Origin of the sequence: Bradyrhizobium sp. LA6.8 (genome assembly GCF_040547935.1) — a bacterium.
GTDB classification, from domain to species: Bacteria; Pseudomonadota; Alphaproteobacteria; order Rhizobiales; family Xanthobacteraceae; genus Bradyrhizobium; species Bradyrhizobium barranii.
In genome coordinates this window covers 113520-294009 of record NZ_JBEPQQ010000011.1, presented here as the reverse complement: position 1 = coordinate 294009, position 180490 = coordinate 113520, and the positions used below count along the sequence as shown (strand labels likewise).

Genomic DNA, 180490 nt, shown 5'->3' with positions numbered 1-180490 from the left:
CACTTGTCAAACAGCCCGGGACCAGGAGGCCCCAACCTTCCAGAGTGGAAGGGTTCCGACACCCTTACCGACGATGAATGAACTCCAATCGACTTGCGTCGACTGTTGTGTCACTCAACAAGGTGAGGAGCATCAGTGGCGCGTTCGCTCGCCTTGGTCAGTGACCCGGCGGCGCCGCGCTCAGTGGTCGGGTTATAGGCCCCCCCGCCCGGGATTGTCAACGCCCATTGTCAACAAATCGTCGCACGGTGGATCATCAAAAAAAATCCCGCGATTCCAGTCAATTAGAAGGGCCGCCAATGGCCGGATCAAAGCTGCACCGCAAAAAATCTCAAAAAAAGTTTGCCCGCCGGCGGGCTCCGGAGGGGGCTTTGGACGCCTCTCCAGGCACCCTCCCCCTGCGTCCTTCCAGACGCCCCCGGGGCCCGGACAGGCGGAGGCCCATCCAGGCCGGACCGAGCCCTCGTCCATGGCAGACGAGCCCCATCCAAGGCTAGACCGAGCTCCACCCCAGGCCGGACCTGGTCCCCCGGCGCCTGCCAGACGGGCTTTTTGCGCCCGGCCGTTCAGGAAACTTTTTCCATATTAGGCGCCGTACTAGAGCCACAATCCCGCGGCGTTCTGGTACAGACGAGCTTGAATCGCGGGATGCCAGTGGGGGCTGCCGGCGATTTTCATGGGGTCAGAGGAAGGCGATCTTGCAGATGACGCAGCCTTCCTTCGACATTCGAGAGACATCGAGAGACCTTTACCCGTCCAGCTGTTCGTAATATCGGCCGGCCCATCGAGGGCTTTCTGAGCGCGGGCGCCTGTGCGGCTTGCCTTTTCCGGCGATCCCCCTTCAAGAGGGCGGCCAGGAAGGGTTCGAAAGCAGGCATCTTGGGTCGTTGATTGGGGGACTTGGTTTGAACCACAGGACGTCGCGCGGCGCTTACGGGCGTGAGACCGGGATCATCGATCTCGGCCACGAGCCGCCGCTGTCCGTCGATGGTTCCGAGGCCGCCGTCATCGATCGCCGCCGCGTTTCCGTGCAATGGTTCAGCGGGACAATTCTGACCGGACTCTGCGGCGCAGCCCTGATCGGCGGCGCCGTTTTCGCTTCTCTCGACGGTGAGATGACCTTCGCCAAGGTGCCTGAGCGCGTCGAAGGCGCGCTGCGCGGCGCATTCGGCGCGGCCGATCGCGCCGCCACGCTGCACAAGAGCGATCGCCTGCCGCCGCCGAACGAATCCACGGCCTCGCGCAACATCGTGCGCGTCTCCACCGTCGCCCGCGTCGGCAACCGCGACGTGATGCGGGTGCGCCCGTTCGTCCGGATCGCCGGCAATCTGTCGATGACGACGAGCGATCTGTCGGCGAAAATCCCGCCGTTCAACGCCCAGCGCCTGCTCACCGATGTCGGCTCCGATCCGAAGACCGCGGCGGAAGATCCGAACAATCCCGAAGCCGTCGAGCCCGATGCCGAAGTCTCCTTCGTCACCAAGGACCTGTCGCCGGTGCTGCCGAAGGCCAAGATTTCCGCCGTGGTGGCGCTCGACGACATCCTGATGCGGGTGCGCGACGCCGCCAACTGGCGCGGCAATGGCGGGGTGCGCTACGCCTCGCTCGCCAATGCCACCGCCGACGTCTCCGGCGCGACCGGCCCCTCCGACATGAAGATGGCCTACGCCACCGAAGCGTCGGCGTCCGATCCCTATGCCGGCTTCGAGACGCGCGTGGTGCCGGAAAACGTCACGCTGCTGCCGAAGACCAAGGAGCAGATCACCGGCGGCAATCCCAATGGCGAGCGTGTCCACGTGGTCAAGAAGGGCGACAGCGTCGGCTCCGTCCTGCGCGATCTCGGCGCGACGGCCGAGGAGATCAAGGCGATCACCGCGACGCTCGGCCCGCGCGGCCGCGACGGCGGCCTGAAGGAAGGCGAAAAACTCCGCATCCTGATGGCGCCCGCAAGCCCCGGCGCCCGCCTCCAACCCTATCGCGTCGTGGTTGCAAACGACACCATGGTCGAGGCGATCGCGGCGCTGTCCGATCTCGGCAAATACGTCGCGGTCGACGTTTCCAGCATGAACACCGTCGCCGATGCCGCGGCCAGCGCCAACAGCGACGACGATGACGACGATGACGGCACCGGCGTGCGGCTCTACCAGAGCATCTACGAGACTGCGATGCGCAACAAAGTCCCGATGCCGGTCATCGAGGACATGATCAAGATCTACTCCTACGACGTCGATTTCCAGCGCAAGGTCGCGCCGGGCGATTCATTCGACGTGTTCTACGCCGGCGAGGAAGAGGGCACGACGTCGAACGAAAAGAACGACGTGCTGTTCGCCTCCCTCACGGTCGGCGGCGAGACCAAGAAATACTACCGCTACCAGAGCCCCGACGACGGCGTCGTCGACTACTATGACGAGACCGGCAAGAGCGCGAAGAAATTCCTGGTCAGGAAGCCCGTCAACAACGCGATCATGCGCTCCGGCTTCGGCGGCCGCCGCCATCCGATCCTGGGCTATGTGAAGATGCACACCGGCGTCGACTGGGCCACCTCCTACGGCACTCCGATCTTCGCTTCCGGCAACGGCGTGCTCGAGAAGGTCGGCCCCGAAGGCGGCTACGGCAAATATATCCGCATCAAGCACTCCAACGGCTACGAGACCGCCTACGGCCACATGTCGGCTTTCGCCAAGGGCATGGAGATCGGCAAGAAGGTGCGGCAGGGCCAGGTGATCGGCTTCGTCGGCTCGACCGGCCAGTCGACCGGCCCCCACGTCCACTACGAAATCCTGGTCAACGGCCGCTTCGTCGATCCGCTGCGCGTGAAACTGCCGCGCGGCCGTTCGCTGGAAGGCACGGTGCTGGCGGGCTTCGAGAAGGAACGCGACCGGCTCGACGCTATGATGAGCGGCCGCAACGGCGCCATCGCCCGCATTTCGGACGCAACCGGCGGCCCGTTGCAGGTCACCAACCGCTGATCCCTTAACCGGTCGAAATCGACCGGACATCTCTGGAAAACATGATCTGGATGCGACGTCGTCAAGCGACGTCGTTTCACCGCGCCACAACGTCAAGTTTTGTTTGCCAAAGCGGCATCAAGGCGTCGCGCGCGGGAGCGACGGCAGACTGATCGTGGCGGAAGTGGGCGCCAGGCGACTGATCGAGATCGCGCCGGACAGCGGCAAGGTCACCGAGATCGCTGCCAATCTTCCGATCGGGCTGATGGGCGCACCCGGGGGCCTGCCCAGCAACATCCCGACCGGTGTCGCCATCGGCGCCTCCGGCGTCATCTACTTCTCCTCCGATATCGAGAACGCGATCTACAAGGTCACCAGGAAGTAGCGCGGAGGAAACCAGCCCAGTGGAACCGGCACGCGAGTTTGCCGGTTAAATGCTGACGGAAGCCGACCAACAGGAGGATCCCCATGCGGCGCCTCTCACGCGACGATGTCGTCAAGACCGTGGATCGGGCCGACGAAGTCACCATCGCCCAGATCATCGGAACCGGCGCGACGGTCGAGGAACTCGCCGAAGCCCGGGCATGGCTCGCCAATGACGAGCCGATGATCAACGATTTGCGCCCGCTGGCGCACGGACGGGTGCGCGAGCTTGTCGATATTCTGTCGGAGCTCGAAGAGGACAGCGACGAGCAAGGTCCCGCCGAATCCGGCTCAACATCCGCGGTCAGCTAGAGCGAACCTCGTCAAAGCAATTCGCCCCGGAGAGGCGGGCCTCTCCGGGGCGATTTTTCGTTTTGCAGTGAGCGCGACGATCAGTTCAGTTTCCGCTTCGACGCCGGCGGCGCCTCGAACTGGGCGATCTCCGCGGTCTGGGGCGACTTGCCGTTGAAGGTCAGCACGTTGCCTTCGGACGAGATCGCAACGTTGTCCCCGTCCTTGACGTCTCCGGCCAGGATCATCTCGGCGAGCGGATCCTGGAGGTAGCGCTGGACCACGCGCTTCAGCGGCCTTGCGCCGTAGGCGGGATCCCAACCCTTCGCAGCAAGCCAGTCGCGGCCCGCGGCATCGAGCGTCAGCACGATCTTGCGATCGGTCAACAGCTTCTGCAGCCGGGCGAACTGGATCTCGACGATCCGGCCCATCTCGCTCCTCTGCAGGCGGTGGAACAGGATGATCTCGTCGACACGGTTCAGGAACTCGGGCCGGAAATGCCCACGCACCATTCCCATCACCTGTTCACGCACGGCTGAGGTGTCTTCGCCCTCCGGTTGATTCACCAAATACTCCGAACCGAGGTTCGAGGTCATGATGATCAGCGTGTTGCGGAAATCGACGGTACGGCCCTGGCCGTCGGTCAGGCGGCCATCGTCCAGCACCTGCAACAGGACGTTGAAGACGTCAGGATGCGCCTTCTCGATCTCGTCGAACAGCACCACCTGATAAGGCCGGCGCCGCACCGCTTCGGTGAGTGCACCGCCCTCGTCATAGCCGACATAGCCGGGAGGCGCACCGATCAGCCGCGAGACCGAGTGCTTCTCCATGTACTCGGACATGTCGAGGCGGACCATCGCGGTCTCGTCGTTGAACAGGTACTCCGCCAGCGCCTTGGTCAGCTCGGTCTTGCCGACGCCGGTCGGCCCCAGGAACATGAACGAGCCGGTCGGCCGGTTCGGGTCCTGCAGGCCCGCGCGCGAGCGGCGCACGGCCGTTGCGACCGCACGCACGGCCTCGGCCTGGCCGACGACGCGCTTGCCGAGCTGCTCCTCCATCTTCAGGAGCTTCTCCTTCTCGCCTTCGAGCATCTTGTCGACGGGCACGCCGGTCCAGCGCGAGACCACCTGCGCGATGTGGTTGGCGGTGACCGCCTCCTCCATCATATCGCCGGAACCTTCACGCGCCTCGATGTCCGCGAGCTGCTTCTCGAGCTGCGGGATCCGGCCATAGGCCAGCTCGCCCGCCTTCTGGAATTCGCCGCGCCGCTGTGCGTCGGCGAGATCGACGCGCAGCGCGTCCAGCTCCGACTTCAGCTTCTGGGCGTTGGAGAGCTTGTTCTTCTCCGCGCTCCAGCGCGACGTCAGGGCCGCGGATTTCTCTTCGAGTTCGATGAGCTCCTTCTGAAGCCCCTCGAGACGGGTCTTGGAGCCGAGATCGCTCTCCTTCTTGAGAGCTTCCTGCTCGATCTTGAGCCGGATGATCTCGCGGTCGAGCGAATCCAGCTCTTCCGGCTTGGAATCGACCTGCATCTTCAGCCGCGCAGCCGCCTCGTCCATGAGGTCGATCGCCTTGTCCGGCAGGAAGCGGTCGGTGATGTAGCGGTTGGACAGCGTCGTCGCCGCCACGAGCGCGGAATCGGTGATCCGCACGCCGTGGTGCTGCTCGTACTTGTCTTTCAACCCGCGGAGGATCGAGATGGTGTCCTCGACGGAGGGCTCGCTGACGAAGATCGGCTGGAAGCGCCGCGCCAGCGCCGCATCCTTCTCGACGTGCTTGCGGTACTCGTCGAGCGTGGTGGCGCCGATGCAGTGCAGCTCGCCGCGGGCGAGCGCGGGCTTGAGCAGGTTGGATGCGTCCATCGCACCATCGCCCTTGCCGGCGCCGATCAGCGTATGCATCTCGTCGATGAACAGGATGAAATTGCCCTCGCTCGCGGTGACTTCCTGGAGCACGGCCTTCAGCCGCTCCTCGAACTCGCCGCGATACTTCGCACCCGCAATCAGCGCGCCGAGATCGAGCGAGAGCAGCTTCTTGTGCTGGAGGGTCTCGGGCACGTCGCCATTGACGATGCGCAGCGCGAGGCCCTCGGCGATGGCGGTCTTGCCGACGCCGGGCTCACCGATCAGGACGGGATTGTTCTTGGTCCGGCGCGAGAGCACCTGGATGGTGCGGCGGATCTCCTCATCGCGGCCGATGACCGGATCGAGCTTGCCGTCGCGCGCAGCCTGGGTCAGGTCGCGGGCATATTTCTTCAACGCGTCATAGGCATTCTCGGCGGTCGCGGAGTCCGCCGTGCGGCCCTTGCGCAGTGCCTCGATCGCGGCATTGAGGTTTTGCGGGGTGACGCCGCCCTTGGCCAGGATCGCGCCGGCCTCGCTGGTCTTTTCCAGCGCGAGGCCGAGCAGCAGCCGCTCGACGGTGACAAAACTGTCGCCAGCCTTCTCGCCGGCCTTTTCGGCGGCGTCGAAAGTGCGGGCGAGCTCGGGCGCCAGATAGATCTGGCCGGCGCCGCCGCCGGAGACCTTCGGCACCTTGTTGAGGGCATCCTCGGTCGCCTTCAGGATGGCGCGGGAATTGCCGCCGGCGCGGTCGATCAGACCAGCAGCGAGGCCCTCATTGTCGTCCAGCAGAACTTTCAGGACGTGCAGCGTCGAAAACTGCTGATGCCCCTCGCGCACCGCAAGCGATTGCGCGGACTGAACGAAGCCCCTGGAGCGTTCGGTATATTTGTCGATGTTCATGTCTTTTCTTTCCCTCGGCCTGCCCCTGGAGCCCTCTAAGGCACTCCAAACGGCATCTTCATTGGGTTTCCGCTGGACGCGTTGACGTTCCTCAACCGGCAGCGGTCGTTAGCAGCCGGCGCTGGCGCCGGCCTGACCCAGATGTGGGAAGCTTGGCCTCGGATCGGAAGAGGCGCGTTCACAATTTCGTGCACGGGTCCGCCTGCTTGGCGCCAGCAGGTCGAATCCCTTAAGTAGCGACATGACAGCCAGCCAGACTGCCGAAATCACCGGCCTTTACCGTTACCCGATCAAGGGCCTGACGCCGGAATCCCTGCCCCGGGTCCCCTTGCGGATCGGCCAGACCCTGCCCGCCGACCGCCGCTACGCCATCGAGAACGGACCCAGCGGCTTCGATCCGGAGGCGCCGGCCTGGAAGCCGAAGATCCAGTTCCTGATGCTGGCGCGCAATGAGCGGCTGGCGTCTCTCGACAGCCGGTTCGAGGACGCGACCAACCGCCTGACCATCCGCAAGGACGGCCAGATCGTCGCCAGCGGCGATCTTGAGACCACTGCCGGGCGCGCCGCCATCGAGGATTATTTCACGGAGAATTTTCAGCCGGAGCTGAAGGGTCCGCCAAAAGTTCTGTCCGGCCGCGACCACAGCTTTTCGGACGTCGCCCGCAAGGTCGTATCGATCATCAATCTCGGCAGCGTCCGGGCGATCGAGACCATGCTCGGCGGCGCCGCAGTCAATCCACTGCGCTTCCGCGCCAATCTCTACGTCAAGGGCTGGCCGGCCTGGTCCGAGCTCGACCTCGTCGGCGAGACGCTGGCGATCGGCGAGGCCCGGCTCAAGGTGGTCAAGCGCATCGTCCGCTGCCCGGCGGTCAACGTCGATCCCAAGACCGCGCAGCGCGATCTCGAGATACCGCCGACGCTCTCGCGCAATCTCGGCCACATGGATTGCGGCATCTATGCCGAAGTCATCGCCGACGGCGAGATCGGCGTCGGTGACGCGATCGCGGTGGAAGCGCCGAGATTGGTGTGAGCCGTCCGCCGCTGCCGTAGGGTGGGCAAAGCGAAAGCGTGCCCACCACTCCGGTCCATCTAACTCCGTTGCACCGCCGGTGGGCACGGCGCTTGCGCGCCTTTGCCCACCCTACGGCTCCGTCGTCAGTTCGGCATCACATACGCATAGATCCGGCCGCGCGAGACCGGCGCCTCGCGAACGCGATTGCCGTTGTTGCCGGAAATCATGATCGGATTGCCCTGCGCGTCCACGCCGGTGATGATGCCGACATGGCCGCCCCGGCGACCGCGCGACATGACCGCGATGGCGCCGACCTGCGGACCGGAGACACGCGTGCCGTAGCGCGCGAACGAGCTCGCCATGTCGGAGCCGGTGCCCTGATGGCCGGTATGCTGCAACACCATGTTCATGAAGCGCGCGCACCACAGGCTGCCGCGCCCGGTCGGATTGCCGCCGATATAACGGCGCGCCTCGGACACGAGGCCCGATCCGCCGCCGAAGCCGCCACCGCTATTGGCCGTTCCAGGATTGGCCATTCCGTTGTTGGCCATGCCGCCGACATTGGCATTCGGATTGTAGCTCGCCTGGGTGTCGGCGAAGCCGCTCGCCTGCAACTGCGCCGCGCCGCGCTCGAAGCGCGAGCTGCGGGCATGGTGGCGATAATGACGGTAATGATGATGTCTGGCGTGGTGCACGTAAGCGTGCCGCTCTGCGCTATGACGATGATGCGGCCGCGCTGAGGCCGGAGAAACGAACGCGGCAACCGCCACGAAGAAAATCGCCAGCGCGACAACACAACGCGACAGGCGAGACGCAAACAACTCCAACATACTTCATCCTTCTTGACACCCCACTTCCCCAATCGGCCCGTGCGATGGCCGGCATCCGTCTGGCCGTTAAGCCGCCGGATGTGGCGAGAAAAAGACGCCACGCCCGCGAATAGCTGCGATGATTTTGTGCCGGTGCTGGCTTGAGGCTGCCGCATTGCGGACAACAACGTTAACTGCAATTCTCCAAAGGCGGCTTGAAGAGAGGGAAACAGTTAATGCCCCACGCCACGACCAGAGACGACGTCCGCATCTATTTCGAAGAAGCGGGTCAGGGAACGCCGATTATTTTTCTGCATGAGTTCGCGGCCGACTACACCAATTGGGAGCCGCAGATGCGCTACTTCTCGCGCGGCCATCGCTGCATCACCTATTCCGCGCGCGGCTACACGCCGTCGGACGCGCCTGATGGCGAGGTCTACACCTACAAGCATTTCTACACCGACGCGCTCGCGGTGCTCGATCATCTCAAGATCGAGCGCGCGCATCTCGTCGGCCTGTCGATGGGCGCCTATTCGTCGCTCCAGATCGGATTGAACGCGCCACAGCGCGCGCTGTCGATGACGCTGGCCGGCGTGGGCTCAGGATCGGAGATCGAGAATCTCGACAACTGGCGCAAGCAGTGCCGCGCCAATGCCGAGCAGCTCGAGACGCTCGGCTCCGCCGAGGTCGCAAAGGTCACGCGCGAGGCGCCGAGCCGGATTCCGTTCCTTGTGAAGGACCCGCGCGGCCACGCCGATTTCTACGCCGCACTGGCGCGCCACGATGCCAAGGGCTCCGCGAACACGATGCGCGGCTTCCAGGGCGGCAGGCCATCGATTTACACGATGCCGGATGCCATTCGAGGTGTGGTAACGCCCGCGCTGATCATCTGCGGCGACGAGGACGATCCCTGCGTCGGGGCAAGCCTGTTCCTGAAGAAGCACCTGCCCGCAGCGGGCCTTGCGATGTTTCCGAAGTCCGGCCACGTGCTCAATCTCGAAGAGCCCGCGCTGTTCAACGAGAGCGTGGAGCGGTTCGTGACGCTGGTGGAAGCCGGGCGCTGGCCGGTGCGCGATCCGCGGTCGCTGGCGGCGCATTAGACTGCCAGCCGCTGTCATTCCGGGGTGCGCCGACAGGCGCAGGCCCGGAATGACGGCAACTACTTCCCCTGCCCGCGCGTGAGCAGAAACACGCCCTGCTCGCCGAACATGTTCCACACCCACCACGGCAATCGCAGCCGCAATGGACGGCCGTAGAGATCCAGCGCCTCGGCGCGCTCCATCTTGACGTGGATCGCGTCGCAGAGCTCGACGAAATCCTTGATGGTGCAGAAATGGATGTTGGCGGTGTCGTACCAGGTCGCCGGCAGATTCTCGGTGCGCGGCATGTGGCCGCCGACCAGGAGCTGGAGCCGCATCTTCCAGAAGCCGAAATTCGGGAACGACACGATGGCGCGGCGGCCGATGCGCAGCAGATTCTCCAGCACGACCCGCGGCTGCCGCGTCGCCTGTAGCGTCTGCGACAGGATGACGTAATCGAAGGCGTCGTCGGGATAATTGACGAGATCGGTGTCGGCATCGCCCTGCACCACCGCAAGGCCCTTGGCGACGCAGCGGTTGACGCCCTCGCGCGACAGCTCGATGCCGCGCCCGTCGATGCCGCGGGTCTCCAGAAGCTGGAGCAAATCGCCCTCGCCGCAGCCGACGTCGAGCACTTTCGAGCCGGGCTTGACCATCTCGGCGACCAGCAGATGATCGGCCCGAAACTGGCCGGACTGCTCCGTCGCAACGCCGCCCAGCGGCAGCACTTCCTGCACAGACATCGCTAGCCGTCCTTGTCAGTCAATCCTGGCGGTGAGCCCGCGCGCCTTCCCTGCCGATTGCAGGAAGGCACGGGCGATATCGAAGAATTCGGGCACGTCGAGCAGGAAGGCGTCATGGCCGCGATCGGTCTCGATCTCGGCGAACGACACCCGCGCGCTCGACGCGTTCAGCGCATGCACCAGTGCGCGCGATTCCGAGGTCGGGAACAGCCAGTCGCTGGTGAAGGAGACCACGCAGAAGCGCGTCTCGATGCCCGCGAACGCTTTCGCCAGCACGCCGCCGTGATCGCCGGCGATGTCGAAATAGTCCATCGCGCGGGTCAGATAGAGATAGGAGTTGGCGTCGAACCGCTCGACGAAGGACGAGCCCTGGTAGCGCAGATAGCTCTCGACCTGGAAATCGGCGTCGAACGAGAAGGTCGGCAACTCGCGGTCCTGCATGCGGCGGCCGAACTTGCGATGCAGCGCGGCGTCGGAGAGATAGGTGATGTGCGCGGCCATCCGTGCCACCGCAAGCCCGCGATGCGGATGGATGCCCTGATCGGTGTAGCGGCCGTTGTGCCAGTCGGGATCGGCCATCACCGCCTGGCGGCCGAGCTCGTGGAAAGCGATGTTCTGCGCCGAGTGCCGCGTCGCGCAGGCAATCGCCAGCGCGGAGTACACGCGCTTGGGATAGGCCGCGGTCCATTGCAGCACCTGCATGCCGCCCATCGAGCCGCCGACCACCGCGAACAACGTGTCGATGCCGAGCCGGTCGATCAGCATCGCCTGCGCGCGCACCATGTCGGGAATAGTGATGACGGGGAAATCCAAGCCCCACACCTTGCCGGTCGCGGGATTGATCGAGGCCGGCCCGGTCGAGCCCATGCAGCCGCCGATCACGTTAGCGCAAATGATGAAGTAATGCTGAGGATCAAGAGGTCGGCCGGGACCGACCAGCGTCTCCCACCAGCCCGACTTGCCGGTGACGGGATGCACGTTGGCGACATGCTGATCGCCGGTCAGCGCATGGCAGATCAGCACCGCGTTGGAGCGATCGGCGTTGAGCTCGCCATAGGTCTGGTAGGCGATCTGGAACGGGGTGAGATCAATGCCGCAATCGAGCCCCAGCGGCTGCTCGGCGCCAAACTGCGCGACCTGCGAATTCGGATGATCCGCCTCATGCGACCGGTCGTCGGCACTGATCGCGGGACTCGGCACGGGCTTCACGCCAACCATCATCGACCTCGTTTGCGGCACCCGTCAGGCTGCCGCTGGAATCAGGCCATGAAAAACCCGGCCTGAACGATAGGTTCGGCCGGGATCGGAAGCGTCCCCGGCCTGTTTAGCGAGTTTTTTAACGTGGCTGCAAGCCGGCCGGCTCAAATGACCACGGAACGGGCAAAAGCTACTGTCTTGGGCGGTTTTCGTCAAGTCACGGTCCGGATTAGCCAAATTCATCCCTGAAAGGCCGGCCGAAAAGGCCCGGTTTCCCTTTGCATTTCTCTTTGCTTTCGCCGCGCCGACTGCCTAATCAGGACGTCGATCGCAGCGGATCCGGCCTCGCCGATGGGCCTTGGCCGACCCGCATTGGAAAGCCTCTCACCAGCATCTCGCAGATATGTCCCAACGTCCGCCCGCGCCACCATCGCTCCAAGAATTGCGCAAGGAGATCGACGCGATCGACGAGGGCATGCATCGTCTCCTGATGCAGCGCGGCGACATCATCGACCGCCTGATCCAGGTGAAGCAGACCCAGGAGGTCGGCTCGGCGTTCCGCCCGGCGCGCGAGGCCGCCATGATGCGTGACATCGTCCAGCGCCATCGCGGCATCCTGCCGCTCGACACGGTCGAGAGCATCTGGCGCGTCATCATCTCGACGTTCACTTACGTCCAAGCGCCGTTCTCCGTGCATGCCGACATCTCGGTGAGCGAGCCGGCGATGCGCGATTCCGTGCGCTTCCATTTCGGTTTCACGGTGCCTTACGTCGCGCATTTCAGCGCGCAGGCCGCGGTCGAAGCGGTGGCGAAGTCCAAGGGCGATCTGGCGCTGGTCTCGGCGACCTCGAGCCGCACGCCATGGTGGCTGGAGCTGGAAGCGAACGGCGCGCCGAAGATTATCGCGCGGATGCCCTTCGTCGAGCGCGCCGACCATCCGGCCGCACTGCCGGTGTTCGCGATCTCGCGCGTCGCCGACAGCGCCGTGGTGACGGAGGTCGAGACCTTCAGCGTGCGCGTGTCCGGGTGGAACGCCGAGGTCGCCCGCGCCCTGTCGCCGCTCGCCGAGATCGTGGCGGTGCCCGATACCGCCTTCGACGGCGCCGCGCTGCTGGTCTCCGTCACGAGCGCGACCAGCATCGACAAGATCAAGGCTGCCCTGATCGAAGCGGGGGCCTCGGTGCGCTCCACGGCCCTCGTCGGCAGCCACGCAACGCGCTATACGGTGCCCTCGACCGGGTCGAAATCGTAGATCGCGAACCGCCTAAAGCTACTTCCGGAGTTGAAGATGTCCCGCCCCGTGCCGAATCCCGGCATTCTCGATATTGCGCCCTACACGCCCGGCAAGAGCCCGGTCGCTGAGCCGGGCCGCAAGGTGTTCAAGCTCTCGGCCAACGAGACGCCGTTCGGGCCCTCGCCCAAGGCGATCGAGGCGTTCAGGAACGTGGCGGCGCATCTGGAAGACTATCCGGAAGGAACCTCGCGCGTGCTGCGCGAAGCGATCGGGCGCTCTTTCGGGCTCGACCCCAACCGCATCATCTGCGGCGCCGGCTCGGACGAGATCCTCAATCTGCTCGCCCACACCTATCTCAGCCACGGCGACGAGGCGATCTCGACCACGCACGGCTTCCTGGTCTACCCGATCGCGACCATGGCGGTCGGCGCCAAGAACGTGGTCGCACAGGAGACCAACCTCACCTGCAATGTCGACGCCATCCTCAAGGCGGTGACGCCGAAGACAAAGCTGGTCTGGCTCGCCAATCCCAACAATCCGACCGGCACCTATGTGCCGTTCGACGAGGTCAAGCGGCTGCGCGCCGGCCTGCCGTCGCACGTGCTGCTGGTGCTCGATGCCGCCTATTCCGATTACGTCTCGCGCAACGACTACGAGATGGGGATCGAGCTCGTCGCCACCACCGAGAACACCGTGGTGACGCACACCTTCTCCAAGATCCACGGCCTCGCCGCGCTGCGCGTCGGCTGGATGTTCGGTCCCGAGCACATCATCGACGCGGTCAACCGCATCCGCGGTCCCTTCAACGTGTCGACGCCGGCGATGTATGCCGCGGTCGCAGCGATCGAGGACACTGCGCACCAGGCGATGTCGAAGCAGTTCACCGAGACCTGGCGCAACTGGCTCTCCGAGGAGATCGGCAAGCTCGGTCTGAAGGTGACGCCCGGCGTCGCCAATTTCGTGCTGATCCACTTCCCGGAAAATGGCAAGACCGCGGACGAGGCCGACGCATATCTCACCAAGCGCGGGCTGGTGTTGCGCGCGCTGAAGAACTACCGCCTGCCGCATTCGCTGCGCATGACCATCGGCACCGAGGAGGCCAACCGCCTCGTCGTCGAGGGCCTGCGCGACTTCATGGCCGGCAAATGAGCACCACCCCGCACTTCCAGCGCGTTGCGCTGATCGGCTTCGGCCTGATCGGCGGCTCGATCGCGCGCGCTGCGAAGCTCCAGGGCTTGGCCTCCGAGATCGTCACCACCGCGCGCTCGGAGAAGACGCGCGCGCGGGTGCTGGAGCTCGGCATCGTCGACCAGGTCGTGGCGACCAATGCGGAAGCGGTGAAGGATGCCGACCTCGTCATCCTCTGCATTCCCGTCGGTGCCTGCGGGCCGGTGGCGCAGGAGATCGCGGCGCATCTCAAGCCGGGCGCGATCGTCTCCGACGTCGGCTCGGTCAAGGGCGCGATCGTCAGGGACATGGCGCCGCATCTGCCGAAGACCATTCATTTCGTGCCGGCGCATCCCGTCGCGGGCACCGAGCATTCGGGCCCCGACTCCGGTTTCGCCGAGCTCTTCATCAACCGCTGGTGCATCCTGACGCCGCCGGAAGGCGTCGATGCGGCCGCCACCGATCGGCTGCGCGCGTTCTGGGCGGCGATGGGCGCCAAGGTCGAGATCATGACGCCGGATCATCATGATCTCGTGCTCGCGATCACCAGCCATCTGCCGCATCTGATCGCCTACACCATTGTCGGCACCGCCGACGAGCTGGCGCAGGTGACGGAGTCCGAGGTGATCAAGTTCTCGGCCGGCGGCTTCCGCGATTTCACCCGCATCGCCGCGTCCGACCCGACGATGTGGCGCGACGTCTTCCTCGCCAACAAGGAGGCCGTGCTGGAGATGCTCGGCACCTTCACCGAGGATCTCGCCAAGCTTACCCGCGCGATCCGGCGCGGCGACGGCGAGGCGCTGTTCGACCACTTCACGCGCACGCGCGCCATCCGCCGCGGCATCGTCGAGATCGGCCAGGATTCGGCCGCGCCGGATTTCGGCCGGCCGCATGCGCAGCTCGGCAAGAAGCCGTAGCCACCCCTCTCGCCTTCGTCATTGCGAGGAGCGTAGCGACGAAGCAATCCAGACTGTTTCCGAGGAGAAAGTCTGGATTGCTTCGCTTCGCTCGCAATGACGGGGATCAATACAGCGGCGGGATCTGGCCGACCTTGACCGGGCCGAGCAGCACGGCGCCGTCGACGAACTTCAGCGGGAAGCTCCTCGCCTTCTTGCCCTCAAGCGTGCTCTCGGTGCCGATCGAATTGATGCCGGCCGCAACGCCGGCATTGGCGTTCTGCTTGATGACCTTGCCGAGGCCGGGAACGGCGCGGTCGAGTGCGCCGAACAGATTGTTGAGGTCCTGCGACTTCACGCCCGGCGCAACGCGGTCGAGGGTTGCCTGCGGCACCCCCTCCTCCAGCATCTTCTCGATGCCGAGCGCCGGGATTACGCGCTCGAGGCCGGTCACGGTCATCTGCAGCTCACCGTCGAGTCGGCCATTGGCCGAGAGCCCGAGCGTGCCGGCCGCAACCGCGATCATCTCGCCCTGCTGGACGCGCGACTGCACGATCTCGATGTGACCGCCGGCGGCCTGGATCTCGCGGAAGCGTTGCGGCCACGGCTTTGGCGTGAGGTCGGAGAGGCCCGTGATCTTCGCGCGCGTGTCCGCCTCGAACGGCTCGGCGAGCAAGGGATGAACGCCCTGGATGCTGCCCCGCGCGACGTGCAGCACGGTCTCGATCACAGGATGATCCGACCGCGACCCGTCTGCGAGGCGACCGTGCAGCTCGACCTGCTTGGCGCGCGCGAGCGGCACCTGCACGCTGCCGTCGAGACGATTGATGACGGGATCGTCGAACACGATGGAGGCGCGATCCGGCACCGCCGGCAGGCCGAACACGCTGCTGCGGCCCTTGCTCCAATTCACCACGAAGGTGTTTTGCGTGACGCCGTCGGTGAGCGTCGCCGGCGCGGAGAATTCGGCGATGACGCGCTTGGGATCGTAGACCTGGGCGACGACCAGGATGTTGTCGAGCTTCGCCGTGAACGGCGTCTTGCTGGCGTTCTGCGACACCAGGGCGACGCTGGCGCCGGAGCACTGGACCTCGAAGCGGAACGGGAAGCCGGCGATCGAGCGCTTGGCGCAATCATAGATGCGGCCGGACTTGGCCTCCTGCGCCCGCCAGGCGTCTGCGGCGATTTCGGCCTGCGAGGCCGCATAGAACCAGAAGCAGCTCCACGCGACGGCGAGGATCAGGAGGATAATGGGGGCGATGAAAAGGCCCCAACGGGGGCGGCGGCCTGTGGCAACGGTCATATCTGACATGCGGCGACCCTTTGACCCCAGATTTTGTCAAATGTAAGCGGGGTTCGGCCGCGCCGAAAGGCCGAGAATTCACTTCGCTTGGGGCCGTCGTTCTGGTAGCCGTGCCCGAAATGTCGGAAATTACCCTCCCCTCCGTCACCACAGCCAAGGGCGACCTCTGGGTGTTCGGCTATGGCTCGCTGATGTGGCGGCCGGGCTTCGAATTCAGGGAACGCGTCCCGGCGCGGCTGGTCGGCGAGCACCGCGCGCTCTGCGTCTATTCCTTCGTGCATCGCGGCACGCCGGAGCAGCCGGGCCTGGTGCTCGGACTCGACCGCGGCGGCGCCTGCCGCGGCATTGCTTTTCGCGTCGCCGAGAAGGACCGCGCCGACGTCGTCGCCTATCTGCGGGCGCGCGAGCAGGTCACGTCCGTCTATCGCGAGGTGATGCGCTCGGTGTGGCTTGAGAACGACGCGCGACAGCGCGTCTCCGCGCTTGCCTATGTCGTCGACCGCGGCCACGTCCAATATGCCGGCCGGCTGTCGCTCGCCGACCAGCATCGCCATGTCGTCCAGGGTCATGGCCAGTCCGGCGCCAACCGCGACTACGTGACGGCAACGGTGAAGGCGATCGAGGCCGAAGGTTTTCGCGACACGCAATTGCATCAGCTCGCGACCATGCTGCATGGTGATGCGCATTCCCTGCACGCGCCGGCTCCCGCAGAAGATCGAGAGAACCGCTAGCTCTGCGACGGCGCGTAGCTCGGCGACGAGCCGATCAACTGCTCCTGCTCTTTCCGGCCCGCTTCGACGAGGCGGCCGGTCGCGTCTTCGATGGCGGTTTGCACGCGCGCGAGAAACTCATCTTTCGGCAGGCCCGATGGCAGCGGATCGAGGAACTCGACCACCAGCGTGCCGGGATAGCGCATGAAAGTGCGGCGCGGCCAGAACAGGCCGGAATTGAGCGCGATCGGCAGGCACCGCACGCCGCAGGACGAATAGATCTGCGCAAAGCCGGTCTTGTAATCGGGCGCGGCGCCGGGCGCCCGGCGTGTGCCTTCCGGAAAGATCACGAGCTGCCCGCCTGCGCGCACCGCGTCGCGCGCCCGCCGCGTCATGTCCAGCAGCGCCTTCACGCCGGCCTTGCGGTCGATCGCGATCATTCCGGTCTTGACCAGGAACTGGCCGAACACCGGGATCTGCATGAGCTGACGCTTGAGAATGAAGATCGGACGGTTGAAGAAGCCCGGCAGCACGAAGGTCTCCCAGAACGACTGATGCTTCGCCGCGATCACCAGCGGCCCTGCCGGGATCTTCTCCTGCCCGCGGAATTCGACCTTGATGTTGCAGATCACGCGCATCAGGAACAGCGTCGCCTTCGCCCACCATTGCGCGACCGTCAGCATGGCGCGCGGCGGCAATGCGAAGGTCGGCAGCGCCACGATCGCGAGGCATACGAGCACGGCGTAGAACAGCACGTTGAACAGGAGCGAGCGCAGGAAAATCAAAAACATCGATGGTCCGATCAATTGGCCTGTGCCGTGGCGGGCCGCTTCGGCGCCACGCCAGCAGGCTGCTCCGACATCTCGGGGGAAAGGTCAATCCCGAAATCCTCCAGCCGCACCCTCAGCTCGGCGGCGATGTATTTGACGTATTCGGACAGGAGCAGCCGCAAGGTGGAGGCCGAGGTCCACCACGGCTCCTCACGCCATTTTTCGCCGACCACTGCGAACGGGATCAGCGTGGTTTCCGGCATCGCATGCGAGAACTCCACCAGCGCGCGCGGCATGTGATAGTTCGAGGTGACGACGATCAGCGATCTGAAGCCGCGCCCCTCGGCCCAGCGCCGCGCTTCCGCCGCGTTGCCGCGGGTCGAGACCGCGGTGCGGTCGAGATCGACACAGCAATGCATGAAGGACTGGTTCTCCGGCAGCGTCCGGGAGATGTCGCTCGCCGTCGAGGTCGGGTGCACGCCGGAGATCAGGAGCCGCTTGCCGTAGCCGGCCGCCAGGAGCTCCATCGCATCCGACACCCGCGAGGAGCCGCCGGTCAGGACCACGATGCCGTCCGCCTTGCGGTCCGGCGCGATCTCAGCGCCGCGCAATTGCGCCAGGAAGGCGACGAAGCCCGCCGCCGCGCCGACGAAGACGAACGCGATCGTCGATACCAACGCCGCGCGCAGCCAGCCACGCGGCAATTTCGGCGATCGATCGTCGGTCGGCGCGGTCATATGATGTCGGTGATCCCTTCCCCGGATGATTTTAGGACGTTTTGAGGCGAAGTGGAGTCCGGTTTATCGGGCTCAATCGACATCATTCAGCGTCGCGAACAGCGTCTGGCGCGAGGCAACCGCGGTGATGGCGCCGATCAGCACCGCCTGCACGGCGAGCACGATGTAGCCCGACGGCCGCAGCGAGAAGGTGCCGAGCAGGGCTGCGAACTGGTCGCCGACGGGGGTCCCGGAAAACCAGCCGGCGATCGACTCGGAGAAGCCGAACACCAGCATGGCGGCGCCCCCGCCGATCACGCCGCCCTCCAGGCCCAGCCTGAGGAAGTGACGCAGAAAGCGGTTGGCGATGTACCGGTCGCCGGCACCGACGAAATGCAGGACCTCGACGATCGGTTGGTTCGCCGCCATGGCGCCGCGGGTCGCGAACGAGACCGAGATGATGGTCGCGATGATGACGAGTGCGAGGATGCCGATGCCGGCGAGCACGGTGGCGTTGGTCATCGAGCGCATCCGCTCGATCCAGGCGCGGTGATCGTCGACGCTGGCGCTTGGTGCGGCCTGGGTCACGCGCGCGCGCAAGGCGCCGAGATCGAGCGGCGTGCCGGGCTGCACGCGCGCGATGATCATGCGCGGCACCGGCAAATCATCCATCGACAGGCCGGTGCCGAGCCAGGGCTCGAGCAGCTTGCCGCTCTCGTCCTTGGTGAACGGCTTGACCTCGATGATGCCGGCCTGCGCGCGGATGGCCTCCGTCACTGCCGCGGTGTCGCGATCGAGATCGCGGCCGGTCTGCGGGCGGACCTGGATGGTGATTTCGCTTGCAACGTCCGACTGCCATTCCGCGGCGGAGGCACTGACGAGCAGCACCGTGCCCGTGGTCATCGAGGCGAGGAAGGTCATGATGGCGACGACGGCAACCAGCGCGCGGCCGTGAATCGAGGCGCGCGGCACGATCGGCGACATATTGCGCGCCTTGGGCGGAAGCTGCGGACGCTCCTGTCCGAGATCGACCAGAACGCCGCGGTCGTCGGGCCTACTCATAGACGTGCAGCCGCCCCTGGTGCAGCACGAAGCGTCGCGCCTCGTACTGGTCCATGAGGCCGATGTCGTGGGTGGCGATGATGACGGCGGTGCCTGATTTGTTGAGCTCGATGAACAGCCGCAGCAGCCGGCGCCCGAGCGTCGGATCGACGCTGCCGGTCGGCTCGTCGGCGAGCAGGAGCTGCGGCCGCGAGATCACGGCGCGCGCGATCGCGGCGCGCTGCTTCTCGCCGCCGGACAGGATCGGCGGCAGCGCGTCCATGCGGTCACCGAGGCCGACCCAGCGCAACAGGTCGATCACCTCCTTGCGGTAGCTCGACTCGCTGCGGCCCATGACGCGGAACGGCAAGGCGACGTTCTCATAGGTCGTCATGTGGTCGAGCAGGCGGAAGTCCTGGAGCACGATGCCGATGCGCTTGCGCAAATCCGCGATCTCGTCCTTGCCGAGCTGCGAGATGTCGTGGCCGAACAGGTTGACGAGACCGCGCGTCGGCCGGTGCGACAGGAACAACAGACGCAGCAGCGAGGTCTTGCCGGCGCCGGACGGCCCGGTGAGGAACTGGAAGGAATGCGCCGGAATCTCGAAACTGAGGTCGCGCAGAATCTCCGGCCCCAGTCCGTAACGCAATCCGACATTTTCGAACCGAACCAAGCTCAGCTCCGTTCGAGAGGGGGCGCGGGCCGCGCTGCTGCGCTCCGCCACACGCGATCAACGGGTTTTGCGACCGTTATGGTTTCCGGTTCGTTAACGGTCGCTCTGTAGCATCTGGGATGCCCGGTTCTCCGCGACCGGAGCATCGTCAAGACCAGTCCGTGCATCAAGGCTCGTGTCCATGCATATCGTCTGCCCCCATTGTACGACATCCTACGCCATCAAGCCCGCGAGCCTGGGGGCGAACGGACGAACGGTCCGCTGCTCCCGCTGCAAGGAGACCTGGGTCGCCTACGCCGAGGATGCCATCGAGGAGGCGTCCGTCCCGGCCATGGCGGCGGCCAGCCAGGCCGACGACCAGTCCGACCTCGCCGAGCAGTGGAACTCCTACGCCAGGGACGACGGCGCCGCCGACACGCCGGTCGTCGACAGCCCCTCGATCGCCAGCGACTGGCCGGCCGAGGACGCCCAGGCGACCGAAGACGAATGGTCAGCGGCGGCCCGCGCTGCCGAGGATGACGTCGCCGGCGCGCAGCACCAGTCCTGGTTCCGCGGCCTGTTCAGCCGCCGCGGGGCGCGGGTGAGGCGCCAGGCCCCCACCGAGGCTCCGCGAAAATCCCATTTCGGTCTGCCGACCGCCTGCGCCGCCATGGGCGCGCTGGTGCTGGCGCTGGTCATCTGGCGCGGCGACATGGTCCGGCTGCTGCCGCAGACGGCGGCGTTCTACAAGATGGTCGGACTCGAAGTTAATTTGCGCGGGCTGGCGTTCAAGGACGTCAAGCTCTCCAGCGAGACCGTGGACGGTAAGCAGGTGCTGGTGATCGAGGGCGTGATCGTCGGTCAAAGCAAGAAGCCGCTCGATATCCCGCGGCTGCGCTTTGCTGTGCGCGACGCTCAGGGAGCGGAAATCTACGCCTGGAACACCGTGCTGGAGCAGACCGTGCTGCAGCCGGGTGAGCGCGCCTTCTTCCGCTCGCGCCTGGCCTCGCCACCGCCGGAGGGCCGCAATATCGACGTTCGCTTCTTCAACCGGCGCGACATTGCCGGCGGCAGCGTATAATCGATTTTGCATATCCCGCACGGGAGGCTGGTCCCAAGATTGGTCTCAAGGTTGGTCTCATGCCGAAAATCCTGATCGCCGACGACGAGGATTCGATGCGCCAGCTGGTGGCGCGCGCCATCGCCATGGACGGCCACGAGACCGTCACCGCGCAGGACGGCGCCGAGGCGCTGGAAATCCTGACCCGCGAGAACGGCGCGTTCGATCTCCTGCTCACCGACATCCAGATGCCGGTGATGGACGGGATCGCGCTGGCGCTCTCCGCCGCGCGCGATTTTCCCGACCTCACCATTTTGCTGATGACCGGCTTTGCCGATCAGCGCGAGCGCGCCTCGAATTTGAATGCGCTGGTGCATGACGTCGTGACCAAGCCGTTCTCGGTCGCCGACATCCGTACCGCGGTCGCGGACGCGCTGGCAGCGAAGAAGACGTAGGGCGCGGCGTATTCCGCTGTCATGCCCCGGCCTTGACCGGGGCATCCAGTACGCCGCGGCCTCTCGGTTCAATCACAACCGTCTCTGGAATACTGGATCGCCCGCCCCTGTGCGCAATTGCGCACTAGGCGGGCGATGACACCGAGCGAGCCCCTCAAAAATCCTTCAGCAGACGCTCGAGGTAATCGAGTTCGATCTGCGGACGCGCGGGATCGCTCAGGCGGCGGCGGAGCTCTTCGAGGATGCGGCGCGCGCGCTGGGCATCGATCTCGCCGGGAATCTTGACCGTGTAGTCGTCGCTGTATTCCTTGCCGCGCAGTGGCCGGCCCAACGGGTCGGTCCGTTCGCCGCCGCTCTGCTGGCGGCCGACAGCCTGACCGGGGCCGTCACCATCGCCCGGATCCTGGCCTTCGCCGTTCTGCTGCCCGCCGAGCGCGTCGGCGAGATCCTGCATGCCCTTGCGCAGCGCGTCGATGGCCTTGCCCTGCGATGCCGTCGCACCGTCGGCATCGCCCTCGCCGATCTGATTGCCGGCGTCTCCCATGGCGTTCTCGGCGGCGTCGAAGCCGTCATCGCCATCCTGGTCGCCGTCCTGACCCTGACCTTGGCCCTGCTGACCTTGTTGGCCCTGCTGCCCCGGCTGCTTCTGCCCGCGCTGGCCTTTCTGGCCATCCTGCTGGAGCCCCATCTCGGCGAGCTTCTTCTTGAGGGCCTCCAGCCGCTTCTTCAGTTGCTCCTGCCGGCCCTGCGTATCCTGCGACCCTTCGCGCGACGCCGAGGGATCGTTCGGATCGGGATAGAGATATTTCTCCATGTCCCGGATCGCCCGGGACTGCTGGCCGATGCTCTCGTCCGAATTCTTGTCCTTCAGGTTGTCGGCCGATTGCTTCATCGACCGCTCGGCGCTGTCGAGCAGTGCATCCAGACTCTTTTGGTCGGCGCGCGACGACTGGGCGAGGCCAATCGAAGCCGTGGAACAGGACAGCATCAGCACAAGACACGCCGTGGCGAGCCTTCCGCGCGCGACCTTGCCGTTCTGCCAGATTGAGGTGTGTTTCATGAGCTATCTCGCTCCCTGGGATTCACGCCAGGTCCTGAGCTCTTCGCGCAAGGCGTCCTGCTGCCTTGCCAGGTCCTCCAGCTGATCGCTGGTCGCGCCGCGCGTCTTCTGCCGCAGCTCTCTCGATTTGCGCAGGATCTCCGCGACCTTGGGCGGCAGAGGCTTGGTACGTTGGCCGCGCTTGGAGTCCTTGCTCTGCCGGTCGGTTTCGTCGCGAAGCGCATTCTGCTCCCGGAGCAGATCGTTCAGCTCGCGCGCAATCTCGTCCATCTCTTTTTGCTCAGCGCTGGGCGGCCCCGGGGGATTTTCCAGCGCGCGGGCGAGGCGATCCAGCTCGCGCGCTGCCGCTTCGCGATTGCCGCGCTGGATCAGCCGCTCGATGCGCTTCATCTGGTCGTCGAGGCCGATGGCCGGCCGCGCCAGCGGATTGCTCCGCATCTGCTGCGCGTACTGGCGCATGTAATTGTCCAGCGCGGTCCGCAGATTGTCCATGAGCTTCTTGAGCTCTTCGTCGCTGGCGCCACGCTGAAGCGCCTGCTTGAGCGCGTCCTGCGCCGCGCGCAACGCCTTGGCGACGTCGCTGATGTTGCCGTCCTCGATCGTCACCGCGAGCGCCCACAGGCTCGCCACGACCTCACGCAGGGAATCGTCGGTGCGCGCCGCCTCGAGCTGGCGTGCGACACTGTGCAGGCCGAGATATTGCCCGGCCTCCGGCGTGAACATCTCGGGCGCGATCATCAGCGCGTCGAGCGCGGCGTAGACGTCGGAATTCTTGTTGGCGTCGAGCGCGAGGATGCGGCGCTGCTCGATCAGCGCGCGGGCGAGCGGCTTGGTGAACAGCCGGCCCGGCAAGCGCATGTTGAAGGGCTCGCTCTTCGCCTCGTTGCCGGCCTCGTCCTTGGCGGTGAGCGTCAGCGTCACGTCGGCACCGGAATAAGGGTCTTCGCTGAGGTCCTTCACCGTCTGGCCGACGCCGTTGCGGGTCCGCGCATTGGGCAGGGTCAGCGCGAATTGCGGCGGCTGGAACAGCGGCCGCGCGGCCTTGCCGTCCGCGTCCTTGGTTCCGTCCTTGTCTTCGGTTACGCGCGGAACGAATTGCGCCGCGGCGCCCGTGACGCCGTAATCGTCCTCGATCTTGTAGGAGAGCTGCAACGCGCCGTAGGCCTGACGCTCGGGATCCTTGGCGAGCGCGATCGTCGGCGCGCGGTCCGGCGTCGCCGCGAAGGCCCATTGCGGCTGGCCGGAGGGCGCGCGGACATGCGCGGTGCCGTCGCCAGTGATAGTAAAATGCTTCTCGTTGGTGCCCTTTGGCGCGGCCTCGGTGGGCGCAACCTCCTTGAGGCCGCCGGAGGTGACGACATCGAGGCTGCTGCCGGAGGAGCGCACGATCAGGGTCGAGCCGGCCGGAACTGCGAGTGGGCCGCTCGCAGGCAGCGCTGCGGCCTCCTTGTTGGCGGCCGACAGGATGACCGGCGGCTTGCCGGTGTAGAGCGGCGGGGTGATCCAGGCATCGACGCGGACGTTGGTCGGCGCCAGCACGCCGTTCCAGTCGAAAGCGGCACCTAACCGCATCGCGCGTTCGTCGCCGGCGGCGAAGAAGGTCGCGACCAGCATCACCATGACCAGCGCGCGCAGCGCCCAGGGATCGTGCAGGGCGAGGCGCGGATGCGGCAAGCCGGCACGGATGCGCTTGAGCGAAGCCAGCGTGCGCTCGCGCTGCGCCTGCCACAGCGCCAGCGCGACCGGGTCTTTCGAGCTCAGCGTGTCCGTCAGCGTCGTCGCCGGGCGGTGACGGATACCGGAGCCACGGTCGAGCCGGCTCAGAGCCTCGTCGCGGCCCGGCCAGCGGAAACGAAGCAGCGGGACCAGAGCGGCGATTGCGATGCCGGCAAAAGCCACGAGACCGATGGCACGGATGACGGACGGCAGCACCAGCCAGAGGCCGGCCCACGACACCACCAGGAACAGGCCGACGACAGTCAGCACCCGCGCCAGATGTGGCCAGGCACGTTCCCACGCGATGGCATAAATGGCCCGATCGAGGGCCTGCGCCAGCTTCAGCCGCGACAGAGCGTCGCCATCGCGGATCGGGTCTGACGGGTCGGGGGTGACGCCGTTCAATCAATTCTCCAGGTTGCCCGGGAGAGAAGCGTATCACAACGGCAGCACTGAGGCATCCGTTCCCGTACGGGAGAGACCCCTTTTCCCGCATAACACGAGGACGTGACTGGCCGGGCGCAACCCCGTAATTTCCGCGCGCCATTCCCGGGGAAACGCAAGGGAAATAGAGGAAACGCCATGGACAAGAAGATGCACGACAAGGGCCTGGAAGTCCGCAAAGCGGTGCTGGGCGAGGCCTATGTCAACAATGCCCTGAAGAACGTCGACGATTTCAACCGTCCGTTCCAGGAGATGCTCAACGAATATTGCTGGGGCACCGTGTGGGGCCGCGAGGAACTGCCGCGCAAGACCCGCAGCATGCTCAACATCGCCATGATCGCGATCCTCAACCGCCAGCACGAGTTTCGCGCGCATCTCAAGGGCGCGCTGACCAACGGCGTCTCCCGCGACGAGATCCGCGAAATCCTGATGCAGGTCGCGATCTATGGCGGCATGCCCGCCGCCGTCGACAGCTTTCGCATCGCGCGCGAGGTGTTCGCGGAGATCGACGGCAAGGCGTGAGGCCGACCTCTCTCCGCTGCCGTCCCGGCTCATCGCTTCGCAATGCCCCGGGACGACGAGCAGAGAATGATCGCCGCCTCACATCCAACGAACAACGAAGAAGAAAGAAGGAAACACCATGCACATCGGATTCATCGGCCTCGGAAACATGGGTTTCCCGATGGCGCGGCGGCTGATCGAGGCCGGGCACAAGCTCGTCGTGTTCGACACCCGCAAGGAGGCCGTCGACAAGCTCGTGGCGCGCGGGGCCACCGCTGCAACCTCGCCGAAGGACGTCGCCGACCAGGTCGAGACTGTCATGGCGAGCCTGCCCTCGCTGCAGGCGTCGCTCGAAGTCGCCACAGGGGCTAACGGCGTGATCGAAGGGAGCCGCGCCAAGCGCTTCATCGATCTCTCCACCGTCGGCTCGACGATGGCGGCGAAGATCCACGGCCTGCTGGCGAAACGCGACATCGTGCAGATCGACTGCCCCGTCTCCGGCGGCGTCGGCGGCGCCGAGAAGGGCACGCTGGCGGTGATGGTCTCGGGGCCCAAAGCCGAGTTCGAGCTGCTCAAGCCCGCGCTCGACGTGATCGGAAAAGTGTTCTTCATCGGCGAGAAGCCGGGCGCGGCGCAGACCATGAAGCTCGCCAACAATTTCCTGTCGGCGACCGCGATCGTGGCGACCTCGGAAGCGGTGGTGATGGGCGTCAAGGCGGGGCTCGATCCCGCGGTGATGATCGACGTCATCAATGCCGGCTCCGGCATGAACACCGCGAGCCGCGACAAGTTTCCGCGCTCGGTGCTGCCTCGCACCTTCGACTTCGGCTTCGCCACGGGGCTGATGGTGAAGGACGTGCGGCTAGCGCTGGAGGAGATGAAGCAGCTCGGCCTGTCGATGGAGGTCGCGGACGCGGTCGGACGGCTATGGGAGACCGTGATCAGCGCGGAAGGCGCCGAGTCCGACTTCACCGCGGCGATCAAGCCGATCGAGAAGAAGGCGGGAGTTGTGGTCGGCGGAACGAAGGGTGGATTGGCCGGGAAGTAGCGCTCTCCTCGTCGTCCCGGGGCGCGCGAAGCGCGAGCCCGGGACCCATAACCACAGGCGGATGTGGTTACGGGGACTCGGAGTTACAGCTCAGCCAACAACTACACCCTGTGGTTATGGGTCCCCGCGTACGCGGGGACGACAGCGAAATTGTTGAAGCGCTTTACCGCCCCTCAATCCGTCACAACCACGGCGCCGGCGTATCCATCGCGATCAGCTGCTCGACCTCGATGCGCGGGCGCACCACGGCGTATTGATCGCCCTTCACCAGCACTTCCGGCACCAGCGCCCGCGTGTTGTAGGTGCCGGCCTGCACCGCGCCATAGGCGCCCGCGGTCATGATGGCGATGAGATCGCCAGGCTTCGGCGTCGGCAGCGTGCGATCCAATGCGAGATAGTCGCCGGTCTCGCAGACCGGGCCGACGACGTCGGCCATGATCGTGGCGGCGCCCGCGGCCGGCTGCGTCACCGGCAAAATGTCGTGATGCGCCTCGTACAGCGTCGGGCGGATCAAATCGTTCATGGCGGCGTCGATGATGACGAAATTCTTGCCGTCGCCGTGCTTCACATAGATCACCTTGGCGACCAGGATGCCGGCATTGCCGACGATCATGCGGCCGGGCTCGAACATCAGCGTACAGCCGAGATTGTGGCTGACGCGCTTGACCATGGCGGCATAGGCGTCGGGCGCCGGCGGCGCCTCGCGGTCCATGTAATAGGGAATGCCGAGGCCGCCGCCGAAATCGACGTGGCTGATGTTGTGACCGTCGCTGCGCAGGGTCTGCACGAATTCGGAGAGGATGCGGAACGCAGTCTCCATCTTGGAGAGATCGGTGATCTGGCTGCCGATATGCACGTCAGTGCCTGTGACCTCGATGCCCGGAAGTTTTGCAGCGCGTGCATAGACCTCGCGGGCATAGGCGATCGGAATGCCGAACTTGTTCTCGGACTTGCCGGTCGAGATCTTGGCGTGCGTGCCGGCATCGACGTCGGGATTGACGCGCACGGAGATGCGCGCGGTCTTGCCCATCTCGGTCGCAAGCCGCGACAACAGCTCGAGCTCGGGCTCGGATTCGACGTTGAGGCAGAGGATGTCGGCGGCGAGCGCGGCGCGCAATTCGGTTTCGGTCTTGCCGACGCCGGAGAACAGGATCTTGCTGGCGGGAATGCCGGCGGCCAGCGCACGCTTCAATTCGCCGCCGGAGACCACGTCGGCGCCGGCCCCGAGCTTGGCCAGCGTGCGCAGCACCGACTGGTTGGAATTCGCCTTCATGGCATAGCAGACCAGCACCTTCTCGCCGGCGAAGGCGTCGGTGAAGACGCGGTAGTGCCGCTCGAGCGTCGCGGTCGAATAGCAATAGAACGGCGTACCGACGGTTGCGGCCAGCTCGGACAGGTTCACGGCCTCGGCGTGCAGCACGCCGTTGCGATAGTCAAAATGGTTCATGGCGTCAGCTCAGCTATCCCGGCTCATTTTTTGCCGGGAGGTTCGTCCAGGAGCGGGTCGAGGATAAACGATTTCTTCTTGCCCTTGGCGGCGGCAGGCGCCGCGTCCGCACCGTAGCCGGGATTGAACACGCTCGGCGTCCTCTGGGCTTCCGTCTCGGTGTCGGTTGGAGCTGCGACATTGGCCGTGGATGCACTGGAGGCGGTCGGCGGCAGATCCAGCGGGCCCTTGCGGCCGCAGCCGGCAAGCGCGAGCGCCGTCAGGCTCAAGACAATGATGGCCCACCCCGAGCCGGCCGGGCGAAACTTTGACGTCACGACGAAATCCCCACTACGCGGGCCGCACCATACAGAGATTGGCACGCTCTGGCGAGAGCCGGATGACCATGAAACATAAGCGAAATTTTGCCCTCAGCCCAATTTTCGCTCTTTTTCCAGCCGCTTCGCCCAGGCCTTGGCCTGCGACGCCACGTTCTTCGGCGCGGTGCCGCCGAAGCTGGTCCGGCTCTTCACCGACGATTCGACCGAGAGCACGCCGAGCACCTCCTTGGTGATCTTGGGCTCGATTGCCTGCATCTCCTTCAGCGGCAGCTCGTGCAGCGCCACGCTGCCCTCGGCGGCCTTCGCCACGATACGGCCGGTGACGTGGTGGGCGTCGCGGAACGGCATCTTCAGCGTCCGCACCAGCCAGTCGGCAAGGTCGGTCGCGGTGGCATAGCCCTCGCCCGCCGCCGCCCTCATCTTCGCTTCGTCGGGCACGAGATCGCGGACCATGCCGGTCATGGCGCGGATCGCGAGCGACAGGGCAGCAAAGCCCTCCATCGCGCCCTGCTTGTCCTCCTGCATGTCCTTTTGATAGGCGAGCGGCAGGCCCTTCATCACGATCAGGAGGCCATTGAGCGCGCCGATGACGCGGCCGGTCTTGGCGCGCACGAGCTCGGCGGCATCCGGGTTGCGCTTCTGCGGCATGATCGAGGATCCGGTGGTGAACTTGTCGCTGAGGCGGATGAGACCGACCAGCGGCGAGGTCCAGATCACGATCTCTTCGGCAAAGCGCGACATGTGCACCGCGCAGATCGAGGCCGCCGACAGCGTCTCCAGCACGAAGTCGCGATCGGAGACCGCATCGAGCGAGTTCGCCATCGGGCGGTCGAAGCCGAGCGCCTTCGCGGTCGCGTGGCGGTCGATCGGGAACGAGGTGCCGGCGAGCGCGGCGGCGCCGAGCGGCGATTCATTGAGCCGCTTGCGCGCGTCCTGGAAACGGCCGCGATCGCGCGCCGCCATCTCGACATAGGCGAGCAGATGATGGCCGAAGGTCACGGGCTGCGCGGTCTGCAGATGCGTGAAGCCGGGCATCACGGTCGCGGCATGTTCGAGCGCGCGATTGACGAGCGCGGCCTGGAATGCGGCGAGCGCGGCATCGGTCTCGTCGAGAACGTCGCGGACATAGAGACGGAAATCGGTCGCAACCTGGTCGTTGCGCGAACGCGCGGTGTGCAGCCGGCCGGCGGCGGGGCCGATCAGCTCGGACAGGCGGCTCTCGACGTTCATATGGATATCTTCGAGCGCGCGCTTGAACGTGAAGCCGCCCTTGCCGATCTCTGACAAAATCGTGTCTAGACCCTTGCCGATATTTTTCGCATCAGAGCCCGTGATGATGCCCTGCGCGGCAAGCATCGCGGCGTGCGCCTTGGATGCGGCAATGTCCTGGGCAAAGAGGTGACGATCGACGTCGATGGAGACGTTGATCTCTTCCATGATCTCATCGGGGCGCTCCGAGAACCGGCCGCCCCACATCTTGTTGCTCATGATCCCCTGCTCACGCCTTGCTTGCCGCTGCTGCCGCACGTTTGCTGGCCGGAGCCAGCCGTATTAAGAGGCCCCTGATAGCCATATCTGCGACCGGATGACAAACGATATGCTCGACAAGACGCCCTCCGCCACGCGCCGGATCCCCCTCGTCATCGCCACTGTGGCGATCGGGGGGCTGGCCGGCTTCGCCGCGCTGTACGGGCTGGGCCTGAACCGGGCGCCCTCAGGCGATCCGGCCTGCCGGGCCGCGGTGGCAACGGCGCAAAAAATCGCTCCCCTCGCCCATGGCGAACTGGCCGCCCTGACCGTGGCGAGCGCGCCGCTAAAACTGCCCGATCTGGTCTTCGAGGACGCCGACGGCAAGCCGAAGAAGCTGTCCGATTTCCGCGGCAAGACGCTGCTGGTCAATCTCTGGGCCACCTGGTGCGTGCCCTGCCGCAAGGAAATGCCGGCGCTGGACGAGCTCCAGGGCAAGCTTTCGGGCCCGAATTTCGAGGTGGTGGCGATCAACATCGACACCCGCGACGCCGAGAAGCCCAAGACGTTCCTGAAAGAGGCCAATCTGACCCGGCTCGGCTATTTTAGCGATCAGAAAGCCAAGGTTTTCCAGGATCTTAAAGCCATAGGCCGGGCCCTAGGCATGCCGACCTCGGTGCTGGTCGACCCACAGGGCTGCGAGATCGCGACGATCGCGGGGCCGGCGGAATGGGCGAGCGAGGACGCGCTCAAGCTGATCCGGGCTGCGACGGGCAAGGCCGCCGCGTCGCTCTAGGCGGTGTGTCTTAGGCGGTGACGTTGAGGTTGCCGCCGACGCCGGCGCCGACATTGGCGAGCGAGGGCTGACCGGCGCCGAGCAGCGTCAGGACGGTGGACTTCTCCGCGTCCGCATTCTGCTTCATCAGCGTCGCCGTGATATTCGACTGCAGCGCGCCTTGCTGAGCGGCCAGCATGGTGCTGACCATCGCCATCATGTCCATTACGCAAACCCTCTTACCGGGCGCAGCCTAGGGGCGATGGGTTAATGCGACATGAATTGTCACGGTGCGGATGCACGGCCGGAGGGCGATAGCGCCGTAGGGTGAGCAAAGCGGCTTGACCGCCGTAGCTCGAAGAGCGAAGGCGGAAGCGTGCCCACCAATTTCCACCGCATCATTGGAGAGATGGTGGGCACGGCGCTTTGCGCCTTTGCCCACCCTACGGCACCGGAAACTGGATCAGCGCGTCGGAACCGGCTTGGCGCCGCGGTAGTCGTAGAAGCCGCGCTGGGTCTTGCGACCGAGCCAGCCGGCCTCGACGTATTTCACCAGCAGCGGGCACGGGCGATATTTGGAGTCGGCGAGGCCCTCATGCAGCACCTGCATGATCGACAGGCAGGTATCGAGGCCGATGAAATCGGCGAGCTCGAGCGGGCCCATCGGATGATGCGCGCCAAGCTTCATCGCCGCGTCGATGGCCTCGACATTGCCGACGCCTTCATACAGCGTGTAGATCGCCTCGTTGATCATCGGCAGCAGGATACGATTGACGATGAAGGCCGGGAAATCCTCGGAGACCGCGACCTGCTTGCCGAGCTTGGAGACGAATTCCTTGGACGCCTCGAAGGTCTGGTCGTCGGTGGCGATGCCGCGGATCAGCTCGACCAGCTCCATCAGCGGCACCGGATTCATGAAGTGAATGCCGATGAAGCGCTCGGGCCGGTCGGTGGCGGCGGCTAGCCGCGTGATCGAGATCGAGGAGGTATCGGAGGCGACGATCGCCTCCGGCTTCAGCACCGCGCAGAGCTCGTGGAAGATCTTGCGCTTGACCTCTTCCTTCTCGACCGCGGTCTCGATCACGAGGTCGCAATCGGCGAGGTCGTCGAGCTTCTCGGCGAGCTTGATGCGCGCCATCGCCTTGGTCTTGTCGTCCTCGCTGACGGCCTTCTTGGAGACCTGGCGCGCCAGATTGCCATTGATGGTGGCCATGCCCGACTTGAGCCGGTCGGCCGAGACGTCGTTGAGCACCACGTCGAAACCGGCCAGCGCCGCGACATGCGCGATGCCATTGCCCATCTGACCCGCGCCGATCACGCCGACCTTCTTGATCACTGCCGCCATAATGTCATCCACCGGAACGGCGCGCAGATCGCGCCTGCCTCATCCCCCGAGCCGGGAGGTCCGATTTAATCAGAAACTCGATTAGATCAGAATCCTGGCTCGAAACCTAGATTGGATCGCTTCCCCGGCGTGCCCCACGCCAAAGAAAACGCCTTGAAAAAGAAAAACCGGCCGGAGTGTACCACTCCGGCCGGTGTTTTTAGCGCGTTTTTACTTGCCGAGCTTGGCGAGCGCTTCGGTGAGCTCAGGAACCGCCTGGTAGAGGTCGGCGACCAGGCCGTAATCGGCGACCTGGAAGATCGGCGCGTCCTCGTCCTTGTTGATCGCGACGATCACCTTGGAGTCCTTCATGCCGGCCAGATGCTGGATCGCGCCGGAAATGCCCACCGCGACATAGAGCTCAGGGGCCACCACCTTGCCGGTCTGGCCGACCTGCCAGTCGTTCGGCGCATAGCCGGCATCCACCGCCGCGCGCGAGGCACCGACGCCGGCACCGAGCTTGTCGGCGAGCGGCTCGATGTACTTGGCGAAGTTCTCGCGGCTCTGCATGGCACGGCCACCGGAGACGATGATCTTGGCCGAGGTCAGCTCGGGGCGGTCGCTCTTGGCGACTTCCTCGCCGACGAAGGACGACAGGCCCGGATCGGCCGCCGCAGCGACGTTCTCGACCGCGGCGCTGCCGCCTTCACCTGCCGCCGCGAAGGTCGAGGTGCGCACCGTGATGACCTTCTTGGCGTCCTTCGACTTCACCGTCTGGATGGCGTTGCCGGCATAGATCGGGCGCTCATAGGTGTCAGGGGCGACCACCTTGGTGATCTCGGAGACCTGCATGACGTCGAGCAGGGCTGCGACACGCGGCATCACATTCTTGAAGCGCGAGGTCGCGGGCGCGACGATCGCGTCATAGCCGGAAGCCAGCGAGACGATCAGCGCGGCCAGCGGCTCGGCGAGATCGTGGGCGTAAGTCTCGCCCTCGGCAAGCAGCACCTTCTTCACGCCGGCAAGCTTGGCGGCGGCATCCGCCGCAGCCTTGGCGTTCTGGCCGGCCACCAGCACGTCGACATCCGCGCCGAGCGCGGCAGCCGCGGTCAGGGCCTTGTTGGTCGCGTCCTTCAGCGACGCATTGTCGTGTTCGGCAATCAGAAGCGTCGTCATCAGAGCACCCCGGCTTCGTTCTTGAGTTTCGACACCAGCTCGGCGACGTCCTTGACCTTGACGCCCGCCTTGCGGCCCGCCGGCTCCGTCGTCTTGAGAACCTCGAGACGCGCGGCGACGTCGACGCCGTAATCGGCGACGGTCTTCTCCGCGATCGGCTTCTTCTTGGCCTTCATGATGTTGGGCAGCGAGGCATAGCGCGGCTCGTTGAGACGGAGATCGGTGGTGACGATCGCCGGTCCCTTCAGCTTCACGGTCTGCAGACCGCCGTCGACTTCGCGGGTGACCTTGAAGTCAGAACCTTCGACCTCGAGCTTCGAAGCAAACGTCGCCTGCGACCAGCCGAGCAGCGCTGCCAGCATCTGACCGGTCTGGTTGCTGTCGTCGTCGATCGCCTGCTTGCCGAGGATGATCAGGCCGGGCTGCTCTTCGTCGGCGATCTTCTTCAGAATCTTCGCGACCGCGAGCGGCTCGACGGTGCCATCAACCTTCACCAGGATGCCGCGGTCAGCGCCCATGGCGAGACCGGTGCGGATCGTCTCCGAGGCCTGCGCCGGTCCAATGGAAACCACGACGACCTCGGTGGCCTTGCCGCCTTCCTTCAGGCGCAACGCTTCCTCGACCGCGATTTCGTCGAACGGGTTCATCGACATCTTCACGTTGGCGAGTTCAACGCCCGATCCATCGCCCTTGACGCGGACCTTGACGTTGTAATCAACCACCCGCTTTACCGGCACCAAGACCTTCATCGATCCTCTTTCACTCAATTTGGGAGGGGGGTTATCAACTGGCGCGGAACCTAAAGGCCTGATCCGGCCCGGTCAACGCGCGACAGGGCCAAATTTTAGACCTTAGAAATATCGACCTCAATGGGTCAGCGATTCTGGCCCGGAACCCAGAGCACGTCGCCGGCACCATTATGGTTGGCGGCACGGCTGGCAACGAACAGGAAGTCCGACAGGCGGTTCATATACTGGATGCCAGCAGCGCCCACGGGCTCGCCGGGCCGGGCCGCCAGTTCCACCATCACGCGTTCCGCCCTGCGGCAAATCGTACGGGCAACGTGGAGGTAGGCGGCGGCCGGCGTGCCGCCCGGCAGCACGAAGGAGGTGAGCGGCGCCAGCTTGTCGTTGAGCGCGTCGATGTCGCGTTCGAGCCGCTCGACCTGGCTTGCCACCACCCGCAGCCGCTCGGCCTTGCCTTCACGCTCGGGCACCGCGAGGTCCGCGCCGAGGTCGAACAGATCATTCTGGATGCGGCCGAGCATCGCGTCGAACTCGGACATGTCATGGGTGTGGAGCCTGACAACGCCGATCGCGGCATTGGTCTCGTCCACGGTGCCATAGGCTTCGATGCGCAGATCATATTTCGGACGGCGCTCACCCGTTCCGAGCGCCGTCGTGCCGTCGTCACCGGTCTTCGTATAGATGCGATTCAGCGTGACCATTTTTAACGCCCCATCGCCCAGACTGCGAGCATGGCAATCACGATCGCCACGAACTGAAGCAGCACGCGCCAGCGCATCAGCTTCTGCGAGGTGTTTGGCGAGCCGCCGCGCATCATGTTGACGAGACCGAGCAGCAGCACCACCGCCACGGCGCCGGCCGCTACCGGCAGGATGAAAGTACTCAGGAGAGATGCCATTTGGGGTAGATAACACCGTGCTTGCGGATGCGCCATGGTGCCGCGGCAGCCGCCGCCGTCATTCCGGGGCGATGCGAAGCATCGAGCCCGGAATGACGACGGGGGCGCTTCGCGATCTGGCTTTTAGGTCAATAATATCAGATGGTAGTGCGATGATTTCTGGTCTGCGCCAATTGCCCGGCTTTTTCGCCTCTCCCCGCGCACGGGGCGAGCGAGCGGCAGATGTCGTGTAGGTGGGCGCGTGAGGGCAATCCGCACCATCTACGTCGTCGTGGAAGACGCCTTCTACACCTTCCTCGCCGACGACGGCTGGGCGATCGCGAGCCATATCGCGCTGTCGACGCTGATGGCGCTGTTCCCGTTCCTGATCGTGCTGACCTCGCTCGCCGGCTTCTTCGGCTCCAAGGAACTTGCCGATCAGGCCGCAAGCCTGATGCTTCAGGTCTGGCCGAAGCAGGTCGCCGATTCGATCTCGGGGGAAGTCCACGACGTTTTGACCACGACCCGCACCGGCGTGCTGACGATCGGCGCAGCGCTGTCGGTGTATTTCGCCTCCAATGGCGTCGAGGCGCTCCGCGTCGCGCTGAACCGCGCCTATGCGGTGGTGGAGATGCGGCGCTGGTATTGGTTGCGCCTTGAATCGATCGGCTACACGCTGGTCGCGGCCTTCACCGCGCTTGCCATGGCGTTCCTGATCGTACTCGGACCGCTCTTCATCGAGGCGGCGCGGCGCCATATCCCGCTGGTCGTCGAGTCCAACGAGAGCATCCTCACCTGGCTGCGCTACGGCATCACCGTGGGTGCGCTGGTGGTGGCGCTGATCATCCTGCATGCCTGGCTGCCGGCGGGACGGCGCGCCTTCCTCCAGATCCTGCCCGGCATCGTCTTCACCATCGTGGCGTCGCTGATCTCGGGCATCGTGTTCGGCCAATATCTGGCGCGCTTCGCCAACAACTACGTGACGATGTATGCGGGGCTCGCCTCGGTGATCATCGCGCTGGTGTTCCTGTATTTCATCGCCGCGATCTTCGTCTACGGCGGCGAACTCAACGCCGCGATCATCAAGTCGCGGCTTCCTCACGGCGTTTCGCTTCAAGCAGCGCAGTCGCTAAAGCGCGCGGAGACACAGGCTTGACCAGGAAGGCGTCGGCGCCGGCCTCGCGCGAGGCCGCCTCGTCCTCGCCACGGCCGGATACGCCGATGATGGGGATCTGAGCCAGCGGCGCCGGCATGGTCCGGATCCGCCTGATGGCCTCGACGCCGTCGATGCCAGGCAGCACCATGTCCATCAGCACCGCATCGAACGCGCCCTGCGCGAGCCGGTTCACCGCGTCCTCGCCGCGCCCGATGAACTCGGCATGGTGGCCGAGCTCGGTCAGGATGGTGTTGAGCACGACGCGGCCGAACGGGTTGTCCTCGACACTGAGCACGCGCAGCGCGGCCATCGCATCCGCCTCGGCTTCGCCCTTCGACTTGCGGGACCTGCGCGATTCCGTCGCGTCGAGCGACATGGTCAACGTGAAGGTGGCGCCGCCGCCGCGCCGCGGTGCGACCGTGATGTCGCCGCCCATCGCGCGCGCCAGTTGCTTGACCGAGGAAAGGCCCAAGCCGGCGCCGCCGAAGCGCGAGGCGATGGTGACATTGGCCTGGGTGAAGGGGCGGAACAGCCGCTTGATCTCGGCCATGGTCAGGCCGATGCCGCTGTCGGACACCGCGAAGGCGACGCCGACCTTGCCCTTCGCCTTGTCTCTGGCCTTGCCTTTGGCGGGACGCCAAGGCGCGACCGCGAGCGCGACACCGCCCTGCTCGGTAAATTTGACGGCATTGTCGATCAGGTTCTCGAGCGCGGCGCGCAGGCGGACGGAATCGCCGACCACCAGCCCCGGCAGCTTCTCGGAGATATCGACCTGGGCCTGGAGGCCCTTGGCCGCGGCGCGTCCGGCGAGCGAATCGCCCGCGCTGCGGGCGAGCGCGCGCAGATCGAACAAATCCTGCCGCAAGGCACTTCCACCCTTGCCCGCCCCCTTGCCGGTCCTTGCGGCATCGACGAACAGGGTGGCAAGGCTCGCCAGATGCTCAGCACCGGCCTTGATGGTGTCGGCCCAGCGCCGCTCGCGCTCGCCGAGATCGGAGGTGGCGAGCAGGTCGCTGATCGCGAGAATACCGGTCAGGGGGGTACGGACCTCATGGGCGAAGGCGGCGAGCGCGGCCTGGACCACGTCCGGCGCCACGGCCTTGGCGCTGCGCTTGCGCAACCGGCCGGTCGCCCCGGACCGCTTCCGAGGCGGTCGCCTGGACGTTCGCGTGGTGCGCGCTGAGCGCGTTTTCGCCGCCATGAATCCCTTCGAAGGGTCCCCTTCGATCCCCAGGCTCTCAAGCAAGCATCGCACGGGGGAACCCCCGGAGTCACGGCGGCGTTTTGCTAACCCCCAGAGAAACTTAACCTAATCCCACCAACCGGCGGATGCCGGCGGGCGTGGCGCCGGCAGCGCGCAGCTCGCGCAGGCCGGTCGAGCGGTCCGATTTCGACAACTTCCGACCCGCCTCGTCCAGAATCAGGGCGTGGTGGCGATAGGCGGGTTCCGGCAGATCGAGCAGGATCTGGAGCAGGCGGTGAACCGAGGTGGCATGAAACAGGTCCTGCCCCCGCACGACCTCGCTGATGCCCTGAAGCGCGTCGTCGACGACGACGGACAAATGGTAGCTGGTCGGCGTCTCCTTGCGGGCCAGGATGACGTCGCCCCAGGCCTCCGGTCGCGCCGCGACGATGCCGCGCTCGCCATCGGGCCCCTCGCCAAGCTCGTTCCAGGTCAGACCGGCAACGCGCCGGCAGGCGGCCGCCATGTCGAGCCGCAGCGCGTAAGGCACGCCAGATGCAATCAGCCGGTCGCGCTCGCCGGCCGACAGCGATTTGGCGTCACCCTGATAAAGCGGTGCACCGTCGGGATCGCGAGGCCATGGCCCGGCGGCCTCGCGCGCGGCCACGAGCCTGGCGATCTCCGCGCGGCTTTCGAACGCGGGATAGACGAGACCAAGCGCCGAGAGTTTTTCGAGCGCGGCGCGGTAAACGGCGAGATGCTCCGACTGCCGCCGCACCGGCGTTTCCCAGGCGATGCCGAGCCAGGCGAGGTCGTCGTAGATCGCCGTCTCATATTCCGGCCGGCAGCGCGTCGCGTCGATGTCCTCGATCCGCAGCAACAGCCGCCCGCCGGTCTCGCGCGCGCGGTCGAAGTTGAGCAGCGCCGAATAGGCGTGGCCGAGATGCAAGAGGCCATTCGGGCTGGGGGCAAATCGGAAAACGGGTGGCGCCATGCGGTGAAACTCGTCATGGCCGGGCATAGCCGTCCGAAGGGACGGCGTCGCTTCCGCTCGCCTATGTCCCGGCCATCCACGTTCTTCGGTGCGATACAGCGATCGTGTCAAGTCGTGGACAGATACGAACACTGTCACCCATGCTAGATGTCGTGTGGTTAGAGAGACGTGGATGGCCGGGTCCAGCCCGGCCATGACGCCGGAGAGAGTTTGCCGACCCAAATGACCATCCACCTCGAAACCCAGTCCGATCTCGAAGACGCCGTCCACGCGCTGATCAAGCGCGACCCGCGCCTCAAGCCCGTGCTCGAGATCGCCGGCATGCCCGCCTTGCGGCGGCGTGAGCCGGGTTTTACGGGGCTCGCCCACATCGTTTGCGGGCAGCAGCTTTCGACCGCGAGCGCCGCAGCGATCTGGGGGCGGCTGTCGGCCGCGTTCGATCCGTTCGACCATGAGGCCGTGAGCCGCGCCCGCACCGACCGGCTGGGACGGCTCGGCCTGTCTGCCGCCAAGATCAAGACGCTGAAACATCTCGCGCGCGAGATCAATGCGCAGCGGCTGAACCTCGACGTGCTCGCCGAGGAAGACGCCGAGGCCGCGCACCATACGCTGATCGCGCTGCCCGGCATCGGGCCATGGACGGCCGACGTCTACCTGCTGTTCTGCCTCGGGCACGGCGATGCCTGGCCGGCCGGCGACATCGCCGTGCAGGAGGGGATCAAAGTTGGCCTGGGCCTTCAGGCGCGGCCGACGGAGAAGCAGATGGCGCCGCTCGCCGAACCCTGGCGGCCGCTGCGCGGGGCAGCCGCGCATCTGTGGTGGAGCTATTATCGCGTGATCAAGAAGCGCGAAGGTGTCATCAGCAACCAGCCCTAGCCCCGCAGCCGCTCGCGATCGGCGCGGGCGCATTCGGCGACGAAGTCGATGACGGCCCGCACCGCGGACAACTCGACCAGATCGGGATGGGCGAGCAGCCAGAGATCGGCGACGCTGACGAGTTTCTGCGGCGCGACACGCACGAGGTCCGGATAGCTCTCCGCGACGAAGCAGGACAGCGCGGAGATGCCGATTCCGGCGCGCACCGCCGCCAGCATGTCGCCCTGCGACGAGCAGCGCATCACCATGGTGCCTTGCCGGGTGATCGCATCGCTCCAGCGCGCCAGTTGCGCGTTCGAATCCTGATCGGCGAAGCCGATGACGCTGTGCCCCTTCCACTCGCCGCTCCGCTCCGGCATGGACCGGCCCGCGGCATATTCGCGCGAGGCATAGAAGCCGGTGCCGAGGCGGCCGACCCTGCGACCGACCAGATTTTCCTCGCCGCTATCGACCGGTCGCAGCACGACGTCGGCCTCCCGCCGCCGCACGCTGGCCGGAAACGGATGGGTGATGATCTCGAGCCGAATGTGATCATGTGCGCCGAGAAAAGAGCGCAGCCGCGGCATCAGCCAGTGCGAGGCCAGCGTTGCTCCGATCGACAGCTTGACGGTGCCGCGCGCCTTGCGCCCGCCGGCACCTACGGCGGCCTCGGCCCGGAGCGCAGCGGTCGCCATCGCCTCCGCATGCTCGCGCAGCGTACGTCCGTCGGCGGTGAGCACGAAGCCATCGGCGGCCCGCGCCAGCAGCTTGGTGCCGAGCTGTGCCTCCAGCGCCGCGATCTTGCGGCTGACGGTCGGATGGCTGGCATGCAGACGTTTTGCCGCAGCGGTGAAGCTGCCGGTGTCGGCGACCGCAACGAAGGTCTTGCAGAGATCCCAATCCACGTCAGCTCCGTACAAATCTGAATATCCGCTTGTTCAATATTGAACGATCCCCGCCCGCCGTCCAACCCTATAGTGGAGTCAAACACGCCAGCGGCGGACACCCCGCCGGGCGCGACAATCGACATGGAAGCGCTCACCCCCGGCCAGCAGGCCGTTGACGCGCGTCGTCAGGAGGATCGGATGGCACTGCCCGCTCTGCTCAAGAACAATCTGGAGCTGCCCGTGGTCGGCTCGCCCCTGTTCATCGTCTCAGGGCCGGAGCTGGTGATCGCCCAGTGCAAGGCCGGTGTCGTCGGCTCGTTTCCGGCGCTCAACGCCCGTCCGGTGGAAAAGCTCGACGAGTGGCTGAGCCGCATCGAGGACGAGCTCGGCGAATACAAATCGCGCAATCCCGGCAAGAAGGTCGCGCCCTACGCCGTCAACCAGATCTGCCACGCCTCCAACGACCGGCTGATGAAGGACATGGAAACCTGTGTGAAGCACAGGGCGCCCATCATCATCACCTCGCTGCGGCCGCCCGCCGAGATCGTCGAGGCCGCGCACTCCTATGGCGGACTGGTGTTCCACGACGTCATCAACGTCAAGCATGCGCGCAAGGCCGCGGAGCAAGGCGTCGACGGACTGATCCTGGTGTGCGCCGGCGCCGGCGGACATGCCGGCATGCTGTCGCCGTTCGCGCTGGTGCGCGAGGTCAAGCAATGGTTCGACGGCGCGATCCTGCTGTCGGGCGCGATCAGCGACGGTTTTGGCATTGCCTCCGCGCTGACGCTGGGCGCCGACCTCGCCTATATGGGCACGCGCTTCATCGCGACGAAGGAAGCCAATGCCGACGAAGCCTACAAGGCCGCGCTGACGCAGCACGCCGCGCACGACATCGTCTACACCAACCTGTTCACCGGCGTGCACGGCAACTATCTGGGCCCCTCGATCGCCGCCGCCGGGCTCGATCCGGACAATCTCCCGGTCGCCGACAAAACGAAGATGAATTTCGGCTCCGGCGGCAACATGAAATCCAAGGCGTGGCGCGACATCTGGGGCTCGGGCCAGGGCATCGGCCAGATCCTGGATGCGCCTCCGGTCGCCGAGCTGGTCGACCGGATGAAGGGCGAATTCGATCAGGCCCGGCAGGATTTCCTGATGCGCGCCAGCGCCTGACGGCTTGGTCCGACAAGAAAATTGGACTGAAAAGACAAACGGGAGGACATCATGAAGCTGACAGCCGCGCTGACAGGCCTGTCGTTGCTGACGCTTGCCGCCGGCAGCGCCGGTGCGGACGAGATCCGGATCGGACAGACCCTGCCCTATAGCGGTCCGGCATCCGGCTTCGGCGCGATCGGACGGACGCAGGAGGCGTTCTTCGAGAAGGTCAACGCGGAGGGCGGCATCAACGGCCGCAAGGTCAAGTTCATCACGCTGGACGACGCCTACTCGCCGCCGAAGACGGTCGAGCAGACCCGCAAGCTGGTGGAGCAGGACGAGGTGCTGATGATGTTCGGCTCGCTCGGCACCGCCACCAACAGCGCCGTGCAGCGTTACCTCAACGCCAAGAAGGTGCCGCAGCTGTTCGTGCTCTCGGGCGCCACCAAATGGGCCGATCCGCAGAAGAACCCGTGGACGATGCCGGGCATGGCGGCCTACGAATCCGAGGGCGTCGTCTATGCCAAGTACATCTTGCAGTCCAAGCCCGACGCGAAGATCGCGATCCTGTCCCAGAACGACGATTTCGGCCGCGACTATGTTGCGGGCTTCAAGCGCGCGCTCGGAGCCAAAGCCGCCGGCATGATCATCGCGGAGGCAAGCTACGAGACCAGCGCGCCGACGATCAGCTCGCAGCTCTCGACGTTGAAGGCATCTGGCGCCAACGTGCTGTTTGGCGTCGTGCTCGGCAAGTTCACCTCGCAGATGGTCAAGGGCGTAGCCGAGATCGGCTGGAAGCCGGAGCTGTTCTTCGTGCCCACCTCGGCCTCCTCGATCTCGTTCCTGGAACCAGCGGGACTGGACAATGCGGTCGGACTGATCTCGTCGAGCAACCAGAAGGACACGATGGACCCGCAATGGGCCGACGATCCCGGCGTGAAGTCCTATTTCGCATTCATGAAGCAATACATGCCGACCGCGGATCTCTCGAACTCCAACTACGCCGCGGGCTATCATTATGCCACGCTGCTGATGACGGTGCTGAGCGCCTGCAAGGACGATGTCAGCCGCGACAACATCTTGAAGCAGGCCGCGTCGCTGAAAGAGGTGAAGCTGCCGCTGCTGTTGCCTGGAATGAGCGTGTCGACCGGTCCGGACGACTATCTGCCGTTCCAGCAGCTTCAGCTCCGCCGCTTCAACGGCAAGAGCTGGGTGCCGTTCGGCGGCATTCTCGATGACCGGTAGAGGACATCCCATGATCATCAGCGGCGAGCGCCGGATCGATTATCCAGACCTCCATGCGCGGATCAGACGGGCCGCAGGCGGGATCAGCACGCTTGGCGGGCGCGAGGGCACGCCGGTCGCCATGATGCTGCGCAATGACTTCGCCCTGTTCGAGGTCGTCGCGGCTTCCGCCGCGCTCGGCCGACCGGTGGTGCCGATCAACTGGCACCTGAAGGCCGCCGAAGTCCGCTATATCCTGGCCGACAGCGGCGCCGACATCCTGATCTGCCATGCCGACCTGCTGCCGCAGATTCGCGACGGCCTGCCGGACGGCCTGGCGCTGATGGTCCTGCCGACGCCGCCGGAGATCGCCGGCGCGTTCGACATCCCCGCTACACTCACAAAGGTGCCGGACGGATTGACCGATTGGGACAAATGGCGGGACAGCCAGGCGGAACTCACCCAGCCGCCACGTCGCAGCGCGCCGATGTTCTACACATCGGGCACGACGGGCATGCCGAAGGGGGTGCGGCGCCTCCCGATGCGGCCCGAGCAGGTCGCGGCCTCCGAGCGCGTCGGGGCGATCGCCTATGGCGTGAAGCCGAACGAGGATCAGGTCGTGCTGATGAACGGCCCGATGTACCATTCCGCTCCGCACTCCTACGGCATGCTGGCCTATCGCAGTGGCTGCACCATCGTGCTGGAGCCGCGCTTCGATCCCGAAGACCTGCTGCAACTGATTGAGCGCCATCGCGTCACGCACATGCATATGGTTCCGACGATGTTCGTGCGCCTGCTGCGGCTGCCCGACGACGTGAAGCGACGTTACGACTTGTCCTCGCTGCGCTTTGTCGTTCATGGCGCGGCGCCCTGCCCGCCCGACGTGAAGAAGGCGATGATCGATTGGTGGGGAGGCGTCATCAACGAATATTTCGGCTCGACCGAGACCGGGATTCCGGTGTGGCACTCCGCCGAGGAAGCGCTGAAGAAGCCCGGCACCGTCGGCCGCGCCATCGAGGGCGGTGTCGTCAAGATCTTCCGCGCCGACGGCAGCCCGTGCGACGTCAACGAACCCGGTGAAATCTACATGCGGCAGGCCTCGGTGCCGGATTTCGACTATCACGGCAAGGCCGAGGCCCGCGCCGAGGCCGGCCGCGACGGTCTCGTCAGCGTCGGCGACGTCGGCTATCTCGACCAGGACGGCTATCTGTTCCTGTGCGACCGCAAGCGCGACATGGTGATCTCCGGCGGCGTCAACATCTACCCCGCCGAGATCGAGAACGCGCTGATCGGAATGCCCGGCGTGCGCGACTGCGCCGTGTTCGGCATTCCCGACGCCGAATTTGGCGAGCGGCTCTGCGCTTATGTCGAGCCGGAGCCGGGCGCAGCGCTCTCGCCCGCCGCGGTTCAGTTGTTCCTGCGCGAGCGGCTCGCCAATTTCAAGGTGCCGAAGGTCGTCGAATTCCGCGACGCGCTGCCGCGCGAGGCGACGGGAAAGATCTTCAAGCGCAAGCTCCGGGAGCCCTATTGGGCGGGCCACGCGCGCGCCGGCGCGTAACGAACGGCTGCGAACGGCGTTTTAAACTATGTTGCTGTTGCAAAAGGATCATGGGTGAACGATGAAATGCCGGCGCGGACAAAGCCGGGATCAAAGCCATGACATCGATCGACTTCGTCGTTGCGAAAAATGACCTCGACCAGTGCAAGGTGGTCGCAACCGAGCTTCCCGGCGCGGATACGCTGCCGCCTGATGCCCTGCTCGTCAAGGTCGACCGCTTCGCCTTCACCGCCAACAACATCACCTACGCGGTGATGGGCGACGAGTTGAAATACTGGCAGCTCTTTCCCGCGCCGAACGGTTTTGGCAACATTCCGGTATGGGGCTTTGGCGAGGTGGTCGCGTCCAGTCATCCGAACATCGCCGTGGGCGAGCGCCTATTCGGCTATTTCCCGATGGCGACGCATCTCGTCATCGAGGCGACGGACGTCAGCAAGCGCGGCCTTCGCGACGGTGCCGCACACCGGCAGGGCGTGGCGCCGGTCTACAACGCCTATGCCCGCGTCAGCGGCGATCCCGCTTACGCCGGCCGGAAGGGCGATTACCAGGCGCTGCTGCGGCCGCTGTTCATGCTGTCGTTCCTGGTCGACGACTTTCTGGCCGAGAACGACGACTTCGGCGCCCGCACGGTGCTGCTCTCCAGCGCCTCGAGCAAGACCGCGTTCGGCCTCGCCCATCTGCTGCACGCGCGCGGCCGCAAGGTGATCGGGCTGACGTCCGCCGGCAATGCCGGCTTTGTCGCGTCGCTCGGTTGCTATGACGAGGTCGTCACCTATGACCGCATTGCGTCGTTGCCATCGGGCGCGCCGGTCGCCTTCGTTGACATGGCCGGCAACAGTGCGCTGCGCGCCGGATTGCATCAGCACTTCGGCGACCGGATGAAATGCTCCGTACGCGTCGGATTGACGCATCGCGCCACCGAGCCCGACGAAGGCGCGCTGCCCGGTGCAAAGCCGCGCTGGTTCTTCGCGCCCGACCAGATCCGCAAGCGCGCCAAGGAATGGGGCCCGGGCGGCATCGAGCAGCGCTTTGGCGCAGCATGGTCCGGCTTTGCGCCGCTGCTGGAGAGAAGCCTGACCGTGGTCGAGGGCCGCGGCCCCGACGCGGTGCGGCAGGTGTTTCTCGACACGCTGAAAGGGCGTATTCCGCCGGAGCAGGGCCACATGCTCTCGCTGCTCGGGTAAACCGCTTTCGAGGCCCGTCGAACCGGTATAGCGTCAACCTCAGAGGAAACGCCGCGAAGACGGCCACGAGGTCGCGCATGCTGGACAAGACGAAGGATATTTCCGTCTCGGCGCAAGCCTGGCTCGATGAGTTCGAGCGCACGCTCGGCAAGCCCGATCCGGCCGCACTCGACCATCTCTTCCTCGCCGACAGTTTTTGGCGCGATGTGCTGGCGCTGAGCTGGAACCTGCAGACGATCGCGGGCCACGACCGGATTGCTCAAGCGCTGAGGGCGCTCGCGCCACCGGCGGCGCCGACCAGCTTCACGATCGCGCCCAACCGCGCGGCGCCGCGCTGGGTCACGCGCGCCGGCACCAGCAATATCGAGATCATTTTCAATTTCGAGACCGTGATCGGTCGCGGCAGCGGCATCGTTCGGCTCGTGCCCGATACCGCCGATGGCGACCGGCTGAAGGCGTGGACACTGCTCACCGCGCTCGATGAGCTCAAAGGGTTCGAGGAGCAGCTCGGCACGTCGCGACCGCGGGGGCAGGCCTATTCACGCGATTTCCGCGGGCCGAACTGGCTCGATCTGCGTAACGCAGCGCGCGACTACGCCGATCGCGATCCAGCCGTGCTGGTGGTCGGAGGCGGCCAGGCCGGCCTTGCGATTGCAGCACGGCTGAAGCAATTGAAGATCGACACGCTGATCGTCGATCGCGAGACGCGGATCGGCGATAATTGGCGCAAGCGCTATCACGCGCTCACCCTGCACAACCAGGTGCAGGTCAATCACATGCCCTACATGCCGTTCCCGCCCAGCTGGCCGACCTACATCCCGAAGGACAAGCTCGCCAACTGGTTCGAAGCCTATGTCGACGCGATGGAGCTGGATTTCTGGACTGGCACCGAGTTCGAGGGCGGCGCCTACGACGACGCGAAGGGCTGCTGGACCGTCACGCTGCGGCGCGCCGACGGCAGCAAGCGCATCATGCAGCCGCGCCATGTGGTGATGGCGACCGGCGTCAGCGGCATCGCCAACGTGCCAGATATTCCGACCCTCGCCAATTTCAAAGGCACGTTGCTGCATTCCAGCCGCTACGAGGACGGCGAGAACTGGACCGGCAAGCGCGCCATCGTGATCGGCACCGGCAACAGCGGCCACGACATCGCGCAGGATCTCTGCTCGAGCGGCGCCGAGGTGACACTGGTGCAGCGCTCGCCGACGCTGGTCACCAATATCGAGCCGTCGGCCCAGCTCGCCTATGCGACCTACAACGAAGGTACGCTCGAGGACAACGACCTGATCGCGACCTCGATGCCGACGCCGCTCGCGAAGAAAACCCATGTGATGCTGACCGAACAGTCGAAGGAGCTCGACAAGGAGCTGCTCGACGGCCTGCGCAAAGTCGGATTCAAGCTCGACTTCGGCGAGGCCGGCACCGGCTGGCAGTTCAAATACCTCACCCGCGGTGGTGGCTATTATTTCAATGTCGGCTGCTCCAACCTGATCGTCGAGGGCGCGATCGGGCTCAGGCAGTTTGCAGACGTCGAGAGCTTCACGGCCGAAGGCGCACGGATGAAAGACGGCGCGACCATTCCGGCCGACCTCATCGTGCTCTCCACCGGTTACAAGCCGCAGGAATATCTGGTGCGAAAACTGTTCGGCGACGGGGTCGCCGACCGCGTCGGCCCGGTCTGGGGCTTTGGCGACGGCCTGGAGCTGCGCAACATGTATGCGCGCACCGGGCAACCCGGCCTCTGGTTCATCGCCGGCAGCCTCGCGCAGTGCCGGATCAACTCAAAATATCTCGCGCTCCAGATCAAGGCGATCGAGGAAGGGATTTTGGGGTGTGAGGCGGGCGCCGCTTAAGCCTCGTCATTGCGAGCGCAGCGAAGCAATCCAGGATCTTTCCGCGAAGACAGTCTGGATTGCTTCGCTGCGCTCGCAATGACAGTGTGGGGATGATCGCGCCGCTGAAACGAAGAAGAGGAAAAACAAATGCCTGCCATTCTCGGCACCGGCGAGCACCGCTACCGCGTCGTCGACAATTTTGCGAAGCTGCCCGACGGCTGGACACTGACCGACGTCGCCTCGGTCGCCGTCGACAGCAAGGACCGCGTCTACGTCTTCAACCGCGGGGCCCATCCGATGGTGGTGCTGGATCGCGAGGGCAATTTCCTCCGGAGCTGGGGCGAAGGCCTGTTCTCCCGCGCGCACGGCCTGCACATCGATGCCGACGACAATCTCTATTGCACCGATGACGGCGACCACACCGTGCGCAAATGCACCACCGACGGCAAGGTGCTGCTGACGATCGGCATCCCCGAGAAGCCGTCGCCGTTCATGAGCGGCGAGCCGTTCCATCGATGCACCCACACCGCGCTGTCGCCGAAGGGCGAGATCTACGTCTCCGACGGCTATGGCAATGCGCGCGTGCACAAGTTCACGCCGGACGGCAAGCTGCTCAGGAGCTGGGGCGAGCCCGGCACCGACCCCGGCCAGTTCAACATCGTGCACAACATCGCCGCCGACGCCGACGGTTTTGTCTATGTCGCCGACCGCGAGAACCATCGCGTGCAGGTGTTCGATGGCGAGGGCAAGTACGAGACGCAGTGGAACAACCTGCACCGGCCCTGCGCACTCTGCTGCTGTGGTGGCGGCAAGAACCCGACATTCGTAATCGGCGAGCTCGGCCCGGGCCTCGCCGTCAACCGCAAGGTGCCCAATCTCGGCCCGAGGCTTTCGATCGTGGACGCGCAAGGCAAACGCATCGCGCGGCTCGGCGGTGAGGAAGGGCCGGGTGTCGCCAGCGGAAAATTCCTGGCTCCGCACGGCATCGCGCTGGATTCGAAGGGCGACATCTATGTCGGCGAGGTCGGCGTCACCGACTGGAAGACGAGTTTTCCGGACCAGGAGATGCCGGCCGTGGTGCGCGCGACGCGGTGCTTGCAGAAGCTGGAGCGGGTGCGGGAATAGTTGGGCGGGCGAGGCCGCGATGCGCTGTCGGGTCGACCCTGCCTCCCCCCGGCGTCGTCCTCGCCCCCCAAATCACGGCGGTTTTGAGCGCTTTGCCACCCCGCCGCCGCATTGCTTGCATCTGAATAAGTCGCTCAGCGGGCTTCACAATCCCGTCACGCTGCATGTAGTATGTCAGTACATGCTGCTTCGCAGCGTACATTGGAGGCCGGGAGCGTTACTTGAACGCACATGTCTCGCAAGGCAGTTGGCCGGTGTTGGTGCTGAATGCGGACTTCCGGCCGCTGAGTTACTACCCGCTGTCTCTCTGGTCGTGGCAGGACGCGATCAAGGCGGTGTTCCTCGACCGCGTCAACATCGTCGCGCATTACGATCAGGCGGTTCACAGTCCCACGCTGCAAATGCAGCTGCCGAGCGTCGTCTCGCTCAAATCCTTCGTCAAGCCGACCACGCATCCCGCGTTCACCCGGTTCAACGTCTTCCTGCGCGATCGTTTCGCCTGCCAATATTGCGGCTCGCCCGAAGACCTCACCTTCGACCACATCGTCCCGCGCAGCAAAGGCGGCCAGACCACCTGGGAGAACGTGGTCGCGGCATGCTCGCCCTGCAATCTGCGCAAGGGCAATCTGACGCCGGCGCAGGCAAAGATGTTTCCGCGCCAGAGCGCGTTCGCGCCGACCGTGCACCAGCTCCACCGCAACGGCCGCCTGTTCCCGCCGAACTATCTGCACGATAGCTGGCTGGATTATCTCTACTGGGATACGGAGCTGGATCCGTAGGGTCGGCGCTACGCGCCTGGCCTTTCGTGCGACCTGCTCAGATCAAAAGAACGAGGACCCGTCGGGTCCTCGGTTCGTTTCATCGAACGTCACGCATTCTGCGCCAGCGAATGAGCCTCGATTCGTTGGCGGATATCGGGCGAATTGATCAGGTCGAACGGCTCCATGAGTTGCACGACATCCGAGAACGCGCGCTGGACCACCGGATCGGCCACGACGGCCCGGAATAGAGCCGCCTCGAACTGCCGGCTTTCCTCGTACCGCTCCGGGCGCTGGCCCCGTGTGGTTGGATAGGCGAAGTCAGCGTTCACGCCCATGTTCCAGGGTGCCTGAAGCAGCGCGCCCACTTCGGACATGAACCCAGCCTGGAGGGCCTCGATCGGGTCCGCCTCCCCGGCGACGCGATCCAGGATCTCGCGCAGCAACTTTGCCTCTCGCGCGGCGACCGTCATGCCCTGCCCGTAGACCGGATTGAACCGGCACAGCGAGTCCGCCACGGGGAGAATCCCGCGCGGCAGCCGCTTGAGCCGTTCAAAATGCCGCCAGCGGCTCGCGTCAAACACGAAATGCCGGAGGCCTCCGGGTGGCAAGAGCTTGTAGACTGCGTTGTAGATCGCCGGCGTCTTCAATTGGCGCGCAGCCGCAAGATAGTCCTCCCACGTGCCGGGGCGATTCGTCGCGCCGTGATGGGAGATCGATGTAAACCAGCGCCCGCCTTCGAGGGGAATGATCAAGCCGGCTGTCGCCGACGTGGCGGGATCGGGCAACGTGACCAGATTTTGCCAGTCGAACGAGGTTCGCCCCGGCCGCAGAACCGCGGTGGTGTAGCTGATGTCGACGCCCACGACGGTCTCCTGCGGCCGCTCCCAGCCAAGCACATCGAGCAGGCCGAGCGTCGGCGCGCCGCGGCCGGATGCGTCCACCACGAGATCCGCCTCGATCGCCGCACCAACGCCTGCGTCGTTCTCGAACTTCACCATCGGCCGGGTTGCAGCCGGCACAATCTCCGTCACGCGGCTCTGCGACTGCACTTTGACATTGGCGATCGCAGTCACCTTTCGGCGCAGCGTATGCTCGATCAGCGGCCGCGAGCCACACAGCAGCGACGTCCCGCAGTCGCGCCTTGGCAGCGCGCCGACATCTGGCCGCTCGTACTGGACGTCCTTGAAGACATTCACGGGAACTGCACCGGCGGCGGCAAGATCCTGCGCGAAACCCGGGAAAAGGGAGTCGAGGGCCTGCAGCCCACCGGCCAGAAGAAGATGCGGATGCCGATCCTGGGGAACGCCGGCGCGGGACATGATCGAAGCCGGCAGGACATCGCGTTCGAGAATGACGACTTCCTGGAAGGCGGAAGAAAGCGCACCGGCGGCAGACAATCCTCCAATCCCCGCTCCGATGACAACCGCGCGTTGCCCAAAATGACGGCTCATACTTATTCCTTTGGTTCGATTCACCACCTTTCTGTGCGTGGACCGCACTACGGGAATGTTTCCAATCGCGGGATCTTTGTTTCGATTGCAACGGAGCGGCCGCGATGCGCGCTTCAAGGAGAAACGAACGGCGCCGTGGCGCGGGTCTATTGTGGGCCAGAGAGTAGCGGGGGCTAGGCGTCCAGCTCACACCCCGATCGCGTTCCTTGCCACCACGTCGCGATAGAACGCCGCGCTCAGCTTCGGTAACCTCGCCTGCGTCTCGAAGTCGACCCGGTAGAGGCCGAAGCGCTTGCCGTAGCCGTAGATCCACTCGAAATTGTCCATCAGGCTCCACAGGAAATAGCCGCGAATCGGCACGCCCTCGGCGATCGCACGCTGCATCTGGGTCAGGTAGTTGCGCAGGAACATGATGCGGTCGAGATCGTAGACCTGGCCGTCGGCGGAAATCTTGTCCTCGGACGAGGTGCCGTTCTCGCTGATATAGATGGTCTCGATGTTCCAGATTTTTGCGGCGAGACGCGGAGCCCAGTAGATCACCTCAGGACCGACCCGCAGCCATTCCGAGTTCATGTGCGGGAACGAGGTTGGGAACGGCAGCACGCGGAAGCCCGACGCGCGATCGGAGGCCGTGACGTAGTATTGCGGCGCGTAGATGTTAAGCCCGACGAAATCGTTCGGCGTGCCGATGATCTTCAACTCGTCAGGAGTGAATTTCGGCGCATCCGCCCCGGCATAGGCGAGGAAGCCGTCGGTGTACTTGCCCTCCAGCACCACGCCAAGAAAGCCGGCGTTGAGCTCACGCGTCGCGATCTCGGCGGCGCGGATATTTTCCGGCGTTGCGATCGCGGGCACGCAGGCCGCGATGTTTTCGGCGGCACCGACGCGGGTGCCGGCGCGGCCCGACGCGCGGATCGCCTGCACGGCAAGCCCATGCGCCAGCGCGACGTGATGGCGCGCCTGGTTGAGCTGCGCCGCCGGCAGCTTGAGGCCGGGCGCGTCGATGCCCCAGCCATAGCCGAAATTCACGAAGCGCCCGACCTCGTTCACGGTGAAGATGGTTTTGACGCGATCGGTCAGGCGCGCGGCGACATAGGCGGCGTAATCTGCAAAGGCCTTCGACGTGTCGCTCGACTGCCAGCCGCCGACGCGGTCCTGGAGCGCCTGCGGCAGGTCCCAGTGATAGAGCGTGGCGTAGGGCTCGATGCCGTTCGCGAGCAGCTCGTCGACGAGCCGGTTGTAGAAATCGAGCCCCTTCGGATTGGGTTGGCCCGATCCATCCGGAAACACCCGCGGCCACGCAATCGAGAAGCGGTAGGCCTTGACGCCGAGCGCCCTAATCAACGCGACGTCGTTCTTGTAGCGGTGATAGTGCTCGTTGGCGCGGTCGCCGGTCGAGCCGTCCTCGATCTTGCCGGGCGTGTGGCTGAAGACATCCCAGATCGATTGGCCGCGGCCGTCCTCGTCGACGGCGCCCTCGATCTGGTAGGACGAGGTTGCCGTGCCCCACAGAAAATCCTTGGGAAAGGGCGCGTGGCGATCGGCCGGTGCGGGCGTCTCATTATCTGCAGCCTTGTTATCCGCAGCCTTGTTATCCGCAGCCTTGGCGCCCGCCGCTGCACCAAGCGCGGCGAGCCCCGCGAGCTTCGCAAGATCGCGCCGCGAGACATCAGCTGACATCGCTATCTCCGAGCTTGCTCCATATCGATCTGATAGGCGGAAATCCGGTCGATCTCGAATGCGACCGTGGGCGGCGATTCCGCATCGACCGGACCGACGCCGAGAAAGAACTTCGATCCGATCGCGAGATTGACGATCATGTACATGGGATCGTCGAAGCCGATCGGCACCTTGATGTCGGAGACCGGCTTGCGGTCGATGAAATAGACCAGGCGATCCTCCTCCCACAGCACACCGTAATTGTGGAACACGCTGGAGGCATCGCCGACCGCATAGTCAAAGCCGCAGGACTGGATCTTCTGGGTCGACGGAATCCGCCAATGCGTCGTCATCACGAGATCGCCGGGTCGTTCGCCGCGGCCTTCCAGCACGTCGACCTCCGGCGGCCAGCCGCCGTCGTCCGCCAGCATCCAGAACGCCGGCCAGACCGCATGGCCGACCGGCACCTTGGCGCGGATTTCGAAATAGCCGTGCTTCTGCGCGAACGTGCCCTGCGTGGTCAGGATCCCCGAGATGTACTCGTTGTTGAACAGAACGGACTTCAGTTCCGGCGGCGTGCGGCTGGCGACGATCGAGAGCACACCGTCCTTCACCTTGAACGGATCGAGCCCAAGCGGCGTCCCCGCACGCCCCGAATAGCGCGGATCGACATAGATCTGCTGCTCGCCATTGGCGCTGGTCTTGCGCTTGAAGTCGGAGCCGTCACCGCCCCAATAGCGCGCTTCCGGCCACGCCGCGCCGCCGGCGTAATGCGGCACCCAGCGACCTGTCACAAGCGGATGCTCGTCAAAGTCATCGTTGAAAGTCCGGCGCAGCGGCAGGAAGGCGAGCGAGGCGGGATTGACCGTCTCAAGCTTGCGGCACTCGATCATGGAGGGATCGGTGGTCACTTGCAGCGTCATCGTGCCGGGCGCAGCATCGAGATCGTCCTGCGCGACGCCCGGCGCGGGCACGGCAGACAGGCCGATCGCAACCAGAGCGCCCTTCGTCCAACTGTCGATCATCACCGCACATCGAACTTGGCAGAAAATTTGGCAGAATATGCGCAGGTTAGCTCGCCCGTCTTCGAGCGGGCAAGCACGGCCATCGGTGCGGGCGGGCGATTTCGAAAAGGTCATCTCGACATCGCATTCAGGTCGGCCGGGAATCGCATCATCCCGGGCGCAAGATCGGCGGTCAACCGGGCCCAGTTCCGCGCGCCCCAGCTCCGCCGGAGAGGCGCCGGCGCCAAATCCTTCCGTATTCGTTACCGTCCCTTAAGCCTCCGATGGCAGTTTGGCCGGGATCCGCGGCCCTGCCCGTCCAACCGCCGATCCAACAGGTCCAAGGTCGTCGCTCATGTTTGCCGAGACGCTGGAAGCGGTTCAGTCCTCGCCGTCGAAGCGGACTGCCTATGTCCGCTTCGTGCTCGCGGCGCTGGCGTCGATCGCCGTGTTCAAGGCCTTCTGGTTCGCACGCTTCGGCGGCTGGACGGATCGCGAGCTCGCCGATTTCGATGCCTTCCACATCGTCGCGCAGCACGTCTGGCGCGGCGATCTCGACCAGGTCTATCATTTCGATGCCCTGCTGAAGATGCAGATGGAGGCCGCCGGCGGCGCCACCGGCTTCATGCCCTGGACCTATCCGCCGCAATACGACCTCCTGCTCGCGCCGTTCGCATTCCTGCCGGTCGGCGTCGGCTATCTCCTGTTCACCGCCGCGACACTTGCGCTCTATCTCGTGACGCTCCGGGCGATCGCCGGCCGGAATTTCGCGCAGGTGCTGGCGATCCTGTTTCCGGCAATGGCGATCACCATCGGCTGCGGGCAGAACGGCTTTCTGACGGGGGCGCTGATCGGACTGGTCTGCCTCAACGTGGAGCGGCGGCAGCTGTTGGCGGGCCTCGCGCTCGGCGCCATGGTGATCAAGCCGCACCTGGCGATTGCCGCCGGCGTCTATCTGCTGGTGACGCGGCGCTGGATTGCGCTCGGAACGGCCGCGGCCGTCGTATTGGCGAGCTCACTGCTCTGCACGCTGCTCTTCGGGTGGCAGATCTGGTTCGCGTGGCTCGGAGCGATCCGGGAATCGGCGGGCTATCTCGAGCAGGGCTTCTACCCGCTCTTCCGCATGATCTCGAGCTATGCGGCGCTGTACAAGGCCGGCCTTCCCGCAAGCGCCGCCTTCTGGGGACAGACGGCCGTGGCCGGGCTGGCCTTGTTCGCCGTCCTTCTCGGTGCGGCGCGGGGCGCTTCACCGGCCTTCACGCTCGGTGCCGCCGTGATGGTATCCGTGATGATCAGCCCCTATGCGTATGATTACGATCTGCCGATGGTCGGGATCGGTTTGGCCCTGATGCTGCCCGATCTCGCCAGAATGGCGAGCCCGCGCGAGCGGAGCGTCATATACGGGCTGATCCTGTTCGCCGGAGCCTATGGGCTGTTGCAGTCGGGGCGGCTCGCCGTGCAATTCGGGCAGAAGGCCGATCCCGACCAACATTTCGCGCCGGCCCTGGGCGGCTTCGCCCTGATGGCGCTCCTGGTCCTGCTGCTGCGGCTGCTCTGGCGCGGGACGCAGCCGGCGCCCATCCTGTCGCAGGCCGCGGAGTAACGCCTCTAGGCCCGCTGCAACGCCAGTGTCACGCCGCCGAGCGTGAGCGCCATCGCCGCCCATTCGCGCAGGCCGAGCGGCTCGCCCAGGATGATCGCGGCGGAGACGACGCCGATCACGGGGACGATCAGCATGCCGGTCGAGGCCGAGGTCGGCGGCAGGCGGCGCAACGTCTCGAACCAGGTGACGTAGCAGACGCCCATCGGCACCAGCGTCATATAGACGAAGCAGCCGAGTCCCAGCGGGGTGATCGCGGTGATGTCGGGATGCTCGAACAGGATGCCGAGGATCAGCATCGTGGCGCAGCCGAGCCCAACCTGCCAGGCAACGACCACGAGCGGCGGCATCGGCAGCGGCTTGCGGTTGAGCACATTGCCGAGCGCGAACAGGATGGCGCAGAGCAGTGCGAGCGCGATGCCGAGCAGCTTGTCGGCGCCGAACGCAAAGCCATGGCCGCCGAGGAGCAGCGCGACGCCGGCGACACCGAGGACGAGACCCGAAATATCCCGCATGGTCGGCCGCGTACCCAGCGCCGGCCAGGCGAACAGCATGGCCCAGATCGGCATCGTATAGGCGAGCAGAGCCCCCTCGCTCACGGTCACATATTTCATCGCGACCGTGCCGAGCCCCATCCAGGCAAGGACGTTGGTGAGGGTCGCAAACAACAGCCGCGGAATCGCCTCGCGCGGAACGGCGAAGGATTCCTTCCGGCTCAGTGCCAGCGCGCCGAGAATGAGCGAGGCGCAGACGCCGGCCAGCCCGCGCGCGAACAGCGGCGGCCATTGCTGGAGCAGCAGCTTCATCAATGGCCAGTTCAGCGCCCAGCCGAACGCGGTCACACCGAGGCAGAGAGAGCCGATCGTCCTATCGCGCCGCGCCGAATCCATGGACAGCGCTTAGCAGGCGGGTGCGGCGCACTCCACCTCGGCTGGCGCATGCGGGCCATGGCGGACGATGGAACCGGGAACGCCGGTACCCGTTCAAATGGGAGCGGGTGGCGGTGGTGCCGCAACGCAAACGAGGGAGACGTACCATGCCCACAGCCGAGACGGATCACGTCTACAAGATCCTGGAGCTGGTCGGATCATCCGAGACCTCCATCGAGGATGCGATCAAGAACGCGATCAGCCGCGCCGCCAAGACCGTTCGCGAAATGAAATGGTTCGAGGTGGTGCAGACACGCGGTCACATCGAGAATGGCGCCGTCCGCCACTACCAGGTGACGCTGCGCGTCGGCTTCACGCTGATGGACTGACGCGGCAGACGCCGCGCGAAACATCATGCCGCGGCGGCGTGGTTAACATCCGACGATGAGAGTCGATCAAAATATCGACGATCTCCTCTGGCTGACTACGGACGCGCAAAATCATCGCGGAAGTTGCAACAGGCCGTTAAGACCAAAGTGAGAGGTTCGCTCCGATTTGGAGCAAGCCGATGGTCACGGACCGCGAGCTCGGCAAGACGCGCCTTCCGCTCTGGGCGGCGGGATTCGTCGTGCTGATCTGCGTGGCGATCCTCGGCTTGAGCGTCTGGCGCGAATGGGAAACGCACAACGCCGATCTCAGGAATGCCGAGATCGACGTCGCCAACCTCGCGCATTCCCTGGTCCAGCACGCGGACGACACGTTCGAGCTTGCCGATACGATCCTGGTCGGACTGGTCCATCGCCTCGAACTCGACGGGACCGGCCCGGACACGATCGCGAAGCTCCAGACTTACCTGCCGACCCGCAAATCATCGGACCGCATCCGCGGCATCTTCGTCTATGACGAGACCGGCCGATGGCTTGCCACGACCGAGCCTGTCGACTTCTCCAAGCTCAACAACAGCGACCGCGAATATTTCCGGCAGCACCGAGATTCCCTGGCGAAGGACACGCTGATCGGCCGGCCCATCAAGAGCCGCGCCGGCGGCCAGTGGATCATCACCGCGTCACGCCGGATCAACCACCCCGACGGCAGCTTTGCCGGCGTCGCGCTGCTCACGATCGACGTCGCCTATTTCGCGAAATTCTACGAGCGCTTCGACGTCGGGTCGAACGGCTCGGCATCGCTGCTCAACGACGCCGGTATCATGCTGGCGCGCAGCCACGACGAGAGCGGCGCCTTCATCGGGCGCGACCTCTCCAATGCGCCGCTGTTCAGGGAATGGAAAAGCCGTCCGGCGGCGGCGGTCTACTATTTCAAGTCGCCGCTCGATGGCGTGCAGCGGCTGAGCTACTACCAGCGCAGCAGCCGCTATCCGCTGATGGTGCTGGCGAGCAAGTCGCAGGACGACGTGCTGGCGCCCTGGCGGCGCGCGGCAGCCGTACGCACGGCCTTTGTGCTCGGCCTCGTCGCGCTGATCGCGGTGATCGGCTTCTACCTGGTCCGCCAGCTCTGGCAGCGGCAGCGAATGGCGCAGGCCCTGGTCGCGAATGAAGCCCATTTTCGCCTGCTCGCCGAGCAATCCAGCGACATGGTATCCCGGATCGGGCTGGATAACCGGCTGCTCTACGTCTCGCCCTCGTGCGTGCGCATCATCGGCTGGTCTCCCGAGGAGCTGCTCGGCACGTCGGCGGTGGCCGGGATCCACGCGGACGACATGGAGCGGGTCGAGCAGGCCATCGCAGCGCTGAAGAACGGCGAGGCCGAGGAAGCGCGGTTCGTCTATCGCCAGCGCCATCGCGACAAGGGCGATATCTGGGCCGAGGCGGCCTTGCACGTGACCCGAGCCTCCGACAGCGGCGAAGTCGACGGTGTCGTCGCGGTCGTGCGCGACATGACCGAGCAGAAGGACTTGCAGGACAAACTGGCATCGCTCGCGACCACCGATGGCCTGACCGGCCTTGCCAACCGCCGCGCGTTCGACGAACGCCTCGCGGAGGAATGGGCGCGCGCCCGGCGCGACGGCACGCAGATCTCGCTCCTGTTGATCGACGTCGATCAGTTCAAGAAATTCAACGATCATTACGGACATCAGGCGGGCGACGGATGCCTGCGCGCACTCGGCCGGATCCTGTCCGCTCAGGCCAGGCGCCCGGCTGACCTCGCGGCGCGCTACGGCGGCGAGGAATTCGCCGTTCTGTTGCCGAACACCGGCCCGGATGGTTGCGCCGAAGTCGGCGAAGGGATTCGCCAGGCACTGCACGACCTCGCCATGCTGCATGCGCAGAATCCGCCCTCCCGGCTGGTTACGGCAAGCACCGGCGCTGCGACAAGCCTTCCATCTCAGACCGCGCTGGACTGCAACACGTTGGTCGCCGGCGCCGACCGCGCGCTCTACGCCGCCAAGGACAGCGGCCGCGACCGTATGGTGATGTCGGGACAGGTCGTGCCCTGGCCCGCGAAGAGCGCGTGACGAATCCTGCCAGACGTAGCGAACGCCGCCCTTCCTGCGTAGCTGGCAAGCGCGGCTAACGCGGTGTGCACATGCGGCACATCGGCGCGCGCCAAATCCTGCCCACCATCGCTTGCGCACTGATTTCCGAATGGCTACATCCCGAGGCGATGTTGGGGGACCGCCGGACTTCTTCGATCGGGTCCATGCGGGTACGGCCTCATCGTGGGGCAATGCAGACGAGACGGCCGTGAACGAGACCATGCCGGCGGACATCCCGGGGCGCGGGGTGGACGCGCTGAGACAGTTGCGCGCCATGACGGCCGACATCTGCGATGTCGTTCCGCTCACCACGGAGGACGACTTCCATGTCACCACCGTGACGATGATGACCAGCAATGCGTTGCTGGTCGATACGCGCGCGACCGATCAGGAATACGACCGGACGCCCGCGCACGTCGCCCGCGGTGCGATGGACCACTTTCAGATCACCTTGTGTGTCGAAGGCGAGATGCGGTTCAGCTCGGGCCGGCGCGAGGTGACGATGGGGCCCGGCGCCATCTGCCTGATCGACATGGCGCAGCCGAACCGGACGGTGTTGCGCGGCGGCGGCAGTCGTACCCGCCTGATGGCGATCATCCTGCAACGCGCCATGCTGGCACCACGGCTTGCTCATCCGGATTCGGCGACGGCAACCTTGCTGCCGTCAAACCATCCTCATACGCGCCTGCTTGCCAGCCATTACGCGGCGCTTACGCTGCCACCCGAGCCCGAGGCGGGCAGCGCCGAGGCCACGATCGAAGCGATCGCCGACATCGTTGCCGCGGCCGCCGGCGGGACCGCCGACATTGCGGCCGGAGTCGAACGCGCCGAGCGGCATCTTTATCTTGCGATGATCAAGCGCCGCATCGCGGACAATCTCGAGACCGACGCGCTCACCGCAGACGAGTTGTGCCGCCACTTCCAGATCTCGCGCGCGACCCTCTATCGGCTGTTCGAGGCGGATGGCGGGCTCTCGCACTACGTGAGGGAGCAGCGGCTCAATCTCGCTTTCCGCCAGCTGATATCGCCGTCCGCGGAGGACACGCGGCTGATCGACCTCGCCGTCGGCATGCGTTTCAGCAGCGATTCCACCTTCATTCGCGCATTCCGCCGCAAGTTCGGCTTGACGCCGGGCGAACTGAGGGAGCTGGCCGACAATTGGCTCCGCGAGACCGGTGCGGTCCCGACCATCGACACGGTGCTGCATCAACTGGCCCGCCGCCGCACCTCGTAGCCATGAAGCTGCTACGTTCGACACCACTATCGCAACGTTCGGCCTTTGCGCCCGGATTTGTCGCCCGCATTCCAGTGGGATATGACTTTGAGCACGGCCGGATGTTTCGGTCCGGCCGGGAGCGCTCCCGTGCCTGACGAGATCAAGCTTGTCCTCTTCGACATGGACAATGTCCTCTGCGAATACGACAGAGGAAGGCGCGTCGCGTGTCTGGCGGAGCTCGCGGGGGCCACCAGTGAGTTCGTCTACAAGGCGATCTGGGAGACCGGATTCGAACTTCTCGGCGACTCCGGCGCGCTCGATGCCGCCGACTATTTGCGGGGATTTGGCGAGCGCATCGGCTATCCCCTGTCCCTCGACGAATGGGTGGAGGCGCGGCGCTGTTCGATGAAGGCCGATCGCGCGATGCTGGAGATTGTCCGCCGCCTGCATGAGACCATCGATATTGCCGTCCTGACCAACAATACCACGCTGGTCGCCGACCATATCGACACGCTGCTGCCGGAATTGCGTCCGCTGTTCGGCTCCCGCATCTACACGTCGGCCCGATTCAAGGCGGCCAAGCCGGACCCGCGCTGCTATCGCCTCTGCCTGTCGGAGCTACAGGCGACGCCGCAGACCGTTCTGTTCGTCGACGACCTCGCGGCAAATGTCGCCGGCGCGCGGGAAGCTGGCCTCTTCGCGCATCATCACACGTCGGTGGAGGCTTTCCGGCAGGCCCTTTCGGCGCACGGTCTGCTCCGGGACGGATGAACGGGCGCACCGCCTCGCGCGACGTCAGGCGAGATGACACGCCACAAAATGGCCGCCCGCCCCTTCCTTCAACACAGGCGCGCTTTCCGCACAGCGCGGCTGGGCGATCGGACAGCGGGTGTGGAAGTGGCAGCCCGAGGGCGGCTTCATCGGGCTCGGCACGTCGCCCTTGAGGCGAATGCGTTCACGCTTGAGCTTGGGATCGGGCACCGGCACGGCTGACAACAGCGCCCTGGTGTAGGGATGCTGCGGATTGCGGTAGAGATCGCTCGCTTTCGCCAACTCGACGATCCGGCCGAGATACATCACGGCGACGCGGTCGGAGATGTGCTCGACCACCGACAGGTCGTGCGCGACGAACAGATAGGTGAGGTTCAGCTCGGCCTGGAGATCCTCCAGCAGATTGATCACCTGCGCCTGGATCGACACGTCGAGCGCGGATACCGGCTCGTCGCAGACGATCAGCTTCGGCTCGACCGCGAGCGCCCGCGCGATCACGATGCGCTGGCGTTGGCCGCCCGAGAATTCGTGCGGGTAGCGGCGCATGTGCTCGGCCTTGAGGCCGACCTTCACGAGCAGGCTGGCGACGCGCTCCTCGCGCTCCTTGGCCGACGATCCGAGCTTATGGATGATCAGGGCCTCACCGAGGATGGCGCCGACCGTCATGCGCGGATTGAGCGAGGCGAACGGATCCTGGAACACCAGCTGCATGTTCCGCCGCATCGCGCGCAAATCATTGCCGCTGAGCTGGCGCACGTCCTGACCGTCGAACACGACCTCGCCGTCGGTCGGCTCGATCAGGCGCAGCACGCAGCGGCCGGTGGTGGATTTGCCGCAGCCGGATTCGCCGACGAGGCCGAGCGTCTCGCCGCGGTTGACCGAGAACGAGACCCCGTCGACCGCATAGACGCTGCCGACCTGGCGCGACAACAGGCCGCCGTGCACGGGGAAATATTTCTTCAGGCCGCTGACGCGGAGCAAGGGCTCGGTCATGCCGTGCCTCCCAACTGCGTATCTCCGAGGTGACAGGCCATGCGATGGCCGGGCGCGATCTCGCGCAGCAGCGGCTCCTTCTCGGTGCAGACGTTCATGGCAAACTTGCAGCGCGGGGCGAAGCGGCAACCGACCGGCGGATTGATCAGGATCGGGACCGAGCCGCCGATCGCTTCGAGCCTTATCTTGTGCTCGCTGTCGAGATCGATCCGCGGGATCGAGCGGATCAGACCCTGTGTATACGGATGACCGGGATTGCCGAAGAGGTCGTCGACGAGCGCTTCCTCCACCACCTTGCCGGCATACATCACGACGACGCGCTGCGCGGTCTCGGCGACGACGCCCATGGCGTGGGTGATCAGCATCACCGCCATGCCGAAGCGCTCCTTCATGTCCTGCAAGAGGTCGAGGATCTGCGCCTGGATGGTGACGTCGAGCGCGGTGGTGGGCTCGTCGGCGATGATCAGCTTCGGCCTGCAGGCAAGCGCCATCGCGATCATCACGCGCTGGCGCATGCCGCCTGAGAACTGATGCGGATAATTGTGCACGCGGCCTTCGGCGTTGGGGATCTGCACCAGCTTCAGCATCTCGATGGTGCGCTCGAGCGCCTGCTTCTTCGTCACCGCTTCATGGCGGCGCAGGCTCTCGGCGATCTGCTCGCCGATGGTGAGCACCGGATTGAGCGAGGTCATCGGCTCCTGGAAGATGAAGCCGATCTCCTTGGCCCTGATCTCGTCGAGCTGACGGCTCGTCAGCGGCACGAGATCGCGGCCCTCGAAGATGATCTGGCCCGCCGCGATGCGGCCGGGCGGCATGGCGATCAGCTTCAGGATCGACATCGCGGTCACGGTCTTCCCGCAGCCGGATTCGCCGACGACACAGAGCGTCTCGCCCTTGTTGATGGAGATGTCGACACCGTCGACGGCCTGCAGGATGCCGTCGTCGGTCGAGAAGTGGGTTTTCAGCCCTTTGATTTCCAGCAGCGGCGCCATCAGATCACCCGTCGCGCATCGAGCGCGTCACGCAGGCCGTCGCCGATGAAGTTGATGGCGACCACCGCGATGAAGATCGCGCCGCCCGGGAACAGCGCCCAGTGCGGGCCGATGTCGAGGAAATCCTTGGCGTCGTACAGGAGCCGGCCCCAGGTCGGGGTATCCGGCGGGAAGCCGAGGCCGAGGAAGGACAGCGTCGATTCCGCGATGATGGCGGCAGCGACGTCGATGGTGCCGGCGATGATCACGGGACCGAGCGCATTGGGCAGGATGTGCCGCACCACCTGGCGCACCGGACTTGCGCCGAGCGCACGGGCGGCCTCGACGAACTCCTTCTCGCGGATCGACAGGAACTGTGCGCGCACCAGCCGCGCGACCGGCATCCAGCGCAAGCCGCCGATCACGAGCACGATCAGGATGAAGATGCCGCCCTCGGGACCGAACATCTGCTTCAGCCCGTCGCGGAAGAGATAGATCAGCAGCAGCAGCAGCGGCAGCTGCGGCAGGGACAGGAAGAGATCGGTGAGCCACATCAGGCCGTGGCCGAGCGCGCCGCGCGACATGCCGGCGAGCGCGCCGATCAGGACACCGATAAAGACCGAGACCAGCATCGCGGCAAGGCCGACCGCGAGCGAGATGCGCCCGCCATAGATCATGCGCGCCAGGATGTCCTGCCCGAGATCGTCGGTGCCGAACGGATGGGCCAGCGACGGCCCCTGCATGCCCGCCACGATATCAATGTCGTCGATCTTGACCCGCCAGACGAAGGGGCCGGCCACCACCGCCAGGATCAGAATGAGGAGCAGAAACGCACTGACCACGGCGAGCTTGTGGCGGCTGTAGCGCCGCCACATCTCGCGCCAGGGCGAGTAGACGCGCCGCTCAGCGGAGGGAGATGCGAGGGTCAAGCCAGCCATAAAGGACGTCCGCGATGAGATTGAACAGCACGACGAGGCACGCGAAGACGAAGGTAACGGCCATCACCACCGGCGTGTCGTTGGAAAGGATGGAGGAGATCAGCAGCGAGCCGATGCCGGGGATGCGGAAGATCTGCTCGGTGACGATGGCGCCGCCGAACACGGCCGGCATCTGCAACGCAATCAGGGTGACGACCGGGATCATGGCGTTGCGCATGACGTGCTTGACGATGACCGTGGCCTGCCCAAGCCCCTTGGCGCGCGCCGTGGTGACATAGTCGAGCCGGATCACGTCCAGCATCGCCGAGCGCACGAAGCGCGTCATCGACGCAGCCTGGAACAGACCGAGCACCGCGACCGGCATGATCGCCTGCCGAATCATCTCCAGCACCCAATGGATGCCGGTGCCCTTGATGTCGGTCGTATAGACGAAAGGCAGCCAGTCCAGCGTGACCGAGAAGATCAAGATGAACAGAATGCCGGTGAAGAAGGTCGGCAGCGAGAAGCCGACGAAGGCGAGCGTGTTGGCGATCTGGTCGAACAGCGAATAGGGCTTTGTCGCCGCATAGACACCGACGGGGATCGCAATCAGCAGCGCCAGGATCTGCGCCGAGCCGATCACGTAGAGCGTCGCCGGCAGACGCTGGAGGATCAACGTGTCGACATTCATCCGGCTGACGAAGGAGAACCCCCAGTCACCGTGCAGCATGGCGTTGAGCCAGTGCAGGTAACGGAGGTGGATCGGATCGTCGAGGCCGAACTTGGCCCGAAGTGCGGCCTGCACCTCGGGCGGGACGTTCGGGTTCGTCGCCAGTTCCGAGAACGGATCGCCTGGCGCAAGCGCCAGCACGACAAACAGCACAACCGAGATTCCGAGAAGACTCGGAATCGCGATCAGGAGGCGACGCAGGACGTACTGACTCATAGGGAAAGACCCCGTCTAGAGCTGGGGGATCATTCCTCGCGGTACCAATCGTGCAGATTGTCGGTTTCGTTGGCCCAGCCGCTGATGATCGGGCGGAGATTGTTGGCTGCCGCTTCCACCTTTAGGCGATGCTGCGCCGGGATGAACACGGTGTCCTGGAACATGAGGTCGTTGGCCTTGATATAGTGCGCCGCGCGCTTGACCGGATCCATTTCGCCTTCGGCTGCTTCGATCGCTGCGTCATAGTCCTTGTTGACCCAGCGCGGGAAGTTCGTGCCCTGCCACTTGTTCTCCTTCGTGGCGACGTTGGTCGACAGATAGCGGCGCATATGCTGAGACGGATCCGGCTGGCTCAGCGGGATCTGGAACATCTGGAGATCGGCGTAGAAATGCGCGTAGGTGTCGGGGTTGGCGACATCGGAGGAGAAGAACACGGACGCCACCACCGACTTCAGCTCGACGTCGATGCCGGCCTTCTGACAGGCCTGCTTGACGATCGCCTGGGTCTTCTGACGCGGTCCGTTGATCGAGGTCTGGTACAGAAGCTTCAGCTTCTTGCCGTCCTTCTCGCGGATGCCATCCGCGCCGGGCTTCCAGCCGGCGTCGTCGAGCAGCTTCGAGGCCTTCTCGATGCTGAATTCCCAGGTCGTGTTCTTGGAGACGAACTTCTCGGGACCGTTGAGGAAGTTGGCGGTGGTGCGGCCGGCGCGGCCGTAGATCGCCTTCTTGATGGACTCGCGGTCGACCAGCATCGACAGCGCCTTGCGTACCGCCGGATCGGAGAACAGCGGATGCTTGGTCTTCATCGAGGAGCGCTCGCCATCGACCTCGGTGTTCGGATCGGTGAAGTTGAGCGCGATGAATTCGGTGTCGCCGCCCACGGCATAAACGGTCTTGCCCTTGCCGCCCTTTTCGAGGCGCAGCAGCACGTCGTCCTCGACCTGGATGTTCCATCCGAAATCATATTCACCGGTCTGGATCACCGCGCGCGCCGCAGAGACGGCGTCGCCGCCGCCCTTCATCTCGACCGTGTCGAAATAAGGCCGGTTCGGCATGTGGTAATCGGGATTGAGCTGGCCGCGGACGAGATCGCCCGGCTTGAACTCGACGAACTTGTAGGGGCCAGTGCCGACCGGCGAGAGGTTGGTGGGCGCTTCCCGCGATTTGGACCCCTTGTAGTCGGCGAACAAATGTTTGGGGATGATGGTGTTGGGAGCCCCGACAAAGGCGTCGGCCCAGAACGGCGTCGGCTTGTTAAAGAGGATGCGAACCGTGAGGTCATCCACCTTCTCGACCGTGATGTCGCGGAGCGTCGCGATGGTCAGGGCGGAGGTCGCCGGATCCCTGGCATATTCCCAGTTGAACACGACGTCATCGGCGGTGAACGGCTTGCCGTCATGCCATTTGACGCCTGGTTTGAGCTTCCAGGTCACCGACTTGCCGTCGGCGGCGAGGCCGCCGTTCTGGATCGAGGGAATTTCGGCCGCCAGAACCAGCTTCATGTTGCCGTCGGGATCCCAACAAGCGAGGGGCTCGTAGAACAGGCGCGCGCCGTCCTGGTCCTTGGTGCCGGTGGCGAAATGCGGATTGAGCAGGGTCGGCCCCTGCCACCACAGCAGCTTCAGCGCACCGCCGCCGCCGCGCTTGGTCGGCTTGTAGGTCTGGGCACCTTCCGCCATGGCGACGCCGCCGAGCGCGAGGATCTGGTTGGCGAGGGGTGCGGTGAGGCCGACCGCGGCCATACGCATGATGAAGGCACGGCGGTCCATCCGGCCGTCCTTCACGTCACCAATCATCGAACGCAGTTCTTTATCCAGCATGGTTGTCCCCCGTCTGGTTCCCGTATGGATGCAGGCGGCCGCACCGCGGCCGCCGGGTTTTGCTGGCGGTAGATGGCACACCGAATAGGCCGCGCGTCAACTGCGACCATGTGTATGCAAACGGTGTTCTGGCTGTCTGTTGGGCAAAACTCTGTTCCGCAGCCCAAGCGTTCGGCAATCCGGCGCTAAATCGCGCCGGAATCCACGTTGCACTGCGGAAAATTTGTTCGCGGCATCAGACGAAGTATCGAGGCGAAATTCTACGCCACGGACATGGTCAGCGGCGGCGCGACGTGGTCCGGCAGCGGACAGACGTAAGGTGTCTTGGCGGTCCGCTTCTGCAAGTCCGCTTTCGCGGCCTTGATCAGCTCCGGATCCGTCAACGCCTTGATGCCGATCCCGGCCATCGCCTTCGCCGCCTGCACCATGGCCTTATGAGCGTGTCCGCTCTTGCCCTGCGCCACCACCTGCCAGGTGTGGAACGGCGTGCCGATTGCAACCGTGGGTGCGTGAACCTGCACGGTCGGCACCACCCAGCTCACGTCGCCGACGTCGGTCGAGCCGACCAGCGGGTTGCGCTTGGCATCGAGCGGCACCAGGAAGTCGGCCAGCGGCCGATCGGTCGGCTCCATGCCGATCGCGTAATAGACCGACGCGATGTCCTTGTCGCTCAACGTGGCGCGGATCTGGCTGGCAAAGCCCTTGTCGGCGTCGTCGAAATGCGGCGGCCCCAGCTCTTCCATCACCCGGTGCAGCGCCTGCTCCAGCGGCGTATTCGGCAGGATGTTGGAGACCGCGGAGATGATCTTCATCTCGACTTTGGTCTCGGTCATCAACGCCGCGCCTTCTGCGATCTTGCTGACGCGTCCGACCAGCTCGTTCATGCCGGGCAGATCGCGGGCGCGGATCGAATAGCGCACGCGCGCATGCGCCTGCACCACGTTGGGAGCGATGCCACCGGTGTCGAGCAGGGCATAATGCACGCGCGCGTCGCTCGGCATGTGCTCGCGCATGTAGTTCACGCCGACATTCATCAGCTCCACCGCGTCGAGCGCGGAGCGGCCGAGATGCGGCGAGGCCGCCGCGTGCGAGGTGCGGCCGGTGAAGATGAAATCCGCGCGCGTGTTGGCGAGCGACGGCGTCACCGCGACTTCCCAGAAGCTGTGCGGATGCCAGGTGATGGCGATGTCGGCGCCTTCAAACGCGCCCGAGCGCACCATGAAGGCCTTGGCTGCGCCGCCCTCTTCCGCCGGGCAGCCGTAATAGCGCACGCGGCCGGGCACCTTGTTCTCGGCGAGCCAGTCCTTCATCGCGGTCGCGGCGAGCAGCGCCGCGGAACCAAGCAGGTTGTGGCCGCAACCGTGGCCGTGGCCGCCGGTCTCGACCGGACGGTGCTCGGCGACGCCGGCCTCCTGACTGAGGCCCGGCAACGCGTCATATTCACCCATGAAGGCAATGACCGGACCGCCCTCACCCCACTCGCCCATCACCGCGGTCGGGATGCCCGCGACGTTCTCGGTGATACGGAAACCCTGGTGGCGCAGCTCGGCGAGATGCTCGGCGGCGGACCGCGCCTCGGTGTAGCACACCTCGGGCATGCCCCAGACCCTGTCGCTGAGGTCGATGAAACGCGCCTTGATCGTGTCGACGCCACGCCAGATGTCGCTGCGATTATCCATGCTTCGGTCCGTGATCTCTTGGTCAAACGAAGCGGCAATGGTTAGCAGCTTCATTGCACCCCGCCTAGCACGTCGCGGGACAGCAGCCATGCGGCCGGTGCTGGATCGCGCGGCCGCTTGCCACCTGTGCGGGCGCTGTGCCTGTCGAAGATTTCACGCGGCGATCTCCGGAATAGTTGGGAACGAGGCTTTCAAGACGGCCTCCTCCAGCCTAAATTATGAGTGCTTCGCGCGTCGTTCCGCCGGCCAAGGCGGAGCAATGCTCTCAGCCAGGAGAACTCCATGCCCGCCCTGACCGAATGGAGAGTGCCGCCGGCCAATCAGCCGCGCGCGAGCGATTACGGTTTCGATCTCGACCGCTCGCTCGCGTCCGTCGTCGGCCTGCACGCCATCATCCCGCCCGACGCCTTCAGTGCCGAAACGCTGGGCACCGAACGCGCCGGCAACGGCGTCGTGATCGACAACGGGCTGGTGCTGACCATCGGCTACCTCATTACCGAGGCGGAATCAGTGTGGCTGCATCTCGCCGACGGGCGCGTCGTCGAGGGGCATGCGCTCGGTTTCGATTCCGTCACCGGCTTCGGCCTCGTGCAGGCACTCGGTCAGCTCGACGTCGAACCCTTGCCGCTCGGCAACTCGGCGAAAACAAGGGTCGGCGACCGCGTCGTGGTCGGCGGCGCCGGCGGGCGCACCCGATCGGTCGCGAGCCAGATCGTGGCCAAGCAGGAATTCGCCGGCTATTGGGAATATCTGCTGGACGAGGCCGTGTTCACCTATCCCGCGCATCCGAACTGGGGCGGAACGGCGCTGCTCAACGAGCGCGGGGAGCTGATCGGCATCGGCTCGCTGCAGCTCGAGCGCGAACGCGAAGGCAAGGCCGAGCACGTCAACATGATCGTGCCGATCGACCTGTTGAAGCCGGTGCTCGACGATCTGCGCAAATTCGGCCGCGTCAATAAGCCGTCGCGCCCCTGGCTCGGGCTCTATTCGACCGAAATCGACAACCGCTTGGTGGTGATCGGGATTTCCACCAACGGCCCGGCCGCGCGCGCGGAGCTGAAGACCGGCGATGTCATCCTTGCGGTGGACGGCCAGGAGGTGACGAGCCAGACCGCCTTCTACAAGACGATGTGGGCGCTCGGCGCCGCCGGCGTCGACGTGCCGCTGACCGTGCATCATGAAGGTGTCACCTTCGACGTCACGGTGACGTCGACCGACCGCTTCAAGCTCTTGAAGGCGCCGAAGCTGCACTGACGAGATCGAACCGACATCAGGCAAGGAAAGCGGCGATGAGCGAGGCCGTCGTTGACGACATCGTGACCGTGCTGCCGCCGCTGCTCAACGCGCTGGAAGCACTCGGCTTCTTCACCCGGAATCTGCATCCGCCGGCCTTTGCCTCGGTGATGAATGCGATCGGCGCGCCCGACGCGGCGCTGCAGGCGGCGCACGCTGCGATCGGCGCCTGGCCCGAGCAGTTCACCGGGCTGCGCGAGCGGCTCGACCGCGCCTGCAACGAGACGCTCTCCGCCTTTGCCGGCATACGCGAGGTCGAGCGCGGCAATGGCGATCTCGTCGCAGTCTTCCGCGCGCTGCGCCATCTGCCTCGTGCACAGGAGGCGCTGTATCCGCTGTCGACCCAGTTTCCGCCGGTGAGCAGCTTCTTCCTCAACGCCGCCAATCGCGAGAATGACGATCTGCTGACGCGGCTGGAAGCCGGGGCGGGCGAAGACACCGGCATCTTCCACGACCACAACGAGCCCGGCAGCCGCGGCGGCTTCTCGGTCTATGTGCCAGAATATTACTCGCCGGAGCGCGCCATGCCGCTGGTGATGGCGCTGCATGGCGGCAGCGGCAACGGCCGCGGTTTTCTCTGGAGCTGGCTGCGCGATGCCCGCAGCCTTGGCGCGATCCTGGTGGCGCCGACCGCGACCGGCCCGACATGGGCGCTGATGGGCGACGATAGCGACACGCCGAACCTCATGCGCATTCTCGACACGGTGCGTAGCCGCTGGACCGTCGACGGTTCGCGCCTGCTGCTGAGCGGCATGAGTGACGGCGGCACCTTCTGCTACGTCACCGGGCTCGACGGCGCCTCGCCCTTCACGCATCTCGCGCCGGTGTCGGCGACCTTCCATCCGCTGATGGCGGAGATGGCGGACGCCGTGCGCCTGCAGGGACTGCCAATCTTCATCACCCACGGCAAGCTCGACTGGATGTTTCCGGTACAGACCGCGCGCCAGACGCAGGCGGCCCTCTCCGCCGCCGGCGCCGATGTCATCTATCGCGAGATCGACGACCTCAGCCACACCTATCCGCGCGAGATCAACGCAGAGCTGCTGGAGTGGCTGAACGGCGGATGAACGGGTCGTCCTTATCTGCGCCGTACTGCCGCGGAACCATCACTCCGGGCCGACGTTATCGCCCGTCACCGGAGGTTCACAGATGCAGACGTTTTTCGGAATGATTTTGGGCGCGCTGCTGCTCGGTTGCGGCGTGTACGTCTATGACTCCATGCAGACGTCGTCGGTCGCCAATGGCGAGGTCGCGACGACCAATCGCACCATCGTGAACTGGGACGTCGCCAAGGCCGACTGGGATGCGCTGCGCGATCGCGCGCACAAGGACTGGGTCCGCATCTCGTCGAAGTAACGTCGCCGTATCACGAACAAGGCGCCGTCGCGGGTCCGCGGCGGCGCCTTTGTGTTGACGGCGATCGATGCGGTCGCGTCAGTTCATCTTGGCCTTGCGGGCATCGGCGATGACCTGCTCGAACTCGGTCATGCTGAGCACGCCTGGCACGCGGTACTTGCCGACGATGAAGGAGGGGGTACCGCTGAAGCCGAAGGCTTCGGCCTGCTCGTTGTTGCGCTTGAGGACGGCGTCGATGTCCTTGGCACGGTCGGTGAGATCGCGCTTCAGGCGGTCCATGTCGACGCCGGCGGCCGCGAGCAGCTCGTTGATGCGCGGCTCTGTCAGGCGCGAGCTGACACCCATCATGGCGTCATGCGCCTGATGGTATTTGTCCTGGAATTTTGCCGCGAGCGCGATCCGCGCCGCGGTGACCGAGACCGGCCCGAGGATCGGCCAATCCTTCATCACCAGCCTGACCTTGCCGTCGTCCTGGACCACCTGGCGCAGCTCCGGCTCGAGCTTGCGGCAATAGGGACAGTTGTAGTCGGACCATTCGATGATGCTGATGTTGCCGTCGGGATTACCGGCGACGGGAACATCGGGGTCGCGCAACACCTTGGCTTCGGTCAGCACCTCGTCATCGGCGGCGGCCGCGCGCGCAGAGGTGATCCGACCTGCCGCAAGGGCACCCGCCCCGATCAGCGTCAGCGCCGCACGCCGCGTCGCCACGAGGCCCTTGTTCCTGAATCCAGCCATATCTCGTCCCGTTTCGGTCCCATCGCTGCAAATACGGTTCGCGACCGGGACCTGTTACGCGTCATATAGAGCGTTGCGGGCGCGATGTCATCGCCATGCTAGGCGCGGATCGCCGCCGGCGCTGGCGAAGCCGCCGCGCGGGGCAGCATCGCCATCAGCGTCCCGGTCATGGTGGCGACCAGCGTGGTGTTGCCCTCGTGCTCGGCAAAGGCCCTCGCCTCGCAGAAGGTCAGCGTGCGGCCGGGCTTGACCACCTCGGCCTTGAAGACGAAGCGAGTGCCGCGGGCGGGTGCCAGCAGCGTGGTCTTGAACTCGACGGTCAGGATGTCGGCCTCGCGCGGCATCAGGGTGAAGGCGGCGACGCCGCAGGCATTGTCGAGGCCTGCCGTGATGATGCCGGCATGGACAAAGCCGTTCTGCTGCGTGAAAGCCGCCGAATGCAGCATTGCCAATTCGACCTCGCCCGGCGCGAGGCGGACGATCACGATGCCGAGCGTGCGCATCGCCGGCTGGCCGTCGAACATGGCAATGGCGGCAGCGCGATAGCCCGGATTTTTCGGCTCGAACGCGGCCATGGCTCAGGCCTCGGCCGGCTCGGCAAGATGTTGCAGAGCGACCGCGCGGATCGCATCCGTGAACGGCGCCGACTTCCGCTGGCTGCGGTCCATGTGCACGCCGGTGATGTCGCAGAACGCGGCGATCTCGCCAGTCTCGGCATTGGTCATGTCGTGCCGGAAGCGGATCGACTTGTCGCGGACCTCCAGCAAATGGCTGCGGATCTCGACGATGTCGCCGGCGAGCAGCTCCCGCCTGTAGGTGATATTCTGCTGCACGGCGGCCATGCCGCGGCCGGAAGAGCGCAGATAGGTCGGCGTCAGCCCGAGGCGCGCGAACAGATTCCAGTTGGCCTCGTCGAATTTGCCGACATACCACATGATGTTCATGTGGCCGACATGATCGCACTGCCACGGATAGACCGTGCCGCGATAGGTCGCCTCCTGCATCGCAATTCCTCCTGCCGTTTTTCCGCCCTCTGATCATTGATACGGTAGCGTATCAGCGCCTCCGCGCGTTAGCAATACGGTACCGTATCAAGAACCGGTGAGGCTTCCTTCATGAACGACGGCAAGGGCGATGTCTGGGTCGAGGCAGGGTTTACCGAGCTCGCCCGCTCGGGGGTCGAGGGTGTCAGGGTCGAGGTGCTCGCCAAGAATCTCGGCGTCACCAAGGGCGGCTTCTACCGCCGCTTCGCCGACCGTGCCGCGCTGCTCGATGCCATGCTGGAACGCTGGCGCGAGGGACGCGCGGCGTCGATCGCGCAGCAGACAAGCCTCGATGGACAAGAGCCCCGCGAGCGGCTGAAGGCGGTGATCCAGCTTTATTCCGAGCGGCTCAATCCGGAGGGCATGGCGATCGAGCTCGCGATCCGGCAATGGGCCCGCTCGGACGAAAACGCCGCCACGGCGGTCGCGAGCGTGGACGCGGCGCGGCTCAAGCACGTCGCCGAGCTCTATCGCGCGACTGGCCTCGAGGCCGAGGCGGCCGAGGCGCAGGCCTTCCTGTTCTATTGCTTCATCTTCGGCCAGAGCTTGCTGTTCGTCGAGCGCGGTCCACGCAAACGCTCGCAGCTCGTGGCGAAGTCGGCCGAGAAGCTGCTCGACTAGCGAAATGGCCGGAGCTTTGCTCCGGCCATCGCATCATGTCGAAGCTCAGGCAGCGCCCTTCAGCTTCTTGTTGCACTCGCTGTAATAGCCGCCGCCCTTCTCGATCCACTTCATGCCACCATTGCCGTTGGTGGTCTTGTTGGCATTGTACTGATCGACGCAGGTGTGGAGGCGCGCCTTGCCGGCGGTCTCCTTGGCGTATTTCGGATCGACGGCGTTCGGATAGATCGCGGGTCCGGCCGGCAGGGTTGGCGCGGCAGCGGGGGCCGCCTCCTTCTTCGCCTGCTTCGGCTCGGCAGGAGCGGCGGGCGCAGCCGGAGCAGCGGCGGCCGGCGCGGCGGCAGGCGTCGCATCCGCTCCGCACTGGGCCTTGCGGAAGTCATTCCACTTCGTTGTGCCAAGCGAGCCGTCCTTCTTGGCGGCCTGGTATTTCGCGCTGCACTCCTGCGAGGTCAGCGCCTGCGCCGGCGCGCTCGCGACCAGCGCGGCAAAGCCCGTCAATGCAACCGCACACAGCAATTTTGACTGAATGGTCATCCTTGGTCCTCCTCCTTGGTCTTCCCCGACGGAAGCGAAACGAGGATTGCTATCCTAGCGTGCCGCCCGGCCGCGACAAGGAAGCGATGGCACCTGCCGCCAAAATATAGTGATCCCCCCGGCTCGGATTATTCATGTCGCGTTCAGCAAGGCGAGCCGACGTTCCCAACCCTCCGCAATCTCGCAAGAGTGCACCACCATGACCTTCACGTCTCGCCTCGCCATCGTCGCCCTGACCTCCCTGCTCGCCACCGGCACCGCCTTCGCGCAGGCCGCCGCGCCGGCTGCCAAGACCGACGCCAAGACCACAACTGCCGCCGCCCCCGCCGACAAGAAGGCGTCGAAGGAGCGCTCGGCGGAGTCGCTCGAATGCTCCAAGCAAGCGGACGCCAAGGCACTGAAGGGCAAGGAGCGCAAAAAATTCCGCCGTGAGTGCATGAAGGAAGCGAAGGCCGGCACCGCCGCTCCCGCCGCCCCCGCCGCCGACAAGAAGTAAATCCGTCACACTACGGTTTGCGAGCATCCGTGAGAGGCGCGCGCATTGCGGCATGACGAGGCTGCAATTGTGTGCCTCTCGCTGATTTGCGATAAGGTGGTGTGAAGCAAATCACCGCCTCCCTGCCGTTCGAATGGCCAAGCCGTGCCAAGATCTTGAGCACGGTTGAGACGCTCGTCATCGGCACCGCCGGCGGCCTCGTGTTTCTGGTCGCCGGACTTCCCGGGGGACTGATCTCGGGCTCGATGATCGCGGTCGGGATCGCCGCGATCGCCGGCCGCCAGCTGGCGCTGCCGCCGATCCTGACCCAGACCGTGCTGGTGCTGCTCGGCATTTCACTGGGCTCGGTCGTCTCGCGCCACCTGCTGCAACAGGTCAGCGCCTATCCCCTCACCATCGGCCTGCTTGCGCTCGCGACCTTCTGCTCGACCTTCGGTTCGAGCTATTACCTCCAGCGCATCCATGGCTGGGACCGCACCTCGGCCTTCCTCGCCGGCAGCCCAGGGGCGCTGTCGCAGATCACGATCCTGGCGGTCGAGCGCGGCGCCGACCTGCCCGGCATCGCGGTGGTGCAGACCCTGCGCGTGATCATCCTCACCGCGGCGCTGCCGATGGTGCTCGCGTTCGCGGGCGTGGCGCCCTCCGTCGCGCCGTCGCTGACGACGACGATCGCCTCGCCGCTCGAACTCGTGGAGCTGGTCGCGGCCTCGCTGGCCGCGGCGCTGCTGCTGCGGTTGATAAAGTTTCCGGCGAGCTGGATGTTCGGCGCGATGATCGCCTCCAGCGTGCTGCATGGCGCAGGCTGGGTCGAGGGCGGCCTGCCGAACTGGGTGCGCGGCGTGGCGCTGATCGGCATCGGCGCATTGATCGGCAGCCGTTTCGCGCGGATGCGGATCAAGACGCTCGCCGGCCACATCCATGCGGCGCTGGGCTCGTTTGCCGTGGCCATCGCCGTCTCCGCCATCTTCGTCGGCATCGTCGCGCTCACCACGCAGGTGAAATTATCGGATGTCGTCGTCGCCTTCGCGCCGGGCGCGATGGACGCGATGCTGGCGCTCGCGCTCACGCTGCACATCGACCCGATCTTCGTCGGCGCCCATCATTTGTCGCGCTTCGTGTTCGTGACGATTGCGACCCCGGGCATCGTGCACCTGTTCGGCCGCACGCAGGACGATGTGGATGATTAGCGAAGCGCCGCAGTCGTAGCGGAGCTCCGGTCTCGTAGGATGGGCAAAGGCGCGCTAGCGCCGTGCCCACCATGCTCCCGCAATATCGCTAAAAATGGTGGGCACGCTTCCGCCTTCGCTCTTCGAGCTACGGCGGACAAGTCGCTTTGCCCACCCTACGGCAGCTTGCCTAGCGCTTCGCCGTCCGCAAAAATCCCCACGCCGCGATCGCCGCCATCAACAGCGAGATCAGCACATTGTAGCCGGCGAGCGAGAGGCCGAGGAAACGCCACTGCACCTCGTCGCAGCGCACCACCTTCACGGTGTCGAGCTTGGACAGCAGGTCGGCGGCATTGCCGAGATTGATGACGGGACCGGAGCAATCGGTCGGGCCCTTCCAGAACCCCCATTCGACGCCGGAGTGGTAGGTGCCGAGGCCGGCATTGGCGAGTGTCGCCAGCGCGAGTATCGCAAGGCCCGCGAGCAGCAGCGGCCGCGGCGCCCCGCTCCGCGCCGCAAGCGCCGTGAGCACACCGACCGGGATCGCCAGATAATAGGCGTAGCGCTGCTCCAGGCACAGCGGACAGGGCAGGATCTCCAGCACGAGCTGGAAGAACCAGGCGCCGGCGATGGTCGCGGCGGCAATCAGCGTGACGAGCACCGAGGCAGTCAGCGCGGGACCGGTCCCAGCCGGCCTGAATGCAGGTATTGCGGCACTCTGGGTCGTCACGGCAGCCTCTTCCGATGGGGTCGCTTTCTTAAGGCTCTAACCCCGGCCCAGGCGGCTGTCGAGAACGGCCGGGATCACTTTGGCGCGGGTTGACCCTGCCCTGTCCATGGCTATAGTCCGCCCGCTTTGCGAGGCCCTTTTCCAGGGGCCGACCGGGAGCCCCTGTGGCGGAATTGGTAGACGCGCTCGACTCAAAATCGAGTTCCGCAAGGAGTGCTGGTTCGATTCCGGCCAGGGGCACCAGCCTTCGCTGCTTCGCAGCTACGGCTGGGCGAGCCGGGCGGAAGTCCATCCATGCGAAGCAGGGAAGGCTGTCGCGCCGAAGCCTTGGCGAAGGCGGACTAGATCAACGAATCCGGTGTTTCCCTCCCCTTCCAATCGTCACATCCCACCTGTATAAACCGGTAGCTTCTTCTGTCACTCGAAGGAGCTCACATGAACGACCTGCATACGTGGCTTTCGCAGCAGCACCACGGCCTGCGCACCTTCCGGACATTTCAGCAAAAGCTCGAGACGCTCGGCCGGGACGATCCCGCCCAGCGCGGTCTTTGCCGCCTGTTGAGCGGCCTCGTCGGCAGCTATGTCGAGGCCTTTGACGAGGAGCCGCTGCCGGTCGAAATCGCCGATGGCGCATATCAGCGTCTGCTAACGCTGGTTGAGAGCATCGATCTTCACGGCGACGCCAATCGCCGGCTCGCCGACATCAACCGCGTGGCGGAGAGTGAGCTCTGGCGGTGAGAGCCGGCACGCCGTCGCCATCGCGCCGGCGTGATCACGGGAGACGCGTGTAGGTCGTGTTCATCGTGTAGTCCTTGCGTGGACCCGATACGACATGACGGACGACGAACGTTCCATCCGGCCGAAACATGTAGGCCGACTGATAGTCGTCGTGCTTGCAAAGATGGCTCGCACGTCCGCTCAGCTCTCCCCCGGAAGATGCGGAAAGCGAAATCTCGTGAAACAGCCGCGGTGGATCTTCCCTGAAGAAGACCTTGAATCCTCCGTCGCTGTTACTGAAGACGTATTCGCGTTCGGCCTGCACAATGGTGCCGTTCGCGAGCGTAAGATATCCCTGCTCGCGATAGGCCAACCGCCCCCCGTCCAGTGGTGTGAAGATCGCGATACCCTGCATCGTAGCCTGGCCTTCGATGACACGGTTGAAGGACCACGAGCCGATCAGCCTTTTCGTGACGTCCGAGGCGTCACCCCAGCCATCGATCCTCGCTTCATTCATATCTTCAGACCTGCTCTTTAGACCTGCGCAATTAACCAGCCGGTCCAGCCTCACAGGATCCGTAGCCGGGAGTTCGACTTCAACGAGCCGATACCTATATCCTACCGCAATGAATGGTGATGCGGTGAGCAGCTTCGATGGCCAGGAGACGCACGACGGAAGCGGACGCCGACGACCTCCCCCGCTATTTCGTCTGGGTCCGGGGCCTCGAAGGCCCCGAGCCGCAGAAATGGATGGCGATGGATTTCGGCATCGGTGACTGGAAGCGGCCGCAAGTGATGGCCTTTCTGGAGCTGCCGGAAGGCGAACGGCATCTGCCGCTGTCGGCACTGGCGCGGCGCTATCCGCCGCCGCGGGTGGAGACCTAGCGCTCTCTCACTTCCCCCTCGCCGCGGTCGGCGTCAACCCAAACCGCCTGCGGAAGCAGCGGTTAAAATAAGAGAGATCGTTGAAGCCGCAGGCAAAGGCGATGTCGCTGATGCGGCCCTCGCGGTGTGCCAGGAGGTCGGCGGCCTTGCGCAGACGCAGCTCAGTGAGGCGGGTGGTGAAGCTGGCGCCGGCCTCGAACAGCAGCTCGTTGACGTAGCGCTCGGAAAGGCCGCCGGCGGCGGCAAGCTTCTGGGCGGAAAAACCCGGCTCGTGGAAGCGCGCCTCAAGAATCGACAGCACGGCCTTGAGCCGCACTGCGCGCAGGCCCCCGCGTCGCGCGGCAGTGGCGATATCGCTGCGGGCACCGAGACCGATCGCGGCAAGGTCGAGCAGATGGCCGGCGATCGCCATGCCGGCCTCGTCGGCGGCCGTGGGATTGCGGAGGAGGAGATCGCTGTAATCCATCGCCAGCGACAGCGCGCCGCCGGGCTCGAGCTCGCAGCCGACGAGATCGTCGATGTCGGCGACCATCGCGCGCAGCGTATCGACCGGCAGATGCACGTTGGTGAAGCGCTTTTGGCTCGCGCCGTCGGCCGCGAAGAACGGCTCGTCCAGCTTGAGCAGCACCATCGCTCCCGGCCGCATGGTGAATTCGCGGCCACGATGGATCACCTGAGACGGAAGATCTCCGGTGTTGCGCGCGAGGCAAAAGCGGTCGTCGCCGGTCTCGATCACCTGGCGCTTCTCGCGCCGGACCGTGACGAAGCTGCCGTCGCAACGGCCGAGCATGGTGGTGCCGATATGGATCGAGTTCATCGTGGCGCGAAACGGCACGTCGGACGCCGGATCGAGCTCGCCGGTGTTGGAGAAATGCTCGAACAGCTCCGCGAAGCGGATGAAGCGCTGCCGGTCGGACAAGTCCTGCGGCAGCATCTCGGTCGAGAGCGACTTCCTGACGACGGACATCGAGAATGACTTTTCGAGAATGGCTTTTCTAATTTCTTCAAAAAAGGACTTGGCGCTCGCTGAACCTCGCACGCCAAACGGACGCCCGCAGAAGACCAGCATACCGCAAGCTATCAGCACGCCAACGTGAATCAAGCTGCGCCGGTCAGTCCAAGCTGCGACGGGGCTGGCGCCGGTCAGTCCAAGACGCCCCGCACAGGCGGGCCCTATTCAGGCCGCGGATGCGGCATCCCGGCACAGACGGGACTGCGTCCGGGCAAACGGGCGGCCCCAGCCTGACGCCCGCTGGAGGAGACAACGACATGCGAACCTCTCTACCCCGCAGCCTCGTGCTCGGCGGCGCCATCGCGACCAGCCTCTGCATCGGTTACGCGCTGGGCGCGCAGCCGCACATGGACGAAGCCATCGCGATCCTGCAATCGGCCCGCGCCGAGCTCGGCAAGGCCGAGCCGAACAAGGGCGGCCATCGCGAGAAGGCGATCGGGATGATCGACCAGGCGATCGCCGAAGTACGCGCCGGCATCGCGTTCGCCGCCGGCCATTGAAGCAACGGCATTCGGGAGGAAGACATGATACGCACCCTGTTTGCCACGGCTCTCACGCTCGGCGCGATCACGGGCGTTGCCCAGGCCATGCCGCTCACCCTGCTCAACGCAGGCGCGAACGGCGACGTCATCGCGGTCGCCGGCGGCTGCGGCCCCGGCTGGCACCGCGGCCCCTATGGCGGCTGCCTCAGGAACTACGCCAACCCCGCCGCGCATGCCTGCCCGCGCGGCTACCATATCGGCCCCGGCGGCGCTTGCCGCGGCAATGGCAGGTAGGAGCTGAACACTCCGCCTCTCCCCACTCGCAGGGGAGAGGCGTCCGCCGACATCACGCCTCTCGCCACGGGCACCAGCAAGACCAAACGTTTTCGTAACCGTCATTGCCGCGGCGTCCGACCGCGGCAGGGCGGCGGCGCGATCCCGCTTGCTACCTCAACGGGACTATGCACAGAATGCACCTGCTTTTTATTACGCAACCATTGATTGAAATCGTGGGGTGCTGAACGGCTCCAGCCCGAAGTGCTTCACCGTCGATTGCCAGAGGGGCCCCATGACCCACCATGATGGCGCGCAGAATGGCGATTCTGCCAGACCCAAGCACACACATGACGATGCAAGCGCCGGCGGGACGACCGCCACCACCCTGTCGAAGCGCAAGCTGGTGCTGTTCGCCGACGGCACGGGCAACGCGTTCACCGCCCAGGAATCCAGCGTCTGGCGGCTCTATGAAGCGCTCGACCACACCCAGCCGGACCAGATCGCCCACTACATCAAGGGTGTCGGCACCGCCGGCTGGGCGCCGCTCGCGGCCATCGACGGCGCCACCGGCATCGGCGTTCCCTCCAACGTCCGCAAGCTCTACCGCTTCCTGTGCTGGAACTGGCGCGAGGGCGACGAGATCTACATCTTCGGCTTCAGCCGCGGCGCCTTCACTGCGCGCACGCTGGCGGCGCTGATCGCGAGCCAGGGATTGGTGCCGGCGGAGATCAAGGGCGAGCCGGTATCGCATGCCGAGATGGAGCGCAACGCCATGTCCGCATGGCGGGAATACCGCAAGGAATCGGTGGGCTATCGGAGCCTGCCGACGATCTGGATTACGCGCTGGATTCGCGACCTGCTGCTCATCATCTACCATTTCGTCTGCGGGCACCGCTCCTATTGCACGGTCCGCAAGGCCATGGCCGGCCGCAAGAACGTCAAGATCGAATTCCTCGGGCTGTTCGACACGGTCGAGGCTTTCGGCGTACCGATCGAGGAGCTGCGCGTCGCGATCGACTGGGCAATTTGGCCGATTTCGTTCCGCAATCACCGGCCCTCGCGCAAGGCGATGCACATCTGTCACGCGCTCGCGCTCGACGACGAGCGCACCACCTTTCATCCGCTGCGGATCGACCAGAGCCGTCTAGCGAATGACCAGACTGTCAAGGAGGTGTGGTTCGCGGGCGTCCATTCCGACATTGGCGGCGGTTACCCGGACTCCACCCTCTCCTTCGTTCCGCTGGTCTGGATGATCGAGCAGCTCGGTGGCCAATTGCGCTTCCAGAACGGCACGATCGAGCGTTTCCGCGAGTATCAATCGGCGATCGGGCCAAAGCACGATTCACGCAGCGGCGCCGCCGTGCTTTACCGCTACGGTCCGCGGCCGATCCTCGAAGGCGATGTGAACGGCGGCAAACCGGTCGTTCACTTCGCCGTGGTCGAACGAATGCTGTTCGGATGCGACGATTATGCGCCGATCATGCTGCCGGCGAACGCGCGGCTGCTGATGCCCGACGGAAGCATCAGGGAGCTCACCAACGACGGCGCGCACCAGGCCATGCATGACGCCTACGCGAAGAAAGCGAGGCGCCCGATAAGCAAGGAGGAATCCGACGCCTTCACTGGAATGAAAGCGCCAGACGCGGACATGGCGAATCTGGCGCGCGGCGCCGTGTGGTGGCGACGCGTGGCCTATTTCTCGCTCCTGATCATGACGGGCATCATTGCCGCCTGGCCGTGGATCGCCCACAAGATCATAGATACATCCGGCAAGAGCCTGCGCGATTTTGTCAGCAACATCGACTGGGGTTTCAGCGCCATACTCGGCTCCGTCGCGAACCTGCTCAAGAACGTGTTGCCTTCCTATGCGGGGCCATGGCTCAATATCGCACTCTATTATCCTGTCGCGACCTCACTCGTCGTGCTGGTCACGTGGTGGGTCTGGAGCATCAACGCCTCGCTGCGTGATGGCATCCAGGAGCGGGCGCGGCTCGCCTGGTACCGGCCGGAACGGAAGGCGAGCGCAAAAAACCTCAGCCGGATGAGTTTGTTGTTCAGGTTTGGCGGTTTGATGCAGCGAAATGCGCGGTGGATGAGCTTTCCGTTCACCAAGATCATCTTCCCCATCGTCTCCATCGTCGTCATCTACGCCGCGGGCTTGCTGATCGCCTCGAGCAGCTTCTTCACCTGGCGCGTCGCGACCGGACAGGTTTGTGAAGCCCCGGAAACAAAAGCCGCAGAGGCGCAGAAAAAGGGAGCGAACGTCGCGATAGACATTCCGCCAGCCAAGCCGGTGGGCGACAACGCGCTTCCTGCGACCGAGCTTTTCAACGTCAACCAGTTCTGCTGGGCAAGCAGGCTCGCCGTGGAGAAGGGCCGCAAATACCGGGTCTGGATCGATATCGACCAACGCTGGTTCGACCGTACGATCATGACCGGCGTCAACGGATTCCAGACCTACGAAAACCACCATTACCTCGCTCTCCCGACCCGACGACTGTTCGGCGCGGACTGGTTCCAGCCGGTCGTACGCGTCGGCGAGAAGGGCCTGAACGATCGGCCGCTGCAGGCCACGAACGTGATGTCGGCAGATGAACTGCCGCGCCGCATTGACCCGACCCTCCCCGAGGACAATGCTCAGGATGAGCCAAAAAACAGATATCCCGTCCGCATCGAAAGCGCTGAGGAATCGAGCACGGACGATGCGGCGAAGCTGACGAAACTCAAGGCCGATATCGCGAAGATGGGCACATTCGATGCGCTTCCGCCAGACGAGTCGGCACGCAAGGTCTGGGACACGCAGAAACTTGCAGACCGGATGGTGGCCGAATTCACCGCACCTGATTCCGGCGAGCTGTTCTTCTACGTCAACGACGCCGTGCAGATCGTCCCGGGCTTCCTGCGATGGCTGGCCCCGGCAAAATACGCCGACTATTTCGGGCCGGACGAACAATACTACAAGAACAACAGTGGCACGGCGCGGATCACGGTACAGCGTCTGCCCGCGCCGCCGACGCCATCGGCTGCGGCAAAGCAGTAGGCGCCGGCCACACCGGAGCGGAAGAGTGACAACGCCCCCATGATTATGGGTGTCGCGCCCCCCACGCCGCGGCTAAGCTTGGCCTTGCGCCGCGGGGGACACGCGGTGCGGGACGATGAACATGAGCGAACAGGGCGAGACGGGTGAGGCCATCACCATCCTCCTCGTCGAGGACGACGCGCCGACCTGCTGGCGGCTCCAGGATGCGCTGGTCAAGGCCGGCTACAAGGTGCGCAGCGCGGGCACGCTCGGTGAGGCGCGTCAGGCCCTGAACGGCGATGCGCCGCGCGTGCTGCTGACCGATCTGCGGCTGCCCGACGGCCATGGCATCGAGCTGATCCGCGAGACCCGGCAGCGCTTTCCCGACACCGAGATCATGGTGATCTCGGCGCTCGGCGACGAGGAGAGCGTGATCTCCGCGATCACCGTCGGCGCCACCGGCTATCTCCTGAAGGACGCCTTCCCGACCGACATCGCCACCACCGTGCGCGATCTGGTCGCCGGCCATTCGCCGATCTCGGCCTCGATCGCCCGTTTCATCGTGCGCAGAACGCAAGGCGTCGCGCCGAGTTCGGTCGAGCCGCCGCGGGGTCCCGTACTCAACACCGCACGACTCACCCCGCGCGAGATCGATATCCTCTGGGGCATCGCAAAGGGTTTCAGCTACGCCGAGATCGCGAGCCATCTCGGCCTCTCCAGGCAGACCGTGCCCGGCCACATCAAGAACATCTATCGCAAGCTCGAGGTGCACACGCGCAGCGAAGCGGTGTTCGAGGCGGTGCAGCAGGGCCTGATCAAGCTGTGAGCGAGATAGCGGCGAAGGCGCCTGCGCGACCGCGGCGCCGGCTGATCGCGGTGCGCCTCGTGCCCTATCTGCTGCTACAGGCCCTGATCGTGATCGTCACCATCCAGGGGCTGCGGCTGCTCCAGCCCAGCGACCCCGACGATTTTGCCGTGAGCGAATTTTCGCTGCGGGAGGACGGCACGACCCGGGCGGTGACGCTGCCGCATTTCACGTCGTCGCGCTACGCGCTCCAGGACCCGCCGCTCTATTCGGGCACGTTCGTCTTCAAGCCCGATGCGGCAAACACGGCCTGGTCGGTGTTTCTGCCCCGCTTCAGCAATGGCGTGGAGGTCGCGGTCAACGGCGTCGCGATCCTGGACTCCCGGCGCGATCCCACCGCCAACCGGCCGGACCGCAACACGCCGGAGATCACAGTGATCCCGTCGTCGCTGCTGCGCGACGGCAGCAACGACATCACCGTGCGGCTGTTGGTGTGGGGTCCGCTGCGAGGCTTCCTCGACACCGTCTATGTCGGGCCGGACGAAAGCCTGCGGGGAGCCTACGAGACGCGCACGCTGCTGTTCGTGACGCTGCCCGTGGTGTTCTCGGCCTGGCAATCGTTGCTGGCGGTGATCCTCGCCATCATGTGGCTGATGCGACGCCGCGAGCCGGTCTATGGCGTGCTGGCGGCAGGAATGCTCGTCGGCGCTATGCAGGCCTTCGCGCCGGCGCCGCTGCCGCCCGCGCCTTATCCGCGGCTGGCCGCCATCCTGCTGGCGTCCGCGCCGATCGAGAGCGCGCTGGTCGTGACGTTCGCGGTGCTGTTCTTCGGCTGGCGCTGGCCGCGCTACGGGCTGCTGTTGTTCGCGCCGGGGCTCATCATCCTGCTGGTCGGGCTCTTTGCGGGCCAGCCGATCCCGCGCATCACCTTCCTGTTCCTCGGCGTGCCGACCGTGGGCCTGTGCCTGATGCTGCTGGTCGTCATCCTGACGTGGGCGGTGATCAGGCGGCAGGACGCGGCGAGCTTTACCTTCGGCTGCGCCGTGACCATCGTGCTGACCTGCTGGTTTCACGACATGCTCTCGGCGTTCGAGTTCGTGCCGGACGATCGCACCTTCGTCACGCGGCTGTCCTATTCCGCGATGCTGGTGGCGATAGGCGCCGGACTGACCTGGCGCTTCGCGCGCGCGCTCAACGAGGTCGACAGCTTCGCCGGCCAGCTCGTCGCACGCGTGCGCGAGGCCGAGGAGCGACTGAAGGCAAGCTTCGCCCGCGAAGAAGAGCGCGCCCGTGCCGCCGCACTCGCCAACGAGCGCACGCGGCTGATGCGCGACCTGCATGACGGCCTCGGCGGCCAGCTCGTCAGCATCGTCGCGCTCTCCGAGCGCGGACACGAGGGCGCGACCATCACGGACGCGGCGCGCGCCGCGTTGAAGGATCTACGCCTGGTCATCGATTCCATGGACGACATCGGCGGCGACCTGATGCTTGCGCTCGGCTCCTGGCGCGAGCGCGCGGCGATGCAATTGCGGCCACACGACATCACCCTCGGATGGCACGTGGCGACGCCGCAGGGCCTGCCGCTGCATCCTGAACTGCGGCCATGGCACGTCATCCAGATCGTGCGCATCCTCGACGAGGCCGTGACCAACGCGGTCAAGCACGCGCAGGCGCGCCATATCGTTGTTACCATCGAGACGCTCGACGATGGCCAAGGAGATGGCCAAGATAACGGCCAAGGACCGTGTGGCGTGATCAGCGTTGCGGACGATGGCAAGGGCTTTGCCCTGTCAGGCAACGGCGAAGCCGGCAGTGCGGGCCAGACCGCGCGGGGTCTGCGCAACATGCGAAGCCGCGCCGCGCGCTGCGGCGCGGTGCTGGATCTGGCCTCGGATTCCTCGGGGACGCGCGTACGGCTGCAACTGCCCAAAATCTTTCCCGATAGCGACGCCGCCGCCACGGGCTGAAAAGCCCCCTCCCCGAACGTGTGGAACGCACGGAGAGAGGGAACGGGCCGGATTATCGTCATGCGGAGGACGGGGGGTTCGTCCGCAAGTCATCCTTTCGCCTGAAGCGATGCAATCAACTCAATCAAACGAGATCGTCAGCGCACGCCGACGCGATTGACCGGGCCTCCGCGATTCATCGGCGTTCCCGCACGAACGCCGACGCCGGGCGCGCCGACTCCGGGCGTCGCCACCGCGACCGCGGCGGCCGGCGCGACCACCACCGCCCCGGCCGGCCGCACCACGCAGCCCTTGGGCACGCCGACCGTCTTGCAATAGACCACCGCCTGCGCCGGGCTCGTGCCCAGCGACACCATCGCCGCGCCCGCGAGCATCATGACCGTCAGCCCGGCGCTCAGCGCGCCCACGTTTTTCGACATCTTGCTCTCCTGCTTCCCGTTCGGCGCCCCGATGCAATCACCGGGTTTCGCAGCCGACGTGCAGCCTGAATGGCAAAAGACGGCGCGCGGATACATGCCATGAAGATGGGGGTGCGGCGGGCGAGCCGATGCCATGAACATGGCATGGACCGGCAACGGTCCTCCGCGAGATGGTCCGGCTCACCCGATCCCAGCGGGACCCGTCACAATCCCAGAGAGGTGTTTCATGAAGACTTCAGTTCTTGCCGCGCTGCTGCTCGCTGCCGCCATCCTGCCCGCCGCTGCGCAATCCGGTCCGACGCCGCAGGAGCAGATGGCCTGCCGCGGCGACGCCGGCAAATTCTGCGCCGAACATATCGGCAAGCCGCCGCAGATGAATGCCTGCCTGCGCGAGAACAAGACAAAGCTCTCGGACGCCTGCCGCAAGGTGGTGGAGTCGCACGGCGGGTGATCTTCTTCCCCCTGTGGGAGACGGTGCCTTGCCAATGGCAAGGCGGATGAGAGTTGCTTCGACGCACCAAGAGCAGAGACGCCCTGCCGCGAGCCACCCTCTCCCGCGAAGAAGGGAGAGGGACAGCAGCTAATTCGTCAGGCCATAGACGTCGATGCGGCCGTCATAGGTCGGGCGATAGATGCGGCCTTTCCAGACGATCGGACGGTTGAACTTGGGATGCATGAAGGCGTGCTCGGGCCCCCAGTCCTCGCTGTCCCAGATCACCTGGAGCCGTTTGGAGCCATCCGGATTGGTGGCGAAATTCTGCGCGTCGTAGACCAGGAAGCGGCCCGGACTGAGAATCATGTTGCTGTCCTGATAGGGCACCATCGCCACGATGATTCCATCAGTGCCGTTGTTGGCGGCAAGCGTGATGCTCCAGCCGGGCATGCCGCCCGGCGGACGCGGCGATTGCGGCGAGGCGATCTCGTTGCCCCCGGCGAGATAGGTCGTTCTCCCGTCGGCCGCAATCGACCAGGCCCGCAAGGCGCTGTTCTCGCCGCCGACGAAATGCATGGTGCCGTGGGTGGCGGACTGGAACAGCAGCGGCGTGCCATGCAGATGCCGCGTCGCGCCGCCGGGAAACACGTTCAGCTCCATCGGTGACGCCGGCGCCGGCGGCACGGCGGGATCGAAATACGTGTACAGGATCGGCGGCATGAGAAGCCTGTTGTAGTTCGCCGCGAAATGGCCGGCCGCAAGTTCGCCCGGCTGCGTCTTGCCGAGCGCATTGGCATTGCCGGTGTAGAGGATGCCGTCCTTGCCCGCGGCCAGAATGGCATGGGCGGAGGCGACGTAGACCGGACCGCCGGAACCGAAATCCTGGTCGCCCCACATCGACTCGTTCATCGCCTCCATGTGATGCGCCACGACCGGCGCGATCTGCGCATCGGTTGCACTGCGACCCGAGATGACCGCGACATGCGGCATCTCGCGCGCATACCGAGGCTTCAGCGTCATTCCCATGCGCCTCGCATGCGCGATCACGGAGGGCAGGGAAACGTTCGACGGCAGCGCCAGTTCGTCATTGTCGTCATCGTCGGCGGCTGCTGCGTCCGCGGCCGCGCCGACCCGATTGGCGTCGGTCCATGGCGCCCACCACGACATGACTTCGAAATGCGCATGGCTTCCGGTGTGCAAGGCGAGCCGCACGATGCTCTCGCCGAAATCGCCATGCTGCGGCGAGAACGCTCCGTTGCCGGTGATGACGTAGATTGAACCGTCGGGAGCGAGGGCCGGGCCGGCCCCGCTCTGCCACAGCCCGCCTCCGGAGCCGGTGACGGTGGAGCACCACGACGCAGCGAGCCGCCAGGCATGGACGTCGACCGCGAGCAGCCAGCCGCGCGCCGTCTTCGAGGTCTCGGCGATCGTGCCGAAGGGAATCAGCACGTGGTTCCGCGTCAGCGTCAGGGCGCTGCGCTGCTTACGCTGGGCCGAGACGAATTTCTGCACCGGCAGGCCGTTCGGCGGCGTGTAGACCGCGCCCTCCAGGTTCAGCAGCCCGTGCACCTTCGAGCCGTCGCGGATCCGCAGCGCCGCGAGGAAATGCTGCCCCTTGGCGACGCTGCCGTCGTCGCTGATCCAGGCGCAGGCATAGAGAATGCCCGCCCCCTCGTCGATCACCGGGGTCGAGAGAATGCCCCAATGGACGTTGGTCATGTGGCCGTCGATCGCCCTCGTTCCGACGATGGGACGCCCCAAGTTGGTCGCCCAGATCTTCTCGCCGGTCACAGCGTCGAATGCATAGACCCAATTGCCCATGCTGGCCTGGAAGATCAGGTCGCGGGTCTTGCCATCGGCCGTGTGCACGCCGCCGACCGCCAGCGGCTGCGCCTCGAGCCTGGGATCGTCGGGAATCGGAAGGCTGAAGAGTTTGACGATGCCCCTGCTGCGGACGGCGGTCGCCGTCAGCACCGTCTCGGAATTGTTCGTACCGGTACGGGCACGGTCGTAGCTGCGGGTCGTGACGGAGGCGACCATGGTCAGGCTCCGTAGGCGAGGAGGCTTCCGGCCGCAATCAGGCAAGCCGCTGCAAGCGGTCGTATGTCGCGCAAGCCCGCGCGCCACCCGCGCGACACGGCGGCTCCGCAGGCAAAGCCGAGCCCGGCCATGATCGCGCTCGACAGTGCGGCAACGGCCGGCGCATCAGGCGAGCGCGACACGAGATTGTCGATCGCCAGCAGCGGTGGCAGCACATAGAACCAGCCCGGCGCATTCAAAAGACGTTGCGCGATGGGGTGGCGCACCACCAGCGATGCGCCGCACGCGATCAACAGGATCGCTGCGAGCCCGCCCGCGACCGGCATCGTGACGCCGAGCGCGGAACCCAGCGCATCGCAAGCGCCGAACATCAGAATGAGCGGCAGCACATGCCGTTGCGGAACGATGAACGCGAGTGCAAAGGCCACGATGAGACTGTCCGCGGACGTCCACAACAGATGTATCGACATGGAAACCTCTAAAAGGTTTGCAATGCGAGATAAGTGAGGTCAGTCGAGAAGGCCGCCCTGTCGTCCGCCTTCGAGGGCAATTGCAGCGCGGTGCAACCGCGATTCCGCGCGTGTCGCGCGAGAAAGTGGAGCAGCCAGGCAATGCCGGCTCCGTCAACCGGCGCCGGCACGGTGACGCCTTCGCCGTACGGCGCGAAGGAGCGACCCCAAGCTAACAGCGCTACGCCCATGACGCGGCCTTTGGCTAGCCACACCAATCATGCATTGAACGGAGATCGTCTGGAAGTTGAAATTCGAGGCAAGCGCGTCCGCAGAACGAACCGTCGCTCACGATCGCGTGCGCGACGGCGGGGATGCGCGCTAATCGTCGTCGGACCCGAACAGCCTGATCTGCGGCAAGCCGCCGCGCGGCCGTCTCGCGACATCGCGCGCATCGGAATCTTCGCGGATGTTGCGCGCGACGTCATCCCAATCGGTGCGGTCGCGCATGCCACGCGGCTCGCGGGGATCGTAGTGCCAGCGCTCGGCCCAGCGCTCGCGGCGCTCCATGCGGCGCCGTTCGGACGCGGCGCGCTTCACATCGGAATCCCTGGCCTTGGCATAGGCGTTGTCGGGTGAGGATGGCTGCTCTGTCGATGCCTGCTGCTCGGCAGGCTTTGCGACTTGCGGAGGCGATGCCGGTGCCGGCTTGGGCGGCTCGGCCGCGGCCGCCTGGGAAGGCGCTGGCGGCCCGGCGTTCGCTTGGCTTGCCTGCGTGTCGGACTTTGCGGGTTCGGATTTGGCTTCGGCCTGTGCCGGAGCGCCGATCATGGCGCCGAAGGCTTGCGAGCCGGTGAGATATTGCAAGCGCTCGGAAGGCGCGTTCGTCGTCACGGGTTTGGCGGCTTCAGCGCGCTGCGCCATCTTGCTCGTGTCCGGCCCCTGCTTGGTCGCGACCGGATTCATGATATTGCCGGCGACGATGCCGCCACCGAGACCAATGGCGATGGCGGAAACGATCGTTCCGGCACCGACGAAATAAGCTGTCGAGGCACGCATTGGTCCACTCCCTCTTTGGAGCGGGCAACGCTTGTCGATTGCCGGATGTTCCCGATGTGGGGCGGAGTTCCTGGAGGAACTTGCGCGTCAGATCTGCTGCGCGACTTTTTCAAGCCCGATGATGCGGGCGAGCTTGCGCACTTCTTCCTTCTGATCCTCGCGCAGCTGGAACAGCAGCGGCATTGCGGCCGACTTCAACTGCTGGACCTCGTCGCAGTTCGGATCGATCGGCACGCCCGGCGCGTTCGGATTGGAGAGCTTGTTCGCGGAGATCTTGCGGACGACATTGCGCAGCGCGGTCTCGACCGAGGGCCAGTAATATTCCTGCGACGACGACAGTTTCAGGCGATCCCTGATGCCTGCGATCTGCACGTCGGACAGCAACGAATAGTTTTTCTGCGGCTGCGGCTTGGCGGCGACCTTCGGCTTGGCCGGAGCTTCGACGGGAGCCTCTGCGGCGGCAGGCGCTTCATGCACACTCGCCTTGGGCATCGGGAAATCGGCGGGCGTCGCGGCGGCAAACGCCTGGCGCAGCGGCTCGGTCAGCACCGGCGCCTGTGAGAGCTTGTCGCCAGAGACCTGGACCGGATCGATCGCGGCCGAGGCCAGTGCCAGCGTCGGAACCAGACGGTCGGCCTTGGCGGCGCGATTTGTCGAAAGCTGCTTGGGCGGCGGGGCCTGCGTGATCATCTCCGCGCTGACGCTGGGCACGCTGTCACGGCCGAGGATGGCGGTGGTGGCGGCGCCGAGGACGAGGAAACAGGTCAGCACGACGATGGTGATGGCTTTGGACAAACGTCTCTCCAGGCCCAGCTTCAAGTCCACGTGACGAGTGCCCGGAAACTGGGCGGTAAATAAGGCTTAACCGAGCCATCGCGACGGCAATCGCGCGGACTGTGGCGACATGCCCCGAAATCTCAAGGAAATCAGGCAGCTAGCGCCAGGTCGTAGGCATCCTGGATGTCGGCGACGATCTCGGAGGCCTCCCAGACCGCGCGCGGCTCGACCGATTGCAGCGTCACCGTCCAATTGCCGCCCCGGCGGGTGCGGGGGACGCTGAGGATGTCGAAGCGCACGTTGCGGCACAGCGGATGACGGGCCAGAGCATGGGCCACGCGGACCCGGATTTCGTCCAGCGTCGCGGCTGTCTTGCTATTGAGAAAATCGAAGTCCATCGCCTGTCCCTCTCGGTCCCGATTGGCGGCCGTGAGGGGATTCTTGGCGGGCGTTGGTTAATCTGCCGTTAAGTACGGGGCTGCGGAGGAGCGCTCGATTAACTGTGATCGGGGCCGACGGCGCCCCCTGTCCCTCCCCAGCAAGCGGGGCGAGGGGAAGGACGCCGCCTACCGCCCGCCCGCATCGCGATATTCGGCGAGGGTCCGCGCCACGAGATCGTCGACCGCCATCACGTCGGTCACGCCCGATGTCGCGTGCCCCCCGCTCCAGATATCGCGCCAGCGTTTCGGGCGGTTTTCGCGCGCGTCGACGTCAATGTCCTTGCCGATGTCGATCGCGCCACGCGCCGGCAGATCGTCGGGATCGAGGCCCGCAGCCACGATCGACGGCTTCAGCATGCTGGTCTGCAACCCCGTGAACGCGGTGGTCAGCAGGATGTCGTCGGCGCTGCTGTCGACCAGCATCTCCTTGTGGCGCTCGTCCGCCATGCTCTCGCGCGTCGCGATGAATTTCGTGCCCATGTAGCCGAGATCGCAGCCGAGGACTCCAGCCGCATGCAGCGCGCGGCCGTCGCTGATGCCTCCGGCGAGCACGATGATGCCGTCAAAGAATGCGCGCACCGCGCGGACGAAGGCGAACGGATTGAGCCAGCCGGTCTGCCCGCCGGCGCCCGCGGTGAGCAGCACCAGCCCGTCGGCGCCGGCTTCCGCCGCGCGCTGGGCGTGGCGGATCGAGGCCACGTCCGCCAGCACCAGCGCGCCGGCATCGTGCAGCGGCTTCAACACCGGCGCGGGCGACCCAACAGAGGTGATGACGATCTCCGGCTTGTGTCGCAGCAGCACCGCGAGATCCTGCTCAAGCCGCGCGTTGGAGCGATGCACGATCAGGTTCGGGCAAAGCGGCGCGGCCTTACGACCTGTGTGATCTTCGTGTTGCCGCAGTCGCGTTTCGATCTCGGTGAGCCACGCCTCGAGCTGTTCCGTGCCGCGGCAATTCACGGTGGGGAAGCTGCCGATCACGCCATTGCGACAGGCCGCGACCATGAGTTCGACGCCCGACACCAGAAACATCGGCGCCGCGATCAAAGGCAGAGCGAGACGATCACGGAAGTGTTGCAGTCGATCGGATGCCACTCACGCCTCCTTGCGCGGGCTTTGTCGTTCCATCCCGCCTTCCCTGTGCTAGCGTTGCGCGCAAACATTGGCACGTCAAAAGCCGATGACAAAGCAACGGGGAAACATATGTCCGATCCGCTCCACGCATCGTCCCCGACTTGCGCGCAGACGCTGCGGGCACTGTCGCGCTATCCCGGCCGCACCGCTTTCGCCTGGCCCGGTGGATCGCTGAGCTATCAGGGCACCATCGACCTGATCGGACGCATCCAGGCCGTGTTCATGCGGCTGGGATTGCAGCCCGGCGCGCGCGTCGCCTTCCTCACCGCGAATCGCGCCGACACCTGGTGCGCCGGTGTCGCCGCGCAATTATCCAGGCTCTGCGTCACCTGGCTGCATCCGCTGGGATCGCGGGCAGACCAGCTCTTCCAGCTCAAGGATTCCGAGGCCGAGATGCTGGTGGTCGATGCCGCCACCTTCCGCGATCGCGGCGGCGAGCTTGCCGCGAGTGCGAGCCGGCTCAAGGCGGTCTTCACCACGGGACCGGCCGACTATGGCGTCGACCTGTTGCAGGCGATCGAGATCGAAGGCCACGCCAGCGCGCATTGCTTCGCCGGCCCCGACGACCTCTCCACGCTGAATTACACCGGTGGCACGACCGGCAAATCCAAGGGCGCGCTGCGCTATCACCGCGAGAACGCCGGGGGTGCTGCCGCGATCCTCGCCGACTTCGAGATCCCGGACATCCCGCACTATCTCGCGGTTGCCCCGATCAGCCATGTCGCCGGCACGAAAGTCGTGCCGACGCTGATGCGCGGGGGCACCGTGCACATGCTGAAAGGCTTCGATCCCGAGGCGGTGCTGGCGACGATCGCGCGCGAGCGCATCAATTTCACGCTGTTCGTGCCGACCATGATCTATGTGCTGCTCGATCATCCCGCGCTGAGCAGCACCGATCTGTCCTCGCTAGAGCTCGTGCTCTATGGCGCATCCGCGATGTCGCCGAGCCGGCTGGTCGAGGGCATCGAGCGGATCGGGCCGGTGTTCTCGCAGCTTTACGGGCAGACCGAATGCTATCCGATTTCGGTGCTGCGCAAGGCGGATCATGATCCCAAAACGCCCGAGTTGTTCCTGTCCTGCGGCTTCCCGATCTCGACCTGCGAGGTCAGGATTCTCGACGACAACGACCAGGAAGTGAAGACGGGCGAAGCCGGCGAGATCTGCGTGCGCGCTCCGCATGTCATGGCCGAATACTGGAAGCGGCCCGACATTACCGCCGAGACGCTGAAGAACGGCTGGGTCCACACCGGCGACATCGCGCGCAAGGACGAGCGCGGCTACATGTTCATCCTCGACCGCAAGAAGGACATGATCGTCTCCGGCGGCTTCAACATTTTTCCGCGCGAGGTCGAGGACGTGCTGTCGCAGCATGCGGATGTCGCGATGGTCGCGGTCGTCGGCATTCCCGACGAGAAATGGGGCGAAGCCGTCACCGCCATCGTCGTGCCGCGCGAGGGGGCAAAGCCCGATCCGGACGAGCTGATCAATCTGGTGAGGACGCGAAAAGGCTCGGCACATGCACCGAAGCAGATCCAGTTCGTCAAGCAGCTGCCGATGACCGGCGTCGGCAAGGTCGACAAGAAGGTGCTGCGCGCGGGCTTCTGGAGTGGACGGGACCGGATGGTGGGGTAGTCATCCCCGATGCAACTTGTGGCAGGCAGCACCGCACGTATTCCCGCGGCCGGACCCCGGAATTCTACGGGTCGCTGTGACCCGCGAACAACAGCTCGGAAGGGACTTTTCAGGCACGCTGTCCGCGCAATTGCAGGCGAATCAACGAATCAACTAGACCGCTGACGGGGCTGGGAAGCGGAGTATCAAATGAGAGTCGCTTCCTTGGAAAGTGCGTTGGCCGCGATCACGTTGATCACGGCTATCATCGTCCTGCTGTGGGAGATCAAAATCGTCTACGGCAGCTGAACTGGCAGGACGCTGGCGTCGAACAGAGACCTCCGGACAAGAAGAGGTTCGCGACCAGGGCATCCCTTCCGCGGCGGCGGAAGTCTGCCGTTCAATCGGCGCAAGGAGCGATCACGGCGCTTGCCGTCACGCTTAGCGCTTTTCGATCACCAGACTCTGCACCGCACGGCCGAAATAGCCGTGACGATCCGCGAGCCGCGACATCGCGAGGCCGGCGCCGTCGGGACCGATCCAGGATTCGCCGTCGAGCAAGATCCACTCGCCGACCGGCTGGCGCGACAGGTTCACAGTAAGGTCGGCATTGATGTAGGTCCAGGCGCGGAAGTCGAGCGTCGAGGCGGTGCCGTTGGAGAAATCGGCAGCGACCACGGCGCGCATCGCCTGCGAGACCGCTTCGCCTTCGACCAGCGGATGGTCGAGGCGAAACCAGATCGCGCCGGCCCCGGCCTGGCCGAAGCGGCCGCGCGCGGCGCGCATCGAGACCATGCCTGCGAACGGACTGGTCGCGCCATGGCCGTCCTCGACCAGCGAGTCCTCGGGCGACGGCAGCGTGACCGGCAACTCCTTGACGTCGTCCGGCAAAGGCTGTGATTGCCGCTTGATCTTGAGCACGGTGGCACCGACGACCTGAACACCGTCGGCGAACAACTTGATCTCGCAGAGCTGGATCTTGCGCCCCTCGCGCAAAACCTCGCTCTCGATCGTGAGCGGCGCCACCGGCACCGGGCGCATCAAGTCGATGGTGACGCGCGCAACATTCATCGGCACCGGCGTCGGAATGCGTTCCGCCGCCCACGTCACCAGCGCAGACGGCGCCGAGCCGTGCTGCATGCGCCGGTCCCACGGACCGGCAGCATTGGGGCTGGTGACGACGTTGTTGCCGTCGACGCGGTAAATGGCGGTCATGTTTGCACGATATCTCGGCTGGCGTTCCCCGGGCTGCAGAGCCGGGGTCCATGTGCTGCAGCGATGGGGCCCGGCTCCGCGCAGCAGCGTTGCACGCTGCAGCGCGTCCGGGACACGAGAGCGGTTAGAGCGGCGGATCGATCGCCTCGTCATATTCCTTCTTGAAGCGCGCGATCAGATCGGCGGCGGGGATGATGCCGTCGACGCTGCCGATGCCCTGGCCCGACCCCCAGATCTCCTTCCAGGCTTTCGGCTTGGCGCGCTCGCCGGAGGCATCCGTGCCGAAGTTCATCTTGGACGGATCGGACGTCGGCAGGTTTTCCGGATCCATGCCGGCCGCGAGGATCGACGGCTTCAGATAGTTGCCGTGCACGCCGGTGAAGAGGTTCGAGTAGACGATGTCGTCGGCCGTCGAACCCGCGATCATCTCCTTGTATTTCTCGACCGCGTTGGCCTCCTTGGTCGCAATGAAGGCCGAGCCGATATAGGCGAAGTCTGCGCCGAGGATGCGCGCGGCGCGGATCGCCTTGCCGTTGCCGATGGCACCCGACAGCGCGATCGGGCCGTCGAACCATTTTCGCGTTTCTGCAACGAAGGCCAGCGGCGAGATCGTGCCGGCGTGGCCGCCGGCGCCGGCCGCAACCAGGATCAGACCATCGGCCCCCTTCTCGATCGCCTTGTGGGCGAACTTCTGGTTGATCACGTCGTGGAAGACGATGCCGCCCCAGCCGTGCACCGCTTGATTGAGCTCCTCGCGCGCGCCGAGCGACGAGATGATCATCGGCACCTTGTACTTGGCGCAGAGCTGCATGTCGTGATCGAGCCGGTTGTTCGACTTGTGCACGATCTGGTTCACCGCGAACGGCGCCGACGGCTTGTCGGGATGGGCACGGTCATAGGCCGCGAGCTCTTCGGTGATCCGCGCCAGCCATTCGTCGAGCAGCTCCGGCGGCCGTGCGTTCAACGACGGAAACGAGCCGACCACGCCGGCCTTGCACTGCGCGATCACGAGATCGGGCACCGAGATGATGAAGAGCGGCGAACCGATCACGGGGATCGACAGGCGTCCCTTGAACAAGGCAGGCATGGACATAGGCGAAACGATCCTTTGGTGGCGGGCAAATCGAAAGCTGGAGGCCATACCAACAAGGCAATCTTTCCACTGTCAAGTATTGCGTTTTGACGCCGTGGCGGATGCCGTTACCGCAATTCCAACATGCGGAATTCGCTACGCAAATGCGGGCGGCATCACCCAATCAAATCCGGATTGATCAGCCGCTCGAACGAGAACATCTCGTCCCATTTCTCCTGTGTCAGCAGCTTGCGCTCGACCACGACGATCTGGTGCAGCGACTTGCCGCTCTTGTAGCCCTCGCGCGCGATCTCGGCGCATTGCTTGTAGCCGAGCAGCGGCTTCAGCACCGTAACGATACCGAGCGAGTTCAGCACCATGTTTCGGGTGTGCTCTTCGTTGGCGGTGATGCCGACGACGCAGTTCTCGCGCAGGCTGTTGACCGCGCGCTCCATGGTGCGGATCGAGAAGAACAGAGCGAACGAGATCACAGGCTCCATCACGTTGAGCTGAAGCTGGCCGGCACTTGCGGCGAGCGTCACCGTGGTGTCGAGGCCGATGACGAGGAAGCTGGTCTGGTTGACGACCTCGGGGATGACCGGATTGACCTTGCCCGGCATGATCGAGGAGCCCGGCTGGAGCTGCGGCAGGTTGATCTCGTTGAAGCCGGCGCGCGGGCCCGAGGCCAGCAGGCGGATGTCGTTGCAGATTTTCGTCAGCTTGCTCGCCGTGCGCTTGAGCACGCCGGAGAGCTGCACATAGGCGCCGGTGTCCGAGGTCGCCTCGACGAGATCGCCGGCAAGGATGAAGTCGACGCCGGTCAGCGCGCTCAAATGCCGGACCGCGAGTTTTGGATAGCCGACAGCCGCGGTGACGGAGGTGCCGATCGCGGTGGCGCCGAGATTGATCTCGCGCAGCAGCGCGCGCGCCTCGGAGATGCGGTCGACCTCCTCGCCGATCGTGGTGCCCCAACCGCGGAATTCGGCGCCGAGCGACATCGGCACGGCGTCCTGAAGGTGCGTGCGGCCCATCTTCAGCACGCGCTCGAACTCGCGGCCCTTGGTGAAGAAGGCCTCCTGGAGCTGGCGCAGCGCCGTCATGTAGCTCTCGAGCCGCAGGATCAGCGCCAGCCGAAAGGCGGTCGGATAGGTATCGTTGGTCGACTGGCCGTAATTGACATGGTCATTCGGGCTGACATGCTGGTAGTCGCCCTTGCTGAAGCCGAGCGATTCCAGCGCGAGATTGGCGATCACCTCGTTGGCGTTCATGTTGGTGGAGGTACCGGCGCCGCCCTGGATGAAGTCGGTGACGAACTGATCCATCATGTCGCCGGCGATGACGCGGTCGCAGCCCTGGATGATCGCGTCCGCAACTTTCGCATCGACCGCGCCGAGGTCGCGGTTGGCCATCGCGGCAGCCTTCTTGACGTAACCGAGCGCCTTCACGAAGTAAGGCTCCTGGTTCATCGGGATGCCGGTGATGTGGAAGTTCTCCTTCCCGCGGATGGTCTGGACGCCGTAGTAGATGTCGTCGGCGATCTCACGCTGTCCGAGGAAGTCCTGCTCCGTGCGGCTCATGGGCGCTCCTTTGCTGGCGCTACGTCCTCAGTTCTGGCACAGCGCGCTGGTGACGAAGGTATCGGTGCGGCAGTCATCCGGTTTGCGTTGCCGGCCCGGGATCAGAACCTTGGCCGAGCATTTTTCCGCGGAATCGGCGTTCAGGCTCTTGCCTTCCTTGTAGCCCTTGCTCCGGCAGAGCTGGTCGGCGGCTTGCTTGCAGTCGGGCGCACCATTCGACGAGGCGGGGCAGGCCATGCGCCCCGACACCATGGCCGACGGCGTCGCCAGCCGCGACAGGTCGTTCATGGTCTCGCTCGGGCTTTTGATCGGCGGCAGGATCGAGGGCAGCTTGTCGAACAGCTTGCCCATTTCGTTGATCAGCCCGGGATTTTCCTCGCGCGCCGGCGGCGATGAAGGTGCTGATGTCGAGGGCGGCGGCGCGGTCTGCGGTCCCTGCTCCTGCAAGCCGAGCGCCGGCGGCGCGGATTGCGGCCAGCTGGTGCTACCGGCACCGAGCAGGAGCGAAAGCACTGCAAATATCAGCGTCCCCGGTCGGAGGACCGGATTGCCGGATCGAACCATCATGACGGCAACCGTAGCCGAACCCGGCGCAGCGGCAAAGCGCGGGGTTATTGAGCGAACATGATCTTCGCGGAGAACCGCTTCACACGTCGCGCTGACGCGGCCCTTCGGGGCCGGATCATGCTCTAGATCAGCTTGACCGCGACGACGAAGCCGAGCACCAGCACGGCGGCGCCGAGCGCCACCCAGAGACCGAGATGCTTCTCGATCCTGACGCGGATCCAGTCGCCATAGCGATTGAGCAGGATCGCGACGATGAAGAAACGGCCGCCGCGCGCGACGATCGAGCACAGGATGAACAGGCCGATATTGTAACCGGCAAAGCCCGAGGTGATGGTGACGAGCTTGTAGGGGATCGGTGTCAGGCCCTTGAGCAGGATGATCACCGCGCCCCATTCCGCATAGGAGGCGCGGAAGGCATCGACCTTGTCGCCGAGGCCATAGACCTGGATCAGCCAATGGCCGACCGAGTCAAACAGCAGCGCACCGATAGCGTAGCCCAGCAGACCGCCCACCACCGAGGTCGCGGTGCAGACCGCCGCGTAGAGCCAGGCGCGCTGCGGGCGCGCCAGCGACATCGGGATCAGCATCACATCCGGCGGGACCGGAAAGAAGGAGCTTTCTGCGAAAGCCACGGCTCCCATGATCCAGAGCGCGTAGGGCTTGTGGGCGGCGTCGATGCACCAGTCGTAGATACGTTTCAGCATGGCGCCGCGATGAAGCACCATGGGACGGATTTGTCCATCGCGAGTTTTGTGACGATTTGGCGTGATCTGGAACAGTGTGTCGCGGTTTTCCGAAAGATCACGCGCAAACAACAACCTAAAGCGCGATGACGCTTTGCTCCGGTTTCATCGCGCTTTAGTGGCGCTTGCGCGAGACGCGCCCTTCCAGCGCGACAATTGGCCGCCTGGCGGCAACGCGCGGTGACGCGACTTTGGGCAGCTTCATCGGCGACTTCGGCAGCTTCTCGGCAATGCCGAGCATGTCTTCCCGCCGCGCCATCTCGCGCCAGACATCCTCCGGGCGCACGCCGGCCGAGGCCCAGAGCACCGTGAGATTGTAGAGCAGGTCGGCGCTTTCCCGGATCACGGCCTCGCTGTCGCCATTGACCGCGTCGATGACGACCTCAATGGCTTCCTCGGCCAGTTTCTTCGCCATTTTGGATGGCCCACGCTGAAACAGCCGGGCGGTACGCGATGTTGCCGGATCAAGATCCTTGGCCGCGAGCACAGCCAGATATAGCCGCTCAAGCGAATCACTCATGGTACTCGAAACTACCCTAAACCAATGGCGAGCGCGTTAACGCGCAGGGTTAAAAGCGAAAAACAGGCCGCCGCGGCAAGCGCGACGGCCCGTTGTGGTCAAGACTTGGTAGCCAGGGACTTGGTAGCCAAGGATTTGGTAGCCAAGGCTAGTAGCAGTTCTGCATGTAGCCCTGGCCACAGAGCTCCGACGGAGCCGTGCCGCCATAGCGCTGATATTGGTAGTTCGGGCCCGGGCCGTAGTAAGGACCGTAGGCGGGGCCACTGTAATAGGCAGGGCCGCCGTAATAGCCATAACCCGGACCCGGACCGTAATCATAAGCGTAGGCGTCACGGGTCGCAGCGATCGCAAGGCCGGTGCCGATGATGCCGGCAAAGGCCGCGGCAGCCGCAGCACCGCCGCCACCGCCATGCCAGTGGCGGCCGCCTGCGTATGAGGCGGTCGGGGCGACCGAGGTCAGCGCCAGCACCGCGGCGGTGGCAAAGACGGCCTTGCGGCCGGCAAATCTCGAAAATCGGTCAAACATGTCCTGGACCCTCCTTGGGACCTCGAATGGTGCCTGACGACAGGCTCATGTCGTTCAAACACCCGCAGCCCATGTTGGGTTCCCGAACCCCAACAGAAGCTGAACGGGGTTGCGTCATGATCACGCAACCCCCGCTCATCCGCCGTTCATGTTGGCGCGCGCAGGCTCGTCGCTGGCCGGCGCTGCGAGCGTCACGAAACCACAACAATGTGGGACCGGCGCCACTGATGTTTGCATTCAAGACAATCGCCCTTCGCGGCCTGCTGGCCATTGCAATCTCGCTTGCCGCGCTGGCTGCGCGCGACGTCAGCGCGGCCGAGACTGCTGCGCCGTCCACTGCGATCCACTTCACATTCGATCGTCCCGTCGATGCGAGCATGGCGCCGTTCTTCCTCGCCGCGAAGGACGGCAATTTCGGCGCCGAGCGTCTCAACGTGTCCTTCAAGAGCGCCGCCGGATCGCCGGAGGCGCTCGCACGCGTCGCCAAGGGCGACAGCGAGCTCGCGCTCGTCGACATCAACGAGCTGATCCGCTTTCGCGACAAGGAGGATGCGGCGCCGGTCAAAGCCGTGTTCGTGTTGTTCAATCGCGCGCCTTACGCGATCGTCGCGCGCAGGAGCCGCGGCATTCACTTGCTGCCCGACCTCGACGGCAAGACCGTCGGCGTCGCCGACGGCGATCTGTCGATGCGGCTGTGGCCGGCGCTGGCGCAGCAGAACGGCATCAACGCGTCGCAAGTGAAATTCCACAAGATCAGCGCCGCGGTCCGCGAGCCGCTCCTCTCCGCGGGCCAGGTCGATGCCGTCGCCGGCTTCAGCTATCTCTCGGCGGTAAACCTGCGCGACCGCGGCGTGCCCGGCGGCGATCTCGTGGTACTCCGCTATGCCGACTATGGCTGCGAGGCCTACGGCTTCGCCGTGGTGGCCAACCCCGCTTTCGCCGCCGCGAAGCCCGACGCCGTGAAGGGTTTCGTCCGCGCATTGATCGCCGGCGTCAACGCGACCATCAAAGAGCCGGCCCGTGCGGCGGACGAAGCCACGAGCCGGATCGACGACGGCGACCGCGACCTCGAGCGGGAACGCCTGCGCAGCGTGCTCATCGACAACATCCTGACCGACGAGGTCAAGCGCAACGGCCTCGGCGGCATCGACCCGGCGCGCCTGGACCGCTCGATCGACCAGATCGCGCAGGATTTCAAATTCCGCAAACGGCCGGCGGCCGGCGATATCTTCGACGACCGGTTCCTGCCGCCGGTCGCGGGACGACTGATCAACTGAGCAAAACCCGCAGCTTCCGCTGTATCTCGCGGGCGATCCCTGATTAGAATGTGGACTCACACCGTTTCGTCCGCCCGAGTTCGTTCCTCGCATGCCCATCCTCCGCCTCTACACCCGCGTTCTCGAACTGCTCGGCAAGGAGGCGCGGCTGGGCTGGTTGCTGGCGTTTGCCAATCTGCTGCTGGCGGCCTCGCAGTTCGCGGAACCCGTGCTGTTCGGCCGGATCGTCGACGTGCTCTCCGGCAAGGCGGTCGCCGGATCGAACTCGGCCTGGCCGTTCCTGCTGGCCTGGGTGGCGTTCGGACTGTTCACCATCGGCTGCAGCGCGATCGTGGCCTTGCAGGCCGACCGGCTCTCGCACCGTCAGCGCCAGGCGGTGCTGACCGACTATTTCGAGCACATTTTGCAGCTGCCGCTGACCTTCCACTCAGGCACCCATTCGGGCCGGCTGATGAAGGTGATGCTCAACGGCACCGACGCGCTGTGGCGGTTGTGGCTCGGCTTCTTCCGCGAGCACTTTGCCGCGATCCTGTCGGTCGTGGTGCTGCTGCCATTGTCGCTCTACCTGAACTGGCGGCTCGCGGTCCTGCTGTTCGTGCTCTGCGTCGTCTTCACCGCGCTGACGACCTTCGTCGTGCGCCGGACCTTCGGCATGCAGATGCAGGTCGAGGAGCACTACAGCGAGCTCTCCGCGCGCGCCTCCGACGCGCTCGGCAACGTCGCGCTGGTACAGAGTTTTGTGCGCGTCGAATCCGAGGTGAAGGGCTTGCGCTCCGTCGCTGATGACCTGCTCGCGGCGCAGATGCCGGTGCTGTCGTGGTGGGCGCTCGTCACCGTCATCACGCGCGCCTCCACCACCATCACGGTGCTCGCGATCTTCACGCTCGGCATCGCGCTGCACGACCAGGGGCTGACCTCCGTCGGCGAGATCGTGATGTTCGTGAGCTTCGCGACGATGCTGATCCAGAAGCTCGAGCAGGTCGTGAGCTTCATCAACAACGTGTTCATGGAAGCCCCGCGGCTGCGCGAGTTCTTCAACGTGCTCGACGCCGTGCCCGCGGTCCACGACCGCCCCGACGCGATCGATGCCGGGCGGCTCTCCGGCCTCGTCGAATTCAACGACGTCACCTTCTCCTATGACGGCAAGCGGCCGGCAGTCGAGGACCTCTCCTTCACCGCGCTGCCCGGCCAGACCATCGCGCTGGTCGGCGCGACCGGCGCCGGCAAGTCGACGGCGATCGCGCTTCTGCATCGCGCCTTCGATCCGCAGTCGGGCTTCATCAGGATCGACGGCATGGACGTGCGCGGCGTGACGCTGACCTCGCTACGCCGGAACATCGGCGTGGTGTTCCAGGAGGCGCTGCTGTTCAATCGCTCGATCGCGGAGAATTTGCACGTCGGCAAGCCGGATGCGACCGAAGCCGAGATGCGCAAGGCCGCGGAGCGCGCGCAGGCGCTCGAATTCATCGAGCGCAGCGGCGGCTTCGAGACCAATGCCGGCGAGCGCGGCCGCATGCTCTCCGGCGGCGAGCGCCAGCGGCTGTCGATCGCCCGCGCGCTGTTGAAGGACCCGCCGATCCTGATCCTGGACGAGGCCACCAGCGCGCTCGACGCCGTCACCGAGGCCAAGGTGAACGCCGCTCTCGACGAAGTGATGAAGGGACGCACCACGTTCGTGATCGCCCACCGTCTCTCCACCATCCGCAATGCCACGCGGATCCTGGTGTTCGAGAACGGCCGGGTGATCGAAAGCGGAACTTTCGATGAACTCGTGGCCAAAGGCGGCCATTTTGCCGAACTCGCCAGGGCCCAGTTCATGGTTCAGGAAAATGCACGGGCCAGCGTGACGGCCGCTGAGGCTGCGGCGACTGCGGTCAAGTCCCCATAGCATCGTCGAAATTCGGCCTATTTCATCACGGAATACCCGGCCGAAACCCCTGTTCTCGACGCACGAGCCGGTATAGGTTTGCGACGCCGCAAGCGGCGGCGCCGGATTTCAGAACCGAACATCAGATCACGAGAGCCGACCGGAACCGGCGGGTCTCCAAGGACCGGAATCGGATAGTGCACGCCCTTCGCCCGCTGCTTCGCAAGTCCCTGTTCAACCTGTTCGCTGCGGCCCTCGCATCCGCGGTGCTGCTTGCGCCGCGCACGGCCAGCGCCGAAGCACTGCTGCTGATCGAAGCCGACAGCGGCAAGGTGCTGCAGGCCGAGAACGCGACCATCCCGTGGTATCCGGCCTCCGTCACCAAAATCATGACGGCCTACGTGACGCTGAAGGCGGTGAAGGACGGCAGGCTCACGCTCGACACGCTGATCACGGTGTCGCCGACGGCGGCTTCGCAATCGCCGTCGAAGATGGGGTTCCGTCCGGGAACGCAGCTCACCGTCGACAACGCGCTGAAGATGATGATGGTGAAGTCAGCGAACGACATGGCCGTGGTGCTTGCCGAAGGCGTCGGCGGCTCAATCGACGGCTTCTCGGCGATGATGAACGACACCGCGCAGAAGCTCGGCATGACGCAGACGAGCTACGTCAATCCGAACGGCCTGCCCGCTGACGGCCAGATCACGTCCGCGCGCGACCTCGGCATTCTCGCGCGCTCGTTCCTGCGCGACCTGCCGGAATACGAATATTTCGTGCACATCCCGGCAATCCGCTTCGGCAAGCGCGTCACCGGCAATTTCAACAAGCTGATCGGCCGCTACCCCGGGGCCGACGGTTTCAAGACCGGCTTCATCTGCGCCTCCGGCTACAATCTCGTGGCGTCGGCCACGCGCAACGGCCGACGGCTGATCGCCGTCGTGCTCGGCGCCAACTCCGGCACTGCGCGTGCGGTGAAGGCGGCGCAGCTGCTCGAACGCGGCTTCAGCCAGGACAATCTCACCTGGCTCCGCCCCTCGCTCGGCACCGTCGACAAGCTGGTGCCGGTCGACGCCTCGCCGCCGAACCTGCGCGAGGACATGTGCGGTGGTCATCGCAAGCGGCCGGCCAGCGACGATGACGACGCACTGATCGCCGCCAATGGCGGCACCTCCGGATCTGCCTCCGCCACCGGCGGCGAAGCCCAGGTCACCTTCTTCACCGCGGGCCTTCAGCCGCCCCTGATGAAGGCCTCCGAGCTGATGGCCTCCGCCCCCGCTGCGGCCGAGCCCGTGCTGGTCTATACCGGCCCGACCCGCACCGGCACCGCCCTGATCGCGGCGGTCGCGGCCGATGCCGACCAGCAGGCCACGCCAAAGCCGCGTGGCAAGAAGTCGCGCGTCGCCAGGAAGCCTGATGCGGCCGACAAGCCAGCCGACAAGCCGAAGGATGCCAAGACGGCGGCGGCAAAGCCGGATGCCGCCAAGCCTGACGCCAAAAGCGATACCAAGTCCGCGTCGAAGCCGGCCGGGACCAAGCATGCCGCGGCCAAGCACGGTGCGGCGGCGAAACCCGCCGAGAAGCCTTCGGCAAGCGGCGATCAGGCGGCCAAGCCCGCCAAGCCCAAGGCGGCGACCAAGCCCGCCGCCAAGCCGGCCAACAACAGCTAACGGCACCCACCGCAGGCCGCGCCCGCGCTTCGCACCTGCGGCAGAGCGGCTTGCGACAATTCCAGTAGCCACTCCCTGACCTTTGTCCTAAGCCTCGACCGGCTTGCCACCCGTTCCGGCAGGCTCGATACTGGCCGCAATGAGGCAAGCCCGAGACACAACGGGCTCTGGTAAATTGAGGGGAGTTTTCCATGGAGCGCATCTGGCTCAAGCAATATCCGCCCGGCGTGCCTGCTGATATCGAGCCGACCCAATACGCATCGCTGGTCGACCTTCTGGAGGAGAGCTTCGCCAAGTTCGCCGACCGCAAGGCATTCATCTGCATGGACAAGGCGATCAGCTATCGCGACCTCGACCAGATGTCGCTGGCGCTCGCCTCCTATTTACAGGGCCGTGGCCTGCAACGTGGCGCCCGCGTCGCGATCATGATGCCGAACGTGCTGCAATATCCGGTCGCGACCGCTGCCGTGCTGCGCGCCGGTTTCGCGGTGGTCAACGTCAACCCGCTCTACACGCCGCGCGAGCTCGAGCATCAGCTCAAGGATTCCGGCGCCGAAGCCATCATCGTGCTGGAGAATTTCGCCCACACGGTCGAGCAGGTGATCGCGAAGACGCAAGTCAAGCATGTCATCGTCGGCAGCATGGGCGACCTGCTCGGCTTCAAGGGCGTGATCGTCAACCTCGTCGTCCGTCGCGTCAAGAAGATGGTGCCGGCCTGGTCGCTGCCGGGCGCGGTGTCCTTCAACGACGCGATATCGGCCGGCCGCGGCCTGACGTTCAACAAGCCGAAGCTGTCGCCGGGCGACGTCGCCTTCCTGCAATATACCGGCGGCACCACCGGCGTCTCCAAGGGCGCCACCCTGCTCCACCGCAACATCGTCGCCAACGTGCTGCAGAACGACGCCTGGCTCCAGCCGGCACTCGCCGCGCCGCCGCATGTCGATCAGCTGATGATCGTCTGCGCGCTGCCGCTCTATCACATCTTCGCGCTGACGGCCTGCTACCTGCTCGCGGTGCGCGCCGGCGGCTGCAATCTGCTGATCCCCAATCCGCGCGACATCGCGGGCTTCGTCAAGGAGCTGGCGAAGTACCAGGTCAACAGCTTCCCGGCCGTGAACACGCTCTACAACGGGTTGATGCACCATCCCGACTTCAAGAAGCTCGACTTCTCCAAGCTGAAGATCTCGAACGGCGGCGGCATGGCGGTGCAGCGCCCCGTCGCCGAGCAGTGGAAGGCGGTGACCGGCTGCTTCATCGCCGAAGGCTACGGCCTCTCGGAGACCTCGCCGACACTGACCTGCAATCCCGCGACCACGACCGAGTTCTCGGGATCGATCGGCATCCCCGTGCCTTCGACCTGGATCTCGATCCGCGACGACGACGGCAACGAAGTCCCGCTCGGCCAGCCCGGCGAGATCTGCGCCAAGGGCCCGCAGGTGATGTCGGGCTACTGGAACAGGCCGGAAGAGACCGACAAGGTGATGACCGCCGACGGCTATTTCCGCACCGGCGACATCGGCGTGATGGACGAGAAGGGCTACACCAAGATCGTCGACCGCAAGAAGGACATGATCCTGGTCTCGGGCTTCAACGTCTATCCGAACGAGATCGAGGAAGTGATCGCGAGTAATCCGGGCGTGCTCGAATGCGCCGTGATCGGCATCCCCGATTCCAAGTCGGGCGAGGCGGTGAAGGCATTCGTGGTGAAGAAGGATCCCAACCTCACCGCGGAAGCCGTGATCAAGTTCTGTCAGGAGCAGCTCACCGGCTACAAGGTGCCCAAGCACATCGAATTCCGCACCGACCTGCCGAAGACCAATGTCGGCAAGATCCTGCGCCGGCAGCTCCGCGACGAGAAGAAGGCGGAGGCGGCGTAAGCCGCGCCTTGGTTCATGACTCTTGGGTTCATGACTGACGGCGGCGACATCACGCCATCAGGCATTCTTGCCTTCTGGCGCGAGGCCGGCCGCGAGCGCTGGTACAAGCGCAGCGACGCTTTCGACGCGGAGGTCAGGCGTCGCTTTCTTCCGCTATGGAAGCGGGCGACCGCCGGCGAGCTGGCCTCCTGGGAAGAAAGCGACGAGGGCGCGCTCGCGCTCGTCATCGCGCTCGACCAGTTTCCCCGCAACATGTTTCGCGGCACGCCGGAAGCCTTTGCCAGCGACGCGCCGGCGCGCGACGTCGCCCGCCGCGCAATCGATCGGGGCGTCGATCGCAGGATCGATCCCATCCTGCTCGAATTCCTCTATCTGCCCTTCATGCATTCCGAGCACCTGCCCGACCAGTTGCATTGCGTCGCGCTGTTTCAGAACACCGACAATGCCGAGAACCTGAAATACGCGCGGGAGCACGCCGACATCATCCAGCGGTTCGGCCGCTTTCCCCACCGCAACCGCCTCCTCGACCGCGCCACCACCGAGGAAGAACAGGCCTTCCTCGACGCCGGCGGTTTTGCCGGCTGATGACATAACGGTGAAGGACCACGACCCACGCCGCCAATGTTGTGCAGCGCCGCCGCACGGTCTAAAAAGCGGGACCGATTTTCAGGGAGACTGACGATGGCGATCCAGACTGGCGACAAGCTGCCCGAGGCGAAATTCCGCGTGATGACGGCCGAGGGTCCGCAGGTGAAGACCACCGACGACATCTTCAAGGGCAAGAAGGTGGCGCTGTTCGCAGTGCCCGGCGCCTACACCGGCACCTGCCACAAGATGCATCTGCCGAGCATCTTCCTCAACGCCTATGCCATGAAGGACAAGGGCGTCGACACCATCGCCATCGTCTCCGTCAACGACGCTTTCGTCATGAACGCCTGGAAGCGCGATACCGACCAGCGCGACGAGGCCATCTTCCTCGCCGACGGCAATGCCGACTTCGCCAAGGCGATCGGCATGGAGCTGGACGCCTCCGGCAACGGCCTCGGCATCCGCTCCAAGCGCTATTCGATGCTGGTCGAGGACGGCGTGGTGAAGAAGCTGAACCTCGAAGCGATGCCCGGCAAGGTCGAGGTCTCCGGCGGCGATACGCTGCTGGGGCAGCTGTAAGCTTTAGGCCCCGGCTCCTTCCAAGGATGACGTCATGCCCGGGCTTGTCCCGGGCATCCACGTTCTTGGTCGCGCGCGCGGTAAGGCGTGGATGGCCGGGACAAGCCCGGCCATGACGAATGGAGAGAGCGAGCCCCCTCGCTATTCGCTGATCCGCTGCTGCAACCGCGCCTTCACGATCCCGTCCCGCGCGAGTTGATCCGCGCGCTCGTTCTCCGGGTGCCCGGCGTGACCCTTGACCCAATGCCAGCGGACCTCGTGCTGCTTCAGCGCCGCATCGAGGCGCTGCCATAGCTCGACATTCTTCACCGGCTTCTTGTCGGCGGTGCGCCAGCCGTTGCGCTTCCAGCCATGGATCCAGCCGGTGATGCCCTGCCGGACATACTGGCTGTCGGTGTAGAGATCGACGGTGCACGGCTTCTTCAGCGCTTCGAGCGCGGAGATCGCGGCCATCAATTCCATCTGGTTGTTGGTGGTGTGGCGCTCGCCGCCGTTCAGCTCTTTTTCCTTGTCGCCGAACTTCAGGATCGCGCCCCAGCCGCCCGGCCCGGGATTTCCCGAGCAGGCGCCGTCGGTATAGATCGTGACGAGGGGAAGCTCGCTCACGCGACCAGTCCTGACGGCATCAGCCCGTAATCGCGCACGCTGGAAACGCTCTGGTGGAAGCGCAGCTTGCGAAAATATTCCAGCGGGTCCTTGGGCTTGACCAGCGCGCCCGCGGGCACGTTGAGCCAGTCGACCAGCCGCGTCAGCAGGAAGCGGATCGCGGCGCCGCGCGCGAGCAGCGGCAGCGCGGCTTCTTCCGCCTCGGAAAGTTTTCGCACCCGGCCATAGGCATTGAGGAAGGCGCGCGCCTTGGTGACGTTGAACGAATGGTCCGGCTCGAAACACCAGGCATTCAGGCAGATCGCGACGTCATAGGCCAGCATGTCGTTGCAGGCGAAGGTGAAGTCGATGATGCCGGAGAGCTTGTCGCCGAGGAAGAAGACGTTGTCGTTGAAGAGATCGGCGTGGATCACGCCTTTAGGCAGATTGCTCGGCCAGACCCCGCTCGAGAGATAGTCGAGCTCGGCGGCGAGAAACGCATGCAGGCCCGGCTGGACCTCATCGGCGCGGCTTGCCGCCGCGTCGAACAGCGGGCGCCAGCCGGAGACCGACAGCGCATTGCCACGCTTGATCGCAAAATTGGCGCCGGCCAGATGCATCCTGGCCAGTCCCTCGCCGACGCCGGCGCAATGGGCCACGTTCGGCTTGCGCGGCCAGACGCCTTCGAGAAAGGTGATGATCGCGGCCGGCCGGCCCGACAGCTCGCGCAGCGCCTCGCCGTCCCCGGCCTTCACCGGCAGCGGGCAGGTGACGCCGTGCTCGGCGAGATGCGTCATCAGCGCGAGAAAGAACGGCAGGTCGTTCTTCGCCACGCGCTTCTCATAGAGCGTGAGGATGAACGAGCCTTTGCTGGTGTGCAGCAGGAAGTTGGTGTTCTCGACGCCCTCGGCGATGCCCTTGTAGGAGAGCAACTCGCCGAGATCGTATTGCTTCAGGAAATCCGCAAGCTCGTCGGCGGCAACGTCGGTGTAGACCGCCATAAAAGTCTACTCGGCGGCGGCTTCGGGACGCACCTGGCGCGGCAACGGGAAGAACTCGTTCTCTTCCGCGGCCGAGACCGTCTCCACATGCAGCGTGTAGCGCTCGGCGAACGCGTCCATGATCTCCTCGACGATCACTTCCGGCGCGGACGCGCCCGCGGTGATGCCGAGGCTCTTGATGTTACCGAACCTGGTCCAGTCGATGTCGGCGGCGCGCTGCGCCAGTACCGCGATCCCGCAGCCTTCGCGCTCAGCGACCTCACGCAGGCGCTGCGAATTCGACGAGTTCGGCGCACCGACCACGATCAGGGCGTCGACCACCGGCGCCACCTTCTTCACCGCGAGCTGGCGGTTGGTGGTGGCGTAGCAGATGTCTTCCTTGTGCGGGCCGTTGATGTTCGGGAAACGCTCCTTGAGCAGCGCCACGATCTCCGCGGTGTCGTCGATCGACAGCGTGGTCTGCGTCACGAAGGCGATGTTGTCGGGGTTCTTCGGGACGATGGTCTTGGCGTCCTCGGCGGTCTCGATCAGGGTTACGGCGCCGACCGGAAGCTGGCCGAGCGTGCCGACCACTTCGGGGTGGTGGGAATGGCCGATCAGGAAGATCTCGCGGCCACGCTTGAAGTGGATCGCGGCCTCGCGGTGCACCTTGGTGACCAGCGGGCAGGTCGCATCCAGCGAGAACAAATTGCGGGAGGTGGCGTCGGCCGGGACCGATTTCGGCACGCCATGGGCCGAGAACACAACCGGCGCGGTGGTGTTTTCCGGGATTTCGGCGAGCTCTTCGACGAAGATCGCGCCCTTCTTTTTCAACCCGTCGACGACGTATTTGTTGTGCACAATCTCGTGGCGAACATAGACGGGGGCGCCGTATTTATCGAGCGCCCGTTCCACGGTGTCGATCGCCCGGACCACCCCGGCGCAGAAGCCGCGGGGAGAACAAAGCACGATCTTGAGGTCTGGTTTGGCTGACATTGAGCGATCTCGGGACCGAATCACCCGTTTCGCCTTCTGGCGGGGGCGGTCAATGGATGGAATAGGGCTTCGATGGGTCTGCTAGGACTTTACAGGCGCTTCCAAGGGAATTGGGCCCCCTTTCGGGCTCTGTCAAGGCACTATCTATAGCAGAACCATTGCGTGGCTAGCCCCTCCGGGCTTATATAGCGCGAATTCCCTGTCATCGCTGATGACCACCGGTTTCGCCTCCAGAGGGGTGGGCGAAGCACAAAGGAGATTTGCCATGAGCAACGCACCTCTGATGCCCAAGGCGACCGCCGTCTGGCTGCTCGACAACACCGCGCTGACCTTCGATCAGGTCGCGGATTTCACCAAGATGCATCCCCTCGAGGTGCGTGCGATCGCGGACGGCGACGCTGCCCAGGGCATCAAGGGCATGGATCCCCTCTCCAACGGCCAGCTGACCCGCGAGGAGATCGAGAAGGGCGAGAAGAACCCGGACTACCGGCTCCGCCTTCAGGAGAGCAAGGTCGTGCTGCCGCCCCAGCCCAAGCGCAAGGGCCCGCGCTACACCCCGGTCTCCCGCCGCCACGAGCGCCCGAGCGCCATCCTCTGGCTGCTGCGCAGCCATCCGGAGCTCAAGGACGCCCAGATCATGCGCCTGGTCGGCACCACCAAGAGCACCATCGCCAGCGTTCGCGACCGCACCCACTGGAACACCTCTCAGCTGACCCCGATCGACCCGGTGACCCTTGGCCTTTGCTCGCAGATCGAGCTCGATTTCGAAGTGGCGCGCGCGGCGAAGGAAAAGCCGATCGACACAGCCTATGGCGGCGCCACCCTGCTGCCGGCCTCCGAGACCACCAAGAAGGACGAGTTCGAGCCGGCGGAGCGATCGAACGACGATCTCAACGTCGACGCCGTGTTCGCCAAGCTGAAGACGCTCGGCGGCAAGAAGCAGGACGAGGAGGAGGAGTAAGGCTCCGCTCCCGGTTTACGATCGAACGCAATTTGAACGCGGCAGGGAAACCTGCCGCGTTTTTGTTTTATGGAGATTTCAGTGATCGCCTCGCCTGTAGCCGCTCGCAAGCTGCAGTCCCCTCCCCCCTTGCGGGGGAGGGTTAGGGAGAGGGGTGCCCCACGGGGACTCTCTCCATCAACTCAAAGCGTCTCGCGCGACTCTCACGCACCGTTTGCTGGGCTACCCCTCTCCCCTGCCCTCCCCCGCAAGGGGGGAGGGAGCGCAGGGTTCGCCTAGGCGACAGCTCGAAAACGACAGCAACGACGTATCAAAACTTGTACGTCACACCGCCACCGACCAGCCACGGATCGATATGCGCGGTGCCTGTGACCGGCAGGCCGCTGACGGTCGCTGAGTAATCCGGCCGCAGCCAGAGCTTCTTGACGTCGACGTTGAGACCCCAGTGCCGGTCGAGCATGTAGTCAAAGCCGAACTGCACGGCGCCGCCCCAGGCGTTGCTGACGTGCAGGCTGGTGGTGGTGGCAACGATCGCGGGCGGGCCGGCGATGGCGGCTGGCGCATTGGCAGCCGAATTGTTGAAGAACACGGTGTAGTTCACGCCGGCGCCAATATATGGCTTGAACGCGCCGAAATTGTCGAAGTGATATTGCAAGGTCAGCGTCGGCGGCAGCAGCGTGGTCTTGCCGATCGGCAGGTTCGCGAGCGAGCCGTTGCCGCTGATCGAGTGCCTGGTCACGCCGAGGATCAGCTCGGCCGCGATGTTCTTGGTGAAGAAATAGCTGATGTCGAGCTCGGGCACGACCTGGTCGCTGATCGAGAGCCCGGAATTCGGCGACGACAGCGACGGCACGCCTGCGACATTGACGGTTGAGCCACCGGCATCCGGCAACACGCCAAGCACGCGCAGACGCACCATCCACGGATTGAACGCTTCTACCGGCGGCGGTGCCTTCTTATAGACAGGCAGATCGGCCGCCCGCACCGAGCCAAAAGTCCCCACGAGCATCGCGCCAACCGTCGCAAGCCGCGCCAGGTTTTTTGTCGTTCCGTTCATTGCATTCCCCTTCAGCCATCTCTCGCGCGTCGTTGCGCGACATCAGCGTCAGAGCAGAAAGGGGATGGTGATGGATTTGACGCCGATCAAATCAGGACTGACGCGACACGATTTGGTTGTGGCGTTGCCGATGTGTCACGAGAAACGCGAATGAATGCGCAGGATAATTCCGTAGCCGATGTCACGGCCGCTCGGGATGGTTCAGCATGTACTCGCCGAGATCGCGCTGACGGCGGTCGGACCGGGCGGTGGCAGCGTTGCGCTGGACGTCGCGGTCCTTGCGGCAGGCCACGTATTCGGGCGAGCCCTGCGCATAGCCGCGACTCTGACAGACCGCGTCGTCATCGTCACCGCCCACCGCCACCGGCGTCTGGTAGCGCGCGGAGCAGGCGGAGAGAGCGACGGCGAGCAGCACGGCGACAAGCAGGCGCGGCGCGGTGGCGAGTGGCATACGAGGTCCCCTGTTGGCCGGCCCTGTTTAGCCCGGAATGAGGAGATTGTAAGTCCCTGGGCGTCGTTCCCCACGCGCTGTCATTCCCTGCGACCCGGCTACGCCAAGGCTTCGCCGGGGTTGAGGTCCAGGGGCGCCGAAGCTTTAGCGTAGGCGGCAGGCGGGGAATCCAGTACTCCGCGGCGGTCATTGGGTCACACAACTCCGGCCGCGGCGTACTGGATCACCCGCTTTCGCGGGTGATGACAGCGGAGATCGCCTCACACCCTGCCCTTCAGCGCCTCGCCGATCTCGTCCAGCACCTTGGGATCCTCGATCGTGGCCGGCATGGTCCAGGCTTCGCCATCGGCGATCTTCTTGATGGTACCGCGCAGGATCTTCCCCGAGCGCGTCTTCGGCAGGCGGCCGACGGTGATGGCGAGCTTGAAGGCGGCGACGGGGCCGAGCCTGTCGCGCACCAGCGCGACGATCTCCTTTTCGATCTCCGCAGGCGCGCGCTTCACGCCGGCCTTGAGCACCAGGAAGCCGCAGGGCACCTCGCCCTTGATCGCGTCCTTGACGCCGAGCACGGCGCATTCGGCGACGTCCGGATGCGAGGCCAAAATCTCCTCCATGCCGCCGGTGGAGAGTCTGTGGCCGGCGACGTTGATAATGTCGTCGGTGCGGCCCATCACGAAGACATAGCCGTCCTCATCCTTGTAGCCGGCGTCCGAGGTTTTGTAGTAGCCGGGGAATTCAGTGAGGTAGGCTTCCTTGAAGCGCGCATCCTGATTCCACAGCGTCGGCAGGCAGGCCGGTGGCATCGGCAGCTTGATGACGATCGAGCCCATGGTATTGGGGCCGACGGGCTTTGCGGCTTCGTCGACGACGTCGACCTGGTAGCCCGGCATCGGCACCGTCGGCGAGCCATGCTTCACCGGCAGCATGCCGAGACCGACCGGATTGCCGGCGATGCACCAGCCCGTCTCGGTCTGCCACCAATGGTCGATCACCGGCACCTTCAACTGCTGCTCCGCCCATTCCACCGTCGGCGGATCGGCACGCTCGCCGGCGAGGAACAGCGTGCGGAATTGCGACAGGTCGTATTGCCGGATGAACTTTCCTTCCGGATCCTCTTTGCGGATCGCGCGGAACGCCGTCGGTGCCGTGAAGAAGGCGACCGCCTTGTGCTCGCTGATGACGCGCCAGAACGCGCCGGCATCGGGCGTGCCGATTGGCTTGCCCTCGTACATGATCGACGTCGCACCATGCAGCAGCGGGCCATAGATGATGTAGCTGTGGCCGACCACCCAGCCGATGTCGGAGCCACACCACCAGACCTCGCCCGGCTTGACGCCATAGAGATTGAACATCGACCATTTCACCGCGACGAGATGGCCGCCATTGTCGCGCACGACGCCCTTGGGGATACCGGTCGTGCCTGAAGTGTAAAGGATGTAGAGCGGATCGGTGGCGGCGACAGGCACGCAAGGGGCTCTCTTGCCGTCGTTCATCGCCTTGCGGCGAAGGCTCGCCCAATCGTAGTCGCGGCCCGGTGTGAGGTCGCAGATGTGCTGGGGACGTTGCAGCACGATGCAGGCCTTCGGCTTCGTGCCCGCAAGCTTGATCGCCTCGTCGAGCAGCGGCTTGTACTGCACGATCCGGCCGGGCTCGATACCGCAGCTTGCGGAGAGAATGAGCTTTGGCTGCGCGTCATCGATGCGGGTGGCGAGCTCCTTGGCGGCAAAGCCGCCGAACACAACCGAGTGCACCGCGCCGATGCGCGCGCAGGCGAGCATCGCGACGACGGCCTCCGGCACCATCGGCATATACAGGATGACGCGATCGCCCTTGGCGACGCCAAAATCCTGCATGGTGGCGGCGAGCGCCTGCACCTCACCCAATAGCTCGGCATAGGTGAACTTGGTGACCGAGCCCGTCAGCGGCGAATCATGGATCAGCGCGACCTGGTCGGCGCGGCCGCGTTCGACATGACGGTCGAGCGCGTTGTAGCAGGTGTTGACGACGCCCCCCATGAACCAGCGGCCGTAGACGCCCTGCGAGGCATCGAAGATCGTCTTTGGCGGCTCGATCCAGTCGATGTCCGTGGCCGCCTCGGCCCAGAAGCCCTGGGGATCAGCCAGCGAGCGCGCATGGACCTCGTGATAGAGACTCGTTCCCTTGACGTTCATTCCCGCGCTCCCGTTCCCTTTATTCGCCTTGCCTTGACCTGACCGACAGGACGAGCGTCCCGCCATGACAGGGATCAAGTGCCGGCGTTGTTTGAGAGGTATTTTCCCGGGAACGGGCCGCGGTTCAAGCTGAAAAGGATGGGTCTTTGGGAGGGAGGGAAGAAAGGCCATCGAGGCAAGCTGGAGCCACGACAAAGGTGAGCCCTCTCCCCCCTTGCGGGGGAGAGCGGGAGAGAGGGGTGGCCACGAACTCAGTCCAGAGTTTGTGGCTACCCCTCTCCCTAACCCTCCCCCGCAAGGGGGGAGGGAACGCAGTGTGCGCGTAGAGGCGCCTCAACTCTCCATCGCATTCAGCCGCTGCAACCGTTCCTGCATGACCTTCCTCAGATCATAGCCGGGCCGGCCGAAGCTCGCATTCCGCGTGGTGAGGAAATCGCGCTGGGTCTTGCGGAGGTCGCCGGCCGAACGGCCTTTCGTGGCCTTCAGCACCCGCTCATAGGTCTCGGCAATCTGGCGATCGAGCACGCCGAGTTGCGGATCGGCGCAGATCACCTTCTCGACCTCGCGCTTTGCCGTGGCGCAATCGAACGACGGGCCGTTGCCGGAACTCGCCGCGAGCGGACGCAACGGCTCGGCGCCGAACTTCGCAATCTCCGCGATCATGCTGCGGCGGCCGTTGGCGGCATTCTCGTTGCCGGGATCGAGCTTCAGCGCCGTCTCGTAATCGGCCAGCGCCTTCTTGCGTTCGCCCATCTTCTTGTAGAGCACCGCGCGGTTGTTGAAGGTCTGCGCGAAATTCGGATCGATCTTCAGCGCAGCCTCGTAGTCGCTGAGCGCCGCGCCAAGCTCGCCCTTGAGCTGGTAAGAGTCGCCGCGGTTGGTGAAGAAGTTCGGCCGCGGCGCCAGCCGCAGCGCCTGGTCGTAGTCGGCGATCGCCTTGTCGTACTCACCCATCGCGGCCAGCACCAGGCCACGATTGTCGTAATATTCGGGGACCTTCGGATCGAGCTTGATCGCCTCGCCGTCATCGGCGACCGCCTTGTCGAGCTGGCCGAGCTTCTTGTAGGCCGCGCCGCGATTGGTGTAGGCGCGCGGCCGGTTCGGATCGAGCCGCAGCGCCTCGCTGAGATCGCGGATCGCCTTCTCGTTGTCACCGCCGAGATAATAGTTCACGCCGCGGTCGGACCAGGCCTGCGCATCATCCGGCTTCAGCTTGATCGCCTGATCGTAATCGGCGAGCGCGCGGTCGAGCCGGCGCTGATTGGTGTAGACGACGCCGCGCAGCTCGTAGGCTTCCGCGTCCTGCGGATCGAGTTCGATGGCCTTGCTGAGATCAGCCGCGGCACGGTTGAGATCGCCGCCGGCCTCGCGCAGCAGGTCGCCGCGCAAGCGCCAGGCCTTTGAGTTCTTGCCGTCCAGCGCGATGGCGCGGTCAATATCCCGCAGCGCCTGCGTGAGGCCGCCTGAGGTTCGCGCATTGGCGTCGGCGCGCACCAGCAGCGCGGCGGCGCGGTCGGAGCTCGAATTGGTGGTCTGGTCGATGATGGCGCCGCACGCCGTGATCAGTTCGGCGGGCGCAGTCTTGCTGCCCATCACGCAATCGACGGCAGCAGAGGCCGGGGCGGCGAGGACAAGGCTCATCGCGGCGCTGAGCAGGAAGGCGCCAAGCGGGATTTTTGCAAACGGGAACATTTGCGCGGAAGAACGCGTGCCGCACATCGGGAAGACTCCGTGACATCAGGTGTTCACCATTGTCGCGGCGGGCGAGGAATGGGTTCAATTCGGGCCTGTTAGGGACGCACGGGCGCCTGCACTCCCTCGCCCCGCTTGCCGGGAGAGGCGAAGGAAGCCCTCAATACCCGTCCACCCCGTTGATCCGCTGCCGCCGCTCCTGCATCGCCTTCTTCAGATCGTAGCCCGGCCGGCCAAATCCGGCATTGCGGCGGGCAATGAACTCGTCCTGCGCGCGCTGAAGCGCCCTGGCTTCCGCAGGATTGCGTGCCTCCCGGATCGCGCGGGCGTTCGACGCAAAAATCTCCCGATCGAGATCGGCGAGCTCGCGGTTGGCGCAGATCGCCTTCTCGACGGCCCGGGCCGCACTCCTGCAATTGAAGCTGGGCTTGCCGGCCACCGCCATCTGCGCGCCGATCCGCTCGAGCTCGCGCGCCATCGCCTTGTGATTGGCCTTGGCCTTCTCGTGGTTCGGATCGATCTTCAGCGCGGCGCCGAAATCCTGCACCGCCTTCGGCTTGTCGCCCTTCTTCAGCCAGAGCTCGCCGCGGGCGTTGAAGAGGTCGGCCAGGGTCGGATCGAGCTGAAGAGCGCGGCTGTCGTCGGCGATCGCACGGTCGACCTGGTCATGCCGAGCATAAAGCGCGCCGCGCGCGACCAGCGCCTTGACCAGGTCCGCCTTGGCCGTCTTCTCGTTGTCGATGACGGAAGCGCAGGCGGAGCCGGCCTTGTCCATGTCGTCGGCGGCAGCAGCAGCGAGGCACGGCGCGACATCGACCTGCACGACGGCGGCGGGCTCGCCGCCGGTCGCAGCATGGGCCGCCCCGAGCGAAAGCACACAGAGCGCCACCGCACCGGACAATCGAATGAGATTTTGAGAACGCATGCTAGCTGCAGTCGGAAAGTCTTGGCTTGAATCTTGGCCTGGGTCTTGGCTTGGGTCTTGGCTTGAGCCTTGCCTTGAGCCTTGCCTTGAGGGTGCACTATCCATCATACGGCCGGATTGGTGCTAGCTTGTGGCACAGCCAAAATCGGTTTCGGGGATCAACGTGTCGACATTCGAATGGATCATCGTGCTTCTGCTCGGCGCCGTTGCATTATCGGCGCTGGCGCGGCGGATCAAGGTCCCCTACCCGACCTTTCTCGCCATCGGCGGCGCGCTGATCGCCTTCGTGCCGAACAGCCCCTCCTGGACGCTCGAACCCGACCTCGCCTTGGCACTTTTTGTCGCACCGGTGCTGATGGATGCCGCCTTCGACACCTCGCTGCGCGATCTCCGCAACAACTGGGTTCCGGTCTCGACCCTGGTGGTCGCCGCGGTCGGCCTGACCACGGTCGGCGTGGCCTTCGTCGCGCACCGGCTGATGCCTGACATGCCCTGGGCCGCCGCCATTGCGCTCGGCGCCATCGTGGCCCCGCCGGATGCCGCGGCCGCGGTTGCGATCCTGAGCCAGGTCAAGCTGCCCTATCGCATGGTGAAGGTCCTGGAAGGCGAGAGCCTGCTCAACGACGCCAGCGCGCTTCTGATCTATCGCATCGCGGTCGGCGCCGTCGTCATGGAGCATCTGAAATGGAGCGAGGTCGCGCCGACGATCGCACTCGGGCTGGTCGGCAGCGTCCTCGCCGGTCTTTTGGCCGGGCGCATCATCCCGCTGTTCCTGGAACGCGTGAAGGAAGCGCCGAGCGCGATCATCGTGCAGTTCGCCACCACCTTCATGGTCTGGATCGCAGCCGAGCATCTCGGCCTCTCCGGCATCCTCACCATCGTCGTCTACGCCATCACCGTCGCGCGCACGGCGGGGGCGCGCATGCCGGCGCGGTTGCGGGTGCCGTCCTATGCGGTCTGGGAAACGATGGTGTTCGTGCTCAACGTGCTCGCCTTCATGCTGATCGGCATGCAGATGCGGCCGATCTGGACGCGGCTGGACGCGGAGGTACGCTGGGAATATTGCGTGGCGGCCGCCTGGATCCTGCTCACGGTGGTCCTGGTGCGGCTTGCCTGGATCACGTTCTACCGCGCGACGCTGCGCGTCCTGATCGCGCACCGGCTCTATCATCCGAGGGATCCCAAGCAGGTTGCCTCGCCGAAGGGTGGCCTCATCATCTCCTGGTGCGGCATGCGCGGTCTCGTCACGCTCGCCACCGCCTTCGCCTTGCCGGAAAACTTCCCCTACCGCGACTTCATCGTCTTCATCGCCTTTGCGGTGGTGCTGGGCTCGCTGGTCATCCAGGGCCTGACGCTGCGGCCGCTGATCCTCGCCTTCGGCCTCAAGGACGACGATCCCGTCGGTATCGAGGTCGCGCGCGCCCGCGCAGTCGCCTATCGCGCCGCGCTCGATGCGATCGAGGACGATCCGTCGGAGGAGGCGGAAATCCTGCGGCTCGAATACCGCGCCATCCTGATGCAGGCCGACGACGATCCGCACGGCGGCATCGCCAGCGGCGAGTTGCCCGCCGATCCGCTGCGCCGCCGCGCCATCGAGGCCGCGCGCAAATCGATCCTCGGCCTTCGCGATACCGAAGTGATCGGCGACGACGCGTTTCACCGGATCGAGGAAGAGCTCGATCGCGCAGAATTGAGCGCGGGCGGATAGATCCGCAAACACCGCTGTCGTCCCGGACAAGCGAAGCGCAGATCCGGGACCCATAACCACAGGCCATGGTTTTGCGAAGACTCGGAGTTGCCAGCTCGCGCGACAACTGCTCCCCGTGGTTATGGGTCCCGGGCTCGCTGCGCGCGCCCCGGGACGACAGCGGTCTACGTTGAACCAAACACCGCCTCTCCAGACTCATTCCAGATGACGACCTTGATCGACGACCGTCGTGTACGCGCGCGTGATGCGTCGCCTGCACGATATTTTTATCTCAATATGGCACTGGCCTGCGCAGCCACCGCGTTTCTCGGCTTCGCGCCGACCTATTTCGTACCGATCGCGCAGCGGACGTTTTCGGCGAGCCCGGTCATTCATTTTCACGGGCTCCTGTTCTTCACCTGGTCTCTCTATTTCGTGATCCAGACCTGGCTCACGGCGTCAGGCCGCGTGGTCAATCACCGCGCGCTCGGGATTGCCGGCGTGTCGCTTGCGACCGCGATGACGATCTTCGGCTTTCTCGCCTCGGTGCACGTGATGCAGCACGCCGCCGCACTTGGGCAGAAGGACGCCGGCATCGGCTTCTCGATCGTGCCGATGAGCGGCATCGCGTTCTTCGCGGTGGTGTTCGTGCTCGCGATCATCAACACGCGAAAGCCCGAGATTCACAAGCGCCTGATGCTGCTTGCCGCGGTCTCGATCCTCGACGCCGCGATCGCGCGCTGGTTCATTACCTTCCTCGCGCCTCCCGGACCGCCCGGCCCGCCGCCGGTGCCCGTCACGATCGCCCCGGCCGTGGTCGCTTCGCTCCTGCTCGTCGTCGCCATGGTGCGCGACTGGCGCACCGATGGCCGCGTGCACCCGGTCTACATCTACGGCACGCTCGCGCTGCTGGCGGTGAAGGTGCTGAACTGGCCGATCAGCGAGAGTGCCGCGTGGCATTCGTTTGCCGGCGGGATTTTGGCGCTGGCGCAGTAGTTCTCCGATGTCGTCCCGGACAAGCGCAGCGCAGATCCGGGATCCATAGCCACAGGACGTGGTTTGGCGAAGACTCGGAGTTGCTAGCTCGCGCGGCAACTTCGTCCTGTGGTTATGGGTCCCGGGTTCGCGCCTTGCGCGCCCCGGGACGACAGCGGAGTATGAGGCGCCTTAAGCCCCCGCCTTGCACGTGATCCCGCCGTCGACCACGAGCTCGATCCCCGTCACATATTTCGACTCGTCCGACGCCAGGAACAGCGCGGCATTGGCGACGTCCCAGGCCTCGCCCATGTGCCCCATCGGCACCTGCGCGTCGCGGGCGCGCCACATCGCCTCGACGTCGCCCTTGGCGTAGCTATTCGCGAGACCCGCGGAATGCTCCACCATCGGCGTCTTCATCAGGCCAGGCAGGATTGCATTCACCCGCACATGGTTCTTCGCGAACTCGATCGCGGTGGAGCGCGTCAGCTGGTTCATCGCGGCCTTGCTGGCGTTGTAGCTGACATAGGAAATCCCGACATGCCGGATCGAGGCGATCGAGGAGATGTTGATGATCGAGCCGCAGCCCTGCTTCACCATCACGGGGACGACGTGCTTCATGGCGAGATAGGCGCTCTTGAGGTTGACAGTGAAGACGCGGTCCCAGCTTTCTTCGGTGACCTCGACCACGCTGCCCATCTCGGCGATGCCGACATTGTTGTCGAGCACATCGATGCGGCCATAGGCCTTCAGGCACGCCGCCACCATCGCTTCAATCTCGCTCGCGCGCGAAACGTCCGCGGTGAAGGCAGTCGCATTGCCGCCCTCACCCGTGATGATCTTCGCGGTCTCCTCGGCCGCAGCACCGTTGCGGTCGACGCAAAACACCTGCGCGCCCTCGCGCGCAAAGGTCACCGCGGTCGCCTTGCCGTTGCCCCAGCCGGGCCCGATCGAGCCGGCGCCCACCACCATCGCAACCTTGCCTTTGAGCCGATCCATCGCGTGTCTCCTTTGCTGTTCTTGTAGCCCGGATGGAGCGCAGCGTAATCCGCGGCGACTGTTCCCGGATTGCGCTTCGCTCCATCCGGGCTACGGATCGCTGCAAATCTTCATCGTGGTGACGTTAGCACCGATGGGATGCCCGACAATCTCCGAAAGAGTCCGGCAGCTTCCATCATGGCATAACCGCCATTCCCCGGCCGCGCCGGAATTGCCAAGCACGACCTCCGGCATCGGTGCACGCTGCGGCTTCCACTGAAACCAGCCGTCGACGAGCCGCGCCTCGGGCGGCGGCTCCATGCCGGGCCCGGTGCCCTTGACGCGGGCCTGCACCAGCTCGAGGCCGGCGGGGGTGACGCGCCAGTCTTCCTGCCAGTCCACCTTCGCGATCGAATGCGTCCACACCAGCGTGAAGGCGGAAAGCGCCAGCGCTTTCACGCCACCCGCTGTTGCGAAGCAGAGGCTCACGCGGCTTCGACGACGGCCGGCGGACGCTGCCGCCACTGCCACAGCAAGAGCGCGGCGGAAAGCACGAAGCCCACGGTGTCGCTGAAGGCGAAGTCACCGAGCAGGCAGAGCGCGGCGCCGAGCGCGAGCACGCGTTCGAGCAGCGTCATGCGCGTGAACAGAAAACCGATCGCGACCATGCCGAACAGGCCGATCGCCACCAGCGCCTTGAAGGTCGCGAGCGCCACCGCGCCGTAGAAGCCGAGCTTGGCCGCCATGGGATCGCCGGCCTGGAGCATCAGCGCCGGGGAATAGACGAAGATGAACGGAATGACGTAGCCGGCGAGCGCGATGCGCATCGCCTCCCAGCCGATCTTGTCCGGGTTCTCCTTCGCGATCGGCGCCGCCGCAAGTGCTGCGAGCGCCACCGGCGGCGAGAGGTCGGCCATGATGCCGTAATAGAACGCGAACATATGGCTCGCGATCAAGGGCACGCCGAGCTTCGCCAGCGCCGGCGCGGCGAGCGCGGCGGTGATGATGTAGGTCGGGATCGTCGGAATGCCCGTGCCGAGCAGGATCGACAGCAGCATGGTCATGATCAGCGCCAGGAACAGGCTCTTCTCGCCGAGACCGATCACCCAGCTGCCAAAAATGGTGCCGACGCCGGTCTGCGACATCATGCCGATGATGACGCCGACGATGGCGCAGGCCATACCCACCGTGATCGCCGACTTCGCACTCTCGGCCAGCGCATTGCGGCATTCGCGCAAGGCCGCGAACCCGCCGCGCACGAACGCCGTGATCACGATCAGTCCGACGACGACGCTCGCGACCGGCACGATCTGGAGACCGTCGCGCGACAGCGCGCCGACGACGAGCGCAAGTCCGATCCAGAAGATGGAGCGGACGACCATCGAGGAGGCGCCGGCCGTGATGCTGGCGCCCAGGATCAGCGTCACCGTGAGCGCAAGGCCCATGCTGCCAGCATAGAGCGGCGTAAAGCCCTCGAACAGCATGTAGACGAGCGCCGCGAGCGGCAGCACGAGATACCAACGCGTCACCAGCGCCTTCCAGGCGCTCGGAATCTCCGAGCGCTTCATGCCGACGAGGCCGTGCTTGCCGGCTTCCAGATGCACCATCCAGAAGGCGGACGCGAAATAGAGGATGGCGGGGATCGCCGCCGCCTTGACGATTTCCGAGTACTGGACGCCGAGCGTCTCCGCCATGATGAAGGCGACCGCGCCCATCACCGGCGGCATGATCTGCCCGCCCATCGAGGCCGTCGCCTCGACGCCCGCCGCAAAGGCGCGGCGATAGCCGAACTTGATCATCAGCGGAATCGTGAACTGGCCGACCGTGACGACGTTGGCGACGCCGGAGCCGGAGATTGTGCCCATCATGCCCGAAGCGAACACCGCGACCTTGGCCGGTCCGCCGCGAGTGCGGCCGAACAGGCCGAGCGAGACGTCAGTGAACAGCTGGATCATGCCGGCGCGTTCCAGGAACGAGCCGAACAGGATGAACAGGAAGATGTAGGTCGCCGAAACGTAGATCGGCACGCCGTAAAAACCTTCGGTGCCGAACGACAGATGCGTGACGATCTGGTCGAAGTCGTAGCCGCGATGGTTGAGCGGCGACGGCAGGTATTGGCCGAAGAACCAGTAGAGAAGACACGCGCCGCACATCAGCGGCAGCGCCGCGCCCATCAGGCGCCGCGTGCCCTCGAAGATCAGGACCGCGAGCAGGGTGCCGACCGCGAGATCGAGCCGCGTCGGATCGCCGTCGCGCGCGATCAGGTCGGCATAGAAGATCCACTGGTAGAGGCCGCAGAAGAAGCCGGCGCCGCCGATCACCCAGCCGAGCGTACGGCCGACATCGCTCTTCGCGGTAAAGTTGGCGATCAGGCCGAAGGTGAGGAGAACGAGGAAGCCGACATGGACGCCGCGCACCACCTGGCTCGGCAGATAGTTGAAGGCGGCGACATAGAGCTGGAAGGTGGCGAAGGCGATGCCGATCCAGTAGGCGAGAGTGCCCCACCAGCCCGGACCAAAACCTTCCGGAAAACCGTGCTCGAAATTGTCGAATTCAACCTTGATAGGCCCTGCGGAGCCCTCTGCCTGCAACATCGATATGTCCCCGCGCCCTTTTGGTGCGTCATTATAACATTGGCAGTGCCACCGCACGCGTCATGGCCGGGCTTGTCCCGGCCATCCACGGCCTACGGTGTCGCCAAGAACGTGGATGGCCGGGACATCTGCGCGAAGACGCGCTTCGTGCTTTTGCCCGGCCATGACGTCCGATAACGAAAGCTGACTACTTGATCAGCCCTTTTTCCTTGTAATAGCGGATCGCGCCGGGATGCAGCGGAACCGGGCTGCCGGTGGCGGCCGCCTCGAGCTTGATCTCCTTGCCCGCGGCATGGGCGTTCTGCAATTCGGGCAGCGACTCGAAGATCAGCTTGGTCATCTGGTAGGCGAGGTCGTCCGACACCGCGGAGCTCGTCACGAGATAGTTGACGACGGCCGCGGTCGGCACGTCCTTGTCCTGGCCGGTATAGGTATTGGCCGGAATGATTGCCGAGATGAAGGGCGGGCCGATCTTGTCGATGGTCTCCTTCGGCACCGACACCACGGTGATCGAGGCCGAACTCGAGAGATCCTTCAGCGAGGCGACGCCAAGGCCGGCCGATTGAAGCGTCGCGCCCAACTGGCGGTTCTTCATGAGGTCGACGGACTCGGCGAACGGCAGATATTCGACCTTGCCGAGGTCCTTGTAGGTCATACCTGCGGCCGCGAGGATCGCACGGGAATTGAGCTCGGTGCCCGACTTCGGCGCGCCGACCGAGAGGCTCTTGCCCTTGAGATCTGCGAGCGTCTTGATGCCCGATTCGGCGGTCGCGACAATCTGGATGTAGTTCGGATAGATCGCGCCGATGGTGCGCAGCTTGTCCAGCTTGGTCTTGAAGCCGGCTTCCTCGTCGCCCTCCCAGGCGGCTTTGAGCGAGTCACCCAGCGTGAACGCAATTTCGCCGCGGCCCTGCTGGAGCAGGATCAGGTTCTCGACCGACGCCTTGGTGGCCTGCACCTGCGTCTTCACGTTCGGAATCTTGTCGCCGTAGATCTTTCCGATCGCGACCCCGAGCGGATAGTAGACGCCGGAGGTGCCGCCGGTCAGCACGTTGATGAAGGATTGCGCATGCGCGCAAGGTGCCGACGCCGCCAGGGCAAGAGCCGCGGCCGCGCCGAAAATCGTCCGTTTCATGGTTGTTGTACTCCCCAAACCGGCCGGGAAATTGGCCGGATGGGGGAAGCGGGTCAACCCATCCAAAAGTCACAACAGGACTGCGGTAAACGGCTGACCCGGCTCGATTTTTGGGGAACCCGCGGGTGCGGCGAGGTGGCGCAGTCAGGGTCTGGCGCGTGTCTCGCCGCGCTGGCAAGCCTTACTGGCAGGCTCTTGCTGGCAAGCCCTTATTGGAAGGTCATGTCCAGGCACTTGGAGATGTCGGAGCCGAGGCCGGAGGAGATGATGATGCAGCCGCGCACCTTCTGCGCGGTGACGTCGGCGGCCCAGACCGAGTAGCCGCCGGGGCCGAAGAACGAGTTGGTGTTCGGCGGTTCGGTCTCGGTCGCGTCGAAATCGTATTTGCCGTCGGTCTCGAAGATGCGCGGCTTCTTGGTGCAGCCGCCGTCGGTCTGGACGTTGATGACTTCCTTGTTGTCGCGGGTCAGCGCGAGCGAGACCTGGCAGCGGAAATATTCCGAGGTCTTGGTGTTGAACAGATAGGTGTAGGACTTGCAGGTCGCGGTGTTCAGCTTGCCCGGGGCGAGGCCACGGCTGCACGAAATCCGCTGGTTGTGGCTGAGCTGGTAGTCATCCGCCCGGGCGGCGGGCGCCAGCGCCGTCACCAACAGCGCGGCGGCTGAGCAGGCTTTCACGACTTGGTTCATCCGAATCATCCCCCTACCAATATTTTTGTCGAATTGCGTTCTAGACTGAAAGCGGAACATAGTCGCGCGGGGACGAAGGGAAAATCACAAACTGCTGGGCAGGACGTGATGCGCTGCGGCGCTTTCGCAAATTGACCTGTAAACGCCGTTCGTGATTTGTTCAAGATGGCAACCCCAACGATGGGGAGGATGGGATGATGGCATTTTCAACGAAGACATTTGCACTTGCACTCACGGCAGCGCTCGGCGCGTTCAGCGCACCCGCATTGGCGCAGACCGCGGCAACGCCCTGGGAGCTCAAGCCCGACACGGGCTATGCCTATGACAAGGACGGCAAGACCTTCTCCTACAAGATGGGCACCAACAATGCCGGTGAACTCCTGAAGGGCGCCAAGAAGGTGCCGAAAGGCACGCTGTTCTTCATCGGCCACAACGGCCAGCTCTACATGCGCAGCGGCCCGTATCTCGAAGGCGACGGCAAGTTCAAGTTCGGGTCGGATCAGTAAGGGGCGACGGCCAACCCAAGCATTCGGTGTCATCACCCGCCTTGTGCGCGCTTGCGCACTGGGGCGGGTGATCCAGTATTCCAGAGGCCGTTGTGATTCAGTCGAGAGGCTGCGGCGTACTGGATGCCCCGGTCAAGCCGGGGCATGACAGCGGAGGATGTGGCAGCGAGGACTAAAACGCCCCTGCCAGCTCCCGCGCGCCAGCGTTGTTGCTGTTACTGTCCATCCGCGTGTCCGTCACCGCCAGTAGCTTGGCCACCGTGTTGTGGCGGATCGCGACCGGGTTGCGCTCGTAGCCGCCGCGCTGGAAGAAGTTCGAGGTCGGCACCTGCTCGCGCATCGCCTGCGGCATCGTCACCATGTCGAGGCCGGTGCCGTCGCCGGTGAGGTTCATCATCTCGAGCTCGGCGGCGGTGAGCGGCCGGGTGTAGCCCTTGGTGCGCGCGAACAGCACCGAAGTCAAAAGCTTATGGGTTTGCAGCATCGGGCCGATATCGATGTCCAGCACCATGGCATGCATGGCCCAGCCCTGCGCGGTGTTGCCGATCTTCTCGTGCTCCGACCAGGTGTCCGGCACCGATTTCGCTTGCGCCACCATCTTCTTCAGCACGGCAAGCTTGTGCTCGAGCGGCTGGCGCGCCGGTCCCGACGCCCGCGCCACCTTGTCGGAAAGCGCACGGATGAGTTCATGGCCCTGCTCGGCCAGCAGCTCGACGCTGTTGGTGGTCAGGAGCTGGTTGTAGCCCATCGCGGTCGAGATCGCGCGCTTGCCGCCATGCTCAATACCCGCCTGCACGTCGTAATTGCCGGTGCCGCCGGTCTCGAACGAATAGACCCGAACCGCCTGCTCGCGCGTCAGCCCGGAGGCGAGCGCGTAGCGCGCATAGGCGCGCTTGAACTCGACCTCGCTGGACGGCCGCTGCGGCGTGAACTGATAGAGCTCCCGCGCCGCCTGCAGGAGATCGGCGACCACCGGTATCGGCTTTCTGGTCGGACGATCCGGCGTTTCCTCCGGCTCCGGATTCACCGGCCGCTTCGGCCCGTTATAGAGCGGCGGATGCTGCAGCACATAATCGTCAAGCGTGACCTGCTGTCCGCTGCGCCGCTTGGCGTTGCGGCCTTTCCGCTTCTCGGAGATCTGGCTCCAATAGGCACCCGCCTCTTCGTCGAAGGCCGCGCGCGCCGCCTGATATTCCTGCAGCTTGCGGCGATATTCGAGCACGGCCGGCGACGCGCCACCTTGCGCAAAGAACTGCGACAAGAGCTGGGCCTTGGCATCGCGGACGGCCGGCGGCAGCGCATCGGCCTCGCCGCCTCGCGCAGTGGGCGCAAGCAGGACGAGCGCGAATGGAACCAGCGCGAGATGTTTTCGAATCGAATGATGCATGCTGCCCTCTTAGCAGGCATCCGGTAACCGTCACGTTAACGCGCCGTTTACCATCGTCACTTCCAAGCGAACACCGGCTGTTCCAGCTCGGTGACGCGAGTGTGACGTCCCGCCAGCACCTCGCGGAACTGGTAGATCAGCGCCGCGGTCGGCGCGTGAATCAGGCTCGTCTCGTGATGGAAGCGGATCACGCGGCGGGAGCTTTCGGGAATCGCGATGAAGTCGAACGCGTCTTCGCGCTCGATCGTGGCGAGCGCGATGCGGTGGACCGAGGCGACCTCATCCGGGTTCGGCCGGATCGCGGCACTGTCGGCCGTCCAGACCACCACCGGCGTGATCAGATAGCCGGAGCGGGTCGGATAGTCGTCGAGCGTGCCGAGCACCTCCGCGTGCGAGAGGCGGAGGCCAAGCTCCTCATCAAGCTCGCGCAGCGCCGCCTCGACCGGCGTCTCGCCGGCATCGCAGCGGCCACCCGGCAAGGCCCATTGGCCGCGATGGGCGCGCAGGTGTGACGCGCGCAGCGTGAGCAGGAATGCGGTGTCATCACCGTCGCTCGCCGCGGTCAGCGCGACCGCCACCGCGGCGCGTTTCAATGCGGCCGGCGCATCGTCCTCGGGCAGGCGCGTGAAGGCCGCGCAGGCAGCCGCGATATTCCGCCGTGTGGCATCGTCGAACGGTCTCATGATGCTTGACTACACCACGTCCGGCCCCGATGAAATGAGCTCGCAAGGCCCGCGCAGCAATGGACGACGACATGACCAACAAGGCCGCCGCAAGGCTCAAATCGGACGGCTGGAGCATCCTGGAGACCACGGGCTTCTTGCACCTGATCGGCCCCTTGTGGGAGCGCAAGGTCGACGGCCATTACGAATTCGCACTCGCCACCGAGGACAAGCACCACAATCGCCGCGGCATGGTCCAGGGCGGCGTGATGATGACGTTCGCGGACCGTACCTGCGGCATGACCGCCCGCTACGTTTCCGGCAAGGAGTTCATGGCGACGGTGCAGCTCGACACCCATTTCGTCGAGGCCGGCCAGATCGGCGACATCCTGATCTCCCGCCCCCGCGTGGTGCGCTCGACGCGCAGCCTCATCTTCATGAGCACGGAAGTGACGGTGGATGGTCGCTGCATCGTGATGGCGAATGGCGTGTTCAAGATCTTGAAGGGGCCGGGGTAGCGTCGCGCGGTCGGGCTGCCGCTCTAACTACACCCACCGCTGTCGTCGCCCGGCTTGACCGGGCGACCCAGTACGCCGCAGCCTCTCGGCTCAATCACAGCCGTCTCTGGAATACTGGATCGCCCGCCTTCGCGGGCGATGACAGCTGAGAGTGCGGCAAGCGCCCTCCCCAATCTCGTCATTGCGAGCGCAGCGAAGCAATCCAGTATCTCACCGCGGATGCATCTCTGGATTGCTTCGCTGCGCTCGCAATGACGGAATTAGCTGGCTATGCTGCCAGCTTCGATAGCGTTGAGGAAACAGCCCATGCAATACCGCCAGCTCGGCCGCACCGGCCTGAAAGTCTCGCCGATCTGTCTGGGCACCATGATGTTCGGCGGGCCGACCGATGAAGCCGCATCAAACCGGATCATCGCCAAGGCGCATGAGGCCGGGATCAATTTCATCGACACGGCGGATGCCTATTCGAAGGGCGCATCCGAGGAGGTGGTCGGCCGCGCGATCGGTAACAACCGTCACGCCTGGGTGCTCGCCACAAAACTCGCCAACCCCATGAACACTGGTATGGGCGACGATCCCAACCGTGTCGGCCTGTCGCGCCGCTGGGTGTTGCAGGCCGCCGACGAGAGCCTGAAGCGGCTCGGCACCGACCACATCGACATCTACTATCTGCACAAGGAAGACCATGCGACGCCGCTGGAGGAGACGGTGCGCGCGATGGGCGACCTGATCCGGGCCGGCAAGGTGCGCTATTTCGGCGTCTCGAACTACCGCGCCTGGCGCGTCGCCGAGATCTGCAACATCTGCGACCGGCTCGGCATCGACCGGCCCGCGGTGAGCCAGCCCTATTACAACGCCATGAACCGCATGCCCGAGGTCGAGCACTTCCCGGCCTGCTCCTATTACGGCCTCGGCATCGTGCCCTACAGCCCACTGGCGCGCGGCGTGCTCACCGGCAAGTACAAGCCCGACGCGGCGCCGGACAAGGAGACACGCGCCGGCCGCAACGACACCCGCATGATGCAGACGGAATGGCGGCCGGAATCGCTCCAGCTCGCGCAGGAGATCAAGACCCACGCCGAGGAGAAAGGCATCACCGCCGGCCAGTTCGCGGTCGCCTGGGTGCTGAACTCCGCCTTTGTCAGCTCGATCGTCGCCGGCCCACGCACCGAGGAGCAGTGGGACGGCTACATCAGCGCGCTCGACTACCGCTTCACGGCGGATGACGAGGCGCTGATCGACCGGCTGGTCGTGCCGGGCCATCCCTCGACGCCGGGCTACAACGACCCCGCCTATCCGATCGAGGGACGCCGCGCGCGGACGGCTTGAGAGCTGAAGACGATGACGGCGCACGAAGACCGCTACGGCCTTTCACTCTCGACGTCTTCGCACGAGGCGGCAAGCGCCTATCGCGAAGGCGTCGATCTCATGCTGGCCGGCTGGACCGGTACGGCGGAGGCGCTGGAACGCGCGATTGCGGCCGATCCGGATTTCGCGCTTCCCCATATCGCCCGCGCCCGCGTGCATGCCTTCTATCAGCAGGGCGACCTCGCGCGGCAGAAGGCGGCTGTGGCACGCGAACGCGTTGCCAAGCGCGGCACGGAGCGCGAGCGCTCGCATGTCGAGACGCTGGCGCTTGCGATCGAAGGCCGGCTGCCCGAGGCGATCGCATCGACGCTGAAGCACATCGACGCATGGCCGCGCGACGCGGTGGTGCTGTCGCTGCCGCTCGGCGCGTTCGGCCTGTTCGCGTTCTCCGGCATGCCCGATCACGACCGCGCGCGGCACGAGCTGTGCGAGCGCGTCGCGCAGCATTATGGCGAGGACTGGTGGTTTCTCACCATGTACGGCTGGGCCATGACCGAGAATGGCGACGTCGCGCGCGGCCGCGGCGTCACCGAACGTGGCTTCGACCTGCGCCGCCAGAATGCCCACGCCGCGCACGCCGTGCTGCATGCGATGTTCGAGGACGGCTCGATCGACGCGGCTGACCGTCTCGTCGACGCATGGATCCCCTCTTACGACCGCACCGGTATCCTGCACGGCCATATTCGCTGGCATCAGGCGCTCGGCGCGCTCGAACATGGCGATGCCGCCCGCGCGCTTGCGATCTATGCCGACGTCCTTCGACCCTCCGCCACGCAGGCGCCGCCGCTCAACGTCGTCACCGACAGCGCCTCGCTGCTCTGGCGTTTGACGGCTTACGGCCACACCGTGCCGGAGGCACTCTGGCTCGAGGCCGACGCCGCCGCGCAAAAACTGTTTCCGAAATCGAGCCTGCCCTTTGCCGACGTCCACATGGCGCTGTTCGCTGCGGCGACGCAGAACCAGGAGGCGCTCGCCGCGCGCCTCGCGGCGATCGAGCAGCGGCTCACTGAGGGCAAGCTGCCGGCCGGTCCCGTGGTGCCGGCGATCTGCCGTGCGCTCGTGGCCTTTGCCCGCGAGGATTACACCTCATGCGTGCAAACGCTCGCGCCCGTCCTCGGCGAGGTCGTGCGCATCGGCGGCAGCCACGCCCAGCGCGAACTGATCGAGGATACCTACATCGTCGCGCTCATGCGCAGCGGCGAGCTGCCCCGCGCCCGCGCGCTACTCGATGCCCGCCTGCACCGCCGGCCGTCCTTGCGCGATACGCGCTGGCAGGCGGCGACCGTCTAGCTCTGCCACGAAAAAAACATCGGTCTGGCAGCAAGTGGCCTGCTAGGACGGGATGGGGCGATCGGATGAATCGCCGATGGGTGGTGCGGTGGTATTCCAGTCGGGTTTAGCTGAACAAACGGGATCGCAACCAATTTGTGGTTCGCTCGTTGTTGAGCGGAACTTTTCCGCCGCCGTGGCACCCTGGCATACGAGCCTGATGATGCGCCTCCGCCGACCGGTCCTCGCCGCGGCCCTCGCGACTCTCGCAAGCCCTTGTTTTGCAGAGTCTTCCGCGCCCATTCCCGTCAACAACCCTCCGGCGCAAAACGCCTTCATCGACCTGCTGGCGCTGATGTCGGGCCACTGCAAGACGCTGAAGGTCGCGGGGCGCACCTTCGCTTGCAAGACGGTGGCTTACGCCCATGGCGACAAGGGCCGGGTCAATTTCGCGGTCGCCGTCGACGATCCCTCCGACGCCAACCACGTCGTGTCGTTCTCTGGCGAGAACGGCCAGCGCGCGGACGACAATTCCTACGAGCTGCGAATCGACCGCATGCTGCTCAATTCCAAGGACCGGCCCAAGGTCGACGGCCTGCCGGTGCCGGCCGAGCAGACCTCGACCGGCGTCTGCCGCCAGACCGGCAATTTCGCCGCAAAGAAGGTCACCGACGTCACCTGCACGGCGACCGACAGCGAGGGCCGCCGATACGAGCTGCTGTTCGTCTCCGACGGCAAGCCGGTGAGCGTACGCCGCATCCGGCAATCGTCGCCATCGATCCAGGATCCGTTCAAGTAACGGCATCATCCGCTGCTGCCGGCATGTATGATCGCGCCATGCTTTGGAGCGATTCATGACTCGCGACCGCCTGTTTCTGCTGCGCCCTGGTTTCGAGGATCCCGCCTTTCCGGGCCGGCGCTTCTATTGCTGGCATTGCGCGCTGATCGAGGGCGTGCTCGCCTCGTTTCCGCAGCTCGCCGAAAAGCTCGAGGTCGAGCGGATCGCATGGCCGCGGCCAAGGCTGAAGGTGATCGCGCTGGTCGGCGAAGAGAACCAGTCGCTGCCGCTGCTCGTGCTGGCCGACGGGACGACGTCGCCGCACCAGACCGGCAGTCACCACGGCCGCGCCTTCATCGCCGACAAGGACGCGATCCTCGCCGCGCTCTCCGAACGCCACGGGTTTCCCGATCCGCATCCGTGAGGGCCGAGCACTCGCGCAGCTCTCCGTGTCCGGGGCACGAGAGCTGTCGCGAATCGAGGGAAAATCGACATTGCCTGCCACGTCGGTCGCCCCGCATACTTCGCGCAGCAAGCAAGTCTGGAAGCCGCTCCTTATGTCCCACTCCCTTCCCGCCCTCGTCGTCGTCGACGTTCAGCGCGCATTCGATGAATGGGAGGCGGCGGGCAAGCGGCGCAACAATCCGGACGCGGTGGCGCGCATCGCCGATCTCCTCAAGGCATTCAGGAAGCGCGGCGCGCCGATCTTCCACATCCGCCACGAGGGCACCAAGCCGACCTCGTCGTTCCTGCCGCAAAGCTCCGGCTACGCGGTCAAGGACGAGGCGCGCGAAGCGCCGGGCGAGGCGGTGATCGTCAAGCGCGTCAACAGCGCCTTCATCGGCACCGATCTCGAGACGCGCCTGCGCGCAGACAACATCACGACGCTCGTGATCTGCGGCGCCACCACCAATCATTGCGTCGAGACGACGACGCGGATGGCCGGCAATCTCGGTTTCGACGCGAGCCTCGTGCGCGATGCGACCTGGACCTTCGACCGGATCGGACCAGATGGCGACAAGCATTCGGCTGAAGAGATTCATGCGATGACGTTGTCGAATCTCAACGGCGAATTCGCGCGCATCGTCGCCGCCGCCGACGTGATCGCTTCGCTCGAAGCGATGCGACAATAGATCGCGCCACATCAGATCAATTCACACGTTGATCGGAACTTCGTCTGCGTCGTTTCGACGCCCGCACTAGCCGGAACGCTCCGGACAGCCATCTGTTGTCACACGACTTCTCAACTGGAGTGATGACATGAAGTATCTTTTAGTCGCGATGGCTGTCGGTGCTACGGCGCTCGCCGGTGGATCCACGGCCAACGCGGCGGGCAAGGCCAGCGCAAAGCAGAACGCGCCAGCCGGCCAGTCCACCGACATCAGCGCGCAGCACAGGCACCACCACCACCACCACGGCCATCGCCATCACCAATGGCGCCATCACCACCACGGCTACTATCGTCCGCACTACCGGAGCTACGGCTATTACCCGCGGCACCACGGCTATTACGGCGGCGGACCGTACGGCTATTATGGTGGCGGAGGTCCCGGCGTGACGTTCAGCTTCGGCGGCGGCCGCTGGTGAGAGATAAGGCCCGTCTTGTGCGGGCCTTTTTTCATCCCCGCAAAATCATCTCCGCAGTCTCCAGCCCGCTCGCCAGCGCCGCCTCGACCGTCCCCATGTCGCGGCCGCGATAGAGCGCTTCACCGGAGAACAGCACCGGGCCGTCGGCGCGCGCGAGGATCGCCTGGGCCTCGCGCGTCCGCGGCGTTGCCCAGGAATAGGCGCCGCGGGCGAAGGGATCGTGCAGCCAGTTGGTCGCCGCAGCCGCCACGAGATCGCGCGCGATGTCGTCGCGCGACACGCCGAAGATGGCCGCAAGCGAATCGACCCCGGCATCGATCAGCCCTTGCCGATCGAGCTTCGCAAGCTCGGCCGTCCGCGGCCCGCCAAACCAGCCGGTGAGCACGGGATGCTGGTCCGGATGCCGCGTCCACCACACCGGGATCGACTGGTCCGACAGCAGGAAGGTCATGTCCGCGAGATATTCGTTTCGCTCGCGCCACCACGGCCGCGCGAACCGCAGCAGGATTTTTATCACGCTGCCGAAGCCGATATCGTCAGCAGCCGCAGCCTTCGCGCGTGCGCGCTCCGGAAGCGCGATCTCGCGCAACAACGGCAGCGGCACGGTGAGGATCGCGCGATCGCAGCCATGCGCGTCGCCGCCGGCACAGCGGACGGCCAGCGCGCCGCCCGTCTCCTCGATTGCCGACACCGCGCGGCCGAAGCGAAACGTCACGCCAAGCCCGCGGCACTCGCTCGCCAGAAAATCGATCAGCGCGCCGTAGCCGCCGACGATGCGCGCCTGGGTGTCATGCCCGCCGTCCATCCATTCCTCGCGCAGCGCCAGCGTCGAGGCGCGCTCGGGGTCGGCAGCGTCGTAGCCCTCGACCATGCGCTCGATCGAATGGCGCAGCTGGTCATACCCGGGCCCGGCGAAGTGGCTGCGGAGGAAATCGGCAACCGTGAGATCATCCCTCAACGCCCCCAGCGCGGCGTACAGCTCTGCCTCGTGCGGATCGTGACGGTCTTCGTGCGAGAGCCTCGTGCCGTCAAAGCTCCACTGGGTGCCTTCGATCTCCTGCAGCGACAGTCCCGCCTCGCGCACAAGCTTGCGCGTGACCGGCGCCTCGCCATGGACGAATTCGGCGCCGCCATCGGCGGGGTAGCCGAACTCCGATGCCGGCAGTGGATCGATGCGCCCGCCGCAGCGCTCGCGCGCCTCCAGGATCGTGACAGTCCTGCCCGCACGTGCCAGCTCGCGCGCCGCCATCAGCCCGGCCGCGCCGGCACCGACGATGACGATGTGCTCCAATTGTCCCATGCCGATGCCTTACTTGGGCATCGCTTGCGGGTCGTTCTTGATCAGATAGCGCAGCAGCAGAACGCCGCCGCCGAGGTCGCGCGTGCTCTCCAGCGTCATCGCGGCGAGCGGCGCGCGCTTGTCGCTGTCCGCGTCCGTCGAATCGAACACGAAGGGTGCGCCCCTGGCGCCATCGATCGCGGGGCTGAGGATCAGGTTGAATTCGTCGATGAGGCCGGCGCGCAGGAAGGCGCCATTGGCGATGCCGCCGCCCTCGACCAGCAAGCGCTTCACCCCTAACTCCCGATTGAGGATGTCCAGCGTCAGCGCCAGGTCGATCTCGGACTTGCCGGCGAAGATGTAGGACACACCCTCGCCGCGCAGCCCGGCCAGATGCGAATCCGGCACGCCCTCGGTCAGCACCACGACGATCGGGTCACCGCCGATGTCTGACCGGCCCCAGCCGATCTTGCCCTGCGCATCGAGCACGACGCCGTAGGTTTGGGCATCGCGCCGCGCGAACCAGCTTTGGCGGGGAAATGTCTCGCCCGCCGTTGCGGGATAGGGCTTGCCCTTGGCGAACTCCGAGCCGGTGACGCGGCCGATCACCCAGGCGTCGCCGCCGAGTTCGTCATGGATCTTCTCGAACCAGTCTGTGCCCGCCCCCTTCGGCCGCCAGCGGCTGGGATGCGTGCGGCCGTCCAGGCTGGAGTGCATCAGGCAAATGACGTAGGGCTTCATGCAATTCTCCGGGTACGCTTCAGGCCGACGATCCATCGCGCCCGGCACGATCCTTCACGATCACCGCCAGTGGATTGAGCTTGGGCGGCGCGACGAGCTTGAGCGTGTTGCTGTCGTGATGGTTGAACGGCGCGCCGCGCACGAACAACTCGGTCTGGATCAGATAGCTCCAGCTTCCATCATCGTTGAAGGTGATGTCGCAGCGATAGGAGTCGGTGCGGAAGGCCTGTTCCAGGAAATCGGTCGAGCAGATTCCATAAGCGGTATCGCCGCGCTTCGCCGTGACCGATATCTTCCTGTCATCCGGCCCGGCCTTGCCCGAGGCGAGCAAGACCTGTCCGCGCGGAATCGCGAGCGTCTGCATGATCAGCCCGGTCGCGGGCTCCCACAGCCAGTAGCCGACCTGGTCGTGGAAGGTGATGTCTTCCTCGGGCGTGTTGATGTGGATGTGATAGCGCAGCCCGTAAAACAGCTGCGGCCCGTTGGCCTGCGGGTCGATCGGGTCCATGCGGATGCGCTCGATGAAGGTCCGCCGCTCCGGCCCCTCCGCCTTCGGATTGATGTCGATGCCCTTGTCCGCCTGCCAGCTCCCTGCGAGACGGCGGAGCGGGCCGAGATTGGCAAGGCCGTCGGGCGAGACGTCCTCGGGCTCGGTGAAGATGTCGGCGGGAATGGGGAGCATGGGAACCTCGCGTCAAGTTGCGGGGAGCAGCAATAGCACAAGGACGGCGGGAATCGACTGGAATGGAACCAGAGCGCGCGCCGGGTGTTATCTGCGCTTGAGCACGAGCCCTCGAAAGCCGGCTCGAATGGGCAAGGACGCCCGTGTCACGCGTAGCGGGGGATCCGGTGCTGTCTGAGAAGGCTGCTCGGCGGTCGATTGAATTGGGCTTCCTCGCTGACGGAGGCAAGCTGGGCGCGATGATGAGCGCCCGCGACTGGTCGGATTCACCGCTCGGTCATCCCCGCGATTGGTCTCAGGCGCTGAAAACGACGGTCAGCATGCTGCTGGCCGCGCAAGCCCAGATCGTCCTGTTCTGGGGGCCCGACTTCGTCGCGCTCTACAATGACGCCTACGCCCCGGGCATCGGCGCCAATCATCCCCGCGCCCTCGGTCGCCCCGCGATCGAAAACTGGGGGGAGCTGTGGGACGATCTCGAACCGCTCCTGTCGGGCGTGCGCCGAACCAGAAAGACATTCGCCGCCAAGGATCGTCCGTTCTACGTCGAGCGCCACGGCTACGGCGAAACCAGCTACTGGGACGTCTCCTACTCGGCCGTACGGGACGATGACGGCTCGGTCGGCGGAGTGCTTTGCATCGTGTCCGAGACGACGGAGCGCGTACTGGGCGAGACGCGGCTGCGGGCGAGCGAAGCGCGATACAGGGAGCTGACCACGACCCTCGAGCAGCGCGTCGCCGAACGCACCGCCGAGCGTCATTTGCTGGCGACGATCGTGGAAACCACCGACGGACAGATCCAGGCGCTCGATCTCGATTATCGCTGGCTGGCGATCAACACGTCCTGCGCCGATGCCTATCAGCGCATCTACGGCAGGCGGCCGCAGATCGGCGATTCCCTGCACGAATTTCTGGCCGACCGGCCCGAGCATCTCGCTGCGGCGACCGCGATCTGGAGCCGGGCGCTGGCCGGCGAAGCCTTCACCAACATCGATGAGTTCGGCGATCCCCGGTTCGACCGCCGCGTCTACGAGATGAAGTTCGAGGCGCTGCGCGCTCCGGACGGCACGCGGATCGGCGCGTTCCTGACCGGGGTCGACGTGACGGATCGCCTGGAGGAGCAGGCGCGACTCGCGCAGGCCGAGGAGGCGCTCCGCCAGGCCCAGAAGATGGAGGCCATGGGCCAGCTCACGGGCGGCGTCGCGCACGACTTCAACAATCTGCTCACGCCGATCGTCGGCCTGCTCGACCTGTTTCAGCGCAAGGGCATCGGCGGCGAGCGCGAGCATCGCCTCATCGCCGGCGCGGCACAGGCGGCCGAGCGCGCCAAGACGCTGGTTCAGCGCCTGCTCGCTTTCGCGCGCCGGCAACCGCTTCAGGCCATTCCCGTCAACATCGGTCTCCTCGTTGCCGAGATGGGAGACCTGATCTCGAGCACGACCGGACCGCAAATCCAGGTGACGGTGGACACGCCGGAAGACCTTCCTGCGGCCATGGCTGATCCCAACCAGATCGAGATGGCGATCCTGAACCTCAGCGTGAACGCCAGGGATGCCATGCCCGGCGGCGGCAAGCTGCGCATCTCGGCGAAGGCCCGGACGGTTGGAGACTCTCACAATTCGGAATTGGCACCGGGCGCCTATGTCTGCATCTCCGTCGCCGATACCGGCATCGGCATGGACGAGTTCACGCTGGCCCACGCCGTCGAACCGTTCTTCTCGACCAAGGGCGTCGGGCGAGGCACCGGTCTCGGTCTCTCGATGGTCCACGGCCTTGCGTCACAGCTCGGCGGCGCGCTGACGATCAGGAGCGCCGTGGGCGCGGGGACGACGGTCGAGCTGTGGCTGCCGGTCAGCCACGCCGTCGCGAGCGCCATTGATGCCGTCCCGCAATCAAAACTGCGGCCACAGCCCGTCGGCACGGCTCTGCTGGTGGATGACGAACCGCTGGTGCGCATGAGCACCGCCGAGATGCTGGGCGAGCTCGGCTACAACGTCGTCGAAGCCGCCTCGGCGGAGGACGCGCTTCAGCGCGTCAGGGAAGGCCTGCGGCCGAACCTGCTCGTCACCGACCATTTGATGCCCGGCATGAGCGGCACAGACCTCGGCCTCGCGCTGCGCAATCAATATCCCGAGCTCCAGATCCTCGTCGTGTCAGGCTACGCCAACAACGAAGGCATCACGCCGGACCTGTCGCGGCTGACGAAGCCGTTCCGAAGCGATGAGCTGGCGGCGAGCCTGGCGGGCTTGGCGAAGGCGGGGCGATAGAAGACGCAAGCGGACGAACAGCTCGTATGAGCGAGAGCGACATGCCGGTGCGATGACATGTATCGGCGATCACGCCGTGATGATCGATGCGCGGGCGACTGTACCCCAGTCCGATCGGAGGAGGCTGCCCAGCGGACGAACCTCCTCAACCCCAGCCGCATCTACTTCAACGCCAGACTCTGGGCGTGAACTGAGAAGACCGAGGTGGAGGCCCGCCGGTTCACGCTGGCGGGCTCGCTACGTTCTGAGAGCGTCAACCGCGTGGGCGACGAGAACGCCGATGCTGAGTACGATCAGGCAAATAATCGCCGCTTGAAATAACATCGGAGTAAATCCCGTGGGCCAGGGTCGGCTTTTATAAGCCCTCACATTCCGCCAGCATTTGGCCACCCAGAAGGCGCTTCGGTGTCCGCCTCGTTACAAGTATGCAAGGTTCATTGGCCTTGCGCGACGACGTCTCACTCCTTCAAAGCGGTGCGAGAATCTACCAGTCGATCAGCAGCACAACGATTACTAACATGGCGTAGATAGTCCTGCGGCCGATCCGGTTCATTGAAGAACCTCATATTCAAACGCCACGCCCTCGGGATCGTTCTCCCCGAACCATGTCTCTGCGGCTCCATCTGGCGCGACATCGGCGCCCGCCTGCCGCAGGCGGCGCAGATGAAACGGGGCTCGCTATCCGAAAGCCGTACGTCATCCGGCCAGCAGTCCGCATTCAAGGACACGCAATGGCAATTGTTACGTTTACCTACAAGCGGTTCCGAGCCTGAATAGCATGAGCGCTTTTCGCGCCAGGTAGCATCAATAAACGCCCCAGCGTCTGGCAAGGGCTTTTACTGGCGGTATTCCCCTCGCGCCGCCAGTATATTCACCTCCATCCATCCACGGAGATCGATATGCATCGTGTCGCTCCGATGCTGACGTTACTCACTGCCGCTGTATTCCTTGCTTTTTTGGAGCCAGTCCGAGCTGCCGAGGCGGATCGATACTGCCTGCGAGGTCGCAATTGGGGCTTTCCGGGCAATTGTCAGTTCGCCGCCCGCTCGCAATGCCTGGCTGCTGCTTCTGGCACGAACGCATATTGCGGCATCAACCCGCGCTATGCCGCTCCGCGGCGGCGCTAATCAGCGCTCGGAGCTATTCGGCGGCACGGCATGGCAGAAGCGGTCAATCAAGGGAAGGCCCCCGATGCGAAAGCTTGCACTGTTCGTCATCCTGCTCTCGTTCGCAGGAATGGTCCCTTCCAGCGAATCATTTGCTCAGAGTGCGCTTCGAGGTGCCGTCATCGGTGGTGCTGTTGGTGGTCGCCGCGGCGCTGCCATAGGGGCGACGGCCGGAGCCATCGCGGGCGCCCACCGGCGACATCAACATTGGCATCGATATTATTGGAGGAACGGCAACTGCTGGTACCGCTCGACCAGCGGAAGGTCGCACCGCGTGTCGCATCGGTACTGCCGTTGAGCCTTCGCGTAGCGGGCCGTGCGACCGGCCTACAGGAAAGATCGAGAACGGCAACTCAATAAGGGGATCGCAATGTTCTTCGCTCAGGAAGGATTCACATATCGAAATTTTCTGATGGATATAATTGCTGTATTCGCATTTGTCGTTTGGTTCTGGCTGCTCATTGTCATCTATGGCGACCTGTTCAGGCGCCACGACATTTCCGGATGGGGTAAGGCACTGTGGGTGCTTGCACTTGTTCTGACCTCCTACCTCGGCATCTTTGCTTACCTCATCACCCAAGGCAGGGGGATGGCGGAACGCAGCGCTGAGCAGGCTCAGCGGGCGCGCGAGGAATTACGGCACATCGTCGGCTTTAGTGTCGCCGACGAGCTTTCCAAGCTCGATCAGCTCAAAAAATCGGGATCCATAACCGACACCGAGTACGGGCGCCTTCGCACCAAACTGGTCTCCTAACCATCGGTGAGGGAAGCGGGAGGCCCATGATGTTCGCAAAGCCTTTTGGCACCGTTGGAGCTCTTATTGCTGGCTTTGCAATTGCGTGGACTGAAAGCGCGCATGCGGAAATATTCATAACAACCGCCACCATATCGCAGGGCGAGTTGGTCATCGTCGGAAGAGTAAGACGGCCCCGCGAGCCCAGCGTGGAAATCAAGATCAGTCCGAGCAAAACCGTGAAAGTCGAGAGCACTTCGACCGGAGGATTTCGGTGGATTGGACCGGAGTTTCCATCGACTTGTATCGTAAAGATCACGTCCGGACCTGATACGAGAGACGTGGTGATACAGAATTGCGGCCTCCCCGGGCCAGCGGGTCCTCCAGGGCCGGCCGGACCTGCAGGCCCGATCGGACCGCCCGGGCCCAAAGGGAATTAGAAGACAGACTTGCGGGTTTGCAGGTTGCCCACCGGATCGCTCTCGCATCAACAATCGACGATGCGCGGGCGACTGTGCCCAGTCCGATCGGAGGAGGCTGGCCTAGCCGACGAGCCTCCTCAACCCCAGCCGCCCCTACTTCAACGCCAGGCTGCTGCAATACGCCGAGGTCTCGCCCGATCGCCAGCCGGTGACCCGTCCGGCTTCCTTGCACTCGTCGTAGGTCTTGAAGTTGCCGACGTTCCGGCACGTGAAGGAGTACACGCCGCCCGAAGCGTTGCAGCCGACCCAGGGCTGATTTCCCGTCTTGAAGCTCGATTGGCAACCGCCGGCACAGCTGCTCGTTTCGCGTTCGAGCTTGGCGAGCCTCGCGGCATCCGACATCGGCGCCGCCGCGGCCGTCGATGTGGCTGGCGATGTCCGATACCCGGTGCTGCGGATGGCCACGTGATGCGTTGGCTTATGCGGCCTCGCCACCTGTCTCGGCGCGTCGACCGTGATGCTGGGAAGCTGGGTCTCGGTGGGCGTCGGTTGAGACATCGCCGTGCCGCTCAGGCCGCACAGCAACAGTGCAATCGATGGGAATGTGACAGCGGGACGCGCAACGAAGCGTGACGACAACGTCATGGCCATGTCCTTCCAGATGCGGAGGGACAGTCCATTCCATCCCCCGAGACGAGGATATCACGCGCCGATTGAAGTTGCATCGCCGAACCCTGCAACTTGATTCGGCCGCTCTCGTCATCCGCCCGTGGTGATCAACCACTGGAAGAACGTCATCAAAACGGCGACCGCGATGGCCACGACGATGAGGTTTGGCTCCTGGAGCGGGTGGAAATCATCGTTGCATTCCGCCTTGAAGCGGGCGCAGCCATGAATGAGCATCGTCAGCAGCACCGCGCCCGCTAAACCAAGGTTCGCGCTCAGCCACGATGCGTGGCATCCCTGGAATAGATAGGCCGGAGAAATTGGCGTCAGCGGATGCCGGAGAACGAGGGCAAACACCAGGATGGTGCCCAGGGGCGGAATCGAACCACCGACACTGCGATTTTCAGTCGCATGCTCTACCAACTGAGCTACCTGGGCGTGCTCCAAAGAGGGGCCAAGGCCCATCGAGCGGGCGGTTTATAGTGGGCTCGGAGCGGCATGTCCACCCGGCTTCGCCAAGTGGCTTCGCCGGGCGCGGCCCGGCTGTGCACAAGGTGGGGCGGGCTTGCTGCGGCTGGTGCGCGGCGAATCGGAGGTCGAAATAAACATCTGATATTATTGACTATTCTTCGCCATCTGCCTCGTCGTCGCGGCCGGGGATGACGTAGGAGCCTTTCAGCCAGCGGTGCAGGTCGACGTCGCGGCAGCGCGAGGAGCAGAACGGGCGGGTGGCTTCCGACTGCGGCTTGCCGCAGATCGGGCAGGTTTTGAGCGGGCCGGCGGGCTTTTTGACGTGGTCGTCCATGATGTCGGCAGCTTACTCGGGGTGAAGGCGTTCAAGAGCCTGTCGGCAAAGCGGTTCCTCGGGCGGACGCGCAGGCGTCGCGTGCCGGCTCCGGCGGCCCCATTCTACTGTGCATGGGGTTGTTTTCGAGATTTTTGTCGGCGCGCTAGATGGCCGTGGCGTTGAGCCAGCCGAAGCGGATCGGAAAACCCTCGCCGCCGAGCAGCGTCGTGGTCTCGTAGAGCGGCAGGCCGACGACGTTGCTGTAGGACCCCACCATCTTGACCACGAAGGAGCCGGCGATGCCCTGCACGGCGTAACCGCCGGCTTTGCCGCGCCATTCACCGGAGCCGATATAGGCCTGGATGTCGTCCTCGGAGAGGCGCTTGAAGCGGACGCGGGTCTCGACCAGGCGTTGGCGGAAGGCCTCGCGCGGCGTCACCAGACAGATCGCGGTGTAGACGCGGTGGTTGCGGCCCGACAGCAGCCGCAGGCACTGCGCCGCCTCGTCCACGAGGTTGGCCTTGGGCAGGATGCGGCGGCCGACCGCCACAACCGTATCGGCGGCGAGGATGAAGGCGCCGCGCAGCTCGTCGTCGAGCTGCACCGATTTCAGGGCAGCATCGGCCTTGGCCCTTGCGAGACGGTTGGCGCAGGCGCGCGGCAGCTCGCCCCGCTTCGGCGTCTCGTCGACGTCGGCCGGCCGGAGCGCGTCCGGCTCGATGCCGGCCTGGTTGAGCAGCGACAGGCGCCGCGGCGAACCGGAGGCAAGTACGAATTTGGGGCGGCCGAGCATCAGGTGATTGGGGGATGAAGCAGGGGGTGAATTGCGCGCGGAACCTATCGGAAGGGGGCTGATTTCACAACCCGGGAACCCGGACTTTACTGATTCGAGGCGTCCAACATGCGTGTGCCCTCGGTCTGTGACGCGGGTGTTACGGCTAACCGCTCGCCGCGCCGACCTTCGCAAAACGCCTGCGGATGCGCATCAACAGCTGGTCGCAGACCTCGCGGTAGGCGGCGAGCTTCTGGTCGCGGCTGCCTTCGATGGTGGTGGGATCCTGCGTCGGCCAGTATTCGACGTCGGCGGCGAGCGTGCGGGTCAGCTCCAGCGCCTTGTGGTGCGCTTCGGGCGAGAGCGTGATGATGAGGTCGAAATTCAGCCCCTCCCAATCCTCCAGCTCCTCGAAGGTCTGCGGCTTGTGGGCGGAGATGTCCTGCCCCAGTTCGTCCATCACGGCGACCACGAAGGGATCGAGCTCGCCTTTCCTGGCGCCGGCCGACTTCACGTAGAGGCCTTGCGGAAACATGTGCCGGAGCAGGCTCTCGGCCATCGGCGAGCGCACGCTGTTCATCGCGCAGGCGAACAGCACCGATTGCGGATCGCGTGCGCGTGGCGGACCCGCCATCGCGCCTAGCCCCTTTTGAAAGAGGGCATGGCCTTGTCGGAAAACCGCTGCACATTTTTCCAGGCCATTAAGCCGTTTGTCTCGCGCATGACCTGGTCCGAAAACCGGTGCCCACTTTTCGGGATCATGCGCCTAACCCTTCCAGTGGAGGACGGTGATGAGCGTGAACAGCCGGCGCGAGGTCTCGAAGTCGACCCGCACCTTGCCCTTCAGCCGCTCCTGGAGCGTGCGCGATCCCTCGTCATGGATGCCGCGGCGGCCCATGTCGATGGCCTCGATCTTGTCCGGCGTAGCTGTCCGGATCGCCTGGTAGTAGCTGTCGCAGATCATGAAATAGTCCTTCACGATCCGCCGGAACGGCGTCAGCGACAACAGATGCGCGACCACGGGCGTGCCTTCCTCGCGGCGAATGTCGAACATCAGCCGGCTGCCGGTGATGCCGATATGCAGCGTGAACGGCCCCTTCCCGTCGGCGCCATCGGGCGCGAACAAATTCTGCTCGATCAGATCGTAGATCGCGATCGCGCGCTCATGCTCGATGTCGGGCCCGGAACGGCCGATCGAGTCCTCGTCGAGGGTGACCGCGACGATGCGATTGGTCGAGTCGTCCTGTTCGGGCGGCTGGGTCATGACAGATTGAGGCGCAATCCAATCGAGCGCGAATGAGCGTCCAGCCCCTCCGCTTGTCCGAGCGTCATCGCGGCAGGTCCGAGCGCACGCAGCTGGTCCGGGCCGCATTTCAGGATCGAGGTGCGCTTCATGAAGTCGGCAACTCCGAGGCCTGAGGAGAATCGCGCCGAGCGCGCCGTCGGCAGCACGTGGTTGGAGCCGCCGACATAGTCGCCGATGGCCTCCGGCGTATGCGCCCCGAGGAACACCGCACCGGCGTTGCGGATCTTTGCGGCAAGCGCGTCGGGATCATCAGTCATGATCTCGAGATGCTCGGCCGCGATCGCATCCGCGAGCGGAATGGCGTCGGCAAGATTCTTGACCATGATGATGGCGCCGAAATCGGCCCAGGAGGCGCCGGCGATCGCGGCGCGCGGCAATGTCTTCAGCTGCGCTTCGACGGCCTTTTCGACATCGGCGGCGAGGCGCGCGGAATCTGTGATCAGGATCGATTGCGCGCTGGCATCATGCTCGGCCTGCGCCAGCAGATCAGCGGCGATCCAGTCGGCATTGCCGGTGTCGTCGGCAATCACCAGCACCTCGGAGGGGCCGGCGATCATGTCGATGCCGACCTTGCCGAACACCAGCCGTTTTGCGGCGGCGACATAGGCGTTGCCGGGGCCGACGATCTTTGCGACCGGCGCGATCGTGGCGGTACCGTGCGCCAGCGCCGCCACGGCCTGCGCGCCGCCAACGCGGTAGATCTCGCTGACGCCGCCAAGCGAAGCGGCCGCCAGCACCAGCGGGTTGAGCTTGCCGTCCGGCGACGGCACCACCATGACGAGGCGCGAGACGCCGGCGACCTTCGCGGGCACCGCATTCATCAGCACCGAGGACGGATAGGCCGCGGTGCCGCCGGGCACATAGAGGCCTGCGGATTCGATGGCGGTATAGCGCCAGCCGAGCTCCACCCCGAGCGGATCGGTGAAGCGCTCGTCCTTCGGGAGCTGGCGGCGGTGATAGGTCTCGATGCGGTCGCGCGCGAGCTTGAGCGCATCCAGTGTCGCGGCATCGCAGGCCTTCACGGCCGTCTCGATCTCGTCGGCGGTGATGCGCAGGCCGGATGCATCCAGCTTCAACCGGTCGAACTTTGCCGTGGCCTCGAGCAGGGCCGCATCGCCCCGCCTGGCGACGTCGTCGACGATGGTGCGCACGGCGGCCTCGACGTCGGCCGAGACCTCGCGCTTGGCGGCGAGGAAGGCCGCGAATCGCTGGTCAAAATCGGCGCTGCTGCGGTCGAGACGAACGGGCATTTTTGGCTTGGCTTCCGGCTGGTCTTTGGGGCGGATTGGCTCACCCGACCCCCTGCTCAATGGCGCGGCGGGGAAGCTGCGTCAACCCTCGGGAGATGCCGTTCCGGCAGCGGCCCGACCTGGCTTGACTGGTATACCGGTCAGCTCACCCCTCCTCCTCGAGGCCCAGTCCGGCCCCCAGCGCGTCCGCCCCCAGATCGGTCAACTCGCATTCCAGACATTCGACGTCGAGGCGGATGGCGCCGCCATGGGCGAACAGCAGCAGGGCGCTGCCCCCGGGCTCCTCGTCGCGGCCGTCCTGGGAGTGAAACTCGATGCCGACGAGGTCCAGAACCTCGTCCGGCGCGCCGAGGTCGATGTTGCGCGACTTGCAGGCGAGCACGCGGTCGAAGCGGAGCGCGGCGACCAACCGGCGGGGTTCGGCCTCGCCGTCCAGCGACTGCTCCCAGTCCAGCCGGCTCATCCCGACCACCAGCCGCTTCTCGCTTTGCCGCCAGATGATGTCGGCGGCCTGGACACGGGCGTCCTGCACATGGGTCGAGATCACGGCGAGATCGTCGGCGTCGAGCGCGATCAGTTTGAGCTGGGGAGACATCGCCGGCATTTCTCCTCGGGGGACCGATAAGGCTCAACGCGCGCGGGCGCGGAAATTTCCGTGAAACTAACGGGCCAGCCGGCTAGAGGCTATTGATATCCTCCATCTCCAGCACCTTCCGCGGATACCCCTCCCGGGCGACACGAATCATGGCGCGGCCCATCTGCTCGGTCGAGGTGACGAGCCGCGGCGAGATCCGGCGCAGCGCCGACCAGAGCGGCCCGGTTGCGGCATACACGGCCTGCACCCAGGCGGTCTTGGAGCGGGCGCCGTGCAGGGGCTGGATCGCCCCTGGACGGAACATGTAGGCGCCCCGGAACGGCAGCTTGAGCAGATCGTTTTCGGTCTTGCCCTTGATCCGCGCCCACATCCGCGATCCCTGCTCGGTGGAATCGGTGCCGGCGCCGGTGACGTAGACAAACGTCATCTGCGGATTGAGCTTCGCGAGCGTCGTCGCTGCAGCGAGCGTGAGATCGTAGGTGAGATGGCGATAGCGATCCTCGCTCATGCCGATCGAAGAGACGCCGAGGCAGAAGAAGCAGGCATCGAAGCCCGTGAGCTGCGCTTCGATCGCCGAGTAGTCGGTGAAATCGCCGTGCGTGATTTCGGTGAGCTTGGCATTGCGGACGCCGGTCGGGCTGCGGCCGACGACGAGCACGCGGTCGATGCCGCCGTCGATCAGGCATTCGCGCAATACGCCCTGCCCGACCATGCCGGTCGCGCCGAAGATGATGACTTGCATCGTGACGTCCCCAACCGGCCCGCGGCTCATGCGGCGACCGCGATCTCGTCGAAGGATACACCGGTCAACGTCGCCGAGACATCCCACAGCATGGCGGCCGCGGCGAAATCCTTCGCCTGCGGCATGATCTTCGCCGGCGCGGGCGGCCCCTTCAGTTCGTAGAACCAGTTCGGACCGTAATAGCCGCCGGGCTCTGCAACCGGCGAGGTCGCCGCGAACAGCGTGGGCAGCGCGCCTTCGGCTGCGGAGTGGCTGATGAAAGGCTGGAGCCAACGGCTGACACGCGACTGGAAGGTGTCGGCGCCCGGCCCGTTCGGAATGAGATCGGTCCGCGCGTAGCCGGGATGGGCAGCAAGGCTCGTCAGGCCCCAGCCGGCGGCGAGGCTGTGGCGCTGCAGCTCCAGCGAAAACATCAGCATCGCCAGCTTGGACTGGCAATAGGCGCGCCAGGGACGATAGGAACGCTTGCTTTGCAGATCGTCGAAATTGATCGCGCCGGAGCGGTGCGCGAGGCTCGACAGATTGACGATGCGCGGCGCTTTCGCGCGGCGAAGCTGCGGCAACAGCTGTGCCGTCAGGGCGTAATGGCCGAGATAGTTGGTGCCGAGCTGCATCTCGAAACCATCCTCCGTCTGCTGCCGCTTCGGCAGCGCCATCACGCCGGCATTGTTGATCAGGAGATCGAGCTGCTCGCGTTGGGAAACCGCTCGCAAATGCCCTCGATCGCCCGCAGGCCCTTTGCGTCGTTGCGTCCGGTGAGTATGACAATGGCACCGGCGCCCGCCAGCGCCATCGCCGTCTCGTAGCCGAGGCCGCCCGTCGCCCCGGTCACGACGGCGGTCTTGCCGCTGAGGGAGGGGATGTCTGCCGTACTCCAGTCGGTCATGCCGTATCTCCGTTCGGGGCTGGAATGAGGCCCGCGACCGGTCTAAATGTGCACTGAGTGCAAGTTTGCAAGAGGTGAAATAATTTGAAGGCTTCAAAGCCCGGCGGGAAATCGGTCAGGAGAGGCGCCAAGCCATTGCCGGCAGGAGCAAAATCCCCTGATGGTCCCGGCCTGCGCCAGCGTAAATTGCAAGAGACCCGCGAGCGGCTGACCCGCGCGGCGATGGCGCTGTTCCTGGAGCGCGGCTTCGAGGCCACGACCATCGACGACATCGCGACCGCGGCCGACGTGTCACGCCGCAGCTTCTTCCACTACTTCGCGTCGAAAGAGGACGTGGTCGCCGCCTGGCAGGAGGGCGCAGCAAGCGCGCTGGTCGCAGAGGTCGTGGCGCGGCCAGCGGGCGAAACCATGCTGACGGCGGCGGAGAATGCGATCGCGGCGGCGGTCAGGCGGATCGACCCGGCGGAAGCCGCGGCGATGTCGCGGCTCAAGCGCGACAATCCAGCGCTTCACGCGCGCGACCAGCTCAAATACGAGAAGCTCGAGCGCGCACTGGCCGAAGGGCTTTCGCAGCGTGCCAAAACCAAATCGGACAGGCTGAAGGCACGGCTCGTCGCCATGATCGCCACCGGCGCGATGCGCGTCGGCGGCGAAAACTGGATCGGCGAAGATGTGCGGGAGAAACCGGAGGTTTTCGTGAAGCGCACGTTCGATGCGATCAGGGCGATCTTGAAGTGAGTGCGCACCCTCCCCTGGAGGGGGAGGGTAAGATCAGTCCCTCACGCCTTGAAGAACGCGAGCAGGTCCGCGTTGATGGTTTCGGCGTGCGTGGTCGGCATGCCGTGCGGAAAGCCCTTGTAGGTCTTGAGCGTGCCGTTCTTCAGCAGCTTGGCCGACAGCGGGCCGGAATCGGCGTAGGGAACGATCTGGTCGTCGTCGCCGTGCATCACCAGCACGGGCACGCTGATCTTCTTCAGGTCCTCGGTGAAATCGGTCTGCGAGAACGCGACGATTCCGTCGTAATGCGCCTTCGCGCCGCCCATCATGCCCTGGCGCCACCAGTTCTGGATCACCGCTTCCGACGGCTTTGCGCCGGGACGGTTGTAGCCGTAGAAAGGACCGGAAGCGACGTCGCGGTAGAAGCCGGTGCGGCTGGCGGCGAGCTGCTTCTGGAGATCGTCGAACACGCTCTTCGGAAGGCCGCCGGGATTGGCCGCCGTCTGCACCATCAGCGGCGGCACCGCCGAGAGGATCGCAGCCTTCGCCACCCGGCTCTCGCCGTGACGCGCGATGTAGTGCACGACCTCGCCGCCGCCGGTGGAGTGGCCGACATGGATGGCGTTCTTGAGGTCGAGATGCGCGGTCACCGCCGCGAGATCGTCGGCATAGTGATCCATGTCGTGGCCGTCGGCGACCTGCGAGGAGCGGCCGTGGCCGCGGCGGTCATGGGCGATGACGCGGTAGCCGTGATTGGCGAAGAATATCATCTGCGTGTCCCAGTCGTCGGCCGACAGCGGCCAGCCATGGCTGAACACGATCGGCTGGCCCGAGCCCCAATCCTTGAAAAAGATCTCGACGCCGTCCTTGGTGGTGATGGTGGGCATGAATGGCTCCTTCAGTGAAAATCAATCCGGGGCTCGCAAAACGCGAGCCGGCGATCCGGAGATGGTCGGGCGATATCACGAGGTCGATGCCGCGCACCGACCGTGAACGTGCGATCAGGCAAACGTCATCGGCTTGTAGCGGCGCCAGGCGCCGATGGTCAGCACCACGAAGAACACCAGCACGATGCCCTGCACCACGGCGAAGACGGGGCCTCCCGGCGGATTCGGCGGCACGGCAGGCGCGAGCGCGGCGAGCGCCGGCACCTTCAGGAACGACTGGATCACCAGCACGAAGACGTTGAAATAGAGCGAGATCATCGCGGTCACGATGTAGACGGGACGCCAGACCCCTTTGAGCTTCATTCCGTAGAGCGCGAGGCAGGCGATCGCGAGCAGCACCAGCGAGATGCCGGCGATGATGTACGAGGGCAGCAGCTCCTTGAACGGAAACAGGAAGCCGGTGACGCTGGTGAGGATCGTGAACAGCAGGAAGATCGCGGTGAGGCCCGGCATCGGCTTCGACCCGAGCAGGCCGAACATCACGACCAGGCCGGCGACGATGCCGATCAGGCTGATGATGACATGGACCAACGTGAAGGCGGGCAGGCTCAATCCAAGCATCATCTCACTCTCTCCGTTTGGAAGCTTTGGATGGTATTACGGCCCTCATTGAATGGCTACATGCGCGATGTCACAGGCTCGTGCGGAGCCATGCGCCGTCGTGCGAATCGACAAACGCATGACTGAATTTTTTGCACCGCTGTCACAAACGAGAGCAGTTTGCAGCCCGGATGGGGCGAAGCTAAATCCGGGCTACGAGCTTGCAGGTCTTCGACGAAAGTTGAATCGAATTTGGCGAGACGCTTCGCGCGCGCTCAGACTTCCTTGGTGTCGAAGATCAGCAGATCGGCGCCGCCGCTGGCGAATTTCGGCACGTCGCCCGCGGCCGCCTTGCCAGCTTCACTGCCGAAGGCCTTCTGGATGTCGCCCACGCTGTCGAAGCTGAGAATGGCGACGAGGTGGACGCCCGATGGTCCGGCGGGCGAGCCGACTGCGCCCGTGCTGACGGCGTATTTCTTCAGGCCGGGAAGTTTCTTCGCGAGCGGAATGTGGGTCTCGGCATAATGCTTGTCGAAGGCGGCGGCGTCCTTGGGCGTCTTGTAGAGCACGACGAGTTCGGCCATTTAGTCCTCCCTTGTGAATCTTTTGTTCTTCCACGCGCGATTGGCCTCGCGACGGGGCGATAGTCCGTGGGACACGGCAAGATGGCAAGTGAGATTCCGCTTGCCGTCTGCTTGTCTTGTCCTTGACTAAAGCGCCGGTTTTGCGGCGTCGCCGAGATAGCCGTGCAGGGAGGCCACGACCTGCGCGCCTTCGCCGATGGCGCCGCCGACGCGCTTGACCGAGCCGGAGCGGACGTCGCCGACCGCGTAGACGCCGGGCACCGAGGTCTCCAGTGGGGCCACCAGCTTGCCCTGGTTCAGCTCGGACTGCGCGCCCGTCACGACGAAGCCGCCGCGATCGAGCGTGACGCCGCAGCCGTCGAGCCAGCTGGTGGCGGGATCGGCACCGACGAACAAAAAGAGATTCTTGATGTCGGCGGAGTCTTCATCGCTCGACAGCCGGCTCTTCCAGCGGATGCGCCGCAGCAGCGAGGCCTCGTCGCCCTCGAGCGCGGTGATCTCGGTGTTGAACATCAGTTCGATGTTGGGTGTCGCTTCGATGCGCTCGATGAGATAGCGCGACATGCTGGCCCCCAGGCCCCCGCCGCGGATGATCATCAGCACCTTCTTGGCATGGCCCGACAGGAACACGGCCGCCTGCCCCGCCGAATTGCCGGCACCGACCAGGGCCACCTCGTCGCCGGCGCAGAGCCGCGCCTCGACCGGAGAGGCCCAATACCAGACGCCGCGACCCTCGAACTTGTCGAGGTTCTCGATCTCGGGGCGGCGATAACGCGCGCCGCTCGCAACCACGACTGCCCGCGAGCGCAAGGGATCGCTGCCGTCGAGCGTCACCGCAAAGGCACCGTCCCGGCGCGTGCAGTCGAGCGACTTCACCGTGACGGGGATCATGATGTCGGCGCCGAACTTCTGCGCCTGGTTGAACGCGCGCGCGGTCAGGGCCTGGCCAGAAATGCCGGTCGGAAAGCCCAGATAGTTTTCGATGCGCGCGCTGGCGCCGGCCTGGCCGCCGAAGGCGCGGGTGTCGAGCACGGCGACCGAAAGCCCTTCGGAGGCGGCATACACCGCGGTCGCCAGCCCGGCGGGTCCGCAGCCGACGATCGCGACGTCGTAGATGCGGTCGTTGCGGGGGCCGCCGATCATGCCGATCGCGCGCGCAACCTCGGTTTCGCTGGGGTTGCGCAGCACCTCGCCGCTCGCCGCGACGACCAGCGGCCAGTCTTCCGGCTTCGGCGAATAGCGCGCGATCACCTCGGCGGCGTCGCGGTCACGCTCGGGATCGAGCAGATGATGCGGCTGGCCGTTGCGGGTGAGGAAGCCCTGCAAGCGCACCACGCCGGCCGAATACGAGGGACCGATCAGCACCACACCGCCGACGCCGGCCTGAAGCAGATTGACCCGGCGCAGGATCAGCGCGCGCATGATGCGCTCGCCGAGCTCGGCCTCGGCGACCAGCAGCGCGCGCAGGCGGGGCGGCGGCAGCAGCAGCGTCTCGACCTCGCCTTCGGCGCGGCCGTCGACCAGCGCCGGCCGGCCCGAGAGCTGGCTGAGCTCGGCCAGAAATTGCCCCGGCCCCTGGTCGATCAGCGGGGTGACATTGCCGAGCCCGTCGCGCTGGGTGATGGCGACGTGGCCCTTCAGCACGACGAACATGCCCGGTCCGGGCTTGCCGGTCTCGAACAGGAATTCGCCGTCAGCGTAAGTGCGGACCTCGCCGAAATTCCGCATGCGCTCGATCTCGGCCGATGTCAGCGCCGGAAAGGTCTGCTCAGGGCGCGTGAACCGCGACATCTGCGCGTCACCATCGTTTCGTTGCTGCTCGTCCTGCCCCGTTGCCACGTCCATGCACTCCAAAAATTCTAATCGCCAGACTTCAATCGCCAGTCTTGCCGGCGGTCCCCTCATCTAGGGAAGCATCGTCGTTCTGCGAGGGGTCGGTGATTGCGGCGCGTTCGCGCGCCTGCATCTTCCGCCGCTTCAGGTTTTCGCGCAGCGCCGATTTCAGCCGGTCGTCCCGCGCCCCCCTCGCCTGTCTCGTGCTCTTGTCGTTCTCGTCAGCCATCAGCGGTCCATACCAGCGATCCGCGATAACATGCCCGGAGAATGCGGCAGCTCAAGAGGCCCCTCGCGAACTGTTCGTGCGAAATCCAAAATGGGCCGAATGCCATGCCGCGGCCAACTGGCCAGTTGGCCGGGGATATCGGAACCGAAATCGGCGGAAAGTCGGTACTTTCACCTGAAAACGGGCATTTTGGCCCCGATATCGACCCGATTTTCTCATTTTGGCGGAGCTAGCAAGCTTGCACAGGAGGGGGGCTTGTGGCAGATATCGGCCCGCTTGGTAGGCCCCCTTGGCGGCCGATTCTCATCCCAGCACATGCTGCCGTAGCTCAGTGGTAGAGCACTCCATTGGTAATGGAGAGGTCGACAGTTCAATCCTGTCTGGCAGCACCAGTTTCCTCAGAAAATCGCCTTCTTCCGTTGCCCGGTTGCCTCCTGGGAGGGGCCGGACGTGTCGTTCGCCCCCTCCGATTCTCGCAGTGATCGAGCTCAGCTAGAAGCCGAAGCCGATGCCGCCGGCTGCGAGATGGTGCGATGTGCCGCCGAAGCTGGCCGTCCACGGGCTGGTCGCAGCATGAGCGGGATTCACGGTGGAGCCGAAAACCTGATTCACATCGCCGACGTACAGATAGCGGTACTCGCCGAACAGGTAAGCGCCGCTGTTGCCGAGAGCGAAGCGCGCACCGGCCTTGGCCTGTGCCGCAAAGGTCCAGGCTGAGGAGTCCGGACGCGCGTTGAAGTGGTTGATGCCAGGCTCGGCCGGGTCGGTCTGTGTGGACGTGGCGCCGTTGATGGAGACGTTCGCGGCCCCGATCCCGCCACCGATATAGGGCGTGATGCCTTGATAGGGCGTGTTGAAGCCGACAACCATGTTCGCCAGCAGCACCGTGGTGCGCGTCGGGAAAGTCGTGTCGAAGGAGTGCTCTGCAAATCGGGCTGTGGGGGTCACCAACGTCGCACGCGGCTGGTTACCTGCCAGATAGAAACCTTCGATCTCCAAAGCGGGCCGCAGATACGTACCATACGACCATTCATAACCGAGATGCGCGCCACCGAACCCGACGCCGCCGCTGCTGGTCCGCCCTGTGGCGTCGACAGCCAAGGGGCCCCCGACGGCCTCAACGAAAAAGACGGTGCCGGGCTGGCTGACGTCAGTGCCGCCGCGACTGCCGCCGCCACCGAACACGCCGACATAGGCACCGCCGGTGCGCGCCGGCGCGACTGCGGGTCCCTTGTTGTACATCGCATAAGCCTGCGCGGGCGGTGCTACCGCAACCGTCTCCCTCGCAGCGTCGCGTCCGGCTGGCTTGGCTGCCGGTGCAGTCGCCTCTCGCGGAGTGACCGTGCGCCGCTCCTGTTTGGCCTGCTTCAATTCGGCGCGCAGCTCGGAGATGGTCTGCTGCTGCGCTTTCAGCATGCGAAACAGTTCGGCGTTGGAGGGAACGTCCTCGGCATGGGCGGCGCTCGCCGTCATCAATCCCGCGGCCACGATGAAACATTTACGCGCTGTCATTTGATACCCCGCCCCTCGGTTGCAAATCATCGCTGACACTATGGAACCTGGTCAGGCCATCGCAAAGATATCGCGTCTGCGGATGCGACCGTTCGAGGCACCTAAGCTGGCGATTCCGAACGCATGTGGATTTTGAGCGACACGCACCCCGCGTCTCGATCAATCCCATCGGGCAACACGATTCTCAATTCACGCATGAAGCGGCATTCTCGCGGCATGAAACGCCCGAGTTTTGCTCTCCTCTTTCGCCCTCTTCCGTGAAGAGGGCGCAGGGAAGGCCGGGTGCCGGCTGGCACCCATGATCCGCTGCGCCAGGAATTTGCACACGCAAATGCGCAGGCGGGAAACAGGTGGGCCGGAAAAACACCCGGCCTTCCCTGCGCGATGGTCTGACGGCTTATGCGCGCTCTCCCCGGAGCCGAGTTCCTTCTGGCCTCCGTCACCTCGCGAATTGGCGATGCCTCGAAACCCGGTAGAGCCCCGATCCATCTCCGCAAGGCTTAACCGTAGCAACGACGGTCAGGACCACGCGTTTTCGCCGTACGCAGCCATCCAGCTCCACCCAAGGGCTTCGCCGGACACAGGCGCCGTCCGGTCCGCACGCAGTCAAGGCCCTCACGAGGTTCATCTCGCCCTGGTCCTGCCTTCGCGTGCCCGGCACTGCCGCGTCCACCGCACCCCGGCCCACGTTCGTGACGACGTACGATCGCCCCTCTTCTCGGGTCGGGATGGCGGAGAGAATGCCGTAATTCCGAATTTCGGTAAAGTGGAATATTTTACTGCAGAGGATTGACGGGTTTGTGCGAGCGGCGGGTGTTTTGCCCGACGCATCAATTAGCGCGAGCGTGTCGGCTTTTGGCGACATCGCATTTGTCACTCGCCGCAGGTTCCATCAGGTCATGCTGCTGACGCATTCTCTGTCTTAGACGGGGACAACCTAAAACACTGCGTGCGGACCGCTCTGGTTCGCACATCGGTTCCGTAGCCAGGGGTTGGCTCGAATCCGCAAATCACTGGTGCAAGTTCGTGAACGCTTCCGCGTTCGCTTGACCATGTTTGCGGTGTCGGAACCGGACGATCGAAAAAATCACAGGAGTTATAATGCTGTTCCGCTCGAGCGCCGCAATTTGCGGCGCCCTGGTTGCGCTTGCCGTTTCTGTTCCCGTTGATCGAAGTGAAGCGTGTGAAGTTCACTCAAGCGCCGTCGTCGATGCCGCCTCCGGGGAGGCGATCGTTGGCGCCGCATCCATGTACAATCCGTTCAAGCCCGGCAAGGAAGAGGGCGGTCCGAACACAGCCTCCGGCGAGCGCTATGATCCCTCTGTCTGGGCGGCTGCCATCAAGACGAATTTGCGCGGGAAATTTGGTGGGGTCCAATTTGGCGCGAGGCCGAAATATGCCCTCGTCGAGGCCGTCGGCAAGAAGGTCATCGTCAAGATAAATGACGTGGGGCCATTAAGGCCTGGCCGCATCATCGACCTCAACGAGCGGACGATGCGCCATTTCGATCCAAGCCTGGAGCTCGGAGTCATTGTTGGCGTAAGAGTGATCCCACTTTCAGGGGACGATTGGATCCCGGGACCGGTGGGCTGAACGTCCCACGCGAAGTGGCGTGGCCCGGATGGAGCGCGAGCGTAATCCGGGACCGTCAGCCGCGGAGCGAACTTGCGGCGGCGCAGAGAAGCACAGTCATCTCGCGGGGGTTTCGTCTTCGTCCGCCTGGTGTCCGGTGAGGCGATCGTCGGCACGGCGCAGCCGCCGGCATAGCTCGCGATTGATGTTCTGCAGGACGATCACATAGGCGTGGATATCGGCCTTGTAGCAGGCGTAGAGCTTTTGCGCCGTCAGCTCGTACAGCACCGTCGGACTCTCCGCGACCACCGTGGCGGAGCGATTTTGCATTTCAATCAGCGTCATTTCACCGAAGAAATCGCCAGCCTCCAGAACGGAAATCGGGATGACGCTCCCCGAGTTCGCCTGCTTGCTCACCGCCAGCCGGCCGGATTTGACGATGAACAGCGAGCGTCCCGGCTCGCTTTCCGCCACGACGGTCGCGCCGGCATCAAAGCGGCACTCGACCAGCATCGAAATCAGCAGGTCGAGGCTTGGGTCCGGAAGACCGCCGAAGAACGGCGTCGCGAGCAGGAACGTTTTCAGCTCGGGGGCACTGACAACCATCGCGCTAGGATACGCCCCGTCGCTATCTGCGACAAGCGGAGCGGAGATCGGTGCTGACGACGCCGAACGTGTTTGAACAAGGCGGTCAGCAAGAATTTCGTAGGAGCGCTTGCGAAACCCATCATGCTTCCGCGCAGACAAAGTGCGATGGGTTTCGCTTCGCTCTACTACGCGCTACGCGCGGCCATGTCACTGCGGCGCAGTGCTCTCGCCGCGCAACGTCCTTCGCTTTCGCCACACCTGCAGGTCGATCATGACTTTTACGGTTGCCGCGAGGACGAGCGCGCAGAGTGCCGCCTTAGAGATCGTCTCCATCGTCCCCTCGATTAGCAGGCAATGGACCACGCTGCCTGCGACGATGACGATCGCCAGCGGCATGTGAATGAAGCGCCAGGTTCGCGGTCGCAGTCCCAATCGCCGGCGCAGGGCGGCCAAAAGCGCGACCGCGAAGATGGCCCACATGGCGGTTACGCCAAAGGGAGAGAACGGCGTCGGCGATGAGAAGGTCAGCGCGTCGATCATGTCGGGCGGGCTGGTGATCCAGAGGCCAACGACATGGATCACGATCGCTGCGACCAGCGCGCCGCCGATCCAGTGATGTGCACGCCGTCCGCGATAGGCCGGAAATCCCGGCAGATATCCGCCGATCAGCAGGGGCTGAACGAGCACGAGACCGAGGGCAACAATCCCCGCAAACCCGGCCAGAATGTAGAGCGGACCGCGCCATGCGAGCTGCTCGCTTCCCGCTGCCGCGGCGATCGGCACGCCAATGGCCAAAGCAAGGGCGACCCAGATCAGGATCACCCGGGCCAGTCTCCACCCCTTCATTCGCAACCCGGTCAGGCCGGCTGCAGGACGAAGTGCGCTTCCAGGCTCGTCTCCTTCGCGCTCCGCATCACCGGCCGCAGAAAGACCGTCTTGAACTCACCGCTGTCATAGGCGAGGTGACCATGCGGCTGGCCGAAGATCGGAATGATCTGCGGCATCTCGAGCCGGAACTTGCCGTCCTTGTCGGTGAGCGTGGCGCCATGACTTTGCGGCTCGTGCTCCTGCCCTTCGGTCGTGTGCGCCCAGATCTGGATGCGCTGCCCGGCAAGTGGCGCCCCGTCGCCTGCGCGGCGTACGGTGCCGCTCATCCAGAAGCCGCCCTTGCCGATCCTGTCCACGATCGCCGCGCCCTTGCGGTAGTTGTTCGCGCCACCCGACATCGACTCGGTCGGCGCGAGGCCTTCAGCGCGGGCCGGCAACAGGAGCCCGGACACCCCGGCCGCCAGGACCGAGCCGCCGGCGACGAGGAGATAGCGTCGGTTGAGTACGACCATGGTCATGTCAGTTCCTCCTCGACCCGTGCAGTGGCTCCGCCGAGGGTACAACAACAAGCGCGCGACGCCCAGTTGAGTCGGAGGGCGCACCAGGTAGCAATAACAGGGTTGTGAACGGAGGTGCCGGCCACTCAAACAGCCGCGAACGAACGCCATTCTCGCGGCATGAAACGCCCGAGTTCGGTTTTGCTCCTTCCCGCTCGTCCGTGAAGAGGGTGCAGGGAAGACTTGGTGCCGGCTGGCACCCATGGCCCGCTATGCTGCTTCGGCCATAGCGCCGGGGCACTGTTCAGCCTGCTGCGGGCGTAATAGCCTGATCGGTCCAACACATCATGCGGGGCAAACTTGCTCAATGCGGGCTGGGAGAAGCCATCAATGAAGCGCTGGTTGCCCGGACTCGACACTCTCCGTCAATATGAAGCAGCATGGCTTCCGCACGATATCTTCGCCGGCATCGTCCTGGCGACAATGCTGGTCCCGGTCGGCATTGCCTATGCAGCTGCATCGGGCCTGCCGGGCATCTACGGTTTGTACGCAACGATCGTGCCGCTGCTCGCCTACGCGCTGTTCGGCCCAAGCCGCATTCTCGTCCTTGGCCCGGACTCGGCGCTGGCGGCAATACTCCTTGGAGTCATCGCTCCCTTGGCTCAGGGCGATCCCCTGCGGGCCGTGACACTCGCGGGCATGATGGCGATTGTCTCAGGGACGGTCTGTATCCTGGCAGGTGTCGCGCGCCTTGGCTTTATCACCGAGCTTCTCTCGAAGCCGATACGCTACGGGTATATGAACGGAATTGCCCTGACCGTATTGATCAGCCAGCTGCCCAAGCTCTTCGGCTTTTCCATCGAGAGCGAGGGGCCACTGCGAAGCCTGTGGGCGATTGTCAGCGCGATCCTTGGGGGGCGGATAAACTGGGTCGCGTTCGCGATTGGCCTCGCCACGTTGATCGTGATCCTGCTTCTCAGAAACAACAAGCGGGTACCGGGCCTTCTGATTGCGGTCGTTGGGGCTACGCTCGTCGTCGGGGTGCTTGATCTCGGGACGCAATACGGCGTCAAGGTGCTGGGCCCCCTTCCCCAGGGCCTGCCGGGTTTCGTTGTCCCATGGGTCACCTCTAGCGACCTCGTGCCGGTGCTGATCGGCGGTTGTGCAGTAGCGATGGTTTCGTTTGCCGATACGAGCGTACTTTCACGTTCCTATGCTGCGCGATTGGGGTCTCGGGTCGATCCCAACCAAGAGATGGTCGGGCTCGGTGCCGCCAATCTGGCGACGGGATTTTTCCAGGGCTTCCCGATCAGCAGCAGTAGTTCACGGACACCCGTTGCGGAAGCCGCCGGTGCCCGCACTCAACTCACCAGCGTCGTAGGCGCGCTTGCCATCGCGTTGCTCCTCCTGGTCGCGCCGAGCCTGCTCCAACATTTACCCACCGCCGCATTGGCCGCCGTCGTCATCGCATCGGCGATTGGCTTGATTGAAGTTGCCGACCTCAAACGAATCTATCGCATTCAGCGGTGGGAATTCTGGCTGGCGATCGTCTGCTTTGTCGGTGTAGCAGTGCTCGGAGTCATTCCAGGAATTGGTCTTGCGATCGCAATCGCTATCATCGAGTTCCTGTGGGACGGTTGGCGCCCACACTCCGCCGTATTGGGGCGCGCCCACGGCGTCAAAGGCTATCACGACATCACACGATATCCGGATGCGCGCCGGGTCCCCGGGCTGGTCCTGTTTCGCTGGGATGCACCTCTGTTTTTTGCCAACGCCGAATTCTTCAGGGAACGCGTCCTGGATGCCGTAGCGACATCGCCAACACCCGTGCGTTGGCTAGTTGTTGCCGCGGAGCCGGTCACGAGCGTAGACGTCACCGCCTGCGACGTGGTTGCCGAACTGGACCGATCGTTGCACGCGCAAGGCATAGAGTTTTGTTTTGCCGAACTCAAAGATCCCGTGAAGGACAAGCTGAAAAGATTTGGCCTCTTCGCGCAGCTTGGAGAGAATTACTTCTTCCCGACAATCGGCGTAGCCGTCGCCCGCTATCTCGAAACCAACAACGTGGAATGGGAGGACTGGGAGGACGACGATGTGCAGGGCTTGGAGAGAGTAGCGGGCCAAGATACCGCGTCTGGTCCTTAGCCGAGATTCAGACTCAAACCCGACAACTGCGTCCTGACGTGGTGTCATTTTTGTCCCGGATGCGCAGCGATTGCAGTCGTATGCTCGCCGTCCCTTTTTCGACGACAGCCACCGTCATCGCGTCGGGCTCGAAGGTCACCTCGAGGTCGGCGCCGGCATCGACGGCAGTGCCGATCATCACCAGATCGACGAATTCCCTCCCATCGTTATCGCCGAAGATGGCGCGCTTGATACCCAACCAACTTTGGACCGGCACCCTGACCGGGTCGCATTCGTTTGCGTAGGCCAGAGTCACGCTGCCCCGAGGCCTGGCGCCGTTATGCACGAGATAGATGCCTTGGCCACCGACAAGCCAGAAACCGGGTGAATCTCGACCGTTCATGGCTCGCACCGAAACCGGCCATTGCCGGACGGCCTCGTTCCAGAGCGCCTTCAGCCTTGCATGAGGGAAGGTCAGCTTCACTGAAGTTGGTTCCGCCGAGCTGCGTAGTTACGAGTTGCGATCGCGTCGGCAATCTGGTCGCGTGGCACAACGCACACGATCTGGGCATCATTCGGCAGGGCGAACGTCAGCCAATAGGTTTCGGCGTCGTACGCGGCGATCACCACGACGGCTTCGACGTAGGCAGCTTTGCTGTTGTCGGCGACGGAAAACCCAGCGTCCGTCAGCGCGATGCGTTCCTGTTCGTCAAACTTCACGGCGTCATCTCGTGTCTGGAGGACGCCCCCCGTGACTCGCGATTTACCCACACCGCTTACGGAAACCTCGTTAAATCGCATTAAGGTTGTGAAGGCTTGGCAATGTCCGGCGACGACGGGAGCCCGACGACTCAAGCGTCACGGCTGCGCGAACGAGACCCAAGCCGTTGAATGATCTTTCTTGTCAGCGCCGCGTCCCTCAATACTCGGCAGGCATCCACTGGTGGCGCCGCAGCGCCCTGCCGCGACTGCGTCCAGATGTCGCGCTCCTCGTCCATGGTCAGGACGATCGGCATCGGCTTCGGCTGGATCGGTTGTTACCGCGATTTAACTGGCTGATCTCTCCGGATCGGGCGAGGGCTGCACGCGAGCACACCGTCCGCGAGAACGACCAACAATGCCGGAAATTGAAATCACCGACGAGTGCCGCGCTCTGATTGCGGCCGAGTTCCCGTCCGACGATACCGGACAACGCCTGGCAAGCGGCAAATGGCAGATACAGATCGATGAGGTGACGTGGCAAATGCTGCACAAGGCACGGCGGCCCGGCGAGTCAGTATCGGACTGCATCATTCGCGTTATCATCATCATCCAGCACAAGCGCGGCTTGCTGTAGCTGCCGCCAACGGGAAAGGTGCCGGCCACATCTCGACCGAATGAAAAGCGCGCGCTAACATTTCCATAATAAGCCACTACATGTGAGGCCGCAGCGCACATCGCACTCCCACCCGGTACGCCAAACATGATCCCCTTCTCCGTGCTCGACCTCGCTCCCATCCGAAGAGGTGGCGATGCGGCGCAGGCGTTCCGCAACTCGCTCGACCTCGCCCAGCATGCCGAGGGCTGGGGCTACAAGCGGTTCTGGCTGGCCGAGCATCACAACATGACGGGCATCGCGAGCGCGGCGACGTCGGTGGTGATCGGGCATGTCGCGGGCGGGACCAGGACGATCCGGGTCGGGTCCGGCGGGATCATGCTGCCGAACCATTCGCCGCTGGTCATCGCCGAGCAGTTCGGCACGCTGGAGTCGCTCTATCCCGGGCGGATCGATCTCGGGCTCGGCCGCGCGCCGGGCACCGATCAGTTCACCGCGCGGGCATTGCGGCGCGACCTCGCCACGAGCTCCGAAAACTTTCCGCACGACGTGCTGGAGTTGCAGGCGCTGCTCGGTGATGTCCAGCCGAACCAGTCGATCCGCGCCGTGCCCGGCTTTGGGACGAAAGTGCCGCTCTGGATCCTGGGATCGAGCACCTTTGGCGCGCAGCTTGCCGCGATGCTCGGGCTGCCATTCGCGTTCGCCTCGCACTTCGCGCCTCAAATGATGATGCCGGCGCTGCGCGAATATCGGGCGCGCTTCGAGCCGTCGGCGCAGCTCGACAAGCCCTATGCGATGGTCGGCGTCAACGTGTTCGCCGCCGAGAGCGACGCGGAGGCGCAGAGGATGTTCTCCTCCCTCCAACAGCAGTTCATCAATCTGCGCCGCGGCACGCCCGGCCCGCTGCCGCCGCCGGTCGACGACATGGACGCGCTGTGGTCACCGGCCGAGAAGGCCATGGTTAGCCAGTCGCTGTCCTGCTCCGCCGTCGGTTCGCCTGAAACGGTCGAGGAGAAGCTGAAGGCGCTGATCGCCGAGACCGGCGCGGACGAGCTGATGACGACGGGCCAGATCTACGACCACGCCGCGCGGCTGCGCTCGTTCGAGATCGCAGCCGAGGTGCGCGACCGGCTGGCGGCGCAGCCGGCGGTGTGAATCAATTCCGCCCTAGTCCGGAAAGCCGAACAGCTTTGCCGGATTGTGCACCAGGATCCTCTCCAGCTCGGCCTGGTCGGGCGCGTAGCGGTACATCAGCTCGAGCAGGTCGGCGTCGTTGGGCGGCTGCTTGACGGAGACGGGATGCGGCCAGTCGCTGGCCCAGACGCAGCGATCGATTGCGGCCTCGATATAGGCGCGCGCGATCGGGATCACGTCGTCATAGGGCGGGCCGGCCTGCGAGGTCTTCTCGCCGAGCGACAGCATGACCCAGAAATTGCCCTTCTCGAGCAGCTCCAGCATCTTGCGCAGGTTCGGATCATCCTTGCCATTCGAGGGCACGGGCCGCGCCATGTGGTCGATCAGCACCGGAACGTCGAGATTCTCGTACTTGGCGACGCTGGAGACGATGCCGTCCTTCTCGGGCTGGATCTTCACGTACCAGCCGAGCTCGCGGATGCGCGCGATGGCGCGGGCGAAATCGGCGTCCGACAGCACGGCGCCGAGCTCCTGACGGAAGCTGAAGCGCGCGCCGCGCACGCCCGCGTCATGCAGTTTGGCGAGATAAGCGTCGTTCGCCTCCGCGAACACCAGCGCATTGGCGCAGCCGCGATAGTTCGGGCCCATCGCGGCGAGGCCGTCGAGCACGACGGAATGATCCGCACCATAGGTCGTCGTCTGCACGATGATGCCGCGCTCGATGCCGAGCGTCTTGTGCACGCGCAGCGCTGCTTCCCAGGTCGCGCTCGGCATCCGATAGGCCGCGCCGGGGCGCTCCGGATATTTGTCGATGGGTCCGAGCACGTGAAACTGGCTGTCGACAGTCTTCGGCGGCGGCGCCTTGACCGGGCGACGGGGATTCGGATCGAACGGCAGATAAGTCGGCATACGCAAAGCTCCCTCAGTCGATCACGGCGGTGAAGTCGCACTGCACCAGCGCGCCGCCGTCCATATTGTCCATCGGCAGCGCGTGACGCGCCGGGCGCGAATGCTCGTCCGGAAACATTTTTAGCCACTCGACATTGACCGGGCCGCGCTGCGTACGGTCCTTCAGCCACACCGTCATCTTGATGATGTCGTCAGTGGTGCCGCCGGCGGCTTCCACCGTCGCCTTCATATGCGCGAACATGTTGGCGCATTGCGCGTCCAGGCTCGCAGGCATCACGCCGGCCGCATCACGGCCGAGGATGACACCGGACATCACGAGACTGCCGATGCGGCAGGCGTTGGGAATCGGGTTGGCATGCTTGAAGCCGCCGATGTGGATGCTCTTGCGCCGCGTTTGACCCGTCATGGTGCGCTCCCTCTCTTATTGGTTTAGACGAACTGGCACGACACCGAGCCGAACGCGCCATAGTCGGCATGGAACGTGTCGCCGCGGCGGATGTCGACGGGACGGGTGAACGATCCCGCCAGCACCACCTCGCCGGCCGCGAGATGTTCGTCATGCGGCGCAAGACGGTTAGCGAGCCAGGCGATGCCGTTGGCGGGATGATTGAGTACGCCGGCCGCAAGCCCGGTCTCCTCGACCTCGCCGTTGCGAAACAGCAGCGCGCCGATCCAGCGCAGGTCCGCGTCCATGGGACGGAACGGGCGGCCGCCAAGCACCAGCGCGGCATTGGCCGCGTTGTCCGAGATCGTGTCCATGACCTTCCGCGTTTTGCCGGTCTCGGGATCGACGCGATGCATGCGCGTCTCCAGGATTTCGAGCGCAGGCGTGACGTAGTCGGTGGCGTTGAGCACGTCGAAGATGGTGCAGTCAGGTCCGCGCAGCGGCGCCTTCAGCACGAAGGCGAGCTCGACCTCGATGCGCGGCGCGTGAAAGCGGTCGAACGGGATCGGCGTGGCGTCGGCATAGAACATGTCGGCGAACAGCACGCCGTAATCGGGCTCGGAGATGCCGACCGCGTTCTGCATCGCCTTCGAGGTCAGGCCGATCTTGTGTCCCTTGATAACACGGCCGCGGCCGAGCTGCAGTTTCGTCCAGGCGCGCTGGATGGCGTAGGCATCCTCGATGGCGAAAGCGGGATACTCCTTCGAGAACATCGGGATCAGCGTCTTGCTGCGCTCGGCCTCATCCAGGCGCGCGGCGAGGCGTTCGATCGTGGCGGTATCGAGCATGGCTTACTGCTCCGCGGCGACGGTGTTGCGCAGAACGCCGATACGACTCGACTCGACCTCGACGACGTCGCCCACCCTAAGCCAGCGCGGCGGATCGAAACGCGCGCCCGCGCCCGTCGGCGTGCCTGTTACAATCATGTCGCCGGGCTTCAGGGTGGCGAAAGTGGAGAGATAGGAGATCAGGAAATCGAACGGGAACATCAGCCGCTCGGTCGTGTCCTGCTGCCGCACCTCGCCGTTGACGCGCGTGATGATGTCATGAGGCCCGCGCGGATCGAGCTCGTCAGACGTGACGATCCACGGCCCGATGCTGCCGGAGCGATCGAAATTCTTGCCCTGGGTGACGTTGAACTTGCCGTGGCGCAGCCAGTCGCGGATCGTGCCCTCGTTGCACAGGGTCATGCCGAAGATGTGCGACCAGGCTTTGTCGCGCGGAATGTGGCGGCCGCCCTGGCCGATCACGATGACGAGCTCGCCCTCGTAGTCGAGCTGCTCAGATACATGAGGCTTCTCGAGCGGCTGGCCGGCGCCGGTCATCGACGAGATGCTGCGCACGAACAGGCTGGGATATTTGGGCAGGTCCGAGCTGTCTTTATACTCGGCATTGCGTTCGGCGTAGTTGACGCCGATGCACCAGAGCTTTTCCGGCGCCAGCACCGGCGGAAGCAGGACGAGGCTTTCCAGCGCGTAGTCGGGTTTTTGTCCGGCCACCGCTTCCTGCGCATCGGCCAGCGCGTTGGCTGCAATCAACGCTTTCACGTCGGAGAAGTCGCGGCCGATCCGCCTGGTCAGATCGACGACACCGCCATCCACCGCCGCGCCATAGCGCAGCTCTCCGTCCAAGAGATAGCTTACGAGTCGCATTGTCGTGTTCTCCGATGGTCTTCAGGCACATAGGCCGGCGCGATGGGCCGCGCGCTCAGTCTTTGGATTTGGGCGTCTGGAAGACGGTGTTCAGCGTCACGATCTCGCCGAGACGGGCGTAGCGCGGGCCGCCGATGCGCGCGATCGGGTCGAGCGCCGCGGTCTCGACCTTGCCGTCGTTCACGAGGCCGTCGCGGATGTGGAACATCAGGACCTCGCCGACGATGAGCCGGCTGCGGGCATCGCCGAATTCGAGGCACTGCCGGAAGCGGCACTCCATCGCCACGGGCGCCGCCGCAAGCCGCGGCACCTTGATCCGCTCGCAGGGCAGCGTCTCCAGCCCGAGATGCTCGACCTCGCTGATTTCAGGCGGATGCTCGACCGAGCTGTCGTGCACTGCGGACATCAGCGGGGTATCGGCGATGTGGATCACATATTCCTCGGTGTCGAGGATGTTGTGCGCGGTGTCCTTGTAGTCGGCGCCCTTGCGGCCGACGCTGATGGCGAGCATCGGCGGCTTCTGCGAGACGAAGGTGAAGGCGCTGAAGGGGGCGAGGTTGAGCACGCCGGAGCGCGACAGGCTCGTGACCCAGGCGATCGGGCGCGGCACCACGATGCCGGTCATCAGCCGGTAGATGCGCTCCGCGCCGAGCTCGGTGGGGTCGATCCGCATCGCTCAGTCAGCCTTGATGTTGGCCTTGCGCACGACCGGAATCCACTTGGCGTCCTCGCGCGCGAGATAGGCCTTGAACTCGTCCGGCGTCATCGGGGTGGATTCGCCGCCAAGCTTTTCGAACTTGTCGATCACACCGGGATCTTTCAGGATCGCAACCAGCGTCTCGTGAAGTTTGTCGACGATCGGCGCCGGCGTGCCGGCAGGCGCGAACAGGCCGGTAAAAGTCTGGCCGTCGAAATCCTTGTAGCCGAGCTCGGCGAAGGTCGGGACATCAGGCAGCGACTTCAGGCGGTGCGGGCTGGTGACGGCAAGCGCACGGAACAAGCCGGCCTTGATGTGCTGGAGGCTGACCGTGAGCTGGTCGAATGCGAACTGCACCTGACCGCCCAGGAGATCGTTGATCGCCGGCGCGTTGCCGCGGTAATGCGCGGTGACCCATTGCAGATCGAGGCTCGACTGCATCAGCTCGCTGAGCAGATGGTTGGTGGTGCCGGGGCCGGGCGAGGCCATGGTCAGCTTGCCGGGCTCGCGCTTGGCGAGCTCGATGAATTCCTTGAACGTCGTGGCCTGCACGGACGGGTGCACTTCGAGCACCAGCGGCGTCATCGAGATCGTCGAGATCGGAACAAAATCCTTCTTCCAGCTATAGGCCTCGCGCTTGTTGATCTCGGTCGCGAACAGCACCGGGCCGTTGGCGCCGACGAACAGCGTGTAACCGTCGGGCGCCGATTTCGCGAAGGCTTCGCCCGCGATCATGCCGCCGGCACCGGCCTTGTTCTCGATGATGAAGGGCTGGCCGAGCTTTTCCTGGAGCTTGTCGGCGACGATCCGCGCGGCGCTGTCGACATTGCCGCCGGCCGGATAGGGCACGATCAGCTTGACGCTGCGCGCCGGCCATTGCTGGCCCGATGCGGGTCCCGCCAGCATCGCGGCTGCGGCAGCTATGGCAATCCAGATTAATCTCATGTTAACCTCCCGGCGGCGCTTCCAATTCCATATCGAATGCCGTGACGTCGCGCATGGCGCTCGATCGCGGCGCAATCTCCAGATGAGCGCTTTACCTGTCGAGTGAATTGTGGCGTTCTTGTCCATAATATGGACAAGACAAACTCCGCAAGATCCGCCCGCGGAACGGCAGAGCCGCGACAGGGCGCGCAGGCGATCCGGCGCGCGCTTGCGGTGCTGCGTATTCTTGCCGCAGGCCGCGAAGACGGGGTGCCGCTGGCCGAGGTCGTACGCGCGACCGGCCTCACCCGCCCGACCGTGCATCGCATCGTCCACGTGCTGATCGAGGAAGGCATCGTCGAACGGTACGAGCGAACAGGCCGCTACGCGATCGGCAACCAGGTGCCGGAGCTCGCACTTGCACGCCCGCGGCCGTCGCGGCTGCTGGTCGCGGCAAATCCGTCGCTGCGGCGTGCCTCCACTGAGATCGGCGACACGCTGTTCCTGACGGTGCGGACCGGCAACGATACGCTGTGCGTAGACCGCAGGATTGGCATCTATCCGATTCAGGTGCTGTCGATCGAGGTCGGTGCGCGCCGGCCGCTCGGCGTCAGCAGTGCAGGCGTCGCCATCCTCGCCGCGATGCCGGCGCAGGACGCGCGAAAAATCGTCGCGGCCAACGAGAAGCGGTTCGAGGCCTACCGGACCGACGTCGCGACGGTGCTGGGCCAGGTCACCGCCGCGAGACGGCTGGGGTATGGCATGAGGGAGATCGGCCTCGTGCAGGGCACGAAATCGATCTCCACCTGGATCAAGACCCCGGACGGACAGCCTGCCGCGGCGATCACCGTCTCCGCCGTTCGGACGAGGCTCGGCCCGCGCCGCGAGCATGAGGTGGCGGAGATTTTGCTGCGGGAGGCGCGGATCATCGAGCAGGCGATCGGCGGGAACGTTAGCTAGCGCGGACGGTGCCGCTTCACCTCTCCCCGCTTGCGGGGAGAGGTCGGATCGCCCCCGGCGATGCGAAGCATCGTCCGGCGCGATCCGGGTGAGGGGGTACAGGTCCCTCAACGACCGCACGTGTGGAGAGAGGCCCCTCACCCCAACCCTCTCCCCGTAAGAACGGGGCGAGGGAGCGCACTGACGCTGCGGCCACGGCTCGCATCACACTGCGCACTGCGAGCCGCCGCCCGGCGCTGTCAATGGGCTGACGTGCCGCACCATTTTGTGGCACAACGGCCGCCTCCGCCGATCGACCAACGAGGCCACGCATGCCCGCGCCGAAACCGCCTGCCTTCGAGACCCTGAGCCTGCATGCGGGCCAGCATCCGGATCCCGCGACCGGCGCCCGCGCGGTGCCGATCTACCAGACCACGTCCTACGTGTTCCAGGATTCCGACCACGCCGCCGCGCTGTTCAATCTGGAGCGCGCCGGCCACATCTATACGCGCATCTCCAATCCGACCACCGGTGTGCTGGAAGAGCGGCTCGCGGCGCTCGAAGGCGGCGTCGGCGCGATCTGCACCGCGAGCGGCATGGCCGCGCTGCATCTGGCCATCGCGACGCTCTTGAATGCCGGCGACCACATCGTGGCGTCGAGCTCGCTCTATGGCGGCACCATCAATTTGCTGGCGCACACGCTGCCGCGCTTCGGCATCACCACGACCTTCGTCAAGCCGCGCGACCTCGACGCGTTCCGCACGGCGATCAAGCCGAACACGAAACTCGTGATCGGCGAGACCATCGGCAATCCCGGGCTCGAAGTGCTCGATATCCCGAAGGTCGCGGGAATCGCACATGAGGCAAAGATTCCGCTGCTGATCGACAACACCTTTGCCACGCCCTATCTCAGCCGCCCGATCGAGCTTGGCGCCGACATCGTCATGCACTCGGCGACCAAGTGGATCGGCGGCCACGGCATCGCGATCGGCGGCGCCATCGTCGACGGCGGCCGGTTCGACTGGCGCAGCTCCGGAAAGTTCGGCGTGCTGACTGAGCCCTATGGCGGTTATCACGGCATCGTCTTCGACGAACAGTTCGGCACGGCGGCCTTCATCATGCGCGCACGCACCGAGGGCCTGCGCGATTTCGGCGCCTGCCTGTCCCCGACCAACGCGTTCCAGCTCTTGCAGGGCGTGGAGACGCTCGGCGTGCGCATGGACCGCCACATCCAGAACACACATCTGGTTCTGGAGGCGCTGAAGTCGAACAAGGCCGTCGATTGGGTCCTGCATCCCTCGCTGGAGGACCACACCGACTATCAGCTCGCAAAAACGCTGCTGCCGCGCGGCGCCGGCTCGATCGTCTCCTTCGGCATCAAGGGCGGGCGACCCGCCGGCCGAAAATTCATCGAATCGCTGCGCATGATCAGCCATCTCGCCAATGTCGGCGATGCCAAGACGCTGGTGATCCACCCGGCCTCGACCACGCATCAGCAGATGGATGCCGAACAGCTCAAGGCCGCCGGCATCGGCGAGGAGCTGGTGCGGCTGTCGGTCGGCATCGAGACGGCAAGCGACATCATCGACGATCTTGCGCAGGCGCTGCGCATCTCGCAAAAGGTCTGACACCATGAAGCTCACTGTCAACGGCGCCGAGGTGTTTGTCGCAAACGGCGGCCGCGAGTTCGACAAGTCCCTGCCCGCGGTCGCCTTCATCCACGGAGCCGGCTTCGATCACTCGACCTGGGCGCTGCATACGCGCTGGTTCGCCCATCACGGTTTTGGCGTGCTGGCCCCCGACCTGCCCGGCCACGGCCGCTCGGCTGGACCTTCGCTGGGAGGCATCGCCGAGATGGCGGACTGGACGGCGGCATTGCTCGCTGCGGCGGGCGTGGCGAAGGCGCACCTGATCGGCCATTCCATGGGATCGCTGATCTCACTGGAGACGGCGGCGCGTCATCCCGACAAGGTCTCCGCGCTGAGCCTGATCGGCACCGCCGCGACCATGACAGTCGGCCCGGATCTCCTGAAAGCGGCCGAAGCCAACTCGCAGGACGCCAACGACATGGTGTCGATCTGGGGCCTCGGCTTCAACGCCGAGCTCGGCGGCAGCCTCGCGCCGGGCCTGTGGATGCATGGCGGCGCACAGGCGGTGCTGAAGTCTTGCGAGCCCGGCGTGCTGTTCAGGGATTTGTCGGCCTGCAATGCTTACGCGAATGCACTCACCGCTGCGGCGAGCGTGAAGGTGCCTGCTACCCTCATCCTCGGCGAACGCGACATGATGACGCCGGCGAAAGCGGGCAAGGCGCTCGCCGCGGCGATCCCGCATGCGAAGACCGTCGTGGTGCCGGGCGCGGGCCACATGATCATGGCCGAGCGCCCGGATCAAGTGCTGGCGGCGCTGAAGGGCTGAGGGTTTAGATAGAAGACAGCCTCCACGGGCGTCAGGGCCGGGCTTGTCCCGGCCATCCACGTCTAGCTATTCGGGACGAAGAACGTGGATGCCCGGGACAAGCCCGGGCATGACGACGTCTTCCTAGCCTCATCTTACGAACCCGGCGTCCACTTCCAGACGATGTCGGAGACGTTGACCGGCTTCGGGATCAGGCCGAGCTTTGCAAAACGGTCGGCGACGGCCTGCTGCGTCCTGATCACCTCGGCGTCGAGCGGCACCACGCTGTAGACGGAGCGGTTGACGAAGCGCCTGACAGCTTCGATGTCCACGCCGGTCGCCTCGGCCTGCGCCTTTGCGACCTCCTCGTGATGCTGCTCCGCCCACTTGCCTTCGGAGGCGAAGGTCGTGTTGAGCTTCGCGACCAGCGACGGATATTTCTCGACGAAGTCGGTGTTGGCGATGTAGTAGGCGTTCGGCTTGTGCACGTCCTTGTCGAAGACGAGAACGCGGGCGTTCTCCTTCAATTCAGCGAGCGCGAGATAGGGATCCCAGATCGACCAGGCGTCGACCGAGCCTTTCACGAAGGCCGCCGTCGCATCGGCCGGCGCGAGCGGCGCGGGCGTGATGTCGGACCAGGACAGGCCCGCCTTTTCGAGCGAGGCGACCAGGAGATTGTGCGCGCTCGATCCCTTGCCGAAGGCGACGCGCTTGCCTTTGAGATCAGCCAGCGTCTTGATCGGCGAATCCTTCGGCACGATGATCGCCTGGTTGTCGCCCTCGGACTTCACCGCCGCGACATATTTTATCTTTGCGCCGCCCGCTTGCGCGAAGATCGGCGGCGTGTCGCCGACGAAGCCGAAATCGACGCTGCCGACGTTGATCGCCTCCAGCAGCGGCGGACCGAACTGGAAGTCGATCCATTTGACTTCGATGCCCAGCGGCCTGAAGGCGTTTTCGAGCGTTTGACGCTGGCGTACCGCCGGGAAGAATCCGCCCTTCTGGGTGCCGATGCGGATTTCCGCCGGCTTGTCCTCGGCGCGTGCGGGTGCGGCCAGGGCGGTTGCGAGGAGAAGCGCTGCGGTCAGGATATGTCGTCGTGCAATCATGTTGCGGTCCTTTACGTCAGGTTCAGTTGGCGAAGAGTGAGGAATTGGCGCGGCGGCTCCGCTCCGAAAACACCGCACGCGCGGCTCGTTCGGCCTCGCGCGCCGAGCGGAACTGGCGGCCTTCGAGGCTGTCGAACAGGCGCTCGGAGGAGAAGAAGCGGAAGCCGCGCTCATCCCTTGTGATGATACCGGCGGCGCGGTCCTGGATTTCAATGATGTAGGCGTTCGACTGTGTCTGGGACATGACTGCTCGTTCGCCGGAATTTCGGCGTTCCTGTCGTGGGATTTGTGCTGTGGGAGGTTGCTAGGAGACGATCAGCAACAACAACAGGTGCCTGTTGCCGCCGAGAAACAGCGCCGCGTCATGCACGCATGCATGTCGTCAAGGTTACGCTGGTGATCGGTTCTCATATCGCGGCATCAAGCTCGAGGAGCAGTTTCGATGCTGCGAATATCGAGCGATTGGCGCGTTCGGTCAATGAAATGGCTATCCATATTTGGCACGAGCGCGCTGGCGCGCTTCTCCCGGCGCAAGCACCAACAGACGGATTCATCTCGCGACGAGTTCAACAGGCGCGGGCGGCGGGCATGGTACGCTCGCGCAACGTCAAAACAGACAATTTGGGAGATCCGGACATGGCGGATGATCTGAAGGGGCGCACCGCGCTCGTCACCGGCGGCTCGCGCGGGATTGGCGCAGCCGTCTGTCGCGCCCTGGCCGCATCAGGCGCGGCGGTGGCGATCAACTGCCGGGAGCAGATCGGGCAGGCCGAAAAGCTGGCAGGCGAAATCGGCAAGCAAGGCGGACGCGCCATTGTCGCTGCCGCCGACGTCTCGCAGCGCGACGCCGTGGCTACAATGGTCGAGCGCGTCACGGCCGGGCTCGGGCCGATCGACATCCTCGTCAACAATGCCGGCATCGCCATCACGCGCGGCGTCGACGATCTCACCGAGGACGACTTCGACCGCACCATCCTCGTCAACCTGAAATCCGCCTTCCTGTGCACGCAGGCGGTGCTGCCGGAGATGCGCGCACGGAAATGGGGCCGCATCATCAACATCTCCTCGGGCGCGGCGCGCGGTGCCGGCTCGATCGGTCCACACTACAATGCATCCAAGGCCGGCATGGAGGGTCTCACGCGCGGCTATGCAGCGCGGCTGGTGAAGGAAGGCATCACCGTCAACGCGGTAGCTCCGTCGCTGATCGAGACCGACATGATGAGCGGGCAGCCCGGGCTCGTCAGCCGTATCCCGCTCGGCCGCTTCGGCACGGCGGAGGAGGTGGCGAAAGCCGTGATGCTGCTGGTCGACAATGCCTACATGACCGGGCAGACCATCGCGCTGAGTGGCGGGATGGCGTTTAACTAGGAGCGAAGATAGTGCCGCCTTTCCTTCTCCCCTTGTGGAAGAAGGTGGCGCGATGCGCCGGTTGAGGGGTATCTCTCCGCGCGCACCGCTCTTCGTGAACCGTAGGGTGGGCAAAGCGGAGCGTGCCCACCATTTCTATCGCGGTGTTGGATGGGTAGTGGGCACGGCGCAAGTGCGCCTTTGCCCACCCTGCGATTCCCTTTCGTGAGGAGAGATACCCCTCACCCGTCTGCCGCTATCGCGACGAGCCACCCTCTCCCACAAGGGGGAGAGGGTAAGAGAGAGCTACCACATCGTCGCCGCAGCCCGCTCGGGCCAGATCCGGTCATACTCCGCGCCGCCGACCTTGTTCTCGCTCATCTCTGCAAGGATCTGGCCGGGCGTCGGCAGCGTCTTCGGATCGATCCGCTTGTCGGGATTCCAGAGGTCGGAGCGGACGATGGCGCGGGCGCACTGGAAATAGATTTCGTCCACATTCATCACCATGACGCTGCGCGGCGCCTTGCCCTCGACCTTGAACGAGGCGAGCAGCTCGGGATCGACGGAGAGACAAGCGCGGCCGTTGGCCCGCACCGCGTTGCCGGAACCGGGGATCAGGAACATCAGCGACACCCTGGGATCGCGCACGATGTTGCGCAAGGAATCGACCCGGTTGTTGCCGCGGCGATCCGGGAGCATCAGCGTCTTCGGATCATGGATGCGGACGAAGCCGGGGAGATCGCCGCGCGGCGAGCAGTCGATGCCTTCCGGTCCGATGGTGGCGAGCGCAGCAAACGGCGCCTTCTCGATGAAGATGCGGTAGAGCGGGGTAATGTGGTCGGCGACTTTCACGGTCGAGGCGTCACCAACGGCACCGTAGATGGCCTCCAGCTGTTCGACCGTTTCAATCACCGACATTCCGTTCTCCTTGTTGCGCCGGCTATTCGTGCCAGCCTTCGTTCCTGATCACACGCACGAGCTGGCGGCTGTGATAGTCCGCGCTGCCCGCGTTGAGGATGGTGACATCGGCATTGGCCGATGCGTCGTCGACGCTGCGCGCGAGGCGATCTGCGATATTGCCGTCGCTGTGCCGGGCCCGGGCAGCAAGCCGCTGGGCCAGCACGTCCGTTGGCGCCGTGATCGCGACCACGACGACGTTGGCATAGGCTTGGCGCAGCGCGCCGATCACCGTCCGCGAGACATTGGCGACGACGGCCCGGCCAGCGAGGATGTCATCGTTGATTTCGAGCGGAAGAGCGTAGGAATGACCATGCGCTTCCCAGTGCACGGCGAAATCGCCGTGCTCGCGCGCGCGGCGGAATTCGTCCTGGCTCATCGCCATGTTGTCTTCGGCTTCGGAGGATTCGCGCGTCACGACACGGCGCGGAAAGACGATGTCGTGGTCGTCGATACAGGCCGCCTGTGCGAGCCGCAACAGCGTGTCCTTGCCGGCACCGCTGGGACCGACCACGAGCACGAGCCGCCCGGGCCCGATCCCGCTGGCCTCATCGTGTGCCATGGTCGCGGTCTCGCTCATGCGACGCGGTTTCCTTCGCGCCAGACGCTACGGACCACGGGAACGTCGCCCGCAACATGCACGCGGATCAGGTCGGCGCGCTTGCCGATCGCGACCTCGCCACGATCCGACAGGCCAACCGCCTCGGCCGGCGCCTTCGTCACGGTACGAACCGCCGCCGGCAGGCTGATCGCGGGCACATGCTCCGGCAATTGCAGCGCGGCCATCAGGAGGCTGGACGGGATGTAGTCCGACGACAGGATGTCGAGCAGGCCCTCGCGGGCGAGATCGACCGCGGCGATGTTGCCGGAGTGCGAGCCGCCGCGCACGACGTTCGGCGCACCCATCAGGATGTCGATGCCGGCCTGATGCAGGCCGCGCGCGGCCTCCAGCGTGGTCGGGAATTCCGCCACCGACACGCGATCGCGCACGGCGTCCACGACGTTCTCCTCGGTGGTGTCGTCATGGCTCGCCAGCGGAATGTTGTATTTGTGCGCCAGCGACACGATCTCGCGCATGTTGGCCGCTGCATAGAGCTTCTGATACTCGAAGCGCTTCGCGAACAGCTCATCGAGCTCGGCATCGGTCTTGCCGCCGCCCTTGCCGCGGTAATAGTCGCGCAGCTTGACCTCGTCGCGGAACTGGCGCTGGCCGGGCGTGTGGTCCATCAGCGACATCAGCTTGACGTCGGGACGGTCGATCAGCTCCTTGGCCTCCTCGACCACGCTCGGCATCGGGATTTCGCAGCGCAGATGCAGGAAGTGGTCGGCGCGCAGCAGGCTGGCATCGCGCGCGGTCGTGATCGCGGCGGCGAGCACGCCGGCGCGGCCATCGACTTCCTCGGCGCCGTCCTCGCGCCAGACCCGGAGCGAGTCGAACACGGTCGTGATGCCTGAGGTCGCAAGCTGGCCGTCATAGGAGATGACGGCGGCGACCGGATTCCAGAACACTTTTGGGCGCGGCACGTAATGCGCTTCGAGATGATCGGTGTGGAGCTCGATCAGGCCGGGCATGATGAGGTCGCCGCCGGCATCCTCGGCGCCCGCAGGCGCCCTGCCCTCGCCGATCTCGGCGATGCGTCCATCCGCGAGAGCGAGCCAGCCCTGCTCGATCACCCGGTCAGCCAGCACGATCCTGGCGTTGGCGATCAATGTGTCCTTCGGCTTGGCGTTCATTTCCATTTCCTTCAGGCCGCGGCGGCAAAGCTGGTGACGTCAACAATACGGTCGGCAATCAAATGGCGGATTTCGTCGTCGTGGACAATGGCGACCATGGCGACGCCCTGGCGCTTCTTCTCGGCGACCAGATCGACCACGACGGCGCGGTTGGCAGCATCGAGCGAAGCGGTCGGCTCGTCCAGCAGCAGGATCGGCAGCTCCGAGATGAAGCCGCGCGCGATGTTTACGCGCTGCTGCTCGCCGCCGGAGAAGGTCGCGGGCGGCAGCTGCCAGAGTCTTTCAGGGATGTTGAGGCGGTGCAGCAACTCGCCTGCGCGCTGTTGCGCCTCAGCGCGTGCCAGGCCGTTCACGATCAGTGGCTCCGCGACGACGTCAATGGTCGCAACACGCGGCACCGCCCGCAAAAACTGGCTGACATAGCCGATCGTGGAGCGACGGATGTTGAGGACCTGCCGCGGCTCGGCGGTGGCGAGATCGACCACCGCGCCGCGGTGGCGAATGCCGATGCGGCCGGAGTCGCAGCGGTAATTGCCAAAAATCATCTTCAGGATCGACGACTTGCCGGCACCGGACGGGCCAGAGAGCACGACGCATTCGCCGGGATTGACGTGGAAGGTCACGCCGCTGACGACAGGCAGCTCGATGCCGCCCTGCAGGTGCATCGTAAAGGTCTTTTTCGCGGCGGCGATGTCGATCATGGCGGTCATCGGAAAACTCATCTTGAAAGGCTTATGGCGGCAGAATCGAGGAGACGAGGAGCTGGGTATAGGGCTCGCGGGGGTCGTCGAGCACCTGGTCGGTGAGACCGGTCTCGATGACGCGGCCGCCCTTCATCACCATCACGCGATGCGACAGCAGTCGCGCCACCGCGAGATCATGGGTGACGATGATGACGGCGAGGTGCAGCTCGGCGACGAGGCTGCGCACGAGGTCGAGCAGGCGAGCCTGGACAGACACGTCCAGACCGCCGGTCGGCTCGTCCATGAACACCAGCCGCGGCTCGGTGACGAGGTTGCGCGCGATCTGGAGACGCTGGCGCATGCCGCCGGAATAGGTCCGCGGCGCATCGTCGATGCGCGCGATGTCGATCTCGACGCGGGTGAGCCAGTCCGACGCGGTATCGCGGATGCGGCCGTAGTGATTCCAACCCACCGCCATCAGCCGTTCGCCGACATTGGCGCCGGCCGAGACCGCCATGCGCAGGCCCTGCGCGGGATCCTGGTGCACATAGCCCCAGTCGGTGCGGAACAGGAAGCGCCGCTCGGCTTCGCCCAGGCTCGTGAGATCGCGGGTGACGCCGTCGCGCATGCGGTACGACACCTGGCCGGCGCTCGGCGCGAGCTGGCCCGACAATATTTGCAGCAGCGTCGACTTGCCCGAGCCGGACTCGCCGACGATCGCCAGCACCTCGCCGGGGTAGAGCGAGAACGACACGTCGCGGCACGCGGCGATGCGGCCATAGGATTTGCTGAGGGATTCTGCGACCAGCAGCGGCTGGTCGTTTTCGAGCTTATCGAGATCAGCCATGTCTTGATCAGCCATGTGAGCCCGCCTTGTCCTTGTACGGCGCGGCGCTAAGGCTGCCGTGATGGCCGGCGGCCTGGCGGCCCTCGCAATAGTCGGTGTCCGAGCACACGAACATACGCCCGCCCTTGTCGTCGGTGACGATCTCGTCGAGATAGGAATTCTCGGCCGCGCACAGCGCGCAGGGCGCGTTGAAGCGGTACGGCTCGAACGGGTGATCCTCGAAATCGAGCGACACTACCTGCGTATAGGGCGGGATCGCATAGATGCGCTTCTCGCGACCGGCGCCGAACAATTGCAGCGCCGGGCAATTGTCCATCTTGGGATTGTCGAATTTCGGCGTCGGCGACGGATCCATCACGTAGCGCGCATTGACCTTCACCGGATAAGCGTAGGCGGTGGCGATGTGGCCGAAGCGGGCGATGTCCTCGTAGAGCTTCACATGCATCAGGCCATATTCGGCGAGCGCATGCATGCGCCGCGTCTCGGTCTCGCGCGGCTCGAGGAAACGCAGCGGTTCCGGGATCGGCACCTGATAGACCAGCACCTGGTTCGCGTGCAGCGACGTCTCCGGGATGCGGTGACGGGTCTGGATCACGGTTGCATCTTCAGTCGCCGTGGTCGTGGCGACGCCCGCGGTCTTGGCGAAGAATTTGCGGATCGAGATCGCATTGGTCGTGTCGTCGGAACCTTGGTCGATCACCTTCAGCACATCCTGGGGCCCGAGGATCGCGGCCGTGACCTGCACGCCGCCGGTGCCCCAGCCATAGGGCATCGGCATTTCGCGGCTGGCGAACGGCACCTGATAACCGGGGATCGCGATCGCCTTGAGGATCGCGCGGCGGATCATCCGCTTGGTCTGTTCGTCGAGATAGGCGAAGTTGTAGGCGGGCGCGTTCATTCCGCGGCCTCCTTCATGGCGTCGGGCGCATTGGCCTCGGCAAATTCCTTGCGCAGCTTGCGAAGGAGGCCGAGCTCGGACTGGAAGTCGACATAATGCGGCAGCTTCAGATGCTCGACGAAGCCGGTCGCCTGGACGTTGTCCGAATGCGACATCACGAATTCTTCATCTTGCGCCGGGGCCACGGCCTCTTCGCCAAGCTCGCGGGCACGCAGCGCGCGGTCGACCAGCGCCATCGACATGGTCTTGCGCTCGCTCTGGCCGAAGGCGAGACCATAGCCGCGGGTGAAGCACGGCGCTTCCGTCGCCGAGCCCTTGAACTGGTTGACCATCTGGCACTCGGTGAGCTCGATGGAGCCGAGCGGCACGGCGAAGCCGACGTCTTCCGCGAAAAATTCGACATCGACCTCGCCGAAGCGGATCTCGCCGACGAAGGGATGGTTGCGGCCGTAACCGCGCTGGGTGGAATAACCCATCGCCAGCAGAAAGCCTTCGTCACCGCGCGCGAGGTTTTGCAGGCGCAGGTCGCGATCGGCCGGGAAGTTCAACGGTTCGCGCGTAAGATCGCCGACGCTGGCGCCGTCTTCGGCCCGCGGCGAGGATTCGATCAGCCCGTCGCGGCCCAGAATATCGGTCACACGCGGCGTGGGCGCCGTCGACGCTTCGGCCGTCGCCGGCACTTCAGGCACAAAGCCCTGGCCAAGCGAAGGATCGAGCAGGCGGTGCGTGTAGTCGAAGGTCGGCCCGAGGATCTGGCCGCCGGGAATGTCCTTGAAGGTCGCCGACACCCGCCGCTGCACCCGCATCGCGCCGGTGTCGACCGGCTCGCTGGCGCCGAAGCGCGGCAGGGTGGCGCGGAAGGCGCGGACCAGGAAGATCGCCTCGATTAGATCCCCGCGCGCCTGCTTGATGGCGAGCGCCGCGAGCTCGCGGTCATAGAGCGACCCTTCGCTCATGACGCGGTCCACGGCGAGGCCAAGCTGCTCCGAGATCTGATCCAGCGTGACCTCGGAAACGCTCTGGTCGCCACGCCGCGCATTGGCGAGCAGGCGATGGGCGTTCTCGATGGCGCGCTCGCCGCCTTTGACTGCGACATACATGCGACTAGCTTCCCTTGTTCACGACACGCGTGGTGCGCGGGATCGCAACCACGGCATCATCGGCGACCAGCACCAAATCAATGCCGCGCGGAAACAGCGCCTCGTTGAACTGCAGCCGTTCGAACAGGTCGAAAGGCCTGATCGAGGCCTGAAGCGTCGCGACACCGTCGATGCCGGGGCCACGCAGTTCGAAACTGCGCCCCGAATTCAGGCTCTCGACCTGAAGGATCACCGTGGTCGAACGATCCGGATACTCATTCGTGCCCAGCGCGAAGCGCTCGAGCGACGGCAGCGCTGCGCCGTCGCTGATCAGCGCGAAACTCGCGATCGAAGAGTCCTGCACCACCGGCGCGCCGGTGTGGAACTTGAGCCATTTCACCACGTCCGACCTCTCCGCCATCCGGGCATCGAGCCAGAGCGGCGTGTCGTGATCGAACAGCGTCAGCGCGATCGCGGCAGTGCCGCGCATCGTTGGCTCGGGCGCTCCCGCCATCGGCACGATGCGCTGGACCGAGCCCGGCCGCGCCATCGCGTCCATGACGGAACGAAAGGTCGATTGCGCCGACAACACCTTGTCGACGAAACCCGGCGGTAGTTCCGCAATCGTGGTCATGGCCTCACCCCTCACCGCGCACCATGGTGTAGAAATCAACCTTCGTCGCGGCGGTCTCGGCGGCCGCCTGCTTGCGCTGGATCATAAGCTGCTCGCGCAACGGCGCGATAACGTCACGCTCCACCGCCTCGCCGAAATCACTGGACTGCGCCAGTGCGTCGCACAGCGCGATCAGCCGCGCCTTTTCGCCATCGCGCCCCAGCGTGTAGCCGAAGCCGACCTCGCCGCTCGCGAGCCGGACCGCTGCGCGAGACACCGTGGCTTCACCGAGATTGAACGGCGCGCCGTCGCCGCCGACCCGGCCGCGCAGCATGACGAGACCGTTTTCCGGCGCGCGTAGCTCCTGATGCGCCGGCAGGGCGAGAGCGCGGAGGCGAGCGGCGATCTCGCCCGCCTCCGCGTGCGCCAGCACGGCCATCGCGGCCTTGCGCTGGACTTGCTGGTTGTTGTGCTGGGTCACCAAATCCACCGAGCTTTTGACAGAACTTGCCGAATCCAAGTTGTCTATGATAATAGACAACTTGATACGGAAGCGCCATGACTGTTTCGTGACAAACGTGTGATTTCTGAAGTAGGCTTCTCGGCGACATGAGCATGCAGGACACAGCCTCTTCGGGCGTCGCGCTGTGGCGCCTCGTTGCCGACGGCATCGAGCGCGGCATCGCCGACGGCCGCTTTGCGGCCGGCGACAAGCTGCCGGGCGAGATGGAGATCGCCGAGACCTATCGTGTGAACCGCCACACCGTGCGGCGCGCGCTGGCCGCGCTTGCCGAGCGCGGCATCGTGCGCGCCGAACGTGGCAGCGGAACCTATGTCGAGGCACAGCGCCTCGCTTATCCCTTACGCTCGCGCACCCGCTTCTCCGAGATCGTCGGCGCCGATGGCCGCGAACCGCATGGCCGGCTGATCGAGGCGTCCGACGACGTCGCGACCCGCGAACTCGCGCGCGAACTGGGATTGAAGGCCGGCGCGCCGCTGGTGCGGATCGAGGCGATCCGCCTCGCCGACCGCACGCCGATCTGCGTCTCCACCACCTGGCTGTCAGCGGAATTGTTTCCGGGCGCGGGCGAGGTGTTCGCCGCGACGCGCTCGATGACGAAACTGCTCGAGCACTACGGCGTCCGCGACTACAGTCGCGGCGCGACCCGGATCACCGCCGGCATCGTGGACGCAACCGATGCCGCGCGGCTCGATCTGCCGCTGGGACGGCCGATCCTCGTGGTCGACGCCACCGACCACGATCTCGCCGGCAAGCCGCTGGTGACCAAGCACTCGCGCTTTGCGGCGGAGCGGGTGGAGTTTCTGGTGGAGAACGGGTGAGGCTGCTCTTCTTCACCCTCTCCCCTTGCGGGAGAGGGTGGCTCGCCGCGTAGCGGCGAGACGGGTGAGGGGTATGTCTCTGCAAACACCGATCTGAGTTTGAGGAGGCAGACCCCTCATCCGGCGCTTCGCGCCACCTTCTCCCACAAGGGGACAAGGACGAAAGCTACGCCACCGCCCTGCGCCCAATAATCGCAAACCGCAGCTTGCTCGAGATGAAATCGATCGCGGCGACGGCGACCAAAATCATCAGGATCAGGAACGACACCCGCTGCCATTCCAGCACGCGGATCTGCTCGGCGAGCTGGAGGCCGATGCCGCCGGCGCCGACGATGCCGATGATCGTTGCCGAGCGCGTGTTGGATTCGATGAAATAGAGCACTTGGCCGGCGATCACGGGCAGCACCTGCGGCAGCAGGCCGAAGCGGATTTCGTGCAAAGCACTGCCGCCGGAGGCGCGGACGCCTTCGACCTGCTTCTGGTCGGCGCCTTCGATCGCCTCCGAGAACAGTTTTCCGAACGCACCGAAATCCGACACGGCAATCGCCAGCACACCGGCGAACGGGCCGAGGCCGACGACATTGATCCAGACCAGCGCCCAGATCAGGGTGTCCACGCCGCGGATCGAATCCAGGAAGCGGCGAACCGGAAAACGCAGGATCTGCGAGGGTATGACGTTGCGAGCGGCCAGCAGGCTGACCGGAAGCGCGAACACCGCCGCCAGCGTCGTGCCGAGCAGCGCGATCGACAGCGTCTCACCCAGCGCCTTCAGATAGACCGGGAGCGAAGAGCCGGGATCGGGCGGGATCATCATCAGGCTGATCCAGCCGAGCTGGCTCAGCCCTGCGAAAAACCGCGACGGCGAGAAGTCGAGATCGACGAGGCCGTAAACCAGGATCGCAAACGCCGCGACGATCATCGCAGGCATCGCAAGCCGCGCCGAGGCGGGGCGGTCGAACACATCGGGGTAGCGCGCGCGAAGCTCTCGCGTGTCGACCTCCTGCGGTCTCATCACGTCCGTGCCTCCTTACCGAACAGACGGCCGCGCAGCCAGCCGGTGGTGATGTCGATGATGAAGACCGTGATGATGATGGTGAGCAGGATGGCACTGACGTCGGAGTAATAGAACTTGCGGATGGCGACGACGAGCTCCTGGCCGATGCCGCCGGCACCGACGAAGCCCATGACCGAGGCCTCGCGGACGTTGATCTCGAAGCGCAGCAGC

At 65.1% G+C, this 180490-nt stretch carries 183 protein-coding genes, 3 tRNA genes, 2 pseudogenes and 1 riboswitch (1 of these 189 running past the window's edge); of the genes and pseudogenes, 75 read left to right on the top strand and 113 right to left on the bottom strand.

Annotated features, from left to right (window positions below; genetic code table 11):
* The first annotated feature begins 905 nt into the window (after positions 1–905).
* The 3 genes and pseudogenes from ABIA90_RS39140 to ABIA90_RS39130 all read left to right on the top strand — a co-directional run bounded on the left by ABIA90_RS39140 (position 906) and on the right by ABIA90_RS39130 (position 3683).
* Positions 906–2969 (top strand): M23 family metallopeptidase, encoded by a 2064-nt coding sequence (locus tag ABIA90_RS39140; RefSeq protein ID WP_085401948.1) that lies wholly within the window; start codon positions 906–908, stop codon positions 2967–2969.
* A 109-nt stretch (positions 2970–3078) separates the two neighbouring features.
* A pseudogene (locus ABIA90_RS39135) lies at positions 3079–3333 on the top strand (hypothetical protein); the annotation flags it as partial.
* 83 nt (positions 3334–3416) lie between these two features.
* Positions 3417–3683: a hypothetical protein gene (locus ABIA90_RS39130; RefSeq protein WP_354121525.1), complete on the top strand. Its 267-nt coding sequence runs from the start codon at positions 3417–3419 to the stop codon at positions 3681–3683.
* Positions 3684–3763: 80 nt separating this feature from the next.
* Here the strand turns inward: ABIA90_RS39130 and clpB are convergent, their stop codons facing one another.
* Positions 3764–6406, bottom strand: a complete 2643-nt coding sequence (gene clpB, locus ABIA90_RS39125) for an ATP-dependent chaperone ClpB (RefSeq protein WP_354121524.1) — start codon at positions 6404–6406, stop codon at positions 3764–3766.
* Positions 6407–6647: 241 nt separating this feature from the next.
* Between clpB and ABIA90_RS39120 the strand changes: the two genes are divergently transcribed.
* On the top strand, positions 6648–7436 hold the full coding sequence (locus ABIA90_RS39120; protein ID WP_208084345.1) for an MOSC domain-containing protein: 789 nt from the start codon (positions 6648–6650) through the stop codon (positions 7434–7436).
* Between the two features lie 125 nt (positions 7437–7561).
* Here the strand turns inward: ABIA90_RS39120 and ABIA90_RS39115 are convergent, their stop codons facing one another.
* Complete coding sequence (locus ABIA90_RS39115; protein ID WP_354121523.1) at positions 7562–8248, bottom strand: NlpC/P60 family protein; 687 nt, start codon at positions 8246–8248, stop codon at positions 7562–7564.
* 215 nt (positions 8249–8463) lie between these two features.
* Here ABIA90_RS39115 and ABIA90_RS39110 point away from each other — a divergent pair, with 215 nt between their 5' ends.
* Complete coding sequence (locus ABIA90_RS39110; RefSeq protein ID WP_354121522.1) at positions 8464–9327, top strand: alpha/beta fold hydrolase; 864 nt, start codon at positions 8464–8466, stop codon at positions 9325–9327.
* A gap of 59 nt (positions 9328–9386) precedes the next feature.
* On the opposite strand, the gene metW is transcribed toward ABIA90_RS39110, so the two are convergent.
* Entirely contained in the window at positions 9387–10049 is a 663-nt protein-coding gene (metW, locus tag ABIA90_RS39105) for a methionine biosynthesis protein MetW (RefSeq protein WP_063985776.1), read from the bottom strand.
* 15 nt (positions 10050–10064) lie between these two features.
* Entirely contained in the window at positions 10065–11267 is a 1203-nt protein-coding gene (metX, locus tag ABIA90_RS39100; RefSeq protein WP_354121521.1) for a homoserine O-acetyltransferase MetX, read from the bottom strand.
* Between the two features lie 85 nt (positions 11268–11352).
* A riboswitch (SAM riboswitch) is annotated at positions 11353–11432 on the bottom strand.
* A 217-nt stretch (positions 11433–11649) separates the two neighbouring features.
* Between metX and ABIA90_RS39095 the strand changes: the two genes are divergently transcribed.
* The 3 genes from ABIA90_RS39095 to ABIA90_RS39085 are packed head-to-tail and all read left to right on the top strand — an operon-like array spanning position 11650 to position 14564.
* Positions 11650–12498: a chorismate mutase gene (locus ABIA90_RS39095; RefSeq protein ID WP_354121520.1), complete on the top strand. Its 849-nt coding sequence runs from the start codon at positions 11650–11652 to the stop codon at positions 12496–12498.
* Positions 12499–12534: 36 nt separating this feature from the next.
* Entirely contained in the window at positions 12535–13629 is a 1095-nt protein-coding gene (locus tag ABIA90_RS39090; protein ID WP_063986730.1) for a pyridoxal phosphate-dependent aminotransferase, read from the top strand.
* Positions 13626–14564, top strand: coding sequence for a prephenate/arogenate dehydrogenase family protein (locus tag ABIA90_RS39085; protein ID WP_014491665.1), 939 nt, complete (start codon positions 13626–13628; stop codon positions 14562–14564). The genes ABIA90_RS39090 and ABIA90_RS39085 overlap by 4 nt, the downstream gene beginning before the upstream one ends.
* A gap of 106 nt (positions 14565–14670) precedes the next feature.
* Here the strand turns inward: ABIA90_RS39085 and ABIA90_RS39080 are convergent, their stop codons facing one another.
* Entirely contained in the window at positions 14671–15855 is a 1185-nt protein-coding gene (locus ABIA90_RS39080; RefSeq protein ID WP_354121519.1) for a DUF2125 domain-containing protein, read from the bottom strand.
* 110 nt (positions 15856–15965) lie between these two features.
* Between ABIA90_RS39080 and ABIA90_RS39075 the strand changes: the two genes are divergently transcribed.
* On the top strand, positions 15966–16577 hold the full coding sequence (locus ABIA90_RS39075) for a gamma-glutamylcyclotransferase (RefSeq protein ID WP_028147288.1): 612 nt from the start codon (positions 15966–15968) through the stop codon (positions 16575–16577).
* Here ABIA90_RS39075 and ABIA90_RS39070 read toward each other — a convergent pair.
* The 4 genes from ABIA90_RS39070 to ftsE all read right to left on the bottom strand — a co-directional run bounded on the left by ABIA90_RS39070 (position 16574) and on the right by ftsE (position 19756).
* The gene (locus ABIA90_RS39070; RefSeq protein WP_354121518.1) at positions 16574–17347 is read right to left on the bottom strand and encodes a lysophospholipid acyltransferase family protein; all 774 of its coding nucleotides are present in this window, start codon (positions 17345–17347) and stop codon (positions 16574–16576) included. The genes ABIA90_RS39075 and ABIA90_RS39070 overlap by 4 nt on opposite strands.
* Positions 17348–17358: 11 nt before the next feature.
* On the bottom strand, positions 17359–18063 hold the full coding sequence (locus ABIA90_RS39065) for a YdcF family protein (protein WP_354121517.1): 705 nt from the start codon (positions 18061–18063) through the stop codon (positions 17359–17361).
* A gap of 72 nt (positions 18064–18135) precedes the next feature.
* Positions 18136–19104 carry a cell division protein FtsX gene (locus ABIA90_RS39060; protein ID WP_063985782.1) on the bottom strand — a complete coding sequence of 323 codons (969 nt, stop codon included), beginning with the start codon at positions 19102–19104 and terminating at the stop codon, positions 18136–18138.
* Complete coding sequence (gene ftsE / locus ABIA90_RS39055; protein WP_014491659.1) at positions 19097–19756, bottom strand: cell division ATP-binding protein FtsE; 660 nt, start codon at positions 19754–19756, stop codon at positions 19097–19099. Before ftsE ends, ABIA90_RS39060 begins: the two co-directional genes overlap by 8 nt.
* 181 nt (positions 19757–19937) lie before the next feature.
* Here ftsE and ABIA90_RS39050 point away from each other — a divergent pair, with 181 nt between their 5' ends.
* Together ABIA90_RS39050 and ABIA90_RS39045 are read left to right on the top strand one after the other, a co-directional pair.
* Positions 19938–20816, top strand: a complete 879-nt coding sequence (locus ABIA90_RS39050; RefSeq protein WP_354121516.1) for an MJ0042-type zinc finger domain-containing protein — start codon at positions 19938–19940, stop codon at positions 20814–20816.
* Between the two features lie 59 nt (positions 20817–20875).
* Positions 20876–21250, top strand: coding sequence for a response regulator (locus ABIA90_RS39045; RefSeq protein WP_208068849.1), 375 nt, complete (start codon positions 20876–20878; stop codon positions 21248–21250).
* 154 nt (positions 21251–21404) lie between these two features.
* Here ABIA90_RS39045 and ABIA90_RS39040 read toward each other — a convergent pair whose 3' ends face one another.
* Both ABIA90_RS39040 and ABIA90_RS39035 read right to left on the bottom strand, forming a co-directional pair.
* Positions 21405–22310, bottom strand: coding sequence for a DUF4175 family protein (locus ABIA90_RS39040; protein WP_071909343.1), 906 nt, complete (start codon positions 22308–22310; stop codon positions 21405–21407).
* Between the two features lie 3 nt (positions 22311–22313).
* Positions 22314–24431: a TIGR02302 family protein gene (locus ABIA90_RS39035; RefSeq protein ID WP_354121515.1), complete on the bottom strand. Its 2118-nt coding sequence runs from the start codon at positions 24429–24431 to the stop codon at positions 22314–22316.
* A 177-nt stretch (positions 24432–24608) separates the two neighbouring features.
* Between ABIA90_RS39035 and ABIA90_RS39030 the strand changes: the two genes are divergently transcribed.
* Entirely contained in the window at positions 24609–24992 is a 384-nt protein-coding gene (locus tag ABIA90_RS39030; protein WP_014491654.1) for a carboxymuconolactone decarboxylase family protein, read from the top strand.
* 118 nt (positions 24993–25110) lie between these two features.
* Positions 25111–26019, top strand: a complete 909-nt coding sequence (locus tag ABIA90_RS39025; RefSeq protein WP_354121514.1) for an NAD(P)-dependent oxidoreductase — start codon at positions 25111–25113, stop codon at positions 26017–26019.
* Positions 26020–26200: 181 nt separating this feature from the next.
* On the opposite strand, the gene lysA is transcribed toward ABIA90_RS39025, so the two are convergent.
* The 3 genes from lysA to argH form a co-directional block, all read right to left on the bottom strand.
* Positions 26201–27466, bottom strand: coding sequence for a diaminopimelate decarboxylase (gene lysA / locus ABIA90_RS39020; protein WP_354121513.1), 1266 nt, complete (start codon positions 27464–27466; stop codon positions 26201–26203).
* A 23-nt stretch (positions 27467–27489) separates the two neighbouring features.
* The gene (gene lptM, locus ABIA90_RS39015; RefSeq protein WP_063985789.1) at positions 27490–27783 is read right to left on the bottom strand and encodes an LPS translocon maturation chaperone LptM; all 294 of its coding nucleotides are present in this window, start codon (positions 27781–27783) and stop codon (positions 27490–27492) included.
* Between the two features lie 93 nt (positions 27784–27876).
* On the bottom strand, positions 27877–29274 hold the full coding sequence (argH, locus tag ABIA90_RS39010) for an argininosuccinate lyase (protein WP_354121512.1): 1398 nt from the start codon (positions 29272–29274) through the stop codon (positions 27877–27879).
* 109 nt (positions 29275–29383) lie between these two features.
* On the opposite strand from argH, the gene tlpA reads away from it, so the two are divergent.
* Complete coding sequence (tlpA, locus tag ABIA90_RS39005; protein ID WP_063985791.1) at positions 29384–30049, top strand: thiol:disulfide interchange protein TlpA; 666 nt, start codon at positions 29384–29386, stop codon at positions 30047–30049.
* A 10-nt stretch (positions 30050–30059) separates the two neighbouring features.
* Here the strand turns inward: tlpA and ABIA90_RS39000 are convergent, their stop codons facing one another.
* From ABIA90_RS39000 to ABIA90_RS38975, 6 genes are all read right to left on the bottom strand, one after another.
* Positions 30060–30254 carry a hypothetical protein gene (locus tag ABIA90_RS39000; protein ID WP_014491648.1) on the bottom strand — a complete coding sequence of 65 codons (195 nt, stop codon included), beginning with the start codon at positions 30252–30254 and terminating at the stop codon, positions 30060–30062.
* A gap of 237 nt (positions 30255–30491) precedes the next feature.
* Positions 30492–31373: a 3-hydroxybutyryl-CoA dehydrogenase gene (locus ABIA90_RS38995; protein ID WP_063985792.1), complete on the bottom strand. Its 882-nt coding sequence runs from the start codon at positions 31371–31373 to the stop codon at positions 30492–30494.
* Between the two features lie 210 nt (positions 31374–31583).
* Complete coding sequence (locus ABIA90_RS38990; RefSeq protein ID WP_063985793.1) at positions 31584–32528, bottom strand: electron transfer flavoprotein subunit alpha/FixB family protein; 945 nt, start codon at positions 32526–32528, stop codon at positions 31584–31586.
* Complete coding sequence (locus tag ABIA90_RS38985) at positions 32528–33277, bottom strand: electron transfer flavoprotein subunit beta/FixA family protein (RefSeq protein WP_071909337.1); 750 nt, start codon at positions 33275–33277, stop codon at positions 32528–32530. The genes ABIA90_RS38990 and ABIA90_RS38985 overlap by 1 nt, the downstream gene beginning before the upstream one ends.
* Positions 33278–33402: 125 nt before the next feature.
* Positions 33403–33975, bottom strand: a complete 573-nt coding sequence (locus tag ABIA90_RS38980) for a cob(I)yrinic acid a,c-diamide adenosyltransferase (RefSeq protein WP_063985794.1) — start codon at positions 33973–33975, stop codon at positions 33403–33405.
* A gap of 2 nt (positions 33976–33977) precedes the next feature.
* Complete coding sequence (locus tag ABIA90_RS38975) at positions 33978–34172, bottom strand: twin transmembrane helix small protein (RefSeq protein WP_028147306.1); 195 nt, start codon at positions 34170–34172, stop codon at positions 33978–33980.
* 241 nt (positions 34173–34413) lie between these two features.
* Here ABIA90_RS38975 and ABIA90_RS38970 point away from each other — a divergent pair, with 241 nt between their 5' ends.
* Positions 34414–35307 carry a YihY/virulence factor BrkB family protein gene (locus ABIA90_RS38970; protein ID WP_071909336.1) on the top strand — a complete coding sequence of 298 codons (894 nt, stop codon included), beginning with the start codon at positions 34414–34416 and terminating at the stop codon, positions 35305–35307.
* Here ABIA90_RS38970 and ABIA90_RS38965 read toward each other — a convergent pair.
* Together ABIA90_RS38965 and gluQRS are read right to left on the bottom strand one after the other, a co-directional pair.
* Positions 35234–36508 (bottom strand): ATP-binding protein, encoded by a 1275-nt coding sequence (locus ABIA90_RS38965; protein WP_354121511.1) that lies wholly within the window; start codon positions 36506–36508, stop codon positions 35234–35236. The two genes, ABIA90_RS38970 and ABIA90_RS38965, sit on opposite strands and share 74 nt — an antisense overlap.
* Positions 36509–36611: 103 nt before the next feature.
* Positions 36612–37484, bottom strand: coding sequence for a tRNA glutamyl-Q(34) synthetase GluQRS (gluQRS, locus tag ABIA90_RS38960; protein ID WP_354121510.1), 873 nt, complete (start codon positions 37482–37484; stop codon positions 36612–36614).
* 222 nt (positions 37485–37706) lie between these two features.
* On the opposite strand from gluQRS, the gene ABIA90_RS38955 reads away from it, so the two are divergent.
* Positions 37707–38360, top strand: coding sequence for a DNA-3-methyladenine glycosylase family protein (locus ABIA90_RS38955; RefSeq protein ID WP_063985797.1), 654 nt, complete (start codon positions 37707–37709; stop codon positions 38358–38360).
* Here ABIA90_RS38955 and ABIA90_RS38950 read toward each other — a convergent pair.
* A complete protein-coding gene (locus ABIA90_RS38950) occupies positions 38357–39244 on the bottom strand; it encodes a LysR family transcriptional regulator (protein ID WP_071909334.1) in 888 nt (295 codons plus the stop codon). The two genes, ABIA90_RS38955 and ABIA90_RS38950, sit on opposite strands and share 4 nt — an antisense overlap.
* Before the next feature lie 180 nt (positions 39245–39424).
* On the opposite strand from ABIA90_RS38950, the gene ABIA90_RS38945 reads away from it, so the two are divergent.
* The 7 genes from ABIA90_RS38945 to ABIA90_RS38915 all read left to right on the top strand — a co-directional run bounded on the left by ABIA90_RS38945 (position 39425) and on the right by ABIA90_RS38915 (position 48086).
* Positions 39425–40399, top strand: a complete 975-nt coding sequence (locus ABIA90_RS38945; protein ID WP_071917101.1) for an NAD(P)H-dependent flavin oxidoreductase — start codon at positions 39425–39427, stop codon at positions 40397–40399.
* Positions 40400–40450: 51 nt separating this feature from the next.
* Positions 40451–41626: an ABC transporter substrate-binding protein gene (locus ABIA90_RS38940; RefSeq protein WP_071909333.1), complete on the top strand. Its 1176-nt coding sequence runs from the start codon at positions 40451–40453 to the stop codon at positions 41624–41626.
* 10 nt (positions 41627–41636) lie between these two features.
* Positions 41637–43163, top strand: coding sequence for an acyl-CoA synthetase (locus tag ABIA90_RS38935; RefSeq protein WP_071909332.1), 1527 nt, complete (start codon positions 41637–41639; stop codon positions 43161–43163).
* Between the two features lie 98 nt (positions 43164–43261).
* A complete protein-coding gene (locus tag ABIA90_RS38930) occupies positions 43262–44347 on the top strand; it encodes a DUF2855 family protein (protein WP_354121509.1) in 1086 nt (361 codons plus the stop codon).
* Positions 44348–44424: 77 nt separating this feature from the next.
* Entirely contained in the window at positions 44425–46200 is a 1776-nt protein-coding gene (locus tag ABIA90_RS38925; RefSeq protein WP_354121508.1) for a flavin-containing monooxygenase, read from the top strand.
* Positions 46201–46329: 129 nt separating this feature from the next.
* Positions 46330–47307, top strand: coding sequence for a peptidyl-alpha-hydroxyglycine alpha-amidating lyase family protein (locus ABIA90_RS38920; RefSeq protein WP_354121507.1), 978 nt, complete (start codon positions 46330–46332; stop codon positions 47305–47307).
* Between the two features lie 221 nt (positions 47308–47528).
* On the top strand, positions 47529–48086 hold the full coding sequence (locus tag ABIA90_RS38915) for an HNH endonuclease (protein WP_063985805.1): 558 nt from the start codon (positions 47529–47531) through the stop codon (positions 48084–48086).
* An 89-nt stretch (positions 48087–48175) separates the two neighbouring features.
* Here the strand turns inward: ABIA90_RS38915 and ABIA90_RS38910 are convergent, their stop codons facing one another.
* The 3 genes from ABIA90_RS38910 to ABIA90_RS38900 form a co-directional block, all read right to left on the bottom strand.
* Positions 48176–49465 carry an NAD(P)/FAD-dependent oxidoreductase gene (locus tag ABIA90_RS38910; protein WP_354121506.1) on the bottom strand — a complete coding sequence of 430 codons (1290 nt, stop codon included), beginning with the start codon at positions 49463–49465 and terminating at the stop codon, positions 48176–48178.
* A 240-nt stretch (positions 49466–49705) separates the two neighbouring features.
* The gene (locus tag ABIA90_RS38905; protein WP_354121505.1) at positions 49706–51199 is read right to left on the bottom strand and encodes a GH1 family beta-glucosidase; all 1494 of its coding nucleotides are present in this window, start codon (positions 51197–51199) and stop codon (positions 49706–49708) included.
* A 2-nt stretch (positions 51200–51201) separates the two neighbouring features.
* On the bottom strand, positions 51202–52203 hold the full coding sequence (locus ABIA90_RS38900) for a glycoside hydrolase family 16 protein (protein WP_354121504.1): 1002 nt from the start codon (positions 52201–52203) through the stop codon (positions 51202–51204).
* 334 nt (positions 52204–52537) lie between these two features.
* Here ABIA90_RS38900 and ABIA90_RS38895 point away from each other — a divergent pair, with 334 nt between their 5' ends.
* The gene (locus ABIA90_RS38895) at positions 52538–53785 is read left to right on the top strand and encodes a glycosyltransferase family 87 protein (RefSeq protein ID WP_354121503.1); all 1248 of its coding nucleotides are present in this window, start codon (positions 52538–52540) and stop codon (positions 53783–53785) included.
* Between the two features lie 5 nt (positions 53786–53790).
* On the opposite strand, the gene ABIA90_RS38890 is transcribed toward ABIA90_RS38895, so the two are convergent.
* A complete protein-coding gene (locus tag ABIA90_RS38890) occupies positions 53791–54672 on the bottom strand; it encodes a DMT family transporter (protein WP_354121502.1) in 882 nt (293 codons plus the stop codon).
* A 146-nt stretch (positions 54673–54818) separates the two neighbouring features.
* Between ABIA90_RS38890 and ABIA90_RS38885 the strand changes: the two genes are divergently transcribed.
* The 4 genes from ABIA90_RS38885 (at position 54819) to ABIA90_RS38870 (ending at position 59132) form a co-directional block, all read left to right on the top strand.
* Positions 54819–55040: a dodecin gene (locus tag ABIA90_RS38885; RefSeq protein ID WP_063985811.1), complete on the top strand. Its 222-nt coding sequence runs from the start codon at positions 54819–54821 to the stop codon at positions 55038–55040.
* 179 nt (positions 55041–55219) lie between these two features.
* Positions 55220–57124, top strand: a complete 1905-nt coding sequence (locus ABIA90_RS38880) for a sensor domain-containing diguanylate cyclase (RefSeq protein ID WP_354121501.1) — start codon at positions 55220–55222, stop codon at positions 57122–57124.
* A 229-nt stretch (positions 57125–57353) separates the two neighbouring features.
* Positions 57354–58379 (top strand): helix-turn-helix domain-containing protein, encoded by a 1026-nt coding sequence (locus tag ABIA90_RS38875; protein ID WP_354121500.1) that lies wholly within the window; start codon positions 57354–57356, stop codon positions 58377–58379.
* Between the two features lie 129 nt (positions 58380–58508).
* Positions 58509–59132 (top strand): HAD family hydrolase, encoded by a 624-nt coding sequence (locus tag ABIA90_RS38870; RefSeq protein WP_502916674.1) that lies wholly within the window; start codon positions 58509–58511, stop codon positions 59130–59132.
* 24 nt (positions 59133–59156) lie between these two features.
* Here ABIA90_RS38870 and ABIA90_RS38865 read toward each other — a convergent pair whose 3' ends face one another.
* The 6 genes from ABIA90_RS38865 to ABIA90_RS38840 all read right to left on the bottom strand — a co-directional run bounded on the left by ABIA90_RS38865 (position 59157) and on the right by ABIA90_RS38840 (position 66458).
* Entirely contained in the window at positions 59157–60125 is a 969-nt protein-coding gene (locus tag ABIA90_RS38865; RefSeq protein WP_354121498.1) for an ABC transporter ATP-binding protein, read from the bottom strand.
* On the bottom strand, positions 60122–61117 hold the full coding sequence (locus ABIA90_RS38860; RefSeq protein WP_354121497.1) for an ABC transporter ATP-binding protein: 996 nt from the start codon (positions 61115–61117) through the stop codon (positions 60122–60124). Before ABIA90_RS38860 ends, ABIA90_RS38865 begins: the two co-directional genes overlap by 4 nt.
* Positions 61117–62034 carry an ABC transporter permease gene (locus tag ABIA90_RS38855; protein WP_014491615.1) on the bottom strand — a complete coding sequence of 306 codons (918 nt, stop codon included), beginning with the start codon at positions 62032–62034 and terminating at the stop codon, positions 61117–61119. The genes ABIA90_RS38860 and ABIA90_RS38855 overlap by 1 nt, the downstream gene beginning before the upstream one ends.
* Positions 62000–62959: an ABC transporter permease gene (locus ABIA90_RS38850; protein ID WP_063985816.1), complete on the bottom strand. Its 960-nt coding sequence runs from the start codon at positions 62957–62959 to the stop codon at positions 62000–62002. Before ABIA90_RS38850 ends, ABIA90_RS38855 begins: the two co-directional genes overlap by 35 nt.
* A gap of 29 nt (positions 62960–62988) precedes the next feature.
* The gene (locus ABIA90_RS38845) at positions 62989–64779 is read right to left on the bottom strand and encodes a peptide ABC transporter substrate-binding protein (RefSeq protein WP_071909319.1); all 1791 of its coding nucleotides are present in this window, start codon (positions 64777–64779) and stop codon (positions 62989–62991) included.
* A 260-nt stretch (positions 64780–65039) separates the two neighbouring features.
* Positions 65040–66458, bottom strand: coding sequence for a M20 family metallopeptidase (locus ABIA90_RS38840; RefSeq protein ID WP_354121496.1), 1419 nt, complete (start codon positions 66456–66458; stop codon positions 65040–65042).
* 282 nt (positions 66459–66740) lie between these two features.
* On the opposite strand from ABIA90_RS38840, the gene ABIA90_RS38835 reads away from it, so the two are divergent.
* From ABIA90_RS38835 to ABIA90_RS38825, 3 genes are all read left to right on the top strand, one after another.
* Positions 66741–67712, top strand: coding sequence for a S1C family serine protease (locus ABIA90_RS38835; RefSeq protein ID WP_085401911.1), 972 nt, complete (start codon positions 66741–66743; stop codon positions 67710–67712).
* A 35-nt stretch (positions 67713–67747) separates the two neighbouring features.
* On the top strand, positions 67748–68818 hold the full coding sequence (locus ABIA90_RS38830; protein WP_354121495.1) for a carboxylesterase family protein: 1071 nt from the start codon (positions 67748–67750) through the stop codon (positions 68816–68818).
* Positions 68819–68900: 82 nt separating this feature from the next.
* On the top strand, positions 68901–69107 hold the full coding sequence (locus ABIA90_RS38825; protein ID WP_028159206.1) for a hypothetical protein: 207 nt from the start codon (positions 68901–68903) through the stop codon (positions 69105–69107).
* Between the two features lie 78 nt (positions 69108–69185).
* Here ABIA90_RS38825 and ABIA90_RS38820 read toward each other — a convergent pair whose 3' ends face one another.
* The 3 genes from ABIA90_RS38820 to ABIA90_RS38810 all read right to left on the bottom strand — a co-directional run bounded on the left by ABIA90_RS38820 (position 69186) and on the right by ABIA90_RS38810 (position 70849).
* The gene (locus ABIA90_RS38820) at positions 69186–69845 is read right to left on the bottom strand and encodes a DsbA family protein (RefSeq protein ID WP_028147336.1); all 660 of its coding nucleotides are present in this window, start codon (positions 69843–69845) and stop codon (positions 69186–69188) included.
* Positions 69846–69943: 98 nt separating this feature from the next.
* Positions 69944–70420: a PaaI family thioesterase gene (locus ABIA90_RS38815; RefSeq protein ID WP_354121494.1), complete on the bottom strand. Its 477-nt coding sequence runs from the start codon at positions 70418–70420 to the stop codon at positions 69944–69946.
* A 3-nt stretch (positions 70421–70423) separates the two neighbouring features.
* Positions 70424–70849, bottom strand: a complete 426-nt coding sequence (locus ABIA90_RS38810) for an acyl-CoA thioesterase (protein ID WP_354121493.1) — start codon at positions 70847–70849, stop codon at positions 70424–70426.
* A gap of 111 nt (positions 70850–70960) precedes the next feature.
* Here ABIA90_RS38810 and ABIA90_RS38805 point away from each other — a divergent pair, with 111 nt between their 5' ends.
* Positions 70961–71509, top strand: a complete 549-nt coding sequence (locus ABIA90_RS38805; protein ID WP_028147339.1) for a TetR/AcrR family transcriptional regulator — start codon at positions 70961–70963, stop codon at positions 71507–71509.
* A 45-nt stretch (positions 71510–71554) separates the two neighbouring features.
* Here ABIA90_RS38805 and ABIA90_RS38800 read toward each other — a convergent pair whose 3' ends face one another.
* Positions 71555–72046 carry a hypothetical protein gene (locus tag ABIA90_RS38800; RefSeq protein WP_063985822.1) on the bottom strand — a complete coding sequence of 164 codons (492 nt, stop codon included), beginning with the start codon at positions 72044–72046 and terminating at the stop codon, positions 71555–71557.
* Positions 72047–72245: 199 nt separating this feature from the next.
* On the opposite strand from ABIA90_RS38800, the gene ABIA90_RS38795 reads away from it, so the two are divergent.
* Positions 72246–72542 (top strand): PsiF family protein, encoded by a 297-nt coding sequence (locus ABIA90_RS38795; protein ID WP_354121492.1) that lies wholly within the window; start codon positions 72246–72248, stop codon positions 72540–72542.
* Between the two features lie 101 nt (positions 72543–72643).
* A complete protein-coding gene (locus ABIA90_RS38790; RefSeq protein ID WP_166348789.1) occupies positions 72644–73729 on the top strand; it encodes an AbrB family transcriptional regulator in 1086 nt (361 codons plus the stop codon).
* 169 nt (positions 73730–73898) lie between these two features.
* Here the strand turns inward: ABIA90_RS38790 and ABIA90_RS38785 are convergent, their stop codons facing one another.
* A complete protein-coding gene (locus ABIA90_RS38785) occupies positions 73899–74438 on the bottom strand; it encodes a disulfide bond formation protein B (RefSeq protein WP_247313390.1) in 540 nt (179 codons plus the stop codon).
* Positions 74439–74596: 158 nt separating this feature from the next.
* On the opposite strand from ABIA90_RS38785, the gene ABIA90_RS38780 reads away from it, so the two are divergent.
* Positions 74597–74681: transfer RNA gene (locus ABIA90_RS38780), tRNA-Leu, on the top strand.
* 192 nt (positions 74682–74873) lie between these two features.
* Positions 74874–75176 (top strand): hypothetical protein, encoded by a 303-nt coding sequence (locus ABIA90_RS38775; protein ID WP_166104306.1) that lies wholly within the window; start codon positions 74874–74876, stop codon positions 75174–75176.
* Between the two features lie 34 nt (positions 75177–75210).
* On the opposite strand, the gene ABIA90_RS38770 is transcribed toward ABIA90_RS38775, so the two are convergent.
* Positions 75211–75672, bottom strand: coding sequence for a DUF6314 family protein (locus ABIA90_RS38770; protein ID WP_354121491.1), 462 nt, complete (start codon positions 75670–75672; stop codon positions 75211–75213).
* A 137-nt stretch (positions 75673–75809) separates the two neighbouring features.
* Between ABIA90_RS38770 and ABIA90_RS38765 the strand changes: the two genes are divergently transcribed.
* Positions 75810–76040, top strand: a complete 231-nt coding sequence (locus tag ABIA90_RS38765; protein ID WP_354121490.1) for a hypothetical protein — start codon at positions 75810–75812, stop codon at positions 76038–76040.
* A 7-nt stretch (positions 76041–76047) separates the two neighbouring features.
* On the opposite strand, the gene ABIA90_RS38760 is transcribed toward ABIA90_RS38765, so the two are convergent.
* A complete protein-coding gene (locus ABIA90_RS38760; protein ID WP_354121489.1) occupies positions 76048–77007 on the bottom strand; it encodes an AraC family transcriptional regulator in 960 nt (319 codons plus the stop codon).
* Between the two features lie 302 nt (positions 77008–77309).
* On the opposite strand from ABIA90_RS38760, the gene ABIA90_RS38755 reads away from it, so the two are divergent.
* From ABIA90_RS38755 to ABIA90_RS38735, 5 genes are all read left to right on the top strand, one after another.
* On the top strand, positions 77310–77552 hold the full coding sequence (locus tag ABIA90_RS38755) for a hypothetical protein (RefSeq protein ID WP_063985829.1): 243 nt from the start codon (positions 77310–77312) through the stop codon (positions 77550–77552).
* 24 nt (positions 77553–77576) lie between these two features.
* Positions 77577–77828 (top strand): GCG_CRPN prefix-to-repeats domain-containing protein, encoded by a 252-nt coding sequence (locus tag ABIA90_RS38750; RefSeq protein ID WP_071909307.1) that lies wholly within the window; start codon positions 77577–77579, stop codon positions 77826–77828.
* Between the two features lie 274 nt (positions 77829–78102).
* On the top strand, positions 78103–80850 hold the full coding sequence (locus ABIA90_RS38745; protein ID WP_354121488.1) for a T6SS phospholipase effector Tle1-like catalytic domain-containing protein: 2748 nt from the start codon (positions 78103–78105) through the stop codon (positions 80848–80850).
* Between the two features lie 121 nt (positions 80851–80971).
* Positions 80972–81655, top strand: a complete 684-nt coding sequence (locus ABIA90_RS38740) for a response regulator (protein ID WP_354121487.1) — start codon at positions 80972–80974, stop codon at positions 81653–81655.
* A complete protein-coding gene (locus ABIA90_RS38735) occupies positions 81652–83601 on the top strand; it encodes a sensor histidine kinase (protein WP_354121486.1) in 1950 nt (649 codons plus the stop codon). Before ABIA90_RS38740 ends, ABIA90_RS38735 begins: the two co-directional genes overlap by 4 nt.
* A 137-nt stretch (positions 83602–83738) precedes the next feature.
* Here ABIA90_RS38735 and ABIA90_RS38730 read toward each other — a convergent pair whose 3' ends face one another.
* Positions 83739–84020 carry a hypothetical protein gene (locus ABIA90_RS38730; protein ID WP_085399488.1) on the bottom strand — a complete coding sequence of 94 codons (282 nt, stop codon included), beginning with the start codon at positions 84018–84020 and terminating at the stop codon, positions 83739–83741.
* A gap of 226 nt (positions 84021–84246) precedes the next feature.
* Here ABIA90_RS38730 and ABIA90_RS38725 point away from each other — a divergent pair, with 226 nt between their 5' ends.
* Positions 84247–84471 (top strand): hypothetical protein, encoded by a 225-nt coding sequence (locus ABIA90_RS38725; protein ID WP_014491555.1) that lies wholly within the window; start codon positions 84247–84249, stop codon positions 84469–84471.
* 129 nt (positions 84472–84600) lie between these two features.
* On the opposite strand, the gene ABIA90_RS38720 is transcribed toward ABIA90_RS38725, so the two are convergent.
* The 6 genes from ABIA90_RS38720 to ABIA90_RS38695 form a co-directional block, all read right to left on the bottom strand.
* Positions 84601–86493, bottom strand: a complete 1893-nt coding sequence (locus ABIA90_RS38720) for a PQQ-binding-like beta-propeller repeat protein (RefSeq protein ID WP_354121485.1) — start codon at positions 86491–86493, stop codon at positions 84601–84603.
* Between the two features lie 2 nt (positions 86494–86495).
* Positions 86496–86963, bottom strand: a complete 468-nt coding sequence (locus ABIA90_RS38715; RefSeq protein WP_354121484.1) for a hypothetical protein — start codon at positions 86961–86963, stop codon at positions 86496–86498.
* Positions 86964–87323: 360 nt separating this feature from the next.
* On the bottom strand, positions 87324–88001 hold the full coding sequence (locus tag ABIA90_RS38710; RefSeq protein ID WP_354121483.1) for a hypothetical protein: 678 nt from the start codon (positions 87999–88001) through the stop codon (positions 87324–87326).
* Positions 88002–88088: 87 nt separating this feature from the next.
* Complete coding sequence (locus tag ABIA90_RS38705; RefSeq protein WP_354121482.1) at positions 88089–88796, bottom strand: hypothetical protein; 708 nt, start codon at positions 88794–88796, stop codon at positions 88089–88091.
* 131 nt (positions 88797–88927) lie between these two features.
* Positions 88928–89176 (bottom strand): hypothetical protein, encoded by a 249-nt coding sequence (locus tag ABIA90_RS38700; RefSeq protein ID WP_028147356.1) that lies wholly within the window; start codon positions 89174–89176, stop codon positions 88928–88930.
* A gap of 168 nt (positions 89177–89344) precedes the next feature.
* Positions 89345–90310, bottom strand: coding sequence for an NAD(P)H-dependent flavin oxidoreductase (locus ABIA90_RS38695; protein ID WP_354121481.1), 966 nt, complete (start codon positions 90308–90310; stop codon positions 89345–89347).
* A 108-nt stretch (positions 90311–90418) separates the two neighbouring features.
* Here ABIA90_RS38695 and ABIA90_RS38690 point away from each other — a divergent pair, with 108 nt between their 5' ends.
* On the top strand, positions 90419–91981 hold the full coding sequence (locus ABIA90_RS38690) for an AMP-binding protein (RefSeq protein WP_354121480.1): 1563 nt from the start codon (positions 90419–90421) through the stop codon (positions 91979–91981).
* 420 nt (positions 91982–92401) lie between these two features.
* Here the strand turns inward: ABIA90_RS38690 and ABIA90_RS38685 are convergent, their stop codons facing one another.
* The 7 genes from ABIA90_RS38685 to ABIA90_RS38655 form a co-directional block, all read right to left on the bottom strand.
* Positions 92402–93175: a thioesterase family protein gene (locus ABIA90_RS38685; protein ID WP_166104253.1), complete on the bottom strand. Its 774-nt coding sequence runs from the start codon at positions 93173–93175 to the stop codon at positions 92402–92404.
* Between the two features lie 124 nt (positions 93176–93299).
* Positions 93300–94268: an NAD(P)H-dependent flavin oxidoreductase gene (locus ABIA90_RS38680; protein WP_014491545.1), complete on the bottom strand. Its 969-nt coding sequence runs from the start codon at positions 94266–94268 to the stop codon at positions 93300–93302.
* Between the two features lie 155 nt (positions 94269–94423).
* Positions 94424–95824, bottom strand: coding sequence for an aspartate ammonia-lyase (locus tag ABIA90_RS38675; protein ID WP_014491544.1), 1401 nt, complete (start codon positions 95822–95824; stop codon positions 94424–94426).
* A gap of 27 nt (positions 95825–95851) precedes the next feature.
* Positions 95852–96391 carry a hypothetical protein gene (locus ABIA90_RS38670; RefSeq protein WP_354121479.1) on the bottom strand — a complete coding sequence of 180 codons (540 nt, stop codon included), beginning with the start codon at positions 96389–96391 and terminating at the stop codon, positions 95852–95854.
* Between the two features lie 122 nt (positions 96392–96513).
* The gene (locus tag ABIA90_RS38665) at positions 96514–97116 is read right to left on the bottom strand and encodes a YqaA family protein (protein WP_081369120.1); all 603 of its coding nucleotides are present in this window, start codon (positions 97114–97116) and stop codon (positions 96514–96516) included.
* A 133-nt stretch (positions 97117–97249) separates the two neighbouring features.
* Positions 97250–97654: a phosphoribosyl-ATP diphosphatase gene (hisE, locus tag ABIA90_RS38660; RefSeq protein WP_028147364.1), complete on the bottom strand. Its 405-nt coding sequence runs from the start codon at positions 97652–97654 to the stop codon at positions 97250–97252.
* A 148-nt stretch (positions 97655–97802) separates the two neighbouring features.
* On the bottom strand, positions 97803–98180 hold the full coding sequence (locus tag ABIA90_RS38655; protein ID WP_354121478.1) for a hypothetical protein: 378 nt from the start codon (positions 98178–98180) through the stop codon (positions 97803–97805).
* Between the two features lie 227 nt (positions 98181–98407).
* Here ABIA90_RS38655 and ABIA90_RS38650 point away from each other — a divergent pair, with 227 nt between their 5' ends.
* The 6 genes from ABIA90_RS38650 (at position 98408) to ABIA90_RS38625 (ending at position 106035) form a co-directional block, all read left to right on the top strand.
* Entirely contained in the window at positions 98408–99457 is a 1050-nt protein-coding gene (locus tag ABIA90_RS38650; RefSeq protein WP_354121477.1) for an ABC transporter substrate-binding protein, read from the top strand.
* Positions 99458–99548: 91 nt separating this feature from the next.
* On the top strand, positions 99549–101345 hold the full coding sequence (locus ABIA90_RS38645; protein ID WP_354121476.1) for a glucan ABC transporter ATP-binding protein/ permease: 1797 nt from the start codon (positions 99549–99551) through the stop codon (positions 101343–101345).
* 176 nt (positions 101346–101521) lie between these two features.
* On the top strand, positions 101522–102991 hold the full coding sequence (locus ABIA90_RS38640) for a D-alanyl-D-alanine carboxypeptidase family protein (RefSeq protein WP_354121475.1): 1470 nt from the start codon (positions 101522–101524) through the stop codon (positions 102989–102991).
* A 191-nt stretch (positions 102992–103182) separates the two neighbouring features.
* Positions 103183–104868 (top strand): long-chain fatty acid--CoA ligase, encoded by a 1686-nt coding sequence (locus ABIA90_RS38635; RefSeq protein WP_071909290.1) that lies wholly within the window; start codon positions 103183–103185, stop codon positions 104866–104868.
* A 30-nt stretch (positions 104869–104898) separates the two neighbouring features.
* Positions 104899–105453 carry a DUF924 family protein gene (locus tag ABIA90_RS38630; RefSeq protein WP_354121474.1) on the top strand — a complete coding sequence of 185 codons (555 nt, stop codon included), beginning with the start codon at positions 104899–104901 and terminating at the stop codon, positions 105451–105453.
* 96 nt (positions 105454–105549) lie between these two features.
* A complete protein-coding gene (locus ABIA90_RS38625) occupies positions 105550–106035 on the top strand; it encodes a peroxiredoxin (RefSeq protein WP_007597501.1) in 486 nt (161 codons plus the stop codon).
* Positions 106036–106176: 141 nt separating this feature from the next.
* Here the strand turns inward: ABIA90_RS38625 and rnhA are convergent, their stop codons facing one another.
* Genes rnhA through ispH form a run of 3 tightly spaced genes read right to left on the bottom strand, consistent with a single transcriptional unit; the run spans position 106177 to position 108596 of the window.
* On the bottom strand, positions 106177–106641 hold the full coding sequence (gene rnhA / locus ABIA90_RS38620) for a ribonuclease HI (RefSeq protein WP_354121473.1): 465 nt from the start codon (positions 106639–106641) through the stop codon (positions 106177–106179).
* Complete coding sequence (locus tag ABIA90_RS38615; RefSeq protein ID WP_354121472.1) at positions 106638–107621, bottom strand: homoserine kinase; 984 nt, start codon at positions 107619–107621, stop codon at positions 106638–106640. The genes rnhA and ABIA90_RS38615 overlap by 4 nt, the downstream gene beginning before the upstream one ends.
* A 6-nt stretch (positions 107622–107627) precedes the next feature.
* Complete coding sequence (ispH, locus tag ABIA90_RS38610; RefSeq protein WP_354121471.1) at positions 107628–108596, bottom strand: 4-hydroxy-3-methylbut-2-enyl diphosphate reductase; 969 nt, start codon at positions 108594–108596, stop codon at positions 107628–107630.
* Between the two features lie 265 nt (positions 108597–108861).
* On the opposite strand from ispH, the gene ABIA90_RS38605 reads away from it, so the two are divergent.
* The gene (locus ABIA90_RS38605; RefSeq protein WP_085400950.1) at positions 108862–109557 is read left to right on the top strand and encodes a DUF1013 domain-containing protein; all 696 of its coding nucleotides are present in this window, start codon (positions 108862–108864) and stop codon (positions 109555–109557) included.
* 310 nt (positions 109558–109867) lie between these two features.
* Here the strand turns inward: ABIA90_RS38605 and ABIA90_RS38600 are convergent, their stop codons facing one another.
* From ABIA90_RS38600 to ABIA90_RS38580, 5 genes are all read right to left on the bottom strand, one after another.
* A complete protein-coding gene (locus ABIA90_RS38600) occupies positions 109868–110614 on the bottom strand; it encodes an OmpW/AlkL family protein (protein ID WP_354121470.1) in 747 nt (248 codons plus the stop codon).
* 181 nt (positions 110615–110795) lie between these two features.
* The gene (locus ABIA90_RS38595) at positions 110796–111065 is read right to left on the bottom strand and encodes a hypothetical protein (RefSeq protein WP_354121469.1); all 270 of its coding nucleotides are present in this window, start codon (positions 111063–111065) and stop codon (positions 110796–110798) included.
* Positions 111066–111325: 260 nt separating this feature from the next.
* Complete coding sequence (locus ABIA90_RS38590) at positions 111326–113236, bottom strand: propionyl-CoA synthetase (RefSeq protein ID WP_354121468.1); 1911 nt, start codon at positions 113234–113236, stop codon at positions 111326–111328.
* Between the two features lie 333 nt (positions 113237–113569).
* Entirely contained in the window at positions 113570–114955 is a 1386-nt protein-coding gene (locus tag ABIA90_RS38585; protein ID WP_354121467.1) for a tetratricopeptide repeat protein, read from the bottom strand.
* Positions 114956–115088: 133 nt separating this feature from the next.
* On the bottom strand, positions 115089–115853 hold the full coding sequence (locus tag ABIA90_RS38580; protein ID WP_354121466.1) for a tetratricopeptide repeat protein: 765 nt from the start codon (positions 115851–115853) through the stop codon (positions 115089–115091).
* A 130-nt stretch (positions 115854–115983) separates the two neighbouring features.
* Here ABIA90_RS38580 and ABIA90_RS38575 point away from each other — a divergent pair, with 130 nt between their 5' ends.
* Positions 115984–117561, top strand: coding sequence for a cation:proton antiporter (locus tag ABIA90_RS38575; RefSeq protein ID WP_354121465.1), 1578 nt, complete (start codon positions 115984–115986; stop codon positions 117559–117561).
* 204 nt (positions 117562–117765) lie between these two features.
* Positions 117766–118536, top strand: a complete 771-nt coding sequence (locus ABIA90_RS38570) for a hypothetical protein (protein WP_354121464.1) — start codon at positions 117766–117768, stop codon at positions 118534–118536.
* Positions 118537–118707: 171 nt separating this feature from the next.
* Here ABIA90_RS38570 and ABIA90_RS38565 read toward each other — a convergent pair whose 3' ends face one another.
* The 5 genes from ABIA90_RS38565 to ABIA90_RS38545 all read right to left on the bottom strand — a co-directional run bounded on the left by ABIA90_RS38565 (position 118708) and on the right by ABIA90_RS38545 (position 123911).
* Positions 118708–119514, bottom strand: a complete 807-nt coding sequence (locus tag ABIA90_RS38565) for an SDR family NAD(P)-dependent oxidoreductase (protein ID WP_354121463.1) — start codon at positions 119512–119514, stop codon at positions 118708–118710.
* A 90-nt stretch (positions 119515–119604) separates the two neighbouring features.
* Entirely contained in the window at positions 119605–120018 is a 414-nt protein-coding gene (locus ABIA90_RS38560) for a DUF1850 domain-containing protein (RefSeq protein ID WP_354121462.1), read from the bottom strand.
* Positions 119979–122087, bottom strand: a complete 2109-nt coding sequence (locus ABIA90_RS38555; RefSeq protein ID WP_354121461.1) for a TRAP transporter permease — start codon at positions 122085–122087, stop codon at positions 119979–119981. Before ABIA90_RS38555 ends, ABIA90_RS38560 begins: the two co-directional genes overlap by 40 nt.
* Before the next feature lie 187 nt (positions 122088–122274).
* On the bottom strand, positions 122275–123222 hold the full coding sequence (locus ABIA90_RS38550; protein ID WP_166348695.1) for a TAXI family TRAP transporter solute-binding subunit: 948 nt from the start codon (positions 123220–123222) through the stop codon (positions 122275–122277).
* Positions 123223–123431: 209 nt separating this feature from the next.
* Complete coding sequence (locus ABIA90_RS38545) at positions 123432–123911, bottom strand: hypothetical protein (RefSeq protein ID WP_063985862.1); 480 nt, start codon at positions 123909–123911, stop codon at positions 123432–123434.
* A 197-nt stretch (positions 123912–124108) separates the two neighbouring features.
* Here ABIA90_RS38545 and ABIA90_RS38540 point away from each other — a divergent pair, with 197 nt between their 5' ends.
* On the top strand, positions 124109–124417 hold the full coding sequence (locus tag ABIA90_RS38540; protein ID WP_247313908.1) for a hypothetical protein: 309 nt from the start codon (positions 124109–124111) through the stop codon (positions 124415–124417).
* A 172-nt stretch (positions 124418–124589) separates the two neighbouring features.
* Here the strand turns inward: ABIA90_RS38540 and ABIA90_RS38535 are convergent, their stop codons facing one another.
* Both ABIA90_RS38535 and ABIA90_RS38530 read right to left on the bottom strand, forming a co-directional pair.
* Entirely contained in the window at positions 124590–125804 is a 1215-nt protein-coding gene (locus ABIA90_RS38535; RefSeq protein ID WP_354121460.1) for a hypothetical protein, read from the bottom strand.
* 56 nt (positions 125805–125860) lie between these two features.
* A complete protein-coding gene (locus ABIA90_RS38530; protein ID WP_166348686.1) occupies positions 125861–126487 on the bottom strand; it encodes an NUDIX hydrolase in 627 nt (208 codons plus the stop codon).
* Between the two features lie 71 nt (positions 126488–126558).
* On the opposite strand from ABIA90_RS38530, the gene ABIA90_RS38525 reads away from it, so the two are divergent.
* From ABIA90_RS38525 to ABIA90_RS38495, 7 genes are all read left to right on the top strand, one after another.
* On the top strand, positions 126559–126984 hold the full coding sequence (locus tag ABIA90_RS38525; protein WP_063986737.1) for a PaaI family thioesterase: 426 nt from the start codon (positions 126559–126561) through the stop codon (positions 126982–126984).
* Between the two features lie 306 nt (positions 126985–127290).
* Positions 127291–128313: an aldo/keto reductase gene (locus ABIA90_RS38520; RefSeq protein WP_354121459.1), complete on the top strand. Its 1023-nt coding sequence runs from the start codon at positions 127291–127293 to the stop codon at positions 128311–128313.
* Between the two features lie 12 nt (positions 128314–128325).
* Complete coding sequence (locus tag ABIA90_RS38515) at positions 128326–129642, top strand: tetratricopeptide repeat protein (protein WP_354121458.1); 1317 nt, start codon at positions 128326–128328, stop codon at positions 129640–129642.
* 202 nt (positions 129643–129844) lie between these two features.
* Entirely contained in the window at positions 129845–130420 is a 576-nt protein-coding gene (locus ABIA90_RS38510) for a hypothetical protein (protein WP_166104179.1), read from the top strand.
* 55 nt (positions 130421–130475) lie between these two features.
* A complete protein-coding gene (locus tag ABIA90_RS38505) occupies positions 130476–130823 on the top strand; it encodes a DUF3088 domain-containing protein (RefSeq protein WP_354121457.1) in 348 nt (115 codons plus the stop codon).
* 133 nt (positions 130824–130956) lie between these two features.
* On the top strand, positions 130957–131532 hold the full coding sequence (locus ABIA90_RS38500) for a cysteine hydrolase family protein (RefSeq protein ID WP_354121456.1): 576 nt from the start codon (positions 130957–130959) through the stop codon (positions 131530–131532).
* A gap of 127 nt (positions 131533–131659) precedes the next feature.
* Positions 131660–131986: a hypothetical protein gene (locus tag ABIA90_RS38495; RefSeq protein ID WP_354121455.1), complete on the top strand. Its 327-nt coding sequence runs from the start codon at positions 131660–131662 to the stop codon at positions 131984–131986.
* 31 nt (positions 131987–132017) lie between these two features.
* Here ABIA90_RS38495 and ABIA90_RS38490 read toward each other — a convergent pair whose 3' ends face one another.
* The 3 genes from ABIA90_RS38490 to ABIA90_RS38480 are packed head-to-tail and all read right to left on the bottom strand — an operon-like array spanning position 132018 to position 134688.
* Positions 132018–133286, bottom strand: a complete 1269-nt coding sequence (locus ABIA90_RS38490) for a flavin monoamine oxidase family protein (RefSeq protein ID WP_354121454.1) — start codon at positions 133284–133286, stop codon at positions 132018–132020.
* Positions 133287–133295: 9 nt separating this feature from the next.
* Positions 133296–134006, bottom strand: coding sequence for a RibD family protein (locus tag ABIA90_RS38485; RefSeq protein ID WP_354114077.1), 711 nt, complete (start codon positions 134004–134006; stop codon positions 133296–133298).
* 19 nt (positions 134007–134025) lie between these two features.
* Positions 134026–134688 carry an FABP family protein gene (locus ABIA90_RS38480; protein ID WP_354121453.1) on the bottom strand — a complete coding sequence of 221 codons (663 nt, stop codon included), beginning with the start codon at positions 134686–134688 and terminating at the stop codon, positions 134026–134028.
* Positions 134689–134831: 143 nt separating this feature from the next.
* On the opposite strand from ABIA90_RS38480, the gene ABIA90_RS38475 reads away from it, so the two are divergent.
* The 3 genes from ABIA90_RS38475 to ABIA90_RS38465 all read left to right on the top strand — a co-directional run bounded on the left by ABIA90_RS38475 (position 134832) and on the right by ABIA90_RS38465 (position 138872).
* Positions 134832–136952 (top strand): ATP-binding protein, encoded by a 2121-nt coding sequence (locus ABIA90_RS38475; RefSeq protein ID WP_354114075.1) that lies wholly within the window; start codon positions 134832–134834, stop codon positions 136950–136952.
* Between the two features lie 899 nt (positions 136953–137851).
* Positions 137852–138079, top strand: a complete 228-nt coding sequence (locus ABIA90_RS38470; RefSeq protein WP_071909266.1) for a DUF3551 domain-containing protein — start codon at positions 137852–137854, stop codon at positions 138077–138079.
* Between the two features lie 409 nt (positions 138080–138488).
* The gene (locus ABIA90_RS38465; protein WP_028147401.1) at positions 138489–138872 is read left to right on the top strand and encodes a PLDc N-terminal domain-containing protein; all 384 of its coding nucleotides are present in this window, start codon (positions 138489–138491) and stop codon (positions 138870–138872) included.
* 554 nt (positions 138873–139426) lie between these two features.
* On the opposite strand, the gene ABIA90_RS38460 is transcribed toward ABIA90_RS38465, so the two are convergent.
* The 11 genes and pseudogenes from ABIA90_RS38460 to ABIA90_RS38410 all read right to left on the bottom strand — a co-directional run bounded on the left by ABIA90_RS38460 (position 139427) and on the right by ABIA90_RS38410 (position 146277).
* On the bottom strand, positions 139427–139918 hold the full coding sequence (locus tag ABIA90_RS38460; protein ID WP_063986738.1) for a hypothetical protein: 492 nt from the start codon (positions 139916–139918) through the stop codon (positions 139427–139429).
* A gap of 114 nt (positions 139919–140032) precedes the next feature.
* Positions 140033–140296, bottom strand: a complete 264-nt coding sequence (locus ABIA90_RS38455; RefSeq protein WP_354121452.1) for a hypothetical protein — start codon at positions 140294–140296, stop codon at positions 140033–140035.
* Between the two features lie 5 nt (positions 140297–140301).
* Positions 140302–140377: transfer RNA gene (locus ABIA90_RS38450), tRNA-Phe, on the bottom strand.
* A gap of 184 nt (positions 140378–140561) precedes the next feature.
* Entirely contained in the window at positions 140562–140744 is a 183-nt protein-coding gene (gene yacG, locus ABIA90_RS38445; RefSeq protein ID WP_354121451.1) for a DNA gyrase inhibitor YacG, read from the bottom strand.
* A gap of 145 nt (positions 140745–140889) precedes the next feature.
* On the bottom strand, positions 140890–141519 hold the full coding sequence (locus tag ABIA90_RS38440; protein ID WP_085400916.1) for a Maf-like protein: 630 nt from the start codon (positions 141517–141519) through the stop codon (positions 140890–140892).
* 145 nt (positions 141520–141664) lie between these two features.
* On the bottom strand, positions 141665–142132 hold the full coding sequence (locus ABIA90_RS38435) for an arsenate-mycothiol transferase ArsC (RefSeq protein WP_063985873.1): 468 nt from the start codon (positions 142130–142132) through the stop codon (positions 141665–141667).
* A gap of 132 nt (positions 142133–142264) precedes the next feature.
* Positions 142265–142762 carry a UPF0262 family protein gene (locus tag ABIA90_RS38430; protein WP_071909262.1) on the bottom strand — a complete coding sequence of 166 codons (498 nt, stop codon included), beginning with the start codon at positions 142760–142762 and terminating at the stop codon, positions 142265–142267.
* The gene (gene hisD / locus ABIA90_RS38425) at positions 142759–144054 is read right to left on the bottom strand and encodes a histidinol dehydrogenase (protein ID WP_354121450.1); all 1296 of its coding nucleotides are present in this window, start codon (positions 144052–144054) and stop codon (positions 142759–142761) included. The genes ABIA90_RS38430 and hisD overlap by 4 nt, the downstream gene beginning before the upstream one ends.
* 145 nt (positions 144055–144199) lie before the next feature.
* Entirely contained in the window at positions 144200–144649 is a 450-nt protein-coding gene (locus tag ABIA90_RS38420) for a DUF2948 family protein (RefSeq protein WP_063986739.1), read from the bottom strand.
* Positions 144650–144731: 82 nt separating this feature from the next.
* A complete protein-coding gene (locus ABIA90_RS38415; RefSeq protein WP_354121449.1) occupies positions 144732–145391 on the bottom strand; it encodes an NAD(P)H-binding protein in 660 nt (219 codons plus the stop codon).
* Between the two features lie 26 nt (positions 145392–145417).
* Positions 145418–146277: pseudogene (locus ABIA90_RS38410) on the bottom strand (SDR family NAD(P)-dependent oxidoreductase).
* Between the two features lie 84 nt (positions 146278–146361).
* On the opposite strand from ABIA90_RS38410, the gene ABIA90_RS38405 reads away from it, so the two are divergent.
* A complete protein-coding gene (locus tag ABIA90_RS38405; RefSeq protein WP_354121448.1) occupies positions 146362–147015 on the top strand; it encodes a TetR/AcrR family transcriptional regulator in 654 nt (217 codons plus the stop codon).
* Positions 147016–147056: 41 nt separating this feature from the next.
* Here the strand turns inward: ABIA90_RS38405 and ABIA90_RS38400 are convergent, their stop codons facing one another.
* From ABIA90_RS38400 to ABIA90_RS38380, 5 genes are all read right to left on the bottom strand, one after another.
* Positions 147057–147881, bottom strand: a complete 825-nt coding sequence (locus tag ABIA90_RS38400; protein WP_354121447.1) for an alpha/beta fold hydrolase — start codon at positions 147879–147881, stop codon at positions 147057–147059.
* A gap of 114 nt (positions 147882–147995) precedes the next feature.
* Entirely contained in the window at positions 147996–148505 is a 510-nt protein-coding gene (locus ABIA90_RS38395) for a hypothetical protein (protein ID WP_085400910.1), read from the bottom strand.
* A gap of 251 nt (positions 148506–148756) precedes the next feature.
* Entirely contained in the window at positions 148757–149065 is a 309-nt protein-coding gene (locus ABIA90_RS38390; RefSeq protein ID WP_063985878.1) for an EthD family reductase, read from the bottom strand.
* Positions 149066–149191: 126 nt separating this feature from the next.
* Positions 149192–150910, bottom strand: coding sequence for an FAD-dependent oxidoreductase (locus tag ABIA90_RS38385; RefSeq protein WP_354121446.1), 1719 nt, complete (start codon positions 150908–150910; stop codon positions 149192–149194).
* A gap of 28 nt (positions 150911–150938) precedes the next feature.
* Entirely contained in the window at positions 150939–151127 is a 189-nt protein-coding gene (locus ABIA90_RS38380) for a hypothetical protein (protein ID WP_063985880.1), read from the bottom strand.
* A 317-nt stretch (positions 151128–151444) separates the two neighbouring features.
* Between ABIA90_RS38380 and ABIA90_RS38375 the strand changes: the two genes are divergently transcribed.
* Positions 151445–151519 (top strand) — tRNA-Thr (locus tag ABIA90_RS38375).
* 100 nt (positions 151520–151619) lie between these two features.
* Here the strand turns inward: ABIA90_RS38375 and ABIA90_RS38370 are convergent.
* Positions 151620–152639, bottom strand: a complete 1020-nt coding sequence (locus ABIA90_RS38370; RefSeq protein ID WP_354121445.1) for an outer membrane protein — start codon at positions 152637–152639, stop codon at positions 151620–151622.
* Between the two features lie 1101 nt (positions 152640–153740).
* Between ABIA90_RS38370 and ABIA90_RS38365 the strand changes: the two genes are divergently transcribed.
* Positions 153741–154232: a septal ring lytic transglycosylase RlpA family protein gene (locus tag ABIA90_RS38365; RefSeq protein ID WP_094184040.1), complete on the top strand. Its 492-nt coding sequence runs from the start codon at positions 153741–153743 to the stop codon at positions 154230–154232.
* Positions 154233–154328: 96 nt separating this feature from the next.
* Here the strand turns inward: ABIA90_RS38365 and ABIA90_RS38360 are convergent, their stop codons facing one another.
* From ABIA90_RS38360 to ABIA90_RS38350, 3 genes are all read right to left on the bottom strand, one after another.
* Positions 154329–154817 (bottom strand): cyclic nucleotide-binding domain-containing protein, encoded by a 489-nt coding sequence (locus ABIA90_RS38360; RefSeq protein ID WP_354121530.1) that lies wholly within the window; start codon positions 154815–154817, stop codon positions 154329–154331.
* 189 nt (positions 154818–155006) lie between these two features.
* Positions 155007–155645, bottom strand: coding sequence for a ferric reductase-like transmembrane domain-containing protein (locus tag ABIA90_RS38355; RefSeq protein ID WP_354114067.1), 639 nt, complete (start codon positions 155643–155645; stop codon positions 155007–155009).
* Between the two features lie 11 nt (positions 155646–155656).
* The gene (locus ABIA90_RS38350) at positions 155657–156145 is read right to left on the bottom strand and encodes a peptidase associated/transthyretin-like domain-containing protein (protein ID WP_354121444.1); all 489 of its coding nucleotides are present in this window, start codon (positions 156143–156145) and stop codon (positions 155657–155659) included.
* Positions 156146–156514: 369 nt separating this feature from the next.
* Between ABIA90_RS38350 and ABIA90_RS38345 the strand changes: the two genes are divergently transcribed.
* Positions 156515–158269, top strand: coding sequence for a SulP family inorganic anion transporter (locus tag ABIA90_RS38345; protein ID WP_354121443.1), 1755 nt, complete (start codon positions 156515–156517; stop codon positions 158267–158269).
* Positions 158270–158282: 13 nt separating this feature from the next.
* On the opposite strand, the gene ABIA90_RS38340 is transcribed toward ABIA90_RS38345, so the two are convergent.
* Both ABIA90_RS38340 and ABIA90_RS38335 read right to left on the bottom strand, forming a co-directional pair.
* A complete protein-coding gene (locus ABIA90_RS38340) occupies positions 158283–158732 on the bottom strand; it encodes a DUF3085 domain-containing protein (RefSeq protein ID WP_354121442.1) in 450 nt (149 codons plus the stop codon).
* The gene (locus ABIA90_RS38335; protein ID WP_354121441.1) at positions 158729–158968 is read right to left on the bottom strand and encodes a hypothetical protein; all 240 of its coding nucleotides are present in this window, start codon (positions 158966–158968) and stop codon (positions 158729–158731) included. The genes ABIA90_RS38340 and ABIA90_RS38335 overlap by 4 nt, the downstream gene beginning before the upstream one ends.
* 397 nt (positions 158969–159365) lie before the next feature.
* Between ABIA90_RS38335 and ABIA90_RS38330 the strand changes: the two genes are divergently transcribed.
* Both ABIA90_RS38330 and ABIA90_RS38325 read left to right on the top strand, forming a co-directional pair.
* Complete coding sequence (locus ABIA90_RS38330; RefSeq protein WP_028151408.1) at positions 159366–159584, top strand: hypothetical protein; 219 nt, start codon at positions 159366–159368, stop codon at positions 159582–159584.
* Between the two features lie 126 nt (positions 159585–159710).
* Positions 159711–160718 (top strand): LLM class flavin-dependent oxidoreductase, encoded by a 1008-nt coding sequence (locus ABIA90_RS38325; protein WP_354121440.1) that lies wholly within the window; start codon positions 159711–159713, stop codon positions 160716–160718.
* Positions 160719–160730: 12 nt separating this feature from the next.
* Here the strand turns inward: ABIA90_RS38325 and ABIA90_RS38320 are convergent, their stop codons facing one another.
* From ABIA90_RS38320 to ABIA90_RS38295, 6 genes are read right to left on the bottom strand one after another with little or no spacing between them, the layout of a single operon-like run.
* The gene (locus tag ABIA90_RS38320) at positions 160731–161606 is read right to left on the bottom strand and encodes an amidohydrolase family protein (protein ID WP_354121439.1); all 876 of its coding nucleotides are present in this window, start codon (positions 161604–161606) and stop codon (positions 160731–160733) included.
* 13 nt (positions 161607–161619) lie between these two features.
* Positions 161620–162012: a RidA family protein gene (locus ABIA90_RS38315; RefSeq protein WP_354121438.1), complete on the bottom strand. Its 393-nt coding sequence runs from the start codon at positions 162010–162012 to the stop codon at positions 161620–161622.
* Positions 162013–162035: 23 nt separating this feature from the next.
* Complete coding sequence (hpaH, locus tag ABIA90_RS38310) at positions 162036–162839, bottom strand: 2-oxo-hept-4-ene-1,7-dioate hydratase (protein WP_354121437.1); 804 nt, start codon at positions 162837–162839, stop codon at positions 162036–162038.
* A 3-nt stretch (positions 162840–162842) separates the two neighbouring features.
* Positions 162843–163703 carry a fumarylacetoacetate hydrolase family protein gene (locus ABIA90_RS38305; RefSeq protein ID WP_063985892.1) on the bottom strand — a complete coding sequence of 287 codons (861 nt, stop codon included), beginning with the start codon at positions 163701–163703 and terminating at the stop codon, positions 162843–162845.
* Between the two features lie 55 nt (positions 163704–163758).
* Positions 163759–164376 carry a flavin reductase family protein gene (locus tag ABIA90_RS38300; protein WP_354121436.1) on the bottom strand — a complete coding sequence of 206 codons (618 nt, stop codon included), beginning with the start codon at positions 164374–164376 and terminating at the stop codon, positions 163759–163761.
* A gap of 3 nt (positions 164377–164379) precedes the next feature.
* Entirely contained in the window at positions 164380–165345 is a 966-nt protein-coding gene (locus ABIA90_RS38295) for a Bug family tripartite tricarboxylate transporter substrate binding protein (protein WP_354121435.1), read from the bottom strand.
* A 129-nt stretch (positions 165346–165474) separates the two neighbouring features.
* Between ABIA90_RS38295 and ABIA90_RS38290 the strand changes: the two genes are divergently transcribed.
* The 3 genes from ABIA90_RS38290 (at position 165475) to ABIA90_RS38280 (ending at position 168678) form a co-directional block, all read left to right on the top strand.
* Positions 165475–166284, top strand: a complete 810-nt coding sequence (locus tag ABIA90_RS38290; RefSeq protein ID WP_354121434.1) for an IclR family transcriptional regulator — start codon at positions 165475–165477, stop codon at positions 166282–166284.
* Between the two features lie 311 nt (positions 166285–166595).
* Positions 166596–167891: an O-acetylhomoserine aminocarboxypropyltransferase gene (locus tag ABIA90_RS38285; protein ID WP_354121433.1), complete on the top strand. Its 1296-nt coding sequence runs from the start codon at positions 166596–166598 to the stop codon at positions 167889–167891.
* Positions 167892–167895: 4 nt separating this feature from the next.
* Entirely contained in the window at positions 167896–168678 is a 783-nt protein-coding gene (locus ABIA90_RS38280) for an alpha/beta fold hydrolase (protein WP_354121432.1), read from the top strand.
* 134 nt (positions 168679–168812) lie between these two features.
* On the opposite strand, the gene ABIA90_RS38275 is transcribed toward ABIA90_RS38280, so the two are convergent.
* Together ABIA90_RS38275 and ABIA90_RS38270 are read right to left on the bottom strand one after the other, a co-directional pair.
* Positions 168813–169766 carry a sulfonate ABC transporter substrate-binding protein gene (locus ABIA90_RS38275; protein WP_354121431.1) on the bottom strand — a complete coding sequence of 318 codons (954 nt, stop codon included), beginning with the start codon at positions 169764–169766 and terminating at the stop codon, positions 168813–168815.
* 22 nt (positions 169767–169788) lie between these two features.
* Complete coding sequence (locus tag ABIA90_RS38270; RefSeq protein ID WP_166104507.1) at positions 169789–170010, bottom strand: hypothetical protein; 222 nt, start codon at positions 170008–170010, stop codon at positions 169789–169791.
* Positions 170011–170402: 392 nt separating this feature from the next.
* Here ABIA90_RS38270 and ABIA90_RS38265 point away from each other — a divergent pair, with 392 nt between their 5' ends.
* Entirely contained in the window at positions 170403–171134 is a 732-nt protein-coding gene (locus ABIA90_RS38265; protein WP_354121430.1) for an SDR family NAD(P)-dependent oxidoreductase, read from the top strand.
* A 285-nt stretch (positions 171135–171419) separates the two neighbouring features.
* On the opposite strand, the gene ABIA90_RS38260 is transcribed toward ABIA90_RS38265, so the two are convergent.
* From ABIA90_RS38260 to phnG, 9 genes are read right to left on the bottom strand one after another with little or no spacing between them, the layout of a single operon-like run.
* Entirely contained in the window at positions 171420–172031 is a 612-nt protein-coding gene (locus tag ABIA90_RS38260; protein ID WP_354121429.1) for a pyridoxamine 5'-phosphate oxidase family protein, read from the bottom strand.
* A gap of 22 nt (positions 172032–172053) precedes the next feature.
* A complete protein-coding gene (phnN, locus tag ABIA90_RS38255; protein ID WP_354121428.1) occupies positions 172054–172650 on the bottom strand; it encodes a phosphonate metabolism protein/1,5-bisphosphokinase (PRPP-forming) PhnN in 597 nt (198 codons plus the stop codon).
* Positions 172647–173804: an alpha-D-ribose 1-methylphosphonate 5-triphosphate diphosphatase gene (locus tag ABIA90_RS38250; RefSeq protein WP_354121427.1), complete on the bottom strand. Its 1158-nt coding sequence runs from the start codon at positions 173802–173804 to the stop codon at positions 172647–172649. The genes phnN and ABIA90_RS38250 overlap by 4 nt, the downstream gene beginning before the upstream one ends.
* A gap of 11 nt (positions 173805–173815) precedes the next feature.
* Entirely contained in the window at positions 173816–174514 is a 699-nt protein-coding gene (gene phnL, locus ABIA90_RS38245) for a phosphonate C-P lyase system protein PhnL (RefSeq protein ID WP_166353575.1), read from the bottom strand.
* A 22-nt stretch (positions 174515–174536) separates the two neighbouring features.
* Positions 174537–175334 (bottom strand): phosphonate C-P lyase system protein PhnK, encoded by a 798-nt coding sequence (phnK, locus tag ABIA90_RS38240; protein ID WP_354121529.1) that lies wholly within the window; start codon positions 175332–175334, stop codon positions 174537–174539.
* 7 nt (positions 175335–175341) lie between these two features.
* Entirely contained in the window at positions 175342–176232 is an 891-nt protein-coding gene (locus ABIA90_RS38235) for an alpha-D-ribose 1-methylphosphonate 5-phosphate C-P-lyase PhnJ (RefSeq protein WP_071909234.1), read from the bottom strand.
* Entirely contained in the window at positions 176229–177332 is a 1104-nt protein-coding gene (locus ABIA90_RS38230; RefSeq protein WP_354121426.1) for a carbon-phosphorus lyase complex subunit, read from the bottom strand. The genes ABIA90_RS38235 and ABIA90_RS38230 overlap by 4 nt, the downstream gene beginning before the upstream one ends.
* A 4-nt stretch (positions 177333–177336) precedes the next feature.
* Complete coding sequence (phnH, locus tag ABIA90_RS38225) at positions 177337–177945, bottom strand: phosphonate C-P lyase system protein PhnH (protein WP_247313683.1); 609 nt, start codon at positions 177943–177945, stop codon at positions 177337–177339.
* A gap of 4 nt (positions 177946–177949) precedes the next feature.
* Positions 177950–178414, bottom strand: coding sequence for a phosphonate C-P lyase system protein PhnG (gene phnG / locus ABIA90_RS38220; protein WP_014491455.1), 465 nt, complete (start codon positions 178412–178414; stop codon positions 177950–177952).
* 119 nt (positions 178415–178533) lie between these two features.
* Here phnG and phnF point away from each other — a divergent pair, with 119 nt between their 5' ends.
* Complete coding sequence (phnF, locus tag ABIA90_RS38215; protein WP_028151386.1) at positions 178534–179265, top strand: phosphonate metabolism transcriptional regulator PhnF; 732 nt, start codon at positions 178534–178536, stop codon at positions 179263–179265.
* A gap of 166 nt (positions 179266–179431) precedes the next feature.
* On the opposite strand, the gene phnE (ABIA90_RS38210) is transcribed toward phnF, so the two are convergent.
* On the bottom strand, positions 179432–180277 hold the full coding sequence (gene phnE, locus ABIA90_RS38210) for a phosphonate ABC transporter, permease protein PhnE (protein WP_502916675.1): 846 nt from the start codon (positions 180275–180277) through the stop codon (positions 179432–179434).
* A protein-coding gene (gene phnE, locus ABIA90_RS38205; RefSeq protein ID WP_166348426.1) for a phosphonate ABC transporter, permease protein PhnE crosses the window boundary here: on the bottom strand, positions 180277–180490 show its 3' portion. Its footprint extends 671 nt past the window's final position; the window shows 214 of its 885 coding nt (coding positions 672–885); its start codon lies beyond the right edge, outside the window — the gene reads right to left on this strand; the stop codon is at positions 180277–180279. The genes phnE (ABIA90_RS38210) and phnE (ABIA90_RS38205) overlap by 1 nt, the downstream gene beginning before the upstream one ends.

Bases quoted from the DNA above. Each gene is read 5' to 3' on its own strand.
- ABIA90_RS38965 (WP_354121511.1), bottom strand. From the start codon at position 36,508: ATGGCGGCGAAAACGCGCTCAGCGCGCACCACGCGAACGTCCAGGCGA.
- ABIA90_RS38580 (WP_354121466.1), bottom strand. From the start codon at position 115,853: ATGCGTTCTCAAAATCTCATTCGATTGTCCGGTGCGGTGGCGCTCTGT.
- ABIA90_RS38280 (WP_354121432.1), top strand. From the start codon at position 167,896: ATGAAGCTCACTGTCAACGGCGCCGAGGTGTTTGTCGCAAACGGCGGC.
- ABIA90_RS38685 (WP_166104253.1), bottom strand. From the start codon at position 93,175: ATGACCGCCATTTACCGCGTCGACGGCAACAACGTCGTCACCAGCCCC.
- ABIA90_RS38765 (WP_354121490.1), top strand. From the start codon at position 75,810: ATGGCCAGGAGACGCACGACGGAAGCGGACGCCGACGACCTCCCCCGC.
- phnL (WP_166353575.1), bottom strand. From the start codon at position 174,514: ATGACCGCCATGATCGACATCGCCGCCGCGAAAAAGACCTTTACGATG.
- ABIA90_RS38325 (WP_354121440.1), top strand. From the start codon at position 159,711: ATGATCCCCTTCTCCGTGCTCGACCTCGCTCCCATCCGAAGAGGTGGC.
- ABIA90_RS38590 (WP_354121468.1), bottom strand. From the start codon at position 113,236: ATGAACGTCAAGGGAACGAGTCTCTATCACGAGGTCCATGCGCGCTCG.
- hisE (WP_028147364.1), bottom strand. From the start codon at position 97,654: ATGAGTGATTCGCTTGAGCGGCTATATCTGGCTGTGCTCGCGGCCAAG.
- ABIA90_RS38435 (WP_063985873.1), bottom strand. From the start codon at position 142,132: ATGGCGGGTCCGCCACGCGCACGCGATCCGCAATCGGTGCTGTTCGCC.
- ABIA90_RS38940 (WP_071909333.1), top strand. From the start codon at position 40,451: ATGAAGCTGACAGCCGCGCTGACAGGCCTGTCGTTGCTGACGCTTGCC.
- ABIA90_RS38670 (WP_354121479.1), bottom strand. From the start codon at position 96,391: ATGATGGTTCGATCCGGCAATCCGGTCCTCCGACCGGGGACGCTGATA.
- ABIA90_RS38775 (WP_166104306.1), top strand. From the start codon at position 74,874: ATGAACGACCTGCATACGTGGCTTTCGCAGCAGCACCACGGCCTGCGC.
- ABIA90_RS38380 (WP_063985880.1), bottom strand. From the start codon at position 151,127: ATGGCTGACGAGAACGACAAGAGCACGAGACAGGCGAGGGGGGCGCGG.
- ABIA90_RS38430 (WP_071909262.1), bottom strand. From the start codon at position 142,762: ATGACCCAGCCGCCCGAACAGGACGACTCGACCAATCGCATCGTCGCG.
- ABIA90_RS39130 (WP_354121525.1), top strand. From the start codon at position 3,417: ATGCGGCGCCTCTCACGCGACGATGTCGTCAAGACCGTGGATCGGGCC.
- ABIA90_RS38355 (WP_354114067.1), bottom strand. From the start codon at position 155,645: ATGAAGGGGTGGAGACTGGCCCGGGTGATCCTGATCTGGGTCGCCCTT.
- metX (WP_354121521.1), bottom strand. From the start codon at position 11,267: ATGGTTGGCGTGAAGCCCGTGCCGAGTCCCGCGATCAGTGCCGACGAC.
- ABIA90_RS38460 (WP_063986738.1), bottom strand. From the start codon at position 139,918: ATGACGTTGTCGTCACGCTTCGTTGCGCGTCCCGCTGTCACATTCCCA.
- ABIA90_RS38570 (WP_354121464.1), top strand. From the start codon at position 117,766: ATGACGACCTTGATCGACGACCGTCGTGTACGCGCGCGTGATGCGTCG.
- ABIA90_RS38290 (WP_354121434.1), top strand. From the start codon at position 165,475: ATGGACAAGACAAACTCCGCAAGATCCGCCCGCGGAACGGCAGAGCCG.
- ABIA90_RS38710 (WP_354121483.1), bottom strand. From the start codon at position 88,001: ATGCGTGCCTCGACAGCTTATTTCGTCGGTGCCGGAACGATCGTTTCC.
- ABIA90_RS38760 (WP_354121489.1), bottom strand. From the start codon at position 77,007: ATGTCCGTCGTCAGGAAGTCGCTCTCGACCGAGATGCTGCCGCAGGAC.
- ABIA90_RS38920 (WP_354121507.1), top strand. From the start codon at position 46,330: ATGCCTGCCATTCTCGGCACCGGCGAGCACCGCTACCGCGTCGTCGAC.
- ABIA90_RS38520 (WP_354121459.1), top strand. From the start codon at position 127,291: ATGCAATACCGCCAGCTCGGCCGCACCGGCCTGAAAGTCTCGCCGATC.
- ABIA90_RS38795 (WP_354121492.1), top strand. From the start codon at position 72,246: ATGACCTTCACGTCTCGCCTCGCCATCGTCGCCCTGACCTCCCTGCTC.
- ABIA90_RS38495 (WP_354121455.1), top strand. From the start codon at position 131,660: ATGAAGTATCTTTTAGTCGCGATGGCTGTCGGTGCTACGGCGCTCGCC.
- ABIA90_RS38815 (WP_354121494.1), bottom strand. From the start codon at position 70,420: ATGGCCGCGTTCGAGCCGAAAAATCCGGGCTATCGCGCTGCCGCCATT.
- ABIA90_RS38315 (WP_354121438.1), bottom strand. From the start codon at position 162,012: ATGACGGGTCAAACGCGGCGCAAGAGCATCCACATCGGCGGCTTCAAG.
- argH (WP_354121512.1), bottom strand. From the start codon at position 29,274: ATGAGCAACAAGATGTGGGGCGGCCGGTTCTCGGAGCGCCCCGATGAG.
- ABIA90_RS38360 (WP_354121530.1), bottom strand. From the start codon at position 154,817: ATGGTTGTCAGTGCCCCCGAGCTGAAAACGTTCCTGCTCGCGACGCCG.
- clpB (WP_354121524.1), bottom strand. From the start codon at position 6,406: ATGAACATCGACAAATATACCGAACGCTCCAGGGGCTTCGTTCAGTCC.
- ABIA90_RS38625 (WP_007597501.1), top strand. From the start codon at position 105,550: ATGGCGATCCAGACTGGCGACAAGCTGCCCGAGGCGAAATTCCGCGTG.
- ABIA90_RS38930 (WP_354121509.1), top strand. From the start codon at position 43,262: ATGACATCGATCGACTTCGTCGTTGCGAAAAATGACCTCGACCAGTGC.
- ABIA90_RS38675 (WP_014491544.1), bottom strand. From the start codon at position 95,824: ATGAGCCGCACGGAGCAGGACTTCCTCGGACAGCGTGAGATCGCCGAC.
- ABIA90_RS38770 (WP_354121491.1), bottom strand. From the start codon at position 75,672: ATGAATGAAGCGAGGATCGATGGCTGGGGTGACGCCTCGGACGTCACG.
- ABIA90_RS38530 (WP_166348686.1), bottom strand. From the start codon at position 126,487: ATGAGACCGTTCGACGATGCCACACGGCGGAATATCGCGGCTGCCTGC.
- gluQRS (WP_354121510.1), bottom strand. From the start codon at position 37,484: ATGGCGCCACCCGTTTTCCGATTTGCCCCCAGCCCGAATGGCCTCTTG.
- ABIA90_RS39080 (WP_354121519.1), bottom strand. From the start codon at position 15,855: ATGTCAGATATGACCGTTGCCACAGGCCGCCGCCCCCGTTGGGGCCTT.
- ABIA90_RS38725 (WP_014491555.1), top strand. From the start codon at position 84,247: ATGAAGACTTCAGTTCTTGCCGCGCTGCTGCTCGCTGCCGCCATCCTG.
- ABIA90_RS38935 (WP_071909332.1), top strand. From the start codon at position 41,637: ATGATCATCAGCGGCGAGCGCCGGATCGATTATCCAGACCTCCATGCG.
- ABIA90_RS38605 (WP_085400950.1), top strand. From the start codon at position 108,862: ATGAGCAACGCACCTCTGATGCCCAAGGCGACCGCCGTCTGGCTGCTC.
- ABIA90_RS38645 (WP_354121476.1), top strand. From the start codon at position 99,549: ATGCCCATCCTCCGCCTCTACACCCGCGTTCTCGAACTGCTCGGCAAG.
- ABIA90_RS38300 (WP_354121436.1), bottom strand. From the start codon at position 164,376: ATGCGGATCGACCCCACCGAGCTCGGCGCGGAGCGCATCTACCGGCTG.
- ABIA90_RS38980 (WP_063985794.1), bottom strand. From the start codon at position 33,975: ATGGTCACGCTGAATCGCATCTATACGAAGACCGGTGACGACGGCACG.
- ABIA90_RS39090 (WP_063986730.1), top strand. From the start codon at position 12,535: ATGTCCCGCCCCGTGCCGAATCCCGGCATTCTCGATATTGCGCCCTAC.
- ABIA90_RS38810 (WP_354121493.1), bottom strand. From the start codon at position 70,849: ATGCAGGAGGCGACCTATCGCGGCACGGTCTATCCGTGGCAGTGCGAT.
- ABIA90_RS38275 (WP_354121431.1), bottom strand. From the start codon at position 169,766: ATGATTGCACGACGACATATCCTGACCGCAGCGCTTCTCCTCGCAACC.
- ABIA90_RS38800 (WP_063985822.1), bottom strand. From the start codon at position 72,046: ATGACCATTCAGTCAAAATTGCTGTGTGCGGTTGCATTGACGGGCTTT.
- metW (WP_063985776.1), bottom strand. From the start codon at position 10,049: ATGTCTGTGCAGGAAGTGCTGCCGCTGGGCGGCGTTGCGACGGAGCAG.
- ABIA90_RS38565 (WP_354121463.1), bottom strand. From the start codon at position 119,514: ATGGATCGGCTCAAAGGCAAGGTTGCGATGGTGGTGGGCGCCGGCTCG.
- ABIA90_RS39040 (WP_071909343.1), bottom strand. From the start codon at position 22,310: ATGAAACACACCTCAATCTGGCAGAACGGCAAGGTCGCGCGCGGAAGG.
- ABIA90_RS38350 (WP_354121444.1), bottom strand. From the start codon at position 156,145: ATGACCATGGTCGTACTCAACCGACGCTATCTCCTCGTCGCCGGCGGC.
- ABIA90_RS38845 (WP_071909319.1), bottom strand. From the start codon at position 64,779: ATGCTGGATAAAGAACTGCGTTCGATGATTGGTGACGTGAAGGACGGC.
- ABIA90_RS39110 (WP_354121522.1), top strand. From the start codon at position 8,464: ATGCCCCACGCCACGACCAGAGACGACGTCCGCATCTATTTCGAAGAA.
- ABIA90_RS39030 (WP_014491654.1), top strand. From the start codon at position 24,609: ATGGACAAGAAGATGCACGACAAGGGCCTGGAAGTCCGCAAAGCGGTG.
- ABIA90_RS38750 (WP_071909307.1), top strand. From the start codon at position 77,577: ATGATACGCACCCTGTTTGCCACGGCTCTCACGCTCGGCGCGATCACG.
- ABIA90_RS38510 (WP_166104179.1), top strand. From the start codon at position 129,845: ATGCGCCTCCGCCGACCGGTCCTCGCCGCGGCCCTCGCGACTCTCGCA.
- ABIA90_RS39050 (WP_354121516.1), top strand. From the start codon at position 19,938: ATGCATATCGTCTGCCCCCATTGTACGACATCCTACGCCATCAAGCCC.
- ABIA90_RS38615 (WP_354121472.1), bottom strand. From the start codon at position 107,621: ATGGCGGTCTACACCGACGTTGCCGCCGACGAGCTTGCGGATTTCCTG.
- ABIA90_RS39095 (WP_354121520.1), top strand. From the start codon at position 11,650: ATGTCCCAACGTCCGCCCGCGCCACCATCGCTCCAAGAATTGCGCAAG.
- ABIA90_RS38265 (WP_354121430.1), top strand. From the start codon at position 170,403: ATGGCGGATGATCTGAAGGGGCGCACCGCGCTCGTCACCGGCGGCTCG.
- ABIA90_RS38830 (WP_354121495.1), top strand. From the start codon at position 67,748: ATGAGCGAGGCCGTCGTTGACGACATCGTGACCGTGCTGCCGCCGCTG.
- ABIA90_RS38260 (WP_354121429.1), bottom strand. From the start codon at position 172,031: ATGTCGGTGATTGAAACGGTCGAACAGCTGGAGGCCATCTACGGTGCC.
- ABIA90_RS38805 (WP_028147339.1), top strand. From the start codon at position 70,961: ATGAACGACGGCAAGGGCGATGTCTGGGTCGAGGCAGGGTTTACCGAG.
- ABIA90_RS38485 (WP_354114077.1), bottom strand. From the start codon at position 134,006: ATGAAGCCCTACGTCATTTGCCTGATGCACTCCAGCCTGGACGGCCGC.
- ABIA90_RS38925 (WP_354121508.1), top strand. From the start codon at position 44,425: ATGCTGGACAAGACGAAGGATATTTCCGTCTCGGCGCAAGCCTGGCTC.
- ABIA90_RS38305 (WP_063985892.1), bottom strand. From the start codon at position 163,703: ATGCGACTCGTAAGCTATCTCTTGGACGGAGAGCTGCGCTATGGCGCG.
- ABIA90_RS38995 (WP_063985792.1), bottom strand. From the start codon at position 31,373: ATGGCGGCAGTGATCAAGAAGGTCGGCGTGATCGGCGCGGGTCAGATG.
- lysA (WP_354121513.1), bottom strand. From the start codon at position 27,466: ATGAACCATTTTGACTATCGCAACGGCGTGCTGCACGCCGAGGCCGTG.
- ABIA90_RS38285 (WP_354121433.1), top strand. From the start codon at position 166,596: ATGCCCGCGCCGAAACCGCCTGCCTTCGAGACCCTGAGCCTGCATGCG.
- ABIA90_RS38295 (WP_354121435.1), bottom strand. From the start codon at position 165,345: ATGAGATTAATCTGGATTGCCATAGCTGCCGCAGCCGCGATGCTGGCG.
- ABIA90_RS38990 (WP_063985793.1), bottom strand. From the start codon at position 32,528: ATGACGACGCTTCTGATTGCCGAACACGACAATGCGTCGCTGAAGGAC.
- ABIA90_RS38690 (WP_354121480.1), top strand. From the start codon at position 90,419: ATGTCCGATCCGCTCCACGCATCGTCCCCGACTTGCGCGCAGACGCTG.
- ABIA90_RS39000 (WP_014491648.1), bottom strand. From the start codon at position 30,254: ATGGACATGATGGCGATGGTCAGCACCATGCTGGCCGCTCAGCAAGGC.
- ABIA90_RS38595 (WP_354121469.1), bottom strand. From the start codon at position 111,065: ATGCCACTCGCCACCGCGCCGCGCCTGCTTGTCGCCGTGCTGCTCGCC.
- ABIA90_RS38400 (WP_354121447.1), bottom strand. From the start codon at position 147,881: ATGCCCACCATCACCACCAAGGACGGCGTCGAGATCTTTTTCAAGGAT.
- ABIA90_RS38720 (WP_354121485.1), bottom strand. From the start codon at position 86,493: ATGGTCGCCTCCGTCACGACCCGCAGCTACGACCGTGCCCGTACCGGT.
- ABIA90_RS38885 (WP_063985811.1), top strand. From the start codon at position 54,819: ATGCCCACAGCCGAGACGGATCACGTCTACAAGATCCTGGAGCTGGTC.
- ABIA90_RS38745 (WP_354121488.1), top strand. From the start codon at position 78,103: ATGACCCACCATGATGGCGCGCAGAATGGCGATTCTGCCAGACCCAAG.
- ABIA90_RS38535 (WP_354121460.1), bottom strand. From the start codon at position 125,804: ATGCATCATTCGATTCGAAAACATCTCGCGCTGGTTCCATTCGCGCTC.
- phnK (WP_354121529.1), bottom strand. From the start codon at position 175,334: ATGGCTGATCTCGATAAGCTCGAAAACGACCAGCCGCTGCTGGTCGCA.
- ABIA90_RS38820 (WP_028147336.1), bottom strand. From the start codon at position 69,845: ATGGCTGGATTCAGGAACAAGGGCCTCGTGGCGACGCGGCGTGCGGCG.
- ABIA90_RS38680 (WP_014491545.1), bottom strand. From the start codon at position 94,268: ATGTCCATGCCTGCCTTGTTCAAGGGACGCCTGTCGATCCCCGTGATC.
- ABIA90_RS38540 (WP_247313908.1), top strand. From the start codon at position 124,109: ATGGCATTTTCAACGAAGACATTTGCACTTGCACTCACGGCAGCGCTC.
- ABIA90_RS38395 (WP_085400910.1), bottom strand. From the start codon at position 148,505: ATGATGCTTGGATTGAGCCTGCCCGCCTTCACGTTGGTCCATGTCATC.
- ABIA90_RS38740 (WP_354121487.1), top strand. From the start codon at position 80,972: ATGAGCGAACAGGGCGAGACGGGTGAGGCCATCACCATCCTCCTCGTC.
- phnH (WP_247313683.1), bottom strand. From the start codon at position 177,945: ATGACCACGATTGCGGAACTACCGCCGGGTTTCGTCGACAAGGTGTTG.
- ABIA90_RS38555 (WP_354121461.1), bottom strand. From the start codon at position 122,087: ATGTTGCAGGCAGAGGGCTCCGCAGGGCCTATCAAGGTTGAATTCGAC.
- ABIA90_RS38370 (WP_354121445.1), bottom strand. From the start codon at position 152,639: ATGACAGCGCGTAAATGTTTCATCGTGGCCGCGGGATTGATGACGGCG.
- ABIA90_RS38655 (WP_354121478.1), bottom strand. From the start codon at position 98,180: ATGTTTGACCGATTTTCGAGATTTGCCGGCCGCAAGGCCGTCTTTGCC.
- ABIA90_RS38470 (WP_071909266.1), top strand. From the start codon at position 137,852: ATGCATCGTGTCGCTCCGATGCTGACGTTACTCACTGCCGCTGTATTC.
- ABIA90_RS38515 (WP_354121458.1), top strand. From the start codon at position 128,326: ATGACGGCGCACGAAGACCGCTACGGCCTTTCACTCTCGACGTCTTCG.
- ABIA90_RS39025 (WP_354121514.1), top strand. From the start codon at position 25,111: ATGCACATCGGATTCATCGGCCTCGGAAACATGGGTTTCCCGATGGCG.
- ABIA90_RS38390 (WP_063985878.1), bottom strand. From the start codon at position 149,065: ATGGCCGAACTCGTCGTGCTCTACAAGACGCCCAAGGACGCCGCCGCC.
- ABIA90_RS38945 (WP_071917101.1), top strand. From the start codon at position 39,425: ATGGCACTGCCCGCTCTGCTCAAGAACAATCTGGAGCTGCCCGTGGTC.
- ABIA90_RS38635 (WP_071909290.1), top strand. From the start codon at position 103,183: ATGGAGCGCATCTGGCTCAAGCAATATCCGCCCGGCGTGCCTGCTGAT.
- ABIA90_RS39120 (WP_208084345.1), top strand. From the start codon at position 6,648: ATGACAGCCAGCCAGACTGCCGAAATCACCGGCCTTTACCGTTACCCG.
- ABIA90_RS39065 (WP_354121517.1), bottom strand. From the start codon at position 18,063: ATGACCGCGCCGACCGACGATCGATCGCCGAAATTGCCGCGTGGCTGG.
- ABIA90_RS38700 (WP_028147356.1), bottom strand. From the start codon at position 89,176: ATGGACTTCGATTTTCTCAATAGCAAGACAGCCGCGACGCTGGACGAA.
- ABIA90_RS38600 (WP_354121470.1), bottom strand. From the start codon at position 110,614: ATGAACGGAACGACAAAAAACCTGGCGCGGCTTGCGACGGTTGGCGCG.
- ABIA90_RS38545 (WP_063985862.1), bottom strand. From the start codon at position 123,911: ATGAACCAAGTCGTGAAAGCCTGCTCAGCCGCCGCGCTGTTGGTGACG.
- hisD (WP_354121450.1), bottom strand. From the start codon at position 144,054: ATGCCCGTTCGTCTCGACCGCAGCAGCGCCGATTTTGACCAGCGATTC.
- ABIA90_RS38985 (WP_071909337.1), bottom strand. From the start codon at position 33,277: ATGAAGGTCTTGGTGCCGGTAAAGCGGGTGGTTGATTACAACGTCAAG.
- ABIA90_RS38465 (WP_028147401.1), top strand. From the start codon at position 138,489: ATGTTCTTCGCTCAGGAAGGATTCACATATCGAAATTTTCTGATGGAT.
- ABIA90_RS38480 (WP_354121453.1), bottom strand. From the start codon at position 134,688: ATGCTCCCCATTCCCGCCGACATCTTCACCGAGCCCGAGGACGTCTCG.
- ABIA90_RS38860 (WP_354121497.1), bottom strand. From the start codon at position 61,117: ATGGCGCCGCTGCTGGAAATCAAAGGGCTGAAAACCCACTTCTCGACC.
- ABIA90_RS39085 (WP_014491665.1), top strand. From the start codon at position 13,626: ATGAGCACCACCCCGCACTTCCAGCGCGTTGCGCTGATCGGCTTCGGC.
- ABIA90_RS38345 (WP_354121443.1), top strand. From the start codon at position 156,515: ATGAAGCGCTGGTTGCCCGGACTCGACACTCTCCGTCAATATGAAGCA.
- ABIA90_RS38665 (WP_081369120.1), bottom strand. From the start codon at position 97,116: ATGGTGCTTCATCGCGGCGCCATGCTGAAACGTATCTACGACTGGTGC.
- ABIA90_RS39075 (WP_028147288.1), top strand. From the start codon at position 15,966: ATGTCGGAAATTACCCTCCCCTCCGTCACCACAGCCAAGGGCGACCTC.
- ABIA90_RS38330 (WP_028151408.1), top strand. From the start codon at position 159,366: ATGCCGGAAATTGAAATCACCGACGAGTGCCGCGCTCTGATTGCGGCC.
- phnN (WP_354121428.1), bottom strand. From the start codon at position 172,650: ATGAGCGAGACCGCGACCATGGCACACGATGAGGCCAGCGGGATCGGG.
- ABIA90_RS38365 (WP_094184040.1), top strand. From the start codon at position 153,741: ATGCTGTTCCGCTCGAGCGCCGCAATTTGCGGCGCCCTGGTTGCGCTT.
- tlpA (WP_063985791.1), top strand. From the start codon at position 29,384: ATGCTCGACAAGACGCCCTCCGCCACGCGCCGGATCCCCCTCGTCATC.
- ABIA90_RS38525 (WP_063986737.1), top strand. From the start codon at position 126,559: ATGACCAACAAGGCCGCCGCAAGGCTCAAATCGGACGGCTGGAGCATC.
- ABIA90_RS38855 (WP_014491615.1), bottom strand. From the start codon at position 62,034: ATGGCTGGCTTGACCCTCGCATCTCCCTCCGCTGAGCGGCGCGTCTAC.
- ispH (WP_354121471.1), bottom strand. From the start codon at position 108,596: ATGTCAGCCAAACCAGACCTCAAGATCGTGCTTTGTTCTCCCCGCGGC.
- hpaH (WP_354121437.1), bottom strand. From the start codon at position 162,839: ATGCTCGATACCGCCACGATCGAACGCCTCGCCGCGCGCCTGGATGAG.
- ABIA90_RS39115 (WP_354121523.1), bottom strand. From the start codon at position 8,248: ATGTTGGAGTTGTTTGCGTCTCGCCTGTCGCGTTGTGTTGTCGCGCTG.
- phnE (WP_502916675.1), bottom strand. From the start codon at position 180,277: ATGAGACCGCAGGAGGTCGACACGCGAGAGCTTCGCGCGCGCTACCCC.
- ABIA90_RS38730 (WP_085399488.1), bottom strand. From the start codon at position 84,020: ATGTCGAAAAACGTGGGCGCGCTGAGCGCCGGGCTGACGGTCATGATG.
- ABIA90_RS38550 (WP_166348695.1), bottom strand. From the start codon at position 123,222: ATGAAACGGACGATTTTCGGCGCGGCCGCGGCTCTTGCCCTGGCGGCG.
- ABIA90_RS38850 (WP_063985816.1), bottom strand. From the start codon at position 62,959: ATGAGTCAGTACGTCCTGCGTCGCCTCCTGATCGCGATTCCGAGTCTT.
- ABIA90_RS38630 (WP_354121474.1), top strand. From the start codon at position 104,899: ATGACTGACGGCGGCGACATCACGCCATCAGGCATTCTTGCCTTCTGG.
- ABIA90_RS38900 (WP_354121504.1), bottom strand. From the start codon at position 52,203: ATGATCGACAGTTGGACGAAGGGCGCTCTGGTTGCGATCGGCCTGTCT.
- ABIA90_RS38880 (WP_354121501.1), top strand. From the start codon at position 55,220: ATGGTCACGGACCGCGAGCTCGGCAAGACGCGCCTTCCGCTCTGGGCG.
- ABIA90_RS38440 (WP_085400916.1), bottom strand. From the start codon at position 141,519: ATGCTCGGCCGCCCCAAATTCGTACTTGCCTCCGGTTCGCCGCGGCGC.
- ABIA90_RS38270 (WP_166104507.1), bottom strand. From the start codon at position 170,010: ATGTCCCAGACACAGTCGAACGCCTACATCATTGAAATCCAGGACCGC.
- ABIA90_RS38755 (WP_063985829.1), top strand. From the start codon at position 77,310: ATGCGAACCTCTCTACCCCGCAGCCTCGTGCTCGGCGGCGCCATCGCG.
- phnF (WP_028151386.1), top strand. From the start codon at position 178,534: ATGAGCATGCAGGACACAGCCTCTTCGGGCGTCGCGCTGTGGCGCCTC.
- ABIA90_RS38715 (WP_354121484.1), bottom strand. From the start codon at position 86,963: ATGTCGATACATCTGTTGTGGACGTCCGCGGACAGTCTCATCGTGGCC.
- ABIA90_RS38585 (WP_354121467.1), bottom strand. From the start codon at position 114,955: ATGTGCGGCACGCGTTCTTCCGCGCAAATGTTCCCGTTTGCAAAAATC.
- ABIA90_RS38650 (WP_354121477.1), top strand. From the start codon at position 98,408: ATGTTTGCATTCAAGACAATCGCCCTTCGCGGCCTGCTGGCCATTGCA.
- ABIA90_RS39060 (WP_063985782.1), bottom strand. From the start codon at position 19,104: ATGAGTAGGCCCGACGACCGCGGCGTTCTGGTCGATCTCGGACAGGAG.
- ABIA90_RS38905 (WP_354121505.1), bottom strand. From the start codon at position 51,199: ATGTCAGCTGATGTCTCGCGGCGCGATCTTGCGAAGCTCGCGGGGCTC.
- ABIA90_RS38895 (WP_354121503.1), top strand. From the start codon at position 52,538: ATGTTTGCCGAGACGCTGGAAGCGGTTCAGTCCTCGCCGTCGAAGCGG.
- ABIA90_RS38385 (WP_354121446.1), bottom strand. From the start codon at position 150,910: ATGGACGTGGCAACGGGGCAGGACGAGCAGCAACGAAACGATGGTGAC.
- ABIA90_RS38490 (WP_354121454.1), bottom strand. From the start codon at position 133,286: ATGGGACAATTGGAGCACATCGTCATCGTCGGTGCCGGCGCGGCCGGG.
- ABIA90_RS38500 (WP_354121456.1), top strand. From the start codon at position 130,957: ATGTCCCACTCCCTTCCCGCCCTCGTCGTCGTCGACGTTCAGCGCGCA.
- ABIA90_RS38505 (WP_354121457.1), top strand. From the start codon at position 130,476: ATGACTCGCGACCGCCTGTTTCTGCTGCGCCCTGGTTTCGAGGATCCC.
- ABIA90_RS38865 (WP_354121498.1), bottom strand. From the start codon at position 60,125: ATGACCGAGCCCTTGCTCCGCGTCAGCGGCCTGAAGAAATATTTCCCC.
- ABIA90_RS38250 (WP_354121427.1), bottom strand. From the start codon at position 173,804: ATGAACGCCAAGCCGAAGGACACATTGATCGCCAACGCCAGGATCGTG.
- ABIA90_RS38420 (WP_063986739.1), bottom strand. From the start codon at position 144,649: ATGTCTCCCCAGCTCAAACTGATCGCGCTCGACGCCGACGATCTCGCC.
- ABIA90_RS38890 (WP_354121502.1), bottom strand. From the start codon at position 54,672: ATGGATTCGGCGCGGCGCGATAGGACGATCGGCTCTCTCTGCCTCGGT.
- ABIA90_RS38230 (WP_354121426.1), bottom strand. From the start codon at position 177,332: ATGTATGTCGCAGTCAAAGGCGGCGAGCGCGCCATCGAGAACGCCCAT.
- ABIA90_RS39070 (WP_354121518.1), bottom strand. From the start codon at position 17,347: ATGTTTTTGATTTTCCTGCGCTCGCTCCTGTTCAACGTGCTGTTCTAC.
- ABIA90_RS38975 (WP_028147306.1), bottom strand. From the start codon at position 34,172: ATGGCATCTCTCCTGAGTACTTTCATCCTGCCGGTAGCGGCCGGCGCC.
- ABIA90_RS38415 (WP_354121449.1), bottom strand. From the start codon at position 145,391: ATGCAAGTCATCATCTTCGGCGCGACCGGCATGGTCGGGCAGGGCGTA.
- ABIA90_RS38825 (WP_028159206.1), top strand. From the start codon at position 68,901: ATGCAGACGTTTTTCGGAATGATTTTGGGCGCGCTGCTGCTCGGTTGC.
- ABIA90_RS38320 (WP_354121439.1), bottom strand. From the start codon at position 161,606: ATGCCGACTTATCTGCCGTTCGATCCGAATCCCCGTCGCCCGGTCAAG.
- ABIA90_RS38235 (WP_071909234.1), bottom strand. From the start codon at position 176,232: ATGAACGCGCCCGCCTACAACTTCGCCTATCTCGACGAACAGACCAAG.
- ABIA90_RS38840 (WP_354121496.1), bottom strand. From the start codon at position 66,458: ATGGATAATCGCAGCGACATCTGGCGTGGCGTCGACACGATCAAGGCG.
- yacG (WP_354121451.1), bottom strand. From the start codon at position 140,744: ATGGACGACCACGTCAAAAAGCCCGCCGGCCCGCTCAAAACCTGCCCG.
- ABIA90_RS39045 (WP_208068849.1), top strand. From the start codon at position 20,876: ATGCCGAAAATCCTGATCGCCGACGACGAGGATTCGATGCGCCAGCTG.
- ABIA90_RS38955 (WP_063985797.1), top strand. From the start codon at position 37,707: ATGACCATCCACCTCGAAACCCAGTCCGATCTCGAAGACGCCGTCCAC.
- ABIA90_RS38835 (WP_085401911.1), top strand. From the start codon at position 66,741: ATGCCCGCCCTGACCGAATGGAGAGTGCCGCCGGCCAATCAGCCGCGC.